We start from the raw sequence: 193,263 nt of genomic DNA, 5'->3' as shown, positions 1-193,263 counted from the left end.
CCAATCTCCCCCCTTGCGGGGGAGATGTCCGGCAGGACAGAGGGGGGTGCGAAGGAGCACGACCAGCAACGATCATCATCCCGCCCTCCCCGGCTCGCCGAAACCCTCATGCACAACCAGCGGCGCGAAATAGGCTTCCGATGCGTCCTCGATCTCGGGAATGCCGCCGCCGGTGATGCGCGGCACGGCCTGCAAAAGCGCCCGCGTATAGGGGTGGCGCGGGTCGTCGAACAAGGCCGCCGTCGGTCCTTGCTCGACGATGCGGCCCTTGTAGATGACGTAAAGGCGGTCGGCGAATTCGCGCACCACGCCGAGATTGTGCGAGATGAACAGCACCGCCGTATGGTGTTTCTCGGTGAGGTCGCGCATCAGCGTGAGCGTCTGCGCCTGCACGGTGACGTCGAGCGCCGTGCCCGGCTCGTCGGCGATCAGCAGCGATGGCTCGTTGGCGAGCGCCATGGCGATCATGACACGCTGGTTCATGCCGCCGGAAAGCTGGAACGGATAGGAATCGAGCACGCGCTCCGGTTCGGAAATCGCCACGTCGTCGAGCGCCGCCACCGCGCGCCGACGCGCTTCGGCTTGCGAGATGCCGGGGCTGCCGCGCAGCAGCACCTCGTGGAACTGCGTCGCGATCGTGTAGACCGGATTGAGCGAGGAGGTCGGATCCTGAAAGATCATCGACATTCTTGTGCCGCGCAGCGCGTGGCGCTCCCGCTCCGAAAGCTTCGCCAGGTCGCGACCTTCGAACTCGACCAGTCCGGAGACTCGGGCGCTGCGCAGCGACTGGATGAGGCCGAGCACGATGCGCGCCGTCACCGACTTGCCGGAGCCGGATTCACCCACCAGCGCGACGCGCTCGCCCTTGGCGATGTGCAGCGAGATGCCGTGCAGCACCTCCAGCATGCCCGCATGGCTGCGGAAGCCGAGCTTCAGATCGCGGATCAGCAGCGTGGGTGCGTTCATTGCTCGGCCCCCAGAATCTCCCGCAGCGCGTCGCCTACGAGATTGAAGCCGAACACCGCGACCAGGATGGCGAGCCCGGGAAAGACGGTGAGCCACCACGAGTCCGGCAGGTATTTCGCGCCGTCCGCCACCATCGAGCCGAGGTCCGGCGTCGGCGGCTGCACGCCGAGCCCGAGGAAGGACAGCGACGAGGCGATCAGGATGACGAAGCCGAGGTCGAGCGTCATCTTGGTGAGGATCGACGGCACGCAGTTCGGCAGGATCTCGCGGAACATGACATGCGTTTTCGAGGCGCCGATCACCTCGGCGGCGAGGACGTAACCCTCCTCCTTCTCGGAGCGCGCAAGATTGTAGACGAGGCGCGTGTACCAGGGCCACCACATGGCGGTCACCGCGATCATGCCGTTGGTCAGCGTCGGCTCGAGCACGCCCATCATCGACATGGCCAGCACCAGCGGCGGGATCGACAGGAACACGTCGGTGACGCGCATCAGGATGTATTCGACCCAGCCGCCGAAATAGCCGGCGACGAGGCCGATGGTGACGCCGATCGGCACGGCGATCGCCAGCACCACCACGCCGAGGATCAGCGAGATGCGGTAGGCGTAGACGATGCGGGTGAACAGGTCGCGGCCGACCAGGTCGGTGCCCATGATGTAGGGCCACTCCGGCGCCTTGTTGAAATTGGCGAAGTCGACCACGGCGCCGGCATGCTCCGGAAACGGCGTGATGAAGTCGGCAAAGATCGCCGACAGCACGACGAGCGCGACCAGTGCCAGGCCGAGCAGCGACAGCGGATTGCGCAGCAGGATGGCGAACGTGCGGTTCATGGGCACACTCGCGAGATGGTGTGACCAGCGACGCCCTCCTCTGGCCTGCCGGCCAAATGCGTTTCGGCTTCCCGGGCGCCCCCTCCACCACGCTTCGCGTGGTTCCCCTCCCCCGTAAACGGGGGAGGATCGACGGCGTAGCCGGCCGCAACGGAGGGTCCTCCCCTGCGAAGCGGGGGAGGGGGACCGCCGAAGGCGGTGGAGGGGGCGCTTCGCGTGAGCCTCTCCATCACCCCGCCCTCTGCGAATAGCGTATGCGCGGGTTGATGAAGGCGATCAGCAGGTCGACGATCACGTTGACGATCAAAAACATCGCGGAGATGATCAGCACCGTGCCGATGATGGCGTTTAAGTCCTTTCGCAGGATCACCGCCACGCCGTACCGCGACAGGCCCGGCCAGGCGAATACCGCCTCGACCAGGAAGGCGTTGCCGAGCATCGCCGCGAAGTCGAGGCCGATGATGGTGAGCGACGGGATCATCGACGGCCGGAAGGCATATTTGCCGGCGATGCGCCTGCCAGGAAAGCCGTAGGACTGCGCCATCTCGATGTAAGGCTTTTCGTAGGTCTCGACCATGTTGGAGCGGACCAGCCGCGCCGCCTGGCCGATGCCCGACAGCGCCAGCGCAAAGGCCGGCAGCACGATATGCCAGGCAGCATTGCCGAAGGCACGGACATTTCCGGCGATCAGCGTGTCGACCAGCAGGAAGCCGGTGGCCGGCGGGATGGTAAAACTGTCGGAGATGCGTCCGGCGATCGGGAAGAGCGGCAGGAAATAAGCGAACAGCAGCATCAGGATCACCGCCCAGACGAAGGCCGGGGCGGAGACGCCGAGCAGCGTGACCAGGCGGATCAGGTTGTCGATCCAGCTGTCGCGGTAGCGCGCCGAGAGGATGCCGAGCGGCAGGCCGATGAGCACCATCATCAGACCCGAGACGAGCACCAGTTCCAGCGTCGCCGGCAGGAACTGGGCGATATCGGTCATCACCGGCCGGTTGGTGTAAAGCGAGACGCCGAGGTCGCCGCGCGCCAGATCGGACAGGAAGTGGCCGTATTGCACGACGATCGGCTGGTCGAGATGCAGCCGCTCGCGCAGCGCCGCGACCTGCTCGGCCGAGGCGTTCGGCCCGAGCGCGATGCGCGCCGGGTCGCCGGGGATCACCCGGGCGATGGCGAAGATCAGCATGGAGACCCCGATCAGCACGATCAGCGAGGTTCCCAGCCGCTTCGCGAGGAGGCGGACGACAGGCAGCATCATCGGTTCCGTTCGTCGGGCGGTCTGCCGGCGGCAAAGATAGCCACCGGCCAGCAAAATCAGCCTATTCGTTCATTTCCATCAGGCGGAAGGTGAAGGCCATGCCGGTCAGGCCGAACGCCTTGCTCCTGTCGGTGAGCGCCGGAACCGAGACGCGCTTGCTCGCCGCGAACACGGCGTTCTGGTCATAGGCGAAGATCGTCGGTGCGAGCTCCTTCAGCCGCTTGCCCGCCTCCGTGTAGGTGGCGGCGCGCTGCTCGTCGCTGGTCTCGGTACGGCCCCTGTCGAGCAGTTCGTCGACCTTGGCATCCTTCAGATATTCCGGCGACTGCCAGGTGCCGGCGGCCGAGGAATGATACATGCCGTAGATCAGCGTGTCGGGATCGCCGGTGACGGCGTTGACGAAGACCTGGCTGATGTTCGGCGTGTTCTCCGGCTTGGTGACCTGCTCGGAGAACAGCGCCCACGGGATCTTCCGGACTTCCGACTTGATGCCGAGTTCGGTGAAATTCGCCTGCATCAGCAGCGCGTAACGCTCCTCGAGCGGCACCTCGCCCACCCAGGACAGCTCGAGGGTGAAGTCCTCCGGCTTGTACTTGCACTGGGCAAGGTACTCTTTCGCCTTGTCGAGGTCGCGGGCATAGGCTTCCGAGGCCGGCAGCGCGCCGAGCATGCCGGCCGGCAACGGGCCGGAGGCCGGGCTGCCCTGCGACACCTCGTCGGTGATCGCCACCATCTTGACGCCGGCGGCGTAGTCGAAGGCATAGGTGAGCGCCAGCCGGCAGTTCAGATCGTCCAGCGGCTTCTTGGTGGTGTTCATCTTGATGTAGAAGCCGGAGCCGCCGGTCTCGACCAGGAGCTGCGCGCCTCCGGCGGCGAGCGCCTTCAGCACCTCCGGCGGCAGCCATTGCGAGGTGATGTCGTGCTCGCCCTGGGCGATCAGCGTGCGCACGGTGGCGGCCTCCAGCCCGTAGCGCAGCCGCACCGTGTCGGGCGCCTTGGCGGGAACGCCGAGGAAATAGTCGGCGTTCCTGGCCATCACCGTCTCTTCCTGCGGATTGTGCGAGACGACCTTGTAGGCGCCGCTGCCGGCGGCGTGGGTCGAGAGATAGCCCTGCCCCCAGTCCTTCATGTCGCCGTCGCCTGCCCGGAGGTTCTCGGAAACGAGCTTCTTGTCGACGATGGGCAGGCGCAGCAGCGCCGACAGGAAGGGCGAATAGGGGCTGGTCAGCGTGAATCTGACGGTTGTCGGATCGACGGCTTCCGCCTTCTCGACATTGGCGAAGAGATAGGAAAGTCCCTGCCCCAGCGCCTTCATGCGGTCGAGCGAGAAGACCACGTCCTCGGCCGTCAGCGGATTGCCGCTCTGGAATTTTACGTCGGAGCGCAGCTTGAAGGTGTAGGTCTTGCCGTCGGTCTCCCAGCTTTCGGCGAGATGCGGCACGACGCCCGGCCTGCCCTGCGCGGCCAGCACCAGCGTGTCGTAGATGTTGAACGTCAGGATCGAGTCGGCATAGTCCGTGGCCTTGCCGGGATCGAGTTCGCCGACGGCGACCTCATCGAGGCGCAGCACGGTTTCGGCAGCGGCAGGCGTCACGGCGACGACCGCAAGGCCGGCGAGCGAGGTGGCGGCGACAAGCGTCGCCGCCAATGGCTTGAGCAGGCTTTTCATTGTGTTTTCCCCTTCAGTATTTTCAGCGGCTTTGGTGCACTTTTGCGGCTCGTTGCGCGCGACACGGCCATGCTGGTCTCGGGCCGGCCCGCCGGCGCCCCGTCACCGAAGACGTCCATCGTGCAGGTGTGCAGCACGGTCGTCGACGACGTGGTGTGATTCCACGTCGCATGCGTCCGGGTGGACGGGAAATGGACGGAGTCGCCCGTCCCAAGGATCGTCCGCTCGCCGTCGATCTCGATCGTGAGCGCGCCTTCGAGGATGAAGAATATCTCCTCGCCCTCATGCGACATCGGCTCGCTGCGAAAACCCGGCGGCTCGTGGAAGATGACGCTGCGCAGCACGTTGCCCGGAAACGACGCCGAGAGGCGCTCGTAGGTGACGGCGTTGCTGCCGAGCGCGTAGACCGGCCGCTGGTCGTGGCGGGTCACCGGCTTGTCGCCGCGCGGCTGCGCCAGGAAGTCGCCGACGTCGGAGCCCAGAACCCGGCAGACGTTGATCAGCGAGGTCAGCGACGGAATGGTGATGCCGCGCTCGATCTGCGAGATGAACCCGACCGACAGGCCGGCGCCGTCGGCCACGTCCTTGAGCGTGAGGTCGAGAGCCAGCCGGCGATCCCGGAGCCTCTGGCCCAGCGGGATTTCGGCCGAGTTCACGCCGGTCGTGTCGGCAGCCTGGCTCATGCCTTCTCCATTTTAGTAGGACTAAAATTGTAGCAGGACTAAAACGTCGTCAAGTGGAATCTGCGTGATCGAGCGGCAATTCCGTCACATGCCCGCCAGGCAGGCACTTTTGCAGGAAACGCGGGAGCGGCGGCTTCGGCTCGAAGCGCTCGGCAGGACGACCTTTGGTGGGTGGATGACGCGCGATACAGGCGAGGCAATGGTCTCGGCGATCCGCGAACCGCCTCGGCTCGCGGGCCATGGCCTGGCAGCACCCTCGGACTATCAAACCGATGGCGTCAGCCCGCCATCAGTTGTGCCGCCCTTTCCGCGATCATGACGACCGGCGCATGCGTGTTGCCGGACACGATGGTCGGCATCACCGAGGCGTCGGCTATGCGCAAGCCATGAATGCCGCGCACACGCAACTGCGGGTCGACCACCGCCATCTCGTCCGTCCCCATCCTGGCCGTGCCGACCGGATGGAAGATCGTCGTGGCGATGTCGCCGGCGGCCCGCGCCAGATCCTCGGCGGACTGGATATGCGTGCCCGGCCTGAACTCCTCCGGCCCGTATTCCGCCATCCGCCCGGTCGCCATCAGCCGGCGCGCGGCACGGATGGAATCCGCGGCCACCGCCCTGTCCGCGTCGGTCGAAAGGTAGTTGGGGGCGATGGCCGGATGCACCATCGGATCGTTCGCCACGATGTTCACCGTGCCGCGCGACTCCGGGCGGAGGTTGCAGACCGAGACGGTGATCGCCGGAAACGCGTGCAGCGGCTCGCCGAACTTGTCCAGCGACAGCGGCTGGACGTGGAATTCGATGTTCGCCGTCTCGAAACGCGGATCGGACTTCATGAAGATGCCGAGCTGCGACGGTGCCATCGCCATCGGTCCGGAGCGCTTCAGCGCGTAGAGCAGGCCGATCTGCGCCTTGCCGAGCAGCGAGGCCTGCCACTCGTTCAACGTCCGCGCCCCGCGGATGCGGAACGCCGTCCGGATCTGCAAATGGTCCTGCAGGTTGGCGCCGACGCCGGGCATGTCCCTGACAACGTCGATGCCGTGCCTGCGCAGCAGCTCGGCCGGACCGACGCCGGAAAGCTGGAGCAGCTGCGGCGTACCGATCGCGCCGGCGGCGAGCACGATCTCGCCCGAGGCCGCGGCACGGGCCGGGCGGCCGTCGAGGCGGAGGTCGATGCCGGCGGCGCGGCCGGCCTCGAAACGGATGCGCTCTGCCTGCGCACCGGTGACGATGCGCAGGTTCCGGCGATGCCGGACCGGCGCGATGAAGGCGCGGACCGCGTTGAAGCGGAAGCCGGCCTTCTGATTCACCTCGAAATAGGACGAGCCCTCGTTGTCGCCGGCGTTGAAGTCGTCGATCTTCGGCACACCGAGCTCTTCGGCCGCCTCGCGCACCGCATCGAGGATCGGCCAGGAAAGCCGCTGGCGCTCCACCCGCAATTCGCCGGCCTGGCCGTGATAGGGACCGTCCAGCGCATGATGGTTCTCCGACTTGCGAAACAGCGGCAGCACGTCGTCCCAGCCCCAGCCGACATTTCCGAGCTGGCGCCAGTGATCGTAGTCGGCGGCTTGGCCGCGCATGTAGATCATGCCGTTGATGGAGGAGCAGCCGCCCATCACCCGGCCGCGCGGATAGGCCAGCGAGCGGCCGTTGAGGCCGGGCTCGGCGACGGTCGAATAGCCCCAGTCAGTGCGCGGATTGCCCATGCAGTAGAGGTAGCCGACCGGGATGTGGATCCAGTGGTAATTGTCGGACCCGCCGGCCTCCAGCAGCAGGACGCGCCTGGAGGGATCGGCGCTCAGCCGGTTTGCCAGCACGCAGCCCGCCGATCCGGCGCCGACCACGATATAGTCGTAGCTGCCGAGGTCGATGCGATCATTGGCCCGCTTGCGATCGTTCATGTGTTCCGCTGTCCCGCAGATAGCCGTGCCATTGTGCCGGCATCGCCTCCGCCAGCGAACGATAGAGCCGGTACCGCGCCTCGACGAGATACCTATGCTCCGCCTGGGGCGCATGCACGCGACTCGTCCTTACCATAGCCGAGACGCCCGCTTCGATGGAGCCGAACATGCCGCCCGCGACCCCAGCCCCGATCGCGGCGCCCAGCGCGCCCGTCTCCTGGCATTCTGCGATGGTGACGGGAACGCCGACGATATCGGCGAACATCTGGCACCAGGCTGCACTGCGCGACCCGCCGCCCGAAAGCGCCGCCGTCTCGAAGGCCGCGCCGGCCGCCTTCAGCCTGTCTATGTGGCGGCGATGCTCGAACACCACGCCTTCATAGAGCGCCGACAGCATCTCGGCCCTGCCTTGCCAGCCCGACAGGCCGACGAAGGCGCCGCGCGCATCGGCATGCGTGGCCGAGCCGTACAGGAACGGCAGGAACAGCGGGTTCTCGGCGGCGGGGCGGACCTGCTCGACCAGCCGGTTGCAGTCCTCGAACGCGGACGCGTCGTGCGTCGGCGCGAGTTCGCGCACGAACCATTCGAGATTGACGGCGGAGGTGGCGCTGGACTCCACCGCGACGTAGCGGTCCGCCCTCCAGGTCGAGGCGTGGAAGATGCGCTCGTCGACCAGCGGCGTTTCACGAACCACCTGGTTGATGCCCCAGGTGCCGGCGACGATCGCCGCCTGCCCCGGCGCATGGACGCCCGATCCGATCATCGAGGCGATGATGTCGAAGAATCCGGCGGCGACGGGTGTTCCCGCCGAGAGCCCGGTGGCCTGCGCCGCCTCGCCGGTGACGTGGCCGGCGATCGCCTCCGACTCGACCAGTGCCGGCAGCATCGCCTCCGCATCGGCCAGATCGTAGGCCTCCAGCAGCTTTCGGTCGTATCGCCGTTCGGGCAGCCGCAGCAGTCCGCAGCCGCTCATGTCGGAATAGTCGCTGACGCGGTTGCCGGTCAGCATCAGCGTGATGACGTCCTTGCTGAGCAGCGCCGTCCCGGTCTTCGCATAGAGGTCGGGACGGTTCTGCTTGACCCAGGCGAGCAGGGTCGCTGTCTGCGCCGGCCAAGGCCGCTGCAGGCACATCGGGTAAAGGTGGTCGCCGGTTTCGCCGCCGCGCATCGACGAGGCCAGTGCGGCGGCCCGGTTGTCGATCGACTGGATGCCCAGCAGCGGCCGCCGGTCGCGATCGAGGAGATAGAGGCCGTTGCCGTGCCCTGCCGTGCCGACCGCCGCGACGTCCCGCCCCTCGACGCCCGCCTGGCGCAGGCATTCGCGGATGACGGCGGCGGCGTTGCGCCACAGTTCGGCAATGTCGCGCTCGACATGGCCGGGCGCCGGCTGGCTGGACGCACCGTTCGTCGCGGCACGCGCCAGCATGATGCCGTCGCGGTCGAACAGCACCGCCTTCACCACGGTGTTGCCTGCGTCTATGCCGAGGAGATAGCGGCTCACGCGGCGGCCTCGTAGATGCGCCAGGTCTCCGCATCGTCGACGCCGTCGTGGATCATCGCCATCAGCGCCCGGACGACGCGCCCCGGATTGTCGTGCTGGTAGATGTTGCGGCCATAAACCATGCCCTGCGCGCCCTGCTTCATCAGCGCATACGAGTTGGCGAAGACCTGGCGCAGGTCCGCCTTGCCGCCGCCGCGCACCAGCACCGGGCAGCGCGCCGCCTCGACCACCCGGTGGAAGTCGGTGGGGTCGTCGGTCGGATCGGCCTTGACGATGTCGGCACCCATTTCGCGGGCCAGCCGCACCAGCGTGACGATCTTCTCGGCGTCGCCGTCGACCAGATAGCCGCCGCGCTCGCTGTTCGGCTGCATCACCAGCGGCTCGATCATCAGCGGCATGCCGTAGCGCTCGCAGTCCTGGGCGACGCGCGAAATGTTCTCGACACATTGCCGGAACAAGCCCGGCTCGTCCGGCAGCATGAACAGGTTGACGACCACGCAGGCCGCATCCATCCGCAAGGCCGGGGCGATGGGATCATGCGCGTTCTGCAGCACCGCCCACATCTCGCGATGGCGCGTCCTGTTGTAGGGGTTGCCCATGTCGATGCGCATCACCAGCGCGGGCTTGGCCTTGCCGGGAAGCTCCTGAAGCAGGTCGGCCTGGCCAAAATTCATCTGGATCGCGTCCGGCCCGGCGTCCGCCAGCAGGCGGACGACCTTGCCCATGTCCTCCAGTCCGGCGAGGAAGGACGGTTCGTTGCAGACCCCGTGGTCGATGGCGACGTCAAGACATTTGCCGTTGCCGAACAGGCGGTTCATGCGGACTTTCTTGGACTGGTACATGCTGGTCTCTCCGGATTGTATTGCGGTCGGTCAGCGACTGGGCGTCGAGACCATGACGGGTAGCGAGATGCTCGACGAGCCGGTCGATCTGCCGCCGGGTTTCAGCCGCCGTCCAGCCAAGCACCGCCGCCGCGATATCAGCGATCTCCTCGATGCCGGCCATCGAAAGCGTGCCGCTGAAGGGCAGCGACATGCGGCGCAGCACGAGGTCCTCCAGCGTCACCACATGCTCGTTGCCCGCCATCCAGACGATCTCGGCGCGGCTGTAGGCCGGAAGGGCGACAAGCGGCGGGCTCGGCATGGCCGGTGCGAGATCGGCGGCGCGGGTGCCGTAGCGTGCCGCCAGCACAGCCGCGGCGGCCGGCGTCACCTGCAGCGAAGCCGCCAGCGCCTGGACCCACTCGGCGCGCGCCGCATCGCCTGACGGGAAGTCCCTTCCACCGCCGATCGCCAGCGTCTCCGTCGAACGGCTCCTCATCCTGCCGAGCCGCGCCATCACGGCGTCGGCCGCCGCCGCGCCAAAGGCGCGGAAGGTCGTCCACTTGCCGCCGACCAGGTTGAGCACCGGCACGGTTCCAGGCATCCATTCCACGCTGTGATCGCGCGAGATGCGCGCGGTGACGTCCGCCGCGCTGCGCGGCAGCGGCCGCACGCCGCTGAAGCGATAGACGATGTCCTTTTCCTCCACATTGATCCGCGGAAATATCTCGCGGATCGACCCAAGGATATAGTCCACCTCCTCCGGTTCGCAGCGGATGGCGTCCGGATCGACCACAGGAATATCGGTCGAGCCGGCCAGCACCATGCCGAAATGGACGAAGGCGATGCATACGCGCCCATCGCGATTGGCGAAATAGATCATGGTGTCGCCCAACGCCCGCGCCAGTTGCGGACTGTCGAGGACGATATGCGACCCCTTGGTGCCGCCGATCAGCGCGGGTGCCCCGGCATCGACCAGCCGGTTCGTCAGATCCACCCATGCGCCCGTCGCATTGACGATGACGTCCGGCTCGAGCGCAAATCGCTCGCCGGTGACCGTGTCCGTCAGGACGGCCTTGCCATCCTCAACGCCATCGAAGCGGACATGGTTGATCGCGAGCGCGGAACTGCTGGCCGCTTCCGCATCGATCACCATCTCGACGCCGAGGCGCTCGGGATAGCTTATCGCCGCGTCGTGATAGAGCGCGACGAAGCGGAACGGTGCAGCCAGGTCCGGCCAGCGCCGCCCGGTCTCGCGGCGCCCGAAGAAGCGATGCCGCGGCAGCGGGCTTCTCCGGCCAGCATACCAGTCGTAAAGGGTGAGCCCGATCTTGACGACAAGCGCGCCGCGATTGCCCGGCGGCGGGTTGCCGCCGAGGATGCGACGAGCCGCGGCGAAGAGCCCGGAGAGGCGGTCGGTGATGGGAATGGCCGTCGGCAGCGGCCGCACATAATGCGGCGCGTTGCGCAGCAGCAGGTTACGCTCGTTGAGCGATTCACGGACCAGCGCGAACTCGCCGTTTTCCATATAGCGCAGGCCGCCATGGATCATGCGCGAGGGCGCCGAGCTGGCGCCCGACATGAAGTCGCCCCGCTCCGCCAGGACCACGTCGATGCCCTGCAACGCCAGCTCGCGGAACGTGCTGATGCCATTGATGCCGCCGCCGACCACCAGCACGGCGACGCGCTGCCTGGCACGGAGGGCGTCAAGCCGCTTCTGTCGAGTCTCGCAGGTCATCTGGCGCGGCGGAGGATCACGCGTCGACAGACGCGAGATGCGTCGCGACGGCCCGGTCGATCTCCGTCAGCTCGGACGCGGAAAGCGGCAGGGTTCCGGCGGCCGCATTCTCCCGCGCCTGCCTCGCATCGCGCGCGCCGCAAAGTGCGTAGGTGATGCCGGGCTGCGCGATCGTCCAGGCGATCACCAGTTGCGCAACGCTGGCGCCGTGCTTTCGCGCGATCGGCTCCACCGCCGCCGCAAAACCGGCCACGCGCGCGCGGTTGGCGACGGAGAAGCGCGGATTGTCCTTGCGCAGGTCATCGCCCTCGAACACACGTTCCGGACCGATCCGGCCGGTCAGCAGGCCGAGCGCGAGAGAGGAATAGCTGAGCGTCGAGACGTTGTTCGCCCGGCAGATCGGCAGCAGCGTCCGCGCGATCTCGCGATCGAGCATGCTGTAGCGCTCCTGGATGGCGTCGACCGGCCCGACGGCCAGATAGGCGTTGAGGTCCTCCGGCGTGACGTTGCTGACGCCGATCGCGCGGATCTTGCCGGCCTTCTTCAGGTCGAGCAGGGTCTCCATCGTCTCGGCGACAGGCGTGGTCGGATCCTGCCAGTGGGTGATGTAGAGGTCGATGTAGTCGGTCTGCAGGCGCCGCAGGCTCTCGTCGATCTCATGCAGGATGCCGTCGCGCCCGAGATAGCGGTGCACCTTGCGGCCGAGTTCGTCGAAGAAGTGGTTGCCCTTGCCGTGGTGCCAATTGAGGCCGCATTTGGTGGCGATCAGCACCTCGCCGCGCCGGCCCTTGACGGCCTGCCCGACGATCTCCTCGGCGCGGCCGAGCCCATAGGCCGGCGCGGTGTCGATCAGCGTGGCGCCGCCGTCCAGCGAAGCACTGATCGCCTCGAGCGAGCGGGCATCGTCCTGGCCGCCCCACATCCAGCCGCCCATGGCCCAGGTGCCGAGGCCGATCGGGCCGGCCGCCACGTCGGAGCCGCCCATTCTTCTTGTCGACAGATTCATTGGCCTACTCTCTCAATTCCGCGAGAACACCGGTTCCGGTGCTCTCGTCCGTTGCCAGCACGTCGAGGTATCTGCCGCGCAGCACGCCGGCCATCGGCGCGACCTTGCGGGCGCCCGCGGCGATGCCGATCGTCAGCGGGATGGCGCGAATCTCATCCGGGGTGAGCGCGACGACCCGCTCGTTCAGGGGATAGTCGCACAGCGATCCGTCGCGCCCGATGAGATGGGCGACCAGCTCGCCCACCGCGCCGCTCCGGTCGAGCGGCGGAAGCTCCCCGGAACCGTTCGACTGGAGGCTGTAGTAGGTCGACCGGTCGGACAGTACCGAGCCGACGCCGACCAGCGCGATCCGTGCCTTGCGGGCCTTGGCAAGCACGTCCTCAACCGACTGCAGCGACATCAGCACGTCGCGCTCGGATGGCGATGCCGCGAAGATCGGCGCATGGATCTGATAGGCCCTGCCCTTGAGCTTGGCGGCGAGCTGCGCGGCGACATGGTTGACGTCGATGAAGTGCTTGCCCTGGACGCCGCCGGTCGCCGGCACCACCGTCACGTCGTAGGCGCGACTCGGCGCCATCGCCTTGACGACCGCGCTCACGCCCAGCCCGCCGGAGACGCAGATGGTGTCGCCATCCTTGAGATTGGCCAGCATGAACTCGGCAACTGAGCGGCCGGCGATCTGGAGGTTGACCTCGTCATTGTCGGAAGAGGTCGGCACGACGATGGCCTCGCGCAGGCCGGCGGCGGCGCACAGCCCCTTCTCGATCTCGAACAGCGACTGGTGCGGCGACCGGATGGTGATCTGCACGTAGCCGCGCTCGTGGCCTTCCTTGACCAGCCGGTTGACGGTCGGGTGCGACAGGCCGGTGCGCTTGGCGATCTCGGCCTGCGAAAGCCCTTCGGCATAGTGCATGACCAGCACACGGTGCAGCCTGCGCAGCCGCTCGTGATCGCCAGTCTCTGGGGATACGGCCATTGGAAAGGTCCTCAGGAGGTCTTGCGGCCCGTTGCCTGCCGGTGCTTGTGGAGCAGGTGGTCGAAGGCCACCGCGGCGAACAGGATAAGGCCGCGGATGGTGTCCTGCCAGTAGGGCGACACGTCGAGCAGGATCAGCGAGCTCGACACCACCGAGAGCAACGCCATGCCCAGGATCGCCCCGAGGATCGTGCCCGACCCGCCATTGAGGCTGGCACCGCCGATCACCGCCGCCGCGATGATGTTGAGCTCCATCCCCATGCCGAAGGTCGGCGTCGCCGCGCCGAAGCGCGACATGTAGATGACCCCCGCGAGGCCGGCCAGCGTCGAGCACAGCACGATGCAGAAGAACTTCACCCGGTCGGTGCGGATGCCCGAATAGGCCGCCGCCCGCTCGTTCGAGCCGGTGTAGAAGACGCGCCGGAACAAGGTCGCCCGGCGCAGCAGAATATCGAAGACGAGCACGACAGCGAGGAAGATCAGGATGACGACGGGCACGCCGTGGATCGAGCCCTGGCCGATGAACTTGAAGCTCGGCGGCAGCGCGAACAGCGACAGCGGCGTGCCGCCGGTGATCGCCAGGCAGAGCCCGCGGACGATGACCATGAAGGCCAGCGACACGATGAAGGAATGCAGCCCGATGCGGGTGACGGCGAGCGCCATCAGCACGCCGATGCTCGACGAAGCCAGGATGGCGATGAGGCTCGCCGTCCATGGATCGAAGCCGGCCAGGAACAGATAGCCGCCGATCACCATGGCGAAGCAGACGACCGACCCGACCGACAGGTCGATGGCGCCGACGATCAGAAGCACGGTCATGCCGACGACGACGATGCCCTCGATGGAAAAGGACAGCAGCATCGCCCGGAAATTGGTCCAGGTGAGGAAGTAGGGCGAGGCGAAGCTCATCGCTACGCACAGCACCAGGATGATGATGAGGAGGCCGAATTCGCGCATATTGCCGAGGCTGCGCAGCCAGCCGCCGCGTCGTCCCTCGCCTTCGCCGCTTCCTGCCGCAAGCTCACCCATGACCGACATGCCTTCCTCCCGGCGCTGTTCCCAGTCCCGACGCGAGACGGATCAGATTGTCCTCCGTCATGCCGTCGCCGCTGACCTCGCCGGCGATCCGGCCTTCGTGGATGACGATCGCGCGGTCGCACAGGCCGATCAGTTCCGGCAGCTCGGACGAGATGACGATGATGCCCGTCCCGTTATTGGCGAGATCGCGCAGGATACGGTGGATCTCGACCTTGGCACCGACGTCGACACCGCGCGTCGGCTCGTCGAGGATGATCACCTTCGGCCCGACCGACAGCATCTTGGCGATCGCCACCTTCTGCTGGTTGCCGCCGGACAGCGTCGAGACATTGTCTGCCAGCGAGCCGCGCCGCAGCCTCAGCGAATCCGCCAGGCGCATGGCCTGCGCCCGCTCGGCCGAGCGGTCGACGAAGCCGTAGGGCGTCGACACCCGGTCGAGGTCAAGGGCCGAGACATTGGCGGCGATCGGCATGTCGAGGAACACGCCGGAGCCCTTGCGATCCTCCGACAGGTAGACGATGCCGTTGGCGATGCTCTGCACATAGCTCGCCGGCGTCACGTCGCGGCCATCGAGCCTCACCCGGCCGGTGCCGCGCGGCGCCAGCCCGCAGACGCCGAGCGCGATCTCGGTGCGGCCCGCGCCCATGAGCCCGGCGACGCCTAGTATCTCCCCCCGCCTCAGCGCGAAGCCGATGTCGCGGAAGCGGGCGCCGTCGCCCAATCCTTCCACTTCGAGCAGCACCGGCGCATCGGCCGCTTGCGGGTTCTTTTGCGGATAGAGGTTGCCCAGTTCCCTGCCGACCATCTTGCGCACGACCGTGTCGGGCGTCATGTCGGCTATGTCGTCGGTGCAGACATGACGGCCGTCGCGCAGCACGGTGACGCGATCGCAATTGTCGAAGATCTCGGCCATGCGGTGGCTGATGTAGATGATCGAGATGCCGCGCTCCTTGAGCTGCGCCATGATGGCAAAGAGCTTGCGCGACTCGTGCTCGGTCAGCGCCGCCGTCGGCTCGTCGAGGATCAGGATCGAGCAGTCCAGCGTCAGCGCCTTGGCGATCTCGACGACCTGCTGCTCCGAGATCGTCAGGTCGCCCACCAGCCTGTCCGGCTCGATGCCGCCCAGGCTCTTCAGCACGCCGCGCGCCTTCTCGCGCAGTTGGCGGTAGTTCATGAAGAAGGCGCGGCGCTGGTTGGTCGCCGCCATGAAAATATTCTCGGCCACCGAGACGTCGCCGCACAGCGCGATCTCCTGGTGCACGAAGCCGATGCCGAGCGCCTGCGCCCGCTCCGGCGAGGTGATGGCGACCCCCTCGCCGCGGATGCGTATCTCGCCGCTGTCGGGGCTGACGATGCCGTCGACGACGTTCATCAGCGTCGATTTGCCGGCGCCGTTCTCGCCGGCCAGCGCATGTATCTCGCCCTTGCGCAGGTTGAAGTCGACGTCCTTCAGCGCCTGGATCGCGCCATAGGCCTTGCTCACACCCTGCACTTCGAGCGCCAGCGGCTCCGACATGACCCTCGCCTTTTTGTTCGATGATGATGGTGCGGGCACGCCGGTCCTCATCCCGAGGTGCCGACCCGCAACAGGCTGCAAAGAATAACGAAACCTTGGGTGGACGAGCCTCGAAGGAGGCCCGCCCACGCGCTTCGACAGGCTATTCCTCGATGCCCTTGGTGCCGCGACGCTTCAGATACGCATCCCAGTAGAAATCGTCGGCATTGTCCTTGGTGACCACGGCAAAACCGTTGTCGACGAAGGGAACGCTCATCGGGTTGTAGGCCGCCCGCTTCCAGTCGTTCATCGGGTCGATGAGATCCGGATGCTTGGCCATGAACAGCAGCATGAAGCCCATATAGCCCTGGATGCCCTGGTTCGGATTGACCGCGCCGAACACCTCGCCGGCCTTGATCATGTCGAGTATCTTGCCGTTGACGTCGGCATTCATGATTTTGATCTTGCCGCCGAGTTCCTTGGCCGCCTGCGCCGCGCCGAGGGCGGAGTTCGCCTCCGGCATGAACAGGGCGCCGAGGTTCGGGTTGGCCTGCGCCATCGACAGCACCGCCTGATAGGCCTTGTTGGCGTCCTGGTTGGTGGCGGCGCGGCCCGCCAGCTTGATGTCGGGATATTTCTCGGTCATCCGCGCGACGAACGCGGCGACGCGCTTGTCGTGGTTGTCCTGGCCCGGATTCTCGAGGATGCCGTATTCGCCCTTGCCGCCCAGCGCCTCGGCGATGACGTCCGCGGCATAGGCGCCTTCGCGATCGTTGTCGGACGTCACGTAGGAGGTGCGCTTGCTGTTCGGCGAGTCCGCCGCGAAGGTCACCACCGCCACGCCGGAATCGACCGCGCGGTCGATCGGCTCGATGAACGGATCCGAGTTCATCGGATGCACCAGGATACCCGCCGGCTGCTTGGCCAGCGCCTGGTCGAAGCTGGCGATCTGCTTGTTGACGTCATATTCCGGCGTGCCCGTGTAGGCCGTCTTGCAGCCCATCGCCTGCGCAGCCTGCTTGAACGCCTCGTAGACGGGGAACCAGTATTCCACGCCGGAGACCATGACGTTCATCACGTAGGTCTCGCCTTCCTTGCACTGGAACTTGCTTTCGGCCTGCGCCGCCGTCGCCAGCAGCGACGTGCCGATCGCCAACGCCATCGCCCATTTTTTCATGCGCATGTCCACCTCCCGGTTCGCGCCGCCCTGTTTCTCCGCGGCCGCTGATCAAGTTTGAAATAAATTTCAATCTATGACATCTATTTCATGCACTGCATATTGAACCCATAGCGGCCTGTCAATGGCGGGCGAAGTATTTGAACGGACGTACGGTGTGGCGCGGCTGTTGGCCGTCGTCCGTGCGGTGTCGTGGTCCGCACAGCCGGCTGGGACAGGAGTTGGGCGCAGGTAGGCAGCGTTCGCTGAGCCGGGGCGCTGGCGATGCCGAGTTCGAGCCGCGTTCACCGGCGGCCGGTAGACCGGTTACAGGAAGTCACGCCCGATTCTGGAGATCCCGACGGACGCGCCAAATGCTCACAGTGGCGAGACAAGCGGATTTCCTCGGCCACATCACCTCCCGCGGGCTCCGGACGCAGGTTCGTAAACTTTGGGGCCTTGCCCTTGGTCGATGGGGCGGACGGCCGTTGGCAACGGAGGCGGCTCCGCTTCAGGGCCGGATACCTAAGCAACTCCGCATAGAGCGGGTTGGAGGCACCGGCCGCCTCCGCCGACGGCCAGTGCCAACGCGCGTTCAGGGCGCCCCTTGTCTGGCCGGCCGGGCTGACAGGCGGCGGATGTCACCCGTTGACCAGGTTAGACCGGCTCAAGCATTCGCCTCCTCACAAGGCCATAGCCGCGCCGGCTGTTGGAGATCAGCGTACGCACGCCAGCGCCGATCGTCCGGTCGACGATCGGTTCAGCTTTTGGGGTTCGATGCAGCCGTCGAGTCCGAACGCGTCACCGGAATGCCTTTATTCCGGTGAGCGCGTTCGCCGGTCTTCCCGACCACGTCCTAGCCCGCCGCCGTATACGCGGTCTTGACCGTGGTGAAGAATTCGGCGGCGTACCGTCCCTGCTCGCGCGGGCCGAAACTCGAGCCCTTGCGGCCGCCGAACGGCACGTGGAAGTCGACGCCGGCGGTTGGCACGTTGACCATCACCATGCCTGCTTCCGCGTTGCGCTTGAAATGCGTGGCGTATTTGAGGGAGGTGGTGACGATGCCTGCCGACAGGCCGAAATCGGTATCGTTGGCGGTGGCCAGCGCCTCCTCATAATCCTTGACCCGGATGACCGAGGCCACCGGTCCGAAAATCTCCTCGCGGCTGATGCGCATCTGGTTGGTGGCGTCGACGAACAGAGCGGGCTGGAGATAAAAACCTTCGGTGTCGCGCTTCAGCCGGTCACCGCCGGTCACGAGCCGCGCACCTTCCGACTTGCCGATCTCGATGTAGTCGACGTCCTGCTTCAGTTGCCCGGCGTCGACCACCGGCCCGATCTCGGTGTTCTTGTCGAGCGCATCACCGACCCGCAGCGCTCGCGTGCGCTCGGCCAGCGCGGTGACGAAGCGGTCGTGGATGCCCTCCGTGACGATGACGCGCGAGGAGGCGGTGCAGCGCTGGCCGGTCGAGAAGAATGCCGACTGCGCCACCGTCTCGACCGCGACGGCGAGATCGGCGTCATCGAGCACGATCGTCGGGTTCTTGCCGCCCATCTCCAGCTGGAACTTGCGGCCGTGCTCGATCGAGGCGAGCGCCACGCGCTTGCCTGTGCCGACCGAGCCGGTGAAGGTGACGGCGTTGACGTCCTTGCTGTCGAGCAGCGCCTGGCCGACGACCGAACCCTTGCCCATCACCAGGTTGAGCACGCCTTTCGGCAGCCCCGCCCGGTCGAGGATGTCGACGATCGCCCAGGCCGATCCCGGCACCAGGTCGGCCGGCTTGACGACCACCGTGTTGCCGTAGGCCAGCGCCGGTGCGATCTTCCAGGCAGGGATGGCGATCGGAAAATTCCATGGCGTGATGATGCCGATCACGCCGACGGGCTCGCGCGTGACCTCGACGCCGACGCCGGGGCGAACGCTGGGCAGCACCTCACCGGACAGCCGCAGCACCTCGCCGGCGAAGAAGTCGAAGATCTGGCCGGCACGAGTGACTTCGCCGATCGCCTCCGGAAGGGTCTTGCCCTCCTCGCGGCTCAGCAGCTCGCCCAGTTCCTGCTTGCGCGCGAGAATCTCGTCGGCAGCCTTGCGCAGCACCGCGTGCCGCTCGAGGATGCCGGAGCGCGACCATCGCGGAAACGCCCCCTTGGCCGCCGCGATCGCCTGATTCGCCTCCTCGACGGTGGCGCGTGCGTAAAGGCCGACCACGTCCGCGGTGTTCGACGGGTTGATGTTCTCCACGCCGTCGCCACCGATCCATTCGCCGTTCACATAGTTCTTGTGAAGCTTCTCTGCTGATTGTGCGGACACGGGCGCCTCCAGTCGAATTCCAACATTGGTTTGTCGTAACGATCCGGGATCGCGACGACGGGCAGGTGTTAACACAAGATGCCGCGCGTGTGTGACTCGATCATAGGAAACCGGCCGCCCGGCAGTCGGGCATCCGTCAGAACGTCGCCGAATCGTCCGGCCACAGCAGCAGCGGTGCCCTGGCCGCGTCGGCCACCGGGCGCAGCCCGTGCCAGGCCCGGTCGGCATAGACCAGCGCGTCGTCGCTCGCGGCCGGCTGCGGCATGGGCGCGGCCAGGACGAGCTCGGCGCTCACCAGCAGGGCGCCGGGCGCGGCCAGCCGCCCGCGGATCGCGGCGCGGAACCACGTCTCCACCTGCGGATAGTAGGGTTCGCCCGTGGCGAGCCGGCTCCAGTCCACGCCGGGGCCGAAGCGGCCGGAGCCGCTGGTGGCGCAGAGCCGGGCGAGCTGCATGTTCCTGCGTCGCACGAAATGTACGACCACGGTCTCGCAGCGCGCCAGCACCCGCGCGCTGGAGGAGGCCTCCGACAGCGAGAAGGCGACCGTCGGCGGCTCGACGCCGACGGAGATCAGCGAACTGATCGTCAGCGCCGCCGGTCCGTCGCCGGCATCGCCGGTGATGATGGCGACACCGGCCGGATGGTGGCGGAAGGCGGCGAGAAAGGCTTTCGCCACCGATGCCGCCTCATCCGCCGCGTCGCCTCCGCGGCCCGCCGCGGGGGCGGGCCTCGTCGGTCCAGCCATCACTTCTTCTCGATCAGGTCGTAGAACTGCCATTTGCGATCGCTCCAGACGCCGCCGATCTCACGACCCGCGGCGGTCACGATGTTCGCGTTGATGGTGAAGTGGTTGGCCGCCGTCAGCATCTCGCGATAGATGCGCTGCATTACGCCTCTGCGCAGGGAAGCGCCACCGGCCGCGCGGTAGACGAACTGGCAAGCGTCGACACCGGCCTCGTGCACTTCCGACTTGGCGAGGTGGACGAGGCTGATCTGCCGCGTCGACACGCGATCGCCTGCCTCGATCGATTTCTCGACGTCGCGCCACACTTCGAACAGGAAGGCGCGCGCCGCCCTCACGCGCCCCTCGTTGCGGCCGAAATCGTACCAGAATTTCTCGCTTTCGCCGAGCAGGCCGGCGCGCCCGGTCTTGGCGCGGGCGAATTTGGCGACCTCGTCGAGGATGCGGCGCGACGCGCCGATCGCCCAGCCGGAATGGCCGATTGCCGCAAGCCCCACGACGCCGAGGCTGAAAAACTCCTTCAGCCGCTGCGGCTCCGCCGTCAGGATGGGGAACACCATGTCTTCGGCGATGAAGACGTCCTTGGCTCCGTAGTCGATGCTGCCCGTGGCATTGAGGCCCAGCACGTCCCAGTTGCCCAAAAGGTCGAACTGTTCGACCGGCGCATGGGCGCACAGCACGATGACATCGCCGTTCTCGTCCTTGGCCGGCTGTCCGTTGCCGTCGTCGAGAAGGGCGGCGGTATGGGTGAAGGTGGCGTGATGGATGCCGCTGGCATAGGACCACTTGCCGTTCAGAAGATAGCCGCCGTCGACCTTCTTCAGCATGCCGGTCGGCGTGCCCTGCCCGGAGAAGCGGTTCTCCGTGTCCGGCCCGTAGAGCCGGCCGATGGCGCTGTCCGGCAGGAAGGCCGCCGACATCGCGCCGATGCAGGCATGCACCATCGACACCCAGCCGGCGCCGCCGCTGTGGTAGGTGATGGCCTCGATCAGTTCGAGCCCCTGCGTCGGCGAAAGCTGCGCGCCGCCGATCTTTTCCTCGGCGAAGATGTGCGACATGCGCAGCGGCTTCAGCGCGGCGAAGGTGGCATCGTTCAGCCGGCCGAGCCGGTCGTTCTCTTCGGCGTTCTCCTCCAGCACCGGGCCGATCTTGCGCACATGCTCCAGCAGGGCGGCGAAGTCGGTCTTCGTGCCCCAGTATCCCTGCCCGTGCCGCACTGAAATATTCATCGTCTTCTCCTCCTTGAAAAATGGTTCCTGGAACTCAGCAGCGCCTAGGCTGCAAGAAAGTCGCCGATGGCGGTGACGGTGGCGGGCGCTTCCTGCATGGCGAAGTGGCCGACACCCGGAACGATCAGCAGGCGCGCATTGGGGATGCGCTCCACCCAGAGCGGCGCCTGCGAGGCCGGCAGCATGCGGTCCTCCTCGCCCCAGACGACCAGCGTCTCGTTGGGGATGCGGGACAGCCAGCGGCCGAGATTGGGGTGGCCCATGCCGTGGACCTTGAGGATCGATTGCAGCGCCTCGCCTTCCTTGCCGCGGGCGGCGAGGAATTCCTCCAGCGGCGGGCAGTGCGAGCCGCCCGGGAAATAGCGCAGCGCCACGTCCACGTTATGCGCGAGGTAGCCGGGCAGTGCTTCCGGACCGATGGTGGCCAGGTCGGCGCCGGGGTGATCCGGATGGTTCAGGCCGGCCGGCGCGTTGAGCACCAGCCTTCCGAACCGCTCGCCGGCGACGGCCGCCATCTCGGCCGCCATCCAGCCGCCCATCGAATGTCCGACCAGATGCGGGCGGTCGAGGCCGAGCGCGGCCACCAGCCTGAGGTTGTGGACGATCAGGTCCTGCATGCCGTTGAGATGCGGCGCCGGATCGCTCTCGCCGAATCCCGGATGGAATGGCAGGTAGACTCGGAAACGCTCCGCCAGCTCGCGCGCCCAGTCATAGCCCTCCAGGGTGGCCGCGCCGTGCAGCGCCAGCACCGCCGGCCCGTTGCCGATCGCCTTCACGGCCGTGCGAACGCCGTCGATGTCCAGGGTAATCGTCTCGAAATCCATCATGTCCTCCCAAATTGCCGGTCAGCCGGCATTGGCCGAAATCAGCACCTTGCATTGCGTCGTGCGGCGCCGGAGCGCCTCGAAGGTCTCCGGTATCCTGCCGAAGCCGATACGTTCCGTGACCAGCGCCTGCGGACGGAATTGTCCGGGGCCGAGGGCGTCGAGGGCCGCCTCGAACTCGGCCATCGAGAAGAAGGCGGCGAAGACCACCTGGATTTCCCGGGAGAGCGCCGCGAACGGGTTCCATGTGTCGCCGCCGACGCACAGGCCGACCCCGACGACGGTGCCGTGCACCCGCACCAGGCTGCAGGCGAAGTCGATCAACCCGCGCTTGCCGACGCATTCGAAGACGATGTCCGGCAACCCGCCCATACGCTCCTTGACCTCTTCAGCAAGGCCGGATCGGGAAAGTGCGAAGCCAGTGGCGCCGACCGCCAGCGCCCGCTCCTCCTGATGGCGGTTGAGATCGGCGACCACGACATGGCGGGCGCCGAGCCGACGCGCCCAGAAGGCGACCAGCAGGCCGATCGGCCCGGCGCCCAGGACCAGCACATGATCGCCCGGCTTCAGCCCCGAGCGCATGACGGCGTGCAGCCCGACCGCCACGGGCTCGGCCAGCGCGCCTTCGGCCGTCGGCAGATCGTCGGGCAGCACGCGGCACTGCCGCGCCGCCACGGTCGCGAACTCGGCATAGCCGCCGCCGACCAGCCGCATCTCGGCGCACCAGGCCGGCTCGCCGCGACGGCAGCTGTCGCAGCTGCCGCAGCCGTACATCGGCGCGACGGCCACGCGGTCGCCCGGCTTCAGCCCGGTAACGCCGCCGCCGCAACGCAAAATCTCGCCGGCGAACTCGTGGCCGAGCACGAAACCTTCGCCGATGCCGAAGGTCGCGGGGTCCTCGGCCATGTGCAGGTCCGACCCGCAGATGCCGCAGGCGGCGAGCCGCAGCAGCACCTCGTCCTCCGCCGGCTCCGGTCGGTCGAGATCGGCGATGCGCAGCGGCTTGCCGACGCCGTCGAAGATCGCGGCCTTCATCGCTTGTCCTCCAGCAGGATGCGCCGTGTCGGGAACCAGGGGGCGTCGACCACCTTGCAGATCAGGCCCCAGATGCCGCCCCTGGCGAACAGCGCCATGAACAGGGTGAGCAGGCCCAGTACGACGAGGTAGGTGGCGCCGTATTCACCGAACCAGCGGTCGGCGAAGAAGTAGATGAGCGCGCCGATCAGCACCCCTTCCAGCGAGCCCAGCCCGCCCACCATGACGATGAAGATCGCGATGTTGGCCCAGTTCGGGTCGTAGGCGGAAGGCGGCGTGATGCGCAGTTGCGCCAGGAAGTAGATCGAGCCGGCCAGCCCGGTGCCGACAGCCGCGGCGATCCAAACGAGGAAGCGCAGGCGCCCGACATTGACCCCCTGGCTCGCCGCGGCCACCGGGTTGTCGCGCACCGCCGTCAGCGCCAGGCCGTAGCGCGAGCGCAGCAGCCAGTAGCTGCCGCCGATGGTGACCAGCAGCAGCAGCGCCGACAGCAGCGACACGCCGACGGCGCGCTCGTCGGCGGAATAGCTGGTCATGACGCGCAGGCTCATGCCGGCGCCGGCGTTGACATAGGTGAAGGTCGACGTGGCAAGCCGCATCACCTCGGCCACCACCCAGGTGCCGATGGCGAAATACGGCCCGTCGAGCCGGTGCAGCAGCCCGTAGGTCGGCATCGCCAGGATGGCAGGCGCGATCAGCGACAGCAGCACCGCCAGGAAGGGGTTGATGCCCCAGAGCTGGGCGAGCACGAACATCATGTAGGCGGCAACGCCGATGAAGGCCTGCTGCCCCACCGAGACCAGTCCGGCATAGCCGGCGAGCAGGTTCCACATCTGCGCCACGGCGATGTAGCAGCACAGCTCGACGACGTTCCGGATCAGGCCTTGGCTCGCCCACCACGGCATCGAGGCGATGGTGATCAGCACGCCGATGCCGATCGCCATGGCGATGATGCCGGAAACCGTCTGCCGCTGCACGCGCACGGCAGGAGTCGGGACGGTGGCGCCATGGCCGGTTGCGACAGCTTCGCTCATGGCCTCAACCCTTTCCCAAGATGCCCTGCGGGCGGACGGCGAGAACGATCAGGAAGACCAGATGCCCGGCGAGGATGCCGAAGCCCGGGTCGATGCGGAAACCGATGGACTGGCTGATGCCCAACACCATCGCCCCTAGGAACGCCCCCCAGATCGAGCCCATGCCGCCGATGATGACGGCCTCGAAGGCGTAGATGAGCTGGAACGGGCCATCAGCGGGAGCAACCGTCGCCCGCATCGACTGGAACACCGCCGCGAAGCCGAGGATCGCCACGGCGATCGCGGTCGACGCGGCATAGACGGTCTTGGGGTTGACGCCGGTCAGCGCCGCCGCCTCCACGTCCGCCGCCGCTGCCCGCAGCGCCCGCCCGAACCGGGTGAACCGCAGTGCGGCATCCAGCCCGCCGGTCAGCACGGTCGCCGTGACCAGCACGATCACCGGCAGCACGCCGACGAACATCGCCCCGATCTGGAACGACGCCTGGGTGATCTCGCCGCCGGGCAGCGAGCGCGTGTCGGCCGACCAGATCTGCAGCATGGCGTTCTGCAAGGCGATCGACAGGCCGAAGGTGGCGATCAGCGACGGCAGCGGGTCGGCGCCGACCACCCGGTTAAGCACGACGCGCTGCAGCGCGTAGCCGATGAAAGCGCCGATCAAAACCAGAATGGCGAGCGTCGTCCACGGTCCGAGCGTGAACGAGGCCGCGGCGCTGATGCCTATCAGCGCCAGCAGCACCATGAGGTCGCCATGGGTGATGTTGACGATGCGCATGACGCCGAACATCAGCGCCATGCCGAGCGCGTATTGCGCGTAGAGCCCGCCCAGCAGGACGCCCTGGATCAGCCCATCAAGCCACTGCATGGGAGGCCCCGAAATAGGCTGCGCCGATGGCGTCGCGGCTGGTCTCCGACGACCGGCCCGTCAGGGTGACGCGGCCTTCCAGCATGCAGTAGAGCCGGTCCGAGGCGGACTGCGCCAGGCCGACGTCCTGCTCCACCAGGATGATGGCAGTGCCGGCCTGCGAGATCGACGGGATCGATTGATAAATCTCGCGCACCACCTTGGGTGCCAGCCCGAGGCTGATTTCATCACAGAGCAGCAGGCGCGGCTGGTTGAGCAGGGCGCGGCCGATCGCCACCATCTGCTGCTGCCCGCCCGACAGCGACTGCACCGGCGTGGAGCGCTTCTCCCTCAACATCGGGAACAGGCCGAACACCTTGTCCAGCGTCCAGCCGGCGTCCTCGGCGCGGGCGGCGTGATCCATTGCGACGCGCAGATTGTCCTCCACCGACATGCCGGCGAACAGGCGGCGGCCCTCCGGCACGATCGCCACGCCGGCCGAAACCATGCGGTAGGGCTGCGAGCCGCCGACCGGCCTGCCGTCGAGGCGCACCATGTCGGGCGCGACCGGCAGCAGCCCCATCACCGACTTGAGCAGCGTCGACTTGCCGGCGCCGTTGGCGCCGATCAGCGCCACGATCTCGCCGGCGGCGACCTCGATATCCACCCCGTACAGCGCCTGGAAATCGCCGTAGCGGGCGACCAGGCCGTGCGTGGAAAGCAGCGGCGCGCTCATACCTCGATCCCCATATAGACACGGCGAACCTCGGGGTCCTTGATCACGTCCTGCGCCGCGCCCTCGGCGATCTTCTCGCCGAAGTTGAGCACCATGATCCGGTCAGCCACCGCCAGCAGCGCATGCAGCACGTGCTCGATCCACACGATGGTGACGCCGCGGTCGCGGATGCGCCGGATCAGCGCCACCAGCTCCTTGCCCTCCTCATCGGTCAGGCCGCCGGCGATCTCGTCAAGCAGCAGCAGCTTCGGGTCGGAGGCAAGCGCGCGCGCCAATTCCAGCCGCTTGCGGTCGAGCAGCGTCAGCGAGCCGGCGGACCGGTTGGCCTTGCCCGACAGCTCGCAGTCCCCGAGGATCCGCGCGCACAGCGCATAGCTGGCGCTTTCGGAGCGCCCGCCGCCGAAGGACGCGGCGACGAGCAGGTTCTCGAAGGTGGTCAGCCCGCCATAGGGACGCGGGATCTGGTAGGTGCGGCCGATGCCCATCTGGCACCGGCGGTAGGGCGGCTCGCCCCTGAGCGGCCGTCCGGAGAAGACGAGCTCTCCTCCGTCGACCTTGAGGTCGCCGCTGATCAGGTTGAACAGCGTCGTCTTGCCGGCGCCGTTCGGCCCGAGGATGCCCAGCACCTCGCCCGGCCGGACATCCAGGCTGACCTCGTGCAGGACGCGGACCGCCCCGAAGGACTTGCTCAGTCCGCGCGCCTGCAGCAGCACGTCGTTTCCCATGCGCTGCCGCCCTCCGACTTAGGCCGACCAGGGCAGCGGCTTCATCTTCGCTTCCGGCTCGAACAGCTTGTTGACCGTGTTGTCGACGATCTTCAGGTCGTAGGGCCACTTCTCGCCCTTCACCCACTGCCCGCCGAAGATCGGGGTGGTGGAGACGTTGGCGTGCGGGCCCTTGGCGAAGTTGACGTTGCCGATCAGCGTGTCGATGTTGGTGGCGACGATGGCGTCGCGGTTGGCGGCCCGGTCGAGCGGGTTGGCCGAGCGCTTCAGCACGTCGATAGCCACCTCCCAGATAGCATGGCTGTAGCCCAGCGGCTGCGTCCACTGCTTCTTGGTCTCGCTTTCCCACTGGTCGGCGATGTCGCGGCTCACCTGGCCGGTCAGCGTCGACTTGAACGGGAAGGCCGGCGTCCACCAGACCTCCGACGACATGCCGTCGCCGAGAGGCCCCAGCGCCTGAACGCCGGACGGGAAGAGCAGCGCCGCCGCCACCGTCATCGCCTTCGGCTTGTAACCCTGCTGGGCGCACTGGTTCACGAAGGTCTTGAAGTCGTCGACATAGGTGATGCCGCCGACGATGTCGCAGCCAGCCTGCTTGAAGGCGTTGATCTGCGCCGTGTAGTCGTTGGTGCGCGGCTGGAAGTAGCCTGGCACGACGATCTCGAAACCGGCCTTCTGGGTGGGTACGGGAAGGCCGTACTCCTTGTTGCCCCAGGTCTCGCCATCGGCGTTCTGCGGGAACAGCATGCCGACCTTGCGGTTGGTGTCGAGCGTGTTCCAAAGGCCGACGAAGGTGTTCAGCGCCTCGTCCAGCCCCCAGAAGAAATGGTAGGTCCAGTTGAACGGCTTGTCGGCGCCGCCGCGTGGGAAGATGACCGCCTGCCAGGGCGCGCCCGTCGACAGGCATGGGCATTCATAGAGTTCGGCCTGGTCGGCCGCCGGGCTCACCGTGTCGGTGGTGGAGGCCGGCACGATGAGATGCACTTCATCGTTGAGGATCAGGTCGCCGGTGACTTCCGCCGCGCGATTTGGATCGGACTGCCCGTCGCGCACGAGAATCTCGACGTCGTAGTGCCCGGATGCAGTCTCGAGTCCCTTCGCCAGCACTTCCTTGACCTTGCCGACGGCCCAGCCGTCGGTCTCTCCGAACGGCGCCAGCGGGCCGGTCGAGGGCGTGATGAAGCCCACCTTGATGGTGCCCTTCGACTGCGCGCGCGCCACCATCGGCATGCCCAGCGTCGAGGCCGCCAGCCCGGCGCCGAAACCCTTCAATACGGTGCGCCGCGACGGCCGCACGAGACTGCTCTTCAGTTCCACCATGTTCTCCTCCCTTGGTGCATGTTCCACTCGACAGGCGCCGCCCTTTCCTCCGTGGCGGCGCCGGTTTTCGGTTATTTGATACGGTGCATCGACCCGCCGTCGATGACGATCTGGCTGCCCGTCACGTAGGACGAGCAGGGCGATGCCAGGTAGAGCGCCAGGCCCTTGATGTCTTCGGTGTCGCCGATCCTGCCGATCAGCGACTGTGCCTCGAACGCCCTGCGGTCGGCCGGAATCTTCAGCCGCCCGCCGGCGATGTTGGTCATGAACGGGCCGGGCGAGATGCAGTTGACCAAAATGCCGAAGGCGCCGAGCTCCATCGCCATCTGGCGCACGAAATGGTCCACCCCCGCCTTGGCCGGCATGTAGGGCGTGCCGACGATCGCCTCGTTGATCTGCGCGGCGATCGACGAGGTGACGATGATGCGGCCGCCGCCGCTACGCTTCATATGGCGGGCGGCGTGCTTCACAGTGGTGTAGACCGAACTCAGATTGACCTCGATGACGCGGTCCCAGTGATGGTCGTCGAGCACGTCTATGGCGCCGTCCGCAATGCGCTCCCCTTCGGTCGACAGGAAACCCGGCCCGGCATCGATGCCGGCATTGGCGAACACCACGTCGATCCTGCCGTGCCGCTCGGCGACCTTGTCGAAGGCTTCGGCCATTTTCGGGCGGTCGGAGACGTCGATCGCCTGGCCCCAGACGTCGGCGCCGTCGGCCGCCATCTCGGCCACCACCTTGTTGAGGTTTTGGGCGTCGAGGTCGAGGATGCAGACGCGCGCGCCGTGCTCCGCCATGACCTCGGCATAGGCCCTCCCGATACCGCTCGCGCCTCCGGTCACGATGACCGATTTCCCGTGAACGTCGAACATCTGTTGCAGCGTCGCCATTGTTCCTCCCTGGCTCCGACGGTTGTCCCGGCTGTGGCTCGCAGTCGGCAAACCGCCGCCCTCGCCGCGCCTGGCGGCGCGACGTGGTCGGATCGTCGATGTGCAGACTGGCCGTCGCCCCTCCTCCAGCAAAGGGCGCAGCGCGTTCTGCGGATTTGGGGGGCGTGTCGGCCGCCTGTCAAATCGGCGGTCGCGAAAATTTCGACACCAAATTGGATTAATAACAACGACTTGAATTTGCTGAATTAACTGCTTCGCGGCAAAACGCTCAAACGAAGCGAGGGAGGCGCAGCCTTCATGAAATGAATAAACCCGTTTTACTATTTGATGAAATCCTGCGCCCGTGCAATGACGGTCCGCGAGAGGCCATCCGAGGGAAATATGAAGACGCTGTTCGAACCGTCGAAAGTGCTCGATCGCGGCGGCAAGCCGACGGTCCGCGAGCTCTTGTCGGGCCTCGCATTCAATCCGACGGACGGCACCATCCGCCTCAACGGCGACCGCATCGTCATGCAGCGCGCGGCGGTCGGCGTGGAGCTCCGGCGCGAGCTGATTCGCCTGCTCGGCCCGCAGGAAACGCGCGTCTTCCTGATGCGGCTGGGCTATTTCTCGGGGCTGGCGGACGCCCGCTTCGTCCGCAAGAACTGGCCGAGCCTCGATCCGGGCGACGCCTTCACCGCCGGCACCCGCCTGCACACCTTCAGCGGCGTGGTCCGCGTCGAGACCGTCTACAACGACTTCGACTTCCGCCGGAAACGTTTTGCCGGCGAGTTCATCTGGAACGACAGCGTCGAGGCCGCCGAGTTCGTGCGGCTCGGCCTGAAGGCGGCCGAGCCCGTCTGCTGGACCCAGCTCGGCTATGCCTCGGGTTATGCCAGCGAGTTCCTCGACACCCCGATCATCTACAAGGAGATCGAATGCGCAGCCATGGGGCACGCGTGTTGCCGCGTGGTCGGCAAGCCGGCGGAAGGCTGGGGCCCAGACGACCCGCAAGTCGCCCTGTTCTGCGAGCGCGTCATCGTCCGGCAGGACCGCGCTCAACCCGTACAGGCCGGAGCAGCCACGGCGCGCACGCCCGCACAGGGCCTGTCCGATCTCGACCGCCGCATTCTGGCGCCCGTCGTCGACCGGCTCGAGAGCTTCGCGCCGATGCGGCTGCCCGTCCTGATCATGGGCCTGCCGGGCACCGGCCGAAGCCGCGCGGCGCGGTTTCTGCATGACGCTTGCGGCCGGCGCGGCGACCTGCGGCAGGTCTTCGGCGGCCAGGTCGACCACGACCTCTGCGCCGAGATCGCGCGCCGCAACAAGGGTGGGCGACGCGGCGGCGCCGAAACGATCGTGATCGACGGAGCGGAGAACATTCCGGCCGAGGCCCAGGCGCATTTCGTCCGCGCCGTCGAGGAAGGGGTTGTTGCGGGCGGCCCGCGCATCCTCGCGCTCGCGGGCTTCGATCCCGTTGCCGGCGGCGAGGCGTCGGCGATACCGCCCGATCTCTGGTACGCATTGTCGGCCCTGACCGTCCGCATGCCAGCGCTCGCCGAACGCGAAGACAAGGGCGCCATCGCCGCGGCGTTGATGCCGGCGTTTGCCGACCGGCTCGGCCTGCAATCGCGCCCCATCGACCAGCGCGCGGCGGAGGCGATCGACAGCGCGGACTGGCCCGGCAACCTGCCGCAGATGCGCGCCGTGCTCGGCGCCCTGCTGGCTGCCGGCAGGGGCGACGAGCCCGTCTTGCCCGCCGAGATCGCGGCCGAGCTGCTTCGCACGCGCCATCACATGTCCCCGCCCTCCGCGCCCCGCAGCGACGTGCGTGCCTTGCTCGACCGGATTTTCGACGAAGGCGGCATGTCTCTTCAGGATTTCGAACGATCGGCCTACGCGGCCGCGGTGGACCGGGCGGGCGGCAACCTCTCCGCCGCCGCGCGCCTGCTCGGCCTCACCCGGCCGCAGCTCGCCTATCGGCTCGGCGCGCAGGATGATCGGGCGTAGCCTCCGCATCAGGCGGCCGCCTCCTTGTCGCGGCTCAGCACGAAATCGTAGTCCACCTCCCAGAACCAGCCGTCGAAGCCCAGTTCCTTCGCCCGCGCCGGGTCGTCCACCCGCTTGAACTCCGCAAGCAGGCTCTCCTTCACGCCGAACACCGCATCCGAGTTGATGTACGGATCGTCGGGGTCGAAGATGTGGGTGACCAGCGTGTCGAAGCCGTCGGCCTTGATGATGAAGTGCAGATGCGCCGGCCGGTAGGGATGGCGGCCGAGCGCCCCGAGCAGTTGCCCGACCGGGCCATCGTCGGGGATCGGATAGAATTTCGGCTTGACCGCGCGGAACCAATAGCGGCCGTCCGCGCCGGTGCGGAACACGCCGCGCAGGTTGAAGTCGGGCTGGATGCCCTTCTGCTGCACGTCGTAAAAACCTTCGTCATTGGCCTGCCAGACGTCGAGCACGGCGCCGGCGATCGGCTTGCCTGCTGTGTCGAGGATGCGGCCGGAGATCGCCATGTCCTCGCCTTTCTGGTCGAGGCAGATGTTCGCGCCCATCGGTAATTCGGGCGCGTCGGCGACGTGGAAGGGTCCGAGTACCGTCGATTCCGAGGCGCCCGAGGGTTTGCGGTTGTTGATGGCGTCGACCAGCATGGAGACGCCGGTCACGTCGGACAGCAGGATGAACTCCTGGCGCCAGTCGTTGCACATATGGCCGGTGCGGGTGAGGAACAGGATCGCCTGCATCCACTCGTCCTGCGTCGGCTCGATCTCCTTGACCGCTTCGTGCAGCTTACGGGTCAAAACCTCCATGACCTGCTTCAGCCGCTCATTTTTGGCGTTGACGTTGCGACCAGTGACGACGTCCACCGAGTTTTCCTCGGTGAAGAACCCTTTTTCGTGAGCTTCCATGATCGTTCCTCACACAGCCAGGATGGATTTGAGCACTCGCCGCAACTCAGCCACGGGATCGTCGGCTGCCGCCTCGCGCCGCCAGCAGACATGCTGGTCCGGACGCACCAGCACGATGCCGCTGTCGCGCACCTCGCGGGCGCGGGCCCAATCTCCGGTGAAATCCTGCCAGTGCTGGCGTGGGCCGATGACATGGGCGGCGACGTCCAGGCCGAGTTCCCTGCCCACGATCTTTGCCGCCTCGATCCAGCCCTGGCCGCCGATGCCGGTGAGCAGCGCAAAACGCCCCTTGCCGGCGAGGTCGAGCGTCGAGACCTTGCCGCCGTGATTGTCGAAGACCCAGACATGCGGCAGCCGCGCGCCCGGCCAGGTCGTCGGCTGGTAGTGCAGCTCGGCGTCCTTCTCGAACGCCGGCTCCTTCTGCCCGTCGGTGACGATGGCGTCCGAATGATACCGCTGGTTCATCTCGACGCCATGCGCGTCGAACTCGTAGACCTTGTAGGCAATGGTCTCGCGGATCTTCCTGCGCTGCTCCTCCGCCTCCGGCGTGTCGTCGCAGCGCGCATCCATGTTCTGCTGCATCTTCACCGGGTCGATGGAATCGAGCAGGCCGAGCGCCTTGAAGATCGGCCCTAACTCCTCGATCGACTGGTTGGCGCGCGTCACGATCTGTTTTGCGATCGGGGCGCGCTCGACGTTGAAGCTGTCCAGCAGTTTTGGCCCGGCCGTGCCTCTCAGGACATAGGCCAGCTTCCAGGCGAGATTGAAGGCGTCCTGGATCGAGGTGTTGGAGCCGAGCCCGTTGGACGGCGGATGGCGGTGGGTGGCGTCACCCATGCAGAAGACGCGGCCGTTCGACATTTTCGTCGCGTACATGTTGTTGACGGTCCAGGTGGAGACCGACTGAATGTCGACCTCCAGCTCCGGATCGCCGACCAGGTCGCGCGCCACCTTGGTGGCGAAGGCGGTGTCGACCTTCGGCTCCGGGCCGTTGATGTCGTAGCCCCAGACGATCAGCCACTCGTTCCACGGGCGGATCATGCGCACCAGCCCCATGCCGATGCCGCCGACATCGGCGCCGGGCTGCACCACCCAGTAGAGCACCGACGGGCGATGGGCGACGTAACGGGACAGGTCGGCCTTGAACAGGATGTTCATCGACCCGCCGACGCCCATCTTGCCCTCGAAGGTGAGCCCGGCATGCTCGGCGACCTTGGAATTGCCGCCGTCGCAGCCGACCAGGTATTTGGAGCGGACCATGAACTCCTTGCAGGTCAGCCGGTCGTAGCAGGTGGTGGTGACCCCCGTGGCATCCTGCTCGTGCGAGACGTACTCCGTCGACATGCGCGCCTGCGTGCCGCGCGAGCAGGCGGTCTTGAACAGCAGCGGCTCCATGAAGGTCTGCGGCAGGTCGTTCATGTGGCTGGGCGAGGAGAGCTGGTGCTCGGCGCGCGACAGCGGGTGTTTTCCCCAGCTCCGCATGCGGCCGATTTCTTCTCCCGCCAGCGAGGTACAGAAGATGTTCTCGCCCATCAGGTCCTGTTCGGTGGCGAACATGTAGGCCTCGTCCTCGACCTCGCGGCCAAGGTCGCGCAGCACTTCCATGGTGCGCTGGTTGGTGATGTGGGCGCGCGGCGTGTTGGCCAGCCAGCGGTAGCGGTTGATCACCATGTTCTCGACGCCGTAGCTGGCGAGCAGCGCCGCGCAAGCCGAGCCGGCCGGCCCGGTGCCGATGATGAGGACGTCGGTTTCGATATCAGCCATGCGGCGCTCCCTTGGTCGTGAAGCTGATGGGTCCGCCGCTGAGCCGGCGGCGGATAGGGAAAAACTGGAGTCCGGTGCGATCGGCTATGAGGCCCCACAAGCCGCGCGGCGCGAACAGCATGATGGCGATGCCGATCAGGCCGAGCACCAGCAGGTACCACGAGCCGTAGTCGGCGAGCATGTTCTGCAGCAGCAGGAAGACGATGACACCGACGATCGGCCCCTCGATGGTGCCGATGCCGCCGATGACGACGATGAAGATGACGTAGGCCGTCCAGTCGATGACGGAGAAGGCCGCGTCCGGCGAGATGCGCGCCTTCTGCACATAGATCAGCGCGCCGGCGAGCCCGGTGATGAAGGCAGCGGCCAGATAGACATAGGTCTTGACGCGGCGCGCATCGACGCCGACCGAGCGCGCCGCCTCCTGGTTGTCGCGCACGGCGGCCAGCGCCAGCCCCTGGCGCGAGCGCAGCAGCCGGTAGACGAAGCCGATGGTGGCGACGGCAAGCAGCAGCGCCAGCCAGTAGCAGACGACATCGGAAGCGTGCGCGGCGCGCATGCCGAACAGGTCGCCGACCAGCCCGACGCCGATCATGTCGCGGGTCGTGCCGGAGGGCAGCGAGGTGCCGGTGCCGCCGCCCAGCGCCTTCCATTGCGCGAGCAGCAGCCGCACCACCTCCGCGACGACCCAGGTGCCGATGGCGAAATAGGCGCCCTGCAGGCGGAAGGCGAAGAAGCCTGTCGGGATGGCGAGCAGCGCGGCGGCAAAGCCGGCCAACAAGATCGAGGAAAGAGGATCGAGCCCCAGCAGGATGACGCAGGCGAACATCGCATAGGCGCCGAAGCCGACGAAGGCCTGCTGGCCGACCGAGACCAGGCCGGCATAGCCGGCGAGCAGGTTCCAGCTCTGCGCCAGCGTCAGCATGGTGAGGATGAAGAACAGGTCCTGGAGCAGGCCGCGCGAGATGAACAGCGGGGCGAGAATGGCGACGACGACGACGATGGCGGCAGCGACCGCAAAGGCGCTGGAGGCCTTGGTGCGGGTTTCGACTTTCCAGGAGCGGTGCGAGGCGTCCATCACCACGCCCCGCTTCGAAGTGTCGTACCAAGGCAGGGCGCCAACGCCGATGCCCCCCTCCCTCTTGAGGGGAGGGGTATGGGGTGGGGGTCGGGAGCGCGCGAAACCTTCCGAGGTACCGAAAGGCTCAGATTTCTCTTTGACCGACTGTATCCGCCGCACTCCCACCCCATACCCCTCCCCTCAAGGGGGATGGGGGTGTCAAAGCCGCGCCAGAGGCCTTCAACCGTGTCGCCAAACATCTCGCTTCCGGCAGGACAGAGGGGGGTGCGACGAAGTGCAAACATCGCCATCCTCAATCCACCGCCCGCGGAAACAGCCCGCGCGGCCGGATCAGCAGCACGACCAGGAAAGCGACGTGCCCCGCCAGAATCTGCCATTCCGGATTGATCGCCGCGCCCACCGTCTGCGCCACGCCGATGATGACGCCGCCGGCCAGCGTGCCCCACAGCGATCCAAGCCCTCCGATGATCACCGCCTCGAAGGCGTAGATCAGCCGCGCCGGGCCGATGGTCGGGTCGAAATTGGCGCGCGTGCCGAGATAAAGCGCGGCGATGGTGACGACCACCATGGCGATGCCGGTGGCGGCGGCGAAGATGCGGTGCGGCCTGATCCCCATCAGCCCGGCGGTGACCGTGTCGTCGGAGGTGGCGCGGAAGGCGCGGCCGAGCGCGGTGCGGTAGAAGAGCTGGTTGAGCCCGATGATCACCAGCACCGCCGACAGGAAGGTGAGCAGCGGCATGACGCCGACATTGATGGCCCCGAGCTTGAGCGACGCGGTCTCCAGCGCGCCGGCCGAGATGCGGCGGCTGTCGGCGGAAAAACCTTCGAGCAGCGCGTTCTGGATGACGATGGAAAGGCCGAAGGTGACCAGCAGCGGCGGCAATATGTCGGGGCCGAGCGTGCGGTTGAAGAGCTGCGACTGGAGCGCCCAGCCGACCGCGAACATGACGGGCATGGCGACCAGCGCCGCCACGAACGGGTTCAGCCCGAGCGCGGTGACGAGCACCAGGATGAGAAAGGCAGCGAGCACGATCAGGTCCCCATGGGCGAGGTTGACCAGGCGCATGATGCCGAAGACGAGCGACAATCCCGCCGCGAACAGCGCGTAAAGCCCGCCGAGCAGGACGCCCTGGACGATGGTGTCGAGCAGGCTCATGGGCCGGCCTCGCAAGCAAGGCTGGAGCGCTGCAGCCCCCCCTCTGTCCTGAGCTTGTCGAATGGGCCGGACATCTCCCCCTCAAGGGTAGGGCAATCGTGTATGTCGTATGGCGCGAAATTTGGCGCCGCCTTACCCCCACCCCTAACCCCTCCCCACAAGGGGGAGGGGGACTTTGCGGCGGCCCTGCCCCGCGAAACCGCCGATGACTGTTGCTCGGCGGGCATGCAAGCAGGTCCCTCTCCCCCTTGTGGGGAGGGGTTAGGGGTGGGGGTACCTTCAAATGCGATTGCCCTGTCCTCAAGAAGGAGATGTCCGGCCCATTCGTCGGGCTCAGGACAGAGGGCGGTGTGAAGGAGTGCGAACTTCATCCCCGCACCCCGAAATACGCCGCATGGATCGCCTCGCGCGTCAGCGCGGCCGGCGCGCCAGCGAGCGTCACGCGCCCCTCCATCATGCAGTAGACGCGGTCCGCCACCTTCAGCGCCTGCGAGATATCCTGCTCGACGATGACGATCGACGCGCCAGCGGCGCGGATCGCCGGGAAGGCGGCGTAGATGTCGCGGATGACGACGGGCGCCAGCCCCAGGCTGATCTCATCGCAGAGCAGCACGCGCGGATTGGACATCAGCGCCCGGCCGATCGCCACCATCTGCTGCTGGCCGCCCGACAGCGCCGTGGCCGGGCTGTTGCGGCGCTCCTCGAGGATCGGGAACAGGCCGAAAACCGTCTCCAGCGACCAAGGCCCGTCGACCGCCCGGCCGTAGCGGCCGATCAAAAGGTTCTCCTCCACCGACAGCGACGGGAACAGCTTCCGCCCTTCCGGCACCATGGCGATGCCGCGCGCCATCACGTCGGGGGCGGCCAGCGCGCCGATCGGCTCGCCGCCGAACATGATCTGCTCGGGCGCGTTGGCAAGCACGCCGGAGATCGAACGCATCAGCGTCGTCTTGCCGGCGCCGTTGGCGCCGATGACGGCGACCGTCTCGCCGGTCTCCAGTGCGACGTCGACGCCGAACAGCGCCTGGAAGTCGCCGTAGCGCGCGGTCAGCCCACGGATTTCGAGCAGCGCCATCAGACCTCGATCCCGAGATAGATTTCGCGCACCGCGCGCGAGGCCATGATGTCGTCCGGCTTGCCGACGCCGATCACCTTGCCGAAATTGAGCACCAGCAGCCGTCCGACCACGGCGTTCAGCGCATGCAGCACATGCTCGATCCAGACGATGGAGGTGCCGCGCCCATGCACGGCGCGGATCGTCCCGACCAGCGCCTCGCATTCGCCTTCAGTCAGCCCGCCGGCGATCTCGTCCAGCAGCAGTACCTTCGGGTCGGTCGCCAGCGCGCGGGCCAACTCCAGCCGCTTGCGCTGCAGCAGGCCGAGGCTGCCGGCGGTCTGGTTGGCGCGCTCGGCCAAGCCGGTCTCCACCAAAATGTCGGCGCAGCGATCGGTGACCTCCGCCTCGCGTTTGCGCGAGCCGAAGGCGGCGGCGACCAGCAGGTTCTCGAACACCGTCAGCTTTTCGAAGGGCTGCGGGATCTGGAAGGTGCGGCCGATGCCGGCGAGGCAGCGCGCCATCGGCGGCTGGCGCGTCACGTCGGCGCCGGCGAAGCGGATGCTGCCGGCGTCGGCGGAAATATTGCCGGTGATCAGGTTGAACAGCGTCGATTTTCCAGCGCCGTTCGGGCCGATGATGCCCAGCGCCTCGCCCTCCGCAAGATCGAACGAAACCGCATCGGCGACTTTCAGGGCACCGAAGGATTTCGAGACGTCTTGGAGGGCGAGGATAGGCATGGTTCTCCTGATGGTGTGCGTCTCCCTCCCCCTCGAGGGGAGGGTCCGGCCGAAGGCCGGGGGTGGGGTCAGTGCGGCAGTGCTCCGGCGCAAAGCGGCGTGGAGTTTGGCCGCGAGGACCCCACCCGCCTCGCTTCGCTCGGCACCCTCCCCTCGAGGGGAGGGATCGCCGCGTCTACGCAATCGGCTCCATCTTGCCGCCTGTCGGAATCTCTGGCGCGGTCTGGTTGTCGGTGATGACGAGGTCGTATCCGCCGCCCTCCTTCAGCCGCCACTGCCCGCCGACCAGCGGCGTCTTGCAGATGTTCTTGGCGGCGAAGGGCGGCAGGTTGGCACCGTTCCATTCGACATGGCCGACGATGGTGTCGAGCTTCGTCGCGGCGATTGCCTCGACGACCGCTTCCGAGTCGGTCGGGTCGTCGACGCGCTTGACCACGTCGATCGCCACCTCGAACAGCGCGTGGATGAAGCCGATCGGCTGCGTCCACGGTCGCTTGGTGAAGGCGGTGAAGCCGTCCGCCAGTTCCTTCGCCGAGGCGCGGGTCAGCGACGACTTGAACGGATGATTGGGCGACCACCAGACTTCCGACGACAGGTTGTTGCCCTGATTGCCGAGCGCCTCGACCGCCTGCGGGAACAGGATCGCCTTGCCCATCGACGCCACCTTGGGCGTGAAACCCTGCTGCTTGGCTTGGTTCCAGAAGGTCGTGAAGTCCGGCGGGATCATCACACCGGTGATGATCTCGACGCCGCCCGACTTGAAGGCGTTGATCTGCGCCGAAAAATCGTCGGTGAGGTTCTGGTAGCGGCCGGGGTCGGTGAGCGTGTAGCCCCTTTCCGTGAGCACCGGCGGGAAGCCGACCTGCTTGTCGCCCCAGGCGTTGCCGTCGCCGTCATTGGGGAACAGGCCGCCCACCTTCTTGTTGGTCTCGACCTGCGCCCACATGTTGGTGAAGACGGCGATCACGTCCTCCAGCCCCCAGAAGAAGTGGTAGGCGTAGTCGAACGGCTTCCAGCTGCCGGGATCGGCGGGATTGCCCTGCTGGCCGATGAACCAGGGCTGCCATGGCGCCTTGGTGGAGATGCAGGGCATGCCCTCCGCCTCGCAGGTGGTGGCGACGGGATTGGTCGTCTCCGGCGTCGAGGCGACCAGCATGATATTGATCTCGTCGTCGACGATGAGCTGCTTGGCCACCTCCGCCGCCCGGTTGGGGTTGGACTGGCTGTCCTTGACGATCACCTGGACGTCGAGACCGAGCGACTGGGTGACCGATTTGAGGCCGTCCAGCACGAAGGCGTCGGCCTCGGCGAAGGCGGCAAGCGGACCAGTCTGCGGGCTGACATAGCCGAGCTTCACCGCCTTCGCCTGGGCGATGGCCGGCATCGGCAGGCCCGATGCGCCGGCGACAAGGCCGGTCGCGGCGGCGCTCTTCAGCAGCGTCCTTCTGCTCAGTCTCTGTGTAATGAGTCTTGTCATTGCTTCCTCCCAAGCTGCTTTTCGTTCATTGCGGCGGGCGCCGGCCCTCCCACGCATCCTGCAGCAGCGCGCGGATGCTTTCCCGGTCGAAGGGCCGTGGATTCCAGTAGGGATTCTTGGTCGCGATTTCCGCCGCCCGGTCGAGATCGCTCTCGCTCAGGCCGAAATCCCTGAGCTTCGTCGGCGCGCCGAGCGAGCCGGCGAAGTCGAAAAGGGCGGCGCCCGGCGTGCCGCCGAGCGCGTCGGAGACCGGCGCGAGCAGGTCCGGCACCTCCACCGAATTGAAGCCGACCGTGTGCGGCAGCAGGATCGCATGAGTCTCGGCATGCGGTGTGTTGAAGGAGCCGCCGAGCGTATGGCAGAGCTTGTGGTGCAGCGCCATCGAGGCGCCGCCGAGCGCCGTGCCGCACAGCCAGGCGCCGTACAGCGCCCCTGCCCTCGCCTCGCGGTCGCCGGCGTCCTTCGCCAGCGCCGGCAGCGCACCGGCGAGCGCCTTGAGCGCGTCCGTCGCCATCAGTGTGATGATCGGGTTGCGGTCGCGCGCGTAGAGCGCCTCGGCGGCGTGCGCCATGGCGTTCAGCCCGGAGGTGATAGTGAGCGCCGGCGGCAGGGTGAGCGTCAGGTCGACGTCGTAGATCACCGTTTCCGGCAGGATGGACGGATCGCGCCGCGTCGTCTTCTCGCCGCCGGCAGTCTCGCCCAGGATGTCGGTCATCTCCGAACCGGCATAGGTGGTGGGGATGACCACCTGGTCGGCGCCCGTGCGCGTCGCGATCGCCTTGCCGAGTCCGATGGTGGAGCCGCCACCCAGCGCCACGACGCAGTCGGCACCACTCTGCTTGAATGCCGCGAGCGCCCGTTCGGTCACCTCGACCGGCGTGTGCATGGTGGCGTCTGTGAACAGACCGGCGCAGAGTCCGCCGAGTTCACCGACCAGCGCTTGGGCGTCCGCCTTCTGGTTGGGCGTCGACAGCACCAGCGCCCGGCTGCGTCCGAGCCTCTCGATCTCCGTGCCGGTCTCGGCGATAGTGCCATGGCCGAAGACGACCCGCGAACGCAGGCCGGGAAAGACGAAGGGGTTTATCGCGGTCATGCCGTCGCTCCTCCCGTTGGTCGGGAGATCGCGCGACCGGCGGCCACCGTTTCCAACATCGTGTCCAACGCAGCGATTTCCGCGTCCAGCACCTCGTGCGCCCGGCCTGGAAAGACCTCCAGCCGCAGCGCCGCGCCCGCCTGGGCGACGTCCTGCGCCGCCTCGAAGAATGCGTCGAGCGGTATCCACGGATCGGCGTCGCCGCAGGAGAGATAGAGGGGCAGGCCGTCGAGCGGCGATGCCGCCGCGGCGCGCGAGGCACCGCCGACCCGGCAGCCGGTGAAGCCCACCAGACCGCGCAGCCTGCCCGGCCGCCGCAGCGCGTATTCCAGCGCCAGGCACGCACCCTGCGAGAAGCCGGCGAGCACGACCCGGTCGCCCGGCGCCCCGTCAGAGACGCCGAGCGCGATCGCCGCATCGATGGCGTCCAGCCCGGCCTGTAGTTGCGCCATCGTCCGCTCCGTCAGCGGGTCGATGGCGCGCGCATCGTACCAGACTGCGCCCGCTGCGCGCGGCAGCACGACATGCGCGCCTCTGTTGCGCAGGCGGGCGACCACGTGCTCGCCCATCTCCTCCGGCGACTGGCCGCGGCCATGCACGAACACGCACAGCGCATCGGCATGGGCGGGCATGGCCCCCAGCCTCAGCACGGCATCCTCGGTCGCGACGGCGGCCACCCGGTCCTCTCCTACCACTCGAACTTTTCGAGGCCGGCGACCATCTCGGCCTTGCGGTCCTCGAACCAGGGCGGGAACACCAGCGTCTGGCCGGTCTTGCCCTCCGGCTCGTCGACCGCCCAGCCTTTCTCGACCGACCAGGCGATCTCGAACAGCGCGCCGCCCGGCGAGCGCACGTAGCAGGACTTGAAGTAGTTGCGGTCCTTCTGGTCCGACACGTCGGTGAAGCCGAGCCCTTCCAGATGCGCCTTGAGCTTGAGCTGGTTCTCCTCGTTGCCGGTGTTGAGCGCGAGATGGTGGATGGTTCCGCCTGCCAGCGTCCAGGTTCCCTGGGGCTTGTTCGGCTCGTGCAGCACTTCGACGGAGGCCATCGGGCCGGAGCCCGGCAGCTTGAACTTCAGCGCCGAAGCCTCCTCGCCAAGCTTCTCGATGCCCATGCCGATGGTCAGGAAATCGTCCATAGAGGTCTTGTCGAACACCGCGATGCCGACGCCGTAGATGCCCTTGATGCCGTTCTCGGCGCTGATGCCATCGGCGACGATCGGCTCGCGCGTGTCGTTCTCCGCCGCCACCAGCTCGATCGGGATGCCGCAGGGATGCTCGAGCGCGACGCGCCTGATGCCGAAGCGTTCGATCCGGCTCGCCTTGCGGCCGGCCTTATTCAGGCGGTCCTCCCAGAAATCCAGGCTTTTGGGCGGTACCGCGAGCTGGATGACCTTGGTCTGGTTGGTGCCCCGCCGGCCGAAGATGCCGGGCTTGCGGAACGGGAAAGTGGTGACGATGGTGGAAGGATCGCCGGCGGCGTTGCCGTAATAGAGGTGATAGACCGGCGTCGTGCCGTCGAACAGCACCGTCTTCTTCACCGATTTCAGGCCGAGCGTCTTGGTGAAGAAGTCGAAGTCCTCCTGGGCGCCGTCGACGCTCATGGTGAGATGGTGGTAGCCGTTGATCAGGGCCATTGGTTCCTCCCTTTGCTTGAACCGTTTAGCGATGGCGCGGCCGTTGCCGGCCGGCAAAGTTCGTTGCGATCATGCCGTCCGCCTTCCTGGCCTGGCGCGCACCATGACGAAGGTGAAATCCAGTCCCCAGGCGATTTTCCCGCCCTTGCAGGTCTCGTGCCTTATGTCGCCGAGCAGTTCCGGCCTTACCCCGAACAGCGGGTCCTCGTGCAGTTCGGCGTCGGTGCGGTCGAACACATGCGTGGTGATCGTCTCGAAGCCCTCGGCATTGACGACGAAATGAAGATGCGCCGGGCGCCTGAGCGGGCAGCCGACCAGGCGCAGCAGCCGTCCCACCGGTCCATCGTCGGGCACCGTATAGCCGGCCGGCTTCACGGCCGCGTAAGTGAACGCGCCGCCGGCGTCGGTGGTGAAGACGCCGCGCAGGTTGAACTCCGGCTGCAGGTCCGGCTGCTGGTTCTCGTAAAAACCCTTGTCGTTTGCCTGCCACGTCTCGACGACGGCGCCGGCGACCGGCTTTCCGTCGAGGTCGAGCACCTTTCCACGCACGGTGAGCCGCTCGCCGGCGGCGTCCAGGGAAATATTGGCGCCATTGGGCAGGCGCGGGGCGTCGGCCCGGTAGAATGGGCCGCGCACGGTGTTCGGCGTCGCGCCGCGCGGCCGCCGCGCATTGATCTCCTCGACCAGCGCCGACACGCCGAGCAGATCCGACAGCAGCACCCATTCCTGTCGCTTGTCGTCGCTGGCATGGCCGACCTCGGTTAGGAACGCGACGATGCCGCGCCACTCGGCCGGCGTCGGCCGCATCTCGCGCACGAGCTGATGGAGATGCGCAACCGCGGAGACCAGCGTTTTCGACAGCCGGCCTGCATCCGCCTTGGCCAGGCGCTGCGCGACGATGTCGAACGACGTCTCCTCGCCGAAAGTCGGCGTGGCGATCTGCGACGGCATGGTTCCTCCCCAAGGTCCTCTCACCTTGTGGCTGGAAGACTAGCACCGGAGATTTCATCGTTTGATGATTTGATGCATGGCCGATATAACAAATCGCTATGAAGCTGGACGAACGCCATCTCGTGCAATTGGCCGCCGTGGTGCAGACCGGCAGCGTCACCGAAGGCGCGGCGCTGATCGGGCTGACCCAGCCGGCGGTGTCGCGCACCTTGGCCATGCTGGAGAAACGGCTGGGCGAGCCGCTGTTCCACAAGGGGCGGCGGCCGCTCGAGCCGACGGCGCTTGGCCGCGCCCTTGCCGACCACGGCCAGGTCATGCTGGCGGCGTCGCGCAAGGCTTCCGAACTGGTCGACGATTTCCGCCACGGCCAGGGCGGCGTGGTGCGGCTCGGCGGCGTGCCGTTTTTCATGGATGCACTGATCGCCGGCATGATCGCCGAGTTCCAGCATGCGCATCCGAGCGTGCGCATCGACCAGAGCTACGGCTACCTGCCCGACCTCAGTGCCGCCATCCTCGCCGATCGCATCGATATCGGGGTGTGCCCGATCGACATCCTCGACGAAGGCTCCGGCCTCACTTTCCAGGAGATCCTGCCGGCGCACAATGTGATCGCCTGCGGCATCACCCACCCGCTGCTCCTGAAGCGCAAGATCACCGCCGCCGACCTCGTCGCCTATCCGTGGATCGCGCCGCCGTCGGGCAGCCCGCTGCTCAGCGATCTGCACCGCATCCTGCTGTGGCTGGGCGTCAGCGAAATCCGCGTCCGCTATTCCGGCGGCTCGCCGCTCAGCGTCGTCAACTACATGAAGGCGACGGACGCCCTGACCGTGCTGCCGCACAGCGTCGTCTTCGCGCTGAGAAAGGACAAGGCGATCACCGCGCTGCCCTTCGATTTCCCGCAGCCGGAACGCGCGCTCGGGCTGCTCCGGCTGGCCAACGCGCCGCGCGCCCCGGCGGTAGACGCCTTCGCCGCTCATGTCGGCAACAGCTTCGCGACGCTGCGGCACTTGATCAAGCGCCACGAGCAGGCGGTGGTCTGGGGCGCGTAGCGGTCAGGGTTCCGCTCCGTTCTGCCTGCCCACTAGTCTGCCTGCCTGCCTCCCCACCGGCCTATTCATCTGCATGACAGCGCCTCTTCGCCACCGAAAGTTGCCGCTTGCGCTCAGCACATAAAAAAATGATTTGCATATCTGCAAAAGACGTATAGGGTTCGGCTGCCTGGCGAAAGCCGGGCGGGAGGATGGAATGGCAATCGAACTGCGCGGACTGGCCTGGGACCACAGGCGCTGCTGGGGACCGCTCGACGCGAGCGTCGCGCCCTATCGCGCCAACCATCCCGACATCCGGATTTCCTGGGATCGCCGCAGCCTGTTCGAGTTCGGCGAAGGCCGCATCGAGGAGGTCGTCCGCCGCTACGATCTCGTCATCTTCGACCACCCCTTCATCGGCGACATCGCCGCCGCCGGGCTGATGGTGCCTTTCGACGCCTGTCTGTCTGAAACCGAGCGGCGGCGCTTCGAAATGGACAGCGTCGGCCCCTCCTGGCGCTCCTACCAGGCGCTCGGCCGGCACTGGGCGCTGCCGATCGATGCCGCCGCGCAGGTCGCCGCCTGCCGCCCCGATCTGCTTGCCGCCTATATCGAGCGCTTTCCGGTAAGCCATGCCGAGGTGCTCGACCTCGCCCGCAACCTGCGCAGTGACGGCAAGTGGATCGCCTTGCCGCTGGTGCCGACCGACGCCATGTGCCTGGTGCTCTCGCTGGCCGCCGGCGCCGGCGAGACGATCGGCGCCAACGGCGGCTTCCTGCCGCGGACAAGCGTCGAGCGCATCGTCGGCGAGTTGCGCGAACTCGCCGCCCTCGCCCACCCGGGCTCGCGCGAATGGAACCCGATCCGCTGCTTCGACCACATGGTCGCGCACGACGACACCGTCTACGTGCCCTATGCCTTCGGCTATGTGAACTACGCGGCGCGCCACGAAGGACCTACGCTCGCCTTCGGCGACATCCCCGGCAGTCCGCCGCGCGGCGCCTTGCTCGGCGGCGCCGGCATCGGCGTCAGCGCCTTCTCGGAGCATCCGGAGGCAGCCGCAGAATATGCGCTGTTCCTGTGCTCCGAAGGCTATCAGCGCGGCGACTATGTCGCACATGGCGGCCAGCCGGGCTCGCGCGCCGCGTGGCTCGACGACGCCGTCAACGAGCAGACGCGCGGCTTCTTCCGCAGCACGCTCGCCACGCTCGACGGCTCCTATCTCAGGCCGACGCATCCAGGCTTCGTCGATTTCTTCCGCGAGGCGACGCACAAAATCGTTGCCGCCATCGACGGCGAGATGGCGCCGGCCGCCCTCGCCGGCTGGCTGGATCGCCGCTACGCGCTGTCCCTGGCAGGCGCCCGGCCGGACCGGAGAGCCGTATGAGCGTCGAGCCCGCCAATGACGACGTCGAGGTCGCGCGCCGCGACTACAAGGTGCCGGCCGCTGAGAAGGCGCTCGACATCCTGGAGTTCATGGCCGCCTGCCGCGAGGACGTGACGCAGACCGAGATCTCGGCCGCGCTCGGCCGGTCGATCCACGAGGTCTACCGCATCATCCAGCTGCTCGAAGGGCGCGGCTATCTGATCCGCACGAAATCCGACCGCTACCGGCTGTCGCTGAAGCTGTTCGAGCTGGCCCATATGCACCCGCCGGTCAACCGGCTGGTCGACGTGGCGCTGCCGGTGATGCGCGACCTTGCCGCGCGTGCCAACCAGAGCTGCCATCTCGTGGTTCTACGCGGTTCCAGCGTGCTCATCGTGCTGCAGGTCGATTCGCCGCTGCCCATGCGCTATTCCGTGGCACTCGGCTCGCACTTTCCGATCCTGGAGACCAGTTCCGGTGCCGTTCTGCTCGCTTTTACGCCACCGCAGGAGCGCGACGCGCTGGTCGACAGGCTGGTGACAGCGGGCGAAGCCGAGATGCCGCGCGAGGAAGTCGAGCGGCGCATCGCCGACATCCTCGCCAAGGGTTACGAGATGCGCGCCTCGCTCGCCGTCGAGGGCTGCACCAACATCGCCGTGCCGATCCGCGACCATACCGGCGCGACCATCGCCGCGCTCACCGTCCCCTACCTGCCGCAGAAGCAGGCGCGGCTCGACCGCCTCGCCGTGCTGGAGGAGGCCGCCATCGCGGCGATCGAGATCTCGCGCAGCCTGGGAGCCGCCGAGGGACGGGCAAGAGTTTCAGGCGACAGACCATCGGACCAAGACCTGGAAGGCCCGGGTCACAAAGGGAGGAAGACATGAGAAAATTGCTGAAGACCACGCTAGCAGCGTCGGTGGCGCTCGGTGCGCTTGCCGGTTCGGCGCTGGCGCAGAATACGCCGAAGAAGATCGGCTACGTCGTCAACTACGCCACCCACGAGTGGTACCAGAACGTCATCAAGGGCATGAGGGATCGCGGCCAGCAGCTCGGTATCGAGATCGAGGTCAAGGACGCCAATCTCGACGTCGCCAAGCAGGTCTCGTTCGCCGAGGACTTCATGGCGCAGGGTGTCGACGTGCTGATCATTACGCCAGTCAACGAGGAAGGCGTCGCGCCGCTGATCCGCCGCGCCAAGGCCGACAACATGCCGCTGGTGTTGGAAGGCAATCCGGTCAAGGGCATGACCACCATGGTGGCGATCTGCGACTACGACACCGGCTACCACGCCGGCGTCGCGGCCGGCAAATACGCCAAGGAGCATCTCGGCGGCACCGCCAAGGTGATGAATGTCGGGCTGCCGCTGCTGTCGGCCACCGTGCTGCGCTCGCAGGGCTTCATGGACGGCATCAAAACCGAGATCGCCGACGCGACCATGGTGCACGACCTCGATGGCGGCGGCAATCCGGACCGCGCGCTGGAAGTGTCGTCGGCCGCGCTGGCGCAGAATGCCGACATCAACATCATCTACGGCATCAACGACAACTCCTCGCTCGGCGGCCTCCAGGCGTGGAAGGCGGCCGGCAAGTCGCAGGACGGCCTGCTGGTCGTCGGCACCGGCGGCGAGGGCCTTGCCTTCATAAACGCCATGCAGAACGAGCCTTCCTACAAGATCGAGGCGGCGATGTTCCCGGAAAAGGTCGGCTTCACCGCCGTCGACGCGGCCGTGAAGGTGTTCAACGGCGAGGAAGTGCCGGAGCACATCGTCAGCCCGACCGCGCCGATGCTCGGCGAGGACTGGAAGAAGTTCTATTCCGTCGAAGGCACGACGCGCAGCGTCAACTGGGACGGCATCAACGGAGTCCAAGCGCCGGACAAGTGCATGAAGACCGCCGCCGATCTGAAGCAGTAAGGTAGGCTGCCGACAACGTCTCGCCGGGGCGTCAGACGCCCCGGCCAAGCGCGGACCGCGACATGACCAGCGAATCCCTACCATCGACGCGCAAACCGGGCACGGCCTTCGGCCTGTTCGCCGACAGGAGCCAGATCGTGCTGATCGGCATCCTGGCGGCGCTGTGCATCGCCATCTCGCTCGCTGCGCCGCAGTTCTATTCGGAGGCCAACGTCATCGCCATCCTGCGCCAGTGCGCGCTGGTGCTGATCGTCGCCGCCGGCATGACCATGCTTTTGATCTGCGGCGAGGTCGACCTGTCGGTCGGCGCCTCGCTGGCCTTCGTCGGCTGCATCGGCATGGACGTCATCAACCGCACGGGGTCGCTGACCCTCGGCGTGCTGGCGGCGCTCGCCTTCGCCGGAACCGTCGGGCTGTTCAACGGCATCGTCGCCACCCGCCTGCGGGTCAATTCGCTGATCGGCACCATCGCCACCATGATGATGCTGCAGGGCGGCGTGTTCCTCTACACACGCGAAGCGGTGCAGAACCACCACCACCTGCCTTCCTTCACCGGTCTCGGCGCCGGCTATGTCGGTCCGCTGCCGATCCCCGTCATCATCGCCGCGATCGTCTTCGTCGTCGCCTTCGTCGCGCTGCGCTACACTACCTTTGGCCGCTATCTCTACGCCGTCGGCGCCAGCGAGAAGGCTGCGCGGCTCTCCGGTCTGCGCGCCGAGCGGCTGAAGCTGATCGCCTTCGTCGTCACCGGCCTGCTTGTCGGCGTGGCCGGGATGATCCTCGCCTCGCTGATGAATGCCGGCCAGCCGACCGCCGGCCGCGGCTTCGAGCTTACCGTGATCGCCGCCGTCATCCTCGGCGGCACCAGCCTGTCCGGTGGCCGCGGCACGCTGATCGGCACCCTGCTCGGCGTGCTGGTGCTCAAGGTCATCGACAACGGCATCATCATCCTGCGCTGGAACCAGGACCTGCAGATGGTCGTGCCCGGCATCGTCATCATCCTGGCGACCTGGCTGGACATCATCAGGAGGCGCGCCGATGCACCCTGAACTGGTCCAGGAGCGCGGCGGCGCACATACGGGTGCCGCCATCGAGATGCACGGCATCGGCAAGCGGTTTCCAGGCGTCGTCGCTCTCGAAGAGGTCGACCTCGTCCTCGCCCGCGGCGAGGTGCACGCCCTCATGGGCGAGAACGGTGCCGGCAAGTCGACGCTGATCAAGATCATGGCCGGCGTTTACGGCCGGGATGCCGGCACGATCGATATCGACGGCCGCGAGGTCGCCCTGCGCAACCCGCGCGAGGCGCTGGCGGAAGGCATCAAGGTGGTCTTCCAGGAGATCGCGCTGATCTCAGAATTCACCGTCGCCGAGAACATCTTCCTGGAGCGGCACCCCGTCGGGCGGGCCGGCTCGATCGACTGGAAGAAGATCCGCGCGGAATCGGCGGCGCTGTTCGAGCGCATCGGCTTCGACGTCGACCCGGCGGCACGCACCGGCGACCTGCCGGTCAGCCAGCAGCAGATGGTCGAGATCGCACGGGCGCTTGCGCACGAGGCGCGCATCGTCGTCATGGACGAGCCGACCTCCTCGCTGACGCCCAACGAGGTGGCGCTGCTGTTCAAGGTGATCCGCCGCCTCACCGATCTCGGCATCGCCGTGCTCTACGTCACCCACAAGCTCGACGAGGTGTTCGAGATCGCCGATACGGTCACGGTGCTGCGCGACGGCCGCCATATCTCCACGAGGCCAATCGGCGAGCACACGCACGACACGCTGATCCAGGACATGATCGGCCGGCGCATCGACAATCTGTTTCCGCGCTCGCGTGGCCATGCCAAGGGCGACATCGCGCTGTCGGTGAAAGGCGTGTCGACAGACGCGAAGCTGGACGACGTCTCCTTCGAGGTGCGCGCCGGCGAGGTGCTCGGCTTCTTCGGCCTGATGGGTGCCGGCCGCACCGAGCTGGCCAAGGCGATCGTCGGCTTCGATCCGATCCGCGCCGGTAGCATCGAGATCGCCGGCCGGCCGCTGAAGCCGCACGACACGCGCACCGGCGTCGGCCTCGGCATCGGCCTGCTCACCGAGGACCGCAAGGGCGAGGGCCTTATGCTGGAGCTCTCGGTCCAGCAGAACATGAGCCTCGCCGCGCTCGGCGCCTTCAGCCGCGCCGGCTTCGTCGACGAAACCCGCGAGAGGGCCGCCGTGCAGGGTTTTGTCGACCGGTTCCGCGTCCGCACGCCGTCGCTCAACCAGCTGATCAAGAACCTGTCCGGCGGCAACCAGCAGAAGGTGCTGCTCGCCCGCTGGCTGATGCGCGGGCTGAAGGTGATCGTCGTCGACGAGCCGACGCGCGGCATCGATGTCGGCGCCAAGTCCGAGATTTTCGCGCTGCTCGACCGGCTCGCCAACGAAGGCCTGGCCGTCGTCATGATGACATCCGAGATGCCGGAACTGCTCGGCCTGTCCGACCGCATCGCCGTGATGGCTGAGGGCCGCATCACCGCCGTCTTCGACCGCGACGCGGCGACCCAGGAGAATATCCTCAATGCCGCAATCGCTTGACGCCGCCCATCCCGTCCCGCCGCCCGCTCCGGCGGCGGCCATGCTCAAGGCGCTGTTCAGGCGCAGCGAGATCCCGCTGCTGATCTCCCTGCTGGTCGTCATCGCCTTCTTCTCGATCGCTTCCGACACCTTCCTGACGACGCGCAACATCGCCAACGTGCTCGGCCAGTCGGCGCTCGCCATGACGGCCGGCATCGGCGTCGCCATCGTCTTCATCTCCGGCGAGGTCGACGTGTCGGTGGGCTCGCTGGTGGCGGCGGTGGCGATCCCGCTGATCGCCGTCATGAACGCCACGGAATCGCTCTTCCTCGGCATCGCCGCGGCCCTGGCGCTCGGCCTCGTCGTCGGCGCCGTCAACGGCTATCTCTCGGCCTATCTCGGCATCAACTCGCTGATTGTCACGCTGGGCACGCTCTTCATCCTGCGCGGCGGCGTCTATCTCTACACCGGCCAGACGGCGATCCCCGACGAAGCGATGCTGGAAAGCTTCTTCCAGATAGGCAACGGCCGGCTCTTGGGCCTGCTCCCCTACCCCGCGCTGATCGCCTTCGTGCTGCTGCTCGCCTTCGCCTATGTGATGCGCCACCGGCCCTTCGGCCGCCAGGTCTATGCCGTCGGTGGCAATCCCGAGGTGGCGCGGCTCGCCGGCTACAGCGTCAAGCGGGTGAAATTCGCCTGCTTCATCATCAGCGGCCTGCTCGCCACGGTCGCCGGCATCATGCTCGCCTCCCGCCTCGGCTCGGCCGTGCATGTCGCCGGCCTCGGCTTCGAGTTCCAGGTGGTGGCGGCCGTGGTGCTCGGCGGCGTCAGCCTGTCGGGCGGCATCGGCAGCCTGTTCGGCATGGCGCTCGGTGTGCTGATCCTGTCCTTTCTATCCAACGGTCTCGGCATGCTGGCCCTTGCCACCGAGTGGCAGCTCGTGATTACCGGCGGCATCATCATCGCCGCCGTCGCCTTCGACGAATTCAAGCGCCGGCGCATCTGAGGAGGATTTCATGGGACGTCTCAACGGCAAGATCGCGGTCGTCACGGGCGCTGCCGACGGCATCGGCCACGCCATAGCCGAAGCCATGGCCCGCGAAGGCGCTCATGTCTTCGCCAGCGACATCGCCGACGCCAAGGGCGAGGCCTTCGCCGCCGGGCTGAGAAGCCAGGGGCTTGCGGCGGACTACGTCCATTGCGACGTGGCCGTCGAGGCCGACATCCGCAACCTGATCGAGACCGCGGTGAAGAAGGGCGGCCGGCTCGACGTGCTGGTCAACAACGCGGCGATCTCGATCGGCGGCATGCCGGTCTACGAGATGACCGACGAGCAGTGGCACCGGCTGATCGCGGTCAATCTCACCAGCGTCTTCCGCGGCTGCAAGTTCGCCCTGCCCCACATGATCGGCCAGAAGAGCGGCTCAATCATCAACCTCGCCTCGGCGCAGGGCCATATCGGCCTCGACGGCTGGACCGCCTATGCCGGCGCCAAGGGCGCGATCCATTCGATGACCCGCCAGATGGCGGTCGAGTTCGGCCCCCACAATGTGCGCGTCAACTCGATCTCGCCCGGCACTATCGCCACGCCGATGAACGACCAGGTGATCGCCGAGCTCGGCGAGCACATCGCCCGCGCCTGGGTGAAGATGCACCCGCTCGGCCGCATCGGCAGGCCGTCCGACATCGCCGAAGCCGCCGTCTACCTGGCGAGCGACGCGGCCGGCTTCACCACCGGAACCGACCTGCGCGTCGATGGCGGCCTGACCGCCGCGCCGCGTTTCGTGCCGGACCTCGTTTGACCGGCGCCACCGACAACCACGAGAAAGACCATGGACAAGGCCCTATCCGGCGTAAAGATCCTCGACTTCAGCCACCTGCTGCAGGGGCCTTTCGCCACCCAGCTGCTCGCCGACATGGGCGCCGACGTCATCAAGGTCGAGCGCGCCGGCGCCGGCGACATGTTCCGCTCGATGACCTTCTTCGCCAAATGGGTGGGCGGCTCGGAGAGCCCCAATTTCCTCGCCTGGAACCGCAACAAGCGGTCGATCGCGCTCAACCTGAAGAGCCGCAAGGTGCATGCCCTGGTGATGAGGATGGCCGAGCAGGCCGACATCGTCGTCCAGAATTTCCGCCCCGGCGTGCTGGCGAAACTCGGCTACGGCTACGAGGACTTCAAGGCGGTCAATCCGCGCATCATCTATTGCTCGGGCTCGGGCTACGGCGAGGACGGTCCTTATGTCGACCGGCCCGGGCAGGACATGCTGATCCAGGGCCTGGCCGGACTGATCGCCAACACCGGCCGCGGCGACGCCGCGCCTGTGCCGGCCGGCGCCGGGCTGGCCGACCAGATCGGCGCCATGAACATGGTCTACGGCATCCTGTCCGCGCTCTACTATCGCGAAAAGACCGGCAAGGGCCAGAAGGTCGAGGTGAACCTGCTCGCCGGCATGCTCGCCCATCTCGGCCAGGAATATGTCGGCGTGCTCAATCTCGGCGAGGATTTCGTGCGGCCGAATTCCGGCATCGGCCATCCCGGCATGCAGGCGCCGTTCGGCGTCTACGAGACGAGGGACGGCTACATCACCATCGCCATGAGCCCGTTCAAGACGCTCTACCAGGTGCTGGAGGCGCCGCATCTCGCCGTCTACGACGATCTCGCCACGCTGTTCGCCAAACGCGACGAGGTTTGGGAGAAGGTGAATGCCGAGACCCGCAGACACGGCCGGCGCGAACTGCTCGACAGGATGCTGGACGCCGACATCTGGTGCGCTCCGGTCTACGACATCCGCGCCGCCGCCGAAGATCCGCAGGTCACCCATCTTGGCCTGATCGCCAGCTACGAGCATCCCAGGGCCGGCACGGTGAAGGTCGTCGCCCCGGCGGTGAGGATGAGCGAGACGCCGGCGACCATCGACCGCCCGGCCCCGCTCGTCGGCCAGCACGGCCGCGAGATCCTTGCCGAGTTCGGCGTGCCCGCCGACGAGATCGCCGCGCTCGAGGCGGCCGGCGACATGACGGTCGCGGAGGCCTGACCGTGACCTCTTACCGGACGCTGTCGGTTGAAAAAGACGGCCGCGTCGCCGTGGTGACGTTCCGGCGCGGCGACCAGCTCAACGCCATGAACAAGGCCATGCAGGCCGAGATCACCGCCGCCTTCATCGCCCTGTCCGGCGATGCCGATGTCGGCTGCGTCGTCGTCACCGGCGAGGGCCGCGCCTTCATGGCCGGCGCCGACATCAAGGAATATGCCGCGCAGACCGGGCCGGAGTTCGACGCCTTCCAGGCCGCCGGCACCGCGATGTATGCGGCCATCGAAGGCTGCGGCAAGCCCGTCATCGCCGCCGTCAACGGCTTCGCGCTGGGCGGCGGCTTCGAGCTGGTGCTGTGCTGCGACATCGTCGTCGCCTCTTCCCTGGCCAAAATGGGTCTGCCGGAGATCAAGCTCGGCCTCGTGCCGGGCGGCGGCGGCACGCAGCGCAGCGTCGTCAAGCTCGGCCGCAACCGCGCCAATTTTCTGCTGATGACCGGTGCCATCGTGCCGGCCATCGACTTCGTCGCTCCGGGCCTCGTCAATGACGTCGTGGCGCCCGAAGAGCTGATGCCACGGGCGGTGGCAATCGCCGAGGCCATCGCCGGCGAGCCGGCCGAGGCGATCGAGGGCATGAAGCGGCTGACGGCCATCGCCACCGGCGGCGATCTCGCAGCCGGCTTGGAACAAGAACGCGCGCTGCTCGCGACACTCTACCGCGGCGAGGCCGGCCAGCGCCGGGTCCGGGAGTTCGCGGCGAAGAGCGCGGGGCGGGCGGCCGAGAAGGCGGCGGGAGCCAGGCCGTGACCGGCGTCGGCGAACCTGGCGCTTCCCACCGGGATACGGCCGAAAGCCTGGTCAAACCCAACCGTCCTGTCTTCACCGATCTCGCCGGGCTGGCGGCCATGGTCTCGGACGGCGACCGGCTGGGCGTCGGCGGCCATCATTTCGCCCGGCTGCCGATCGCGCTGCTGCGCGCCGTTGCCGGTGGCAAGGCGCGCGACCTGCGCTACTGCGCCTGGGCGGGCGGCCTGCCGCTGGAGATTTTGCTGGAGGCCGACGCCGTCGCCTCGATCGACATCTGCTTTTCCAGCCTCGACATTTTCGGCCTGCCGCCGCGCTTCCGGGCGGCGGCGGAGGCCGAGCGCCTGCCGGTGCGCGACTGGACCGCGCTCGCCATGATCGAGGCGCTGCGCGCCGCCCAGCAGAACCTGCCCAGCCGCACCTTCCAGCTGCCGCAGGGCTCGGCGATGATGGAGCGCATGCCGACGGCGCGCAACGTTCGCGATCCGCTCACGGGTGAGCCGGTCGGCGCCGTCCCGCCGCTCGTCCTCGACACGCTGCTGCTGCACGCCCCGCGCGCCGACGAGAGCGGCAATGTGCAGATCGTCGGCGCCCGGGCACTCGACATCGCAATGGCCGGCGCGGCGCGCAAGGTGTTGGTCACGGTGGACGAGATCGTGCCGGTGGGCATGCTTGCGGGCACGGGGCGCCAGACGGTGGTCTATCGCAACCAGGTCAGCGCCATCGCGAAGGTGCCCGGCGGCGCCTGGCCGACGTCGTGCCTGCCACACTACGTGACCGACTACGAAGCGCTGGCCGCCGCTCTGGCCGAGGGGGCGTCGTTGGCCGACGGATTGGTCTTGCCGTCGGACGGCGTTCCTGTTCGCCTCGGCAAGGCGGCGCGGATCGGCGCTGACGCGGCGGCCCGCCTGCCGCTGCCGGCCGTGCATGCCGCACCCGCGCCGGCAACGGTCGACGAGGTCATGGCGGTGCGGCTCGCGGCCGAGCTCGACAACGACAGCTTCGCCTCGGCCGGCGCGGTGTCGCCGCTCGCCAACGTCGCCTACCGGCTGGCCAAGGCGACGCATGCCCCCGGCATGATCATTGCCACCATGAGCTGCGGACATATCGACGTCGCACCGTCACCCCTGCTGCTGTCGCTGATCGAGGTTTTCGATGCGGAGACCGCGGCCGCGCATGCCGGCGGGGACGACACCTATTCGGCGCTCTACCAGGCCGGCGCGGTCACCCACGAGATCATCGCCGCCGCTCAGGTCGACCGCTTCGCCCGCGTCAACAACATCGCCATCCGCCGCGCCAAGGGCGGCTTCATCCGCCTGCCCGGCCAGGGCGGCATGGCCGACGTCGCCAACATGCACCGCGACTGCGTGCTCTACGTCACCCGCCATTCGCCGCTGTCGCTCGTCGCCGAGGTCGACATCGTCAGCTCGGCGCGCGGCCTCCTCGATCCCGAGGAGCGCGCCCGGCACGGTTACCGTACCGGCCCGACAAAACTGTTCACCGACCTCTGCGTGTTCGAGCTCGACCCGGCGAGCGGCGAGCTGGTGGTCACGGAGCTGATGCCGGGCGTCGGCCGCGACACCGTCAGCCGGGCGACCGGCTTCCCCGTCCGCTTCGCCGAGCGCTGCGGCGAGATTGCAGCACCCGATGGCGAGACGATCGAGATCCTGCGCCGCCGCATCGACCCGCTCGGGCTGCGGCGGCTCGAATTCGTCGGAGCCCGCGAGCGCGGCGCGCTCATCGCCGAAATCCTGGCGGCCGACCGGGCGGTGGTCGACGCGCTTGCGGCGCGCGAGCAGCCGTAGCGTAGTGCGGCCGGAAGAAATCCGGCGCGGAGAATCATGGCTACCATTAAGGATGTCGCGCCGCGGGCGTGTCGACGCCACCGTCTCGCGCTTCGCGGCCACCCATCGAGAGAAGAGAAGCCCGCGCCTCATCCTCGCCACGCCCTGCCTTCGCAGTCTGGCCATTGTTCAAAGAGCGCTCCCTGCCTCGGAGGGAAAAGTCGGGAAGCGGGGCGCTGGGCCGAGCCTCTTTAGTAAATATATGGCGCGGCCTTCGCGCCCCGCCGGCGATTTCGGGCACCATCCCGTTCCGCTTCGCTATAGCTCCGGCTCCGGCTTCTTGCGTCGCCTCGGCTGGCCATGCCGCAGCACTCGTCCAGTGCGCCCCGCACATAGTTGCGGAGGAGGAACCTTCGGACGGGCCTCCCCGGGCGCGGGCTACGTCTTCCCGCACCGGAGGCGCCGGTCCCTCCCCACCAAACCACCGTCGCGACCGGCGTTCCCGCGGGAGGAACTGCCGGGGATTATGGGAGAGACGGAAAGGGAGGGGACAAAATCGGCTGAACGCGTCTCCCGCCTGCCGCCGGGATTGCAGCGAAAGCGGGTAAGTGACAGGAACAGTTACCTTTTTCTGCCAGCGACAGCCTTGAGCGGCACCGCTCTTCTACGGAAAGAAAATAAACTGTCCCCTTGGCGATTCGCGCCTCAGCCCGCCTTGCGCAAGACCTCCGGCACTTCTTCGCCGGGCGTGCCCAGCCAGACGCCGAGTTCCTTCAGCCGCGCCTGCACGTCGCCGACGGGAACCGCCGAGACGGCCACCCCGCGCCGCGCCGCAAACGCTGCGGCGATCGCCGCCGCCTCGCCGGTCATCGTGCAGGCCGGCACGTTGCGGGTCGAGCCGAAGGCGACCGCGTCGACCGAGATGCAGCGCCCGGCCATGATCAGGTTGTCGACGGAAAGCGGGATCATGGTGCGATAGGGAATACCGTAGCCGATGCCGACATGATCCATGATGGCGCGGCTGCCGCCGGGCTCATGCACGTCGACCGGCGAGTTGCACAGCCCGATCGCGTCGTCAAAGCGGCGGTTGCCGCGCACGTCCTGCTCCGTCAGCACATATTGCCCGGTGACGCGGCGGGTTTCGCGGATGCCGAGCTTCGGCGCCACCTCGAGGAAGATGGCGTCCTCGAAACCCCTGACATAGCGCTGCAGGAAGTCGAAGGCGCAATAGGCCTGCTTCCTGATCTCGATCTCGGCGCGGGAAAGATCGCGGTCGTCGAGCCCGTTGCCCTGGAAACGGGTGACGTTGACGGAAATTTCGCCCGGAATGAGCCCGGTCTTCATGGTGATGTGGTCCTTCGGGATGATCCAGTCGAACCCCTCGGCCACCTTGTCCTTGATGCGCTGCTGGAAGCCGGTCAGCAGCACCGCCATCGCATAGTCCTCGTTGCGGTCGCCGGCCTCCTTCGGATAGACGACCTCCCACATGTCGTCGCGATGCGCGTTGCAGTCAGCGATCAGCGCCGGCACGTTGACGTTGAGCACGCGGAAATAGGAGGTGATCGGCTGCGTCAGCCCATCGCCGTCGCGGCCGAGCATGAATTCCGCGCCGGCAAGTGCCGCCACGTCGCCGTCGCCCGAGGCATCGACGAAACTCTTCGCCAGCACCAGGCTCTCGCCGGATTTCGTGCGGATGATCAGCCCGTGCAGCGCACCGTCCTTCATGACGGTCTCGACGACGCTGGCGCGCAGCAGCACCTCGACGCCGGCCTCCTCGACCATCTCGATGATGACGCGCTGCATCACTTCGGCGTCGAACGTGCCGGTGTATTTGCCCCAGTAGGATTCGCGCACGCGACCGTCGGCGCCGCGGTAGCCGACGCAGCGGTCGAGCATCTCGTGGAAGATCGCCGAGTTGATGAGGCCGGTCGGCTTGGTCAGCCGCCCGCCGGTGATCAGCCCGCCGAGAAAGCCGGTGCCTTCGAGCAGCAGGGTCTTGGCGCCCTCACGCGCGGCGCGGATCGCGGCGACGATGCCGGACGAGCCCGCGCCGGTGACCACGACGTCGTAGGAGCCGAACAGGTTCATGGTGTTTCCTTTCAATCAGTCGCGGCCAGTCGAAGGTCTTGAACTCCGACCTTTGGAAATGTTGTCAATCACCCCCTCACCGGCTCTTCGGGCCACCTCTCCCCCTGCCCGGGGGAGAGGAACCGCTGCCGTGATGGCGCCGCCTTTCCAGCCTGGGTTCCTCTCCCCCGGGCAGGGGGAGAGGTGGCCCGAAGGGTCGGTGAGGGGGTGCTTCATCCGTTGAGGCCGATGATATTCACCCGTTGAATTCCATCACATAGAGCCCGGCATTGTAGTCGGTGACGTAGATCAGCCCGCTCTTCTCCACGAAGATGTCGCAGGACTGGATGATCGGCTTCTTGCCGGGCCGCTTGTCCATCATGCCGGCCGGCGGCGGCGGCACCAGCGCGCCGACCTCCTTCGGTCGGTACTGGTCGGAGATGTCGAAGACGCGCACGCCGGCGTTCTGCCAGGTCGAGAAGATCAGCGACGAGCTCTGGAACGTGCCCGGCCGGTTCTCGTGGATGTTGTGCGGCCCGTAATGCGCGCCCTTGCGCGCATAGTCGGCATCCGCCGGCACCGGCATGGTGGCGACGGGGACAGGATTGGCCGGGTCCTTCACGTCGAAGATCCAGATGTTCTTCAGCCCGTCCTCGAAATCGTCGAGCACCGCCTCGTCGAGCACCACCAGGAGATCGCGGTCGGGCAGCGGCAGGCAGTTGTGGGTTCCGCCCTGGAACGGCGGCGACCAGTTGCGGTGGACGATCAGCTTGGGCTCGCTGCGGTCGGTCACGTCCATCACCACGAGGCCGGCGTCGCGCCAGGCGCCCCAGGCGATGTCGCCATGCACGATCGCGTGGTGCAGGCCGAATTTGGCGCTCGCCGGCCAGCTCGGCGTTTCGCCGGCGGCGAGGTTCATACCGGGCAGCCAGTAGCGCCCGGCTTCACGCGGGTTGGCCGGGTCGGACATGTCGATCGTCATGAAGATGAAATCGGTAAAACCGTCGAGCAGCGCCGAGACATAGGCCCAGCGCCCGCCGGTCCACCAGATGCGGTGGATGCCGCCGGAGACCGGCATGAAGCCGATACGCCGCGGCTCGCCCGGCTTCGAGATATCGTAGACGGCGAGCCCGGCATCCCAGGTCTTTTCCGCCGTCGGTATCGCCGTGCCGAGCGCGGCGCCGGCGGAGGCCTTGTAGTAGCTCGCCTCGTCGGCAAACGCCGCATCGGCGAAGACGTCCTTGCCGTGGATGACCAGCAGAAGATTGTCGGCGACCTGCAGATGCACGTTCCAGGTGTTGGCGGGCGCGGCGACATAGCCGGCCGGCTTCGGGTTTTTCGGATCGCGCGCGTCGACGATGGAAAACCCCTGGCTGAACAGATGCCCGACATAGGCGAAGCCGTTCTCGACCATGACCTGGATGCCGTCCCTCAGGCCGCCCTGGTCGCTATGGCCGATGAGGCGCATGTTGCGCGCGTGGTCTGGCTTCATGGGGTCGGTGGTCACGTTCCGGTCTCGCTTTCTGTTGGTCGGCAGGTGGGGACGCGCCGCAAGCGGCGCGCCCTCGGGAGGATGTATCTCAGTTGACGCGGTTGCCCCAGTTGTCCGGGCTGTCGACGTTCTCCTTCCAGATCATGACCGGCTGGATCAGCGTCTCCTTGGCGACCGGCTTGCCAGCGAAATGGTTCTCCATCTCGCCGACGATCGACTCGGCCATGGAGAACGGGTTCTGGCCGACATCGGCGTCCTGCGTGCCCTCGCGGATGCGCTCGAGCCCGAGCGGCGTGCCGTCGAAGCCGACGGTCGGCACATGGCCTTCCTCGCCGGCGAGCTTCAGCCGGTTGATCTGCCGCAGCGCCGACACGACGCCGCGGATCATCTCGTCATTGTGCGCCCAGATGCCGGCGACGTTGGGATCGCGGGTGAAGGCGTCGAGCACCAGCGTGTGGGCGTTGTCGGCCGTCCACTCGGCCTTCAGCGTCTCCACCTTGATGTCGGGGTATTTCGCCGCCACCTGGTCATGGAAACCCTTGTAGCGCTTTTCCGACTGGCCGGAGCCGATGGCGCCGCGCACCTCCAGCACCAGACCCTTGCCGCCGATCAGCTTGGCGATGGCGTCGGCGCCGGCCGCACCGCCCGCCACGTCGTCGAAGGTGTTGTAGGCGACCCACTCGCCTTCCGGCGGCAGGTTCTCCAGCATGAACAGCGGGATGCCGGACTCGTTGGCCTTGCGCACGCCGCCCTGCAGCAGTTTTGCGTCGACCGGATTGAGCAGGATGATGTCGGGCTGCTTGCTGACCACGTCGAGAAGCTGCGTGGTCTGCGTGCTCGGGTCGCCCTTGCCGTCATAGACGGAGATGCTCATCCCCTTCTCGGCGGCGAGTTCCTTCACCCGGTTCACCAGCGTGACCTGGTATTCGTATTGCAGGCCGAAGGCGATGTAGGCGAGGTTCTTGCCTTTCAGCACGCCGTCCTCGGCCTGCGCGGCGAAAGGCACGATCGCGAGCGCCGCCGCCCCGGCGGCAAGGCCGAGCAGGTTGCGGCGTGTCGTTTTCAGTCTGTTGCGGATGTCCATGGTGTCTCCTCCCTGTTGGACCGTGGTTGGGCATTGCTCCGTCGCGGCAGCGGCCGCCCCGGCAGTCGTCGCGGCGCGAGCCGCGGCCGTCGCTGTGCTCGGCGAGCGCGCGCGCAAAAATTCTCCCGTTCGCCGGAAGGCGCTCGCTTGGCAGGTCGTCTCGTGTTCGTCCGCGCGGCCGGCTTGCGGCCGCGGCTTGCTGCGTCAGGGCTGCTTGGCCGGTTTGCTCGCCTTTGCTGCTATGACCTTCTTGCGCATGCCTGCCTCGAGATAGTTGCGGCGGTAGACGTCGAGCGCGGCGGCCGCCGCGATCACCAGGCCGCTGACCACCGAGTCCCAGTTGGGCGGCACGTTGAGCAGGTTGACGGCGTTCTGCACCAGCCCGAGCAGGAGCACGCCGAGCAGCATGCCGCTCATGTTGCCCTCGCCGCCGAACAGGCTGACGCCGCCGATCACCACCGCCGCGATGACGGCAAGCTCCATGCCCTGCGCCGCCGTCGCCGCGCCCGCCTCGAAGCGCGCGGTGATCAGGAGGCCGGCGATCGCCGCCATCAGGCCCGAGATCATGAAGGTGGCGATGATCACCCGCTCCGTCTTGATGCCGGCCAGCCGCGCCGCCAGCGGATTGCCGCCGGTGGCGTAGACCGAGCGGCCGAACTGGGTGCGCGACAGCACGATCTGGGCGATCAGCGCCAGCGCCAGCGTCAGCACGATGACGCCCGGCACGCCGAAGATGCGACTGGCCTGCAGGTCGACGAAGATGCGCGGCACCGGGGCGATGTTGGTGCCGCCCGAATAGATGTAGGCGAGCCCGCGTGCGATCGTCATCGTCGCAAGCGTGGCGATCAGGGCGGGGATCTTCAGCTTGGTGACGGCGAGCCCGTTGACCAGGCCGATGACGAGGCCGGCGACGAGCGCCGCGAGGATGGCAAGCTCCGGCGGCCAGCCCTGGAACTGCACCAGCCCGACCGACAGCACCGAGGAGAGCACCAGCACCGACGCCACCGACAGGTCGATGCCGGCCACCAGGATGACGAAGGTCTGGCCGATCGCCACCACCGCGATGATGGTCGCCGACTGCAGCACGTTCTCGATGTTGCGCACCGTGGCGAAGACCGGGCTGAGGAAGCTCATCACGGCGCAGCCGAGCAGGATGACCGCCATCAGCCCCGCGCTCTGCATGAGGTCGATGAAGGAGATCTTGCCGCGCAGCGCGGCCAGGCCGCCCGGTTGCGTCGGCGCGCGCTCCGTCATGGTCGGATTTTCCAAGGTCACGTCGCTCGTCTCCTCAACCGGTCGTCGCATAGCTCATGATCGTTTCGCTGGTCGCCTGCTCGCGCGACAGGGACGCCGAGATACGGCCCGACCGCATCACCAGCACGCGGTCGCTCAGCGCCAGAATCTCCGGCAGCTCCGAGCTGATCAGCAGGATCGCCATGCCCTCGCGGGCCAGCCGGATCACCAGCTCGCTGATCTCGGACTTGGCGCCGACGTCGATGCCCTTGGTCGGCTCGTCGAGGATGAGCAGTTTCGGCCGCCGCGCCAGCCAGCGCGCCAGCACTACCTTCTGCTGGTTGCCGCCGGACAGCGTCGAGACGCGGGTCTTCGACGACGGCGTCTTGATTGCGAGCGCCCGGATCTGGCGCTCGGCGATCTCCTCCTCGCGCGTCGTCGACAGCAGGCCCCAGCTCGTCAGGCGGTCGAGCAGGCTCAGCGTCACATTGGTGCGCACGCTGAGCAGGCTGACCAGCGCCTGCTTGCGGCGGTCCTCCGGCACCAGGCCGATGCCGGCCTCGATCGCCGCCTTGGGATCGTTGGGAGCGATCGCCTCGCCGGCGATCGTGACGCTGCCCCCGTCATAGGGATCGATGCCGAAGATGCAGGCCGCCAGCTCGCTGCGGCCGGCGCCGACCAGGCCGGACATGCCGACGATCTCGCCGGCGCGCACCTCGAAGGAGATGTCGCTGAGCACGTTCGCGCGGCTGAGGTTGTTCACCGACAGCACGACGTCGCCGATCGGCCTGGTGTCGGCCACCGTGTCGCGCACCTCGCGCCCGACCATCATGCGGATGACCTTGTCGTGGTCGAGCTCGGCGATCGGGCGCGTGCCGACGAGCCGCCCGTCGCGCAGCACCGTCACGCGGTCGGCGATGCGGAACACCTCCTCCAGCCAGTGCGAGACGAAGACGATGCCGAGGCCCTTGGCCTTGAGGTCGTTGACGACGCCAAACAGCCGGTCGATCTCCGGCGGCGACAGCGATGTCGTCGGCTCGTCCATCACCAGCACCTTGGAATCCTCGGAGATGGCGCGGGCGATCTCGACCAGCTGCTGGTCGGCCGGCGACAGCCGCCCGGCCGGCGTCGACGGGTTGAGATGCGGCGCCACTTTTGCAAGCGCGGCCAGCGCCCGCTGCCGCTGCCGGCCGACCGAAAGCCAGCCGTAGCGCGTCGGCCAGCGGCCGAGCATGATGTTCTCGGCCACCGACATGGCCGGCACCAGATGCGCGTCCTGGTGGATGGTGGCGACACCGATGCGGTGCGCCGAGGCCGGGTCTGCATGCAGCGGCACACCGTCGACGGAAATCTCGCCGCGATCCGGCGAATAGAAGCCGGCGATCATCTTGATCAGGGTCGACTTGCCGGCGCCGTTCTCGCCAAGCAGCGCCGTCACCTCGCCGGAGCGCACGTCGAAATCGACATTGTCGAGGGCGAGCACGCCCGGGAACGATTTGGTGATGCCCTGCGCCACCAGCACCCGCCGGCGCTCGCCGGCCGCGGGCTCATCCGGCCGCAGGACCTCGGCGACGCTCATCGCGCAACCTCCGGGCGCGCCTTCCCGGCGCAACCGGCGGTCGACAATGCGTACGGCAATCGTCCGTGCATTCCTCCCCCCACGTCCTCCGCCGGCCGTGGGCGGCCGGCAACGGGGAAGGAACTGACGCCCTTGGCTCCCCAACGTTCGGACACGCTAGTCGCCTCCAAAAAACTTGTCAACTGGTAGAGACACCGTACCAGTCGATTTTCTCCCGCAAGCCGAGGCCGAGTTGGTGGGCCGCGGCGATGTTGCTCTTGATCAGCCGCGGCGCAGCGCAGTCGCCGACCCGCTCGACCGGGATTTCGGCGAGCGCCGGCAGGGCGCGGCATTGATGGAAAAGGTCCTCGCGCGAGCGCCGATCACCGCCACCACCGCGTCGAAGCCGTCGACATGCACCGCTTCGCCGGCGACGATCGGCTTAGGCAGCCGCAACGCCGATTCTCTGGCGGGCGGTGGGCTATCGCAGGGATTGGAGGGGGAGCCTGGCTGTTTCCGTTGCCTGGCTCCCCATCCTGCCGGACGGCGCTATGTCGGCTGCGGAACAAAACTCTGCCGGCGTAGACCTGACCGATAAACGCCCTCTCTCCGTCTCCCCCTCGAGTTCGCCACCTCTCGAGGGCGAGGAACCAATCTGGTAAGCGCCGGCGCTGCCACGGCGATTGCAGGCAGGGCTATCGCATATGCGTTTACCCCCACCCCTAATCCCCTCCCCACAAGGGGGAGGGGGAACCGGCTGGCGTCCCCGCCGAGCACTAATCGTCGACGGTCATGCGTTGCATAGTGGCCGCAAAGTCCCCCTCCCCCTTGAGGGCCCCCCTGAGGGGAGGGGTTAGGGGTGGGGGTGCCGCGCCGGCCGACGCTTCCAGAATTTCCATGCGCGATCGCCATGCAGGGCAGGGAGAGACGGAGAGGAGTGTGCTCGGTACGAGCACGGCCAGAATTCGACGCCTTGGGATCACCCCTCCAGCACGGCAGCGCCGATGCGGCCGATGTCGCCGTCTTCCTCGTCGCTCTCGCCGCTGACGCCGATCGCGCCGATGATCTCGCCGCCTGCCTCGAGCAGCACCCCGCCGTCGAGCGGGATGCCGTTGGGGATGCACAAGAGCGCGTAGCGCCCCTGCCCTTCGACCACGTCCTGGAACGCCTTTGTCGGCCGCTTGAACAGCACGGCGGTGCGCGCCTTGAGCGTGGCGATCTCGACGCTGCCGACCTGCGCGCCGTCGTCGCGGTGCAGCAGCACCAGATGGCCGCCGTCGTCGACGATGGCGATCACCAGCTTCAAATTCCGTTGCTTCGCCGCCTTTTCGCAGGCCGCGGCGATCGCCTTAGCCGCCTCGATGGTCAGCGCCGTCTTGGTTGCGAGCATTTTCTCCCCCAATGTCCTGATTTTACAATGCGACGCCGAGCGCGGCCGGCCAGCCCAGCCCTTCGTCCGTGCCGGCGCGCGGCCGGTATTCGCAGCCGACCCAGCCGCCATAGCCCAGCCGGTCCAGCGCCCTGAAGAAAGCGGCGTAGTCGACCTCGCCCTCGTCCGGCTCGGCGCGGCCCGGCACCGCGGCGATCTGCACATGGCCGACCAGCGGCAGGTATCTTTCCAGCCTTTCCACGACGCCGCCCTCGGTGACGCCGACATGATAGGCGTCGAACATGATTTTGACGTTCGGCGCGCCGACCTTGGCGATCACCCCTGCCGCCTCCCCGACGGTCGCATAGAAATAGCCCGGCCGGTCGCGCGCATTGAGCGGCTCGAGCAGCAGCGTGAGATCCGGCGCTTGCCCGGCCGCCCAGCGCAGATTGTCGGCGAACAGTTCGGCCGCAGCGGCCTTGCGATCCGGCGCGACGTCGCCGGCCATCACATGCACGGAACCCGCGCCGATCGCCCGCGCATAGGCGGCGGCCCGGGCGAATCCGGCCTGGAAATCCGCCTGCCGGCCCTCGACCGCGCCCAGCCCGAATTCGCCCTTTCCGGGGTCGATCGGCGTGTTGAGGCCGAGCACGGTGAGCGCATGATTTTCGCAGCGTTCGCGCAAGGGCTCGGCGGGAATGTCGTAGGGCCAATGCAGCTCGATCGCCCTGAATCCGGCGGCCGCGGCCGCGTCGATGCGCTCAAAAAGTGGTCGATCGGGCCAAAGGAAGCCGAGATTTGCGGAGAAGCGCGGCATAAAGCGATCACTTTTTCCCGAAATTCCGCTTGAGATCGGCGATTTTTTCAGCGTCGAGCAGACGAACCGCCATGCCGCGCGTCAACAAGACGAGCTTCGCCGTCTCCTCCAGTTCCTCGATCGCATAGACCGCCGCGTCGAGCGAGGACGCCGACACCACCGGCCCGTGATTCTCCAGCAGCACCGCCGCGTGGTGCGGCGCGACCGCGTCGATCAGCGGCGCCACTTCGGGGGAGCCCGGGCGCGTATAGGGCACGACCGGCACGGTGCCAACGCGCATCACGACATAGGGCGTGATCGGCGGCACCGCGTCGGCCGGATCGACGTCGGCGAGGCAGGAGAGCGCGGTCGCGTAGGTCGAATGCAGATGCACCACCGCCCGCGCCTCGGGGCGGTTGCGATAGAAGGCGAAGTGCAGCGGCAGTTCCTTGGTCGGCGCATCGCCGGCGACATGGCGGCCCTCGCCGTCGAGAATCGACAAGCGGCCGGGGTCAAGGAATCCCAGGCAGGAATTGGTCGGCGTGGCGACATAGCCGTCGGCGGTGCGCACCGAGATGTTGCCGGAGGAACCGGCCGTAAAGCTCCGTTCGAACAGCGATTTTCCCCAGCGGGCGATGGCGTCGTGGAGCTTGGGGTCGGTCATGGTGAACCTATTGCGCCGAGGGCTTTTGCGAAGAAATGCGGCCCGCCGAAATTGCCGCTCTTGAGCACCAGCCCGAGCGGGCCGTCGCGTTCGGCGACCAGCGCCGGAACGCCGGGATCGATCTCGGCGCCGATGGCGAGGCTTTTCAGGCCGAGCGCCTCGACCACCGCTCCGGACGTTTCGCCGCCGCCGACGGCGATGCGGCGGACGCCGCGGTCGGCCAGCATCCGGGCGAGGTCGCCGAAGAAAAATTCGACCGCCGCCGCGGTCTCGGTCCGGCCGAAGCTGGCCTGCGCGGCGGCCACGACAGTCGGATCGGCGGTCGAATAGACGATCGGCGCTGCGCCCTCCCGGCTCTCCACCCAGTCGGCCGCCTGACGCGCCGACATGCGGCCCGACAGCAGGTCGGCGGGCTCGACCGCCAGCCCCGGCGCCGTTTCGAGATAGGCTTCCACCTGCCGCCGCGAGGCCGCCGAGCAGGAGCCGCAGAGAACGGCCCCCGGTCCTTGGGGCACCGGCAGCTCGGCCAGCCGGTCCGACAGCAGCCCCTGCGCGCGGAAATTGTCGGGCAGGCCGAGCGCGATGCCCGATCCGCCGGTGATCAGCCGGTGACCAGCCAATGCCTTGCCCAGCGCAAGCAGATCGTCGTCCGACGTCGCATCGGCGACCACCAGCCGGCGGCCGGCGCGGCGCTCGCTCTCGAACGCGGCGGCGACCGCCTCCGGGCCGTCACGAACCGTGTCGAGCGGGATCAGCCCGACCTCGCCTTGCGTCTGCCGGCGCAGCCAGCGGCGGATGTCCGGGTCGGTCATCGGCGTCAGCGGATGGTTTTCCATGCCGGATTCGCTCAAGAGCCGGTCGCCGACGAAGAGATGGCCCATGAACAGCCGCCGCCCGGTCTTGGGGAAGGCGGGGCACGCCACCGCCAGCTCCGCCCCGGTGAGGTCGAGCAGCGCCTCGGCGACGGGGCCGATATTGCCGGCAGGCGTCGAATCGAAGGTCGAGCAGTATTTGAACAGGATCTGCCGGCAGCCCTGGTCGAGCAGCCAGCGCACCGCCGCAAGCGACTGTCGCACCGCCTCACCCGGCTCGATCGACCGGGTCTTCAGCGCCACCACGCCGGCCTCGCAGTCGGCGGGTGCGCTGTCCTGCGAAGGGCCGACGAACTGCACTGTGCGCATGCCGCCGCGCGCCAGGGTGTTGGCCAGGTCGCTGGCACCGGTGAAGTCGTCGGCCACGGCTCCAAGCAGCATGGCCGCGCCTCAAGCCGGCTCGACGCCGGAAAGCTCGTCCTCGATGTGGACGCGGATGATGTCGTCGAAGGATTTTTCGGCACGGAAGCCGAATGCCTCGGCGCGGCGGGCATCGAAGCTGCGCGGCCAGCCGGCGATGATGCCGGCGATCACCGGATTGGGCTCGCGTCGGATCAGCCGTGCCGCGCCCTCGCCCGCCACCCGGCGCAGCGCCTCGATCTGGTCGGCCACCGTGGCAGACAGGCCGGGCATGGTGATGGTCCGCTGCGATCCGAGCGGCGCCGAGTCGAGCTCGGCGGCGTGCAGCATGAAGTCGACCGCGGCGCGCGGGCTGGCGAACCAGTGCCGCACCGTCTCGGCCACCGGCAGCACCGCCTCCCGGCCGATCAGCGGCTCGCGCAGGATGCTGGAAAAGAAGCCGGAAGCGGCCTTGTTGGGCTTGCCCGGCCGGATCGAGATGGTCGGCAGGCGGATGCCGACGCCGTCGAGAAAACCTCGCCGCGAATAGTCGGCCAGCAGCAGCTCGCCGATCGCCTTCTGCGTGCCATAGCTGGTGAGCGGCGTCAGGCAGTGCGAATCCGCGATCACCTCGGGCAGCGGCTCGCCGAACACGACGATCGAGGAGGTGAAGACGACGCGCGGACAATAGGGCGCGGCGGCGCCAGCCCGGCGGACCGCCTCGAACAGCGAGCGTGTGCCGTCGAGATTGACCTGGTATCCCTTGTCGAAATCGGCTTCGGCCTCGCCCGATACCACCGCGGCGAGATGGAAGATCACGTCGGGCCGCGACGCAACCAGCCGCGCCGCCGTCTCGGGAGCGGCGAGATCGACGGCGACGGTCTCGACCCTGCCGCCGAAGTCCGGCCTTTGCGGCTCCACGATGTCGGCCAGCGTCAGGGTCTCGATGCGCCGGCCGCGCAGGGTCCCGCGCTGGATCAGGGCGGCGACGAGCTTGCGGCCGAGCATGCCGGCGGCACCGACGACGAAGATGTTCATGTCAGGCCTGCTCCCTCTCGCCGTCCGAGGCCCCGGCCTTGCCGGCGGCCTTCAGGATCATGTCCGCCCCGCCTTCGTTGACGTCCCGGCTGGTGTCGTGGATGCGCAGGATGTGCTCGGAAAAGGCCGCCGCCACCGCCTCCGGATTGCGCATCTTCAGCGCCCTGACGATGAAGCGATGGTCCTCGAGGCTCTTCTCGATGGCGCCCGGCCTGCCCATGGCGATGCGCCGGTGGTCGAGCATGTAGGTGTAGAGGTCGACGACGAAGTCGGCGAGCAGCCGGTTCTGGCAGGCGTAGTAGATGGTGAGGTGGAATTCGCGGCCGCAGATCAGGAAGCGTACGGGATCGTTGGCGGCCTGCTCCTGCGCGTCGATGGAATCGTCGAGGCGCCTGATGTCCTCCTCGCTCAGATGCCGGGCCGCGTCGGCCACCACGGCCGTCTCGACCAGCAGGCGGGCGGCGTGCACGGCCTCCAGGCTGTAGCCGTTGATGGAAGACGGGTCGGTGACGCCGATGCGCTGCTTGCCGACGTCGACCTTGACGTTGGCGACGCGGGTGCGCGCGCCCTGCGACACCTGGACGACGCCCTCGCCGGCCAGCCGCTGCACCGCGCCACGCACCGTCTCGCGGCTGACCGCCAGCATGGTCGCCAGCTCGCGCTCGCTCGGCAGCTCGTCGCCGACCTGAAGAATCCCCGAGGCGATCAGCGACACGATCTTGTCGCGGATGATCTCCTTCGCCGTCTGCTTGTGGATCGCCTCGTTCAGCGGAGAGAGCGGTATCGCCATCGAGTCACCGGTCAACTGGACTGTTAAGTAGTCCAGTTAGCGCAGTTTGATTTCGCTGTCACGCGCTAATTTGCCGGGGGTGTTTGGGGCCTGGGGAGGCGCCGAGGGCCGGGCACCTTCCGCGTCCTCCGGTTTCCGGCAATCCCATATGCGATTGCGCTCCTCAGGAAACCGTGAGGCCCCCGAAATCGAACACGAACGGCTCGTCCCGCAACACGGCGTCGATGATCGCCAGCGCCAGCGGGAAGCGCGCGCGCTCGAGCGCGGCGAGGCCGGGCGCCGGCTCCAGCCAGGCGGACAGCATGCGGGCCGTGTCGATGCCTTCGACCGTCTCGCCCGCCAGCTCCCCGGCCATCATGCCGGAGACCGTGCGTCCGAGGCCGAGGCCATGGCCGAGCCTGCTGTTACGCCCCCCGCCGACAGTGACGTGCAGGTCGCCGATGCCGGCGAGGTCGAAGGCGGTGTCGCGCCGGCCGCCGAAGCGCTCGCACAGCCGCGCCATCTCCAGCGCGGCCTGGGTGAAGGCGGCCGCCGTCGGGTTCTTCGACTGGCCGTCGGGACGGGCCGCGTCGGGATAGCGCGTCTGCATGGCGGCGACGCCGATGGCATAGAAATTCTTCAGCGCCGCGCAGGCCTCGACGCCGGTGACGTCGTCGCTGGTCGACAGGCGATAATAGTCCGTCGCCATCAACGCGGCGAAGGCTTTTGCCGCGGACTGGCCGTCGGCCGAGGCATAGACGCTGGCCGTCGGGTTGCGGTTGGCGAGCTCGCGGGCGATGCACGGGCCGCCGATGCCGATGAAGGTCTTCATCTTGGGCAGTTGCGGCCGCAAGGACTCGGCCAGCGTCGTCAGCGACGGCCCCACCCTGTCGAGCCCCTTGGTGACGAAGGCGACCGGCCGCTCGCGTCTCATCAGCGTGTTAAGCTTTTCGACCGCCCAGGGAATGCCGGGGCTGCTGACCCCGACCACGATGACGTCGGCCGCCTCGACATGGGAGGCGGTGAGTTCGTCCTCGGCCAACGGCGTGACCCGGCCGGGCAGCGGATGATCCAGTTTCGGGTGCACGCCGCCGGCGGTTTTCATGCGCGCGACCGCCGCGGCGTCGAGCGGCGTGCCGGCAAGCAGCACGTCGTTGCCGTTGTCGGCGCCGGGCACGGCCAGCGCGCTGCCCATGACGCCGGCGCCGAGGATCAGGATCGTTGCCATTGGCGGCTCCTACGATTTTCTCATGTTTGCGACTGCGGCTTCGGGTAACCGACAACCTCAAATACCCCCACCCCTAACCCCTCCCCACAAGGGGGAGGGGGACTGGCTTGCATCTCCGCCAGGCGCCAACCGCCGACGATTTACTTGGCAGGAAGGCCGCAGAGTCCCCCTCCCCCTTGTGGGGAGGGGTTAGGGGTGGGGGTATTTCATATGCACTTGCCTTGCCGCCAAGAGGTTCCTGCCGGCTCAGATGCGCGCCTCCGTCTCGGCGTCGAAGACATGCACCTTGGAAGGCGGGATGGCGAAGCGGACCTCGCTGCCTTCCTCGAAGCGCAGCCCCTTGTCGACGACCGCGACGAAGCGACCGTCCGGGCCCTCGCAGAACAATTGCGCATCGTGGCCGAGACGTTCCAAAAGCACGGCGCGGGCGCCAATCGCCCCGTCGGCCGCCACAGTAACGTCGGTCGGCCGCAGGCCGAGCACGACGCGCTGCCCCGGTTTTACACCGGAGCCTTCCTCCAGCAGGATGCGACCGCTCGCCGTGTCGACGGCGGGCACGCCCGCCCCGCTTGCGGCCGTGCCGGGCAGAAAATTGATCGCCGAGGCACCGATGAAGTCGGCGACGTATTTGCTGGCCGGCCGGTCGTAGACGTCGTCCGGCGAGCCGATCTGCTCGATCTTGCCGGCGCGCATGACGACGATGACGTCGGCCATGGTCATCGCCTCGACCTGATCGTGGGTGACGTAGATGGTCGTGGTCTTCAGCCGGTTGTGCAATTGCCTGATCTCGGTGCGCATATGCGCCCTGAGCTTGGCGTCGAGATTGGAGAGCGGCTCGTCGAACAGGAATACCGAGGGCTCACGCACCATGGCGCGGCCCATCGCCACGCGCTGCCGCTGGCCGCCGGAAAGCTGTTTCGGATAACGCTGCAGATACGGCGTCAGATTGAGAATCTCGGCGGCGCGCTCGACGCGCTGCTTGATCTCGGCCGCCGGCATCTTCGCCACTTCCAGGCTGAACGAGATGTTCTCGTAGACCTTCATCGTCGGATAGAGCGCGTAGTTCTGGAACACCATGGCGATGTCGCGGTCGCGCGGGTGGACGTCGTTGACCCGCCTGCCGTTGATCGACAGGTCGCCCTCGCTGACGCTCTCCAGGCCGGCGGTCATGCGCAGCAGGGTCGTCTTGCCGCAGCCCGACGGGCCTAGCAGCACGACGAACTGGCGGTCCTCGATGCGGAACGACACGTCGCGCAGGATGTTGACCGCACCGAAGGATTTTCCGATGCCCTTGTATTCCACTGTCGCCATGAAAAGCGCTCCACCCGTCGTCTGTCGCCGGCCTGTCGGCCGACGGATCAATATTTCTGCCTGGTCGGCGTGATGACGATTTCCTGGACGATCGCCCGCTGCGGCAGTTCGTAGGCGTCGAGGATCAGTTTTGCGACGACATCGGCCGAGATGCCGCCGCCGATCGCCTGCTTGTTGGCCTTGTAGTTGGCAAGCGTCGTCTCGTCGCGCACCCCGTCCAGCACCTCGGTGTCGATGATGCCCGGCGATACCACGATGACGCGCACGTCGTGCGGGGCGAGGTATTCGCGCAGGCTTTCCGACACGGCGTGCACGAAAAACTTCGTGCCGCAATAGACGGTGTGGTCCGGATAGACCTTTCGACCGGCGATCGAGCTCATCATCACCAGCGTGCCCTGCCGGCGCGCCACCATGCCGGACAGCACGGCGTGCACGGTGTTCATGACGCCCTTGGTGTTGATGTCGATCATCTCGTCCCAGTCTTCCGGCGGCTGGCGACCGATGTCGCCCAGCCGGGCGATGCCGGCATTGGCGAACATCATGTCGACCGACCCGTGCTCCGCCTCCGCATCGGCCACGGCTGCGGCGAGCGCGGCGCGGTCGCGCACGTCGACCTGGCGGATGACGGCATCGGGCAGGCCCAGCGCGTTCAGCCGCTCGAGCCTTCGCGCCATCAGCAGCACCGGATGGCCCGCGGCCGAGAAGGCGCGCGCCGCCGCCTCGCCTATGCCGGAGCTGGCGCCGGTGATCGCGATCAGTGGTTTCCTGTCCAAATCTTCCTCCTCGGCATTCCGTTGTCGTTCTTCTTATAGCAGCGGCCGTTGTGGTTGACTGTCTCACCCCCTCCGGCCCTGCGGGCCACCTCCCCCATCGAGGGGGAGGAGGCCGGCGAGCTTGGCGCCCCTCCCTCCCCTCGATGGGGAGGGTGCCGAGCGAAGCGAGGCGGGTGGGGTGAACGGGCGGCCGGCAAGACATGCCGGCCGCCCATCTTGCCCGTATGTCAGCCCTTGAGCACCGCTGCGACCTGGGTGGCGATGTCGTCCATCGCCTCCTTCGACGAGCCGTAGCCACCGGCGAAATATTTGCCGAGGCCGACCGGAATCGTGTCGCTGGAGAGCTGCGCCCATTCCGGCAGGTCCGGCTCGGAGCCCATGTATTTGGCGATGGTCTCGCGCACCACCGGCAGGTGGCGCGTGGTGCCGGCGCCGACGCGGGCATTGGCCTTGACGCGCGGATCGTCATAGACGCTGGCGCGAGTCGGACCGGTGCCGCCGCCGAGCACGGTGATCAGCGCCTGCGTGTCGGCGCAGGTCGCCCACTGCATGAACAGCCAGGCCGCATCCGGGGCTTTGGAGTATTTCGACACCGCCAGCGACGAGCCGCCCTGATGGCCGACGCCGGGGATTTCCCCGTAGCCGGTCTCCTTGACGGTGCGCAGCGCGATCGGCTGCGGCGGGATGACCGCCTCGCACAGGCCCGACACTTTTGTCTGCGTCGGGTCGTCGAAATAGGGGAAGAACTCACCCCAGGAGAGCATGGATGCCGCCACGCCCTGCGCCACCGCCTGGCCCTGGCCGTCCCAGGTCCAGCCGTCGACGCCCGGAGGCATGATCGCCCGCAGCTTGGTGTAGTAGTCGAGCGCCGCGATGCCCTGCTCGTCATTGCCGGAGAAGGTGCCGTCGCTGCGGAAGATCGAGCCGCCATGGCCCCACAGCATCGAGGTCCATTCGCATTCCAGCGCGTAGTGACCCGACTTCATCTGGCCGGCATAGCCGAAGAGGTTCGGCCCCTTCTTGTCGGTGATCGCCTTGGAGTTGTTGTAGAGTTCCTCGAAGGTGGTCGGCGCCTTCAGGCCGAGTTCCTCATAGACGTCCTTGCGGTAGATCATGATGAAGATCGGGATGTCGTAGGGCACGCCGACCATGCGGCCCTCGTACATTGCGATGCCGTCGACCAGCGCCGGCAGGAAGTCGTCGATGTTGTAGTTCGGCATGGCGAGGTCGGGCTTGGCCGAGATCTGCTCGCGCGGGTCGAACACGTCCTGGCTGAAGCTCGCCGCCCAGCTCTGGTCGATGTAATAGAGGTCGTAGGTACCAAGCGAGGAGGCGACGTCGAGCGTCAGCTTCTGCAGCACCTGCTCCAGCGGCAGCACTTCGATCTCGACCTTGATGCCGGTCGCTTCCTCGAAATACTTCTTGAGCTGCGAGTTGATGGCGTTGGAGGGCGGCGTCGATTCCGTCGCCAGCTTCAGCGTGGTGCCGGCGAACGGCTTGCCGACCTCCTTCAGCCAGGCGATCACCTCGGCCGAAGGCTGTACGGCTTCCTGCGCCTGCGCGCTGGAGACGCCGAAATACGGCCGCGGGCCGAGGCCCATGCCGAGCGCGCCGGCGCCGAGGCCGAGCTTGCCGGAGAGCCGCAGGAAGTCGCGGCGCCCCATCTCGCCACGGACGAGCTTGTCCGTGAGCGAGGACAGATAGAGCTTTCTGTCCTTGTCTTTCATCCTTCTTCTCCTCCATTTTTCGGGCGGCGACCTCGCCTCCCGGTTCTTTCAACTCCGCCGGCGGACGGATGTCCGCCGGATCACTGCTTCAGCGATCCCATGGTGAGGCCGCGCACCAGATGGCGCTGCACCAGCATGATGACGATGAATGCGGGGACGATCGCCGCGGCGCCGAGGGCGGCCATGTTGCCCCAGGCCGTGCCGATCGACGTAACGAAGGTCGACGACACCACCGGCACCGTCTTGATGCTGGTCTGGGTGAGCGTCAGCACGAACAGGAACTCGGTCCACGAGAAGATGAAGCACAGCACCGCGGTGGCGGCGATGCCGCCCTTGGCCATAGGCAGCACGATGCGCCGGAAGATGGTCCAACGCGACGCGCCGTCGAGCAGCGCGCTCTCGTCGATCTCCGCCGGGATGTCGTCGAAGAAGCTCTTCAGCAGCAGCACCGCCAGCGGCAGGTTCATCAGCCCGTGCACCAGGATGATGCCGGTATAGGTGTCGAGCAGGTTGAACTGCTTGAAGATGAAGAACATCGGCACGGCCACCGCCACCGGCGGCATCATGCGCGTCGACAGCACCCAGTTGACGAAGTGGTGGCGGCCGCGGAAATCCATGCGCGACAGCGAATAGGCGGCGAGCGTCGCCACCACGATCGCCAGCACCGTCGACATCGAGGCAATCACGATCGAGTCCCACAGCCGCGGCGCCATGTAGAAATTGCCGCCGCCGGGCGTCACCACGTCCTGGTTGCCGAAGCCGAAGCCGAGCGAGATGCCGAACACCTGCTCGAAATTGCGCACCGTGGGCGGGAACTCGAAGAATTTCGGCGGCCAGGAGAAGATGTCCTTGGCGTCGCGAAAGGCGACCGACGTCCAGAAGTAGATGGGGAAGAAGAACAGCCCGACCACCGCCCACCCGGCGATGGTACGCAGCGTCCGCTGGCCGGCGCTCATATGCATGTCACCACCTCACCTTGAAGACTTTGATGAAGACGTTGGCGAGCACCATGATGATCACCAGGCTCACCAGGCTGAGGGTGGCGCCGTAGCCCCATTTGATGAAGCTGAAGGTCTGCTGCCAGGCATAGAGGCTGAGGCTGTAGGTGGCGGTGCCCGGCCCGCCCGAGGTCATGACGAAGACGTAGTCGAAGACGCGGAACAGGTCGATGCCGCGCAGCAGCACCGCCACCGCGATCACCCGGGACATCATCGGCAGCGTCAGCCGGCGGAACATCTGGAACGACGAGGCGCCGTCTATCATCGCCGCCTCGTAAGGCTCGGCCGGCAGCGAGCGCAGGCCGGCGAGGAAGATCAGGACCATGAACGGCGTCCATTGCCAGATCTCGGCCAAGAGCACGCCGGCGAGCGCCGTGGACGATGTGGCCAGGATGGGTATCGACTTGTCGAGCAGCCCCAGCGAATTGAGGATGTAGGTCAGCGCCCCGAACTGCGGGTCCTCCATCAACAGGAACATCATGCCGGCGATGGCAGGCGGGATCACCAGCGTCAGCGACAGGATGGCGCGCAGCGGCCCGAACCCGGGCAGCTCGGCGTCAAGCAGGAGCGCGATCGCCATGCCCAGCACCAGCTCGAACACCAGCGCGATGGCGAAATAAGCGAAGGTGACACCGAGCGAGCTCCAGAATCGGGTGTCGTTCCAGAGCTGCACCCAGTTGTTGAAGCCGACGAACTGCAGCGCGCGCTTGCGCGGCACGAACTCGTGGAAGGAGAGCCAGATGTTGTAGATCAGTGGATAGATGGTGAAGACCACCAGCAGGCTGACCAGCGGCAGCAGCCAAGGTATCGGCGAATCCGAAATCGAGATGCGCTTGACCTGTGCGACGCTCATCCCATGCTTACTCCTCCACAGCCTTCCAATCCTCTCCTCGGATTGGTCCGGCGTTCCATCGTTCCACGGGCGGCGTACCGCCCTGCTCCACCCGGCGTCTCAGCCCGCCTGCTTCAGCAGCGATGCCGCCATTTGCCTCCTGAAATCCTCCAGCCACGCATTGAGCGCGGCGATCTCCGCGGCCGTCATGCGCAGTCCCGACTTGGTGCGCCGCCAGACGATGTCCTCGGCGCTTGCGGCATATTCATGGTCGATCAGGAAGCGCACCTCGGCCTCGTTGAGCGAGCCGCCGAAGTCGCGGCCGAGATCGGCGGCGCTCTTCGCCTTGCCGAGAATGGCGCGCGCCTCGGTGCCGTAGTGGCGCACCAGCCGCCGCGCCGCGCGCTCGTCGAGAAACGGATAGTCCCGCCGCAAATGGCGGGCGAGCGTTTCGGCCCCGCCCACCGGAAAATCCCCACCGGGCAGCGGTTTCGTCGCCGTCCAGCCGGCATGCGACCTCCACTCGGGGAAGACAGCCGCCAGCCTCTCCAGCGCGTCCTCGGCCAGGCAGCGATAGGTGGTGATCTTGCCGCCGAACACCGACAGCAGCGGCGCCTCGCCGTTGCCGGCATCGAGCGCCAGCACGTAGTCGCGCGTCGTCTTCTGCGCGTTCTTCGCGCCGTCGTCGAACAAAGCGCGCACGCCCGAATAGCTCCAGACGACGTCGTCCGGCGTCAGCGCCTTGCGGAAATAGGAGGACGCGGCATCGCAGAGATAGGCGATCTCCTCGGCCGAAGCCTTCACCGCGCCCGGTTCGCCGGCAAAATCGCGGTCCGTGGTGCCGATGAGGGTGAAATCCTCCTCATAGGGAATGGCGAAGAAGATGCGGCCGTCCGGGTTCTGGAAGATGTAGCAGCGGTCGTGCTCGTAGAGCCGCTTGACCACGATATGCGAGCCCTGCACCAGCCGCAGCGCCCCCGGAGCCTTCACCTGCGCGACCGAGGACAGCACGCGCTCGGCCCATGGGCCGGCGGCGTTGACGACGGCGCGGGCCTGGATGGTGTAGGCCGGCCCGCCGTCGGCATCCTGCAGCGTCAGCCGCCACAGGCCGCGCTCGCGCCTGGCGGCGGTGCAGCGGGTGCGCGTACGGATGTCGGCGCCCTTGGACTCGGCGTCGCGCGCGTTCAGCACCACCAGCCGGTTGTCCTGCACCCAGCAGTCCGAATATTCGAAGCCGAGCGACGACACGTCGTGCAGCGGCGCGCCGAGCGGGTCGCTGGCCAGCCGCAGGGTGCGGGTGGCCGGCAGCAGCTTGCGCCCGCCGAGATGATCGTAGATGAACAGGCCGAGCCGGAGCAGCCAGGCCGGCCGCAGGCCCTTGCGGTGCGGCAGCACGAAGCGCAGCGGCCAGATGATGTGCGGCGCGATCGCCCACAGCCGCTCGCGCTCGGCCAGCGCATGGCGCACCAGCTTGAAATCATAGTGCTCGAGGTAGCGCAGCCCGCCATGGATCAGCTTGGTCGAGGCCGACGACGTTCCAGAGCCGAGGTCGCCCTGCTCGCACAAAAACACGCTCAGCCCGCGCCCCGCCGCATCGCGGGCGATGCCGCATCCGTTGATGCCGCCGCCGATGATGGCAAGGTCGTGGACGGCCCTCATGCGGCACCCGCCTTTACGGCGCGCGCCGACAGCAGCCGGTCGGCCACCTCGACGAAACCGAAGCCGCCCTCGCGTTTGGTGACGTAGGCCGGCTCGGCCTCCAACTCGCCGCGGAATGTCAGCACGTTGGCGACGCCGCAGGCGTTGGGGAAGAAGCCGAACATCGGCGCATCGTTGGGACTGTCGCCGACGAAGACGATGCGGTCGCGATCCCGATCGATGTCGATGTCCAAAATGTCGGCGGCGAAGCGCCGCGACATTGTCAGCTTGTCGTATTGCCCGAACCAGCCGTTGACATGGATGGAGGAGATTTTCGCGACGGCGCCCTCCTCCTCGAAGATCTCGCGGATGCGGATCACGTCGGCCTTGGGCAGCGCCGGCACGTCCTCGCAGAAGTCGATGGCGAGATCCGCCTCGCGGTAGAGCTGGTCGGCCGAGACCGCCGCGCCCGGCACCTCGCGCAAAATGCGCTCGCGCACCGCCTTCAGCCGCTCGCGGTCCCTGGCGCGGGTCTCCGCGTCGATGGCGAAAGAGCGCCGCATCTTCCGCGCCGCCTCGTCGTAGGAGAAATAGAAGGCGCCGTTCTCGCCCACGACGCCGGCGACCGGCCACATGCGAGCGATCATGTCGCACCAGCCGGCCGGCCGGCCGGTGATCGGCGCCACCGCGATGCCGGCCTTGGCCAGCGCTTCCAATGCTTCATAGGCGCAGGCCGGCAGCCGGCCTTCATGGGTCAGCGTGTCGTCGATGTCGGCGAACAGCACCGTGACGCCGGCGGCTGTCTCGATCGGCATGTCGGCGACCGGCCGCATCTGCTCAGGCCTCCGCGGCGACGAAATCCTCGAGGATGCCGGCGTCGGCGGCAAGATCGAGGAAGGAATAGCGGTTGCGCATCTCGCGACAGTGCAGGACCGCCTCGCGGTAGAAATCGACGGGCAGGCCGAGGTCGGCGGCGGTCATCGGCCCTTGGGCGGCGGCGAGCAGCCGGCTCATCTCGTCGACCGGGATGACGAAGGCCTGCAGCTCGCGCCTGAGCTGCGGCCACAGCGCCTCCAGCTTCGCGTTGAAGGCATCCGCGCCCTTCTCGTCAAAGATCTTCGGCTGGATCTCGGCCCAGCATTGCCCGGCGACCTCCGCGCCCATGCGGCGCGCCATGGCGTCGGGGTCGATGCGGGTCGGGCGGATCACCGGCGCCTTGTCGCTCGCAAGCATCCGGCGCTGCAACCGCCCCATGGTGAGCACGCCGACGCCTACCTGCTGGCCGTGCAGCGTGCCGGGGTGCCGGTCGCCGGCGAAGCAGTCGATGTAGTGCGAAATCTGGTGCTCACCCATCGAGCCGTGATGCGACATGCCGGTCATCGACACACCGAGCCCGCACAGGGTGAGCACGCGGTAGAGATAGCCATGCGCGCCGATGTCACCTTTCGGCAGCAGGCCGGCACGGGCGTTCAGCGCCTTCTCGTCCTCGTCCTGAAGCGCGTAGGGCGCGGTGGCATAGAGCGAGCCGAGCAGCCGGTGCGACAGCCACCAGTCGACCTGCGCGACCGAGCGCACGAGGCAATCGGCGAAGCCGGCGGCGGCGAGATGCTTCGGCGCAGCCGCCGAGACGCCGAGATCGACGAAGAAGCCTGCCGGCGCATGCGACGGCAGCGACACCTTCAGCCCGCTCTCCAGCGTGATCGAGGCGGTGGTCGAGGTGTAGCCGTTCATCGACCCAGCGGTGCCGAACACGCAATAGCGGCGGCCCTGCCTGCCGGTGACGAACTTGCAGAGGTCGTTGATGGTGCCCGACCCGACGGCGACGACGGCCTCGCTGCCGGCAAGCTTGCCGGTGAGCAGCTCGATGCTGGCCATGTCGGCATGCGGGTGGTCAAGGATGACGATGTCGACCGGACCGAGCCTCGCCAGCGCCCTGGCGACCCGCGAGCCCATCGCGTCCCAGGTGTCGGCATCGGCGACGACGGTGAATTTCTCGCCGAGCTTCAGGCTGGCGACAAGGTCGGCCTCCGCGCCTTCGAGGCTCTCCTCGATGACGATGCTGTCATAGGGCACCCGCTCCGCCTTGCCCGTGTCCGGGCTGATCCAGCGGCCGGCGAGCACGTCGTCGATCAGCGCCGTCCAACCGCCATCCGGAGCATCGCTCCCCGCAGTGTGCTTCCGTGCCGTTTCCATGCCCTCGATCAGTCTTTTTCAGTGATGATGAACAAGTGACAGCAGGCGATGGCAGATGTCAAGACACAAGCCAGCGATCGTTGACAAATGTCGCCGACGTGATCAGATAGGCTATGGCGAACGTCAATGCGGCAGCGAAAGGTGGTGGGACTCCGGAGGCGAGGCTGCCGACGGAATTCGACGACGCGGTCATGTGGGCAACATGGCTCTATTATGCCGACCAGTTGACGCAGAGCGAGATCGCCAAGCAGCTCAACGTATCGCGCGCCACCATCGTCAACCTGCTGCAGGAGGCGCGCGAGCGCGAGATCGTCTCCGTCCGGATCAGCCCGCAGGCCTTCGGCCGCACGGCGGTCGCCCGCGCACTCATGGAGAAATTCGGCCTGGACGGCGCCTTCGTCATCCCGAGCGGCGACGAGCAGAACCTGGTCGACCGGCTGGGTGACGCAGGCGCGCGGGTGCTGGCCGAGCAGATCGAGGACGGCGACACGATCGGTGTGGCCTGGGGCCGCACCGTGCTCGCGGTGGCCAACCAGATATCGCTGCCGCGGCCTGTCCGGAACGTGACGGTCGTGCAGGTGTCGGGCAGCTCGACCGGTGAGCCGGAGTTCTCGGCCGAGCTGTGCACGTCGCTGCTGTCGAACCGCATCCATGCGCGCTGCGTCAACCTGCTGGCGCCGGCGGTGCTGTCGACGCGCGAGCTGAAGGCGATGCTGCTGGCCGAGCCGGTGCTGAAGAAGCAGTTCGAGCTCATCCATTCGACCGACCGCATCCTGTTCGGCGTCGGCGACATCGGCCCGCGCAGTACGGTGCGCGTCTCCGGCATCGCCTCGAAGGCCGAGATCGACGCCTATGTCGAGCAGGGCGCCGTCGCCGTGATCATCGGCCGCTTCATCGACGTGCACGGCATGCCGATCGGCGGCGACCATGACGACCGCATGGTCGGCATCACGCTCGACGAGCTGAGGCAGGTGAAGAGCCGCATCTGCATGGCCGGCGGCCAGACCAAGATCGCCGCCATCACCGCCACGCTGGAAGCCGGCTACGCCACCCATTTCGTGACCGACATGGCAACCGGCGAGGCATTGCTGGCCGGCTGAGGAAGGATCCGGGCCCGCGCTGTCAAAGGGAGGCGTCGCGGTTCCGGCCGGCCCCCTGCCGGCGCGAGGAAGACGCTGCGAGGAGGAGAACTGCATGCAGCCGCATGAACGCTATGTCGTGGGCATCGATTCATCCACCCAATCGGTCAAGGCGATCGCCTGGACGGCCGACGGCACGCCGCGCGCCGAAGGCCGCGCGCCGCATGCGATCAGCACGCCGGGCGCGTTGCTCGCCGAGCAGAATGCGGAGGACTGGTGGACCGCCGCGGCCACCGCGCTCGCCGCCGTCACCGGCCAGGTCGATCCGGCGGCGATAGACGGCATCGCCATCGCCAACCAGCGCGAGACCATGGCGCTGCTCGACGCCGACCGGCGGCCGCTCGCCCCGGCGACGCTGTGGCTCGACCGGCGGGCGCGCGAAATGGTTGCGGTGCTGGCAGAGGAGCTCGGCGGCGAGCGGCTGCATGCCATCTCCGGCAAGCCCGTGGACGTCATCCCCTGCGTCTACCGGCTGCGCTACCTGCGCGAGCACCAGCCGGAGCTGCTCGACCGCGCCGCGCAGATCCTCAGCGTGCATGATTTCCTCGTCCAGAAGCTGACCGGCGAGGCGGCGGCGAGCTGGACCAGCGCCGACCCGTTCGGCATCTTCGACATCGAGGAAAAGCAATGGTCGCGGACAATCCTCGACCATCTCGGCATACCGCTGTCGAAGCTGCCGCCGCTCTACCGGCCCGGCGCGCCGATCGGCCACGTCACGCCGGCGGCCGCGGCGGCGACCGGACTTCGGCCGGGCACGCCGGTATTCGCCGGCGGCGGCGACGGGCACTCGGCCGGCCTCGCCGTCGGCGCCACCAGCCCGGGCGTGGTCTATCTCAATCTCGGCACGGCGGTGGTCGGCGGCCTGTGGTCGCCGACGCCGGAGCTCAGCCGCTACTGGCGCACGCTGGTCTCGCCGACCGGCGACGGCTACCTGCTCGAAAGCTGCCAGCGCGGCGGCGCCTATTTCGTCAACTGGCTGCTCGACACCTTCGCGGGCGGCCACGAGGACAAGACGGTGTTCGAGCGGCTGGAGGCGCAGGCGCTGAAACTGCCGGTCGGCTCGGGCGGGGTGATGGTGTGCTCCTACCTGATGGGCTGCATGGACCCGCACTGGGACGAGAACGCGCGTGCCACCTTCACCGGCATGGGACCGGAGACGGGCATGGGCCACCTCTACCGCGCCTCGCTGGAGGCGATCACGCTGGAGTTCGCCCGGGCGCTCGAGCAGATGCGCCGCCAGCATGCCAGGGTCGAGCGCGTGCTGGTCATCGGCGGCGGCGCCGGCAGCCCGCTGTGGCTGCGCATGGTCGCCGACTCGACCGGGCTGCCGGTGATCCGCAGCCTGTCGAACGAGGCGTCGGCGCTCGGCGCCGGCATGTGCGCGGCGGTCGGTGCCGGCTGGCACGCCGGCTTCGCCGCCGCCACCCGTGCGATGACGCGCATCGCCGAGCAGGTCGACCCGTCGCCGGCGGCCTTCGCCGACTGGCAGGCGCTGTCGGCAAGGCAGGCCAGGGTCTACGAGGGCATGAAGCTGGCCGGCTCCGCCTGACAAGGCGTGCCGAGCTTGCAACGAACGGTTCGCTTCTCAGCGCCAGCAGGCGAATTGAAAGCGAGGAGCGGATGGGTCGTCCGCAACATCGTCGGCGTTTCCGCCCTCACACCGCCCGGAGATAGTCGACCCAGCGCGGATCCTGCATGATCGAGCGCGCCCGCATGTGCTTCCAGGCGCCGTATTTGTAGAAGTCGAAGTCGAGCGCCGAGACCGCGTTCTGCACCATCGCCCAGGTCGACCATTTCACGTCGGCCAGCGCCTTGTGCACGATCAGCCTGGCCTTCATCCGCGGCTCGGCCCGGCCGAAATAGGTCTCCAGCACCTCGTTCTCGATTGCGTCGGAGAAAAACATCTCGCCGCACCAGATGCCGAGTTCGTAGCAGCGGTCGTTGTTGGAGGCGTATTCGTAGTCGATCAGCATGATCGAGCCGTCCTCGGCGATGAGGAAGTTGCCCGGCATAGGATCGTTGAAGCAGGGCACGAGGTCGATGCCGGAAGCTTCGAGCGCCGAGCGCGCCAGCCGGTACTGCTTGTAGAGCCAGGCGAAGTCGGCGGGGAAGGCGCCGTTCAGAGTGCGCACCTGCTCGACATGCTCCTCGATCATGTCGAAGACGGTCTTGGTCAGGCCGAGCAGGCCGGAATCGTTGAAGGTGCGGTAGAGGCCGAGCACCCTGGCGCGCACCTCCGGCGACTGGAAGTCGCTGTTGGTGCAGGGGCGGCGGCCCTCGATGAAGTCGGCGATCTCGACGCCCTGATGATCGAGATAATCGTAGGTGCGCGGGCCGATCTTCAGCGCCTCGGCGCGGCGGCTCGCTTCCGACGCGGCGGCGCGGTCGATGAACATCTCGGTGCCGCGGCCGGGCACCTTGACGAAATAGCTGCCCGGCTCGCCATCGATGCGCACCTTCCAGTTGGAATTGCTGATGCCGCCATGGACGGGGCCATAGCGGAGCTCCCTGCCCTGCCACGGCGAAACGGCCGCCAGCACGACCTCGATCTCGCGCTCGGCTTCGCTCGCGGCCTCGCCGATCCTCTTGTCAGCCATGATGCCCTCACAGGTTCCGCAGCTTTTCCTCGAAGCCGGGATGGCGCAGCGCCATCCGGCATCTCAGCAGGCGCCAGTTCGCGTATTTCAGGAACTCGATGCCGTCGCGCTTCGACGTCGCGTTCATCAGCAGGCCCCACACGCCCCACATCAGGTCGTCGGCGATCGCGTAGAGCCGGCAGCGGGCGAGCGAGGCCGGGCGGACGCTGCCTTCGGCCATCTCCAGCGCCGGCAGCATCTCGCTCTCGAACGGAAAAGCCTCATTGAGCAGGATGCCGAGCTCGTAGACGGGATCGACGTTGCGCGCCTCGTCGAAATCGACGAGCTGGATCGCGCCCTCCGGCCCGATCATGACGTTGGAGGCGAGCCCGTCGGCATGGGCGGGCCTGGCATCCCAGCCGGCGGCGAGGATCGCCTTCTCGATGTCGCCGACCGCGTCCAGCATCCACCAGAAGTCGTCCGGCGTTTCCACGCCCGCCGCCCGGCGGGCATCCTCGAACGCGCGCAGCCGGTCGAACACCGTCCAGGAGCCGGCCAAGGCCGCGCCGTTGCGGAGGGTCGCCTTCAGCGCCAAGACCTTTTCCAGAATTTCGGGCTTGCGCAGATCGTCCATGCCGGCGGTGGCCCAGCCGTCGAGCAACTCGACGACGATAGCCTGGCGGCGGGCGTCGACATGCACCACCTTCGGCGTGCAGCCGAGCGTGGCGGCGGCGCGATTCGCGGCGAAAGAGGCGGAGACGTCGAAGAAGCGAGCCTGCTCGGGCTCGATCACCTTCAGCAGATGCGACGGCGCGTCGCCGTCGAGCGAGATCAGCCAGCGCCGGCTGTCGACGCCGCGGTGGCCCGGCGACGCCACGCCCGGCGCGGCCGGCTGGGCGCTGACGGTCCTGCCCCGCCACGCCTCGACGCCGGCCAGGATCGAGATGACGGTGTCGTCGGAAGCTGCGATGGTCATGACGCCGTCCGGTTCACGATTTCAACAGCTTGCCGTCCTGGCAGAAGCGCCAGAGCATGCCGGCCAGGATCTCGACGCCGAGGAGGCGGTCTTCCGGCGTGGTGAATTCGCTGGGATGATGGATGACGCCGCCGACGCTGGGGACGAGGATGACCAGCGAGCGCGTCACCGCCGCCATGGCGATCGCGTCGTGGCCGCCGATCGATGAGAGCCGCATCGTCTCGTGGCCGAGCGCGGCCGCCGTCTCCTCGGCAAGCGCGTAGAGCCGGCTGTCGAGCGGGCCCGCCTTGCGGCGGTCGATTGAGCGCACCTCGTAGCCAACCTTGGCACGTGCCGCGCATTCGATCATGCGGGTCTTCAGCTTCTCTTCCGCCGTTTCGAGGATCTCCGGGTCGTCCGAGCGCAGCTCGATGAACAGCACCGCCTCGGCCGGAACGACGTTCGGCGAGTTGGGATGGACCTCCAGGCGGCCGACCGAGGTGTGCAAATTGGCGCCGCCCTCGTCGGCGATCGCCCGCAACTCGCCGATGAGATAGCCGGCCGCCAGCAGCGCGTCGCGGCGCTCGACCATCGGCGTCGGACCTGTATGGGCCTGGCGGCCGAGGAAGGCGAGCCGGTATTTTGTGGCGCCCCAGAACCGGTCGATGGCGCCGAAGCGCTGGCCGGACTTTTCGAGGAAGGGCGCCCCCTCGATGTGCAGTTCGATCAGCGCGTCGGGGACGACGCACTCAGACTTGCCTGCGTAGCCAATCCGGCTCAGCGCCTCGCCGACCGAGATGCCGTCGCCGTCCTTGCGGGCGAGCGCGAATTCCAGCGTGTGCTCGCCGGTGTTGAAGCCGCTGCCGAGCAGGCTCGGCTGGAAGCGCGCGCCCTCCTCGTTCGTCCAGTTGACGACGGCGAAATTCGCCTGCGGCCTGACGCCGGTTTCCGCCACCTTCTTCTGGATCGCCTCGATGGCGCTGCAGGCGGCGACCACGCCATAGGCGCCGTCGAAACGGCCGCCATTGGGTTGGCTGTCGAGATGCGAGCCGGTCATGATCAGGGGCGCGTCATCGCCGGCCCAGTCGAGAAACCCGTACATGTTGCCGATCGGGTCGATCTCGACGCGCAGGCCGATCCGTTTCATCCAGGCGGCCAGCCAGTCGCGCGCCTGCCGGTCCTCCTCCGACAGCGTCAGCCGGTGCATGGCGCCGTCCGGACCGCCGCCGAAGGCCGAGACCTCCTCCATCATCCGGTGATGCGCCTCGGCGTCGACGTCGGGGAGAGACGAGGCTTTGCTTTCAACCTTGAGCATAATGGACCTTCACTTGAGCCTGATCGAGTTTCTGGGCGAAGTCCGCCCTGAGCGGAGCGTCGGTGATCAGGATGTCGACGTCCTTGAGATCGTAGGTGCAGATGGAGCCCTGCCGGCCAAACTTGCTGCTGTCGGCCAGCATGACGCATTGCCTGGAATGCCTGCGCAGCAGGCGCCGCAGCAGCGCCTCGTCCTGGCCGAGGTCCATGAAGCCGAGCCTGTAGTCGACGGCGACGATGCCGACGAAGGCGATGTCGAAGAAATGCTGGGAGACGATCGCCAGCGGGTCGGCGCCCATGAATGCCCGGTAGCTCGACGAGAGCTGGCCTCCGACCGCCACGACGTTGGGCGCGTCGAAGCCGCACAGGAGTTCGATGATGTCGAGCGAGTTCGTATAGACGGTGACCCGCGGCCAGTCCTTCAGGTGCTTGGCGAAGGCCAATGTGGTCGTGCCGGCATCGACGAAGATCTTGATGTCGTCGCGCAGCAGCCTGGCTGCCTCGGCGCCGATGCGGGCCTTCTCGCGGGCGTTGACGCGCATGCGCTCCGCGATCGGCTCGTCGCCGTCGCGCTGCGGCTTGACGCCGCCGCCATAGACGCAGCGCAGGTGCCCTTCCATCTCGAGCTGCTTCAGGTCGCGCCGGATGGTCTCGCGGCTGACGTGGAAATGGCTCGCGAGATCCTGCACGGAGACCCGGCCGAGCCGATTGAGGTCGGCCAAGATGTGTTCGAAGCGTGCTTCGGGCTCTTTCATGTCCGTACCTGCTCGGCGGGGCTACTGTTGCGAGCAGTCGACCATGCAAAGCGATGCCGCGCCACCGCGGCGGACTGGAGTGCCGGTCTTTTCCGGTGCATTTTCCATCGTCATTCCTCCCATGCACGTCATGCCGCGATGCTTGCCGGTCCGCCTTCGAGCAGGAAGCAGGCCGCCATGCCCGCCTTGCCGTCGACGCTGAGGCTCGGGCTCTCGACCCGGCACCGGTCGAAGGCCTTGGGGCAGCGGCTGGCGAAGCTGCAGCCCGGCGGCAGGTCGATCGGGCTCGGCGGCTCGCCTTCGAGCAGGCACTCCTCCGGGCGGTAGCGCCGCTCCTCCAGCGTCGGGATCGCGCTGAGCAGCGCCTTTGTGTAGGGATGGCCGGGATCGAAGAACAGCTTGCCGTTCTCGGCGATCTCCACCACCTCGCCGAGATACATGACCGCCACCCGGTTGCAGACGCGGCGCACCATGGCCATGTCGTGCGAAATGAAGATGTAGGTCAGGCCGTGCCTGGCCTGCAGGTCGGAAAACAGCTTCAGCAGCTTGAACTGCTCGGTCTGGTCGAGCGCCGACAGCGTCTCGTCCATGATCAGCACCTTCGGCTCCAGCACCATGGCGCGGGCGACGTTGACGCGCTGGCGCTGGCCGGCGCTCAGGCCCAGCGGCAGTTCCTCGTAGAGCGCGGCCGGCAGGCCGACCTCGCTCATCACCGCAAGCACGCGCTCGCGCCGCTGGGCGGCACCACGCACGCCGTGCACCTTGAGCGGCCCCTCGATGATCGCCCCGATCGCGGTGCGCGGCGGCAGCGAGTTGAACGGGTCCTGCAGAACCAGCTGGAAGTCGCGGCGGAATTTCAGCAGCGCCTTGCCGGACAGTCTTGCGATGTCTTCGCCGTCGCAGACGACGCGGCCGGTGTCGGGCGATTCCAGCCGGCTGAGCAGCCGCATCAGCGTGGACTTGCCGCAGCCGGATTCGCCGACGATGCCGAAATTCTCGCCGGGATAGACGTCGAAGGTGACGTTGCGCACCGCCCGCACGTCGCTGAAGCTGGCGAAGGTGCCGCGCTTGCGCACCCGGTAGGTGCGGGTCGCGTCCTCGATGCGGATCAGCGGCCTGCCCGTGCGCGCCGGGCTCTCCACCACTGGCGCGGAATCCGTCCAGATCTGCGGGATCTCGGAGATGAGCTGAACCGTATAGGGATGCTCGGGTCTCTCCACCAGCTTGCGCGGCGTCTGCCGCTCGACGATCCGCCCCTCGGCCAGCACCAGCACCTGGTCGGCGGCCTCGCTGACCGTCGGCAGCGACGAGGAGACGAAGACGACCGCCGTATCGAAGCGCTCGGTCAGCTCGCGCATCAGCCGCATCACCTGCGCGGCCACGGTGACGTCGAGCGGCTGGGTGACGTTGTCGGCCACCAGGAAGGCCGGGTTGGTGGCGAGCGCGTCGACGATCAGGGCCCGCTGCATCATGCCGCCGCTGAACTGCGAGGGATATTCGTGGAAGCGGGCGCCCGGCGACGGGATGCGTACGGCGCCAAGCAGGTCGACGACGCGCCTGCGTGCTTCGGTTGTGTCGATGCCGGGGACGAGGGCGCGGATCTTCTCGACGATCTGGCTGCCGACCGGCAGGGTCGGGTCGAGCGCCCCCATCGGGTTGGCGCCGACATAGGCGATCTCCTTGCGCAGCGGCCGCAGCCGGTTCGGCGGCAGGTCGAGGATGTTCTGCGACTTGTAGGTGACCGAGCCCGACGAGATCGCCAGCGGCGGGTCTATCCAGTTGACCAGGGCCCGCGACAGCACCGTCTTGCCGGAGCCGCTGGCGCCGATGATGCCGACGATCTGGCGCGGCTGAAGGTCGAAGCCGATGTCGGAGACGATGCGGCGCGCGCGGCCTTCGCTGCGCAGCTCGACCGACAGGTCGCGGACGGAGAGGACCGGCTGGCTCGCCATCACGCGCCTCCGTGGATGCGATTGCGGGCCCGTTCGAGCGACGCTCCCATCAGGTTGATGCTGGTCAGCGTCAGGCACAGGAAGACGCCCGGCATGGTGGCGATCCACCAGGCGTTGAGCAGGTATTTGCGCCCGTCGGCGATGATGTTGCCGAAGGTCGGCGTGGGCGGCTGGACGCCGAGGCCGATGAAGCCGAGCACCGATTCGAAGATCATCATGCGGGCGACGTCGAGCACCGAGATGAAGATGATCGGCGGCAGCACCAGCGGCGCCAGCAGCAGCGCCATGATGCGGAAGTCGGAGGCGCCGCTGACCTGCGCGGCGCGCACATATTCCTGCTTGCGCTCGGTCATGACGACGCTGCGGGTGACGCGCGCATAGACCGGCCAGCTCGACAGGCCGAGCACCAGGATGATCGCCGGGATCGTCGGCCGTGACACGCCGAGCACGGTGATGGCGAGGATGATCATCGGGATCGAAAGCTGGGCGTCGGTGATGCGCATCAGCACGAGGTCGATCTTGCCGCCGTAATAGCCGGCGATCGTGCCGAGCGAGCAGCCGACGATGAGCATGAGCACGACCGTGGAGCAGCCGATGAGCAGCGAGTAGCGCAGGCCGACCAGGCTGCGCACCAGCATGTCGCGGCCGATCTGGTCGGTGCCGAGGGGTGCGGCCCAGTTCCAGACGTCGCCGAGGAACCAGGGCGCCTGGAGACGCCCGGCGACGTTCATCTTGGTCGGGTTGATGCCGCTCAGCCACGGATAGAGCAATGCCGCCAGCACCAGGACGGCGAAGATGACGAGGCCGATGCGGAACTCGTAGGAGGCGAAGGCGGCCCGCCAGATGCGGCGGGAGACGGAGATCCCCTTGCGCTCGTCGGCAGGGATGGGAACGGCGATGGACATGTCGGTTTCTGCCACGCTCATCAGTATTCGAGCCTCGGATCGATCAGGGTGGCGATCAGGTCGACCGCGATGTTGATCAGCACGAAGATCGCGCTGGTGACGATGGCGATACCCTGGATCAGCGGGAAGTCGCGCTGCAGGACGGCATTGACGGTGAGCAGGCCGAGGCCGGGATAGTCGAAGATGAACTCGACGATGAGCACGCCGCCGAGCAGGCCGCTGATCTGGATGCCGAGCAGATTGAGCAGCGGCACCGAGGCGTTGCGCAAGGCGTGCGCGTAGACGATGCGCCGGTGGCCGAGGCCGCGCACCCGCCCGACTGAGATGAACGGGCTCTGCATCACCGCGGCCAGCGACGCCGTGAGGTTGCGGATGAGGATGGGCGCCAGCTCGACCGCCAGAACGATGGCCGGCAGGATGGTGTAGGCGAAACCCTTGTAGCCGATCGCCGGCAGCCAGCCGAGCTTCACCGAGAACAGCAGCGCCAGCACGATGCCCAGCCAGAAGTTCGGCAGCGAAATGAAGATCGAGGATATGTAGAACGCCACCCTGTCCGGCCATCGGTTCGGCGCCAGGCCGCCGGGAACGCCGACGAGGAAGGAGAAGACCAGCGCGAAGAAGATGGCGAGCGCGGCGAGCTGCAGCGTCATCGGCAGCGTGTCGGCGATCAGCGTCAGCACCTCGGCGCGGTCGCCGCGCGAGGAATCGCCGAAGCCGGAGCCGCCGGTCGAGGCGCCGCTGGCCGGCCGCACGAAGGACTGGCCGAGATCGCCCTGGATCACGCCGCCCATGTAGCGGCCGAACTGCACCAGGATCGGATCGCGCAGGCCCATCTCGGTGGCGATCTGCTCGATCAGCGCCTCCGGCGCCATGCCGCCCGCCATCAGCCGCACCGGATCGCCCGGCACGACGCGCAGCAGCGTGAAGATCAGCAGCGTGACCAGGAAGATGATCAGCGCGCCTTGCAGCAGGCGCCGGACGAGAAAGCTGAGGATGAACAAATCGGGCTCCTGGCGCGCTTGCGACGGGGCGGGCGGCGCCCCGCGTCTCATTCGCTTGCAGGCTTCTCCGGCCGGCGTTCGGTCCCGGCCGGATGAAGCTGCCGCGCCGGATCAGCGTCCCGGCGCGGCAGGCAGGTCAGGCGAAGGCGCCCTTGGAGGCGTCCATCGAGCCGTCCGGATAGATGAACAGGCCGCTCAGCGACTTGTCCATGGCGTGGATCATCACCGAGGTGAACAGCGACAGCGCCGGCACCTTGTCGGCGAGCAGCGGCATGGTCTCGCTCTGCAGGATGGCCTTGCGCTCCTCCAGCGACGGCGCGCTGCGCTCCTTGTCGAGGCTGGCGTCGATCTCCGCATCGACGATGCCGGTGATGCGCTTCGACGAGGAGTGGAAATGCGTGCGCAGGACGAGGTCCGGCTCCGGCGAACCGGTCGACCAGCCGCAATCCACCATGTGGCCGGGGCCGCCGCCGGGACGGTCGTAGAGGCGCTCGTTCCACGCAGCGATCTCGAGCACCGAGAGCGTCACCGGGAAACCCTGCTCCTGCAGCATTGCGGTGATGACCTCGCCATACTCCTTGGTCTTCGGGTAGAAGCCGACCGAGGTGATGTATTCCAGCGGCGGCAGGCCCTCGCCGCCCGGGAAGCCGGCCTCCGCCAGCAGCGCCTGGCACTTCTCGGGATCGTAGCCCGGATAGTTCGGCAGATCGATGTAGCCGAACTTCACCGGCGAGACGTAGTTCGCCGACTTGTGGCCGGCCTCACCCAGCACCGCCAGGATCTGCTCGCGGTCGATGGCATGGCAGGCCGCCTTGCGCACCAGCGGATTGTCGAAGGGCGGCTTGGAGCAGCGGAACCACAGATACTTGTTCTCGACCGACACCACGCTGCTGATGGCGACCTTGTCGTTGCCCTGCAGGGTGGCGACCTGCTCCGGCTCAAGGCGCTCGACGATGGAGGCCTGGCCGTTCATCAGCGACAGCATCCGCGTTGTGGAATCGCCGACGAAGTTGAAGCTGATGGCCGGAATCTTCGGCGCGCCGAGGAAATAGTCCGGGTTGGCGGCAAGCACGGTGTCGTTGCCGCGCTGCTCGACGAACTTGAACGGGCCGGTGCCGTTAAGGCGCTGCGACAGCGGGCCCTGCGGCCCGGCGGCGATGTCGGTCGCCGACATCATCGGCAGATAGGCGGCGAGGAACATGAAGAGGTGGGCGGGATAGCCGCCCTTCGAGGTGTCGACGATCACCGTGTAGTCGTCAGGCGTGGTGATGGTCAGCGTCTCGGTCGGGCCGGGATACCACTGGGCGGGACGGTCCGGGCGCGAGCCGTATTCGAACGTCGCCTTGACGTCCTCGGCCTTGAACTCCTTGCCGTCGTGGAATTTCACGCCCTGGCGCAGCTTGATCTCGAGCTTGGTGGGGTCGAGCAAGGTCAGGCTGGTGGCGAGCTCGTAGACGACCTCGTCGGGCTTGTCGACCCGCATCGGCGTGCGGGTGAGGAAGCCCATGATGAAGCCTTCGATGTTCTTCTGCGACAGCGTGGTGTGCGCCGACGGATCCCAGTTGCCGGTGATGTTCTCGGCCGACAGGAAGACCAGCGTCTTGCCTTCCTGGGCGGCGGCCGGCGAAAGGAAGAATTCCGGGTTGATCGTGAAGAGTCCGGCGCCGGCACCCAAGGCCGCCGCTCCCTTCAAGAAACCGCGTCGTGTTGCGTCGTTCATTGTGTTCCCCATGTTCCCAAAGCGGCCGTATGTGGCTTCTGCGCGCCGCACGATAAATCCGTCACGAAAGTTGACAATCCCAAATGTGACGTTGGGATAGGTCTTCTCGCCTGGAGTGGCCTTCAGAGCAGGTTGGATTGCCTGCTATTTGGGCGTTCGCCGTGGGCGGACTTTTGCGAAAAAGGGGCGAGAAGCTTGCTAGATCAAGGCAATTTCTGGATGAATCCGCCGCAATTTTGAGCATGCGAAGTCCCGATCACATTTCCGTGATCCAGCTCCGACGAGGACCGGAGAATTGTCGGGAGTTTTGCGTGGAAACTTCTCCAAATCCCACAAAACCACATTTTGGAGCCTAGAGGACAGCTTGCGACCGATGGAACGGTGTGGCAGCGCGGCTTCCTCGCCACACTGCTCTTCGGCCTTGGCCATTGCCGCGGAGGGAGAAGTCGGGAAGCGGGGCGCTGGGCCGAGCCCTCTCAAAATTAAACATGGCGCCGCCTTCGCGCCTCGCCGGCGACTTTGTGTTGCGTGCAAATCAAATGGCGCAGCGCGTCATTTCAAATGGCACCGAGAATGCCCTTTGAACCTTTATTCTGGCGATCGCCTAGCTATCTTGCTCCCCGTGGCCTACTGTCGTTTCGTCGGCAGATATTTCAAGGGCGCTGCCAATTGAGGGCGGGTAACGTGCCCTGGCCCCGACAAGAAAGGAGGTCTTCATGACCTCCGCAGACATCTCTTCCGAAAAAATGACGATGATCTCCCACCTCGTGCGGGCTGTGAGCCTGCACGGACCGGACCCAGGCGCCGCGGCCAAAACGCAGGCGGCGCAAACAGCCGCGCAGCGCACTGTCGCCGGGCGGATGTCCGAGTCGGATTTGCGCGCCGTCATCTATGATTCTCTGTTCCTGCCGCGCGACCGCTGACAGAGGGTGGGCGAGAGCGGAAAGGAGGATTCCGCTCTCGCCCTGTCTCTGCGCCCTTGTGCTACGTCCGCCGTCTTGCGCTCTGACCTTTGGGGAGGCCAGTCGCCAAGCACCCCTCATCGTGAGCAGGGACCGTGGCTAGCGCCGCCAGGCCTGCGAGCGCGCCAGCAGCAGGCGCGACAAAAGCGCGTGGACGAGGCGGGCGACGACGTTGGTGTAGAAGATCATCATGCCCATCGCCGCCGCCGGCGCGATATCGCCGGCATCGTCCATGTTGAGCACGGCGACCGAGGCGAGCTGCGTCTGCGTGGAATAGAGGAACACCACCGCCGACACCGTCGTCATCGCGTTGACGAACAGGTAGATCGAGATGTCGAGGACGGCCGGCAGGCAGACCGGCACGGTCACCTTGAAGAACAGCCGGTGGAAGGGCTGCTTCAGCGACTCGGCCACCGGCTCGAACTCGGCATCCATCTGCTTGAGCGCCGTCAGCGCGGTGAGGTGCGAGACGGTGTAGAAGTGCGTCACCGTGCAGACCACCAGGATGGCCATGGTGCCGTAGATCGGGTTGAGCGGATTGGCCGGATTGTTGAAGAAGAAGATGTAGGCGAGCCCCAGTACCATGCCGGGCACCGCCATCGGCAGCATGGCGAGGAAATGGAACGCCGCGCGGCCTGTGGCGAAGCCTTTGGTCTTCTCGACCATGTAGGCGCCGGTGAAGACGACCACCGTGCCGACCACCGCCGTCAGCAACGCCATCTCGATGGAGTTCCAGTAGGCGGCCCAGCCGCCGCCATCCATCAGGTCGAAGGCGTAGTTCTTGAGGCCGAGGCTCATGTCGTAGGGCCACAGCTTCACCAGCGCGGCCAGCTGGCAGATGCCGATGATGCCGACGAGGAACACCGCCACGAATGCGCACCAGGCGAGGCACAGCATGTCGAAGCGCCGGTTCGGCTTCGGGCGATAAGGCACGGCGCGCGCCGACAGCAGCGCCACCTGCCGCCGCTGGACGATGCGGTCGACGGCGAAGGCTAGCACGGCGGGGATGAGCAGGATGACCGAGACGACCGCGCCCATCTCGAAATTCTGCTGGCCGATCACCTGCTTGTAGATGTCGACGGCGAGCATGTTGTACTGGCCGCCGATCACCTTGGGCAGGCCGAAATCGGTGATGACCAGCGTGAACACGACGAACGCGGCCGAGACGATGCCGAAGCGCGCGCCGGGCACCGTCACCGTCCAGAAGGTGCGCCAGCGGCTCGCCCGCAGCGAGGCGGCGGCCTCGTAGTGGCGGGCATCGGCCACCGACAGCGCCGTCGAGATGATCAGGAAGGCGTGCGGCAGGGTGAAGAACACCGAGCCGATGACGATGCCGATCGGGCCGTAGATCGAATAGCCCATCATCAGGCCCTTCAGCAGGCCCTGATTGCCGAACAGATAGACCAGCGCGATGCCCGGCAGCAGCGACGGCACCAGGATCGGGATCGCCGTCACCAGCCGGAAGAAACCCTTGAACGGCATGGTGCTGCGGTTGAGCGCATAGGCGAGCCCGAAGGCGACGGCGATGGTGATGGCGGTGCTGATCGTTGCCATCAGCGCCGAGTTGCGGATCGAATTGGACAGCGCCGGCGTCGAGAAATAGCTGACGAAGTTGTCGAGCCCATAGGACTGCACGGGGCGCAGCATCACCCGCCGGAACGTGTTGGAATCGAACTCCTGCCATGCCGTGCCGCCACCGGGCGTGCTGCCGGCCAGCCAGCGGGCGCCCTCTTCCGTGCCGCGCAGGCGGTATCTGACCGGGCTGCGGAAGGAAAAATCCTCGACGAACTTCGTTGCCGCCAGCCGGCTGTCGGAGCCGGCGCGCAGGTCGTCCGCCGTCACGGTGGAAAGCCTGGCGTTCAGCGCTTCGGCGCTCGCCGGCTCGCTCCACACCGTGCCGGTCGCGTCGCTGACCTGCAGCTCGAACTGCTTGAGGTCGAAGCGGTAGGTCGAAAGCGACTTCGACAGCATGACGTAGAGGGGCGCGGCCAGCGACAGGACGAGGTAGAGCGAGATCGCCACCATCAGGCCCCGCTTGACCAGATCGTCGCGCGCGATGGACTGGCGCGGCGCCCGGCCCGCGGGAAGCGCAAGCGCTGCGACGCTCATTTCACGTTTTCCCCGGGAAGACGAGGACACGCTCGCGCGGCAGTTCCACCTGCATGGCGCCGCCGGTCTCGATGCCCAGCCGGCGCACGGCGTTGATCGAGAAGTCGGCAACCAGGATACGGCTGCCGAAGCGGGGCGAGGAGAGGCGGCAGCGCCAGAAGGCGCCCAGAAACTCCATCTCCTCCACGGTCGCGTCGACGAGGTTTTCCGGCGTGCCGGCGCCCTCCGCAGTACCCGACCCGTGCGCGGCGGAGCCGTGCGGGATGACGTCGACCGGACGGATCACGGCGATGGCATCGCTGCCCTCGGGCAAATCGTGCGGCGCGCACAGGAACTGGGTCGCCTCGAGCGCCAGCCTTCCCTGCCCGGCGATCCTCGTCGGGAACTGGTTGGTCTCGCCGATGAAGTCGGCCACGAACAGCGTTTCGGGATGGCGGTAGATCTCGGTCGGCGTGCCGACCTGCTCGATGACGCCGTGGTTCATCACCACGATGCGGTCGGCCATCGACAGCGCCTCCTCCTGGTCGTGCGTCACCATGATGGTGGTCACGCCGAGCTTGCGCTGCAGTTCCTTGATCTCGTGGCGCAGGTGCACGCGCACCTTGGCGTCGAGCGCCGACAGCGGCTCGTCGAGCAGCAGCAGGCCGGGCGAGATCGCCATGGCGCGGGCGAGCGCGATGCGCTGCTGCTGCCCGCCGGAGAGCTGCGCCGGATATTTTTTCGCCTGTCCCGACAAGCCGACCAAGGCGAGCAGTTCGCCGACGCGCCGGTCGATCTCGGCACGCGGGCGCCGGCTGTTCTCGAGCCCGAAGGCGACGTTCCTCTCGATCGTCAGGTTGGGAAACAGCGCGTAGGACTGGAATACGATGCCGTAGTCGCGCTTCGACGGCGGCAGGCCGGAAATATCCCGGCCGGCCTGGTGGATGGTGCCGCGCGTCTGCAGGTCGAGGCCGGCGATGGCGCGCAGCAGCGTGGTCTTGCCGCAGCCGGACGGCCCGAGGAAGCAGACGAACTCGCCTTCCGCGATCGACAGCGAGACGTCGCGCAGCGCCAGGAAATCGCCAAAACTCTTCCACAGGCCGGAGATCCGCAGATAGGCGGGCTTTGCCGCGGCGTCCTGCATCGCGACGTCTCCAAGCGCGACGGCGGGCCGTCCCGAAATGCTCTCATGCTTCATGGGCACACCCGATCAAGGTCGGCGGAGCCGTGCTCCGTAGTCCTTTGCGGAACGGGCGCCGCCTGTGACGGCGCCCGACGGGCAGGTCAGGTCAGGACTTCGGCTCGGACTTGCCGTCGTAACGCTTCGCCCATTCGGCGAGGATTTTCGCGCGGTTGTTGGCGGCCCATTCGAAGTCGTTCTTGATCATCTTCGCGGCCACGTCGGCCGGCAGATGCTCGACCGGCTTGGCGACGCCGGGATAGGCGACCACGGCATAGCCGACATTGTACATCTCGTTGGCTTCCTTGCTGATCGACCAGTCGACCAGCTTCTTGGCCGCCTCGAGATTGGCCGTGCCGGCGATGATGGCGGTCGCCTCGGCCTCCCAGCCGGAGCCTTCCGACGGGAAGATGATGTCGATCGGCGCGCCGCCCTGCTTGGCCTTGGCGCCCGGGAATTCGAAGGAGACGCCGATCACCGTCTCGCCGGCGGCGGCCATCTTGCACGGCTTGGAGCCGGAATGGGTGTAGGCGGCGATGTTCTCGTGCAGGGCGTCCATGTACTTCCAGGCCGCCTCCTCGCCCATGATCTGCAGCCAGGCGGAGACGTCGAGGAAGCCGGTGCCCGACGAGTTCGGGTTGGGCATCACGACGTGGCCCTTGTATTCCGGCTTGGTCAGGTCGGCCCAGCTCTTGGGCGGCGTCAGGCCGAGTTTTTCGGCCTCGACGGTGTTGTAGCAAAGCGCCGCGACATAGGCGTCCATGCCGACCCAGCTCGGCGGCGTCGCCTGGTCGACGAATTTCGGATCGAGCTTCTCGACGCCGGCCGGTGCGTAGGGCTCGAGCATACCCTCGCCCTTGAGCAGCAGCAGCGAGGTCGCGGCCACGCCCCAGACCACGTCGGCCTGCGGATTGTCCTTCTCCGCCAGCAGCTTGGCGGTCATGACGCCGGTTGAATCGCGTACCCAGTTGATCTTGATGTCGGGGTTGGCGGCTTCAAAGGTCTGCTTGTAGCGGTCGAGGTCGACGGCCTCGACCGAGGTGTAGACCGTAAGCGTCGTCTCGGCGAAGGCGGAAGAGGAGAGAAGCGCCGCGGCCAGGGCGGCCAGCACTGCCGAACTGCGAGATGTCATGATCAGGTTCCCCATTTTGATGGCACATTCTACGATGCACTGAGACTCTGGAGCCGCCTTGCGGCTGTCGGCCTTGTCACCGGCCGATATCGTCCATGCGTCAACCTTGGGGCTGGCAGGAGGATAAGTAAAATCTATTTATCCTATATGGAGATAGGCTGGGCTGATATTTGTCGTGCGGCCGTCACACGCGTTTGCGCCGCCTTGGAGCGACGCACGCACCCGAAATCCCATGGACCTACCCCCACCCCTGACCCCTCCGCTCAAGGCAGGGCGATCGCATATGGAAGTTCTGGAAGCGTCGGCCGGCAGGTTACCCCCACCCCTAACCCCTCCCCTCAAGGGGGAGGGGGACTTGCGGCCGCGATGCGGCGCGGAATAATCCCGATTCACGTCTGGCGGAACCGCGCCAAGATCCCCCTCCCTTGAGGGGAGGGGTTAGGGGTGGGGGTATCGGCGGGGCGAGCCTTGCAGAATGATCTTCCGGCAGGCATCAGCCGCCGAACAGGTCGGCGATCGTCTCCTCGCCGATGGCGAAGCCGGTGCTGGCGCCGGTGCCGCTGGTCACCATCACCAGCCGCACGTCCGCGTGCGGCACATCGCAGAAGGCGGCATGCTCCGGGGCGGAGGCATACGTGCCGGTCCAGCGGGCGAGCACCGGCGGCCTGGCCCCGCCGAACAGGCCGGCGAACTCGTCGAGGATCAGCCGGTCGACCTCGTCGGAGGCGAACGGGTCGGGCGTGTGCCCGTAGTGGTGGGAGTCGCCCACCACCAGCGACCCGTCGGCGCTCTGGACCACGATCAGGTGTACGCCGTTGTCGAGGGCGCGGGGGCATTCCTCGGTCAGCCGGCGCCGCAGCGCGGCCGCTTCGGGCAAAGCCGAATAGCCTTCGTAGCGCAGCAGGCTGAGGTCGGAGACCAGCGCCGAGCGCATCCGGAAGCCCGGATCGGCGAGCCGCAGCATCTGCAGCTTGCAGCGGCGCACGCCGTAGCCGCCGATCCGCTCGGGATAGAGGGTGGCGAGGTCGTCGCCGGGGCACACCACAATCTTCTCCGCGCGGACCTGCCCCTGGCTGGTCTCGACCACAGGCGGCGCCACCGCGGAGACGGCGACGCCGCGCTGGAACTCGACCCCGTGGCGCTCCGTCAGGAACGCCGCGAGCTTCGGCAGCACCTCGCGCGATTCGACGCGCAGCTCGAACGGCGAGTAGAGTCCGCCGACAAGTTTTGCGCCGTCGAGGCCCGGCTGATGGCGGGCGGCCTCGTCGCGCGTCAGCAATCGGCATTCCTGCCCGTCGGGCGTAGCCGCGAAGGCTTCCAGCAGAGCCAGCGCCTCCGGCCGCTGCGCGGCGACGAGTTTTCCATGCTGGAGGATTTCCAACCCAGCCTCGTCGGGAAGGCCGAGCCACAACCTCCGTGTGCGTTGGGCGCGCCGCAGCGAAACGCCAGAAGCCTGGCCGGTGACGACCACAAGGCCGAAATTGCGGATGGACGCGCCGTTGGCCTGCGCGTCGCGGTCGATGACGACGACGCGCAGCCCGCGCCGTGCCGCGGCGAGTGCGTGGGCGAGGCCGACGATGCCGGCACCGACGACGGCGAGATCGTAATGCATGCGGTCAGCTCACCAGGGAAGCGAGAAGGTCTTGACGTTGGTGTAGGACTTCATCGCCTCGATGACGCCTTCCTTGGTGCCGTTGCCGCTGTCCTTGATGCCGCCGAAAGGGCTCATCTCGATGCGGTAACCCGGCACCTCCCAGATGTTGACGGTGCCGACCTGGAGGCCGGCGATGTATTTCTGCATGCGCCGGAAGTCGTTGGTGCAGACACCCGACGACAGGCCGAAGGCGGTCGAGTTGGAGAGTTTTATCAGCGCCTCGTCGTCGTCGGGAGCGCGCACGATCGGCACGACCGGGCCAAAGGTCTCCTCCATTACCAGCTCGGAGGAATGCGGCACACGGTCGACGACGATCGGCGGCAGCAGCGCGCCGCGGCGGCCGGGATGGTAGAGGATGTCGGCGCCGGCCTCCGCCGCCATCTCGACGCGGCGCTCGAACAGCGCCGCCGCCTTCTCGTGCACCACCGTGCCGAGTTGGGTACCGGGGTCCATCGGATCGCCAAACCTAATCTTCCTCGCCCGCTCCAGCACCAGCGGCACGAACCAGTCGGCGACGCTTTCCTGCACCAGGATGCGCTTCACCGCCGTGCAGCGCTGGCCCGAGTTTTTCGTAGCGCCGGCGATCGCGAGGTCGGCCGCCCTGGCGAGGTCGTCGTCGGAGAGGTCGTTGAGCACGATCAGCGGGTCGTTGCCGCCGAGTTCCAGCACCTGGCGCTTGTAGCCCGCCTTCAAGGCGATCAGCTTGCCCACCGGCACGCCGCCGGTGAAGGTGATCAGGTCGATGTTTTCGTTGGTGATCATCTCGTCGCCGATATCTCTCGGCCAGCCGGTGACGACGGAGAGCATTTCGGGCGGCAGGCCGGCCTCGTAGAGAATGTCGGCCAGCACCAGCGCCGTCATCGGCGTCAGCTCGGTCGGCTTGACCACCACGCAATTGTTGGTGGCGATCGCCGGCGCCACCTTGTGCGAGACCATGTTGAGCGGGTGGTTGAACGGCGTGATCGCCGAGATCGCCCTCAGCGGCTCGCGCAGGGTGAAGATTTTTCGCTGCTTGCCGTGCGGGGTGAGGTCGCAGGAAAAGATCTGGCCGTCGTCCTGGATCGCCATCTGGCCGGCCAGCGTGAACACGTCATAGGCGCGACCGACCTCATAGAGCGAATCCTGCTTGGCAATGCCGAGCTCGAGCGTGACCAGGTCGGAGATCTCCTCCTTGCGGGCGTTCAACAGTTCGGCGGTCCTGAGCAGGATTTTCTGGCGCTCGTAGCGGGTGAGCTTCGGCTGGTAGCCGGCGGCGATGGCGAAGGCGCGGCGCGCGTGCTCGGCCCCGCCGGCGGGCACCGTGCCGACCACCGTGTCGTTCCAGGGGTAGCGCACCTCGACGACGCCCTCGGCGTCGACCTTTTCGCCGGCGATGCGCATCGGCTCGTGGCGGACTTTGATGCTGGTCTCGGGTCTGGTCATGGTCGGTTCCTGGCGCCGGCTTTACCCTCCCCCTTGTGGGGAGGGTCGGCGAGCAATCGGAGCATGGCGGAGATTGTGAGCCGGGGTGGGGGTATGCAGCTCCGAAGGTCCAGACCCCCACCCCGATCCGCTGTCGCGGATCGACCCTCCCCACAAGGGGAGGGTAAGGCGCTATCCCGCCAGCGCCGCAGCCATTGCGGCGTAGTGGAAGGCGTCGAAATTGCGCAGCGCCGGCGCGTCCGGCAGGTCGGGCAGCCGGCGATTGACGATGAAGGGCACCGCCTGCTCGGTCAGCCCGCCATGCGAGCGCAGCGGCTCGTCGAGCGCGGCGAGGTCGTGGCGATGCGCCGACGTGCCCACCGTGACGTTTTCACCCGACACGATGACGATGTCGCCCATGCGGTCCTCGGGAAGCTCGTAGCGGCGGCAGGCCTCCTCGCGGGGAAGCACCACGGTGATGCCGTCGATCGCCTCCAGCCGCTCCATGATGTGGGCGCGGTCGGCATCCTTCGGCAGGTAGGCGGTGGCGAAGGAGCCGAGCGCGCCGTGATGCACGACATAGGGGTCGGTGATCGGCAGGATGACGCGGGCGGTGTCCTTGCCCAGCCATCCGTCGAGCAGATCCTGGACATAGATCACGGCCGGCGAGCCGTCGGCCAGATGTTTTGGCTTCATGCCGTGGTCGGCCGTCACCACGATCGTCGCGCCCAGCCCGTCGAGTTCGGCAAGATATCTGTCGAACATGGCGTAGAAGGCGTTCGCCTGCGCAACGCCCGGCGCGTATTTGTGCTGCACATAGTCGGTCGTGGTGAGATACATCACGTCCGGCCGGAACTCCTTCAGCAGCTTGACGCCGGCGGCGAAGACGAATTCCGACAGCTCGGCCGAGTAGACTTCGGGCACCGGACGGCCGAGCCACTTCGACGCGTTGTCGATGCCGTGCTCGGCTTTCGTTGTCGTGGCCGACTTCTCCGAGGAGAAGCAGACGGCGCGGTTGTCGTCGAACTTCAACCCATGGCCGAGCAGGGCCCTCAGCTTGTCCTTGGCCGTCACTACCGCGACCTTGGCCCCGGCATCGTAGAAGGCCTTGAACACGGTCGGCGCGCGCAAAAACTTCGGGTCGTTCATCATCACCTCCTCGCCCGTCTCCGGGTTGTAGAGGTAGTTGCCGCAGATGCCGTGCACGGCAGGCGGCCGGCCGGTGGCGATCGACAGATTGTTGGGATTGGTGAAGGACGGGATGACCGAATGCGCCGTGCGCACCGTGCCCTTCGCCTTGATCTTCTCCAGCGCCGGCATCAGCCCCGCCGCTATCGCCTCGTCGAGATAGGCCGGCTCGCAGCCGTCCAGGCAGATGGCGATCGCCGGCACGCGCGGCCAGGCATAATTACGGCCGTTGGCCTCGATGGTGACGGGGGACATCTGGTTCATGGAAAAATCTTTCTGCCGGAGGGCGTGATCAGGCGGCGAGTTTTGCGCGCTCGTCGAGCGCGGTGCGCGGCGGCGCCGCGTCGGGAACGTTCATCTCGGCCAGCGAGCGGCCCGCCGCCTCTACGACGCGGCGCATGACGTGCTCGTCCATGCGGCCGATGCAGCCGATGCGGAAGGACTCCACCACCGTGAGCTTGCCCGGATAGATGATGAAGCCCTTCTCCTTCATCAGCTCGTAGAAGCGGTCGAAGGCGAAGTTCGCATGCGCGGGGCAGAAGAATGTGACGATGATCGGCGACAGCCAGCGATCGGAGAGCAGCGTCTCGAAGCCGAGCGCGCGCATGCCGGCCACCATCACGTCGCGGTTGCGCTCATAGCGCGCGCCGCGTCCGGCGACGCCGCCCTCGGCCTCGTGGATGCGCAGCGCCTCGAGGAAGGCGGCGACGACATGGGTGGGCGGGGTGAAGCGCCACTGGCCGGTCTTCTCCATGGCCGCCCATTGCGCATGCACGTCCAGCGACAGCGAATGGCTGCGGCCCTTGGCGGCCTCCAGCTCGCTCTTGCGGGCGATGACGAAGCCGAAGCCGGGCACGCCCTCGATGCATTTGTTGGCGGACGAGACCATCGCCTCGTAGCGGATGTCGTCGACGTCGAGCGGGATGGCGCCGAAAGCGCTCATCGAGTCGATCAGCAGCTTGCGGCCCCTCGAATAGACCGCATTCGATATCTCGGCGACCGGGTTGAGGATGCCGGAGCTGGTCTCGCAGTGGATGGCGATGACATGGGTGATGGCCGGGTCGGCATCGAGGATCGCCGCCACCTCGTCGCCGCGCGGCGGCAGGTAGTCGCCCTTGTCAAGCAGTGTGTGGGCACGGCCGAGATACTGCATGGTCTGGGCGGCGCGCAGGCCGTAGGCGCCGTTGGCGAGCACCAGCACCTTGCCGTCCCTCGGCACGAAGGAGCCCAGCATCGCCTCGACGCAGAAGGAGCCGGAACCCTGCATCGGCACGCAGTCGAACTCGCCCTTCGTGTCGCCGGTCAATGCCAGCAGGCGCCGCCGCAAATCGGCGGTCATCGCGCGGAAATCGCCGTCCCACGAGCCCCAGTCGCGCAGCATCGCCTGCTTGACCGCATAGGCCGTGGTGAGCGGGCCGGGGGTCAGCAGATAGGGCTCGCCCAGGGCCGGCGGCTCGAAGCCCTCGCTGGCAGTGGCAGAACCGGTCCGCATGGCTTTCCTCCGAGGCGATTGGCTGGGGTAACAAGGCGACCTTGAGCCATTCCGATCCATTTGGAAAATCGTTATTTTGTATCCATCAATAAGCTGGAATGATGATCGACGGATCGAGTCAGACGGCTCTGCAACAGGTCGCCGCTTTCCGTCAGCAGCGGATAGGCGACGGTCGCCAGCAGCGAATTGATCTCCTTAAACGCCCGCGCCACCTCCAGATGCATGTCGCTGGTCTCCACGCTCTCCGGCGTGCCCGACCGCAGCCGCATCAGATGGCTGTCGTGGCTGCGCCGCTCCAGCGTCCGCATCCGCTCCTTCTCGACGACCAACTGGCGGGCCGACGACAGGTCGTTCGACACCAGTACGTTGAGCGCGAGATGCATGTTCTCGACCAGCCGCCCGTGCAGCTCGCCAAGTTCCGTCCAGCCTTCCCTGGAGAAGCGCAGGTTGCGCTGCAGGCGCTCGTCCGCCAGCACCAGCAGGGTCTTGGCGACGATGTCGCCGGCATGTTCGAGGTTGATGGCGAAGTCCGTGAGCTCGGTGCTCCTGCGCGCTTCCGCGTCGCTCATCTCGCCGCGTCTCACCGCGGCGAGGTAGAGTTTTATGTCGCTGTGGACGCGGTTCACCTCGTCGTCGATCCGGCGCGTGCGGGCAATCGCCTCGCGCGTGCCGGCGGCGAACAGCTCCATCACCGGCCGCACCATGATCTCGACCAGCTCGCCCATGCGCAGCAGCTCGCGCGTGGCGCTGGCCAGCGCCAGCCTGGGATTGCCGATGACGGCGCGGTCGAGCGCGCTGGCGCGGTGGGCGAGCAGGCCGCCCGCCTCCGGTTTGTGGGCGGGCTCGGGCAGGAGCGCTTTCGTCAGCCGCGCCATTGCGCCGGTGAGCGGCAGGCAGCACAGCAGCAGGCAGGCGTTGAAGGCGACATGGAAATTCACCAGAGCCGTGCCGGCATCGCTGCCCAGCCGCTCCACCGGCAGGCCGGTGGCTTCGACGATGGCAAGCGCGATCATGGCGCCGCCGGCGCGGAAGAGCAGGTTGCCGATGGGGATGCGCTGCGCCGCCGGCGGCATGCCGCGCGACAGCCAGAAGGCGATCAGCCCGCCGCCGAGATTGGCGCCCAGCACCAGCGGCAGGCCGGCCTCCAGCGGCAGTAGCCCTTGCCCGGCGAAGGCCACCACCATCAGGATCGCCGCGACGCTGGAATGCAGCAGCCAGGCGAACACCGCGCCGGCGAGGAAGGCGGTGACATAGTCGTCGGCGAGATAGGCGGAGAGGCCCGGCAGCATGGCGCTGCCGCGCAGCGGCTCCGTCGCCTCGCCGATGAGTTTCAGCGAGAGCAGCACGAAGCCTATGCCGAGCACCATGCGCCCGGTCTCCCGCAGCGCCTGCCCCGACAGCTTGAGGTGCATGACCCCGCCGGCCAGCAGGCAGACCGGCACCAGCCAGCCGAGGTCGAAGGAAAGCACCCGCACCACCAGCGCCGAGCCGAGGTCGGCGCCGAGCAGCAGCGCCAGGCCGACGGGCAGCGCGAGCACGCCGCCGGCGGCGAAGCCGCAGGCGAGCATAGCCACCGCCGTCGAGCTCTGCAGCATCACGGCCATCGCCACGCCGCCAGCCGCGGCTTTCAGCTGGCCGCGTTTCGCCTCGCCGAGCAGCCGGCGCAGCAGCGCGCCATGGGCGCGCTCCATGCCCGTCCGTACCATGTGCACGGCATAAAGCAGGAGCATCGTCGCTCCGGCGAGGTGGAGCAGAAGGAGCGAGAAATGCATGGGCGGCTTCCCGTGACGAGAAACCGTCAGGGTCACTTTTGCCTTTACATAAGTCAATTCGTTAGTTTCTATGCTTCCATCAGTTCAGCCAATGGAAGACACCCGCATGCGCTACGTCCAGCTCCGGGCTTTCCACTATGTCGCCATATCCGGCGGTTTTTCGCGTGCCGCCGAAGCGCTGTTCCTGACGCAGCCGGCTATCTCCGACCAGGTGCGCAAGCTGGAGGAGGAGTACGACGTGCTGCTCTTCAACCGCTACAAGAAGCAGGTGACACTGACGCGCTCCGGCGAGCAACTGCTCGAGATCACCCACCGCATGTTCGACACCGAGCAGCAGGCGCTCGACCTTCTTTCGGAATCGCGCGCCCTGCGCTCGGGCACGCTGCGCATCGTCGCCGACGCGGCGCACCATCTGCTGCATATCCTCGGCCGGTTCCGTGAAAAATTCCCCGGCATCCAGATTTCGGTGCGCACCGGCAACACCGAGACGGTGATCGCCAGCCTGTTCGCCTACGAAGCCGACATCGGCGTGCTCGGCGAGATCCCGGAAGGGCGCGAGTTCGACATGCTGAAGCTCAACTCGACGCCGATCGTCGCTTTCGTCGCCAAGACCCATCGGCTCGCGGGCAGCGGCTCGATGAGTTTCGCCGAACTGGAAAAACACCCGCTGATCCTGCGCGAGCGCGGTTCGAAGACGCGGCAGAAGCTGGAAGCGATGGCGCAGTCGCAAGGCGTGGCGCTGCGCCCGGCGATCGAGGCCGAAGGCCGCGAGGCCGTTCGGGAGATCGTTGCCTCGGGCAGCGGCGTCGGCTTCGTGTCGGAGGCAGAATTCGGGCAGGACGGGCGGCTGGTGCAGATCGCCATCGATTCGCCGCCGATGCTGATGGACGAGGCGCTGATCTGCCTGCGCGAGCGCTCGCGCGGCAAGCTGGTGCGCGCCTTCTGGGAGATCGCGCGGGAGCTGTCGAGCGACGACTGATGCGCTCCGGTACCCCCAAAACCCTAACCCCTTCCCTTGAGGGGGAGGGGGACTTTGCGGCCGCCCTGCCGATCGAAATCATGGACCATTGGAGCCTGGCGGTGCCGCAGCAAGATCCCCCTCCCCCTTGAGGGGAGGGGTTAGGGGTGGGGGTATTCCATCCGCGATAGCCCTGCTCTTTGTGAGGAAGACCAAGGCGGCGGCCTCACGCCGTCATGCAGCGGTCGGGTAGTCGATATAACCCTTCGCGCCGCCGCCATAGAAGGTGGCCTTGTCGGGCTCGTTGAGGGCGATGCCGCTCCTCAGCCGGCCGACGAGATCGGGGTTGGCGATGAACGGCTTGCCGAAGGCGACGAGGTCGGCGCGGCCTTCGGCAACCGCCTTTTCGGCCAGTTCCTTGTCGTAGCCGTTGTTGACCAGCCAGGCGCCCTGCCCGCCGGCCTGGCCGTAGGCCGCCTTGAACGCCGCATAGTCGAACGGTTTTTCGCCCTGCTGGAAGTCGCGGGCGCCGCCGGTCGCGCCTTCGACGACGTGCACATAGGCAAGCCCGCGGCTGCCCAGGCCGGCGGCGACGTGGTCGAAGAGCGGCTGCGGCTCAGGGTCGGAAGCGTCATTGGCCGGCGTCACCGGCGACAGCCGGATACCGGTCCGGCCGGCGCCGATCTCGCCGGTGATCGCCTCCACCACCTCGAACAGCAGACGCGCCCGGTTCTCGATCGATCCGCCATAGGCGTCGGTGCGGTGATTGCTTCCCGAGCGCAGGAACTGGTCGATCAGGTAGCCGTTGGCGGCGTGAATCTCGATGCCGTCGAAACCCGCCTGCTCGACCGCCGCTTTCGCGGCACGGCGGTAGTCCTCGACGATGCCGGGAATCTCGCTCGCCTCCAGCGCGCGCGGCTCGGACGTCTCGGCGAATTCGCCGCTGCCGTCCGGCCTGATCAGGAAGGTCTTGGATTTCGCCCGGATGGCGGAGGGCGCCACCGGCTTGCCGCCGCCGGGCTGCAGCGAATCGTGCGAGATGCGGCCGACATGCCAGAGCTGCACCACGATCTTGCCGCCGGCCTCGTGCACGGCATCGGTGACGCGCCGCCAGCCGGCGAGCTGATCGGCGCCGTAGAGCCCGGGAACGTCCGCGTAGCCCTGACCCTGATGGGTGATGGCCGTCGCCTCGGTGACGATCAGGCCGGCGCTGGCGCGCTGCCGGTAATAGGTGACGGAGAGATCGCCCGGCACGGCGTTCGGCGAGCGGTTGCGCGTCAGCGGCGCCATGACGACGCGGTTGGCAAGCGAAAGATCGCCGGCCTTCACCGGATCAAACAAAGTGGCCATGGGAGGAATGCCTTTCATGCTGGGGAAGCGGACGGAAATGGTCAGAGGTCGGACAGCGTCGCCCGGAAGGCGGCGATGGTCTCTTCGTTGCGTTTGTAGAACACCCACTGGCCGACGCGGCGCGAGGTGACCAGGCCGGCGGCGGACAGCGCCGCCAGATGAGCGGACACGGTCGACTGCGACAGGCCGCAGCGCTCGAACTGGCCGGCGCAGATGCCCATGTCGAGCGGATGCTCCTGGCTGGAAAAATGCTTCTCCGGCTCCTTCAGCCACGCCAGCATGTCGCGGCGGACCGGGTGCGCCAGGGCTTTCAGGATGTTGTCGTTTTCCATCGATCTTTATATCGGGCTTTAGCGATATATAGATCGAAGAAGAGCGATGCGGAAGGCAACCTCATTCCAAAATTGCCTTCCGCCAAAGAAAACCCGCCCTAAAAGAACGGTCCGGCCGGCGAAGCGGCCGGCCCGGTCATGCCGGTTGTGCCTGCTCCGCCTGCCTGGCCGGGAACGGCGGGAACGCCAGTGCGATCGCCACCGCCGCCAGCCCGATGCCGAAGGAGCCGATGAACAGCCAGTCGTAGACGTTGAACGTGTCGTACACCCAGCCGCCGCCGAGCGGCCCCAGCGCCATGCCGATGCTGGAGGTCATGGTCGCCGCGCCGAACACGGTACCCATCACGCGCTGGCCGAAATATTCGCGCGCCAGCACCGCATAGAGCGGCATGACTCCGCCATAGGCGGTGCCGAAGACGATGGCGAGCAGGTAGAACTCGGGCAGCTCGCGGGCAAACACATAGGCGCCCATGACGAAGGCCTGGACCATCAGGCCGGCGATCAGCACCAGCTTGACGCCCAGGCGGTCGGCCAGCACGCCGAGCAGCAGCCGGCCGCCCAGGCCGGCCAATCCCTCGACGCTGTAGATGCTGACGGCCGCCATCGGCGCGATGCCGCAGGCCACCGCATAGCTGACCATGTGGAAGATCGGCCCGGAATGGGCGGCGCAGCAGAGGAAGAAGGTGCCGGCGAGGATGGCGAATTGCGGTGTCCGCAGAGCCTTCCAGGCCGGGAAGCCGCCCGCTTCGGCTGGCGGTTCGGCACCGCTGTCGGCGTGGTCGGTGTCCGGCGCCCGCCGCACCAGCAGCGCCGCCGGGACGAGCAGTATCCAGCTGGCGATGCCGATCACCATCATGGCCATGCGCCAGTCATAGGTGGCGAGCAGCCAGGCGGCGAAAGGCGAGACGGTCATCGGGGCAACGCCCATGCCGGCCGATACCAGCGACACGGCAAGGCCGCGATTGGTATCGAACCAGGCCGTCGCGGCGGCGATCATCGGCGCGAAGAAGGCGCCGGCGGCAAGCCCGACCAGGATGCCGTAGACGAGCTGGAAGGCGAGCAGCGAGCTTGCGCGGCTCGCCAGAACCAGCGCCAGCCCGAGCAGCACGGCGCCGATGAGCACCACCGGCCTCGCGCCGATCCTGTCGCTGAGGGTGCCCCAGCCGAAGCCGGCGGCCCCCATGACGAGGAAGTTGAGGGTCATGGCACTGGAAATGCCGGCGCGCGACCAGCCGGTGTCGACCGACATCGGCTGCAGGAAGATGGCAAGGGAGAACATCGCGCCGATGCCGACGCAGGTCATCAGCGCACCGATGGCAATGATGACCCAGCGATAGGAATGGGGCGCCTGAGCATGAGTTTGGGCATAGGACATGGAGCACCTCGCTGCCTGCCGGCGTTCCCGCCCGTTCGGGCGGGAAGCCGGCTTCTCCGCAGAGGACGAACGGGCGGGGCGGAAGGCGACTTTCTGCCCGAAATTTTTTTCTCGGAGCCTGGCAAAGACGCCGAACATGCCTTTTCGCACCGGCACTCCTGCCTCGGATCCGAAGCTGTCGGGACAGATTTCCCCTACCCCGCCTCGCGGCGGATCGCTTCGCGCAAATCCTCGCCGCTGATCGGCTTGTGCAGCAGGCGATGCCCGCTCCGCGCCGCCTCCTTGATGCGCGCCGGCGAGGTGTCGCCGGTGACGATGATCGCCGGAACCGCGCGGCCGAGATAATCGTACAGGGCATCGATCGCCTCGACGCCCGTTGCATGGTCCTTCAGTCGGTAGTCGGCGACGATCACGCCGACCGACGCCGAGCCCTCCTTCGCTGCCGCGTGCGCGTTCATGACTTCCTCGGCCGAGCGGCCGGCATAGACGCGGTGGCCGTCCAACTCGAGCATCTGCACCAGCGCGCCGAGAACGTCCTGCTCGTCCTCCACCACCATGATACCGAGCGGGGCGCCGTCCATCCGGACACCGGAAGCGGCACGAGGAGGTTTCGCCGCCTGCACCAGCGGGACCGTGACGGAGAACATCGAGCCGCGTCCGGAAACGGAGACCAGCTTCAGCGGATGCCCCAGAAGCTCGGTTGTGCGGCGCACGATGGCGAGGCCGAGCCCCAGCCCCTGGGCGCGGTCGCGCGCCGGATTGTGCAGCTGCACGAACTCCTCGAAGACGGCCGCCTGCTGATCCGCGGGAATCCCCGGTCCGGTGTCCCACATCTGGATCTCCACCGCCGCGCCGCGCCGCCGGCAGCCGAGCAGGACGCGTCCCGCCGTCGTGTAGCGGAAGGCGTTGGAGAGCAGATTGTCGAGAATGCGCTTCAGCATCATCGGGTCGCTGTCGACGTGCAGGCCGGTCTCCACCACGCGCCAGCCGAGCCCGCGTTCCACGGCCGTCGGCGCGAATTCCTGGCGCAGGTTGCGGAAGAGCTCACCCAGGTCGACGGTCTCCCGCTCAACCGTCACCACGCCGGCGTCGAGCTTGGAGATGTCGAGCAGCGCATTGAGCAGCCCGCTGAGATTGCCGACCATCGACTTCGCCTTGCCGGCGATCGAGCGCGCATCCGCGGCGGCGACGGCGCCGCGCTGCCCCATCATCGCGAGCGTCGAGACCAGCAGGCTGAGCGCATGGATGGGCTGGCGCAGGTCGTGGCTGGCGGCGGCCAGGAAGCGCGTCTTGGCCCGGTCGGCGGCCTGCGCGCGGTCGCGCTCGCCCTCGAGCCGGCCGATGAGTTCGACATTCTCGGTGCGCAGCCTCACTGTCTCGCGAAGCATGCGGTAGGTGACCCGGCAATAATAAAGATTGATCGCCACCAGGCTGCCGATCAGGAAGAGGTAGGCGCCGAAGACCTCGCCCTCGCTGGTGAGACAGCGGATCGCCACCGGCACGATGGTGGCGAGAATCGAGCCAACGAGGGCCGGCGGGAAGGCCGAGAGCGACGGCACCGTGCCGCACACGAGCCCAGTGAGCACGATCACCGTGAAGGCGAACAGCAGCGGCTCGTGCGGCAGGAAGCCGACCCAGCCGAGCATGCCCCACATCAGTCCCGAGAGCCAGGACATGACGGCCGCGAGCCACGCCCAGCGGGCCACCGATCCCCCCTTCCCGACGTGGCGGAAGAACAGCCGCGCCGCGACCACCCGCGCGGCCGTCAGCAAATAGAGGGCCGCGAGCCAGCCGACAAACCAGCGCGGCGACACGACGCTGCTCAGGATATACGCCGCCGGCAGCGAGATCAGGACATTGGCGGCTACTACGCCGTAGGAATTGCGGTAGAGAAGCTCGACCAGCGCCTCGCGAATCCGGTCGTCCTGCGGAGTCGCGGACAAGCCTGCCGACAACGGCACGCTGCCCACGACCACTTGATCCAACGGGAGTTCGTTTTTCATGGATTGGCAACCGGAAATTGCACCGACTCGAGTATAGTGCGCGAATGAACCGTCCGCTTGCCGTTATTCTCGCCGAGGACCACGCCATCGTGCGGGAGGGGCTGAAGATGCTCCTCTCCACCCTGGACGACGTGGCGGTGGTCGGCGAGGCCGCGGACGGCGAGGCGCTGCTCGGCCTCATGCGGGAAACCCGCGCCGACCTGCTCATCCTCGATCTCGGCATGCCGGGCGTCGCGGGCATCCAGCTCATCTCCGACATCCGCTCGCTGGCGCCGCGGCTGCGAATCCTGGTGCTGACGGCCAATGTCGAGCCGCGCACGGTGCGCGCCGCCATTGAGGCCGGCGCCAGCGGCTATCTGACCAAGGACGGCGACCCGGCCGAGCTCGCCGACGCCGTCGCGGCAGTCAGGAAGGGCGGCACCTATGTCGCCCGTTCCGTCCGCTTCGCCCTGACGGAGCCGGCACGTAGCGCCAGGCTGCCGAACGGCGAGCAGGTCGTGTCGCCGATTCCGCTGACCCTGCGCGAACGCCAGATCCTGCTGCTGGTGGCACAGGGACAGACCGCCCGCATGGTCGCCGAACGGCTTGGCATCAGCCCGCTGACCGCCCGCAAGCATCGGGAGAACCTGATGCGCAAGCTGAACCTTCACAGCGCCGCCGAACTGACGGCTTATGCGGTGCGGCTGGGACTGCCCGCGGGCTGACGCCATTTCCGGCTCCTCCGGCCAATCGTCGATGACGCGGTAGCATTGCCTTAACCATTGCGAGCCTAGCCGGCCGGCCAGGCGCACCAAATACGGCACCTGCCGTATGTCTTGCGGTCCATCCCGCCCCTATCCCTCCCGCCTCCGGCAAGCAACCGCAAGCCGGAAAGGCCGCTCGACACGAAGCGGACAGAGATCGGGAGGATCTGCCATGCCGTCATTCGCGCCATGGATGCCGTTCGTCATAGCCACGCTCGCCTTCGCCTGCATGCCCGGCCCGGCGATCCTCTACATGACGGCACAGACGCTGGCGCATGGCCGGCGGGCCGGCATGATGGCGGCCCTCGGCATCCATCTCGGCTGCTATGTGCATATCGCCGCGGCCGCGATCGGGCTGGCATCGCTCGTCGAAAGCGCGCCGGCCGTCTATGCGGCGATCCGCTTCGCCGGCGCCGCCTATCTGGTCTGGCTCGGCCTTGCCATGGTGTTCGGCGGCGACCGAAGCAACGCCGATGCCGCCCGCCCGCAACCGAGCACGTTCCGTGACAGCGTCGTCGTCGAGATCCTCAACCCGAAGACGGCGCTGTTCTTCCTGACCTTCCTGCCGCAATTCGTCGACCCGTCGGCCGCCGTGCCGCTGTGGATGCAGTTCCTGATCCTTGGCGTGGCCGTCAATCTCGTCTTCTCGCTTGCCGACCTGGCGGCAGTCGGCCTCGCCTCGGCCGCCCTCTCCCGCTTCTCCGCCGGCAGGGCCGGCTGGGTGATACCGAAAGCCTGCGGCTCGATCCTGATCGGCCTGGGCGTCGCGCTCGCCGGGCACCACGCCTGACATGCGCCGCACCATCGCATTTGCCCGCGCCGCCGCGGCGGACCCGGGAAAAGCCGTTCCGGCACGGCCGATATACGGCAGGTGCCGTATTCTCCGGGCATCCACCCTCTTCGTATCCTGTTGACGGATCGAAGTGAATCGGCGGTTCGCCTCGTCCTGCGCATCAGCGGCCAGCCGCGTCGGCTTTCGAGGGCATTAAAGATGAAGAACGCAAGTCGCCGCGCCGGCCGCGTGGCCACGCTTCTCCTGTCCGTCGCCTTCCCGGCAGCGGCGCTGGCGCAGACGGCCGGCGATCCCAGCGATCCCGAGACATGGAAGACACCCGAATACCGCGCGCAGTGGGGATTGGACCTGATCGACGCTGCGGACGCCTATGCCAAGGGGCTCGACGGCAGCGGAGTGAAGATCGGCGTGGTCGATTCGGGCATCGATCCCGACCATCCTGAGTTCCAGGGCCGGATCGGCGGCGGCTACGATTACGTCGCCGGAAGCGAAACCCTGTCCGACCCCCTTGGCCATGGAACGCAGATAACCTCCATCATCGCCGCCAATCGCGACGGCATCGGCATGCATGGCGTGGCGCCGGGCGCGACGATCGTCAGCGCCCGCATGTTCCGGGGCGACGAGGAAAACGACGACTATCCCGACCTTCCGGCAGCGGCGGTATGGGGTGACCTGCTGAGGCAGGGCGCCCGCATCATCAACAACAGCTGGGGCACGATCGATCTTCCCATCACCGCCTATTCGCGCGAGGAGTGGCTGACTGTTGCTTCTCAATCGATCGACGGGGCGCGCGCGGTTGTCGCGGGCGGGGCCCTGATGATCTTCGGAACCGGCAACGACGTTGCCTACCAACCGGGTAGCCCAGCCGGATTGCCTTATTATTTTCCCGAGCTGGAATCCGGCTGGCTGGCTGTGACCTCGGTGGTTCCCTCCGGCGACATACCTTTCTACGCGAACTTCTGCGGGGTGGCCAAGAACTGGTGCCTGGCCGCGCCGGGCGGCGGCACATGGTGGGTCGACCAGCCCCACCCGGACGACCCGATCCTTGCCGCCGATGCGGGCGGCGGCTACGCCTGGGTCAGCGGAACGTCCCTGGCCGCCCCCCATGTTGCCGGCGCGGCCGCGCTGGTCTGGCAGATGTTCCCCTATATGACCGCCGACCAGGTCCGGCAGGTGCTGCTCGGCACGGCCACCGACCTCGGCGCCCCCGGTGTCGATGATCGTTATGGCTATGGCCTGCTGAATGTCGGCAAGGCAGTGCGCGGCCCCGGCGCCTTCGACTGGGGCGACCTCCATGTCATCATAGACGAGGGTACCAGCGTCTGGGAGAACGACATCACCGGCGAAGGCGGACTGATCAAGTCAGGCGCCGGGACGCTCGTCCTGATGGGCGACAGCACCTACGGCGGCGACACCCGCATCGACGGCGGCGTGCTCGCCATCGGCGGCAGCATCGCCTCGGACACCTTCGTCGAGCAGTCGGGTCTGCTCGCCGGCACCGGCATTGTCCACGGCGACGTCGACAATGCCGGTGCCGTCTATGCCGGCTGGAACATTCTGGGCGGCGTGCTCACCGTCGACGGCAACTACCGCCAGCGCGAGAATTCCTGGCTGCTGGTGGAGCTCGGCGCCCCCGACGGCACCAGCCGGCTGGATGTCACCGGCACCGCCGCGATCGAGGGCGGCGCGGTCGATGTGCTGGTGGCACCCGGCGGCTACAGAGGCGACGGGCGCCATACCATCCTGTCGGCCGGCGGTGGCGTCACCGGGCGCTTCGCCGAGGTCTGCAATTGCTATGCATTCCTGGACTTCGCCCTCGCCTACGATCCGGCCGCCGTCCATCTCGACGTCGCCCGCAACGAGGTCGCCTTCGCCGACCTGGCGTCAAGCGGCAACGGCGCGGCGGTCGCCGGCACCATCGAGAGCCTCGGCATCGGCAACATCCTCTACGACAACGCTATCGGGATATTCACCGGCGAAGCACCCTTCGCATCCCTCAGCGGCGAGATTCACGCATCGCTCTCCGGCCTGCTCATCGAGCAGAGCAGCCTCCTCAGCCACGCCGCGACGGCACGGCTGCGCTCGGCCTTCGCCGATGCGGGCGCAGCGCCGTTGCCGGTCATGGCCTATGGCCCGGACGGTGCGGCGCCGGCGGCCGCCACCACGGACCGTTTCGCCGTCTGGAGCCAGGTGCTGGGCGCTCGCGGCGAGATTGACGCCAACGGCAGCGCCGCAGGGATCGACCATTCCGTCGGCGGCCTGCTGTTCGGCGGCGACGCGGCGGTGGGAGACGCCTGGCGCGTCGGCGTTCTCGGCGGCTACAGCCATACCAGCTTCGAGCAGTCCCTCGCCTCGGGCTCCTCGAAGAACATCCACCTCGGCATCTATGGCGGCGCCGAATGGGGAGCGCTGGCGCTGCGCACCGGCGCCGCCTACAGCTGGCACGACGTCGAGACGCGGCGCGAGGCCTGGCTTGGCTGGCTGGCGGCAATCCGGCCGCCGGCTACGATGCCGGCACGGCGCAGGTGTTCGGCGAGTTCGGCTACCGGCTCTCGGCCCAAAACCTCGACCTGGAACCCTTTGCCGGCCTGGCCTATGCGCGAGTCAGGACGGACGGCTTCACCGAGGAAGGCGGTGGACCGCTGGGCCTCGCCACCCCCGCGTCCACGACCGACACGACCTTCACCACGCTGGGCGTTCATGCCTCCACCGGCTTCGACATCGGCAGCCTCGCGGCGACGGCGCGCGGCACGCTGGGCTGGCGACACGCCTTCGGCGACGTCGTGCCGGCGGCAAGCATGGCCTTGGCCGGCGGCGGGTCGTTCGAAGCCGAAGGACTGCCGATCGCCAGGGATGCGCTGGTGCTGGAAGCCGGTCTCGACCTCGCCATCGCGCCCGCGGCCTCGCTCGGCCTCACCTATGCCGGGCAGATCGCCGGCTCGGCGCGGGATCACGGCTTCAGCGGCAGCCTCACCTTGAAGTTCTGAACGGCGGGGCGAACGGCCGTGGTGGGCTTGCGTCAGATGACCTTGCTGTGCCCGCGCGGCCGATCACGGCATTTGACGGCGACCGTCGCACCGGCCGCGCAAAGCCCTGCAACTGCTTGTCGGGATAAGGCGGCATCGCGGCCAGCGCCGAAAATCCGGGGATGGCTTCCATGTGCCGCAGCATGCGCGCCCGCATGCCAGCGTCGGGCAACTGCCCCTGCAACGCCCCGATATTCTCGCTCATATGGTCAGGATCGGTGGTCGCAGGCACCGCGCAGGTGATTGCCGGGTGCGAGATCACCCATTTCAGGAAGAACTGCGCCCAGTTCTCCACGCCGATCTCGCGCGCGAAACCGGGCAGCGGGCGGCCTTCGACGATCCTGAACAGCCGCGCCTTCTCGAACGGCATGGTCGTGAGCACGGCCACGCCTTGGTCTGCCGCGGCCTCGAGCACGCGCTGTTCGGCCGTTCGCGTGTGGATCGAATAAGGAAGCTGGACGAAATCGATCTCGCCTGTCTCGATCCACCGGGCCAGCGCGTCGAAGCCGAGGCCATCATGATGCGAGACACCGAGATGGCGGATGCGGCCCTCGCGCTTCCAGGCGTTGAGCAGCGGGATCATGACGGCGCTGTTCGCCGTGGCGTGAACGTGCACGACGTCCAGGCCGCCGCGCCACAGCCGCTGCAGCGACTGCTCGAAGCTCTGGCGCGCATGGCTGCCGTCGTCGGGATGATCACCGGTGACGGACACCTTGTTGGCGATGAACAGCTCGTCGCTGATCCCCAGCACGGTGGCGAAGTCGCCGATATTGACCTCCGAGGCGCCGTACAGCGGCGAGGTGTCGACCACCCGTCCGCCACCCATGTAGAAGCGCCGCATGATCTCCATGATGTTCCCGCGCGGGCCGCCAGGGAATACGTCGAAGGTGTGCAGGCTCCCCATGCCGATCGCCGGCACGGGTTCTCCGGTCCTGGGGATCGTCCGCAGGATCCTGGGGCCGGCGATTTCCTGGGCCGGCACGGCCGAGCGCGCCGGCACGGCCGCGGCAAGCGCCGAGCCCGCGGCGACCGTGCCCAGGAAGGAACGGCGCGATATCGGGGGGATGGCGCGGGGCGTCATCATGGCAATTCTCCAGATCTGTCCTGCGGGTGGGACCCGGTCCTATCGGCCGGGCCTCGGCCGCAACACCAGCCGACGGTCGCACCATAGGGGGCGCTTGTCGCAGGACTTTGCCCGCAGCCTGCGAAATTGTATCGGTTTGTCTCAGCGGCCGTGCCGACGCCAAGGCTCCGCCGGCGTCTTCACCGGTAGCTCGCGTCGCTCTACGGGGCGCGCTCTGGAGGGTCGATGAACCAGGGCACAGCGGAGGCCAAGAGCCGCCCCTGCCGACCCGGCAGTTGCGCGGACGCAGGTTCAGCGGACGCCGGCGGTCCGAGGCCTTGCGGTCGTCAATAGGTGGCGCGCCCGCCCGACAGGTCGAACACCGAGGCGGTGGTAAAACTGTTCTCCGTCGACACCAGCCAGGCGACCATGTTGGCGGCCTCGTCGACCTCGAGGAAGCGGTTGCGCGGGATCTTCGCCAGCATGTAGTCGATGTGCTCCTGCTTCATCTGGGCGAAGATCGGCGTGCGCGCCGCCGCCGGCGTGATGCAGTTGACGGCGATGTCGTAGCCCGCGAGCTCCTTGCCGAGCGATTTGGTGAGGCCGATGACGCCCGCCTTGGAGGCGGAATAGGCGCTGGCGTTGGGATTGCCTTCCTTGCCGGCGATCGAGGCGATGTTGACGATGCGGCCGTAGTTGCGCGCCTTCATGCCCGGCACCACGGCGCGGTTGACGTGGAAGGTGCCGTTCAGATTGATGGCGATGACGCGATACCAGTCCTCCAGCGGATAGGCATCGAGCGTGTGGTTGGGTCCGGCGATGCCGGCCGAGTTGACCAGGATCGACACCGGTCCCGCCGCCGCTTCCGTCTTCGCCAATGCCGCCATGACCGCTTCGGGGTCGGTGATGTCTACCGCCACCGCGCTCGCCGCTGGGCCGATCGCTTCCGCCGCCCTGGTGAGCTCATCCGTGTTGACGTCCCAAAGGCTGACTTTGCCGCCGGAGCGCGCGATCCGCTCGGCCATGGCCAGCCCGAGGCCTTGCGCGCCGCCGGTCACCACGGCCGTCTGTCCTTCGAGATCGATATGGTTCATCAATTGCTCCTGCCCGACTGTCTTGTCCGCGCGCCATCGCGTCTCCAGGCTCGACCATCGCCTCTCGCCGGCCCTTTGGGCAAGGCACCAGCGTCGATTTCATGGTGAAGCCAGCCGCCTCGGCGGTGGCGAAGTCGGAGCCGATGAAGACAATCTCTTCCGCGATGCCGGCAGGGCAAGTTTCAAGTGTGAATCCGGTACCTTCTCCCCGGGAGAAGGTGGCCGGCCTGATGAGAGGGCGTCGCCCTCCCTTCCGACGGCCGGCTCGACTACATCCGCATCAGCAGGCCGCCGTCGACGGCGAGCTCGATGCCGGTGATGTAGCTCGCCGCGTCCGACAGCAGGAACAGCGCCGCGTTGGCCATGTCCTGCGGCGTGCCGATCCGCCCCAGGGGAGCATAGCCGGCGACGGCCGCCCGCTTTTCCTCCGTGTCCCAGCGCGCCTGCAGCGGCGTCAGCGCCATTCCGGGACAGATGGCGTTGGAGCGGATGCCGTCGGCGGCGAGCTGCATGGCCAGCGACTTCGACAGCGCGCAGACGCCGGCCTTCGAGGCCTGGTAGGCGTCCTGCGGGGCGGGATCGCCGCGATACCACTGGATGGTGGAGAAATGCACCATCGAGCCGCCGCGCCGGCGCATGAACGGCACCGCCGAGCGGGCGGTGTGGACGAAGGATTTCAGGTTGATGCGGAAGACCTCGTCCCAGACGTCGAGGTCCATGTCGAGCGCCGACTTGTCGCGGCCGAACCACAGCACGCCGGCGACATTGGCGAGATGGTCGATGCCGCCGCGCGCCCGCCCGGCGCGGCCGATCACCTCCTCGACGAAGGCGGCGTCGGTTAGATCGCCCTGCGCGAAAGTCAGCCTGTCGCCGTAGCCCGACAGCGCGTCCGGGCAGGCCTTGACGTCGATGGCGGTGACCGCGGCGCCCGCCTTCAGCAGCGCGACCGCGATCGCCTCGCCCATGCCGCCGCCGGCGCCGGCAACCACCGCATGCCTGCCGGTGAAATCGAAAACCACCATCCGTGCATCCCTCGTCCCGCCGGCCGAAATGCCGGCTGCAAGGCGACAATAGGAGCAGCCCGTCCAGCCATCAAGCGTAAACAGAAAAAATTTGCCAAATTGGAAAATACGTCTATCGTCCGCCTCCGCACCCAGCATTCGGCGGATTGATCCTCATGAACCCTCGCACCGACATCCGGACCTTTTCCGTCACCTCGCCGGTCGACGGTTCCGTTTATGCCACCCGCGCCTACGCCGACGGCGCGGCGATCGAGGCGGCGCTGGCCCGCGCCGGCGCCGCACTGCGCTCCTGGCAGAGGACCCCGCTTGCCGAGCGGCTGGCGATCCTGCTGCGCTTCGGCGAGGAGATGCAGGCGCGCGCCGCGCAACTGGCGGAGATGCTCGCCTGGCAGATCGGCCGGCCGCTCTGGCAGGCCGACGAGACGCCGCGCCTTGCCCTGGTCGGCAGGCTGCTTGCCGACGTAGCCGCGGAGACCCTGGCCGATACGCCTTACCCGGCCGACGAGAACATCCGCCGTTACGTCCGGCCGATCGCCGGCGGGCTGCACCTGTCGATCTGCGCCTGGAACTATCCGACCGCGATGCTGGGCTATCTCGTCACCGCGCCGCTCGCCGCCGGCAATGTCGTGATCTTCAAGCATTCGCCGCAGACGCCGCTGATCGCGGAGGTCGCGGAAGAGGCCTTCCGCGCGGCCGGCGGCCCCGAAGGCGTGTTCCAGAGCCTGCATCTCGACCATGCCGACGCCGAGCGGCTGATCGGCTCGGGCGCCTTCAACGCGGTCAATTTCATCGGCTCGGTCAATGGCGGGCGCCGCGTCCATGCCGCGGCCGCCGGCACCTTCACCCAGGTCCATCTCGAACTCGGCGGCAAGGATCCCGCCTATATCCGCGCCGACGCCGACCTGTCGGCGACCGTGCCGCAGATCGCCGAGGGCAGCTTCTCCAATGCCGGCCAGTCCTGCTGCTCGGTGGAGCGCATCTATGTCGACCGGACGATCCACGACCGCTTCGTCGAGGCTCTTGTCGCCGAGGCGGCCAAATGGACCATCGGTCACCCGATCGCCGAAAAGCCTATGGTAGGCTCGGTGGTGCGGGCGAGCGCGGCCGACACGATCCGCGGTATGACCGAGCAGGCGGTGCGGGCCGGCGCCCGCCGCCTCATGCCGGAAACCGGCGCGCGCCGCGCCGCCGAGCTCGGGGCGGCCTATGTCGCGCCGGAAGTGCTGGTGGGCGTCGACCACGGCATGGCGATCATGCGCGACGAGTTGTTCGGGCCGGTCGCCTGCATCCAGGCCGTCGACGGCGACGACCAGGCGGTCGCGCTGATGAACGACAGCGACTTCGGTCTGAGCGCCAGCATCTGGACGCAGGATATCGACCGTGGCGTGGCGCTGCTCGACGAGGTCGAGGCCGGCACCGTCTATCTCAACCGCTGCGACCATGCCGACCTTTATCTGCCGTGGGGCGGCGTGAAGAACTCCGGCATGGGCCGCACCAACGGCCGCGCCGGGCTCATCGAAGCGACGGCGGCCAAGGCCTATCATGTCCGCTCCGTCATCGCCTGAGACCGGCCTCGGTCGGCCGGACGACGCAACGGTCGCCGCGCTGGCCGCCGAGGCGGTCGAGACGCTGCGGCCGCGGGCGGCCAGCCCATACCTGCTGGTCGCCGAGCATGCGGGCAACCGCGTGCCGGCGCCGTGGCGCGACCTCGGGCTGCCGCCGCCCTTCCTCGAAACGCATTTCGCCGTAGACATCGGCATCGACGCGCTCACCCGCCGGCTCTCCGAAAGGCTCGGCGCCCCAGCCGTGCTCGCCCGCTGGTCGCGGCTCTTCCTCGACTACAACCGGCCCACCGAGGAGTGGGACCATATGCGGCCCGATCTCGGCGGCATCCCCGTACCCGGCAATTTTGGCCCGGACGAATGCGACCGCGAGCTGCGCCGCCGGATCGCCTGGGCGCCGCTGGAGCAGGCGATCGCCACCGCCGCCGAAGGACGGCGGGCGCTCGTCTCGGTCCATTCCTTCACCCCGGTGATGGGCGGTGCAAGGCGAAACGTCGACATCGGCGTGCTGTGGCGCGAGATGTCGTCCTTCGTCGCCGCCGTGCTCGAAGCCTTCCAGGCGGCAGGCTTCGCCGCAGGGTTCAAGGTCGGCGACAACGAGCCTTATGACTGGCGCCAGGCGATCGGCTACACGCTCGACCGGCACGGGCTGCGGCGCGGCATGCCTAGTTTCTATCTCGAAGTCAGGAACGATCTGCTTGCCGATCCGGAAACATTCGGTCCGGTCGCGCAAGTCGTGGAAGACGCCCTCGCATCCGTCGCGGTATCACTATGGCCGGAACCCGTCGAAGCCGCGTAGCAACTGGACGCCTCCCGTCCGCCCCGGTAGAGCTTGTCGGATTGGAAACACGACAGCAGGGGGCCTGGACGATGCAGGGCAGCGTGGGAACGAAGATCCGGGAGGCCCGCAAGGAGCGCAACGTCACGCTGCGCGACCTCAGCGAGCGCACCGGCCTGTCGGTCTCGCAACTGTCCAAGCTGGAGAACGGCAAGGCGCGGCTGACCGTCGACGTCGCCCTGATGATCGCCGGCGTGCTGCATGTGCCGGTGGCCTCCTTCCTGTTCCGGCCGAAGCCCGGCCTGCAGGCGCGGCGCTCGATCACCCGCTCCGGCAGCGGCGTCATGCATGAAGGCAACGCCATGTCCTTCGAGGTTTTGTGCAGCGATTTCCGCGACAAGACCAACATCTTCTGGCGCGTCACGCTGACGGCGAAGTCGTTCGAGGAGAATGGCGGCTGGCGCAGCCATTCGGGCGAGGAGTTCGTGCATGTGCTCTCCGGCCGCCTCGAGCTGCACACCATCCACTACGATCCCGCCGTGCTCAATCCCGGCGACAGCATCCTGTTCGACGGCGAGATGCAGCATGCCTATGTCGCGCTCGGCGGCGATCCGGTCGTCATGCTGATGTCGAACACGGTGCCGCGGGACGGCCTGCCGGCGGGGGTCTGAAACCGTCTCGCCGGCTGCCGGAACGATCCCTCCGTCGCGTCTTCGGATCCGGTTCGTCAGAAACTTTTTCTAAAATGGAAAAAAATGCTTGTTCCGGAAAAGTGGCGGGTCTAGCATCCCTCTGACCCGCCGGCAGGCGAAACAGCCGCCGGCCGGTAATGGGAGAGACGGCCGATGTTGTCGGTGGAGGCGGTCAGCAAGACGTTCGGCGGGGTCCAGGCCCTGCGCGAGGCGTCGCTGGCCTGCGCGGCCGGCGAGATCCTCGGCCTGATCGGCCCCAACGGCGCCGGCAAGTCGACCCTGGTCAACGCCATTTCCGGCACGCTCAGGCCGGAGCGCGGCAGCATCACCCTCGACGGCAGGGACCTGACCGGACGCGGCGCCGAATATTGCGCCCGCGCAGGCGTCGCCCGCACCTTCCAGAACATCCGCCTGTTCAAGGATCTCACCGTCCGCCAGAACGTCGAGGTCGCCTACATCACCTGCCGCGCCACACGGGCCAAGCAGGCCGCCGGCATCGACATCGACGCCCTGCTCGCGCAATACGGCCTAGACGAACTGGCCGACGTGCCTGCCGGCACCCTGCCCTATGGCAGCCAACGCCGCCTGGAGATCGCCCGCGCCCTGGCGCTCGGGCCGTCGCTGCTGATGCTCGACGAGCCGGCGGCCGGTCTCAACGAGGGCGAATCCGAGGCGCTGGCCGCCGCGATCGAAGGCATCCGCCGCGATGTCGGCTGCGCCACCATCGTCATCGACCACGACCTGCGCTTCATCAACCGCCTGTGCGACCGGCTCTGCGTAATGGACCAGGGTGAGGTGATCGCCTCCGGCGAAACGCTCGAGGTGTGGCGCGATCCGCGCGTCATCGAGGTCTATGTCGGGCAGGCGCAGCCCGCCTGAAGGCGAAGCAGCGGAAAACGAGAACAACGGGAAGGAAGGGGTAACACCATGGGAAAGTTGGTTCTTGGAGCGGCCGCTCTGGCGGCGGGGTTGATGCAGGCGGCGAGCGCCGGAGCCGATGACCTCAAGATCGGCCTGGCGGTGGCCATGACCGGCACCTACGCGCCCTACAGCGAGGCCGAGGGCGCGCGCTGCATGGCCGACAGGATCAACAAGGCGGCCGACGGCGGGCCGAAGATCGAGCTGATGATCGAGGACAACCGCTCCGATCCGCAGCTCTCGGTGTCGCTCGGCCAGAAATTCCTCGACGCCGGCGCGCAGGTCATCACCGGCGTGCCGTTCCCGGACGCGCTCATCCCGACGGCGCAGATCGCCGAGCCGTACGGCGCCACCGTCTTCTCCGCGCCGAACACCCAGCTCGAGATGCAGCAGGCCGGCCTCGACAACTTCATCGCCGGCGCCGTGCCGGATCCGATCAACGCCGCCGCCGCCGCCAACGCGCTCTACGGCAAGGGCGCGCGCAGCGTGGCGCTGCTGGTGTCGCCCGACGCCGGCTCCTATTCGGAAAAGCTGCCGGAATGGTTCGGCGAGGTGTTCGAGCATCTCGGCGGCAAGGTGGTGACGAAGCTCAACTACTCCTGGGGCACCACCGACTGGTCGCCGCAGATCGCCAGCATCAAGGCGCTGCCGGAGAAGCCGGACGCCATCCATGTCTGCGGCGTGCTGCCGGATGTCGGCATCCTCGTGCGCCAGCTGCGCGCCAACGGCTATGACGGCTGGGTCGCCGGCTGCGACGCCTTCGACGACAAGTCGCTGGAAGGCACCGTGGGCGACGCCGCCTCGCTCGACAAGGTGATGTTCGCCACCCATGGCGCGACCGGCATGGACAGCCCGATCGACCAGTTCCTGGAGCAATGCAAGGCCGACGGCTACAAGGTCAACGGCATCTTCGACGCGCTCGGCGCCGACATGGTGCAGATCAGTTACGAGGCGGCGAAGAAGGCCGGCACGACCGAGGCGGCGGCGCTGCGCGAGGCGATGCGCGCGCCGGGCGGATATCCCGGCACGACGGCGCCGGTGATCTCCTTCGCCGAAAAGAAAGGCTATCCGGTCAAGGCGGTCCCGGTGATCGGCTTCGCCGAGGGAAAGCGCGTGTTGATCACCGACACCCCGCCGACCTACGTGCCAGCGCTGAACTGAGCGCGACGGCGGGGACATGAAGCATCGGGCGCCATCTGCTGGCCGGGCCGTGCCGTGCTGACGGTCGAGAATTTGACCGTCCGCTACGGCGCGGTGACGGCGGTGCGCGACCTGACGCTGTCGATCGGCCGCGGCGAGTTGGTCGCCCTGCTCGGCCCGAACGGCGCCGGAAAAAGCTCGACCATCAACGCGCTGACCGGCCTCGTCGACGCGGCCGCCGGCCGCATCGTCCTCGACGGCCGTGACATCTCGCGCACCCGCACCGAGGACCGCATCCGCGCCGGCCTCACCTCGACGCCGGAGGGGCGGCACATCTTCGCCAACCTGACCGTGGCTGAGAATCTCCGCCTGGGCGCGGCGACGCGGCGCGATCCCAAGGCCGTGCGGGCCGACATCGACCGCTTCCTGGCGCTGTTCCCGGTGCTGTCGCAGCGCTACGGCCAGGCCGCCGGCACGCTGTCGGGCGGCGAGCAGCAGATGCTGGCGATCTCGCGCTCGCTGATGTCGCGGCCGAAGCTGCTGCTGCTCGACGAGCCCTCGCTCGGCCTCGCGCCGAAGATCGTCGTGCAGATCTTCGATTTCATCGGCCAGCTGAAGGCCGAGGGCCTGACCCTGCTCGTGGTCGAGCAGAACGCGGCGCAGGCGCTGCGCTTCGCCGACCGCGTCCATGTCGTCACCTCGGGCACGCTCCGCTATTCCGGTCCGCCGGCAGGCCTGGCCGACGAGCATGGCCTTCTCAATCTCTATATCGGCGGCTGATCCATGGACTATCTCTTCCAGCAACTGCTCAACGCGCTCGCCTTCGGCGCGGAATATTCGCTGGTGGCGCTCGGGCTGGCGGTGGTCTTCTCGATCATGGGGCTGGTCAACTTCGCGCATGGCGAGATCATCGGCGTATCGGCCTACAGCGTCTTCCTGGCCGCCGCGCTCGGCCTCACCTCGCCGCTGGTGGCTGTGCTGCTGGCGGTCGGCGCGGCCGCACTTGCCGCCGTCGCCTTCGAGCGCGTCGCCTTCCGCCCCGTCCGCAACGCACCGACGACGACCGGCCTGCTCACCGCCTTCGGCGTCAGCATCGTCGTGCAGAACCTGTTCATGCTGCTGATCTCGCCGAAGCCGCAATCCGTCTCGATCCTCAACGGCCTCAACCAGATGTGGTTCTTCGGGCCATTCGCCGTGTCGTCGCTGCAGGTGCTGGAGCTTGTCGTCGCTGCCCTCGCCATCGTCGGGCTGGTGCTGTTCCTCAACCGCTCCACCCTCGGGCTGGCGATCCGCGCCGCCTCGCGCGATTTCGCCACGGTGCGGCTGATGGGCATCCGCGCCAACCGGGTGATCGCCACCGCCTTCGCCATCTCCGGCGCGCTGGCCGGCATCGCCGCGGTGTTCATCATCGCCCGGCGCGGCAGCGTCACGCCCGACCTCGGCTTCGGCCTTGTGCTCAAGGCCTTCGTCGCCTGCGTCATCGGCGGCTTCGGCTCGCTCGCCGGCGCGGCGGTTGGCGGCATGCTGCTCGGCTTCATCGAGGTCGGCCTGCTGGTCGCCCTGCCGCAGCAGTATGGAGGCTTCAAGGAGGCCCTCACCTATGGGATCATCGTGGCGCTCCTGCTCTACCGTCCCGAGGGCCTGCTCGGCAGGCGGGCGGAACTGGGCGACAAGGAGGCCTGACCGATGGCGCACATGGAGATCAGCGCCTCGACGCCGGCTGCCGCCGCAACGCCGTCCGGCCCGGCGAAGCCGGTGCTGCGTTCGCTGCTGGGCGGGCTGGTGACCGCCCTGCCGGTGCTCGCCATCGGGCTTCTGATCCTCGCCTTCGCGCCGGCCTACTACACACACCTGGCGCTGGCCGCCTTCGTCAACCTGATCGTCGTGATCGGCCTGCAGGTCTTCATGGGCAACGGCAACATCGCCAATCTCGGCCACAGCGCGTTCGTCGGCATCGGCGCCTATGGCGTCGCGGTGCTGGCGACGCCGCCGGCGATGAAGAAGCTGTCGATTCCCGACGCACCGTTCGGGCTGGCTGACATCGCCCTCGACCCGCTCACGGCGGCGCTGTGCGCGCTGCTCGCCGTCGGCGTGGTCGCGGCGGCAAGCGGCAAGGTCATCAGCCGGCTGTCGGGCGTGGCGGCGACGATCGTCAGCCTCGCCCTTTTGATCATCGTCCATTCGGTCTTTCTCAACTGGACCGACCTGTTCAAGGGCAACCAGGCCTTCTTCGGCATCTCCAAGGTGGTCGGCCTGCCCGGCATCATGGCGCTGTCCGTCGCCGTCATCGTGCTGGCGCGGCTGTTCAAGGACAGCCCTTGGGGCCTGCAACTGAGAGCCAGCGCACAGAGCCCGCAGGCGGCCGCGGCCGTCGGCGTCGATGCGAAGCGGCTGCGGCTCATCGCCTGGATCCTGTCGGCGCTGATCTGCGGACTGGCCGGCATCCTCTACGCCTATTTCGCCGGCACGATCAGCCCGAAGCTCTTCTATTTCCAGCAGATCTTCATGACGCTCGCCATGCTGATCCTGGGCGGCATGGCGACCGTCACCGGGGCGGTCACCGGCGTGATCGTGCTGTCGGTCGGGCTGGAATTCATCCGCAGCATCGAATCGGGCGTCAGCATCGGCGGTATCCAGCTGCCGCAGCTTCTCGGCCTGTCCGGCGTGGCGCTCGGCGTCGTCATCGTGCTCAGCATGGCGTTCCGGCCGAGCGGCATATGCGGCCGCCACGAACTGGACGAGCAGCTCGCAAGGTTTTTCCGGCGCGCCCGCTAGGCGGCCGACGCATTTTCGGGAGATTTATGGTGGGATTTGAAGAAAAAATCGCGGAATACGCGCCAAAACTCGAGGCTTTGCAGGGCAAACTCGCCGCCGACGGCGTCGAATTCATCGCGATTCATACCGTCGACACGTCCGGCGCGTTCCGCTCCAAGATCGCGCCGCTGAAACTGTCGACGTCCGGCGAGGCGATCAACGCCATCCTCTATTGCGTGACCCATGGCGACGGCCAGCCGATGGGCGACGTCGCCTTCGCCTCGGCCTGCGCCAACGACGAGAACGGCTTTCCCAACATCAAGGGCATCATCGACCCGGCGACCGTCGTCCAGCACGGCTGGAAGCCGAAATTCGCCTCGGCCATGACACGCGCCTTCATGCTCGACGGCAGCCCCTGCCCCTACGATCCGCGCAGCGTGCTCGCCAAGGTGGAGGAGCGGATCAACGCGCTCGGCTACGAGGCGCGCTTCGCGCTCGAATACGAGTTCGGCATCTTCCATGCCGACCACGATTTGATGCGCGCCGGCCGCTACCGCGAGTTGAAGCCCTGGGGCCATTCGCTGGTGAACTACGATCTGGTGCGCACCGGCGACTACCAGGAATTCGCCGCCGAATTCGTCACCCGCATGAAGAGCATCGGCATCGGCGTCGCCTCGCTGGTGACCGAATACGGCTTCGGCATGTACGAATACGCGCTGACGCCGAAGACGCCGCTGGAGGCGGCCGACGCCGCCATGCGGGCAAAACTGCACCTGCGCGAGCTGTGCGCCGAGCGCGGCCTAGTCGCCACCTTCATGACCCGCTTCCAGCCGCCGGGCAAAGAGAGCGCCTGCGGCGCCCATCACCATGTCAGCCTGTGGCGCGACGGCAAGCCGGCCTTCCCCGCCGGACTGAACCGGCTGTCGCCGGTCGCCGAAAATTTCCTGGCCGGTATGCTCAACCGCATGCAGGAGACGCATCTCCTGTTCCGCCCGACCGTCAACTCCTACCGCCGCTTCGACCGCGGCGCCTGGTCGCCGGAAGACGTCGCCTGGGGCTTCGAGAACCGCACCGCGCCGATCCGCGTCATCACCACGCCCGGCGACGCCGCCTGCCGCTTCGAGCACCGGGCGCCCGGCGCCGACGTCAATCCCTACCTGTCGATCGCTGCCATGCTGGCCGCCGGCTGCGAAGGCATCGAGAAGGGGCTTGCGCTGGAGGCGCCGGTCACCTCCGACCTCGCCGGGCTCGACAAGCCGAAACTGCCGCGCACGCTGTCCGCCTCGATCGACGCCTTCGCCCGCTCGGAATTCTGCGCCGATGCCCTCGGCGAGGCGTTCCGCGACAATTATGCCGATAGCCGCCGCGCCGAGCAGGCCGCGTTCGAAGCGTGGCAGGCCGCGCACATCACCGATTTCGAGTGGCAGCGCTATTTCGTCAATTGATGGCGTAAGTACTAGGGACAGTTTACTTTTTTCGGCCCGCGCGACCTCTGAACCGCTGCGGCCTTTCTGCCGAAAGAAAGTAAACTGTCCCCTCTCGCCAATCGCCAGACGGCCGCTATTGACGGCCCGCCGCCGGCGCTCCAGAATTTTCCCCGAGGATCAGAGCCACGCATCGAACGGCACGAAGCTCTGGGGAGGAAAACATGGCGAGCTCGATCAGGCTCTTCCGGGGCGCGTTCGGCCACGTCTCGGTGCTGAACGTCGCAAGCAGCCTCGTCACCCATGCGCATGCGGAAGCCCATATCATATTGTGGCTCGAGGGCAGCGCCGGCGAGATGACCATCGGCGGCGAGACGGTGCGGCTGGCCGGGGACATGGCCGCCGGCATCGACTCGCTGGAGCCGCACAGCCATGCCTTCTCGCCGGACGGCACGCCCGGCCGGTTCCTCGCCTTCTACATCGATCCCGACTGGGCGCGCCGGCGCCGCGCCCTCGCCCCCGGCGTGCCGCTGTTCGCCGAGCCGGCGATCCCGCTCGATCCCTGGCTGCACCGGGCCGCGCTCGACCTCTACCACCGGCTGGAGGACGACGACGGCTTCGGCGAGATCGCCGCCTACGAGATCGAGCGGCTGATCGACAGCCTGCTGGACGCTGCGCCCGCCAGCCCGCGGCGGCGCGGCCCGGCGATCCGGGATTTCCGCGTGCGCAAGGCGATCGAGTTGATGAAGGCCAATGTGTGCGAGCGCATCTGCTTCGACGCGGTGGCCCGGGCCGTCGGGCTGTCGCGGCCGCATTTCTTCGCCCTGTTCAAGGAGCAGACCGGGCTGACGCCCAACGTTTACTGGAACACGCTGCGCATGGAAGAGGCGCTGCGGCAGCTGCAGGGCTCGGAGGAGCCGCTGATCTCGGTGGCCGGCAATCTCGGCTTCACCACCCAGGGCAACTTCACCCGCTTCTTCCGCGACCACGCCGGCGTGCCGCCGACGCTCTATCGCGAGGCGGCGCGGGCGACGGTGTAGGCGCTACACGGTCAAGGACCGGGGACAGTTTACTTTTTTCCGCCCGCACCAGCCCTCGTGCGCTTCGGCTTTTCTGCGGAAAGAAAGTAAACTGTCCCCTGCCTCCTGAACCAGCACTTTTTCAGACGCATCGATAAGCCACGAAGACGCATTGATAAGCGCGCGCTGGCCGCCGCGCCTAGTCTGGCTTCCGAAGCACAGTTCGGGAGGAACGCCGCATGGCGAAGGTTCATGTGTCCAGCGTCATCGACGCGCCGGTGGAAAAGGTGTGGGAACGCATCCGCGACTTCAACGGCCTGCCGGGCTGGCACCCGCGCATGGTGGAGAGCCATATCGAGGACGGCAGAGCGGCGACCGAAATCGGCTGCGTGCGCAACTTCAAGGTCGCGTCCGGCGCGACCATACGCGAGAAGCTGGTCGCCTTCTCGGACGACGATCGCAGCGTGACCTATTCGATCGTTGGGCATCCGGCTCCGATCTCGAACCATAGCTCGACCCTGCGGCTCGAGCGCGTCACCGACGGCGACCGCACCTATGCGGTGTGGACGGCGGAGTTCGACGCGCCGGCCGACAAGGCCGACGAGATCGCCAAGGGCATGGGCGAGAACGTCTTCCAGGGCGGCTTCAACGCGCTGAAGAACCATTTCGTCGGCAACGGCTGAGGGCCGTCGCGCCCAGCTTGGGAGGATGGCATGCCGCTCGCACTCAAGACCTACGAAACAGCAGCCGAAGCCGGCGCGGCGCTGAAGGCCGCCGGCGCCCGCTATCTCGGCGGCGGCACGCTGGTGGTGCGCGCCGCCAACGAGGGAGACATCTCGCTTTCGACCTTCGTCCGCGCGACCGATCCCGCATTGCGAAAGATCACGGTCGACGGCGGCAGGACGCATCTCGGCGCCTCGGTGACGATGGCCGAGATCGCCCGCCATCCGGAATTGGCGGGGCTCGCCAGGGCGGCAAAAGCTGTCGGCGGGCCGGCGGTGCGCAACATGGCGACGGTCGGCGGCAATCTGTTCGCGCCGGCGCCCTATGGCGACTTCGCCGTGGCGCTGCTGGCGCTCGACGCGACGGTGCAGACGACCGACAGCGAGGTACCGGTCGAGGCCTTCCTGGCGGGCCGCGCCGGCGCCCAAGCCGGCTCCGTGGTCACCGGCGTCGGCTTCGACGTGCCGGCGGCCGGGCAGTTCCGTTTTCTGAAAGTGTCGCGCATCAGGCCGAAGGGAATTTCGGTGCTGAGCATTGCCGCCGTGCTGGAGGAGAGCGCCGACGGCACCGTAACCGCCGCGCGCATCGCGCTGGGCTGCATGGCCGAGCATCCGGTCCGCGCCCGCGCGGCCGAGAAGGCGCTGGTCGGCAGCAAGCGCACGAAGGACGGCATCGCGGCGGCGATAGCGGCGGTCGGCGACGGCGTGCGGCCGATCACCGACGCCATCGCCAGCGCCTGGTACCGCAAGGAAGTGCTGCCGGTGCATTTCGGCCGGCTGCTGCTGGAGTAGGTTTCAGGTGGCGTATGCTTCGGTGCCTCGCACCCCCTCTGTCCTGCCGGACTCTCCCCCCTCAAGGGCAGGGCAATCGCATATGACAAACGATGGGGACTTTCGCCGGTTCGTACCCCCCACCCCTAACCCTCCCCACAAGGGGGAGGGAGACTTTGCGGCCGCCATGCCACGCGAAACCGTCGATGACTGACGCCTGGCGAACAGGCCAGCGAATTCCCCTCCCCCTTGTGGGGAGGGGTTAGGGGTGGGGGTAAACTCATGTGCGATTGCCCTGCCCTCAAAGGGGGGAGTGGGGGAGATGTCCGGCAGGACAGAGGGGGGGCGCGAAGTCCGAAACGTCGATAGGGAATCGCCAAGGCGCAGCGGCGGCAGCCGCGCAGGCGCGAGGAGGAGAAGATGGCGAAGGTACCGGTCCAGTTCACGCTGAACGGGGAGGAGAAGGCGGAGTTCGTCGACAGCGGCGCGACGCTGCTCAAGGTGCTGCGCGACAAACTCGGCGACACCTCGCCCAAGGGCGGCTGCCACCAGGGCGCCTGCGGCGCCTGCTCGGTGATCATCGACGGCGAGCTGAAACTCTCCTGCCTGACACTTGCCGAGACCTGCGAAGGGGCGACGGTCGAGACCACCGCCGGTCTGGCGGCGGACGGCGTCATGCATCCGCTGCAGCGTGCCTTCGTCGACGAATTCGCCGCGCAATGCGGCTTCTGCACGCCCGGCATGATCATGGCGGCCAAGGCGCTGCTCGATCAGACGCCGAACCCGACGCGCGAGGACGTGGTCGAGGCGATCTCCGGCAACATCTGCCGCTGCACCGGCTACGAGCCGATCATCCGCGCCGTGCTGACGGCAGCTCGCGCCAACTCGCAGAACGCGGCGTGATGGAGATCATGGCCGCCCCCTCCACCACGCTTCGCGTGGTCCCCCTCCCCCGTAAACGGGGGAGGATCAAGGTCGCGGCAGGCCTCAACGCCCGGATCCTCCCCTGCGAAGCGGGGGAGGGGGACCGCCGAAGGCGGTGGAGGGGGCGCGCTCCGTCAGTCGGAGAAGCTGTACGAGACTCGGGAACTCACCAATGATCCAACTCGCCAAATCTTACTTCGCCGACGAGCGTGCCGACGACCTGAAGGAGCTCGGCCAGGGGCGGCCGCGCTCCGACGTGCCCGGCCATGTGACCGGCAAGACCGCCTATTTCGCTGACCGTACATTTCCGGGGCTGCTGCACCTAAAGATGGTGCGCAGCCCGCATCACCATGCGCGCATCAGAAGCATCGACACGTCGGAGGCGGAAAAACATCCGGGCGTGGTGCGCGTGCTCACCCACAAGGACGTGCCGCACAACGTCTACACCATCCTGATCCTCATCCAGGTCGGGCCGGAGGACGAGCAGGTGCTGGCCGAGGACAAGGTGCGCTGGAAGGGCGAGGCGGTGGTGGCCGTCATCGCCGACAGCGAGCGCGCCGCGGAAGAGGCGGCGGCCAAGGTGAAGGTCGACTACGAGGTGCTGCCGGCCGTGCTCGACATGGAGGCGGCGCTGCAGCCCGGCGCGCCCGTGGTCAACGAATATCACGGCCAGAATTTTTACATGTATGACAGCGGCGAGTGCCGCAAGGTGCGCTTCGGCGACGTCGAAAAAGCCTTTGCCGAGGCCGACCACATGCTCGAGCAGACCTACTGGTCGTCGCCGATCGAGCATGCGCCGACCGAGACGACCGGCTGCATCGTCGTGCCGGAGGGCAACGACCGCTTCACCTGCCACACCAACACGCAGGCGATGTTCTTCACCCTCGACAACACCTCGATCATCCTGCAGATGCCCGGCCACAAGCTGCATATGGTCGGCGGCACGGTGGGCGGCGGTTTCGGCGGCAAGGTCGACGTGACGGTCGAGCCGATCGCCATCCTGGCCTCCAAGCTGACGGGCCGGCCGGTCTCTTTCATCTACAGCCGCTACGAGGAGATGCAGATCTCCTCGCCGCGCGCCGCGGAGAAGATCGTGCTGAAGGACGGGGTGACGAAGGACGGGCGGCTGATCGCCCGCAAGGTGACCGGCTACACCGACGCCGGCGCCTATTCGCGCCACTCGCCCTATGGCGCGCAGAAGGGCGCCGCGCATTATCCTGGCCCCTATACCGTGCCGAACGTGTGGATCGACACCTATTGCGTCTACACCAACCGCACGCCCTCCTCGGCGATGCGCGGCTTCGGCGTCACCATCGCCGACTTCGCGCTGGAGGTGCAGATGGACAAGCTGGCGCGGCTGATCGGCATGGACCCGCTCGAGTTCCGCTTCATCAACGCCTATCGCGACGGCGACATGAAGGCGCACCGGCAGAAAACGGAGGGCGCGGCGCTGATCGAATGCATGCAGGAGGCAGCACGCGCCTCCAACTGGCCGGTGGCCGAAAAATTCATGAAGATGTCTTCCTACCGCAAGGAGGCTTGAGCGATGGCGATCTGGCGCGGCACCGGCGTGGCGGCGGTGAACTATCCCACGGGCATGAATCTCGGCGGCGACCCCAGCCAGGCGCTGGTGCATTCGACGCCGACCGGCAATTTCATGGTGACGCTGTCCTCCGTCGATCTCGGCCAGGGGCTGAAGCAGGTGATGGCGCAGATCTGCGCCGAGACGATCGGCGTGCCGACCGAGCAGGTGATCATCGACACCGCCGACACCGACACCGGCCCGCACTGCATGGGCACCTTCGCCTCGCGCGGCACCCACCGCATCGGCAACGCCGTGATCCAGGCGGCAAAGGAGGCGCGGCAGGTGATGCTGGAAGTCGCGGCCGAGGCGCTGGAGGTGAACGCCGACGACCTCGACACCGACGGCACCGGCAACATCCATGTGAAGGGCGCGCCGCAGAAGGCGATCTCGATCTTCGACACGGCGCTGACCGCGCATTTCAAGCTCGGCCGCTCGATCTCCGGCCGCGGCATGTTTCTGGTGCCGCGCTCCTTCCCGGAGACGGAGACCGGGGCGATGAAGCCGTCGACCTGCTACGCCCATGCCTGCACGGTGGCCGAAGTCGACGTCGACGACGAGACCGGCGAGGTGACGGTGATCTCGGTCAAGAACGTCTTCGAGATCGGCCGGGCCCTCAACCCGAGGATGGTCGAGCAGCAGCTGGTCGGCGGCTCGTGGATGGGCATTTCGCACGCGCTCTACGAGACGACCGAGCCCTATTATCCCAACCGCGAGCATGGCGGCACCGACTTCAACGAGTATCTGATGCCGGGGCCGGGCGACCTCGCCGAGACCGAGATCATCGTGCTGGAGCGGCCGGCGGCGGACGGGCCCTATGGCGCCAAGGGGCCGGGCGAGATGTGCGCCAATCCGCAGATACCGGCCGTCGCCAACGCCATCTTCGACGCCGTCGGCGTGCGCGTCGACACGCTGCCGATCACGCCGGAGCGGATTCTGCGGGCGCTGAAGGACCAGCGGGCCGGGGCGGTGTAGGGAGGATGGAAGCGGTCATGCTCAGTCGCGACCGGCGTGCCCTCTCAAGGGTGGCGCAATCGTACAAGGAAGTTCTGGAAGCGTCGGCCCGCGCAATACCCCCACCCCTACCCCTCCCCTCAAGGGGGAGGGGGATTTTGCGGCCGCTCTGCCGCGCAAAACCGTCGACGATTGAGACCGAGCGGACACGCAAGCCAGTCCCCTCCCCCTTGAGGGGAGGGGTGGGGGTAATTCCATATGTGTTTGCCCTCGCCACAAAGGGGAGGATAAGTCCACCGCACGGTCGGCGCCTTTGCAGGCGGGGAGCGGCATGACCAGAGCGGCCGCCGAAAAGCCCGTCGCATCTCCCGAGGCAGTGGCGTCCCGCCTGGCGGACATGCGCTATCTCGCCGACGACGGGCTCGCCACGGCGATCTTCCTGGCGCTGCGCATGGGCAAGCCGCTGCTGCTCGAAGGCGCGCCAGGGGTCGGCAAGACCGAGGCGGCCAAGGCGGTCGCCGCGCTGCTCGGGCGCGATCTGGTGCGGCTGCAATGCTACGAAGGCATCGACGCCGCGCATGCGCTCTACGAATGGAACTACCAGCGCCAATTGCTTGCCATCCGCCAGGCCGGCGAGCGCGAGATCGACATCTATGACGACCGCTTCCTGGTGGCGCGCCCGCTGCTGCAGGTGCTGCGGGCGCCGCTCGAACGGGTGCTGCTGGTCGACGAGATCGACCGCTCCGACCACGAATTCGAGGCGCTGCTGCTGGAATTCCTGTCGGACTTCCAGATCAGCATCCCGGAGCGCGGCACCATCCGCGCGACCGCGCAGCCGGTGGTGATCCTCACCTCCAACCGCACGCGCGAGCTGGCGGAAGCGCTGCGCCGGCGCTGCGTCTACCACTGGATCGGCTACCCCGACGCCGAGCGCGAGGCGGCGATCATCATGCTGCGCGCAGGCGATGTAGCCGAAGAGACGGCGCGCGCCGTCGCCAACGCGGTGCGCAGCCTGCGCGCCCGGCCGCTGGCCAAACCGCCCGGCATTTCCGAGGCCGTCGAATGGGCCAATGCGGCGACCGTGCTGGAGAAGGGCGGCAGCCCATGGCCGGAAGCGTTCCGCCGGGCGATCGGTGTCCTGATCAAGGACGAGGAGGACCTTTCCTACCTCGCGCCCGACCTCGGCCGCATCGTCGAGGAGGCGCTGGGGTGAACGGAGCGCCGGCTTCCCCCTCCCCCTTGAGGGAAGGGTGGCCGCAAAGCGGCCGGCAGGGGGCGGTCGAGGCCGCGCTCTACGGTCTTTTCGCGCCGCGCGCTGCCGCTTGTACCCCACCCGGCCACCCTCCCCACAAGGGGGGAGGGGGCGCGCTGTGAACCTTCCGCCCGCCGCAGCCCCCTTCCCCGCCTTCGCACGCCTGCTGCGCAGCTTCGGCTTCGCGGTGGCGCCCGAGCAGTCGGCGGGCTTCATGCGTGCGGTGACGCTGCTCGGCCCGCGGTCGATGGAGGATATCCGCCAGGCGGCGCTCGCCACGCTGGCGCCGCCACCAGATCGCCGCCAGGAATTCGAGACGCTGTTTCGTGCACACTTCCACGGCGACGGTTCGGTCGCGGTTGAAGGCGACGGCGAGGAGGAGACCGCCGTCAAAGACGACGGCGTGCCGCGCGAGGATAGCGTCGAAGCCAGGCGCGAGGAGCAAGGCGGCGAGCTCGCCTCGGCGAGGGAACAGCTCAGCGCCAGGCAATTCGTCTCGGACGAGGACCGGCTCGTCGCCTTCCGCCATGCCCTGCCCGGCGCGCTGCCGGCGCGGCGCTCGTTCCGCACGGTGCAGACGCCGTCGCGCGGCGCCGTCGACCTGCGCCGCTCGCTCAAGGAGATCGTGCGCGCCGACGGCGACGTGCCGTGGCCGCTGCTGCGCCGCCGGCAGTCCGTGCCACGCCGGCTGCTGATGCTGATCGACGTGTCGGGCTCGATGAAGCTGCATACGGCCGACTACCTCAAGCTGGCGCATGCCGTGGTGCAGGCGGCCCGTGGCGCCGAGGTGCTGACCTTCGGCACGCGGCTCACCCGCATCACGCCGTCGCTCAGGCTGCGCGATCGCGACCAGGCGCTCGCCCGCGCCGCCGCGCTGGTGGACGACTGGGACGGCGGCACGCGCATCGGGCCGACGCTGCTCGCCTTCCTGTCGGTGCCACGCTTCGCCGCCTTCGCCCGCGGCGCAGCCGTCGTCATCCTGTCGGACGGGCTGGAGCGCGGCGGCCACGCCGAGATGGAGACGGCCATGCGCCGGCTCGCCGCCCGCGCCTTCCGGCTGTCGCTGGCGACGCCGCTCGCCGGCGATCCGCGCTTCAAACCCGAGACGGCCGCGCTGAAGACGATCCTGCCGCTGCTCGACGATCTGGTCGACGGGTCGTCGATCGAAAGCCTGACGCGGTTCATGCTGTCGCTCAAAGGTCCACCCGCCTTCGTATCTGCCCCCTCCACCACGCTTCGCGTGGTCCCCCTCCCCCGTAAACGGGCGAGGATCCAGGGCCTGCCGGCTGCGCCGCTGATCCTCCCCTGCGCGGGGGATGGGGACCACGCGAAGCGTGGTGGAGGGGGCGGGCCGAGGAGCGGCCGGTAAGGCACCAAGGAACACACCATGCAGAAAACCATCGATTCTCACTTCCACATCTGGCGGCAGAAGGACCAGCCCTGGCTGATGGGGCCGATGGTGCCGCGCATCTTCGGCCCCTACGAGCCGATCCGCCGCGACTATCCGATCGGGGAATTTTTGGCGGACCAGGCCGGATCGGGCGTCGAGAAGGCGGTCTATGTGCAGACCAACTGGGCCAGGGAGGATTTCGAGAAGGAGGTGGCCTGGCTGCAGCGGACGGCGGAAGAGACCGGTTGGCCGCATGCCATCGTCGGCTATTGCGACATGACGGTGGACGATGCGCGCCCGCAGCTCGACCGGCTGAAAAAATATCCGCTGCTGCGCGGCGTGCGCATGCAGCTGCACTGGCACGAAAACCCGCAATTCCGCTTCGCGCCGTCGGCGGACCAGGTGGTAGACCCGAAGGTGCGCGGCAATGTCGGCCGGCTGAAGGATTATGGCTTGTCCTTCGACCTGCAGCTTTTCCCGGCGCAGATGAAGGACGGCCTGCAGCTGGTCGGCGAGAACCCGGAGACGGATTTCATCCTGACCCATGCCGGCATGCTGACCGACCTGGCCGCGCCGGTCGTGGACGAATGGAAGACCGGCCTGCGCCTGCTCGCCACGGCACCCAATTTCCACGCGAAGCTCTCCGGACTCGGCACCTTCGTCCACCGCAACGACCCCGAAGTGATCGGCACGGTCGTCGACAATGCGATCGACATCCTCGGCAGCGACCGGCTGATGTTCGGTTCCAACTTCCCGATCGAGAAGCTGTGGACCAGCCATGCCGAACTCGTCGCCGCGCACCGGCAGGCCGTGGCCAGGCATGGGCCGGAGGCCGAGCGCAACGTTTTCTGGAACACGGCGGAGCGGGTCTACCGGCCGGTGTGAGCGCCCGCAGTCGAAATCGCCGTCACTTCTTGACGTAGGCTCCCGGCTGGCGTCCGGACCGCGCCGCCTTGGCGTCCTTCGAATGTTCGGCCGCCGCCGGACCGGCTCCGGACACCTTTTCCGGCGCGGGGCTCGGCGTCGCCTGCCGGCCGCCGGTCTTGCCGCTTCTTTGCGTCGTCTTGTCGCCGCCGCCGCGACCGCCTGTCATCTGTGCCATGGTGGGTTCCTCCAAAGGGACGGACTATAAGCCGGCAAAGGCAGACCGGTTCCGGACGGCACAATCGCATGCGACAAGTTCGGCGAAGACGGCGACCGCCCTACCCGATTCGATGATCGCGACGCGGTTGGCCGCTCCGCGGCGCAGGTCTCACCGCAGGATGCCGGCGACCAGCCCGAGTTCCACCGCCTCGTCGGCGAAAAAGTAGCCATTGCCGGTAGCGCGCTCGAACAGCTCGTCGACGGTGATCCGGCTGCCGTCGATCAGTTCGGCGAAGCCGTCCAACTCCAGCTTGCTGGCCGTCTCGAGCAGAGCCAGTTCCTCGCGCACGATCTGGATGCAGGACTTCATCGGCCCGTTGAGCTGAAGGGTCTTTTCGGTCCGGCGCTCATGGACGAGCAGCACGGCGTCCTCGGTCAGGAAGCGGCACGCCTTCGGGAAGGCCGCGAGGATGGTGACGCCGGCCGAATAGACCACCGTCTTGCCGATGCAGTAGGCGTCGCGCCCGCTATGGGCACGGAACAGCCGGACCTCGTGCGCGATGCGCCTGGCCGCATCGGCGTCGCCGCCCAGCGTGTTCAGCTCAAGCACGAGATGGGCATCGCTTTCGAACACGGCCCTGATCCCGTCGATCGCGTTGAGGACGGCATTGTCGTCGATCAACCCGTAGAGCTGCACGTTGGACCGGAAGAGAAGCTCGTTTGGCGCCAGCATGAAAATATCCTTGATCCGAAAGCCTGCCTGATCCGAAAGGTTTGTCTCTCGAACTGCTCTGCCGCGGCAAAGGTTCCTGTCGATGCGGCGGGTACGCCGAGCGAGCAGGCCACGGAACATTCGAGCCGGCATCCGGGTTCTGTCGTGAGGACAAGGAGATGCAGCATGACCGCCAAGGACCGTATCCCCGAGGATGCCCCGATGCCCGCCCCGACCTGGAAGCCGCAGGTCCGCAAGCCGGAGTCCGGCGATCTTTCCGACGAGAACGCCGGGGAAAAGCGTGAGCCGACCAAGGCCGCCAACAGCGGCGGGACGAAGCCCAGGCATTCGCCGCTGGACAGCAAGGTCGCCAACCGCAATGCGGGAAACAGGCGGGAGGCCGGCGCCACCCCGCGCCCGACCGACAAGCCGCTCGGTTGACGCCGATGAGCGACATTCGGCGACAGGGCGGATGCCTGTGCGGCGCGGTCCGCTTCACGGTCTCGGGCCAGCCCTTGCGGACCGGGCTGTGCCATTGCCTCGACTGCCGCAAGACCAGCGGCTCGACCTTCAGCGCCTTCGCGATCTGGCCACGCTCCGCCTATGAGGCGACAGGCAAGCTCGGCACCCATGAAGGGCGCAGCTTCTGCCCGCGCTGCGGCTCGCGTGTGGCCTCGCTGCGGCCGGACGAGGCGGAGATCATGATCGGCAGCTTCGACGACGCGCCGACCGATCTGGCGCCGCAATACGAGCTGTGGATCGGCCGGCGCGAGACCTGGTTGCAGCATCTGCCCTGGGCGGAGCAGTTCGATCACGACCGCGACGACATGCAGCCCGTCTGAGGAGCGCCGCCCGCTACTCCCACCAAAGCATCGCGCGCGCGATCATCAGCCAGAAGATGCCGAGGACGGCGAAGAAGGCCGGAAAGCCGAAGGCGAACCACATCCGAAAAAGCTGATGGTAGCGTTCGGGTAGAGGAGAGCCCTGCGCGGCAGCGGCCTCCGCAAGGTGGCGCATCTCCATCTGCATCCACACCACCGGCAGCCAGAACACGCCGGTGAGGATGTAAAGCGCGATCGACAGCACGATCCAGCCCTCCGCCAGCGAGTAGCCGAGATGCCAGGCAAGCGCGACGCCGGTGACCGGCTGGGCGATGACGGCGGTGGCGGTGAACAGGAAATCGGCGATCACCACGATGCGGGCCACGCCTGCGATCACTACGGCATTTCCCGTGCGGTGGGCGAGCAGCATGAAGAAGGCGATGCCGGCACCGGTGCCTAAAAGCACGGCCGCGCCGATCACATGCAGGAATTTCAGCACGAAATAGAGCATCAACGCTCCTCCAGGATCGCCAGCGCGACGAGGTGAAGAACCACGATCGGCAGGATCTTCATCAGCGGACCCAGCGGCTCGTTCCAGAGATCGGGCCTGAGAATCGTGCCGGTGAGCGCGTAGAAGACCGAAAGCGCGATCGCGGCGTAGAGCCCGGCCCTGGCGCTGCGCCGCCAGGCGATCAGCGCGCCGATGGCGATGTCGGCGATGGCGCCGGCGACCACCATGGCGGGCGAGAACGCGTCCATGACGGTCGGCTGCAGCAGTTCGAGGCCGCTGCGCCAGCCGGTGGAGAGCGAGATGATGCCGGTCATGATCCAGAAGAACGGCAGCACCACGAAGATCGCCGGCTTGATGAAATAGAGCCGGGCGAACCATTTCTCCTGGACCGTCGCCGGGCGGGCCGCCAGGGCAGCCGGCAGCGCCGCCGGCAGAATGCCGGTGAGCGCGGTCCATGCGGAGGAATCGCCGACCGCGCCGCGCCGGATCTCCTTTGCCGCGTTGCCGCGCAGCGGCGGCCGCCAGCCGAGCGCGGCGGCAAGGTCGCCGAGGCGGTAGAGCAAGGCAGCCGCCCATTCCGGCAGGACGAAGCGCCGCGCCTCGCGCCATCCGAACCAGCGGCGATAGAGCCCGACCACCTCGTCCATGCTGCAAGCTTCGGGGCCGGCCAGCTCCAGCACGGCGCGCGTCGGCTGAGGCCGTTCGAGCAGCAACAGGACGGTCGCGACGACGTCGTCGAGTTGCACCACCTGAAGCCGGCCGGTTGCGGGCATGGACGGCAGCACGGGCAGCGCCGCCAGCCCGCGCAGCAGGGCGCTGGCGCCGAAGGCGGGCCGCCCGAGCACGACAGACGGGCGGAGGATGGCCCAGTCGAGGTCCAGCGCCATCAGCGCCTGGTCTCCGGAGAGCTTTGTCGCCGAGAAGGATGACGGCTGCTCACGGTCGACGCCGATCGCCGAGAAGTGCGCGACCTTGCGCACGCCCGTCCGCGCGCAGGCCTCGAACAGCGCCGCCACGGCGTCGCGGTGGACGGCTTCCATGTTCTCTGCGCCGCTCTCCTGCAAGATGCCGGCGCAGTTGACCACGGCATCGATGCCGGCGAGATGGGAAAGCCAGTGCTCGGGCCGCGTCGCCGCCGCCATGTCGTGCGCGACGATCGGCGGGCGGCCGAGTGCTGCCGGCGCGGTACGGCGCGCCATGCCCGTCACGTCATGCCCGTTCGCGATCAGCCTTGCACAGACTGCCGCGCCGATCAGTCCGGTGGCGCCGGTGACCAGGACTTTCATCCGCTCCGCTTTCCGGCCGGCGGAGCGGGCTTGGGCGCGAGCGGGGCGACGGCCGGACCGCTCAGCACCTCGCCATGCTCGTCGAAGCGTGAGCCATGGCAGGAGCAGTCCCAGGTGCGGTCGACCGGGTTCCAGCCGACGAGGCAGCCGAGATGCGTGCAGACCGCCGACAATGCCGTCACCGTGCCGTCCTCCGTCCTTCGTACCGCAACATACTCGCCGCCGTGACTCACGACACCTCCGCCGTTCGGCGGGATGTCCTCGAAAGCGGTGGCCTTGCGGCCGAGCATCCGGCCGCCGACCAGATCCGCCGCGACCTTGATGTTCTCGGTGACGAAGGTCGGCCCGCCGGCGATCGGCTTGACGCGGGTGGCGTCGAACAGGTCGGCGCAGGCATGCTTTTCGCCGCGGATGCGCTGAGCCAGGATCTCGGCGGCGACCGTTCCCTGGGTGATGCCCCAGGCGTCGAAGCCGACGGCGACGAGCAGGTTGGGATGCGAGGAGCTCGCGGGACCGACGAAGGCGGCGGAATCCATCGAGCGGAAATCCTCGTTGCTCCACAGATGCGACGGCTCGGCGATGCCGAAAACCCGCTTCATGAAGGCGAGCATGTCGGCGACCGCCGTCCCGGCTTCCTTGGGCTCCCCGGTCTTGTATTCGGCACCGGCGACGACGACGAAACGCTGTCCGTCCTTCCCGGCGGTGCGGAAGGAATGGGTCGGGCTGCCGGTGTTGATGAACATGCCGTCGATCTCGACGCCGGCGGGCAACGGTGCCGCGGCGACGGGATGGGCGAAGGGATAGGCCTTTGCGTAGAACAGGCCTTCGTTGACGATGGGCATCTGCGTCGACACCACCACCGTTTCGGCCGTCACCTTGTGGCCGTTGACCTCGAGCACGCAGGGCGTGCTGGCGTCGATGTCGGTGACGCGGCTGTTCTCGAAGATCGAGACGCCGTCGCCGCGCGTCAGGCCGGCGAGGCCGGTGAGATAGAAATAGGGATCGAACTGGTACTGGCCGGAAAAGCGCAGGGCACCTTCGGTGCGCATGGGCACGGCGACGGACGAGCGGAACTCGGCCGGCAGGCCGAGCGCGACGGCGACATCGGCTTCCTCGCGCAGCTGCTCGGCCTGGCGCGCCGTCTCGGCATAGATGAAGGCATCCCGCTCCTCGAGGCCGGCCCGGTCCGGCAGCTCCGCGCAGATGCCGGCGATCTCGCCGACCGCGCGCTGGTTGAAGCGGGCGTAGAGCTGGGCCGCGTCGCGGCCGAAGTCCCGCATCAGCGACGCATATTTGAGCCCGTGCTGCGAGGTCACCTTGGCGGTGGACCGGCCGGTCGCCTGGCGGCCGACGCGGCGCGCCTCGAGCACGACGACCTTCCGTCCGGACCCCCGCAGAAGACGGGCGCAGTGCAGGCCGACGATTCCGGCGCCGACGATGGCGACGTCGACGGCCAGGTCGGCCGCCAGCGCGTCGAACGAGATCGGGGCCGGGCGATCCAGCCATAACGGGGTGCCTTGCTTCGTGCTCATCGGTCAGGCTCCATCTCGCGCCTTTCACGGGCCGGCCGGAGGCGCCCTGCGGGTCGGCTGAACACTTCCTCGGCCGAGCGGTTCAATTCCCTGAGCGATGCCGCGAGCGCGGCACCCCACACGACATGCACGGCGATCATCAGCAGGTTGCGTTCCGACGGATGACGGGTGGCGGGCGCCAGGATGCGTGCTGCCGGAATCCAGCCGAGATAGCTTGCGGCCCAGACGGCAAGGCCATAGCCGACCCCGCCCAGGCGCCGGAACGGCGAGCCGGCATAGAGCGCGCCGGTGAGCGCCCCGAAACCGAAATGCGCCAGCACGGTTCGCGCCGGCGTGTCGCCGCCGTGCAGGCCTGTGCGCTCGGTGATCTCGCGCGGCGGCAGCGGGTAGCGGTCCTCGCCGTGCAGAAGCGGATGCAGCCGGCGCATTGCGGCGGTCATCGCCATCGTCGCCGCAAGACCGGCCAGAGCGCCGAACACCACCTGACGCACGTGCTTCTCCATCGCTGATTTTTCTCAAACCAGCGGCGGCGGAGGTTTGTTCCCGGCATGGCGGCGAGCGCCCGCAAAGGCAGCGGAACGGCGCCGCGAGCAGGCAGCCTACAAGGCCGCCACGAAAGCGAGCGAGCGCTGCATCGCCGCGCGGATATCGGCCAGCGGTACGCGGTCGGGCCGGCGCACCGGGTCGGCGCGGCCGCGGCGGTCGAGCCGCAGCGGCAGCTCGACGGCGACCGGCAGGCCGGGCGGCAAGACCTTCCAGACGGCGCGGTAGTCGATGGCGCCGTCGCCGATCGCCGTGAAGCGCCAGCCATCCGCGCCGCTCGCGACGTCCTTCAGGTGCAGATGGGCGATCGCCTCGACCGCCGGCGCGATGTCGTCTTCAGGCTTCATGCTTTCGTGGCTGTAGGTGAACACGTTGCCGACATCGTAGTTCAGCCGGACATGCGGTGAACCGATCTCGCGGACCAGCGCCGCGCCCTCCCCGCCGTTGCCGATCAGCGCGCCAGAACCGTGGCCGGGATTTTCCAGCGCCAGGACGATATCCGCGGCTTCGCATCGCGGCTGCACTGCCTTGATGACCGACAGGATGCGCCGGCGATCGGCGGCCTGCCCGGCATTGGTGATGACGAAGCGGGCCCCGAGTGCCGAGGCGAAGCCGATGCGCCGCTCCAGCATGGCCCCGGCACCGGCTTGGCCGAGATCGAGATGCGCCGAGATCGCCGTGACCGACAGGCCGGCGCCGGCGATCAGCCCGCCGAGCCGGGCCGCGCCGGCGTCGGAGAAGGCGGTCTCGTCGAAATCGACATAACCCTTGATGTAGGCGGGCTCGACCCAGCGGCAGCCGGCGGCCGCGATCTCCTCGATCGCGGTCTCCATGCCGTACCCGTCGAACAGCGCGGTCGAGACGGAAACGGTGCGTGTCATGAGGGTCTCCCGACCGGGTGCGAGGTCTCCTTCGGGCTCTCCCGCCAGAAGGGAGGAGGTCAGCGAGCGTGACACTCTCCCTCCCCTCGTTGGCAGGGCACTCGCTCACGGAGCCTTCTGGAAAGTCGCGAGGTCCGATACCCCCACCCCTAACCCCTCCCCACAAGGGGGAGGGGAATCTTGCTGGCTCTCCGCGATGCGCCAATCGTCAACGGTTTCGCGCGGCGTAGCGGCCGCAAAGTCCCCTCCCCCTTGTGGGGAGGGGTTAGGGGTGGGGGTAAGCAAGCGATTGCCTTGCCAAAATCAGGCGCCCTTGCCGTAGACGATGAGCTCGGCCGCCTCCTTGACCTTGGCCGGCGACAGCGCGTCGCGCCATTCGTCCCGCACCACCACACCCTTGGCGAAGCGCATCAGCCGCAGCGCCGCGTCGGACGGCACCTTCGGCGAAAAGCCGAACCACATGGCGATCTCGACATTGAGGTGGCCGATGAGGAAGTCGAGCGCCGCCTGGCGCGGAATGCCGTATTTCTTCTCGCACTCCTCGACCGCCTCGACCATGGTGTCGACGAAGGGCATCGCCACCATCTCCGACAGGCCCGGCTCCAGGATGGCGAGCTGCTCGACGCTGACGCGGTAGGAGTTGATGATCGGCGACCACATCGCCCGGCAGATCTCCTCGCCGAGCGCATAATGCTCCTCAGGTCCCTGCATCAGCGCGCAGACGATCGACTGCCGGGCGATGCCGCCGTGATAGTCGCGCCGCGCCGCCCAGTCGGTCTCGTCGTTGAACAGCGGCGGATGGCAGGGATGGCCGACGAAATAGGTGAGATCCGGCCGGTCCTTCGGCAGGTCGTCGGCATAGGGTGCGGCCGCGTCGAGGATCAGCAGCATGGTGCCGGTCTCCAGCTTCGGCGAAAGGTCCGCCGCGACCTTGCCGATGACGTTGTCCGGCAGCGCCAGCACGACCACCTTCGCGCCCTTGACGCCCGCATCGACGTCGACGGCGGCGATGCCGGCCTCGGCCAGGCGCTGGCGGCCCGGCTCGCCGATCTCGACGGCGCGCACGTCATAGCCGGCGTCGACCAGCTTTCGGGTGACGCGGAACCCCATCTTGCCGCCCGAACCGAGCACGGCGACCGATGTTTTCATGAAAACCTCCCTTGCATTCTGTGAGTGCGAAAAGCGTTGGTGAAGACCTAGCCGAATGCCTGGAGCGCCGCGGCCAGCGCGGGATGGCTGCGGGCAAAGTCCTTTGCCGGAATGCCTTGCTTCGCCGCCTGCCAGGCCTCGTGGATGCTGCGCACCCCGGCCTCGGCCCCGTCGGGATGAGCGACGATGCCGCCTCCGGCGCAGTAGATGAGATCCTCGGAGCCGAGCAGCCGATAGGTCTCCTCCGCCTGCACGGCCGACTGCGCCGAGGAAAACACCGGCATCACCGTGTCCGGCCGGTCGGGGCGCCGGAACATCGGCGTCAGACACTCCCTGGCCGAGGCGATGACGCTGTCGTCGGGCTCGCAGAACTTGTTGGAAAGCCCGTTGACGTGCAGGTGGTCGACGCCGGCCAGCCGCCAGAACTTCTGATAGGCGCGGTAGCTCATGCCGAGCGCCGGCGAGCGGTGGTAGAGGCCCCAGCCGGCGCGGTGGCCGTGCAGCGCCACCGAGGCGTGCCGGCGGATCTCGATGACGCCGCTCAGCCCGACCGAGTTCAGCACCAGCATGGCGGCGGTGCCGCCGCGCTTCTCGATCACGTCGAGCTGGCGGCGCATGGCGTCCATATCGCCGGAGATGTTGACGGCATACATCGCCTTGCGGCCGGTGCGGTCGGCGTGGCGATCGATGACCTGCATCACCGCCTCGAAGCGCCGGGCGAAGGGCGAATGCGGCGGGTCTCCCATCAGTTCGTCGTCCTTGAGGAAGTCGAGGCCGGCGGAGATCATCCGGTCGGCCAGTTCGGCGGTCGCCTCCGGCGTCAGCCCGACGCTCGGCTTGACAATGGTGCCGACGATCGGCCGTCCGTGGACGCCGGTCAGCCGGCGCGTGCCCTCGACGGCGAAGGCGGGGCCGGGATAGGCCTCGGTGAAGGCGTCGGGCAGGTCGAGCTCGAGCAGCCGCAGCGCCGAGAAATGGTGCAGCTCGAACAGATTGCCGAGCACCGTCGACCAGACCGAGGAGAGGATCGTCCCGGTGTTTTCGAAGTTCCAGGAGATCGTGACATGGGCGCGGCGCGGGCGGGCCGAGGCCTCAGCCTTGGGCGGACGCGAGAACGGCAGGCTTTCCCCCTCCGCCTCGCCGATCTCCTCGATCCGCTCGACCCTGGCGCCGTAGCGCGCCAGCAGCTCCGGCGTCTCGCCGGGAATGGCGCGGAAGGTGCCGCTCGACTGCTCGCCGGCCATTGCCGCCGCCGCCTGCTCAAGCGGATAGCGTGTCTCGATCAGGTAGGTGGCGAGGATGCGGTCGGACAAGGGCGGCCCCGAATCGGCGTGGCGATGCGGGCTGGATAGCACCCTTTGGAGTTCATGTCATCATATCAGTTTGCCGGGAGCGAACCTCGGATCAGGCGTCCGCCTCCACCTTCATCGGCTCGCCCAGTACCTTGTAGAGGTCGTTCGCCCGCGTGATGTGGTCGGCCATCATGGCGCTGGCGGTGGCGGCATCGCCGGCGGCGATCGCCTTGTGGATCTTCTCGTGCTCCTCGATGGTGAGCCGCTCGGCGCCGCGCACCGACACGAGATCGCGCTTGAAGCGCGACAGCCAGTCGAGCATGCCCTTGGTGACGGCCGCCACCATCGAATTGCCGCTCATGTCGGCGATAAGGCCGTGAAAGGCCATGTCGGCGGCGACGAAGCGCGCATGGTCGCCGCGCGCCTCCTTGAGCTCGCGGATCGAGGCGGCGAGCCGGTCGAGGTCGCGCGCCGTGGCGTTGCGCGTCGCCATGCGCACCAGCGCGGTTTCCAGCCAGAGGCGGGCTTCCTTCAGCTCCTCCAGGCCGCGCGGGCTGGTGGCGAGCAGCATGATCATGGCCGCCGAGATCTGGTCGACCAGCACCTCGGCGGTCGGATTGATGACGCGGGCGCGCTCGCCATGCGAGATCTTGATCAGCCCCATCTGCTGCAGCGACAGCATCGCCTCGCGGATGGAAGGCCGGCCCACGCCGATCATGCTCATCAGTTCGCGCTCCGACGGCAATTGCGAGCCCGGCGGGAATTCCGACGTGGAGATCGCCGCGATCAGGCGGTCGAGCACTTCCTGGTAGAGCTTCTTCTTGTGGACAGGCTCCATGCCGATGCCTTCCTGCTGCTGGTCGGCCCGTTCTACTGGACGTTCCCGGGCGACACAATCATCGCCAAAACCACGCATCGTGGCAATGATTGACATGACATATATGATGACCTAACGTGTTGTCACGACCCCCTTTGAGGTCGGCAGGTTGGAAGGCGCGCCGCGATGGCGCGTCCCGCGTTTCTGGGAGGGAAATGCCAATGACAATCAACAGACGTGATTTCACCGTGGGCGCGCTGACGGCCATCGCCGCGGCCAGCGGCCTCACCGTCGCGGTGCGCGCACAGGGCACCAAGACCATCGCCGTCCTCTTCGACGGCCTCTATTCGGAGTTCTGGGTGGCGGGCATCCAGATCATCCGCGACGACCTGAAGAAACGCGGCTTCGAGATCATGGAAGCCATCTCGGACCAGGACGACAACAAGCAGTTCGAGCAGGTGCGCGCCGCGATCGCCCGCAAGGTCGACGGCATCATCATCGTGCAGACCGATTCCAACGCCGTCATTCCGGCGATCAAGGCGGCCAACGCTGCCAACATCCCGATGGTGCATTTCAACCGGCCACCGGCCGAGACCGACGCCTTCTCGGTCGCCATCCAGGCCGACAACCAGAAGATCTCGCGCGACGCCGTCACCTATTCCTGCGAGGTGGCGAAGGCATCCGGCAAGAAGCACAAGGCGGCGATCCTGATCGGCGACCTCGGCGACCCCAATGCCATCCAGCGCCGCGACGGATTCCAGGAGGCGGTCGACAAGTTCCCTGACGCGATCGAGGTGGTGGCCAAGATCCCGACCGAGTGGAACGCCGACACCGCCTTCGCCGGTCTGACCAACGCGCTGCAGGCCAATCCCGACATCTCCTTCATCTTCACCTCCTCCGACTTCCTCATCCCGCAGATCCAGCAGGCGCTGAAATCCGCCGACAAGTGGTATCCGGTCGGCGACGACAAGCATGTCATCTTCACCGGCTTCGACGGCTTTCCCGATGCCTATGCGCTGATGAAGGACGGCTACATGGACGCCTGCGGCGTGCAGAACCTGTTCTACGAGACCGAGCTCGCCATCCAGGCCATCCTCGACCTGCAGGAAGGCAAGAAGGTCGACAAGCTGCTGCTCGACCCCGGCTTCGCCATCACCCAGAAGAACATGGAGGAGAAGAAGGAGGAGATGTGGGGTTACGTGCTGTGGAAGGCGAAGAACGCGGGCTGAGCGGGGAACGCACGCATCAGCTGCATTTCCTGATCAAGCACCCCCTCACCGGCCCTTCGGGCCACCTCTCCCCCTGCCAGGGGGAGAGGAATCGCGGTGGCTGCGCCGGCGCCTCTCCAGCTTGGGTTCCTCGCCCCCACGAAGTGGGGGAGAGGTGGCGAGCCCGAAGGGCGAGACGGAGAGGGGGCGCTACGAGGCAGCGAAGGATCGAAGGCCTTCGACAAAATTCCTCCCGGACCGACCGGGCCGCCCCCGGACAGCGTGAGCGGGCGGCCCGGTCGTAAACGAAGTTCCACCACGAGCGACCCGGACATGACCGCAGTGCCGCCCGCACAACTCGCCCGAACCGCCGGCGCAAGCGCCGGAATGACGCGCTTCATCAGGCCGATCCTGTCGGAATATTTCGTGCTGGTGCTGTGCGTGCTCTACGTCGCGGCGATCTATCCCTTCGTGCCCGAGATCGTCACGTGGGGCGTGTGGTCGAACATCCTGAGCGACATGATGCCCCTGCTGGTCGTGGCGATCGGCCAGACCTTCGTGCTGATCGTCGCCGGCATCGACCTCTCCGTCACCGCTATCATCTCGATGGCGGCGGTCGTCGGCGCCTCGGTGATGACCGGCAATGGCGGCTATCTCGGCGGCAGCGCGCTCGCCGTGCCCGCCGCGATCCTGGCGATGCTGGCCGTCGGGCTGGGCATCGGCGCGATCAACGGTCTCTCGGTGGTCAAGCTGAACATGCCGCCCTTCATCGTCACGCTGGCGACCCGCATGTTCGTCGCCGGCGCCGCCATCTGGTACGTGACCTTCCACTCGACCTCCTCCTCGATTGCCGGCCTGCCGGACGCCTTCACCGGCTTCGCCACGGGCTCGCTCGCCGGCCTGCCCTATACGGTGATCGTCGCCGGGCTGATCGCGGTCGCTGCGCACATGCTCCTGTCGCGCACCCGCTACGGCCGCTGGATCTATGCCGTCGGCGCCAATCCCAAGGCGGCGCGCGTTTCCGGCATTCCGGTGGAGCGCACCATCCTGATGACCTTCCTGATCAGCGGCGCCTGCGCCTCGGTGGCGGCGATGATGTATGCCTCGCGCATGCAGACGGGCTCGCCGATCGCCGGCGAGAACATCCTGCTCGACGTCATCGGCGCGGTCGTCATCGGCGGCACCAGCCTGTTCGGCGGCAAGGGCAAGATCGTCTGGACGGTGTTCGGCGTGCTGTTCCTGCTCATCCTCGACACCTCGATGAAGCTGCTCGGCGCCTCGCTGTTCGCCATCTACATCATCAAGGGCAGCGTCATCCTGCTGGCGGCGATGATGGACACGCTGCGCAACCGCATCCTGACGGAGCGCTGAGGGATGGCCGACGGAACCATGCCGCTGCTCGAGGTCGAGGGCCTGCGCAAGAGCTTCTTCGGCGTCACCGTGCTGCACGACGTCGGCTTCTCGGTGAAACCCGGCGAGGCGCTCGGCCTGGTCGGCGAGAACGGCTCGGGCAAGTCGACCAGCATGAACATCCTCGGCGGCGTCCACCAGCCGGACGCCGGCGAGATGCGCCTCGACGGCAAGCCCTACGCGCCCGCCGACCCGAAGGCCGCGATCGCCGCCGGCGTCGCCTTCATCCACCAGGAACTCAACCTCTTCCAGAACCTCTCCATCGCGGAAAACCTGTTCGTCGACGCCTTTCCCCGCCGCGGCGGGCTGCTGCCGCTGATCGACCGCAAGGCGATAAGCGCGCGCACCGAAGCGGTGCTGAAGGAGGTCGACCTGCACATGAAGCCGTCAACCGAGGTCGCCCGGCTGAGTCAGGGCGAGCGGCAGCTGGTCGAGATCGCCAAGGCGCTGTCGCGCAAGGCCCGGCTGATCATCTTCGACGAGCCGACCACCTCGCTGACCCGGCCCGAGGTCGAGCGGCTGTTCGCCATCATAGAGCGGCTGAAGCAGCGCGGCATCGCCATCATCTACATCAGCCACGCGCTGGAGGACGTGATGGCTACCTGCGAGACCATCACCGTGCTGCGCGACGGCCATCTCGCCGGCGCCGGCGCGGCGAAGGACCTGTCGCTGCAGCAAATCATCGCCATGATGGTCGGGCGCTCGATCGACACCATCTATCCGCAGCGCCCTGGGACGGCCGGCACGGAGGTGGCTTTCTCGGTCTCGGGCCTGACCCAGCCCGGCGTCGCGGAGAACATCGGCTTCGACATCAAGGCCGGCGAGATCGTCGGCCTCGCCGGCCTGATGGGCTCCGGCCGCTCCGAGCTGGCGCGCATGATCTTCGGCCTGGATTCCTTCCGCGAGGGCAGGATCGAGATCGGCGGAAAGCCGCTCTCCGAGCCGACGCCGGTCAAGGCGATGGAGGCGGGCATCGCCTTCCTCACCGAAGACCGGCGCGGCGAAGGCCTGCTGATGGATTTCACCATCGCCGAGAACACCGTGCTCGCCTCGCTGCGCGACGTCGCCGGCGCCTTCGGCATCCTCGACGGCGGCAAGATCGCGAAGGTGTCGCTGGAGATGGCCTCCGCCATGCGGCTGTCGACCGACAAGGTCGGCGAGGTCAAGGTGAAGCATCTTTCCGGCGGCAACCAGCAGAAGGTGGTGATCGGCAAATGGCTGCGCCGCCAGCCGAAGCTGTTCATCCTCGACGAGCCGACGCGCGGCATCGACGTCGGCGCCAAGCAGGAAGTCTACCGCATCATCAACGGGCTGGTCGAGCGCGGCAGCGCCGTGCTGCTGATATCGTCGGAGATCGAGGAGCTGATCGGCCTGTCCGACCGTATCCTGACGATCTCGCGCGGCGAGATCACCGGCTCCTTCGACCGGCGGCCGTTCGACCGGGAGGCGATCATGACGGCGGCGGCGGGACTGACCGCAAGGTTGGAGGCGGCGTTATGAAACTGGGCAGCCGCGCGCTTCTGCTCATCCTGCAGAACGCCCCCTACCTGCTGTTCATCGTGCTGCTAGTTGTGTTCGGCCTGATGTCGGACCGCTTCCTCGCGCTGGCGAACTTCAGGAACATCATCATCCAGGCGGCGCCCATCGCCATCCTGGCGATCGGCATGACCTTCGTGCTCCTGACCGCCCAGATCGACCTGTCGGTCGGCGGCAGCATGTATCTCACCGCCAGCGTGCTGGCGCTCTACCTCACCGGCATTCCCTGGCCGATCGGCCTGGCGGCGGTGCTGATGCTGGCCGGCGCCATCGGCGCCGTCAACGGCTTCGTGGTGACGCGCTTCGGCATAGCTTCCTTCATCGTGACGCTGGCGACGCTGTTCATATTGCGCGGCATCGCTATGTATCTGTCGAACACCCGCACGCTGATGTTCGAGGACCAGATACTCACTCTCAACCGCGCCACCGTGCTCGGCATCCCCTCGGCGATCTTCGCCTTCCTCGTCGTCTTCGCCATCGCCTGGGTGGTGCTGCACCAGACGCCGTTCGGCCGGCAGGTCTACGCGGTCGGCGGCGACCCGGAGGCGGCGCGCAAGGCCGGCCTGCCGGTCGGCCGCATCGTCTTCGCCTGCTTCGTCATAGCCGGGCTGTGCGCCGGCATAGGCGGCTTCGTGTCGATCACCCAGATCGGCGCGGTCGGCCCGAAATACGGCGACCAGATCGAGTTCGCGGCGATCGCCGCGGCGGTACTGGGCGGCGTCTCGCTGTTCGGCGGGCGCGGCAGCGTGTCCGGCACCGTGTTCGGCGCCATCCTGATCAAGTCGGTCCAGAACGGGCTCAACATCATCAATGCCGACCCGTACATCTATCCGCTGGTGACGGCGGCGATCATCTTCCTCGCCGTCGCCATAGACGGCCTGCGCACCCGCATCATCGAGAGGCTGGAGCGGCGGACCATCCGTCCGCTGGCAGCCGAGTAACCGGACTGGAGATTGACTGACATGACCACGGTCGCGCTGATCGGCGCCGGCGGCAAGATGGGCTACCGCCTTGCCGGCAAACTGAAGGACTCGCGCTTCGATCTGCGCTACGCCGAGGTGAGCGAGGCCGGACGCGAGCGGCTGAAGACCGGGCTCGGGCTGGACAGCGTCGACACGGCGGCGGCCGTCGACGGCGCGGCGGTGGTGGTCCTTGCCGTGCCCGACACCGCGATCGGCAAGGTCGCCGCCACGATCGAGAAGGATTTGAGGCCCGGCACCATGCTGGTGATCCTCGACGCAGCGGCGCCCTTCGCCGGGCACATGCCGCGGCGCGACGACCTCACCTATTTCGTCACCCACCCCTGCCACCCGCCGATCTTCAACGACGAGACCGAGCCGGCGGCCAAGCGCGACTTCTTCGGCGGCGTCGCCGCCAAGCAGCACATCGTCAGCGCGCTGATGCAAGGGCCGGACGAGGCCTATGGGCTCGGCGAGGAGATCGCCAAGATCATCTGGGCGCCGGTGATGCGCTCGCACCGCATCACGGTGGAGCAGATGGCGATGCTGGAGCCCGGCCTGTCGGAGACGCTGTGCGCCAGCCTGCTGGTGGTGATGCGGGAAGCCATGGACGAGGTGGTGGCGCGCGGCGTGCCGAAGCAGGCGGCACGCGATTTCCTGCTCGGCCACATGAACGTGCTCGGCGCAGTGATCTTCGAGGAGACGCCCGGCGTGTTCTCCGACGCCTGCAACAAGGCGATCGAGTTCGGCAAGCCGATGCTGATGCGCGACGACTGGAAGCGCATCTTCGAGCCGCGGGAGCTCGCCGACTCCATCCGCCGCATCACCTGAGAGGAGGTTGCCATGCTCAACGGCGCGCTGATCGGCTGCGGCTTCTTCGCCATGAACCAGCTCAACGCCTGGCGCGACATCGAGCGCGAGGGTGGTGGTGCGCGCATCGTCGCGCTGTGCGACCGCGATCCCGACCGGCTGGCCGCGGCAGCGACCCGCTTCGGCATCGCGCGCACCTACCCGGACGCGGCCGAGATGATGGCGCGGGAGACGCTGGATTTTGTCGACATCGCCACCACGGCGCCGAGCCACCGCGGGCTGGTGGAGCTCGCGGCCGCCAACCGGCTGCCGGTGATCTGCCAGAAGCCGGTGGCGCCGACCTTCGACGACGCCAAGGCGATGGTCGCCGCCTGCGAGGCGGCCGGCGTGCCCTTCATGATCCACGAGAATTTCCGCTGGCAGTCGCCCCTGATCGCGGTGCGCGAGGCGATCGACGGCGGCGCCATCGGCACGCCGTTCTGGGGGCGGGTGTCGTTCCGCTCGGGCTACGACGTCTATGCCGGCCAGCCCTATCTCGCCGAGGGCGAGCGTTTCATCCTGGAGGATCTCGGCGTGCATGTGCTCGACACCGCGCGCTTCCTGTTCGGCGATGTCGCCGGCGTCGCCGCGCGGACCAACCGGGTCAACCCGCGCGTCAGGGGCGAAGACGTGGCGACCGTGCTTCTGTCGCACGAGAACGGCGCCACCTCGATCGTCGACTGCAGCTATTCGAGCCGGCTCGAGCAGGAGCTGTTCCCGCAGACTCTTGTCGAGATCGACGGCTCGGACGGCTCGATCCGGCTCTCGGCGAACTACCGGCTGGCGGTGACCGGCAAATCCGGCACGGAGGTCCGCGACGTGTCACCGCCTCTGCTGCCCTGGGCCGAACGGCCGTGGCACAACGTCCAGGAAAGCGTGCTGCTGATCCAGCGGCACTGGGTCGACTGCCTGCGTAGCGGCAAGGCGCCGTCGACCTCGGGACGCGACAATCTCGGCACCTATGCGCTGGTGGAAGCCTCCTACCTCAGCGCCGCCACCGGCCAAACCGTCGATCCGCGAACGCTGTGATGGTCGAAACCGTTTCACCCCTGCGGATCCGTTCGGGGCGCCTCCCCTTACCGGGAAATGCTGGCTGGCGTCCAGCGCCCTCGTGGTTCGACAAGCTCACCATGAGGGCTACGGATAGGCTTCGCGTGCCGCGACTGTCGTTGCGCCGTTCGCCGATGGCGGTTGGCGCGGTGATCCCAGCAGCCCTCATGGTGAGCTTGTCGAACCACGAGGGCGCCAGGCGCGACCTGAAATGCCAGCAGCGACGGAATGCCCAGCCATGAGATGCGAACCGCTGGTATGAGCAAATCCGCGACACGCCTCGAAATCCTCTACGGCACCGATGAGCCGCCGGCCGCCTCGCGCTGGCTGACGGCCGGGCCGCTCGCCGCCGAGTTCAGCGACGGCAACCTGCGGGCGATCTCCTGGCACGGCCAAGAGGCGCTGCGCGCCGTCTCCTATCTCGTGCGCGACGAGAACTGGGGCACCTGCGCGCCGCAATTCGCCGACCTGAAGGTCGAGGAGCAGCCGGACCGCTTCGCCGTGAGCTACCGTGCGTCGTGCAAGGCGGCGGACGGGGCGACGCTGACCTACGAGGCGCGCATCGAAGGCGATGCCGGCGGGCGTCTCGTCTTCGACGTCGCCGCCCTGCCGGACCGCGATTTCGGCACCAACCGCTGCGGCTTCTGCATCCTGCACCCGATCGTCGGCGTGGCCGGCGAGCCGGTCGAGGTCGAGCATGTCGACGGCTCGGTGGAAGAGGCGCGCTTTCCCGAGACGATCGATCCGGCGCAACCCTTCTTCGACATGCGAGCGATCACGCACACGGTAACGCCGGGCGTCACGGCGACGTGCCGCATGGAAGGCGACGCCTTCGAAATGGAGGACCAGCGCAACTGGACGGACGCCTCCTACAAGACCTATGTGCGGCCGCTTGCCCTGCCCTGGCCCTACGAACTGCGCGCCGGCGAGGCACAGCGCCAGGCGATCACGCTGACACTTTCAGGCACGCCGGCAGCGCCGCGCTCGGCAGCAGATCGGCCGATAGTCATCACCATTGGCGACGAGACCGGCGCGGCGCCCGATTTCGGGCTGGTGGTCACGCCGGAGGAGACCGCGGCGACATTGGCGGCAATCGAAGCGCTCGCCGAGGTCGGGCCACGCCACCTGATCCTGCACTACAACCCCGCCGAGGGGCACAGCGCGGCAGCACTTGCCGGCTTCGCGAAGCTCCTGCGGCGACTTCCGCTGCCGGCCACGCTGGAATGCGTGCTGCCCTGCCGCGACCGGCCGGAGGCGGAGCTGCGCGAGACCGCGCGGCTGGTGGCCGAAGCGGACCTGTCGCTGTCGGCACTGGCGGTCAGCCCGGCGCCCGACCTGAAATCGACGCCGCCCGGCAGCACATGGCCTGACTGTCCGCCGCTCGACGAGATCTATCGCGCTGCGCGCAAGGCGTTTCCCGGCGTGCCGCTCGGCGGCGGCATGTTCAACTATTTCACCGAGCTCAACCGCAAGCGGCCGCCGGCCGAACTGCTCGACTTCGTCACCCACACGACGGCGCCGCTGGTGCATGCAGCGGACGACCGCAGCGTCATGGAGACGCTGGAGGCGCTGCCCTTCGTCACCCGCTCGGTGCGCGCCATCTTCGGCGACAAACCTTATCGGATCGGCCCGTCGGCGATCGGCATGCGCCACAATCCTTATGGCGCACGGCTCGCCGACAATCCCGGCGCGGCAAGGCGCATGACCATGGTCGCCGACGAGCCGCGCCAGAAGGGCCTGTTCGCGGCGGCGTGGATGATCGGCTACGCCGCGGCGACCGCCCCGGCCGGCCTGACGCATCTGACGCTGGGCGCGCTCACGGGCCCGTTCGGCGTGGTCGACGCGGGCGGGCGCAGGCCAGCCTTCCATGCCGCGCGCGCTCTCGCTTGGTTATCCGGGCTGACGATGCGCGTGGCGGAAAGCAGCGACCCGGCAAAAGTGCTGGCGCTCGCTGCCGGCCGGACCGTGCTGGTCGCCAACCTGACGGCTGATGCCGTGTCGGTCGAGGTGCCGGGAGCAGCGAGGGCGGAAGTCCTGGACGAGGAGAGCTTTGCCGCGGCGGCCGAGGGCCGGGCGTTGCCCGAGCGCCCGCTCGACGGAACGCGCTTGCGGCTCGGCGCCTACGGCTTCGCGGCCGTCGCGACGGAAAGCCCCCGCCCGTGAAGCCGCTGCTCAGCTATTACGGCGACGATCTCACCGGCTCCACCGACGTGATGGAGGCGCTGGAGCTGCGCGGCATCCCGACGGTGCTGTTCGCCGGCATTCCGGCGCCAGAGGTCGCCGCCCGTTTCGCCGGGCACAGGGCGATCGGCATCGCCGGCACCAGCCGCAGCGAGACGCCGGAATGGATGGACGCGCACCTGCCGCCGGTCTTCGCCTGGCTCAAGGCGCGGGACGCGGAGATTTGCCACTACAAGGTCTGCTCGACCTTCGATTCCAGCCCGACCGTCGGCAGCATCGGCCGGGCGCTGGACATCGGGGCGGACATCTTCGGGCAGGCCTCGACGCCGCTGGTCGTCGGCGCGCCCGAGCTCAGGCGCTACACCGCCTTCGGCAATCTGTTCGCGGCGTTCCGCGGCGACAACCACCGCATCGACCGCCACCCGGTGATGAGCCGCCATCCGGTGACGTCGATGCACGAGGCGGATTTGCGCCTCCATCTGGCCCGGCAGACGGACAAGCCGGTCGGCCTGGTCGACCTCGTCCGCCTCAAGCAGGGCATCTCGGCCGAGGCCCTGGATGCGGTCTTCGCGGCCTTTCCGATCGTCCTGCTCGACGTTCTGGACGCGGAGACCCAGCGGATCGTCGGCAGCCATCTGTGGCGCCGGCGCAAGCTGTCGCCTTTCGTCGTCGGCTCGTCGGGCGTGGAATATGCGTTGACCGCCGAAGGCGCAGACACGCCGCTCGCCGGCCGGCGGCATCAATTCGACCGGCCGGGCACGCGCGGTCCGATCGCCGTGGTTTCCGGTAGTTGCTCGCCCACCACCGAACGCCAGATACGCTACGCCGAGACGCGCGGTTTTGCCGGCATCGCGCTGGACGCAGCGGCGCTTGCGACGGACAACGCGGCCGGCGAGATCGACCGCGCCGTCGCGGCCGGGGCGGAGGCGTTGCAATCCGGCAGGAGCCCGCTTCTCTACACCGCGCTCGGCGGCCAGACGCCCGGCACCGATCTCAAGGGCCGTGATCACCTGATCGGCATCGGCCTCGGCCGCATCCTCGACACGCTGGTGCGCCGCTTTGCTCTCGGGCGGGCCGTGGTCGCCGGCGGCGACACATCCAGCCACGCCATCGCAGAGCTCGGCATCGAGGCGCTGGAATGCCGCATCCCGCTGGCGCCCGGCTCGCCGCTCTGCACCGCGCACAGGCGCGACGGCGGCGCGATCGAGATCGCCTTCAAGGGCGGACAGGTCGGCGACGACGATTATTTTGTGCTGGCCCGCGACATCTGACGTTGAGGCGTCTGAAGCGATGGTATAATGAGTATGCCAGAAACTTGGGGAGAAGCTTGGATTTCAGCCGAAAATCGGCTGATGTTTTGATGGGAGGTCATATATGTTGAGCAGACTCACGGCATTTTCCTGCGCGGTCTTCACCGCGCTTGCGGGTTGGGGCATGGCGGGCACGGCAGAAGCTTCGTCCGACAAGCCGGTGATCGCGCTGTCGAATTCCTTCTACGGCAACACCTGGCGCCGCCAGATGGTCGACGCCTTCACGGCGGAGGCCGAGAAGGCCAAGGCGGAGGGCAAGATCGCCGACTTCGTCGTGCTGAACGGCGACGGCAGCGTCAACCAGCAGAACAGCCAGATGGCCGAGCTGATCCTGCGCGGCGTAGACGCCATCGCCATCAACGCGGCGTCGGAGACGGCGCTGAACGGGCTGGCCGAGAAGGCCTGCGCCGCCGGGATCGCGGTGGTCGCCTTCGACTCGCTGCTGACCGCCGACTGCGCCTACAAGCTGTCCTTCGACTTCACCGGCTACAAGACCGAGCAGGCGAAGGCGACGCTCGACCTCATCGGCAACAAGGGCAACGTCATCGTCGTGCGCGGCGTCAAGGGCTCCGGCCCGGACAATCTGATGTATGCCGCGCAGAAGGCGGTGCTGGACGCCAATCCGGACGTCAAGGTGGTCGCCGAGGTCTTCGGCCAGGCGACGGCATCGGTGGCGCAGTCGGCCATCGCCAACGTGCTGCCCAGCCTGCCGCAGGTCGACGCCGTGCTCGGCCAGGGCGGCAGCGACGATTTCGGCATCGCCCAGGCCTTCGTGCAGGCCGGCGGCCCCTATGCCGAAAAACTGCCGGTGATCGAGGGCGGCGGCTCCAGCGACTTCGTCATCTGGTGGAACGACCAGGCGGCCAAGGGCTACAAGACCACCTCGATGAACACGACGCCGGGCATCGGCGGCGCCGCCTTCTGGCTCGCCTACGAGATCGTCAAGGGCGCCAAGCCGGCCAAGGAGATGAACATGCCGGTCGCCGTGGTCGAGCCCGCCAATCTCACGGAGATGGCGAAGGACCTGAAGCCCGGCTTCATCATCAGCCCGAGCTACAGCCAGGAATGGGTCAAGCAGAACCTGGTCGACAAGACGCAGTGATCCTTCACCCACGGAATGCCAACGGCCGCTGGCGACAGCGGCCGTTTTCATCGAGAACAGTGCGATGAACGCTTCGATGGAGATCGACACCATCCGTCCGCCGGCCGCTCGACCGGCGCCGGATGCCCTGCTTTCGCTGGCGGGCGTCGCCAAGACCTATGGCAGCACCCGCGCCGCGCAGGCGATCGACCTCGACGTCGCCGCCGGCGAGGTGGTCGGGCTGGTCGGTGCCAACGGCGCCGGCAAGAGCACGCTGATGCGCATCGTCTGCGGCGTGACCGAGCCGGACACGGGCACGATGGCGTTCGGCGGGCGGCCGGTCGACCTCGCCGCCTTCTCGCCGCGGGCGGCGCGCGACGCCGGCATCCGCATCGTCTGGCAGGAGCTGTCGCTGTCGCCGAACCTCAGCGTCGCCGAGAATTTTTACGTCGAGCAGCCGCAATTCGCGCGGCTGTCGCCGCTGTGGCTGGCGGACTATCACAGGCTGGCCCGCGACAGCATCGAGCGCATCTTTCCGGGGGCGCGCATCCCGACCTCCCGCCTCGTCGCCGATCTGACGCTTGCGGAGCGGCAGATGGTGGAGATCGCCCGCGCGGCGAGCGATCCACGGCTGAAGCTGCTCGTCCTCGACGAGCCGACCTCCTCGCTCGGCGCAGAGCGCAGCGCCCAGTTGCGGCAGTTCGTGCGCGAACAGGCCGGCAAAGGCGTTGCAGTGGTCTTCATCAGCCACAAGCTGGCGGAGGTCCTCGACATCTCCGACCGGGTGGTCGCCATGCGCAACGGCCGGCTGGTCTGGCAGAAGCCGGCCGGCGAGACCTCGATCGGCGATCTCGTCGAGGCGATGGGCGGCGCCGAAGCCGGCGACCGCTCGACCCGCCCGGCCCTCGATGCGGCCAAGGCCGGACGGCCGGTGCGGGTGCGGCTCTCCGGCGACCTCGTTTCGACGGGCGGTCCGATCGAGCTCAGCGCCGGCGAGATCGTCGGCCTGGCCGGTCTGGAGGGCAGCGGCCAGCGCGACCTGCTGCAGCGGCTGTTCGCCACGCCACGACCCGGCGAGGTCGAGCGCGACGGCGAGGTCCGCTACGTTTCCGGCGACCGTCAGGGCGAAGGCGTGTTCCCGCTGTGGAGCGTGCTGGAGAACATCGGCATCGGCCGCGTCGCCCGGCTTGCGGCGCTGACGCCGGTGAAGGCTGCCGACCAGCGCCCGCTTGCCGCGTCGCTGGCGAAGCGGCTGGCGCTCGACGAAAGCCGGTTCGACGCCGGCATCCTCGACCTGTCGGGCGGCAACCAGCAGAAGGTGCTCGTCGCCCGCGCCCTGACGGACGAGGCCGAGATCATCCTGCTCGACGATCCGACGCGCGGCGTCGACATCGCCGCCAAGCGCGATTTCTACCGACTGGTGCGCGAGATCGCTGCCGCCGGGCGGCTGGTGATCTGGCATTCCACCGAGGATCTCGAATTCCTCGAATGCGACCGCGTGCTGGTGTTCGCCAGGAGCGAGATCGTCGCCGAACTCGCGGGCGACGCCATCAGCGAGGACCGCATCGTCGCTGCGTCCTTCCAGCAGCCCGCCGCCGACCGCACGGCGCAGGCGGCGAAGCGGGCGGGCGCGATCGGCCCGCTGCTGCTGCGCGCCATCCCCTTCCTCAGCCTCATCCTGGTGTTCGCCGCCATGAGCTGGATGAACCCGCTGGTGGCGTCCAGCTTCGGCATCGAGCTGCTGCTGGCGCCGGCGGTCACGCTGGTGCTGATCGCGCTCGCCCAGATGTTCGTGGTCGGCGGCAGCGAGATCGACCTCGGCATCGGCTCCTTCACCGGCCTGGTCAACGTCATCAGCGCCACGCTGCTGGTCACCTCGCCGCTGCTCGGCTTCGCCGCGCTTCTGGCCGGGCTCGCCGGCTACTGCCTGATCGCCGTGCTGATCCATGCGCGCGCCATCCCGGCGATCGTGGTAACGCTCGGCGCCTCCTTCATCTGGACCGGCTTCGGCCAGACGCTGCAGCCTTCACCCGGCGGCTCCAGCCCGCAATGGCTGACGGCGCTGTTTACCTGGAGCATTCCCGGCGTCCCGACACCGCTGGCGCTGATCCTGATCGCGGCGGCCGCGGCCTTCCTGATCGACCGCTCTCCGGCCGGCACGGTGCTGCGCGCCTTCGGCTCGAGCCCGCTGGCGCTCAAGCGGGGCGGCTGGTCGCCGCTCAGATACGGCGTCATGCGTTATGCCATCGCCTGCCTGTTCGCCATGGCCGCCGGCCTCTATGTGACGGCAGCCAACAATGCCAGCGACATCAATGCCGGCGGCTCCTTCACGCTGCTCGGCATCGCCGCGGTGGTTATCGGCGGCTGCCAGCTGCTCGGCGGCTTCATCGCGCCGCTCGGCGTCGTGGCCGGCGCGGTGACGCTGTCGCTGATCGGCGCGCTGCTCGCCTCGCTGGGGGTAAGCACCAACTACAACGCGGCGGTGCAGGGAGCCCTGCTCATCGTCATTTTGGGATTGCAGGCGGCGCTCGTCGCCAGGGGCAGGCGCCATGGCTGAGCGCGCCCTCGCCTTCGCCCGGGAGAACCGCTGGATCTGGCCGGCGATCGGCATATTGCTCTTGTGGGCGATCCTGACCGCCATCACCGCGCGCTTCAGCCTGCACAGCCTGAGCGGCGTCGCCATCTCCGCCTCGTTCCTGCTCCTGCCGGCGCTCGGCCAGATGCTCGTCGTCACCACCGGCAAGGGCAATATCGACCTGTCCATCCCGAGCGTGGTGACGCTGAGCGCCTATCTCACCGTGATGACCTCCACCGGTTCGACGGCGGGTTTTCTGCTGACGCTGGCCATCGTGCTGGCGGCGACAGCGCTGGTCGGCATGCTCAATGCTCTGCTCGTGCTGGTGCTGCGCATCCCCGCCATGATCGCGACGCTGGCAATGGGCTACATCCTCGCCACCGCGACGCTGATCGTGAACGCGCAGATCGGCATGTTCGCCAAGCCGGCGCTGCTCGGCTTTCTGTCCACGGGCCGCATCGCCGGCCTGCCGATGATGTGCGTCATCGCCATCATCGCGACGATCGCGGCAGGGCTGCTGCTCGGGCGCACCGCCTATGGCCGAAAGCTGTTCGCCGTCGGCCAGAGCGCCGAGGCGGCGCGGCTGGCCGGCATCCCCGTCGCCCGGGTGATCGCCTCGACCTTTGTTGCGAGCGCGATGCTCTCCGGGCTCAGCGGCCTGCTGCTCGCCGGCTATGCCGGCGGCGCCTTCCTGGAGATGGGCACCCCTTACCTGCTCCAATCGGTCGGCGCCGTCGTGCTCGGCGGCACGCTGATCGCCGGCGGCAGCGCCACCGCGCTGGGCACGCTGCTCGGCGGCATGCTTCTGGTCATGATCGTCACCACCATGCAGATCGCCGGCCTGCCGCCCGGCGCCCAGGACATTTTGCAAGGCGTCGTCATCATCGCCGTGCTGTCGGTCGCCGGCACCAGGATCGGCCGGCGCTGAGCGGCGCCGAAACCTACTCCGCCGCCTGCAGCCGGCGGGCCTCGATCATCCCGCGGATCTCGACCCGGCAGGAGCCGCAATTGGTGCCGGCCGACAGCGTCCTGCCGATCTCCTCGACGCTGGCGCAGCCGCCGGCAATGGCGCGGTCGATCTGGTTGACGCCGACATTGAAGCAGGCGCAGACGACACGGCCGATCGAAGGCATCGCCACCGGCGCCCGCCCGGACAGCAGCGCGCGGCGCTCCAGCGGCGACAGCGGCACGCCGGAGGCGAGCAGCGACAGCAGCCACTCGCGTTCCGGCAGCGCGCCGCGCGGCGCGACGAGCAGCGCTTCCGCGAGGCGGCCGTCGTCGTCCGTGGCGGCGGCGCGGAAGATCGAATGGCGACGGTCCGTATATTCCAGCAGCCTGTCGCGCGGGACCACGTCGACCAGCCGGCGTGCGAGCAGGATGCCCTGCTCCGCCGGCTCGGTGCCGGCAAGCTCGTAGGCCCAGCCGCCGGCGACCGCCGCCCGGCTCCAGTGGACGAAGCCGGTCGGACGGATGTCGCGGCGCGTGATCAGCACGCCTTCCCAATGGACCGGCTCGCGGGCGATCCGTACCGGCACGTGCTTCAGCTCGGGCTGTCCGGAGAAGGGATCGGTGACCGGCGTCGACAGCGGCCCCGCCGCCGCATTGGCCGCGAAACGGCCGCTCCAGTGCATGGGCAGAAAAGCCTGGCCGGCGCTCTGGGCGCCGGTGACGCGCACCTTGGCGCGGCCGCTGCCGTAGCGGCTCTCGACCCGCGCCAGGTCGCCCTCCCGCAGGCCGATCGCCGCGGCGTCGGCGGGATTGATCTCGATCGCCGGTTCCGGCGCATGCGCCATCAGCCGCGGCACTAGCCCGGTGCGGGTCATCGTGTGCCACTGGTCGCGGATGCGGCCGGTGGTGAGCGCGATCGGGAAGGCGCCGTCGACCGGCAGGGCCGGTCCTTCCTGGCGCACGGCGACGAAGCGGGCGCGGCCGTCCGGCGTCGGGAATTTTCCGTCGCCGGCAAGACGGTCGGCGCGGGCGCCCCGCCCTGCCCGCAGCGGCCAGTGCATGGGCTGGAAGCCGGCGTAGTCGTCGTCGTCGATATCAGCCAGTCCGCCGATGTCGAACAGGCGGGCGCCGTGGTTCTCGAAGGCCGAAAGCGCTGCATGCTCGCGGAAGATCGCGGCCGGCGTTGCATAGTCGAACGCCTCGGCAAAACCCATGCGCCGCGCGACCTCGGTGATGATCCACCAATCGGGACGGACATCGCCGGGCAGTGGCGCGAACGGCCGCTGGCGGGAGATTCGCCGCTCGGAATTGGTGACCGTGCCGTCCTTCTCGCCCCAGCCGGCGGCCGGCAGCAGCACTTCGGCGAAGCGGGTCGTGTCGGTGCGGACGACGTCCGACACGACAACGAAATCGCACGCCTTCAGCGCCGCCCGCACCCTGGCGGCGTCCGGCATGCTGACGGCCGGATTGGTGCCCATGATCCACAGCGCCCTGACGCGGCCGTCGGCAGCAGCCTCGAACAGGTCGACGGCCTTCAGCCCCGGCTTGCGTGCAACGGCGGGCGCGTTCCAGAAACGGCCGACGCGGTCGATCGCCGCCGAATCCTCGAAGCCCATATGGGCAGCGAGCTGGTTGGCGAGGCCGCCGACCTCGCGCCCGCCCATCGCGTTGGGTTGCCCGGTGACCGAGAACGGTCCCATGCCCGGCTTGCCGATGCGGCCGGTGGCGAGATGGCAGTTGATGATGGCATTGACCTTGTCGGTGCCGTGCGCCGACTGGTTGACGCCCTGGCTGTAGACGGTGACGGTGCGCGGCGTCGCGGCGAACCAGTCGTAGAGGCGCCGCACATCCGCGGGGTCCAGGCCGCAGCCTTCGGCCACTCGCGCCACCGTCGGCGCGTCGGCGGCGGCCAGCGTGGTCGCGGCGTCGAAGCCGTTGGTGTGGGCCGCGATGTAGTCGGCGTCGAGCGCGCCGCGGCGCACCAGATGCGCCAGAAGGCCGTTGAACAGCAGCACGTCGGTGCCGGGCCTGATCGGCAGGAAGAGGTCGCAGTCCTCGCCCGTCGCCGTGCGGCGCGGATCGACCACGGCGATGCGCGTGCCGCACTTCGTCCTTGCGGCAAGCAGCCGCTGGTAGAGGATCGGATGGCACCAGGCGGTGTTGGAGCCGACCAGCACGACCAGGTCGGCCTCCTCGAAGTCTTCGTAGGTGCCCGGCACGATGTCCTCGCCGAAGACGCGCCGGTGGCCGGCGACCGAGGAGGCCATGCAGAGCCGCGAATTGGTGTCGATGTTGCCGGAGCCGATGAAGCCTTTCATCAGCTTGTTGGCGACGTAATAATCCTCGGTGAGAAGCTGGCCGGACACGTAGAAACCGACGGAATCCGGCCCGTGCGCGGCGATCGTGTCGGAGAACTTCCTGGCGACGAGGTCGAGCGCCTCGTCCCAGCCGGCGGCGCGGCCGCCGATCTCGGGGGAGAGCAGGCGGCCGTCCAGGCCGAGGGTCTCGCCGAGCGCCGAGCCCTTGGAGCAGAGCTTTCCGGCATTGGCGGGATGATCGGGATCGCCGCGGACGGACACGCTGCCGTCCGCGGCGACTTTGGCCAGCACGCCGCAACCCACCCCGCAATAGGGGCAGGTGGTCCTCACCTCGGCTGCCTGCTCACTTGACATTTGCGGTTCGCCTCGAAGCCGGGCGCCCCTTCGCACCCCCCTCTGGCCTGCCGGCCATCTCCCCCGCAAGGGGGGAGATTGGCAGCTTCAACCTCGCCGCTATTCCTCCGACATCGGCGATTTGCGAAATCGTGGCTTCCGCCTGATCTCCCCCCTTGCGGGGGAGATGGCCGGCAGGCCAGAGGGGGGTGCGACGAAGCCAGTTCATCTCAGCGTTTCGCATGAGGAGTTTCATGCCGCCCTGGCCGCCAGCGCTTCCAGCGCGATGAACAGCCGCCCATCTTCGACCTTCACCGGGATTGTCTTCACAAAACCCTCGTCGGCGCCGAGCGCAGCGCCGGTCTCCAGGGAGAACACCCAGTTGTGCAGCGGGCAGGTCACCGAGGCGCCATGCACGATGCCCTGGCTGAGCGGCCCGCCCTTGTGCGGACAATGGTCCTCGATGGCGAAGACGCGGTCGTCGGCGGTGCGGAACACGCCGATCCTGCCTTGCGGTGTGTTCACGCAGCGGGCGCCGCGCTGCGGGATGTTGGCGATCGAGCCGATCGCGATCCAATCCATCTTGTTCATCATTCAGCAGCCTCCGCGAAACCGACCGCGGCCATCGGCCGGAACTCGTGCTTGTCCTTGCCGGAGACACGCTCCGACCACGGATCGACCTGCGCGAATTTCTGGGAGAAGACGAAGCGCTCGTAATAGGCCTTGCGCTTGTCGGGATCGTCCATGATCTGGCGCTTGATCTCGGGCACGCCGACGCGCTTCACCCATTTGTAGATGCGCTCGAGATAGCGTGCCTGCTCGCGGTACATCTGCGTGAGCGCGACGATGACCTCCAGCGCCTCGTCCTCGGTCTTCACCTGGCCGAGCACCTCGGTGGCCTTGATGTCGAGGCCGGCGGCCCCGGCGAAATGGATCTCGTAGCCGGAATCCACGCAGACCACGCCGATATCCTTGCAGGTTGCCTCGGCGCAGTTGCGCGGGCAGCCGGACACCGCCATCTTGAGCTTGGCCGGCGTCCACGAGCCCCACATGAACTTTTCGATGCGGATGCCGAGCCCCGTCGAATCCTGCGTGCCGAACCGGCACCAGTCGGAGCCGACGCAGGTCTTCACCGTCCTGAGCCCCTTGGCATAGGCATGGCCGGAGACGAACCCCGCCTTGCCGAGGTCGGACCACACCGCCGGCAGATCCTCCTTCCGGATGCCCAGCATGTCGATGCGCTGGCCGCCGGTGACCTTGACCGTCGGGATCGCGAACTTGTCGACCACGTCGGCGATGGCGCGCAATTCCTTCGACGAGGTCACCCCGCCCCACATGCGCGGCACCACCGAATACGTACCGTCCTTCTGGATGTTGGCGTGGACGCGCTCGTTGATGAAGCGCGACTGGTAGTCGTCGGCATATTCGTCCGGCCAGTCGGCGACGAGATAATAGTTGAGTGCCGGCCGGCATTTCGCGCAGCCGCAGGAGGTCTTCCACTGCAATTCCTGCATGACCGCGGGGATCGTCTTCAGACCCTTCGCCTTGATCAGCCGGCGGACGTCGTCGTGGCCGAGGTCGGTGCAGCCGCACATCGGCTGGACGGCGGCCGGATTGTAGGCGTCGCCCAGCGTCAGCTTCAGCAACTGCTCGACCAGCCCGGTGCAGGAACCGCAGGAGGCCGAGGCCTTGGTGTGAGCACGCACGTCATCGAGGCCGGTCAGCCCCTTGCCCGTGATCGCGCCGGTGATCCTGCCCTTGCAGACGCCGTTGCAGCCGCAGATTTCCGCATCATCCGGAAGTGCTGCAACGGCCGCCAAAGGGTCCAGCGGGGATCCTCCCTGGTAGGCCTGGCCGAAGATCAGCGTGTCGCGCATCTCGGAGATGTCGGTCTGCTTCTTCTTCAGGTCGTTGAACCAGGCGCCGTCGCCAGTCTCGCCGTAGAGCACCGTGCCGATGATGCGGTTCTCCTTCAGCACCAGGCGCTTGTAGACCCCCGCCGCGGCGTCGCGCAGCACGATCTCCTCGCGGTCGTCGCCATCGGCGAAGTCGCCGAGCGAATAGAGCTCGATGCCGGTGACCTTCAGCTTGGTCGGCGTGTCGGCATGGACGAAGCGCGCCGTGCCATCGCCGGCGAGGTGGGCGGCGGCGACGCGCGCCATCTCGTAAAGCGGCGCCACCAGCCCGTAGACCTGGCCACCGATCTCGGCGCATTCGCCGAGCGACAGGATCGCCGGATCGGAAGTGGCCATGCCGTGGTCGACGACGATGCCGCGGCCGACCTCCAGCCCGGCCTCCTTGGCCAGCCCGGCATTCGGGCGGATACCGACGGCCATGACCACCAGCGAGGCGGGGATGACGGTGCCGTCGGCGAGCTCGACGCCCTCGACCTTGCCCTCGCCGATGATCTGCTTGGTGTTGGCCTTGCACATCACCTTGATGCCGCGTGCCTCGACGGCGCGCTGCAGCAGGTAGCCGGCTGCCGGGTCGAGCTGCCGTTCCATCAGGGTAGGCATGATGTGCAGCACGGTGACGTCCATGCCGCGCGACTGCAGGCCCGCCGCCGCCTCTAGTCCCAAGAGACCGCCGCCGATCACTACGGCCTTGGCGCGCGACTGCGCGGCGAGCAGCATCGCCTGCACGTCGTCCAGGTCACGATAGCTGAGCACGCCGGGCAGGCCGTGGCCGGGCACGGGGATGATGAACGGCACCGAGCCGGTGGCGATCACCAGCCGGTCGTAGGGCTCGGTCACGCCGTGGTCGGAGGTCACGGTCCTGGCCGCGCGGTCGATGGCGACGATCCTGTGGCCCTTGTAGAGGGTGATGCCGTTGTCGATGTACCAGCCGTCGCCGTGGATGACGATCTCTTCGTAGCTCTTCTCGCCGGAGAGAACCGGCGACAGCATGATGCGGTCGTAGTTCACGCGCGGCTCGGCGTTGAAGATGGTGACCTGGTAGCGGCCGGGCGCGGCTTCGAGCAGGTGCTCAAGCATCCTGCCCGGCGCCATGCCGTTGCCGATGATGACGAGTTTCTCGGTCATGGGTGCGCCTCCGTCGTCCTTACTGCGCCGCGAGCCCGAGCGGCTCGCCGGCGGCCTGGCGCGCCATGCCGCGGATGGCGAAGTGCATCCACAGCAGCGAGGCGACGACGATGGCGAACAGCAGCATGAAGCAGCTGGTCCACAGGCCGGTGAGATCGTTGAGCACGCCGAAGGCGATCGGCAGCAGGAAGCCGCCCAGCCCGCCGATCATGCCGACCAGCCCGCCGACCGCCCCGACATTGTCGGGATAATAGACGGGGATGTGCTTGTAGACCGCGGCCTTGCCGAGGCTCATGAAGAAGCCGAGCACGAAGGCGACGGCGATGAAGGCGACCGGCCCGACCTCGAAGTGGAAGGCGATCGGCCCATTGATGCCGCGCAGGACATAGTCGGCCGGCGGCAGCGACAGGATCAGCGTGGCGACGGCGGAGACGGCGAAGGTCCAGTACATGACCGTGCGCGCGCCGACCCGGTCGGACAGCACGCCGCCATAGGCCCGGAAGATCGAGGCCGGGATCGAATAGGCCGCACCGATCATGCCGGCCATGGCGATGTCGAAGCCGTAGACGCCGATCAGGTAGCGCGGCAGCCACAGCGCCAGCGCGACGAAGGCGCCGAAGGAGAAGAAGTAGTAGAGGCCGAAGCGCCAGACCCGCATGTCCTTCAGCGGCGCGAACTCGGCCCAGAAGTTCCGCGGCTTGGCGCCGGTGACGCGGCGCTCGCGGATGACCGGATCGTCCTCCGTGCCGAACCAGAAGATGAAGGCCATGAAGCCGAGGACCGCGGCCCAGATCAGCGCGACATCCTGCCAGCCGCCGGCAAGCAGCACGAAGGGCGCGGCGAACTTGGTGACGGCGGCGCCGACATTGCCGACGCCGAAGATGCCGAGCGCCGTACCCTGCTTTCCCGCCGGGTAGAAGCGCGAGACATAGGCGACGCCGACGGCGAAGGAACCGCCGGCCAGCCCGACGCCGAGCGCCGCGACCAGCATCTGCGTGTAGGTCTGCGCGAAGGCAAGCAGGAAGGTCGCGACCGCCGCCGCCAGCATGGTGGTCGTGTAGACCAGCCGCCCGCCGAAACGGTCCGTCCACACGCCGAGCAGGATGCGCACCAGCGAGCCGGTCAGGATCGGCGTGCCGACCAGCAGGCCGAACTCTGTCTCGGTGAGCCCGAGCTCCTGCTTGATGCGCACGCCGATGATCGAGAAGATCGTCCACACGGCAAAGCAGACCGTGAAGGCGATGGTGGACATGAGCAGCGCCCTGGCCGAAGCTTTGTCCTGGCTCGGGGCGGCTGGGAGGGTTGCGGTCATTGTCGGCTCCGTTTTGCGGCGTGGGAGACGCCGTCCGGTGGATCGCAAAACAAAAAAGCCGCCGTTCAGGCCTTTCGCGTCCGTGCATCCGGGATCGCGTCAAACCTGAGCGGCAGCTTTGCCTGGAGCGCCCATCGTTGGACGCCGATATCGTTGGCCCGAAGGCCTCGCCAACTACGAAGCAGGAACCGTGCCAGTTCCGGCATCGCCCCTTTGGTTCGCGGCAAATCAAAGCGTTACGACAAATCCATCGGCGATGCGGTTGAGAAACGCAGTCGATGCGTGCTCATTCGGCAGCCCGAGTCCGCCTATTTGTTGTGCACCGCACAATGTGCCCGCGGTTTGAGCAGATGGCTTTCGCGAGTGCAAGCCCTGTTCGGCGAGCCTCGAAGTGACCGGGCGACAGTATGCGCATGCGCCTTGCCATTCGCCTCAACTGAGGCTATGGTCAGGACCAAATGAGGTATAGAGATGCTTGCCTTTGCGAATGTCGCCGACGTGCTCGGCCTGCCACCGGGTGAGACCGAGGCGCGGGCGCCTTTCGGGCTGATCTCCCGGATCGAGGATGGCCTTCCGGTCAAGGCCCTGGAACGGGTTGCGAGGCTGATCGCGCCCGAAGACGCTCAGTTCAAATACCGGCTCGTCCCCAAGGCCACGCTCGAACGGCGCAAGGCCGCCGGCCACCTCTCGACCGAGGAAGGGACGCGGCTGGCACGCGTCGCCCGCATCTGGGGTCTGGCGCTGGATGTCTGGAAAGACGAGGAGGACGCGCGACAGTTCCTGTTCCGGCCGCATCCCATGATCGAGGATGAACGGCCGATGGACCTGGTAGTCCGCAGCGAGTTCGGCGGCGAACTTGTGGCCGACATTCTCGGCGGCCTCAAATACGGCAGCGCCGCGTGACGCAGCGGCTCGACCGCACCCTGACCTGTTTCCGTATCGGCGATCCCAACGGCGCCTGTCCGATCTTCGATGCCACCGGCTCGACGATTGCGCCAGGCCGATGGAACACGGCCGGCAGCCCGGTCATCTACAGCAGCGAACATTATTCGACCGCGTTGCTCGAAAAACTGGTGCATGGCAGCGGTCGGCTGCCCCCAAACCAGCATTACGTGCGCATAACCGTCCCACGCGGGCTGAGCTATGAGGTCTTCTCGCCGCCAATCCTCCCCGGCTGGGACTCGATGCCCGCCTTCGCGAGCAAGAATTTCGGTGAAGGATGGTCCCGGGAGCGGCGGAGCCTTTTGCTGATCGTCCCCAGCGTGGTCGCCCGTCTCGACAACAACATCCTGATCAATCCGGCGCATCCGGAATTCGCCGGCATCCAGACCAGCCTCCACGAGCCGGTTTATTGGGATCGCCGCCTGTTCGGAGCCTGATCGGCGTCGCTCAGTCCAAGGTCCGCTGCGCCGCGATGTAGCCGTCGATCCGGTCGGGATCGAAGATGCCGCCGTCGAAGAACCCGTCCGGGCCGAGCACGAGGCTGGCGCCGGCCGAGCCGACCGGGGTAGCCATTTTCAGGGCACCTTCGACTTTTGCATTGGCGCCGGGCATGGCGACGCCGAGCGGCTTGAGGGCTGACCGGTAGAGGTCGGGCCGGTAGCAGTCGCGGGCGATCGCGACGTTTGCCGCGGAATGTTCGACCTGACCCCAGCGAACCATCTGCGTGTAGAACCACAGCGCGTGGCTCTTCCACGGGAAGTTCGCGGCCTTGTCGAAGGGCAGGAAAAAATCCTCGACCAGGCGCGAAGTCCCGCCGCCGAGATCGAGCCGGCCGGTGAGGATGGGCATCTGAAGCTCGGCCGGCTGACCGAGAAAGGCCGGCTGCGCCATCAGCGCGGCCAGTTCGGAGCGGTTGCCCGGGTCCTGGCACCAGCGGGCCGCGTGATGCAGCGCCCGCAGCAAAGCGGACAGCGCCTCCCGCTCGGCTTCCGCCCACGCCCTGCGCGCGCCGATCACCTTTTCCGGACTGGTGCGCCAGATGGCGGCCTTCACCGTAGCGATGCGGCCGCTGCCGGCAGCGACCGCCGCGCTGTTCCACGGCTCGCCGGCGCAATAGCCGTCGATGCGGCCGGCGGCGAGCGCGTCCGGCATGAAGGGCGGCGGCACGATGACGATGTCGATGTCGCGCGACGGTTCGACGCCGCAGGCCGCCAGCCAGTAGCGCAGTTCGTAATTATGCCCGGAATGCGGGTGCACCACCGCGAAGCGCAGCGGATCAAGGCCGCTGCTCCTCCGCTCCGCGATCAGGTCGCGCAGGGCCGCGCCGTTGCGCTCGGCGTCTAGGTCGGCCTCGGCGCCATGCGCCGCCATGCCGTCCCAGACCGCGTTCGACACCGTCACGCAATTGCCGCCGAGGCCCAGCGAGAACGGCACGATCGTGTCCGACGGGATCGGCGACAGGCCGAGATTGCAGGCGAGAGGCATCGGCCCGAGCATGTGGGCCAGGTGGAAGTGGCCGATGGCGATGCGGTCGCGGATGTTCGCCCAGGAGGTCTCGCGGTGCAGGGCAAGCTCGATGCCCTCGCGCCGGGCAAAGCCGATCTCCCGCGCCGCCACCAGCACCGCGCTGTCGAACAGCGGCATGAAGCCGGCATCGATATGGTGTGCGGACGGCATGGTCAGTCCTCTCCCGGATCGAGCAGGCCGGCGGCGGTGACGAGGCTCTGGGCGATCTCGGCGATCTTGCGGTTCTGGTTCATCGCCGTCTTGCGCAGCAGGCCGTAGGCCGCCTCCTCCGACAGCCCGCGCGACTTCATCAATATGCCCTTGGCGCGATCGATGACCTTGCGGCCGGCGAGTTCGCTGCGCGCCTCCTCCAGCTCTCGCGTGAGGCGCGAATAGGCGTTGAAGCGGCTGATCGCCATGTCGAGGATGGTTTTCACCCGCTCCTGCTTCAGCCCGTCGACGACATAGGCCGAGACGCCGGCCTCGATCGCCGCCTCTATGGAGGCGCGGTCGGAACGGTCGACGAACATGGCGATCGGGCGTTTCACCGCGCGCGACAGCTGGAACATGTTCTCCAGCATGTCGCGGTTGGGATTCTCGAGGTCGATGACGATGACGTCCGGGTTGATCTCGGCGATCCGCCGGGCGATGCCGGCGACGTCATGCACCAGCGTGACGTGGTCATGGCCGGCCTCGCGCAGCCCCGCCTCGATGATCGAGGCGCGGATGCGGTTCTCGTCGATGACGAGGATTGCGAGGGAGGATGCCGCCATGCCCCATTTTGCAAGCCGGCGGGTTTTGTGCAATGCGGTATTTGAGGAAGGGCGGGGTGAACTCACGGCGACGAGGGTTCTATCGCCCCCCACCCCGGCTCGTTGCGCTCGGCGCCTCCGCCACAGTGCCGCTATCGGATTCGCATAGCGTTATGCGTTCCCTGCTCGCGAACACCTCCTACATGCCTTGTTCTCTGCCGCTCAAGACGGGCGGAACCTGGGCCGGCGCCCGACGGCATGCCGATCCGATGTGGTGAACGCGATAGCCGTCGATCGGGGCGGAGGTGCCCGAAGCGCCGGGGTCGATAGGCCGCCACCGATTGAAGGTCGTCGCTACCCCCGTTCCGCCAGCAGCGTCCTGGTCAGCGGATGCGACGGATCGGCGAGGCCGTCGATGACGCTGAAATGGTGGCGGTCGGGCTCGACCACGGTGCTTGTGATTGCGCCGAGGCCGGTCCAGACATTGGCCAACAGGTCGTTCTGGCGCAAAAACTCGGCACGCTCGCCGCCGCCGACCCAGCAGGTGATGCGGGCGCCGTCCATCGGCCTGAGCAGCGCCGGGCTCTCGGCAATCGCCTCTGCCTCGTCGATCGCCAAAGTCTCGTTCATCGCCGTGCGCATCAGCGGCCGCAAATCGTGCACGCCGGAGATGGAGACGACATTGCGGATGCGCGCCCGCACGGCGGCCGGCAGCGGCGTCGTCAGCGACACCATGCGGCTGGCGAGGTGCCCGCCGGCCGAATGGCCGGTCAGCATGAGCGGCCCATCGACCAGCGCTGCCGCCTTTTCGACCGCGGCACCAACCTCCCTGACGATGCCGCCGATGCGGTTCTCCGGACAGAGCGTGTAGGAGGGCATCGCCACCGCGTAGCCGCGGCCGACGGGACCGGCTGCCAGATGCGACCAGAAACTCTTGTCGAACGCCTTCCAGTAGCCGCCATGGATGAACACCACCAAGCCTTTCGGCGCCGCCTCCGGCAGGAACAGGTCGAGGCGGTTGCGTGGTTTGTCGCCATAGGTGATGTCGAGCTTGGCGCGGCCCGCGGCCGACAGCGTTTCGCGAAACGCCCGCGCCGGCTCTACCCACGCCCCCGGCCAGCGGTCGCTGCCGGCAATGTTCGGGCCATTGGCATAGGCGCCGTCCCAGTCGGCGATGTGATGTTCCAGCATGGGCGCCCTCCTCGGCGGTGCTCGATCGACGCAGGGCAGCTGCGCTTTTCTTCGAACAACGAAACTGCTCCATTTTTTCGCAATTCCGAGCGCAAACTGCTGCACGCTTCTGCCGGAATTTCTCTAGCAATGGCGGCCATCGAAGGCCGCGTCAACGTTCCTCAAGCGAAAAACTTTAGGCTTGAAATAAATCTCCGGCAGTGGGATGCTACGCCGCATAAAATGGGAACTGGGAGGTTGCCGTGCCGCCCGCCAGCCGCTCCGGTCGTGTCGCATCCGGCATTTCGCCGGACCGCCGGGAGGCTTGTATCGGCACATCGCTTCCCAGCCGATGCCATGCGCGCCGAACCAGCGGTCCGCGCATCAGGCCAACGAGCATACAAGGGGAACTGCACGATGCTTGGACCGTCCGCGCATGTCGACACCTTCACGCGCGACAACCTGCCGCCGCAGGATGAGTGGCCGGATTTCCGGCTCGACGGCTTCGACTATCCCGAGCGGCTGAACGCCGCGGTCGAGCTGACCGACCGCATGGTCGAAAAGGGTTTCGGCGACAACACCGCGCTGATCGGCAACGGCCGCCGCCGTACCTACAAGGAACTGTCGGACTGGACCAATCGGCTGGCGCATGCGCTGGTCGACAACTACGGCCTGAAGCCCGGCAACCGGGTGCTGATCCGCTCGGCCAACAACCCGGCGATGGTCGCCTGCTGGCTGGCCGCCACAAAAGCCGGCGCCGTGGTGGTCAACACCATGCCGATGCTGCGCGCCGGCGAGCTGGCCAAGATCGTCGACAAGGCCGAGATCGCGCTGGCGCTGTGCGACACCCGCATCAAGGACGAGCTCGTGGCCTGCGCCAAGGAAAGCCGCTTCCTCGAGCAGGTTGTGGGCTTCGACGGCACCGCCAACCACGACGCCGAGCTCGACCGCATCGCCCTCGACAAGCCGGTGCGCTTCGAGGCGGTGCAGACCGGCCGCGACGACGTCGCCCTGCTCGGCTTCACCTCCGGCACGACGGGCGTGCCCAAGGCGACCATGCATTTCCACCGCGACCTGCTGATCATCGCCGACGCCTATGCCAAGGAGGTCCTGAAGGTAGTGCCCGAAGACGTCTTCGTCGGCTCGCCGCCGCTCGCCTTCACCTTCGGGCTCGGCGGGCTGGCGATCTTCCCGCTGCGCTTCGGCGCCGCCGCGACGCTGCTGGAGCATGCCACGCCGCCCAACATGATCGAGATCATCGAGAAATACCGGGCGACCGTCTCCTTCACCGCGCCGACCGCCTACCGGGCCATGCTGAAGGCGATGGACGAGGGCGCCGACCTCTCCTCGCTGCGCGTCGCGGTGTCGGCCGGCGAGACCTTGCCGGCGCCGGTCTTCGAGGAATGGACGGAAAAGACCGGCAAGCCGATCCTCGACGGCATCGGCGCCACCGAGATGCTGCACATCTTCATCTCCAACCGCTTCGAGGACCGGCGGGCCGGATCGACCGGCAAGCCGGTCGGTGGCTACGAGGCGCGCGTGGTCGACGACGCCATGCGCGAGGTGCCGCGCGGCACCGTCGGCAAACTGGCGGTGCGCGGCCCGACCGGCTGCCGCTACATGGCCGACGACCGGCAGCGCGACTATGTCCGCGACGGCTGGAACTTGACCGGCGACGCCTTCGTGCAGGACGAGGACGGCTTCTTCCACTTCGCCGCGCGCTCCGACGACATGATCGTCAGCGCCGGCTACAACATCGCCGGCCCCGAGGTCGAGGCGGCGCTGCTGTCGCATGACGACGTCGCCGAATGCGCGGTGATCGGCGCGTCCGACGGCGAGCGCGGCCAGATCGTCGAGGCGCATGTCGTGCTTGCCGCCGGCGTCGCAGCCGACGCGCTGACGGTCAAGCGGCTGCAGGACCATGTCAAGGCGACGATCGCGCCCTATAAATATCCGCGGTCGGTCAAGTTCATCGACGCCCTGCCGAAAACCCAGACCGGCAAGATCCAGCGTTTCCGGCTGCGGGCGGAGAAAGCGAATTGAGCAAATCCTACGATCCCTCGGCCGACGGCGCCGAGATGTCGTTCAAGGACCGCATGTCCTACAGCGACTATCTGCACCTCGACGAGATCCTCGGGGCGCAGCAGCCGCTGTCGGCGGCTCATGACGAGATGCTGTTCATCGTCCAGCACCAGACGTCGGAGCTGTGGATGAAGCTCGCGCTGCACGAGATCGGCTCGGCCATGCGCGCCATACGCGCCGACCGGCTGGAGCCGAGCTTCAAGATGCTGTCGCGGGTGGCGCGCATCTTCGAGCAGCTGAACAGCGCCTGGGACGTGCTGCGCACCATGACGCCCAGCGAATACACGGAATTCCGCGACGCGCTCGGCCAGTCCTCCGGCTTCCAGTCATGGCAGTACCGCGCCGTCGAGTTCATGGCCGGCAACCGCAACCTCGCCATGCTGAAGCCGCATGCGCACCGGCCCGAACTCAGCGCGCGGCTGGAGGCGATCCTGGCCGAGCCGTCGCTCTACGACGAGGCGATCCTGCTGCTTGGCCGCAACGGCTTCGACATCGGCGTCGACGCCAGGCGCGCCGACTGGCGCGAGACCCGAGTTGAGAACGAGGAGGTGCTGGTCGCTTGGCAGACGGTCTATCGGGACCCGCAGCGCTACTGGATGTTCTACGAGCTCGCCGAAAAGCTGGTCGACTTCGAGGACTATTTCCGCCGCTGGCGCTTCAATCACGTCACCACGGTGGAGCGCATCATCGGAATGAAGCGCGGCACCGGCGGCACGTCGGGCGCCTCCTACCTCAAGAAGATGCTGGAGGTTGAACTGTTTCCCGAACTCTGGAAAGTTCGCACCCGGCTCTGACCAACCGAAAAACGACGGGAACCCTCGGAGGAGAAAAATGAAGAAAAGTCTTGCGGCCGGCATCCTCGGCCTCTCGCTGGCGGCGACCGGCATGGCGCAGGCCGAGCCGGTCAAGATCGGCGTCATCACCACGCTGTCGGGCGGCGGCGCCGGCCTCGGCATCGACATGCGCGACGCCTTCACGCTGGCGATCAAGCAGTCCGGCAACAAGGAGGTCGAGTTGGTCGTCGAGGACGATGCGCAGAAGCCGGAGCTGGCGGTGCAGATCGCCGAGAAGATGATCCAGAGCGACAAGGTCGACCTCTTGACCGGCATCATCTGGTCGAACCTGGCGATGGCCGTGGTGCCCAACGCCGTGGCGCAGGACATCATCTACCTGTCACCCAACGCCGGGCCATCGGCCTTGGCCGGCGCCAACTGCAACAAGAACTATTTCAACGTCGCCTACCAGAACGACAATTTCCATGAGGCGATGGGGCAATACGCCAACCAGGACTACAAGAAGACCTTCATCCTCGCCCCTAACTACCCGGCCGGCAAGGATTCGCTGACGGGCTTCAAGCGCTACTACAAGGGCGAGCTGGCGGGCGAGATCTACACCCAGGTCGGCCAGACCGACTATGCCGCCGAGATCGCCCAGATCCGCGATTCCGGCGCCGATTCGGTGTTCTTCTTCCTGCCCGGCGGCATGGGCATCGCCTTCATGAAGCAATATGCCCAGTCCGGCGTGACCATTCCGGTCATGGGACCGGCCTTCTCCTTCGACCAGGACATGCTGCCGGCGATCGGCGACGCGGCCCTCGGCGTCAAGAATTCCGCCAGCTGGTCGAAGGATCTCGACAACGAGGCCAGCAAGGCGTTCGTCGAAGCCTTCAAGGCCGAATACAACCGCCTGCCCTCGGTCTATGCCGCGCAGAGCTGGGATACGGCGAACCTCATCCTGTCGGCGCTGTCCAAGGCCAGCGTCAAGGACAAGGACGCCTTCCGCGCCGCGCTCAAGGCCGCCGACTTCAAGTCGGTGCGCGGCGACTTCACCTTCAACACCAACAACCACCCGATCCAGAACGTCTATGTGCGCGAAGTGGTGAAGGAGGGCGACGTGCTGACCAACAAGATCATCGCCACGGCCTTTGAGAAGCACGGCGACGCCTACGCCGAGCAGTGCAAGATGTAGCTGACGGCAAGACTGGACAGATATGCGCGATTATCTGATAATCGCGTATATCTGTCTTGAGGTCGCATCATGGCGCACGCTCCGAAAACACCCGACTTGATCAGCGGCAAGGCCGTCAAGGGCCTGGTTGAGTCACGGGAGCTTCGCGGTGCTCTGGTGCTGGGTCAGCCCGGCGGTTTTGCCGTCGTGGTGCGCTATGGCTCGCACGAACGCGCCATCGCAGCCCAGCGCTCGCGGCAGATCCGGCTCTGGCGGAACCTCAACACCGCGGCGGCCTACGTTCGCGACGAACTCGGCATGCAGCGCTTCGAGATCGACATGGCCGACCATGACGCGGACGCCGTGGAGCGCAGGCGACCCGACACGGCCGAACGGCAGCGCCAATTGCGGGAGGCAGCGGAGCATGACGCGTGGTTCCGGCAGCAGGTGCAGGAAGCGCTGGACGGCATCGAGGACGGCACCAACCCTCCCATCTCGGAAGAGGAATGGGAGAATTGGCTCTCGGAAAAAATTGCCTCTCTCGAACGCCGCGCGGCGAAGAGTGGCCGGTAGAGCGTGCGATTGATCCGCAGCAAACAATATCGGGACGACCTTGACGACATTTTCGAGCACATCGCACGGCAAAGCCCTCATGCTGCAAAGAACACTGGTCTCGAAGTCGAACGACAGGTTCGGCGGCTGGAGGAGTTTCCAATGTCGGGACGCGCGGGCCGCGTGGCGGGGACGAGAGAACTGGTAATTCGGAACATGCCATACGTCGTCGTCTATTCGACAAACGGCGTGGTCGTTCTGCTGCGCGTGCTCCATGGGGCGCGGAAATGGCCGCCATCGCGTTCTGACTCCCTGAGATAGTTCCCGCCCTTGTCCATCGCCCTCCTCATCGAACAACTCCTCAACGGCCTGCAGCTCGGCGTCATGCTGTTCCTCATGGCGGCCGGGCTGACGCTGATCTTCGGCGTGATGGGGTTGATCAACCTCGCCCACGGCTCGCTCTACATGGTCGGCGCCTTCGCCTGCGCGGCGGTGGCGGCCGCCACCGGCTCGTTCTGGATCGGGCTGGTCGCCAGCCTTGTCGCCGCGGCCGCGGCCGGCGCCATCGTCGAGGTCGCGGTCATCCGAAAGCTCTACGAGCGCGACCATCTCGACCAGGTGCTGGCGACCTTCGCGCTGATCCTGATCTTCTCGGAAGGCACGCGCTGGCTGTTCGGCTCCTTCCCGCTCTATCTCGACATACCGCCACTGCTGCAGGGCGCGGTGCCGCTGCCGGGCGGCGGCCGGTACCAGCTCTACCGGCTCGCCATCATCGGTGTCGGCATCGTGGTCGCCATCGGCCTCTATCTGCTCATTTCGCGCACCCGCCTCGGCATGCGCATCCGCGCCGGCGAATCCGACCGCGAGATGATCGCCGCCCTCGGGGTCGACATCCGCACGCTCTACACCGTCGTCTTCGCCTTGGGCGCCGCCCTTGCCGGCCTGGCAGGGGCGCTGGTGGGCGCGTTGCAGTCGGTGCAGGTCGGCATGGGCGAGCCGGTGCTGATCCTCGCCTTCGTGGTCATCGTCATCGGCGGCATCGGCTCGATCAAGGGCGCGCTGCTCGGCGCCGTCCTGGTCGGCGTCATCGACACGATGGGCCGCTTCCTGCTGCCCAAGGCGCTCGCCCTGGCGATGCCGGCGGCACAGGCCGGCCTGATCGGCGGGGCGCTCGCCTCGATGCTGATCTACGTGGTCATGGCGGTCATCCTCGCAGTCAGGCCGAGCGGCCTGTTCGCGGCGCAGTCGTGAGCGCCGCCGTGGGCCGGGAAGCCGTCGTCAACACGCTGCTGGCGCTGCTGCTGCTTGCCGTACCGATCGCCGCCTCGGCCGCCGGCGAGCCGTTCTACGTCACGCTTGCCACCCGCATCGCCGTTCTGGCGCTGGCCGCCGTGGGCTTGAACATCGCTCTCGGGCTCGGCGGGCTCGTGTCCTTCGGCCACGCCGCCTTCTTCGGCCTCGGCGGCTATGCTGCGGGCATCCTCGCCACCCATGCCTTCAACGCCGAGCCGCTGTTTTTCGGCCTGCCGGGCACGACCTCGATGCCGGTCATCTGGCTGGTCGCGATCCTGGTCTGCGGGCTGGTGGCGCTGCCGATCGGCGCGATCAGCCTGCGCACCACCGGCGTCTATTTCATCATGATCACGCTCGCCTTCGCGCAGATGATCTATTATTTCGCCGTCTCCTGGCCGGCCTATGGCGGCGAGGACGGGCTGTCGATCTATGTCCGCAACGCCTTTCCCGGCGTCAACACCGCGCAGCCTCTGCCCTATTTCCTGCTCTGCTACGGCGTGCTGATGCTGGTCCTGCTGCTGTTCTGGCTCATCGGCGGCTCGCGTTTCGGCACCGCCCTGCAGGCGGCCCGGCAAAATCCGGTCCGGCTCGCCGCCGTCGGCATCGCGCCGTTCCGCATCCGCCTCGTCGCCTTCGTCCTCTCGGCCATGGTCACCGGCCTGGCGGGCGCTCTGTTCGCCGACCTCAACCGCTTCGTCAGCCCGTCCATGCTGTCCTGGCACATGTCGGGCGAGCTGATCGTGCTGATCATCCTGGGCGGCAAGGGCCGGCTGTTCGGGCCGCTCGCCGGCGCCATGCTCTACGTGCTGTTCGAATACGCCTTGGGCGGCATCACCGAGCGCTGGCAGTTCTTCCTCGGCCTTATCCTGCTCGGCGTGGTGCTGTTCGCGCGCGGCGGGCTGCTCGGCCTCCTGGCCGGAAAGGCGCGCCATGGCTGAGCCGGTGCTGGAGATCCGCGACCTGCGCAAGAGCTTTGGCGCCCTCAAGGCGACGGATGGGGTGAGCCTCGATCTGATGCCCGGCGAGATCCATGCGCTGATCGGCCCCAACGGCGCCGGCAAGTCGACGCTGATCCACCAGATCTCCGGCTCGATCCCGCCCGACAGCGGCACCATCCGCTTCCTCGGCCGCGACATGGCCGGGCTCGACATGGCGGCGCGCGCCAGGCTTGGGCTCGGCCGCAGCTTCCAGATCTCGTCGCTGGCGCCGGAATTCTCGGCATTGCGCAACGTCATGCTGGCGGTGCAGGCCAGGCAGGGTTCCAGCTTCCGCTTCTTCCGGCCGGTGAAGGGCGATCGCGGCCTGACCGGGCCAGCGCTCGCCGTGCTGGAGCGCGTCGGCCTGGCCGGCCGTGCAAACATGCCCGCCGCCGAGCTGTCGCATGGCGAGCGCCGCCAACTCGAGATCGCCATCGCGCTGGCGCTCGGCCCGAAGGCCTTCCTGCTCGACGAGCCGATGGCCGGCATGGGACCGGAGGGCTCGAAGAGCCTGACCAAATTCCTCGACGGCCTGCGCCGCCAGGCGCCGATCCTGCTGGTCGAGCACGACATGGACGCGGTCTTCGCGCTGGCCGACCGCATCTCGGTTCTGGTCTACGGCCGCATCATCGCCACCGGCACGGTCGACGAGATCCGCAACGATCCCGAAGTTCGGCGCGCCTATCTGGGAGAAGCCGCGTGAGCCTGCTCGAAGTCAAAGGCGTGCAGACCTTCTACGGCGCCTCGCAGGCGCTGTTCGGGGTGTCGCTCGACGTACGCCAGGGCGAAGTCGTTGCGCTGATGGGCCGCAACGGCATGGGCAAGACGACCACGATCCGCTCCATCCTCGGGCTCAACCGGCCGCGCGCCGGCACGGTTCGCTTCGCCGGGCGTGAGATCGCCGGCATGCGGCCGCACCGCATCGCCCGGCTGGGCGTCGGGCTGGTGCCGGAGGGCCGCCGCTGCTTTCCCAACCTGACGGTGCTGGAGAATCTCCTAGCCGCCGCCCGCCGCGGCGCATGGACGCTGGACAAGGTGGTCGAATTGTTCCCGCGCCTCGGCGAGCGCCGCGCCCAGTATGCCCGCACCCTGTCGGGCGGCGAGCAGCAGATGCTGGCGATCGGCCGCGCGCTGATGACCAATCCCGCCCTGCTCATCCTCGACGAGGCGACCGAGGGTCTCGCGCCGGTGATCCGCGCCGACATCTGGGCGGCGATCCGCAGGCTGAAGGCAGAGGGCCAGTCGATCCTCGTCGTCGACAAGACGCTCGCCGAGCTGCTGCCCGTCGCCGACCGCTGCTTCGTGCTGGAGAAGGGCGCTACGGTGTTCGCGGGCACGCCGGCGGCACTGATGCCGGAATTGCAGGATCGCTATCTCGGGGTGTGAGGGAGCGCTCCGCTATCCCTCCCCCTTGAGGGGAGGGTGGGCAGCCGCCGCAGGCGGATGGCCGGGTGGGGTAATCTCTGAAGCGCGGGACGCCAATCTGGCACCGCATTTACCATACGCCGAGTACTGCCTTTGCTATCCCACCCGGTTCGCTTTGCGGACCACGCTCAAGGACAGGGCAACCGCATATGCGTTTACCCCCACCCCTAACCCCTCCCCACAAGGGGGAGGGGACCGGCTTACGTCTCCGCCGAGCACTAATCGTCAACGGTTATGCGTAGCATAGTCGCCGCAAAGTCCCCCTCCCCCTTGTGGGGAGGGGTTAGGGGTGGGGGTACGACGCGGCGAAAATCCTCATCGATTACCATATGCGATTGCCCTCTCCTTGAGGAGGACGCCTCAAGTCACCGCTGCCCTGACGGCAAACCGCTCGTCCTTCCACGCGCCGGTGCGCAGGATCTCCCGCAAGACCTCCACCGCGCGCCAGACATCTCCGTAGCTCAGATACAGCGGGGTGAAGCCGAAGCGCAGGGTGGAGGGGGCGCGGAAATCGCCGATGACGCCGCGGGCGATCAGCGCCTGCATGATCTGATAGGCGTGCGCGTGGCCGAAGGAGACCTGGCTGCCGCGCCGGGCGCCGTCGCGCGGGGTCTCCAGCGTCAGACCGAAGCCGTCGCATTTCGCCTCGACCAGCTTTATGAACAGGTCGGCGAGCGCGATGCTCTTCACCCGCAGCACCGCCATGTCGACCTCGTCCCAGACGTCGAGCGCGCCCTTCAGCGCGCGCAGCGACAGCATCGGCTGGGTGCCGCACTGGAAGCGGCGGATGCCGGCGTCGGCGGCAAAACCCTGCTCGAAGGCGAAGGGCCGGGCATGGCCCCACCAGCCGCTGAGCGGCTGCCGCGCCTCGGCCTGGTGGCGATGAGCGACATAGATGAAGGCCGGCGAGCCCGGGCCGCCATTGAGGTATTTGTAGGTGCAGCCGACGGCGAAATCGGCATGCGCGCCGTCGAGATCGACCGGCAGCGCGCCGGCGCTGTGGCAGAGGTCCCAGACGACCAGCGCGCCGGCGTCGTGTGCCCTGCGGGTCAGCGCCGCCATGTCGCGCAGTTCGCCGGTCTTGTAATTGACGTGGTTGACCAGCACCACGGCGACGTTGCCGTCGATGAGTTCCTCGATCGCCGGGGCGTCGACGCCTTCCAGCCGCAGTACGGCACCCGGCCGCGTCGAGGCGACGCCCTCGGCCATGTAGAGGTCGGTCGGGAAGCTGCCGCCTTCGGCGACGATGACCGGGCGGCCGGGGCGCAGCCCCATCGTCGCATGCAGCGCCTTGTAGATGTTGATCGAGGTGGTGTCGGCGACCACCGTCTGGCCGGCGGCCGCGCCGATTAGGCGGCCGATGCGGTCGCCGAGCACGACCGGCATGTCGAACCAGCCGGCGGTGTTCCAGCTGCGGATCAGCCCCTCGCCCCATTCCTGGCGGGCCGCCTTCTCCAGCTCGGCCAGCACCGTGGGCGAGGCCGGCCCGAGCGAGTTGCCGTCGAGATAGATCACGCCGTCGGGCATGACGAAGCGGTCGCGGAACGGACGAAGCAAATCGGCCGCGTCCATCGCCTCGACGGCCGCGAGATCGGGAATTCCATCCATGGTTTCGGACATCCTTATTCGCGGACGGCTTCGCGCGCCGGAGCCGGCCCGCGGCCGCGCCGCAGGCTGGGCAGCGCCAGCATGGCGAGCACGAACAGGCCGGTGGCGAGCTTCAGGTCGGGCGGCGGCATGCCGGCGGCCAGGCAGAACGACACGAGCTGGTAATAGACGATCGCGCCGACGAAGGGCGCGGCGAGCTGGCGCGCCACGGTCTGCTTGCCGACGATGGCCTCGCCGATCATCAGCGCCGCCAGGCCGTTGATGAGGATGCCGAGGCCCATGTTGACGTCGGCGAAACCCTGCGACTGCACCATCAGCGCGCCGCCGGTCGCCGAGAAGGCGCTGGCCAGGCCCACGCCGCCTATGGTGGCGACCCAGACATTGATGCCCTGCGCCTCGGCCATGTCGGGATTGGCGCCGACGGCGCGGATGGCGGTGCCTTTCTCGGTCTTGAAGAACAGGTCGAGCAGGACGAAGACGACGATGCCGATGATGCCGGCGACAACGATCTTCGAGGCCGGGAAGCCGGGCTGCGTGAACGGCGCCCAGTCGAACACGGTGGGCGAGCCGAACACCGAGAGGTTCGACCGGCCCATGATGCGCAAATTGATGCTGTAGAGCATCGTCATCATCAGGATGCCGGCGAGCAGCGTGTGGATGCGGAAGCGCAGATGGATGAAGGCCGTGCAGCAGCCGGCGAGGAAGCCGGCGACGAGCGCCACGGCGATCGCCATCAGCGGCGAGGCGCCGGCGGCCAAAAGCACGCCGCAGACGCAGCCGCCGAGCGGGAAGGCGCCCTCGCTGGTGAGATCCGGGAAGTTGAGCGTCCGGAACGGGATCATGATGCCGAGCACGACGAAGGCGAGGATCAGGCTCTGCGCCAGCGTGACGGGGACCAGCGCGACGAAGCTGGTGAAGATGGTCTGGATGTCCATGATGATCAGCTCGCCAGCAGCATGCGGTCGGTCTTGACGGAGAAGTGGCCGATCAGGTCGGCGACCGTGATCCGCTTCTTCTCCTCGCCGGAGATCTCCAGCCGGACTTTTCCGGCGTCGAGCATGATGACGCTGTGGCCGTAGTCGACGGCGTGCTGCATGTTGTGGGTCACCATGAGCGTGGTCAGCTTCAGCGCCTCGACGGCGCGCACGGTCGCCTGCATGACGATGTCGGCGGTGCGCGGATCGAGCGCCGCCGTGTGCTCGTCGAGCAGCAGCAGCTCCGGCGAGCCGCCGACCGCCATGATCAGCGACAGCGACTGGCGCTGGCCGCCCGACAAGAGCTCGACGCGCGTGTCCAGCCGGTTCTCCAGGCCGAGGCCGAGCAGCGCCAGCCGCTCCCTGTAGTCGGCCAGACGTTTGGCGTTGAGGCCCAGGCGCAAGGTGCGCTTCCTGCTGCGCAAATCGGCGAGCAGCATGTTCTCGGCCACCGTCATCGACGCGGCGGTGCCCTTCATCGGATCCTGGAACACCCGGGCCAGCCGCGCCGCGCGCCTGTGCACCGGCATGCCGGTCACGTCGTCGCCATTGATCAGGACCTGCCCGGAATCCAGCACCATGGCGCCGGATATGGCGTTGAGCATGCTCGACTTGCCGGCGCCGTTGGAGCCGATGACGACACCGAACTCGCCGGTGGCGAGCGACAGGTCGAGGCCGTCGAGCGCCTTCTTCTCGTCGGGGCGTCCCTTGTAGAAAACCTTACGCGCGGATCGGATCTCGAGCATCCGTCTCTCCCGGCAGGATGGCGGCACGCGGGGCGCCGCCAGCCGTTTCGACTTAGTAGGCGACGGTTAGTCGACGATGCAGCCGCAATCGGCCATCGATTCCGGGATCTCGACCCCGAACGCCGCCATCGCCTTCTTGGAGATCAGCGGGGCGTGATCGGCATAGGCCGGGCGCGACGGCGGGATCGTCTTGGGATCCTTGCCCTTGAGAACCTCGGCGGCGATCTTGCCGGCGTTCATGCCGACCTGGTCGTAATTCACCGCGAAGCTCGCCGGCACGACGCCGTTGCGCACCGCGCCGTCGTCGGAATTGACGATCGGGATGCCGGCCTGGCGCGCGGCGGCAGAGACGGCTGCGACCGCCGGCTGCAGCAGGTTCGAGGCAGGCGTGTAGATCACGTCCGCCTTGCCGGCGAAGGAGGCGATGCGCTGCTGGATCTCGTTGACGTTGTCGACACCGACGGCGACCACCTCGAAGCCGGCGGCCGGCGCGGCTTCCTTGATCTTCTCGAGCAGCGCCACGTCGTTCGCCTCGCCCGGATTGTAGGGCACGCCGAAACGCTTGGCGTTGGGCAGCAGCTTCTTGGTGAACTCCATCACGGCCGCCACGTCCTGCAGGTCGGTGGCACCGGTCATGCCCTCGTCCCCGGACTCCCAGGACGGCACGAGCTTTGCCGCGACCGGGTCGGTGACCGCGGTGAACACGACCGGAATGCCGGAGCCGGCCAGCGCCTTCTTGGCGATCTGCGAGACCGGCGTGGTCACGGTGTAGATCAGCTTCGGCTGCTCGGCCTGCAGCTTGGCGATCATCTGCGGCACCAGCGAAGCGTCGAAATTGGTGTGGCTCTCGGTGTAGACGACGTCGGTGCCTTCGACGAAGCCGTTCTCGGCCAGCGCCTTCTTGAAGCCGGCGATCGAGGCGGCGAGCTGCGGATGCTCGCCGAAATTGGCGATGCCGATGCGGATCTGCTCGGCGGCCGCGCCGCCCAGGCCGGCGATCAGCGCACCCGCCACGACGAGGCCCGACAGCAGGCCGGATTTCAGTTTTCTCATCTGTTCCTCCCGGAATTTGCTTGCGCGCCGCGTTCTGGCGGCGGCCTGCCGGGATCATTGCCCACTCCCGGGACGACTGTCAATATTATATATAATTCTTGCGATCAGCCTTCATCATATATAATTTACCCACGCATTGTGCGGAGGACGGAGATGCGTGAGGAGCAGCACTCCACCAAGACCGAGGCGGCCTACCGGCTGCTGCGCCGCGATATCCTGACGACCCGCCTGCTGCCCGGCTCGCCGCTGAAGCTCGGCAAGCTGCGTGACACCTACGGGGTCGGCTGGACGCCGCTGCGCGAGGCGCTGTCGCGGCTTGAAGCGGAGCGGCTGGTCACGGCCATCAGCAACCGCGGCTTCGCCGTCGCCCCCGTCTCGCGCGCCGAGCTGGAGGACCTTGCCCGCGCCCGCATGGTGGTCGAGGTGCCGCTGCTGCTGGAATCCATGGACAAGGGCGGCAGCGACTGGGAGGCCGCCGTCGTCACCGCGCATTACCGCCTGTCGCGCTGTAAGATCGCCCCCGACGACCCGTCCGACGCGGCGGTCGACGAATGGGACGAGAAGCACGAGGCATTTCACGCGGCGCTGCTCGGCGCATCGACGTCCGCCTGGCTGCTGCGCTTCCGATCCACGATCACCGACCAGTTGCGCCGGCATCATCGCTTCCTCGGCCTGTCGCCGACATTGCGCGCCGCCGCCGGCATGAAGCACGGCTACGAGGCGGCGGTCGCGGCGCTGCGCCAGGCGATGGCGATCGAGCACCACACGGCCATCATGGAAGCCGCGCTCGACCGCGACACCGAGCGGGCCAGGGCGCTGATGATCGACCACATCGGCTATACGCTGCACGTCTACATCCACAGCGAGGACCACGGCGGCAAGCATGCTGCGCGCACCGGCAGCCCGCGCATGAGGTCGGCTGCGGAATGAGCGCCCCGCGCCGCCCGACACTGGACGAGATCGCTGCCGCCCGTACCCGGCTTGCGCCCTACGTGCCGCGCACGCCGCTGCTGCGTCTCGACCTCGGCCTGCCCGACCGGCAGATCTTCCTCAAGCTCGAGACCTTTTCGCCCATCGGCGCCTTCAAGCTGAGACCCGCGCTCAACGCCCTGTTGTCGCGCGACCCCGACGCGTTGCGCAACGGCGTCGCCACCGTCAGTTCCGGCAATATGGCGTATGGCATGGCTTGGGCGGCCAAGGCGCTCGGGGTTCCCATGGCCGCCTACATGTATTCCGGTGCGCCGCGGACCAAGATCGACGGCGTGCGCAATCTTGGCGGCGACGTGCGGTTCATCTCGCCGGAAACCTGGTGGCGATACATCGTCGGCGCCGAACGGCCCGACATCGCCGAGCTTCTGATCAACCCGGTGACCGACCAGGCGGTGCTCGCCGGCAACGGCTCGATCGGCGTGGAGATCGTCGAGGATCTGCCGGACGTCGATTGCGTTCTGGCGCCTTATGGCGGCGGCAGCATGACGACGGGCATGGCAAGTGCCGTCAAGGCATTGCGGCCCCGGGCAAAGGTCTTTGCCATCGAGGACGAGAATGCGGCGCCGGTTTCCGCCGCCCTCGCTGCCGGCCGCATCGTCGAGATCGACACGCGCCCGTCCTTCATCAAGAGCATTGGCGGCCCGTCGCTGGTGCCGCAGCTCTGGCCGGTCGCGCGCGACCTTATCGACGGAGCGCTGACCGTGAGCCTTGTCGAGGTGACCGCGGCCATGCGGCTGCTGTTCTCGAAGGCCAAGGTCGTCGCCGAAGGCGCCGGCGCGGCGTCGCTGGCGGCGGCACTCTCCAGCCCTCGGGCGACCGGCAACGTCGTCTGCATCGTATCGGGCGGCAATATCGACGCCGAAACCTATGCACAGGTGCTGGCGGGCGGGATCCCGAGAGGCTGAACGTCCCCGCCACCCGGCACACGGGGGGCAGTCGCATATGAAACAACCCCCACCCCTAACCCCTCCCCACAAGGGGGAGGGGGACTTTGTGGCCGCCATGCCGTGCGAAACCAGCGGCGATTGACATCTTGCGAGGATGCCGTCCAGTCCCCCTCCCCCTTGTGGGGAGGGGTTAGGGGTGGGGGTGCGAAGCCACCAAATCCTTGCCGGCTGTCATATGCGATTACCCGGCGGCACCCAGCTTCCCCGAGAAACGCGGTTGACATCCCGGCACGACATCATCCAACCTAGGCGCGTTACCTGGGGGGTCCCGACAAGGGGCTGAGATACTGCTGGCATTCGCAGCGCAGTGACCCGTTGAACCTGATCCAGTTCATACTGGCGTAGGGATGGTGCAAGCGCTTTGCATGCCGGCCTGCCGGCGCGGAAATTTCAGGCGGTCAGCCTGTCCTTCAGCAGCGGAGCGTCCTTTCTCCTCCTCTCACCGAACTGGGTCTCCATTGCAACGAGCAAAGGAGCCTCACGATGAATGCCCTCACCCCGACCGTCTCGACCGGTCCCCTCCCCGCCTCGCGAAAAGTCTACAAACCGGGCTCGATCCATCCCGGCCTGCGTGTCCCGATGCGCGAGATCGCCGTGCACCCGACCGCCGGCGAGCCGCCGGTCACCGTCTACGATTCCTCCGGCCCCTACACCGACCCGGATGCCCGCACCGATATCGACAAGGGCCTGCCGCGTCTGCGCGAGGACTGGATCATCACGCGCGGCGGCGTCGAGCACTATGACGGCCGCATCGTCCGGCCGGAGGACAACGGTTTTGTCTCGGCCGAGCGGCTGACCCCCGCATTCCCGATCCGCAACGCACCGCTGCGCGCCACCGGCGGCCGCGCCGTCACCCAGCTCGCCTATGCCCGCGCCGGCATCGTCACGCCGGAGATGGAGTTCGTCGCCATCCGCGAGAATCTCGGGCGCCAGGCTGCGAGGGAAGCGCTTGCCCGCGACGGCGAGAGTTTCGGCGCGGCCATACCCGACTTCGTCACGCCGGAATTCGTGCGCGACGAGGTGGCGCGCGGCCGCGCCATCATCCCCGCCAATATCAACCACCCGGAAGCCGAGCCGATGATCATCGGCCGCAACTTCCTGGTGAAGATCAACGCCAATATCGGCAACTCCGCCGTCACCTCGTCCATGGCCGAGGAAGTGGAGAAGATGGTGTGGGCGATCCGCTGGGGCGCCGACACGGTGATGGACCTCTCCACCGGCCGCAACATCCACAACATCCGCGACTGGATCCTGCGCAATTCGCCCGTGCCGATCGGCACGGTGCCGATCTACCAGGCGCTGGAAAAGGTCGGCGGCGTCGCCGAGGCGCTCACCTGGGACGTTTTTCGCGACACGCTCATCGAGCAGGCCGAGCAGGGCGTCGACTATTTCACCATCCATGCCGGCGTTCGGTTGCCCTACATCCCGCTCACCGTCGACCGCGTCACCGGCATCGTCTCGCGCGGCGGCTCGATCATGGCCAAATGGTGCCTGCACCACCACAAGGAAAGCTTTCTCTACGAGCATTTCGAGGAAATCTGCGACATCTGCCGGACCTACGACGTGTCGTTCTCGCTGGGCGATGGGCTGCGCCCCGGCTCGATCGCCGACGCCAACGACGCCGCTCAGTTCGCCGAGCTGGAGACCTTGGGCGAGCTGACGAAGATCGCCTGGGCGAAGGATTGCCAGGTGATGATCGAGGGCCCCGGCCATGTGCCGATGCACAAGATCAAGCAGAACATGGACAAGCAGCTCGCCGTCTGCGGCGAGGCGCCGTTCTACACGCTCGGGCCGCTCACCACCGACATCGCGCCGGGCTACGACCACATCACCTCGGGCATCGGCGCCGCGATGATCGGCTGGTTCGGCACCGCCATGCTCTGCTACGTGACGCCCAAGGAGCATCTCGGCCTGCCCGACCGCGACGACGTCAAGACCGGCGTCATCACCTACAAGATCGCCGCCCACGCCGCCGACCTCGCCAAGGGCCATCCGGCGGCGAAGATCAGGGACGACGCGCTCAGCCGCGCCCGCTTCGAGTTCCGCTGGGAGGACCAGTTCAACCTGTCGCTCGACCCGGAGACGGCGCGCGCCTTCCACGACGAGACGCTGCCCAAGGAGGCGCACAAGCTGGCGCATTTCTGCTCCATGTGCGGTCCGAAATTCTGCTCCATGCGCATCTCCCACGACATCCGCGCCGAGGCACAGAAGGAGGGCATGGCGGCGATGGCGGAGAAATACCGGCAGGGCGGCGACCTCTACATGGAAGTCGCCGGGCCAGCCGAGGAGCAGGCAGCCGACCGGCCATGAAGGTGCTGATCCGCGGGGGGGGCGTCGCCGGGCTGACGCTTGCCCACGAGTTGGCGGCGCGCGGCGCCGGCGTCACCGTGGTCGAGCGGCGGCAAGGTCTCGCCGGCAGCGCCTCCTGGGCCGCCGGCGGCATGCTCGCCCCCTGGTGCGAGCGCGAGAGCGCCGAGGAGGCCGTGCTCACGATGGGACGCACCGCCGCCGGCTGGTGGGACGCCGCCCTTCCCGGCCATGTCATCCGCAACGGCACGCTGGTGCTGGCGCCGCCGCGCGACTGGGGCGAGCTCGACCGCTTCGCCCGCCGCACCGGCGGTCATCGGATCGTCGACGCCGCCGCCATCGAGGCGCTCGAGCCGGACCTTGCCGGCCGCTTCGGCCGCGCCCTGTTCTTCGCCGGCGAGGCGCATCTCGATCCGCGCCTTGCCCTCAGGGCGCTGCAGGCCAAGCTCGCGGTCCTGGGCGTGCGCTTCGCCTTCGGCTACGGCGCGGTATACGGGCCGCAGGACGCCGATGCCGAGGCCGACTGCACCGGCATCGCCGCGCGCCGGCCCGGCCTGCGCGCCATACGCGGCGAGATGCTTTTGCTGCGCTGCCCCGACATCTCGCTGGCGCGGCCGGTGCGGCTGCTGCACCCGCGTTTCCCGGTCTATGTCGTGCCGCGCGCCGACCACCTGTTCATGGTCGGCGCCACCATGGTCGAGAGCGCGGCGACGGGGCCGGTCACCGCACGCTCGGCCATGGAACTGCTCAACGCCGCCTATGCGCTGCACCCCGCCTTCGGCGAGGCCGAGATCGTTGAGGCAGGCGTCGGCCTGCGCCCGGCCTATCCCGACAACCTTCCTCGCGTTGAGCATGAAGGACGAAGATTTTCCGTCAACGGACTCTACCGCCACGGTTTTCTGCTGGCGCCGGCGATGGCGCGGCAGGCCGCCGACCTCGTCTTCGCGCACTGCCTGAGGTCCGCCGAAGGAGCGCGCCCATGAAACTCATCGTCAACGGCGAGAGCTGCGAGGCGCAGGCCGAGACGCTCGCCGCGCTGCTTGCCGAGCTCGATTACGACGGCAACTGGCTGGCGACCGCCGTCAACGGCGAGGTCGTGCCAAGAGCCGCCCGCCCCGCCTGCCGCCTGTCCGACGGCGACCGCATCGAAATCCTCTCCCCCATGAAAGGAGGCTGAACCATGCTCACGCTCTATGGAACGGAGGTTTCCTCGCGGCTGCTGCTCGGCACCGCGCTCTACCCCTCGCCGGCAGTCATGGCGGAGGCTGTGAGGCGATCCGGGACGGAGATCGTCACCGTGTCGCTGCGCCGCGAGACGGCGGGCGGCCGGAGCGGCGGCGAGTTCTGGTCGCTGATCCGCTCGCTCGGCGTGCGCGTGCTGCCCAACACGGCCGGCTGCCACTCGGTCAAGGAGGCGGTGACCACCGCCCGCATGGCGCGTGAGGTATTTGCCACCGACTGGATCAAGCTCGAGGTCATCGGCAATCACGACACGCTGCAGCCCGACGTGTTCGGCCTGGTCGAGGCGGCCCGCATCCTCGCCGCCGAGGGATTCCAGGTGTTTCCCTACACGACCGACGACCTCGTCGTCGCCGAGCGCCTGATGGACGCCGGCTGCAGGCTGCTGATGCCGTGGTGCGCGCCGATCGGCTCGGCACGCGGCCCGCAGAACATCGACGCGCTGCGCAGCCTGCGTGCCCATTTCCCCGACCTGCCGCTCATCGTCGACGCCGGCATCGGCCGTCCCTCCCACGCGGCGGCGGTGATGGAGCTGGGCTACGACGCCGTGCTGCTCAACACGGCGGTGGCGAAGGCCGGCGATCCCGCCGCCATGGCGGCCGCCTTCGCCGGGGCGATCGACGTTGGTCGCGCTGCCTGGCTCGCCGGCATGCTGGAGCCGCGCGACATGGCCGTCCCCTCGACGCCGGTGATCGGCCAGGCGGTGTTCTCGTGAGGCTCGACCCGTTCTATCTGATCGTCGATTCCGCCGCCTGGATCGAGCGGCTGGTGCCGCTCGGCATCAGGCTGGTGCAATTGCGCATCAAGGACATGGACGAGGCTGCGCTGCGCGCCGAAATCCGCACTGCGAAGGCCACCTGCGTCCGCCACGGCTGCCAGCTCATCGTCAACGATTATTGGCGGATCGCCATCGAGGAAGGCTGCGACTTCGTCCATCTCGGCCAGGAGGACCTTGCGACGGCCGATGTCGGCGCGATCCGACGCGCAGGGCTGAAGCTCGGCCTCAGCACCCACGACCATGCCGAGCTCGACACCGCGCTTGCCGCGAAACCCGACTATGTGGCGCTCGGCCCCGTCTATCCGACCATCCTCAAGAAGATGAGATGGGCGCCGCAAGGTCTTGACCGCATTGCCGAATGGAAGCGCCTCGTCGCCCCCCTGCCGCTCGTCGCCATAGGCGGGCTGACGCCGGAGCGGCTTGCCGGGGTGTTCGAGCACGGCGCCGACAGCGCCGCCGTCGTCACCGACATCACTCGTAACGCCGATCCGGAAGCCCGCACCCGCGAATGGATCGCGACGACGGCACGCTGGCGATGACAGCACATGTGCTGATCGTCGCCGGCTCGGATTCTTCCGGCGGCGCCGGCATCGCCCGCGACATCGAGACCGTCTCCGCCGTCGGCGCCAGAACCTGCCTGGCGGTGACCGCCGTCACCGTCCAGACGCATGAGGCGGTGAAGCAGGTCGAGCCCATGCCGGCGGCGCTGGTCGCCCGGCAGATGCGGGCGGCCCTGTCCGCCAATCCCGTCGCGGCGGTTAAGATCGGCATGCTCGGCGCAGCGGCGACCGTCGAGGCGGTCGCCGGCGTGCTCGCCGACCATCCGGCATTGCCGGCCGTGCTCGATCCGGTGCTGGCCGCTACATCGGGAGGATCGCTGCTGGCGGACGATGCGCTGACCGTCCTGAGGGAGAGCCTGATGCCGCTCTGCCTGCTGGTCACGCCCAACATTCCCGAGCTGGCCGCCCTCACTGGCTCCGCGCCGGCCAAGGACGAGGCCGATCTCATCTGCCAGGGCGGGATGCTGCTCGCCGCCGGCATCCCGGCGCTGCTGGTCAAGGGCGGACACGCGGCGGAGAACCGCGCGACCGACCTGCTGCTCCGCCCCGACCTGCCGCCGCTGCGCCTCGACGCCCCGCGCCTGCACGCCACGATGCGCGGCACCGGCTGCATGCTCTCCAGCGCCATCGCGGCGCATCTGGCTTTGGAAGAGGCGCTGGAGGAAAGTGTGCAAAAGGCAAAGGCTTTTGTGTTCGGCAAGCTGGGCTCTGTCGCTCATCGCCCTGCCGGGCACTTCTCCCCGTAGACGGCAAGCTATCGCATATGAGTTGTATAGGAGGACAGACAGCTCTGCGTCGTCATTCCGGGGCCGCGCAGCGGAACCCGGAATCCAGAG

General features: G+C 67.6%; 170 protein-coding genes, 1 pseudogene and 1 riboswitch. Of the genes and pseudogenes, 70 read left to right on the top strand and 101 right to left on the bottom strand.

Going from position 1 to position 193,263, the window contains the following annotated elements:
• Window positions 1-75: 75 nt before the first annotated feature.
• The 25 genes from AC5JDC_RS29870 to AC5JDC_RS29750 form a co-directional block, all read right to left on the bottom strand.
• Window positions 76-966 carry an ABC transporter ATP-binding protein gene (locus AC5JDC_RS29870; protein WP_495847290.1) on the bottom strand — a complete coding sequence of 297 codons (891 nt, stop codon included), beginning with the start codon at window positions 964-966 and terminating at the stop codon, window positions 76-78.
• The gene (locus AC5JDC_RS29865; protein WP_495847288.1) at window positions 963-1,796 is read right to left on the bottom strand and encodes an ABC transporter permease; all 834 of its coding nucleotides are present in this window, start codon (window positions 1,794-1,796) and stop codon (window positions 963-965) included. Before AC5JDC_RS29865 ends, AC5JDC_RS29870 begins: the two co-directional genes overlap by 4 nt.
• A gap of 229 nt (window positions 1,797-2,025) precedes the next feature.
• Window positions 2,026-3,051: an ABC transporter permease gene (locus AC5JDC_RS29860; protein ID WP_495847286.1), complete on the bottom strand. Its 1,026-nt coding sequence runs from the start codon at window positions 3,049-3,051 to the stop codon at window positions 2,026-2,028.
• Window positions 3,052-3,115: 64 nt separating this feature from the next.
• Complete coding sequence (locus AC5JDC_RS29855; RefSeq protein ID WP_495847284.1) at window positions 3,116-4,723, bottom strand: ABC transporter substrate-binding protein; 1,608 nt, start codon at window positions 4,721-4,723, stop codon at window positions 3,116-3,118.
• Window positions 4,720-5,406: a helix-turn-helix domain-containing protein gene (locus AC5JDC_RS29850; protein WP_495847283.1), complete on the bottom strand. Its 687-nt coding sequence runs from the start codon at window positions 5,404-5,406 to the stop codon at window positions 4,720-4,722. The genes AC5JDC_RS29855 and AC5JDC_RS29850 overlap by 4 nt, the downstream gene beginning before the upstream one ends.
• 278 nt (window positions 5,407-5,684) lie before the next feature.
• The gene (locus tag AC5JDC_RS29845) at window positions 5,685-7,307 is read right to left on the bottom strand and encodes a GMC family oxidoreductase (protein ID WP_495847281.1); all 1,623 of its coding nucleotides are present in this window, start codon (window positions 7,305-7,307) and stop codon (window positions 5,685-5,687) included.
• The gene (locus AC5JDC_RS29840; RefSeq protein ID WP_495847279.1) at window positions 7,282-8,808 is read right to left on the bottom strand and encodes an FGGY-family carbohydrate kinase; all 1,527 of its coding nucleotides are present in this window, start codon (window positions 8,806-8,808) and stop codon (window positions 7,282-7,284) included. Before AC5JDC_RS29840 ends, AC5JDC_RS29845 begins: the two co-directional genes overlap by 26 nt.
• Window positions 8,805-9,650, bottom strand: a complete 846-nt coding sequence (locus AC5JDC_RS29835; RefSeq protein ID WP_495847277.1) for a class I fructose-bisphosphate aldolase — start codon at window positions 9,648-9,650, stop codon at window positions 8,805-8,807. The genes AC5JDC_RS29840 and AC5JDC_RS29835 overlap by 4 nt, the downstream gene beginning before the upstream one ends.
• Entirely contained in the window at window positions 9,592-11,367 is a 1,776-nt protein-coding gene (locus AC5JDC_RS29830) for a glycerol-3-phosphate dehydrogenase/oxidase (protein ID WP_495847275.1), read from the bottom strand. The genes AC5JDC_RS29835 and AC5JDC_RS29830 overlap by 59 nt, the downstream gene beginning before the upstream one ends.
• A gap of 16 nt (window positions 11,368-11,383) precedes the next feature.
• On the bottom strand, window positions 11,384-12,373 hold the full coding sequence (locus tag AC5JDC_RS29825; RefSeq protein WP_495847273.1) for an aldo/keto reductase: 990 nt from the start codon (window positions 12,371-12,373) through the stop codon (window positions 11,384-11,386).
• Between the two features lie 4 nt (window positions 12,374-12,377).
• On the bottom strand, window positions 12,378-13,349 hold the full coding sequence (locus AC5JDC_RS29820) for a sugar-binding transcriptional regulator (protein WP_495847271.1): 972 nt from the start codon (window positions 13,347-13,349) through the stop codon (window positions 12,378-12,380).
• An 11-nt stretch (window positions 13,350-13,360) separates the two neighbouring features.
• Window positions 13,361-14,377 (bottom strand): ABC transporter permease, encoded by a 1,017-nt coding sequence (locus AC5JDC_RS29815; RefSeq protein ID WP_495847304.1) that lies wholly within the window; start codon window positions 14,375-14,377, stop codon window positions 13,361-13,363.
• Complete coding sequence (locus AC5JDC_RS29810; RefSeq protein ID WP_495847269.1) at window positions 14,370-15,902, bottom strand: sugar ABC transporter ATP-binding protein; 1,533 nt, start codon at window positions 15,900-15,902, stop codon at window positions 14,370-14,372. Before AC5JDC_RS29810 ends, AC5JDC_RS29815 begins: the two co-directional genes overlap by 8 nt.
• A 142-nt stretch (window positions 15,903-16,044) precedes the next feature.
• Window positions 16,045-17,064 carry a substrate-binding domain-containing protein gene (locus tag AC5JDC_RS29805; protein ID WP_495847267.1) on the bottom strand — a complete coding sequence of 340 codons (1,020 nt, stop codon included), beginning with the start codon at window positions 17,062-17,064 and terminating at the stop codon, window positions 16,045-16,047.
• Between the two features lie 829 nt (window positions 17,065-17,893).
• Window positions 17,894-19,348: an aldehyde dehydrogenase family protein gene (locus AC5JDC_RS29800; RefSeq protein ID WP_495847265.1), complete on the bottom strand. Its 1,455-nt coding sequence runs from the start codon at window positions 19,346-19,348 to the stop codon at window positions 17,894-17,896.
• Between the two features lie 136 nt (window positions 19,349-19,484).
• Complete coding sequence (locus AC5JDC_RS29795) at window positions 19,485-20,024, bottom strand: flavin reductase family protein (protein WP_495847263.1); 540 nt, start codon at window positions 20,022-20,024, stop codon at window positions 19,485-19,487.
• 68 nt (window positions 20,025-20,092) lie between these two features.
• Window positions 20,093-21,319 carry an acyl-CoA dehydrogenase family protein gene (locus AC5JDC_RS29790; RefSeq protein WP_495847261.1) on the bottom strand — a complete coding sequence of 409 codons (1,227 nt, stop codon included), beginning with the start codon at window positions 21,317-21,319 and terminating at the stop codon, window positions 20,093-20,095.
• Between the two features lie 44 nt (window positions 21,320-21,363).
• Entirely contained in the window at window positions 21,364-22,143 is a 780-nt protein-coding gene (locus AC5JDC_RS29785) for an alpha/beta fold hydrolase (RefSeq protein ID WP_495847259.1), read from the bottom strand.
• A 21-nt stretch (window positions 22,144-22,164) separates the two neighbouring features.
• Window positions 22,165-23,178 (bottom strand): zinc-dependent alcohol dehydrogenase, encoded by a 1,014-nt coding sequence (locus AC5JDC_RS29780; protein ID WP_495847257.1) that lies wholly within the window; start codon window positions 23,176-23,178, stop codon window positions 22,165-22,167.
• Window positions 23,175-24,212: a branched-chain amino acid ABC transporter permease gene (locus AC5JDC_RS29775; protein WP_495847255.1), complete on the bottom strand. Its 1,038-nt coding sequence runs from the start codon at window positions 24,210-24,212 to the stop codon at window positions 23,175-23,177. Before AC5JDC_RS29775 ends, AC5JDC_RS29780 begins: the two co-directional genes overlap by 4 nt.
• 4 nt (window positions 24,213-24,216) lie before the next feature.
• Window positions 24,217-25,074 carry a branched-chain amino acid ABC transporter permease gene (locus tag AC5JDC_RS29770; RefSeq protein WP_495847253.1) on the bottom strand — a complete coding sequence of 286 codons (858 nt, stop codon included), beginning with the start codon at window positions 25,072-25,074 and terminating at the stop codon, window positions 24,217-24,219.
• On the bottom strand, window positions 25,061-25,789 hold the full coding sequence (locus AC5JDC_RS29765; RefSeq protein ID WP_495847251.1) for an ABC transporter ATP-binding protein: 729 nt from the start codon (window positions 25,787-25,789) through the stop codon (window positions 25,061-25,063). The genes AC5JDC_RS29770 and AC5JDC_RS29765 overlap by 14 nt, the downstream gene beginning before the upstream one ends.
• Window positions 25,786-26,514 carry an ABC transporter ATP-binding protein gene (locus tag AC5JDC_RS29760; protein ID WP_106772650.1) on the bottom strand — a complete coding sequence of 243 codons (729 nt, stop codon included), beginning with the start codon at window positions 26,512-26,514 and terminating at the stop codon, window positions 25,786-25,788. Before AC5JDC_RS29760 ends, AC5JDC_RS29765 begins: the two co-directional genes overlap by 4 nt.
• Before the next feature lie 18 nt (window positions 26,515-26,532).
• Window positions 26,533-27,834 carry an ABC transporter substrate-binding protein gene (locus tag AC5JDC_RS29755; protein WP_106772649.1) on the bottom strand — a complete coding sequence of 434 codons (1,302 nt, stop codon included), beginning with the start codon at window positions 27,832-27,834 and terminating at the stop codon, window positions 26,533-26,535.
• Window positions 27,835-27,905: 71 nt separating this feature from the next.
• Window positions 27,906-28,724, bottom strand: a complete 819-nt coding sequence (locus tag AC5JDC_RS29750; protein WP_495847249.1) for an SDR family NAD(P)-dependent oxidoreductase — start codon at window positions 28,722-28,724, stop codon at window positions 27,906-27,908.
• A 381-nt stretch (window positions 28,725-29,105) separates the two neighbouring features.
• On the opposite strand from AC5JDC_RS29750, the gene AC5JDC_RS29745 reads away from it, so the two are divergent.
• Window positions 29,106-30,713: a XylR N-terminal domain-containing protein gene (locus tag AC5JDC_RS29745; RefSeq protein WP_495847247.1), complete on the top strand. Its 1,608-nt coding sequence runs from the start codon at window positions 29,106-29,108 to the stop codon at window positions 30,711-30,713.
• A gap of 8 nt (window positions 30,714-30,721) precedes the next feature.
• On the opposite strand, the gene AC5JDC_RS29740 is transcribed toward AC5JDC_RS29745, so the two are convergent.
• The 11 genes from AC5JDC_RS29740 to AC5JDC_RS29690 all read right to left on the bottom strand — a co-directional run bounded on the left by AC5JDC_RS29740 (window position 30,722) and on the right by AC5JDC_RS29690 (window position 42,567).
• Window positions 30,722-31,615: an intradiol ring-cleavage dioxygenase gene (locus AC5JDC_RS29740; RefSeq protein ID WP_495847245.1), complete on the bottom strand. Its 894-nt coding sequence runs from the start codon at window positions 31,613-31,615 to the stop codon at window positions 30,722-30,724.
• A 9-nt stretch (window positions 31,616-31,624) separates the two neighbouring features.
• On the bottom strand, window positions 31,625-33,379 hold the full coding sequence (locus tag AC5JDC_RS29735) for an FAD-dependent oxidoreductase (RefSeq protein WP_495847243.1): 1,755 nt from the start codon (window positions 33,377-33,379) through the stop codon (window positions 31,625-31,627).
• Window positions 33,372-34,457 carry a branched-chain amino acid ABC transporter permease gene (locus tag AC5JDC_RS29730; protein WP_495847241.1) on the bottom strand — a complete coding sequence of 362 codons (1,086 nt, stop codon included), beginning with the start codon at window positions 34,455-34,457 and terminating at the stop codon, window positions 33,372-33,374. Before AC5JDC_RS29730 ends, AC5JDC_RS29735 begins: the two co-directional genes overlap by 8 nt.
• A 295-nt stretch (window positions 34,458-34,752) precedes the next feature.
• Entirely contained in the window at window positions 34,753-35,616 is an 864-nt protein-coding gene (locus AC5JDC_RS29725) for a branched-chain amino acid ABC transporter permease (protein WP_495847239.1), read from the bottom strand.
• Between the two features lie 367 nt (window positions 35,617-35,983).
• On the bottom strand, window positions 35,984-36,691 hold the full coding sequence (locus AC5JDC_RS29720; RefSeq protein WP_495847237.1) for an ABC transporter ATP-binding protein: 708 nt from the start codon (window positions 36,689-36,691) through the stop codon (window positions 35,984-35,986).
• Window positions 36,691-37,410, bottom strand: coding sequence for an ABC transporter ATP-binding protein (locus AC5JDC_RS29715; protein WP_495847235.1), 720 nt, complete (start codon window positions 37,408-37,410; stop codon window positions 36,691-36,693). The genes AC5JDC_RS29720 and AC5JDC_RS29715 overlap by 1 nt, the downstream gene beginning before the upstream one ends.
• 175 nt (window positions 37,411-37,585) lie before the next feature.
• Window positions 37,586-38,887 (bottom strand): ABC transporter substrate-binding protein, encoded by a 1,302-nt coding sequence (locus tag AC5JDC_RS29710; RefSeq protein WP_495847233.1) that lies wholly within the window; start codon window positions 38,885-38,887, stop codon window positions 37,586-37,588.
• A gap of 25 nt (window positions 38,888-38,912) precedes the next feature.
• Window positions 38,913-39,980, bottom strand: coding sequence for a maleylacetate reductase (locus AC5JDC_RS29705; protein ID WP_495847231.1), 1,068 nt, complete (start codon window positions 39,978-39,980; stop codon window positions 38,913-38,915).
• Window positions 39,977-40,657, bottom strand: a complete 681-nt coding sequence (locus AC5JDC_RS29700) for an alpha/beta hydrolase (protein WP_495847229.1) — start codon at window positions 40,655-40,657, stop codon at window positions 39,977-39,979. The genes AC5JDC_RS29705 and AC5JDC_RS29700 overlap by 4 nt, the downstream gene beginning before the upstream one ends.
• An 11-nt stretch (window positions 40,658-40,668) precedes the next feature.
• Complete coding sequence (locus AC5JDC_RS29695; RefSeq protein ID WP_495847227.1) at window positions 40,669-41,616, bottom strand: VOC family protein; 948 nt, start codon at window positions 41,614-41,616, stop codon at window positions 40,669-40,671.
• Window positions 41,617-41,685: 69 nt separating this feature from the next.
• Window positions 41,686-42,567 (bottom strand): dioxygenase family protein, encoded by an 882-nt coding sequence (locus AC5JDC_RS29690; RefSeq protein WP_495847225.1) that lies wholly within the window; start codon window positions 42,565-42,567, stop codon window positions 41,686-41,688.
• 98 nt (window positions 42,568-42,665) lie between these two features.
• Between AC5JDC_RS29690 and AC5JDC_RS29685 the strand changes: the two genes are divergently transcribed.
• The 11 genes from AC5JDC_RS29685 (at window position 42,666) to AC5JDC_RS29635 (ending at window position 55,054) form a co-directional block, all read left to right on the top strand.
• On the top strand, window positions 42,666-43,616 hold the full coding sequence (locus AC5JDC_RS29685; protein WP_495847223.1) for a LysR family transcriptional regulator: 951 nt from the start codon (window positions 42,666-42,668) through the stop codon (window positions 43,614-43,616).
• 196 nt (window positions 43,617-43,812) lie between these two features.
• A complete protein-coding gene (locus tag AC5JDC_RS29680) occupies window positions 43,813-44,982 on the top strand; it encodes an ABC transporter substrate-binding protein (RefSeq protein WP_495847221.1) in 1,170 nt (389 codons plus the stop codon).
• Window positions 44,979-45,845, top strand: coding sequence for an IclR family transcriptional regulator (locus AC5JDC_RS29675; RefSeq protein WP_495847220.1), 867 nt, complete (start codon window positions 44,979-44,981; stop codon window positions 45,843-45,845). Before AC5JDC_RS29680 ends, AC5JDC_RS29675 begins: the two co-directional genes overlap by 4 nt.
• A complete protein-coding gene (locus tag AC5JDC_RS29670; protein ID WP_495847218.1) occupies window positions 45,842-46,873 on the top strand; it encodes a sugar ABC transporter substrate-binding protein in 1,032 nt (343 codons plus the stop codon). The genes AC5JDC_RS29675 and AC5JDC_RS29670 overlap by 4 nt, the downstream gene beginning before the upstream one ends.
• 62 nt (window positions 46,874-46,935) lie before the next feature.
• Window positions 46,936-47,922, top strand: coding sequence for an ABC transporter permease (locus AC5JDC_RS29665; RefSeq protein WP_495847216.1), 987 nt, complete (start codon window positions 46,936-46,938; stop codon window positions 47,920-47,922).
• A complete protein-coding gene (locus AC5JDC_RS29660; protein ID WP_495847214.1) occupies window positions 47,912-49,435 on the top strand; it encodes a sugar ABC transporter ATP-binding protein in 1,524 nt (507 codons plus the stop codon). Before AC5JDC_RS29665 ends, AC5JDC_RS29660 begins: the two co-directional genes overlap by 11 nt.
• On the top strand, window positions 49,419-50,420 hold the full coding sequence (locus tag AC5JDC_RS29655) for an ABC transporter permease (protein WP_495847212.1): 1,002 nt from the start codon (window positions 49,419-49,421) through the stop codon (window positions 50,418-50,420). Before AC5JDC_RS29660 ends, AC5JDC_RS29655 begins: the two co-directional genes overlap by 17 nt.
• Window positions 50,421-50,430: 10 nt before the next feature.
• The gene (locus tag AC5JDC_RS29650) at window positions 50,431-51,216 is read left to right on the top strand and encodes an SDR family NAD(P)-dependent oxidoreductase (RefSeq protein ID WP_495847210.1); all 786 of its coding nucleotides are present in this window, start codon (window positions 50,431-50,433) and stop codon (window positions 51,214-51,216) included.
• A gap of 30 nt (window positions 51,217-51,246) precedes the next feature.
• Window positions 51,247-52,449, top strand: a complete 1,203-nt coding sequence (locus AC5JDC_RS29645) for a CaiB/BaiF CoA transferase family protein (RefSeq protein ID WP_495847208.1) — start codon at window positions 51,247-51,249, stop codon at window positions 52,447-52,449.
• Between the two features lie 2 nt (window positions 52,450-52,451).
• Window positions 52,452-53,252 (top strand): enoyl-CoA hydratase/isomerase family protein, encoded by an 801-nt coding sequence (locus AC5JDC_RS29640; protein ID WP_495847206.1) that lies wholly within the window; start codon window positions 52,452-52,454, stop codon window positions 53,250-53,252.
• Complete coding sequence (locus AC5JDC_RS29635) at window positions 53,249-55,054, top strand: CoA-transferase (protein ID WP_495847204.1); 1,806 nt, start codon at window positions 53,249-53,251, stop codon at window positions 55,052-55,054. The genes AC5JDC_RS29640 and AC5JDC_RS29635 overlap by 4 nt, the downstream gene beginning before the upstream one ends.
• 684 nt (window positions 55,055-55,738) lie before the next feature.
• Here AC5JDC_RS29635 and AC5JDC_RS29630 read toward each other — a convergent pair.
• The 21 genes from AC5JDC_RS29630 to AC5JDC_RS29530 all read right to left on the bottom strand — a co-directional run bounded on the left by AC5JDC_RS29630 (window position 55,739) and on the right by AC5JDC_RS29530 (window position 79,014).
• A complete protein-coding gene (locus AC5JDC_RS29630; RefSeq protein WP_495847202.1) occupies window positions 55,739-57,121 on the bottom strand; it encodes an FAD-dependent oxidoreductase in 1,383 nt (460 codons plus the stop codon).
• Between the two features lie 235 nt (window positions 57,122-57,356).
• Entirely contained in the window at window positions 57,357-58,592 is a 1,236-nt protein-coding gene (locus AC5JDC_RS29625) for an LVIVD repeat-containing protein (protein WP_495847302.1), read from the bottom strand.
• Between the two features lie 88 nt (window positions 58,593-58,680).
• Entirely contained in the window at window positions 58,681-59,676 is a 996-nt protein-coding gene (locus tag AC5JDC_RS29620) for a sugar ABC transporter substrate-binding protein (RefSeq protein ID WP_106772625.1), read from the bottom strand.
• Between the two features lie 204 nt (window positions 59,677-59,880).
• Window positions 59,881-60,951, bottom strand: coding sequence for an ABC transporter permease (locus tag AC5JDC_RS29615; RefSeq protein WP_495847200.1), 1,071 nt, complete (start codon window positions 60,949-60,951; stop codon window positions 59,881-59,883).
• Between the two features lie 13 nt (window positions 60,952-60,964).
• The gene (locus AC5JDC_RS29610) at window positions 60,965-62,488 is read right to left on the bottom strand and encodes a sugar ABC transporter ATP-binding protein (RefSeq protein WP_495847198.1); all 1,524 of its coding nucleotides are present in this window, start codon (window positions 62,486-62,488) and stop codon (window positions 60,965-60,967) included.
• A 261-nt stretch (window positions 62,489-62,749) separates the two neighbouring features.
• Complete coding sequence (locus AC5JDC_RS29605; RefSeq protein ID WP_495847196.1) at window positions 62,750-62,923, bottom strand: hypothetical protein; 174 nt, start codon at window positions 62,921-62,923, stop codon at window positions 62,750-62,752.
• Between the two features lie 523 nt (window positions 62,924-63,446).
• Window positions 63,447-63,857 (bottom strand): GlcG/HbpS family heme-binding protein, encoded by a 411-nt coding sequence (locus AC5JDC_RS29600; protein ID WP_495847194.1) that lies wholly within the window; start codon window positions 63,855-63,857, stop codon window positions 63,447-63,449.
• 22 nt (window positions 63,858-63,879) lie between these two features.
• Window positions 63,880-64,653, bottom strand: a complete 774-nt coding sequence (locus AC5JDC_RS29595) for a hydroxypyruvate isomerase family protein (protein WP_495847192.1) — start codon at window positions 64,651-64,653, stop codon at window positions 63,880-63,882.
• 7 nt (window positions 64,654-64,660) lie between these two features.
• Window positions 64,661-65,296: a 3-oxo-tetronate 4-phosphate decarboxylase gene (gene otnC / locus AC5JDC_RS29590; RefSeq protein ID WP_495847190.1), complete on the bottom strand. Its 636-nt coding sequence runs from the start codon at window positions 65,294-65,296 to the stop codon at window positions 64,661-64,663.
• Window positions 65,293-66,549, bottom strand: a complete 1,257-nt coding sequence (gene otnK / locus AC5JDC_RS29585) for a 3-oxo-tetronate kinase (protein ID WP_495847188.1) — start codon at window positions 66,547-66,549, stop codon at window positions 65,293-65,295. Before otnK ends, otnC begins: the two co-directional genes overlap by 4 nt.
• 9 nt (window positions 66,550-66,558) lie before the next feature.
• Window positions 66,559-67,545 (bottom strand): D-erythronate dehydrogenase, encoded by a 987-nt coding sequence (gene denD, locus AC5JDC_RS29580; protein WP_495847186.1) that lies wholly within the window; start codon window positions 67,543-67,545, stop codon window positions 66,559-66,561.
• Window position 67,546: 1 nt separating this feature from the next.
• A complete protein-coding gene (locus AC5JDC_RS29575) occupies window positions 67,547-68,335 on the bottom strand; it encodes a FadR/GntR family transcriptional regulator (RefSeq protein ID WP_495847184.1) in 789 nt (262 codons plus the stop codon).
• Between the two features lie 163 nt (window positions 68,336-68,498).
• Entirely contained in the window at window positions 68,499-69,542 is a 1,044-nt protein-coding gene (locus AC5JDC_RS29570) for a glycerol-3-phosphate dehydrogenase (protein WP_495847182.1), read from the bottom strand.
• A 246-nt stretch (window positions 69,543-69,788) separates the two neighbouring features.
• Window positions 69,789-70,853: an ABC transporter ATP-binding protein gene (locus tag AC5JDC_RS29565; protein ID WP_495847180.1), complete on the bottom strand. Its 1,065-nt coding sequence runs from the start codon at window positions 70,851-70,853 to the stop codon at window positions 69,789-69,791.
• Between the two features lie 47 nt (window positions 70,854-70,900).
• Window positions 70,901-71,626 (bottom strand): SDR family oxidoreductase, encoded by a 726-nt coding sequence (locus tag AC5JDC_RS29560; RefSeq protein WP_495847178.1) that lies wholly within the window; start codon window positions 71,624-71,626, stop codon window positions 70,901-70,903.
• 227 nt (window positions 71,627-71,853) lie between these two features.
• Window positions 71,854-73,353: an ABC transporter substrate-binding protein gene (locus AC5JDC_RS29555; RefSeq protein WP_495847176.1), complete on the bottom strand. Its 1,500-nt coding sequence runs from the start codon at window positions 73,351-73,353 to the stop codon at window positions 71,854-71,856.
• Between the two features lie 80 nt (window positions 73,354-73,433).
• Entirely contained in the window at window positions 73,434-74,315 is an 882-nt protein-coding gene (locus AC5JDC_RS29550) for a carbohydrate ABC transporter permease (RefSeq protein ID WP_106772613.1), read from the bottom strand.
• Between the two features lies 1 nt (window position 74,316).
• Window positions 74,317-75,204 carry a carbohydrate ABC transporter permease gene (locus AC5JDC_RS29545; protein ID WP_495847174.1) on the bottom strand — a complete coding sequence of 296 codons (888 nt, stop codon included), beginning with the start codon at window positions 75,202-75,204 and terminating at the stop codon, window positions 74,317-74,319.
• A 99-nt stretch (window positions 75,205-75,303) separates the two neighbouring features.
• On the bottom strand, window positions 75,304-76,842 hold the full coding sequence (glpD, locus tag AC5JDC_RS29540) for a glycerol-3-phosphate dehydrogenase (RefSeq protein ID WP_495847172.1): 1,539 nt from the start codon (window positions 76,840-76,842) through the stop codon (window positions 75,304-75,306).
• Window positions 76,839-77,654: an HAD-IIB family hydrolase gene (locus AC5JDC_RS29535; protein ID WP_495847170.1), complete on the bottom strand. Its 816-nt coding sequence runs from the start codon at window positions 77,652-77,654 to the stop codon at window positions 76,839-76,841. The genes glpD and AC5JDC_RS29535 overlap by 4 nt, the downstream gene beginning before the upstream one ends.
• Before the next feature lie 4 nt (window positions 77,655-77,658).
• Complete coding sequence (locus tag AC5JDC_RS29530) at window positions 77,659-79,014, bottom strand: iron-containing alcohol dehydrogenase (protein WP_495847168.1); 1,356 nt, start codon at window positions 79,012-79,014, stop codon at window positions 77,659-77,661.
• A 113-nt stretch (window positions 79,015-79,127) separates the two neighbouring features.
• On the opposite strand from AC5JDC_RS29530, the gene AC5JDC_RS29525 reads away from it, so the two are divergent.
• Window positions 79,128-80,114: a sugar-binding transcriptional regulator gene (locus AC5JDC_RS29525; RefSeq protein ID WP_495847166.1), complete on the top strand. Its 987-nt coding sequence runs from the start codon at window positions 79,128-79,130 to the stop codon at window positions 80,112-80,114.
• A gap of 94 nt (window positions 80,115-80,208) precedes the next feature.
• Window positions 80,209-81,702, top strand: a complete 1,494-nt coding sequence (locus tag AC5JDC_RS29520; protein WP_495847164.1) for a xylulokinase — start codon at window positions 80,209-80,211, stop codon at window positions 81,700-81,702.
• 106 nt (window positions 81,703-81,808) lie between these two features.
• Here AC5JDC_RS29520 and AC5JDC_RS29515 read toward each other — a convergent pair whose 3' ends face one another.
• The 8 genes from AC5JDC_RS29515 to AC5JDC_RS29480 all read right to left on the bottom strand — a co-directional run bounded on the left by AC5JDC_RS29515 (window position 81,809) and on the right by AC5JDC_RS29480 (window position 91,331).
• Window positions 81,809-82,750 carry a phosphotransferase gene (locus tag AC5JDC_RS29515; RefSeq protein ID WP_495847162.1) on the bottom strand — a complete coding sequence of 314 codons (942 nt, stop codon included), beginning with the start codon at window positions 82,748-82,750 and terminating at the stop codon, window positions 81,809-81,811.
• A 7-nt stretch (window positions 82,751-82,757) separates the two neighbouring features.
• Entirely contained in the window at window positions 82,758-83,705 is a 948-nt protein-coding gene (locus tag AC5JDC_RS29510; protein WP_495847160.1) for a phosphotransferase family protein, read from the bottom strand.
• 13 nt (window positions 83,706-83,718) lie between these two features.
• A complete protein-coding gene (locus AC5JDC_RS29505; RefSeq protein ID WP_495847158.1) occupies window positions 83,719-84,999 on the bottom strand; it encodes a Zn-dependent hydrolase in 1,281 nt (426 codons plus the stop codon).
• On the bottom strand, window positions 84,986-85,753 hold the full coding sequence (locus tag AC5JDC_RS29500; protein WP_495847156.1) for a DeoR/GlpR family DNA-binding transcription regulator: 768 nt from the start codon (window positions 85,751-85,753) through the stop codon (window positions 84,986-84,988). Before AC5JDC_RS29500 ends, AC5JDC_RS29505 begins: the two co-directional genes overlap by 14 nt.
• 128 nt (window positions 85,754-85,881) lie before the next feature.
• Complete coding sequence (locus AC5JDC_RS29495; RefSeq protein WP_495847154.1) at window positions 85,882-87,705, bottom strand: ABC transporter ATP-binding protein; 1,824 nt, start codon at window positions 87,703-87,705, stop codon at window positions 85,882-85,884.
• Window positions 87,705-88,610: an ABC transporter permease gene (locus AC5JDC_RS29490; protein ID WP_495847300.1), complete on the bottom strand. Its 906-nt coding sequence runs from the start codon at window positions 88,608-88,610 to the stop codon at window positions 87,705-87,707. The genes AC5JDC_RS29495 and AC5JDC_RS29490 overlap by 1 nt, the downstream gene beginning before the upstream one ends.
• 20 nt (window positions 88,611-88,630) lie before the next feature.
• Entirely contained in the window at window positions 88,631-89,611 is a 981-nt protein-coding gene (locus AC5JDC_RS29485) for an ABC transporter permease (RefSeq protein WP_495847152.1), read from the bottom strand.
• A gap of 136 nt (window positions 89,612-89,747) precedes the next feature.
• Window positions 89,748-91,331, bottom strand: coding sequence for an ABC transporter substrate-binding protein (locus AC5JDC_RS29480; RefSeq protein ID WP_495847150.1), 1,584 nt, complete (start codon window positions 91,329-91,331; stop codon window positions 89,748-89,750).
• A gap of 716 nt (window positions 91,332-92,047) precedes the next feature.
• Between AC5JDC_RS29480 and AC5JDC_RS29475 the strand changes: the two genes are divergently transcribed.
• The gene (locus tag AC5JDC_RS29475) at window positions 92,048-92,254 is read left to right on the top strand and encodes a hypothetical protein (RefSeq protein ID WP_106772599.1); all 207 of its coding nucleotides are present in this window, start codon (window positions 92,048-92,050) and stop codon (window positions 92,252-92,254) included.
• A gap of 138 nt (window positions 92,255-92,392) precedes the next feature.
• Here the strand turns inward: AC5JDC_RS29475 and AC5JDC_RS29470 are convergent, their stop codons facing one another.
• From AC5JDC_RS29470 to AC5JDC_RS29435, 8 genes are all read right to left on the bottom strand, one after another.
• A complete protein-coding gene (locus AC5JDC_RS29470) occupies window positions 92,393-94,402 on the bottom strand; it encodes a putative 2-aminoethylphosphonate ABC transporter permease subunit (RefSeq protein ID WP_495847148.1) in 2,010 nt (669 codons plus the stop codon).
• Between the two features lies 1 nt (window position 94,403).
• Complete coding sequence (locus AC5JDC_RS29465; RefSeq protein WP_495847146.1) at window positions 94,404-95,579, bottom strand: putative 2-aminoethylphosphonate ABC transporter ATP-binding protein; 1,176 nt, start codon at window positions 95,577-95,579, stop codon at window positions 94,404-94,406.
• Between the two features lie 91 nt (window positions 95,580-95,670).
• Entirely contained in the window at window positions 95,671-96,693 is a 1,023-nt protein-coding gene (locus AC5JDC_RS29460) for a putative 2-aminoethylphosphonate ABC transporter substrate-binding protein (protein WP_106772707.1), read from the bottom strand.
• 493 nt (window positions 96,694-97,186) lie between these two features.
• Window positions 97,187-98,305, bottom strand: coding sequence for a TIGR03364 family FAD-dependent oxidoreductase (locus tag AC5JDC_RS29455; protein ID WP_495847144.1), 1,119 nt, complete (start codon window positions 98,303-98,305; stop codon window positions 97,187-97,189).
• A gap of 9 nt (window positions 98,306-98,314) precedes the next feature.
• Complete coding sequence (phnY, locus tag AC5JDC_RS29450; protein ID WP_495847142.1) at window positions 98,315-99,769, bottom strand: phosphonoacetaldehyde dehydrogenase; 1,455 nt, start codon at window positions 99,767-99,769, stop codon at window positions 98,315-98,317.
• 171 nt (window positions 99,770-99,940) lie between these two features.
• Window positions 99,941-101,200 (bottom strand): phosphonoacetate hydrolase, encoded by a 1,260-nt coding sequence (gene phnA, locus AC5JDC_RS29445; protein WP_495847140.1) that lies wholly within the window; start codon window positions 101,198-101,200, stop codon window positions 99,941-99,943.
• A gap of 28 nt (window positions 101,201-101,228) precedes the next feature.
• Window positions 101,229-102,428 (bottom strand): 2-aminoethylphosphonate--pyruvate transaminase, encoded by a 1,200-nt coding sequence (locus tag AC5JDC_RS29440; protein ID WP_495847138.1) that lies wholly within the window; start codon window positions 102,426-102,428, stop codon window positions 101,229-101,231.
• 71 nt (window positions 102,429-102,499) lie between these two features.
• Complete coding sequence (locus tag AC5JDC_RS29435; protein WP_495847136.1) at window positions 102,500-104,200, bottom strand: Na/Pi cotransporter family protein; 1,701 nt, start codon at window positions 104,198-104,200, stop codon at window positions 102,500-102,502.
• Window positions 104,201-104,306: 106 nt separating this feature from the next.
• Here AC5JDC_RS29435 and AC5JDC_RS29430 point away from each other — a divergent pair, with 106 nt between their 5' ends.
• Window positions 104,307-105,179: a LysR substrate-binding domain-containing protein gene (locus AC5JDC_RS29430; protein WP_495847134.1), complete on the top strand. Its 873-nt coding sequence runs from the start codon at window positions 104,307-104,309 to the stop codon at window positions 105,177-105,179.
• 213 nt (window positions 105,180-105,392) lie between these two features.
• On the opposite strand, the gene AC5JDC_RS29425 is transcribed toward AC5JDC_RS29430, so the two are convergent.
• From AC5JDC_RS29425 to AC5JDC_RS29410, 4 genes are all read right to left on the bottom strand, one after another.
• Complete coding sequence (locus tag AC5JDC_RS29425; protein ID WP_495847132.1) at window positions 105,393-106,508, bottom strand: alkene reductase; 1,116 nt, start codon at window positions 106,506-106,508, stop codon at window positions 105,393-105,395.
• A 41-nt stretch (window positions 106,509-106,549) separates the two neighbouring features.
• A complete protein-coding gene (locus AC5JDC_RS29420; protein ID WP_106772589.1) occupies window positions 106,550-106,840 on the bottom strand; it encodes an ArsR/SmtB family transcription factor in 291 nt (96 codons plus the stop codon).
• 136 nt (window positions 106,841-106,976) lie between these two features.
• The gene (locus AC5JDC_RS29415) at window positions 106,977-108,215 is read right to left on the bottom strand and encodes an MFS transporter (RefSeq protein WP_495847130.1); all 1,239 of its coding nucleotides are present in this window, start codon (window positions 108,213-108,215) and stop codon (window positions 106,977-106,979) included.
• Between the two features lie 194 nt (window positions 108,216-108,409).
• The gene (locus AC5JDC_RS29410) at window positions 108,410-110,191 is read right to left on the bottom strand and encodes a sensor histidine kinase (RefSeq protein WP_495847298.1); all 1,782 of its coding nucleotides are present in this window, start codon (window positions 110,189-110,191) and stop codon (window positions 108,410-108,412) included.
• 71 nt (window positions 110,192-110,262) lie between these two features.
• Here AC5JDC_RS29410 and AC5JDC_RS29405 point away from each other — a divergent pair, with 71 nt between their 5' ends.
• The 4 genes and pseudogenes from AC5JDC_RS29405 to AC5JDC_RS29390 all read left to right on the top strand — a co-directional run bounded on the left by AC5JDC_RS29405 (window position 110,263) and on the right by AC5JDC_RS29390 (window position 114,741).
• Window positions 110,263-110,922 carry a response regulator gene (locus tag AC5JDC_RS29405; protein WP_495847128.1) on the top strand — a complete coding sequence of 220 codons (660 nt, stop codon included), beginning with the start codon at window positions 110,263-110,265 and terminating at the stop codon, window positions 110,920-110,922.
• 211 nt (window positions 110,923-111,133) lie between these two features.
• Window positions 111,134-111,751 carry a LysE family translocator gene (locus AC5JDC_RS29400; RefSeq protein WP_495847126.1) on the top strand — a complete coding sequence of 206 codons (618 nt, stop codon included), beginning with the start codon at window positions 111,134-111,136 and terminating at the stop codon, window positions 111,749-111,751.
• Window positions 111,752-111,952: 201 nt separating this feature from the next.
• A pseudogene (locus AC5JDC_RS29395) lies at window positions 111,953-114,220 on the top strand (S8 family serine peptidase); the annotation flags it as partial.
• Entirely contained in the window at window positions 114,154-114,741 is a 588-nt protein-coding gene (locus AC5JDC_RS29390; RefSeq protein WP_495847296.1) for an autotransporter outer membrane beta-barrel domain-containing protein, read from the top strand. The pseudogene AC5JDC_RS29395 and the gene AC5JDC_RS29390, both read left to right, overlap by 67 nt.
• Here AC5JDC_RS29390 and AC5JDC_RS29385 read toward each other — a convergent pair.
• From AC5JDC_RS29385 to AC5JDC_RS29375, 3 genes are all read right to left on the bottom strand, one after another.
• On the bottom strand, window positions 114,725-115,864 hold the full coding sequence (locus AC5JDC_RS29385) for an aldo/keto reductase (RefSeq protein WP_495847124.1): 1,140 nt from the start codon (window positions 115,862-115,864) through the stop codon (window positions 114,725-114,727). The genes AC5JDC_RS29390 and AC5JDC_RS29385 overlap by 17 nt on opposite strands.
• A 326-nt stretch (window positions 115,865-116,190) precedes the next feature.
• On the bottom strand, window positions 116,191-116,937 hold the full coding sequence (locus AC5JDC_RS29380; RefSeq protein WP_495847122.1) for an SDR family NAD(P)-dependent oxidoreductase: 747 nt from the start codon (window positions 116,935-116,937) through the stop codon (window positions 116,191-116,193).
• Between the two features lie 269 nt (window positions 116,938-117,206).
• On the bottom strand, window positions 117,207-117,959 hold the full coding sequence (locus tag AC5JDC_RS29375) for an SDR family NAD(P)-dependent oxidoreductase (RefSeq protein WP_495847120.1): 753 nt from the start codon (window positions 117,957-117,959) through the stop codon (window positions 117,207-117,209).
• A gap of 155 nt (window positions 117,960-118,114) precedes the next feature.
• Between AC5JDC_RS29375 and AC5JDC_RS29370 the strand changes: the two genes are divergently transcribed.
• From AC5JDC_RS29370 to AC5JDC_RS29285, 18 genes are all read left to right on the top strand, one after another.
• On the top strand, window positions 118,115-119,524 hold the full coding sequence (locus AC5JDC_RS29370; RefSeq protein WP_495847118.1) for an aldehyde dehydrogenase family protein: 1,410 nt from the start codon (window positions 118,115-118,117) through the stop codon (window positions 119,522-119,524).
• Window positions 119,502-120,320 carry an N-formylglutamate amidohydrolase gene (locus AC5JDC_RS29365; protein WP_495847116.1) on the top strand — a complete coding sequence of 273 codons (819 nt, stop codon included), beginning with the start codon at window positions 119,502-119,504 and terminating at the stop codon, window positions 120,318-120,320. The genes AC5JDC_RS29370 and AC5JDC_RS29365 overlap by 23 nt, the downstream gene beginning before the upstream one ends.
• A 71-nt stretch (window positions 120,321-120,391) precedes the next feature.
• A complete protein-coding gene (locus tag AC5JDC_RS29360; protein ID WP_106772579.1) occupies window positions 120,392-120,970 on the top strand; it encodes a helix-turn-helix domain-containing protein in 579 nt (192 codons plus the stop codon).
• Window positions 120,971-121,144: 174 nt separating this feature from the next.
• On the top strand, window positions 121,145-121,870 hold the full coding sequence (locus AC5JDC_RS29355; RefSeq protein WP_495847114.1) for an ABC transporter ATP-binding protein: 726 nt from the start codon (window positions 121,145-121,147) through the stop codon (window positions 121,868-121,870).
• Window positions 121,871-121,918: 48 nt separating this feature from the next.
• Window positions 121,919-123,070: an ABC transporter substrate-binding protein gene (locus AC5JDC_RS29350; RefSeq protein WP_495847112.1), complete on the top strand. Its 1,152-nt coding sequence runs from the start codon at window positions 121,919-121,921 to the stop codon at window positions 123,068-123,070.
• Window positions 123,071-123,124: 54 nt separating this feature from the next.
• Complete coding sequence (locus AC5JDC_RS29345; protein ID WP_495847110.1) at window positions 123,125-123,829, top strand: ABC transporter ATP-binding protein; 705 nt, start codon at window positions 123,125-123,127, stop codon at window positions 123,827-123,829.
• 3 nt (window positions 123,830-123,832) lie between these two features.
• Complete coding sequence (locus AC5JDC_RS29340) at window positions 123,833-124,732, top strand: branched-chain amino acid ABC transporter permease (RefSeq protein ID WP_495847108.1); 900 nt, start codon at window positions 123,833-123,835, stop codon at window positions 124,730-124,732.
• Window positions 124,733-124,735: 3 nt separating this feature from the next.
• Window positions 124,736-125,824: a branched-chain amino acid ABC transporter permease gene (locus AC5JDC_RS29335; protein ID WP_495847106.1), complete on the top strand. Its 1,089-nt coding sequence runs from the start codon at window positions 124,736-124,738 to the stop codon at window positions 125,822-125,824.
• Between the two features lie 29 nt (window positions 125,825-125,853).
• Window positions 125,854-127,248: a glutamine synthetase family protein gene (locus AC5JDC_RS29330; protein ID WP_495847104.1), complete on the top strand. Its 1,395-nt coding sequence runs from the start codon at window positions 125,854-125,856 to the stop codon at window positions 127,246-127,248.
• Window positions 127,249-127,451: 203 nt separating this feature from the next.
• A complete protein-coding gene (locus AC5JDC_RS29325) occupies window positions 127,452-128,267 on the top strand; it encodes a helix-turn-helix domain-containing protein (protein WP_495847102.1) in 816 nt (271 codons plus the stop codon).
• A 218-nt stretch (window positions 128,268-128,485) separates the two neighbouring features.
• Complete coding sequence (locus AC5JDC_RS29320; protein ID WP_495847100.1) at window positions 128,486-128,929, top strand: SRPBCC family protein; 444 nt, start codon at window positions 128,486-128,488, stop codon at window positions 128,927-128,929.
• A gap of 30 nt (window positions 128,930-128,959) precedes the next feature.
• Window positions 128,960-129,760 carry an FAD binding domain-containing protein gene (locus AC5JDC_RS29315; RefSeq protein ID WP_495847098.1) on the top strand — a complete coding sequence of 267 codons (801 nt, stop codon included), beginning with the start codon at window positions 128,960-128,962 and terminating at the stop codon, window positions 129,758-129,760.
• 399 nt (window positions 129,761-130,159) lie between these two features.
• Window positions 130,160-130,642 (top strand): (2Fe-2S)-binding protein, encoded by a 483-nt coding sequence (locus tag AC5JDC_RS29310; protein ID WP_495847096.1) that lies wholly within the window; start codon window positions 130,160-130,162, stop codon window positions 130,640-130,642.
• 196 nt (window positions 130,643-130,838) lie between these two features.
• Window positions 130,839-132,206, top strand: coding sequence for a xanthine dehydrogenase family protein molybdopterin-binding subunit (locus tag AC5JDC_RS29305; RefSeq protein ID WP_495847294.1), 1,368 nt, complete (start codon window positions 130,839-130,841; stop codon window positions 132,204-132,206).
• 3 nt (window positions 132,207-132,209) lie between these two features.
• On the top strand, window positions 132,210-133,220 hold the full coding sequence (locus AC5JDC_RS29300) for a xanthine dehydrogenase family protein molybdopterin-binding subunit (RefSeq protein WP_495847094.1): 1,011 nt from the start codon (window positions 132,210-132,212) through the stop codon (window positions 133,218-133,220).
• Window positions 133,221-133,530: 310 nt separating this feature from the next.
• Window positions 133,531-134,412 carry an AAA family ATPase gene (locus AC5JDC_RS29295; protein ID WP_495847092.1) on the top strand — a complete coding sequence of 294 codons (882 nt, stop codon included), beginning with the start codon at window positions 133,531-133,533 and terminating at the stop codon, window positions 134,410-134,412.
• A gap of 157 nt (window positions 134,413-134,569) precedes the next feature.
• Window positions 134,570-135,820, top strand: a complete 1,251-nt coding sequence (locus AC5JDC_RS29290) for a VWA domain-containing protein (protein WP_495847090.1) — start codon at window positions 134,570-134,572, stop codon at window positions 135,818-135,820.
• Window positions 135,821-135,838: 18 nt separating this feature from the next.
• Complete coding sequence (locus tag AC5JDC_RS29285; protein WP_495847088.1) at window positions 135,839-136,726, top strand: amidohydrolase family protein; 888 nt, start codon at window positions 135,839-135,841, stop codon at window positions 136,724-136,726.
• Window positions 136,727-136,748: 22 nt separating this feature from the next.
• On the opposite strand, the gene AC5JDC_RS29280 is transcribed toward AC5JDC_RS29285, so the two are convergent.
• A complete protein-coding gene (locus AC5JDC_RS29280; RefSeq protein WP_245428330.1) occupies window positions 136,749-136,943 on the bottom strand; it encodes a hypothetical protein in 195 nt (64 codons plus the stop codon).
• Window positions 136,944-137,093: 150 nt separating this feature from the next.
• Window positions 137,094-137,657 carry an ATP-dependent Clp protease proteolytic subunit gene (locus AC5JDC_RS29275; protein WP_165816002.1) on the bottom strand — a complete coding sequence of 188 codons (564 nt, stop codon included), beginning with the start codon at window positions 137,655-137,657 and terminating at the stop codon, window positions 137,094-137,096.
• A 165-nt stretch (window positions 137,658-137,822) separates the two neighbouring features.
• Between AC5JDC_RS29275 and AC5JDC_RS29270 the strand changes: the two genes are divergently transcribed.
• Window positions 137,823-138,077 carry a hypothetical protein gene (locus AC5JDC_RS29270; RefSeq protein WP_495847086.1) on the top strand — a complete coding sequence of 85 codons (255 nt, stop codon included), beginning with the start codon at window positions 137,823-137,825 and terminating at the stop codon, window positions 138,075-138,077.
• Window positions 138,078-138,082: 5 nt separating this feature from the next.
• Window positions 138,083-138,478, top strand: coding sequence for a GFA family protein (locus tag AC5JDC_RS29265; protein WP_495847084.1), 396 nt, complete (start codon window positions 138,083-138,085; stop codon window positions 138,476-138,478).
• Window positions 138,479-138,491: 13 nt separating this feature from the next.
• Here AC5JDC_RS29265 and AC5JDC_RS29260 read toward each other — a convergent pair whose 3' ends face one another.
• From AC5JDC_RS29260 to nanR, 8 genes are all read right to left on the bottom strand, one after another.
• The gene (locus AC5JDC_RS29260; protein ID WP_495847082.1) at window positions 138,492-138,968 is read right to left on the bottom strand and encodes a DUF2269 family protein; all 477 of its coding nucleotides are present in this window, start codon (window positions 138,966-138,968) and stop codon (window positions 138,492-138,494) included.
• Window positions 138,968-140,254 carry an SDR family oxidoreductase gene (locus AC5JDC_RS29255; protein ID WP_495847080.1) on the bottom strand — a complete coding sequence of 429 codons (1,287 nt, stop codon included), beginning with the start codon at window positions 140,252-140,254 and terminating at the stop codon, window positions 138,968-138,970. The genes AC5JDC_RS29260 and AC5JDC_RS29255 overlap by 1 nt, the downstream gene beginning before the upstream one ends.
• The gene (locus tag AC5JDC_RS29250) at window positions 140,251-141,786 is read right to left on the bottom strand and encodes an FAD-dependent oxidoreductase (protein ID WP_495847078.1); all 1,536 of its coding nucleotides are present in this window, start codon (window positions 141,784-141,786) and stop codon (window positions 140,251-140,253) included. The genes AC5JDC_RS29255 and AC5JDC_RS29250 overlap by 4 nt, the downstream gene beginning before the upstream one ends.
• On the bottom strand, window positions 141,783-142,289 hold the full coding sequence (locus AC5JDC_RS29245; protein ID WP_495847076.1) for a hypothetical protein: 507 nt from the start codon (window positions 142,287-142,289) through the stop codon (window positions 141,783-141,785). Before AC5JDC_RS29245 ends, AC5JDC_RS29250 begins: the two co-directional genes overlap by 4 nt.
• Before the next feature lie 96 nt (window positions 142,290-142,385).
• Window positions 142,386-143,210: a sugar phosphate isomerase/epimerase family protein gene (locus AC5JDC_RS29240; protein WP_495847074.1), complete on the bottom strand. Its 825-nt coding sequence runs from the start codon at window positions 143,208-143,210 to the stop codon at window positions 142,386-142,388.
• A gap of 303 nt (window positions 143,211-143,513) precedes the next feature.
• Complete coding sequence (locus AC5JDC_RS29235) at window positions 143,514-144,359, bottom strand: phosphogluconate dehydrogenase C-terminal domain-containing protein (RefSeq protein ID WP_495847072.1); 846 nt, start codon at window positions 144,357-144,359, stop codon at window positions 143,514-143,516.
• 47 nt (window positions 144,360-144,406) lie between these two features.
• On the bottom strand, window positions 144,407-145,672 hold the full coding sequence (locus tag AC5JDC_RS29230) for a ribulose-bisphosphate carboxylase large subunit family protein (protein ID WP_495847070.1): 1,266 nt from the start codon (window positions 145,670-145,672) through the stop codon (window positions 144,407-144,409).
• Window positions 145,673-145,763: 91 nt separating this feature from the next.
• On the bottom strand, window positions 145,764-146,489 hold the full coding sequence (gene nanR / locus AC5JDC_RS29225) for a transcriptional regulator NanR (protein WP_106771299.1): 726 nt from the start codon (window positions 146,487-146,489) through the stop codon (window positions 145,764-145,766).
• A 200-nt stretch (window positions 146,490-146,689) separates the two neighbouring features.
• On the opposite strand from nanR, the gene AC5JDC_RS29220 reads away from it, so the two are divergent.
• The 11 genes from AC5JDC_RS29220 to AC5JDC_RS29170 all read left to right on the top strand — a co-directional run bounded on the left by AC5JDC_RS29220 (window position 146,690) and on the right by AC5JDC_RS29170 (window position 161,555).
• Complete coding sequence (locus tag AC5JDC_RS29220; RefSeq protein WP_495847067.1) at window positions 146,690-147,697, top strand: sugar ABC transporter substrate-binding protein; 1,008 nt, start codon at window positions 146,690-146,692, stop codon at window positions 147,695-147,697.
• A gap of 312 nt (window positions 147,698-148,009) precedes the next feature.
• A complete protein-coding gene (locus tag AC5JDC_RS29215; RefSeq protein WP_495847065.1) occupies window positions 148,010-149,047 on the top strand; it encodes an ABC transporter permease in 1,038 nt (345 codons plus the stop codon).
• A gap of 3 nt (window positions 149,048-149,050) precedes the next feature.
• Window positions 149,051-150,586 carry a sugar ABC transporter ATP-binding protein gene (locus tag AC5JDC_RS29210; RefSeq protein WP_495847063.1) on the top strand — a complete coding sequence of 512 codons (1,536 nt, stop codon included), beginning with the start codon at window positions 149,051-149,053 and terminating at the stop codon, window positions 150,584-150,586.
• Entirely contained in the window at window positions 150,583-151,563 is a 981-nt protein-coding gene (locus AC5JDC_RS29205; RefSeq protein WP_495847061.1) for an ABC transporter permease, read from the top strand. Before AC5JDC_RS29210 ends, AC5JDC_RS29205 begins: the two co-directional genes overlap by 4 nt.
• A 21-nt stretch (window positions 151,564-151,584) precedes the next feature.
• Window positions 151,585-152,412, top strand: coding sequence for a phosphogluconate dehydrogenase C-terminal domain-containing protein (locus tag AC5JDC_RS29200; protein WP_495847059.1), 828 nt, complete (start codon window positions 151,585-151,587; stop codon window positions 152,410-152,412).
• Window positions 152,413-152,424: 12 nt separating this feature from the next.
• A complete protein-coding gene (locus AC5JDC_RS29195; protein WP_495847057.1) occupies window positions 152,425-153,459 on the top strand; it encodes a Gfo/Idh/MocA family protein in 1,035 nt (344 codons plus the stop codon).
• Window positions 153,460-153,738: 279 nt separating this feature from the next.
• Window positions 153,739-155,643, top strand: coding sequence for a D-apionate lactonase (apnL, locus tag AC5JDC_RS29190; RefSeq protein WP_495847055.1), 1,905 nt, complete (start codon window positions 153,739-153,741; stop codon window positions 155,641-155,643).
• Window positions 155,640-156,932 (top strand): four-carbon acid sugar kinase family protein, encoded by a 1,293-nt coding sequence (locus AC5JDC_RS29185; protein ID WP_495847053.1) that lies wholly within the window; start codon window positions 155,640-155,642, stop codon window positions 156,930-156,932. The genes apnL and AC5JDC_RS29185 overlap by 4 nt, the downstream gene beginning before the upstream one ends.
• Before the next feature lie 103 nt (window positions 156,933-157,035).
• Window positions 157,036-158,073 (top strand): ABC transporter substrate-binding protein, encoded by a 1,038-nt coding sequence (locus tag AC5JDC_RS29180; protein ID WP_495847051.1) that lies wholly within the window; start codon window positions 157,036-157,038, stop codon window positions 158,071-158,073.
• Window positions 158,074-158,137: 64 nt separating this feature from the next.
• Window positions 158,138-160,609, top strand: a complete 2,472-nt coding sequence (locus AC5JDC_RS29175; RefSeq protein ID WP_495847049.1) for an ATP-binding cassette domain-containing protein — start codon at window positions 158,138-158,140, stop codon at window positions 160,607-160,609.
• Window positions 160,602-161,555, top strand: a complete 954-nt coding sequence (locus AC5JDC_RS29170; RefSeq protein ID WP_495847047.1) for an ABC transporter permease — start codon at window positions 160,602-160,604, stop codon at window positions 161,553-161,555. The genes AC5JDC_RS29175 and AC5JDC_RS29170 overlap by 8 nt, the downstream gene beginning before the upstream one ends.
• A 13-nt stretch (window positions 161,556-161,568) precedes the next feature.
• Here the strand turns inward: AC5JDC_RS29170 and AC5JDC_RS29165 are convergent, their stop codons facing one another.
• The 4 genes from AC5JDC_RS29165 to AC5JDC_RS29150 all read right to left on the bottom strand — a co-directional run bounded on the left by AC5JDC_RS29165 (window position 161,569) and on the right by AC5JDC_RS29150 (window position 168,579).
• Window positions 161,569-164,247 carry a nitrate reductase gene (locus AC5JDC_RS29165; protein ID WP_495847045.1) on the bottom strand — a complete coding sequence of 893 codons (2,679 nt, stop codon included), beginning with the start codon at window positions 164,245-164,247 and terminating at the stop codon, window positions 161,569-161,571.
• Window positions 164,248-164,478: 231 nt separating this feature from the next.
• On the bottom strand, window positions 164,479-164,808 hold the full coding sequence (gene nirD, locus AC5JDC_RS29160; protein ID WP_495847292.1) for a nitrite reductase small subunit NirD: 330 nt from the start codon (window positions 164,806-164,808) through the stop codon (window positions 164,479-164,481).
• 8 nt (window positions 164,809-164,816) lie between these two features.
• Window positions 164,817-167,267, bottom strand: a complete 2,451-nt coding sequence (gene nirB, locus AC5JDC_RS29155; protein WP_495847043.1) for a nitrite reductase large subunit NirB — start codon at window positions 167,265-167,267, stop codon at window positions 164,817-164,819.
• A 19-nt stretch (window positions 167,268-167,286) separates the two neighbouring features.
• Window positions 167,287-168,579, bottom strand: coding sequence for an MFS transporter (locus AC5JDC_RS29150; RefSeq protein WP_495847041.1), 1,293 nt, complete (start codon window positions 168,577-168,579; stop codon window positions 167,287-167,289).
• 471 nt (window positions 168,580-169,050) lie between these two features.
• On the opposite strand from AC5JDC_RS29150, the gene AC5JDC_RS29145 reads away from it, so the two are divergent.
• Both AC5JDC_RS29145 and AC5JDC_RS29140 read left to right on the top strand, forming a co-directional pair.
• Window positions 169,051-169,482 (top strand): antitoxin Xre-like helix-turn-helix domain-containing protein, encoded by a 432-nt coding sequence (locus tag AC5JDC_RS29145; protein ID WP_495847039.1) that lies wholly within the window; start codon window positions 169,051-169,053, stop codon window positions 169,480-169,482.
• Complete coding sequence (locus AC5JDC_RS29140) at window positions 169,479-169,958, top strand: RES family NAD+ phosphorylase (protein ID WP_495847037.1); 480 nt, start codon at window positions 169,479-169,481, stop codon at window positions 169,956-169,958. The genes AC5JDC_RS29145 and AC5JDC_RS29140 overlap by 4 nt, the downstream gene beginning before the upstream one ends.
• A gap of 10 nt (window positions 169,959-169,968) precedes the next feature.
• Here AC5JDC_RS29140 and AC5JDC_RS29135 read toward each other — a convergent pair whose 3' ends face one another.
• From AC5JDC_RS29135 to AC5JDC_RS29125, 3 genes are all read right to left on the bottom strand, one after another.
• Window positions 169,969-171,198 (bottom strand): CmpA/NrtA family ABC transporter substrate-binding protein, encoded by a 1,230-nt coding sequence (locus AC5JDC_RS29135; protein WP_495847035.1) that lies wholly within the window; start codon window positions 171,196-171,198, stop codon window positions 169,969-169,971.
• A 2-nt stretch (window positions 171,199-171,200) separates the two neighbouring features.
• Complete coding sequence (locus AC5JDC_RS29130) at window positions 171,201-171,800, bottom strand: ANTAR domain-containing response regulator (RefSeq protein ID WP_106771316.1); 600 nt, start codon at window positions 171,798-171,800, stop codon at window positions 171,201-171,203.
• A gap of 333 nt (window positions 171,801-172,133) precedes the next feature.
• On the bottom strand, window positions 172,134-172,970 hold the full coding sequence (locus AC5JDC_RS29125; RefSeq protein ID WP_495847033.1) for a hormone-sensitive lipase: 837 nt from the start codon (window positions 172,968-172,970) through the stop codon (window positions 172,134-172,136).
• Window positions 172,971-173,366: 396 nt separating this feature from the next.
• Between AC5JDC_RS29125 and AC5JDC_RS29120 the strand changes: the two genes are divergently transcribed.
• From AC5JDC_RS29120 to AC5JDC_RS29080, 9 genes are all read left to right on the top strand, one after another.
• Window positions 173,367-174,992, top strand: coding sequence for a benzoate-CoA ligase family protein (locus tag AC5JDC_RS29120; RefSeq protein WP_495847031.1), 1,626 nt, complete (start codon window positions 173,367-173,369; stop codon window positions 174,990-174,992).
• Window positions 174,989-175,825, top strand: coding sequence for a tryptophan 2,3-dioxygenase (kynA, locus tag AC5JDC_RS29115; RefSeq protein WP_495847029.1), 837 nt, complete (start codon window positions 174,989-174,991; stop codon window positions 175,823-175,825). The genes AC5JDC_RS29120 and kynA overlap by 4 nt, the downstream gene beginning before the upstream one ends.
• A 37-nt stretch (window positions 175,826-175,862) precedes the next feature.
• Entirely contained in the window at window positions 175,863-176,999 is a 1,137-nt protein-coding gene (locus tag AC5JDC_RS29110) for an ABC transporter substrate-binding protein (RefSeq protein WP_495847027.1), read from the top strand.
• A gap of 69 nt (window positions 177,000-177,068) precedes the next feature.
• The gene (locus AC5JDC_RS29105) at window positions 177,069-177,551 is read left to right on the top strand and encodes a hypothetical protein (protein WP_495847025.1); all 483 of its coding nucleotides are present in this window, start codon (window positions 177,069-177,071) and stop codon (window positions 177,549-177,551) included.
• Window positions 177,552-177,554: 3 nt separating this feature from the next.
• Complete coding sequence (locus AC5JDC_RS29100) at window positions 177,555-177,851, top strand: type II toxin-antitoxin system RelE/ParE family toxin (RefSeq protein WP_495847023.1); 297 nt, start codon at window positions 177,555-177,557, stop codon at window positions 177,849-177,851.
• Window positions 177,852-177,860: 9 nt separating this feature from the next.
• A complete protein-coding gene (locus AC5JDC_RS29095; protein ID WP_495847021.1) occupies window positions 177,861-178,781 on the top strand; it encodes a branched-chain amino acid ABC transporter permease in 921 nt (306 codons plus the stop codon).
• A complete protein-coding gene (locus AC5JDC_RS29090; protein ID WP_495847019.1) occupies window positions 178,778-179,761 on the top strand; it encodes a branched-chain amino acid ABC transporter permease in 984 nt (327 codons plus the stop codon). The genes AC5JDC_RS29095 and AC5JDC_RS29090 overlap by 4 nt, the downstream gene beginning before the upstream one ends.
• Window positions 179,754-180,503 (top strand): ABC transporter ATP-binding protein, encoded by a 750-nt coding sequence (locus tag AC5JDC_RS29085; protein WP_495847017.1) that lies wholly within the window; start codon window positions 179,754-179,756, stop codon window positions 180,501-180,503. Before AC5JDC_RS29090 ends, AC5JDC_RS29085 begins: the two co-directional genes overlap by 8 nt.
• The gene (locus tag AC5JDC_RS29080) at window positions 180,500-181,186 is read left to right on the top strand and encodes an ABC transporter ATP-binding protein (protein ID WP_495847015.1); all 687 of its coding nucleotides are present in this window, start codon (window positions 180,500-180,502) and stop codon (window positions 181,184-181,186) included. Before AC5JDC_RS29085 ends, AC5JDC_RS29080 begins: the two co-directional genes overlap by 4 nt.
• A 399-nt stretch (window positions 181,187-181,585) precedes the next feature.
• Here AC5JDC_RS29080 and kynU read toward each other — a convergent pair whose 3' ends face one another.
• The 4 genes from kynU to AC5JDC_RS29060 all read right to left on the bottom strand — a co-directional run bounded on the left by kynU (window position 181,586) and on the right by AC5JDC_RS29060 (window position 185,606).
• Entirely contained in the window at window positions 181,586-182,833 is a 1,248-nt protein-coding gene (gene kynU / locus AC5JDC_RS29075; RefSeq protein WP_495847013.1) for a kynureninase, read from the bottom strand.
• 14 nt (window positions 182,834-182,847) lie between these two features.
• Window positions 182,848-183,768: an ABC transporter permease gene (locus AC5JDC_RS29070; RefSeq protein ID WP_495847011.1), complete on the bottom strand. Its 921-nt coding sequence runs from the start codon at window positions 183,766-183,768 to the stop codon at window positions 182,848-182,850.
• A 5-nt stretch (window positions 183,769-183,773) separates the two neighbouring features.
• The gene (locus AC5JDC_RS29065; protein ID WP_106771327.1) at window positions 183,774-184,553 is read right to left on the bottom strand and encodes an ABC transporter ATP-binding protein; all 780 of its coding nucleotides are present in this window, start codon (window positions 184,551-184,553) and stop codon (window positions 183,774-183,776) included.
• Between the two features lie 66 nt (window positions 184,554-184,619).
• Window positions 184,620-185,606, bottom strand: a complete 987-nt coding sequence (locus tag AC5JDC_RS29060; protein ID WP_106771328.1) for an ABC transporter substrate-binding protein — start codon at window positions 185,604-185,606, stop codon at window positions 184,620-184,622.
• A 153-nt stretch (window positions 185,607-185,759) separates the two neighbouring features.
• Here AC5JDC_RS29060 and AC5JDC_RS29055 point away from each other — a divergent pair, with 153 nt between their 5' ends.
• From AC5JDC_RS29055 to AC5JDC_RS29020, 8 genes are all read left to right on the top strand, one after another.
• On the top strand, window positions 185,760-186,536 hold the full coding sequence (locus tag AC5JDC_RS29055) for a GntR family transcriptional regulator (protein ID WP_495847008.1): 777 nt from the start codon (window positions 185,760-185,762) through the stop codon (window positions 186,534-186,536).
• Complete coding sequence (locus AC5JDC_RS29050) at window positions 186,533-187,501, top strand: threonine ammonia-lyase (RefSeq protein ID WP_495847006.1); 969 nt, start codon at window positions 186,533-186,535, stop codon at window positions 187,499-187,501. Before AC5JDC_RS29055 ends, AC5JDC_RS29050 begins: the two co-directional genes overlap by 4 nt.
• A gap of 291 nt (window positions 187,502-187,792) precedes the next feature.
• A riboswitch (TPP riboswitch) is annotated at window positions 187,793-187,909 on the top strand.
• Window positions 187,910-188,026: 117 nt separating this feature from the next.
• Complete coding sequence (gene thiC / locus AC5JDC_RS29045) at window positions 188,027-189,853, top strand: phosphomethylpyrimidine synthase ThiC (protein ID WP_495847005.1); 1,827 nt, start codon at window positions 188,027-188,029, stop codon at window positions 189,851-189,853.
• Window positions 189,850-190,833, top strand: coding sequence for a glycine oxidase ThiO (gene thiO / locus AC5JDC_RS29040; protein WP_495847004.1), 984 nt, complete (start codon window positions 189,850-189,852; stop codon window positions 190,831-190,833). The genes thiC and thiO overlap by 4 nt, the downstream gene beginning before the upstream one ends.
• Window positions 190,830-191,027 (top strand): sulfur carrier protein ThiS, encoded by a 198-nt coding sequence (gene thiS / locus AC5JDC_RS29035; protein WP_495847003.1) that lies wholly within the window; start codon window positions 190,830-190,832, stop codon window positions 191,025-191,027. The genes thiO and thiS overlap by 4 nt, the downstream gene beginning before the upstream one ends.
• A gap of 3 nt (window positions 191,028-191,030) precedes the next feature.
• Window positions 191,031-191,804, top strand: coding sequence for a thiazole synthase (locus tag AC5JDC_RS29030; protein ID WP_495847001.1), 774 nt, complete (start codon window positions 191,031-191,033; stop codon window positions 191,802-191,804).
• Window positions 191,801-192,406 (top strand): thiamine phosphate synthase, encoded by a 606-nt coding sequence (locus tag AC5JDC_RS29025; protein ID WP_495846999.1) that lies wholly within the window; start codon window positions 191,801-191,803, stop codon window positions 192,404-192,406. Before AC5JDC_RS29030 ends, AC5JDC_RS29025 begins: the two co-directional genes overlap by 4 nt.
• Window positions 192,376-193,173, top strand: a complete 798-nt coding sequence (locus AC5JDC_RS29020; RefSeq protein ID WP_495846997.1) for a hydroxymethylpyrimidine/phosphomethylpyrimidine kinase — start codon at window positions 192,376-192,378, stop codon at window positions 193,171-193,173. Before AC5JDC_RS29025 ends, AC5JDC_RS29020 begins: the two co-directional genes overlap by 31 nt.
• Window positions 193,174-193,263 lie beyond the last annotated feature (90 nt).

The sequence above is a fragment of the Kumtagia sp. genome, assembly GCF_059502445.1.
The sequence above is the reverse complement of the archived record's forward strand: the minus strand, read 5'-3'. Positions and strand labels throughout refer to the sequence as shown.

Coding starts and splice junctions, on each gene's coding strand:
- AC5JDC_RS29525 (WP_495847166.1), top strand. CDS start 79,128: ATGGCGAACGTCAATGCGGCAGCGAAAGGTGGTGGGACTCCGGAGGCG.
- thiO (WP_495847004.1), top strand. CDS start 189,850: ATGAAGGTGCTGATCCGCGGGGGGGGCGTCGCCGGGCTGACGCTTGCC.
- AC5JDC_RS29355 (WP_495847114.1), top strand. CDS start 121,145: ATGTTGTCGGTGGAGGCGGTCAGCAAGACGTTCGGCGGGGTCCAGGCC.
- AC5JDC_RS29630 (WP_495847202.1), bottom strand. CDS start 57,121: ATGAACCTGTTCGGCTCCTACGACGTCGTGGTCACCGGCGCGGGCTCG.
- AC5JDC_RS29750 (WP_495847249.1), bottom strand. CDS start 28,724: ATGGCGACGCTGCAACAGATGTTCGACGTTCACGGGAAATCGGTCATC.
- AC5JDC_RS29725 (WP_495847239.1), bottom strand. CDS start 35,616: ATGAGCCTGCTCGACACCATCGTCCAGGGCGTCCTGCTCGGCGGGCTT.
- AC5JDC_RS29150 (WP_495847041.1), bottom strand. CDS start 168,579: ATGACCGCAACCCTCCCAGCCGCCCCGAGCCAGGACAAAGCTTCGGCC.
- AC5JDC_RS29320 (WP_495847100.1), top strand. CDS start 128,486: ATGGCGAAGGTTCATGTGTCCAGCGTCATCGACGCGCCGGTGGAAAAG.
- AC5JDC_RS29765 (WP_495847251.1), bottom strand. CDS start 25,789: ATGAGCGCGCCGCTGCTTTCCACGCACGGCCTGGTCGCCCGCTACGGC.
- kynU (WP_495847013.1), bottom strand. CDS start 182,833: ATGGATGGAATTCCCGATCTCGCGGCCGTCGAGGCGATGGACGCGGCC.
- AC5JDC_RS29135 (WP_495847035.1), bottom strand. CDS start 171,198: ATGCCGTCCGCACACCATATCGATGCCGGCTTCATGCCGCTGTTCGAC.
- AC5JDC_RS29385 (WP_495847124.1), bottom strand. CDS start 115,864: ATGATGACGCCCCGCGCCATCCCCCCGATATCGCGCCGTTCCTTCCTG.
- AC5JDC_RS29695 (WP_495847227.1), bottom strand. CDS start 41,616: ATGGCCCTGATCAACGGCTACCACCATCTCACCATGAGCGTCGACGGC.
- glpD (WP_495847172.1), bottom strand. CDS start 76,842: ATGAGGGCCGTCCACGACCTTGCCATCATCGGCGGCGGCATCAACGGA.
- AC5JDC_RS29360 (WP_106772579.1), top strand. CDS start 120,392: ATGCAGGGCAGCGTGGGAACGAAGATCCGGGAGGCCCGCAAGGAGCGC.
- AC5JDC_RS29610 (WP_495847198.1), bottom strand. CDS start 62,488: ATGAGCGTCGCCGAGGTCCTGCGGCCGGATGAGCCCGCGGCCGGCGAG.
- AC5JDC_RS29370 (WP_495847118.1), top strand. CDS start 118,115: ATGAACCCTCGCACCGACATCCGGACCTTTTCCGTCACCTCGCCGGTC.
- AC5JDC_RS29400 (WP_495847126.1), top strand. CDS start 111,134: ATGCCGTCATTCGCGCCATGGATGCCGTTCGTCATAGCCACGCTCGCC.
- AC5JDC_RS29550 (WP_106772613.1), bottom strand. CDS start 74,315: ATGCATATGAGCGCCGGCCAGCGGACGCTGCGTACCATCGCCGGGTGG.
- AC5JDC_RS29620 (WP_106772625.1), bottom strand. CDS start 59,676: ATGGACATCCGCAACAGACTGAAAACGACACGCCGCAACCTGCTCGGC.
- AC5JDC_RS29760 (WP_106772650.1), bottom strand. CDS start 26,514: ATGGGAAACGACGTGCTGCTGCAGGCGCGCGGACTGAGCAAGTCCTTC.
- thiC (WP_495847005.1), top strand. CDS start 188,027: ATGAATGCCCTCACCCCGACCGTCTCGACCGGTCCCCTCCCCGCCTCG.
- AC5JDC_RS29245 (WP_495847076.1), bottom strand. CDS start 142,289: ATGGAGAAGCACGTGCGTCAGGTGGTGTTCGGCGCTCTGGCCGGTCTT.
- AC5JDC_RS29825 (WP_495847273.1), bottom strand. CDS start 12,373: ATGAATCTGTCGACAAGAAGAATGGGCGGCTCCGACGTGGCGGCCGGC.
- AC5JDC_RS29595 (WP_495847192.1), bottom strand. CDS start 64,653: ATGCCGCGCTTCTCCGCAAATCTCGGCTTCCTTTGGCCCGATCGACCA.
- AC5JDC_RS29715 (WP_495847235.1), bottom strand. CDS start 37,410: ATGCCTATCCTCGCCCTCCAAGACGTCTCGAAATCCTTCGGTGCCCTG.
- AC5JDC_RS29415 (WP_495847130.1), bottom strand. CDS start 108,215: ATGTCCTATGCCCAAACTCATGCTCAGGCGCCCCATTCCTATCGCTGG.
- AC5JDC_RS29235 (WP_495847072.1), bottom strand. CDS start 144,359: ATGAAAACATCGGTCGCCGTGCTCGGTTCGGGCGGCAAGATGGGGTTC.
- AC5JDC_RS29820 (WP_495847271.1), bottom strand. CDS start 13,349: ATGGCCGTATCCCCAGAGACTGGCGATCACGAGCGGCTGCGCAGGCTG.
- AC5JDC_RS29020 (WP_495846997.1), top strand. CDS start 192,376: ATGGATCGCGACGACGGCACGCTGGCGATGACAGCACATGTGCTGATC.
- AC5JDC_RS29735 (WP_495847243.1), bottom strand. CDS start 33,379: ATGGCTGATATCGAAACCGACGTCCTCATCATCGGCACCGGGCCGGCC.
- AC5JDC_RS29495 (WP_495847154.1), bottom strand. CDS start 87,705: ATGGCGAGCCAGCCGGTCCTCTCCGTCCGCGACCTGTCGGTCGAGCTG.
- AC5JDC_RS29380 (WP_495847122.1), bottom strand. CDS start 116,937: ATGAACCATATCGATCTCGAAGGACAGACGGCCGTGGTGACCGGCGGC.
- AC5JDC_RS29555 (WP_495847176.1), bottom strand. CDS start 73,353: ATGAAAGACAAGGACAGAAAGCTCTATCTGTCCTCGCTCACGGACAAG.
- AC5JDC_RS29065 (WP_106771327.1), bottom strand. CDS start 184,553: ATGCTCGAGATCCGATCCGCGCGTAAGGTTTTCTACAAGGGACGCCCC.
- AC5JDC_RS29110 (WP_495847027.1), top strand. CDS start 175,863: ATGAAGAAAAGTCTTGCGGCCGGCATCCTCGGCCTCTCGCTGGCGGCG.
- AC5JDC_RS29455 (WP_495847144.1), bottom strand. CDS start 98,305: ATGCATTACGATCTCGCCGTCGTCGGTGCCGGCATCGTCGGCCTCGCC.
- AC5JDC_RS29810 (WP_495847269.1), bottom strand. CDS start 15,902: ATGTCGGAGCCGCTGGCGCTCGAAGTGCAGGGTGTGAGCAAGGCCTAT.
- AC5JDC_RS29050 (WP_495847006.1), top strand. CDS start 186,533: ATGAGCGCCCCGCGCCGCCCGACACTGGACGAGATCGCTGCCGCCCGT.
- AC5JDC_RS29865 (WP_495847288.1), bottom strand. CDS start 1,796: ATGAACCGCACGTTCGCCATCCTGCTGCGCAATCCGCTGTCGCTGCTC.
- AC5JDC_RS29125 (WP_495847033.1), bottom strand. CDS start 172,970: ATGCTGGAACATCACATCGCCGACTGGGACGGCGCCTATGCCAATGGC.
- AC5JDC_RS29845 (WP_495847281.1), bottom strand. CDS start 7,307: ATGAACGATCGCAAGCGGGCCAATGATCGCATCGACCTCGGCAGCTAC.
- AC5JDC_RS29130 (WP_106771316.1), bottom strand. CDS start 171,800: ATGGCGGCATCCTCCCTCGCAATCCTCGTCATCGACGAGAACCGCATC.
- AC5JDC_RS29165 (WP_495847045.1), bottom strand. CDS start 164,247: ATGTCAAGTGAGCAGGCAGCCGAGGTGAGGACCACCTGCCCCTATTGC.
- AC5JDC_RS29145 (WP_495847039.1), top strand. CDS start 169,051: ATGCTTGCCTTTGCGAATGTCGCCGACGTGCTCGGCCTGCCACCGGGT.
- AC5JDC_RS29705 (WP_495847231.1), bottom strand. CDS start 39,980: ATGACCGCGATAAACCCCTTCGTCTTTCCCGGCCTGCGTTCGCGGGTC.
- AC5JDC_RS29570 (WP_495847182.1), bottom strand. CDS start 69,542: ATGGCAACGATCCTGATCCTCGGCGCCGGCGTCATGGGCAGCGCGCTG.
- AC5JDC_RS29180 (WP_495847051.1), top strand. CDS start 157,036: ATGTTGAGCAGACTCACGGCATTTTCCTGCGCGGTCTTCACCGCGCTT.
- nirB (WP_495847043.1), bottom strand. CDS start 167,267: ATGACCGAGAAACTCGTCATCATCGGCAACGGCATGGCGCCGGGCAGG.
- AC5JDC_RS29475 (WP_106772599.1), top strand. CDS start 92,048: ATGACCTCCGCAGACATCTCTTCCGAAAAAATGACGATGATCTCCCAC.
- AC5JDC_RS29545 (WP_495847174.1), bottom strand. CDS start 75,204: ATGAGCGTCGCACAGGTCAAGCGCATCTCGATTTCGGATTCGCCGATA.
- AC5JDC_RS29655 (WP_495847212.1), top strand. CDS start 49,419: ATGCCGCAATCGCTTGACGCCGCCCATCCCGTCCCGCCGCCCGCTCCG.
- AC5JDC_RS29690 (WP_495847225.1), bottom strand. CDS start 42,567: ATGCCGTCGCAGATCGCCACGCCGACTTTCGGCGAGGAGACGTCGTTC.
- AC5JDC_RS29275 (WP_165816002.1), bottom strand. CDS start 137,657: ATGCTGGCGCCAAACGAGCTTCTCTTCCGGTCCAACGTGCAGCTCTAC.
- AC5JDC_RS29260 (WP_495847082.1), bottom strand. CDS start 138,968: ATGCTCTATTTCGTGCTGAAATTCCTGCATGTGATCGGCGCGGCCGTG.
- AC5JDC_RS29850 (WP_495847283.1), bottom strand. CDS start 5,406: ATGAGCCAGGCTGCCGACACGACCGGCGTGAACTCGGCCGAAATCCCG.
- AC5JDC_RS29430 (WP_495847134.1), top strand. CDS start 104,307: ATGCGCTACGTCCAGCTCCGGGCTTTCCACTATGTCGCCATATCCGGC.
- AC5JDC_RS29565 (WP_495847180.1), bottom strand. CDS start 70,853: ATGGCGACAGTGGAATACAAGGGCATCGGAAAATCCTTCGGTGCGGTC.
- AC5JDC_RS29405 (WP_495847128.1), top strand. CDS start 110,263: ATGAACCGTCCGCTTGCCGTTATTCTCGCCGAGGACCACGCCATCGTG.
- AC5JDC_RS29435 (WP_495847136.1), bottom strand. CDS start 104,200: ATGCATTTCTCGCTCCTTCTGCTCCACCTCGCCGGAGCGACGATGCTC.
- AC5JDC_RS29860 (WP_495847286.1), bottom strand. CDS start 3,051: ATGCTGCCTGTCGTCCGCCTCCTCGCGAAGCGGCTGGGAACCTCGCTG.
- AC5JDC_RS29120 (WP_495847031.1), top strand. CDS start 173,367: ATGCTTGGACCGTCCGCGCATGTCGACACCTTCACGCGCGACAACCTG.
- otnK (WP_495847188.1), bottom strand. CDS start 66,549: ATGCTGCTTGGAGCCGTGGCCGACGACTTCACCGGTGCCAGCGACCTG.
- AC5JDC_RS29665 (WP_495847216.1), top strand. CDS start 46,936: ATGACCAGCGAATCCCTACCATCGACGCGCAAACCGGGCACGGCCTTC.
- phnY (WP_495847142.1), bottom strand. CDS start 99,769: ATGACCAGACCCGAGACCAGCATCAAAGTCCGCCACGAGCCGATGCGC.
- AC5JDC_RS29530 (WP_495847168.1), bottom strand. CDS start 79,014: ATGGAAACGGCACGGAAGCACACTGCGGGGAGCGATGCTCCGGATGGC.
- AC5JDC_RS29335 (WP_495847106.1), top strand. CDS start 124,736: ATGGCGCACATGGAGATCAGCGCCTCGACGCCGGCTGCCGCCGCAACG.
- AC5JDC_RS29650 (WP_495847210.1), top strand. CDS start 50,431: ATGGGACGTCTCAACGGCAAGATCGCGGTCGTCACGGGCGCTGCCGAC.
- AC5JDC_RS29855 (WP_495847284.1), bottom strand. CDS start 4,723: ATGAAAAGCCTGCTCAAGCCATTGGCGGCGACGCTTGTCGCCGCCACC.
- AC5JDC_RS29720 (WP_495847237.1), bottom strand. CDS start 36,691: ATGGCGCTGCTCGAAATCCGTGGGCTGACCGCGCGCTACGGCGACTTC.
- AC5JDC_RS29575 (WP_495847184.1), bottom strand. CDS start 68,335: ATGGCGATACCGCTCTCTCCGCTGAACGAGGCGATCCACAAGCAGACG.
- AC5JDC_RS29520 (WP_495847164.1), top strand. CDS start 80,209: ATGCAGCCGCATGAACGCTATGTCGTGGGCATCGATTCATCCACCCAA.
- AC5JDC_RS29340 (WP_495847108.1), top strand. CDS start 123,833: ATGGACTATCTCTTCCAGCAACTGCTCAACGCGCTCGCCTTCGGCGCG.
- AC5JDC_RS29250 (WP_495847078.1), bottom strand. CDS start 141,786: ATGAGCACGAAGCAAGGCACCCCGTTATGGCTGGATCGCCCGGCCCCG.
- AC5JDC_RS29830 (WP_495847275.1), bottom strand. CDS start 11,367: ATGACCTGCGAGACTCGACAGAAGCGGCTTGACGCCCTCCGTGCCAGG.
- AC5JDC_RS29315 (WP_495847098.1), top strand. CDS start 128,960: ATGCCGCTCGCACTCAAGACCTACGAAACAGCAGCCGAAGCCGGCGCG.
- AC5JDC_RS29255 (WP_495847080.1), bottom strand. CDS start 140,254: ATGAAAGTCCTGGTCACCGGCGCCACCGGACTGATCGGCGCGGCAGTC.
- AC5JDC_RS29815 (WP_495847304.1), bottom strand. CDS start 14,377: ATGGGTGAGCTTGCGGCAGGAAGCGGCGAAGGCGAGGGACGACGCGGC.
- AC5JDC_RS29780 (WP_495847257.1), bottom strand. CDS start 23,178: ATGAAGGCCGCGATCTTCGACGGCGTCGGCAAGCCGCTGCGCATCGCC.
- AC5JDC_RS29295 (WP_495847092.1), top strand. CDS start 133,531: ATGACCAGAGCGGCCGCCGAAAAGCCCGTCGCATCTCCCGAGGCAGTG.
- AC5JDC_RS29710 (WP_495847233.1), bottom strand. CDS start 38,887: ATGACAAGACTCATTACACAGAGACTGAGCAGAAGGACGCTGCTGAAG.
- AC5JDC_RS29310 (WP_495847096.1), top strand. CDS start 130,160: ATGGCGAAGGTACCGGTCCAGTTCACGCTGAACGGGGAGGAGAAGGCG.
- AC5JDC_RS29205 (WP_495847061.1), top strand. CDS start 150,583: ATGAAACTGGGCAGCCGCGCGCTTCTGCTCATCCTGCAGAACGCCCCC.
- AC5JDC_RS29195 (WP_495847057.1), top strand. CDS start 152,425: ATGCTCAACGGCGCGCTGATCGGCTGCGGCTTCTTCGCCATGAACCAG.
- AC5JDC_RS29210 (WP_495847063.1), top strand. CDS start 149,051: ATGGCCGACGGAACCATGCCGCTGCTCGAGGTCGAGGGCCTGCGCAAG.
- AC5JDC_RS29770 (WP_495847253.1), bottom strand. CDS start 25,074: ATGCAGTGGCTTGATGGGCTGATCCAGGGCGTCCTGCTGGGCGGGCTC.
- AC5JDC_RS29265 (WP_495847084.1), top strand. CDS start 138,083: ATGAGCGACATTCGGCGACAGGGCGGATGCCTGTGCGGCGCGGTCCGC.
- AC5JDC_RS29645 (WP_495847208.1), top strand. CDS start 51,247: ATGGACAAGGCCCTATCCGGCGTAAAGATCCTCGACTTCAGCCACCTG.
- AC5JDC_RS29870 (WP_495847290.1), bottom strand. CDS start 966: ATGAACGCACCCACGCTGCTGATCCGCGATCTGAAGCTCGGCTTCCGC.
- AC5JDC_RS29365 (WP_495847116.1), top strand. CDS start 119,502: ATGTCCGCTCCGTCATCGCCTGAGACCGGCCTCGGTCGGCCGGACGAC.
- AC5JDC_RS29070 (WP_495847011.1), bottom strand. CDS start 183,768: ATGGACATCCAGACCATCTTCACCAGCTTCGTCGCGCTGGTCCCCGTC.
- thiS (WP_495847003.1), top strand. CDS start 190,830: ATGAAACTCATCGTCAACGGCGAGAGCTGCGAGGCGCAGGCCGAGACG.
- AC5JDC_RS29375 (WP_495847120.1), bottom strand. CDS start 117,959: ATGGTGGTTTTCGATTTCACCGGCAGGCATGCGGTGGTTGCCGGCGCC.
- AC5JDC_RS29835 (WP_495847277.1), bottom strand. CDS start 9,650: ATGTACCAGTCCAAGAAAGTCCGCATGAACCGCCTGTTCGGCAACGGC.
- AC5JDC_RS29325 (WP_495847102.1), top strand. CDS start 127,452: ATGGCGAGCTCGATCAGGCTCTTCCGGGGCGCGTTCGGCCACGTCTCG.
- AC5JDC_RS29350 (WP_495847112.1), top strand. CDS start 121,919: ATGGGAAAGTTGGTTCTTGGAGCGGCCGCTCTGGCGGCGGGGTTGATG.
- denD (WP_495847186.1), bottom strand. CDS start 67,545: ATGAACATCTTCGTCGTCGGTGCCGCCGGCATGCTCGGCCGCAAGCTC.
- AC5JDC_RS29775 (WP_495847255.1), bottom strand. CDS start 24,212: ATGAGCGAAGCTGTCGCAACCGGCCATGGCGCCACCGTCCCGACTCCT.
- AC5JDC_RS29390 (WP_495847296.1), top strand. CDS start 114,154: ATGGGGAGCGCTGGCGCTGCGCACCGGCGCCGCCTACAGCTGGCACGA.
- AC5JDC_RS29500 (WP_495847156.1), bottom strand. CDS start 85,753: ATGAAAGAGCCCGAAGCACGCTTCGAACACATCTTGGCCGACCTCAAT.
- phnA (WP_495847140.1), bottom strand. CDS start 101,200: ATGAACCAGATGTCCCCCGTCACCATCGAGGCCAACGGCCGTAATTAT.
- AC5JDC_RS29660 (WP_495847214.1), top strand. CDS start 47,912: ATGCACCCTGAACTGGTCCAGGAGCGCGGCGGCGCACATACGGGTGCC.
- AC5JDC_RS29300 (WP_495847094.1), top strand. CDS start 132,210: ATGGCGATCTGGCGCGGCACCGGCGTGGCGGCGGTGAACTATCCCACG.
- AC5JDC_RS29440 (WP_495847138.1), bottom strand. CDS start 102,428: ATGCGGACCGGTTCTGCCACTGCCAGCGAGGGCTTCGAGCCGCCGGCC.
- AC5JDC_RS29470 (WP_495847148.1), bottom strand. CDS start 94,402: ATGAGCGTCGCAGCGCTTGCGCTTCCCGCGGGCCGGGCGCCGCGCCAG.
- AC5JDC_RS29535 (WP_495847170.1), bottom strand. CDS start 77,654: ATGCGGCCGGTCGCCGACATGCCGATCGAGACAGCCGCCGGCGTCACG.
- AC5JDC_RS29510 (WP_495847160.1), bottom strand. CDS start 83,705: ATGACCATCGCAGCTTCCGACGACACCGTCATCTCGATCCTGGCCGGC.
- AC5JDC_RS29490 (WP_495847300.1), bottom strand. CDS start 88,610: ATGTCCATCGCCGTTCCCATCCCTGCCGACGAGCGCAAGGGGATCTCC.
- apnL (WP_495847055.1), top strand. CDS start 153,739: ATGAGCAAATCCGCGACACGCCTCGAAATCCTCTACGGCACCGATGAG.
- AC5JDC_RS29480 (WP_495847150.1), bottom strand. CDS start 91,331: ATGAACGACGCAACACGACGCGGTTTCTTGAAGGGAGCGGCGGCCTTG.
- AC5JDC_RS29175 (WP_495847049.1), top strand. CDS start 158,138: ATGAACGCTTCGATGGAGATCGACACCATCCGTCCGCCGGCCGCTCGA.
- AC5JDC_RS29465 (WP_495847146.1), bottom strand. CDS start 95,579: ATGAAGCATGAGAGCATTTCGGGACGGCCCGCCGTCGCGCTTGGAGAC.
- AC5JDC_RS29060 (WP_106771328.1), bottom strand. CDS start 185,606: ATGAGAAAACTGAAATCCGGCCTGCTGTCGGGCCTCGTCGTGGCGGGT.
- AC5JDC_RS29285 (WP_495847088.1), top strand. CDS start 135,839: ATGCAGAAAACCATCGATTCTCACTTCCACATCTGGCGGCAGAAGGAC.
- AC5JDC_RS29745 (WP_495847247.1), top strand. CDS start 29,106: ATGAAGACGCTGTTCGAACCGTCGAAAGTGCTCGATCGCGGCGGCAAG.
- AC5JDC_RS29105 (WP_495847025.1), top strand. CDS start 177,069: ATGGCGCACGCTCCGAAAACACCCGACTTGATCAGCGGCAAGGCCGTC.
- AC5JDC_RS29785 (WP_495847259.1), bottom strand. CDS start 22,143: ATGGATTTCGAGACGATTACCCTGGACATCGACGGCGTTCGCACGGCC.
- AC5JDC_RS29805 (WP_495847267.1), bottom strand. CDS start 17,064: ATGCGCATGAAAAAATGGGCGATGGCGTTGGCGATCGGCACGTCGCTG.
- AC5JDC_RS29085 (WP_495847017.1), top strand. CDS start 179,754: ATGGCTGAGCCGGTGCTGGAGATCCGCGACCTGCGCAAGAGCTTTGGC.
- AC5JDC_RS29685 (WP_495847223.1), top strand. CDS start 42,666: ATGAAGCTGGACGAACGCCATCTCGTGCAATTGGCCGCCGTGGTGCAG.
- AC5JDC_RS29790 (WP_495847261.1), bottom strand. CDS start 21,319: ATGAATATTTCAGTGCGGCACGGGCAGGGATACTGGGGCACGAAGACC.
- AC5JDC_RS29680 (WP_495847221.1), top strand. CDS start 43,813: ATGGCAATCGAACTGCGCGGACTGGCCTGGGACCACAGGCGCTGCTGG.
- AC5JDC_RS29670 (WP_495847218.1), top strand. CDS start 45,842: ATGAGAAAATTGCTGAAGACCACGCTAGCAGCGTCGGTGGCGCTCGGT.
- AC5JDC_RS29215 (WP_495847065.1), top strand. CDS start 148,010: ATGACCGCAGTGCCGCCCGCACAACTCGCCCGAACCGCCGGCGCAAGC.
- AC5JDC_RS29200 (WP_495847059.1), top strand. CDS start 151,585: ATGACCACGGTCGCGCTGATCGGCGCCGGCGGCAAGATGGGCTACCGC.
- nirD (WP_495847292.1), bottom strand. CDS start 164,808: ATGGATTGGATCGCGATCGGCTCGATCGCCAACATCCCGCAGCGCGGC.
- AC5JDC_RS29280 (WP_245428330.1), bottom strand. CDS start 136,943: ATGGCACAGATGACAGGCGGTCGCGGCGGCGGCGACAAGACGACGCAA.
- otnC (WP_495847190.1), bottom strand. CDS start 65,296: ATGACCGACCCCAAGCTCCACGACGCCATCGCCCGCTGGGGAAAATCG.
- AC5JDC_RS29270 (WP_495847086.1), top strand. CDS start 137,823: ATGACCGCCAAGGACCGTATCCCCGAGGATGCCCCGATGCCCGCCCCG.
- AC5JDC_RS29030 (WP_495847001.1), top strand. CDS start 191,031: ATGCTCACGCTCTATGGAACGGAGGTTTCCTCGCGGCTGCTGCTCGGC.
- AC5JDC_RS29240 (WP_495847074.1), bottom strand. CDS start 143,210: ATGACACGCACCGTTTCCGTCTCGACCGCGCTGTTCGACGGGTACGGC.
- AC5JDC_RS29425 (WP_495847132.1), bottom strand. CDS start 106,508: ATGGCCACTTTGTTTGATCCGGTGAAGGCCGGCGATCTTTCGCTTGCC.
- AC5JDC_RS29170 (WP_495847047.1), top strand. CDS start 160,602: ATGGCTGAGCGCGCCCTCGCCTTCGCCCGGGAGAACCGCTGGATCTGG.
- AC5JDC_RS29220 (WP_495847067.1), top strand. CDS start 146,690: ATGACAATCAACAGACGTGATTTCACCGTGGGCGCGCTGACGGCCATC.
- AC5JDC_RS29740 (WP_495847245.1), bottom strand. CDS start 31,615: ATGGAAGCTCACGAAAAAGGGTTCTTCACCGAGGAAAACTCGGTGGAC.
- AC5JDC_RS29420 (WP_106772589.1), bottom strand. CDS start 106,840: ATGGAAAACGACAACATCCTGAAAGCCCTGGCGCACCCGGTCCGCCGC.
- AC5JDC_RS29505 (WP_495847158.1), bottom strand. CDS start 84,999: ATGCTCAAGGTTGAAAGCAAAGCCTCGTCTCTCCCCGACGTCGACGCC.
- AC5JDC_RS29055 (WP_495847008.1), top strand. CDS start 185,760: ATGCGTGAGGAGCAGCACTCCACCAAGACCGAGGCGGCCTACCGGCTG.
- AC5JDC_RS29515 (WP_495847162.1), bottom strand. CDS start 82,750: ATGGCTGACAAGAGGATCGGCGAGGCCGCGAGCGAAGCCGAGCGCGAG.
- AC5JDC_RS29675 (WP_495847220.1), top strand. CDS start 44,979: ATGAGCGTCGAGCCCGCCAATGACGACGTCGAGGTCGCGCGCCGCGAC.
- AC5JDC_RS29600 (WP_495847194.1), bottom strand. CDS start 63,857: ATGCTCGCAACCAAGACGGCGCTGACCATCGAGGCGGCTAAGGCGATC.
- AC5JDC_RS29460 (WP_106772707.1), bottom strand. CDS start 96,693: ATGACATCTCGCAGTTCGGCAGTGCTGGCCGCCCTGGCCGCGGCGCTT.
- nanR (WP_106771299.1), bottom strand. CDS start 146,489: ATGGAGCCTGTCCACAAGAAGAAGCTCTACCAGGAAGTGCTCGACCGC.
- AC5JDC_RS29730 (WP_495847241.1), bottom strand. CDS start 34,457: ATGGACGCCTCGCACCGCTCCTGGAAAGTCGAAACCCGCACCAAGGCC.
- AC5JDC_RS29755 (WP_106772649.1), bottom strand. CDS start 27,834: ATGGTGGAACTGAAGAGCAGTCTCGTGCGGCCGTCGCGGCGCACCGTA.
- AC5JDC_RS29625 (WP_495847302.1), bottom strand. CDS start 58,592: ATGAAGCCAGACCACGCGCGCAACATGCGCCTCATCGGCCATAGCGAC.